Raw genomic sequence first — 228439 nt, 5'->3', positions numbered from 1 at the left:
TTCGGGGCACGCGACGGATCTTGACGAGGAGCAGCACCCGTGACCACCGACCCGCGCATCTCGCCGCCCCACTTCGGCAGCGAACGAGAAACCCTCCGCGCCTTTCTCGACTACCAGCGCGCGACGCTCGCCATGAAGTGCGAGGGGCTCGACGACGAGCAGCTGAAGGACACGTCGATGCCGCCGTCCACGCTGTCGCTGCTCGGCCTCGTCCGGCACATGGCCGAGGTGGAACGCGCCTGGTTCCGCCGGGTCTTCGAGGACGGCGAGGCACCGATGGTCTGGTCGGACAAGATCGACTTCCAGGCCGCCTACGACGCGAGCCGGTCGACCCGCGCCGAAGCCTTCGCCGCCTGGGAGGCCGAGGTCGAGACCTCCCGGCGGATCGAGCGTGAGGCCGCCTCCCTGGAGCTGGCGGGACACCAGCCGCGCTGGGGCGAGAACGTGTCCCTGCGGATGGTGATGGTGCACGTCCTGCTCGAGTACGGCCGCCACAACGGGCACGCGGACTTCCTCCGCGAGGGCGTCGACGGAACCGTCGGCGCCTGAGCTGGCACCGGCTCTCGGCCGGTGGGAGCCTGGCAGGAGGGGCCCGATCGGCCGAGGAGCGACGATGGGCACAGCCCCCGCGGCGCGGATGGACGAGGCGGCATTCCAGGAGCTGGAGCTGTCCTTCTCCGGCAGGCTCGTCCGCCCCGGCGACCCCGCCTACAACGAGGCCCGGAGAATCTGGAACGGATCCATCAGCAAGTTCCCCGCCCTCATCGCGTACTGCACCGGAGTCGCCGACGTCGCCGCAGCGCTGGAGAGCGCGACGCGCAGTGGGCTGCCTGTCGCGGTACGGAGCGGGGGCCACAGCTTCCCCGGCCAGTCACTGGCCGACGGCGGCCTCGTCATCGACCTGTCGGCCATGAACGGCATCCGCGTCGATCCGGTGAACCGCACGGTCAGGGCCCAGGCAGGCGTCCTGCTCGGGGCGCTCGACCGCGAGACGCAGCACTTCGGGATGGCCGTGCCCGCGGGCATCGTGACGCACACCGGCCTCGCCGGGCTCACCCTCGGCGGTGGTATCGGCTGGCTGATGCGCAAGTACGGACTCACCGTCGACCAGCTGCTCTCCGCCGACATGGTCACCGCCGACGGCACCTTCCTCACGGCGAGCGAGAACCACGAGCCCGAACTCTTCTGGGGCCTGCGCGGCGCCGGCACCAACTTCGGCGTCGTCACCGAGTTCGAGTTCCGGCTCAACCCCGTGGGACCCACCGTGCTCGCCGGACCGATCCTCTGGCCCCTGGAAGAGGCGCCGCACGTGCTCGCCTTCTACCGCGAGTGGATCACCGACGTCCCCGACGAGCTGACCACCATCGTCGTCCACCGCAAGGCCCCGCCCCTCCCGGCGATCCCGCCCGAACTGCACGGCAGGCCCGTCATCGCGGTGATCAGCTGCTACGCCGGCGACATCGAAGCCGGCCGGCGGGTTCTCCGCCCGCTGCGGAGTTTCGGGACGCCGCTCCTCGACTTGTGCGCGCCCAAGCCGTTCCTCCAGCACCAGTCCATGTTCGACCCGTCGTTCCGCCCCGGCTGGTGGTACTACGTGCGCTCCTGCGACATCGAGCGGCTCGACGACGAGGTCATCGGCATCAGCGCGGCCCACGCCCTGCGGCTCAGGTCCCCGCTCTCGACGTGCAACATCTTCCACCTGGGTGGTGCGGTCGCCCGCGTGGGTGAGGACGAGACCGCGTGCAGCGGACGGGGCGTGGGCCACACGTTCAACATCAACGGCAACTGCTTCGACGCCGAGGGCTTCGACGACGAGCGGGCCTGGGCGCGTGCGTGGTGGTCCGCGCTGGAGCCGTACCACGCGGGCGTCTACGTCAACTTCCTCATGGACGAGGGAGCGGCCCGCGTCGAGCAGGCGTACGGGGCCGACAAGCTCCGGCGGCTGCGCGCCCTCAAACGCGAGTACGACCCGGGGAACGTCTTCCGCTCGAACCAGAACATCGCCCCGGCGGCCTGACCTGACGGTCGCGACCGGGCGAGTGTCAGTGCCGGGTGCGATGCTGCCGGGTATGGACGAGCTGATGAGAGGGCGTGTGTACGGCGCCGACCATGACGATCCCCACCCCGGCCCCAGACCCGGGCACGTCTACCGCGAACTGGTGGCGGGTCCCCTGGACGGACTCCTGCTCGACGTCACCGGATGGACCGCGCGACAGCTCGAGGAGGGGGCCGCCCTGGCCACGGAGATCGGCTCCTACGGCCCGGGCGGCCACGCCCGCTACGGGCCGCGCGAGGGCGACGCCGTGCACTGGGACTGGGAGGGCGACACCCGCTAGTCACGACCTTCGGGCCAGGGGAAGCCGAGCGCTTCCGCGTCCTCCCGGCTGCCGCCCCTGACCTGTGCGAACGTCTTCGGATCGGTCGTTTCCAGACGCGTCAGGGTGGCCGCCGCCCGGGCCTCCGGGGGTGTGCCGTCGTCGGGCAGACTCCAGAAGAACTGCAGCCACGGTCCGTCCACGTCCCGCTGTCCCTCCGCGAGGCCCGGCCAGAACGTGAAGGACACGACCGTGGTGTCCGGATCGTGGTAATCGGTTCCCACCCACCCGAACCGCGCGTCCCAGCGCGTCAGGAGGTCCGGCCTGTCGCGCAGGCCCGCGGCGAGGAGGCGGGCCGTGATACGGGCCGGCCACGCCCAGGAGTGGTCGTTCTCGGCGCGTGCGATCTCGGCGTCGTAGGCAGGGGCATCGAATCGGTACGCGGGCAGTTCTGGTTGTCCGCGTCGCCCGGACTGCGTGCGGCGCCAGTCCCGCCACACGACGTGGTCCCCGTCCCGCTGCACGGTGACGTACAGCGCCCCGCAGCAGCCCTCGGTGCAGTACGCCTCGGCGAGTTGGACCTCCCGTGGCTCGGCCGTCGCCCGCAGACGTCCACTGTCGAGCAGTTCCTCCGGAGCGTTTCCGGGTCCGAGACCGAACGCTGCCGGTACGACCGGCCGCCCGTCAACCAGCAAGCGGGTCTCGGCGACGTCCGGATCGGCGGGGTCGCGTACGGCGACCTCCACCCGGAGCCGGGGCGCGTCGGCCGTGGAGTGGCCGAAGGGCTGCCGTGCCGTGCGCCGGATCCAGTGGGCGCGGCGGCGCTCGGCGAGGTCGTCGGGCTCGTGGTCGGCGACGGCCGCCCACCCGGGTGAGTGCAGCAGGGACTCCAGGTCAGTCAGGAGGGCCTCGCGTCGGCCCGGCGGCCAGGGAAGCAGATGGCTGGGACCGCTGTGCAGATCGAGGGCGAGCGAGAGCAGGGTCGCGCAGTGGTCCAGAGTCGGGGGCAGCAGGGCGGCCCGAGCGACGACGGCCTCGTAGGCGGCGACGGCGTCGTCGTCGTACGAGAGGATCTCCGGGCGGTAGTCACGCTGGCTCGTCATCCGCGACAGCAGCCATCCTGCCTGGGCCAGAACGCCGACGTCGATCGGGTCCTCGCGCAGGACATCGGTGAGCCGTACGGCCTCCGCGATCCTGCGGGCGGTCTCCGGCCCCACGGTCCGCGGGCTTCTGGGAATCGTCGTGAGCCGGGCGCGGGCGGCACCGGCGTCACCGGCCGCGAGGGCGTCGACCACGGGGCGCAGTTCGCTGTCGTCGACATACACGGAGAGCCACACGAGGGCGGCCGCAGCGCGGTCGAGGGGAGAGAGTGCCTCCACGGCATAGCCCGTGAAGTCCCGGAGCAGGCCGAGCGTGCGGAGGTACGGGATGTCCTCAGGCTCGCCGAGCCGGGCCAGGAGACCGAGGCCGAGACACACGGCCACGCCGCTGGTGCCCACACGGGTCAGTCGGCGGCCGAGCGCCCGTGCGGCCGCCTCGTCCTCCAGGGGCAGATCGGCGAGGGCCCAGCGGATGTGATGGTCTCGTACGCCCAGCTCGTCCAGGCGGCGCTGCACCTCGTCGGCGGCGCGCACGGGGTCCGGGTCGGTCAGGAAGGGGGTGATGGCGTCCACGGCGGTCCGACGCGCATTCCGTCGGTCGAGTGGAGGGCGCGGCAGGGGCGGCCGGTCGGGGGAAGGGTAACCGCCTTCGGGGAGACGGCCGTCGGGCTCCGCGCGATACAGGCGCAGGGCGTAGTGGTACAGGGAGGGCCGAGGCGTGAGCGCGCCGCGCTCGTCCGGGGCGCTCACAGGGCGGAGTGAGACTCGATTCCGTAGGTCATGCGGGGGATCCTGCCAGGCCGGGCCGTTCGCACGCGAGTGAATTGACCGGGCCGCGGGATCACTTGCCGCTGTCCTCCGCGAGCGTGTGCGCGACGAGGGCGTTGGCGTGGCCGTGTCCGAGGCCGTGCTCGGTTTTCAGCCAGGAGACGAGCTCCATGTGCTTGGTCAGCGGCGACGACCGGATCAGCTCCTTCCACTCGGCGACCGGGCGGCCGTACTTCTTCTCGATCGAGGGGAAGTAGCTCGCGGGGCCCTTCACTGCGTCAGCCATGGCGTCCTGTTCCTGTCCTGTCGCTGCGGTGTGTTCTTGTACGTAAGACCGGACGGGCCCAGTGAAGTGATCGGTTGAGCCGTGTGACGTGAGTCATAGGAGGGAGTGGCGCCGGCCGGAGCTCCGCACTCCGGCCGGCGCCCGGGTGTCAGAGCGCCGGGTGGGCGTTCTTCAGCAGCTCCTGGAACTGGGCCGAGAACCACTTCCCGGACAGCGGCGCGTCCCCCAGCGCGCCCGACATGCTGTTGCCGTTACGGGCGTTGCCCGTGTACGTCGGGTCGCACATGCGGTCGAAGCCCTTGCCCTCGTCGTTCGGGATCTCCTTGCTCGCACCGTCCGACTCACCCGGCGGCTTCATCCAGACGTATGCGTCGATCCCGGCGGCCGGAGCCGCCTGCGGCCGCTCGCCGAGGCCCGCGCCGGACTGGTTGCACCAGTTCCCGAGGTGGATGCGCCGGTCGTAACGACCGCCGTCGACATAGGTGTCGACGTCCGTCAGTGCGCCGGGTCCGGACGGACGTGCCGTGCCGCCCCAGCCGTTGCGGGAGGTGTCGATCAGCATGCCGAGGTTGGTGTCGAAGCCGAGCGAGACGAGCTTGGCCCGCATCGCCTGGGCGTACGACAGCTCGTCGGTGTACCGGTTCCAGTCCACCCACTTCGACTGGCGCACCGACACCCCGTTGACGGAGTCGTCGATCCTGAAGTGGTTCTCCTTCAGCGCGCTGTAGTTGGCCGTGTTGACGATGAAGCCGTGCACCTTGGCGAGCGTTGAGCCCTCGGCCTGTGCGGCCGTCCTGAAGAGCTCGGCGGAGGCGCCGAAGTTGTCGTCCCAGCCGAGCCAGCCGTGGTGGCCCGCGTCCACGTAGTTGTAGACGTTGGCGATCGAACCCAGCTTGTTCAGCGCGTAGCCCACGCCCTTGACGTAGTTGCCGTTGGCCTTCATCACATCGCAGTTGGCGGTGGCCGTCGGGCGGCCCGACACGTTGGTCACCAGGTTCGGCAGCGAGTCGATCTCGACCGTCGTGACGATCCGCAGGCCCGCGTACTTCGGGTCGGCCAGGATCGCGGCGATGGGGTCGATGTACTGGGTCTTGTACCGGTCGATCTCGGTCGGGCCCAGTTCGCCGTTGGAGGCGAGCGCGGCGCAGTCCCGGCCCGGCAGGTTGTAGATCACCAGCTGGACGACGAGCTCGCCGCCGCCCTTCTGCGTCAGTGCCTCGTCGAGGTGGTCACGCAGCCCCATGCCGCCGTTCACGCCCGCGATGGCGGCCGCACGGTCCAGCCAGACACCGGTCGGCTGGTTCGAGACCTTGGTGCCGCCCGGCTCTGCCGCCGCCTTGGCCGCCCACTCAGGATTCACGTACACCTTGGCGCCGGCGTACGGGTTGTCGGCCTTGGAGCCGGCCGGCGGCGGCGTGGTCGGGGGAGTGGTCGGCGGGGTCGTCGGCGGCTGGGTGGCGCCGTTGCAGACGACTCCGTTGAGCGTGAAGGTCGCCGGGACGGCGTTCGTGCCGGTGTGGGAGCCGTTGAAACCGAAAGAGGTCGAACCACCCGTGGCCAGGCTGCCGTTGTACGAGAGGTTCCTGGCGCTCACGGCGGCGCCGGACTGGGTGAGCGTCGCGTTCCAGCCCTGGGTGACCTGCTGGCCGTTCGCGTAGGACCACTCCAGGGTCCAGGAGCTGAGCGGGTCACCGGTGTTGGTGACGATGACGTTCGCCCCGAAGCCGGTGTTCCACTGGTTCGTGACCTGGTAGTCGACCCGGCAGCCGGCCGCGGCTGCCCCGGCCGTGCTGCTCATGACGGTGGCGGTGGCGCCGGTGGCCGTGATCAGCCCGATCGCCGCCAGCAGGGCGGTGCGGCTCGTCGTGCCGCCGGCTGTACGGCTGAGGTTGCGGCTCATGTCGTGGTGTGCCTTTCAGTTCAGGGCGCGCAGATGATCGCGCAGCCCGGTGCCGAATGCGGTGGGTGTGCCGTCGTACGAGGTGATCAGGGCCGGCCCGGAGGAGCAGTTCCAGGTGTTCCAGGTCCAGCCGAGATACGAGAGCCCGCGGTCGTCGAACCACTTCATGACGCGGTCGATGAACGCGTGGCCGCAGGTGTTCTCGCCGATCTCGCCCGCGACGAGGGGAACCTGCGCGGCGACCGGGGCGAGCGTGCGGTCCCAGCACGTCTCGTCGGAGCAGGTGTTGAAGTTGTAGACGTGCCAGGCGGCGGCCAGATTGCCCGCCGGGTCGGTGGGACGGTGCGCGAGCCACTGGCTCAGATCGTTGGAGTACGCGACGCCCGGCACGAGTACGAGGTTGCGGGCGCCGGTCGCACGGACGGCGTCCAGGAGGTCCTGCATGCCGGCGACCTCGTAGCCGATGCCCGGGCAGATGCCACCGTCGCGCCAGCAGCTCCAGGCCTGAGCCGCGGTGGAGGTCGCCCGGTCGGGATAGGGCTCGTTGAAGAGGTCGAACACGACCCGGCGGTCGTTCTTGAAGGTGTCGGCGACCGAGGTCCAGAAGGCCGGCGTGTACCGGGCGTTCGGCATCGGCTTCTGGCAGGAGGCGTGGACGTCGGAACAGCCCGCCGAATGACCGGTGTACAGCCCGTGGGTCCAGTGCAGTTCGACGACCGGGGTCATGCCGTGCGCGAGCACGCGCTCGACGAGCCCCTTCACGGCGTCGATGTAGTGCGCGCCCCGGTACTCGGGCTTGATGTTCTCCAGGCCCAGCCAGCACTCCTCGTTGAGCGGGATGCGAACGGTGTTGGCCTCCCAGTCCGCGATGGCGCGGACGGACGCGTCGTCGACCGGGCCGTCGAAGATGCCATGGCCCTGGACGCACATGAACTCGCCCCCCGAGCGGTTGACGCCGAGCAGTCGGCGGGTCGCGCCGTTCTGGTCGGTGAGCCGGGTGCCGGCGACGCTCAGCTCGGGCGCGCCGGAGACGGGGTCGGGCGGGCCGGTGGGATCGGTGGGGGTGGGAGTCGGGGTCGGGGTCGGGGTGGGAGTCGGGGTTGGGGTGGGGGTGGGAGTGGGCGTCGGGGTCGGCCCCGGGGCGACGTTGCAGGGCGTCCCGTTGAGCGTGAAGGACGTGGGGGCGGTGTTGGCGCCCGACCAGGAGGCGATGAACCCGGCCGTGACGCCGGCGCCCGTGCCGAGGGCACCGTTCCAGCTCTCGTTGACGGCCGTGGCCGTCGCGCCGGACTGGGACCACCTGGCGCCCCAGCCCTGACCCACCTTCTGGCCGGCCGGGAAGTCGAAGCCGAGGCTCCAGCCGTTCAGCGGGGCACTGTTGTTGGTCACGGTGACGGAGCCCTGGAAGCCGTCGGTCCACTGGCCGACGACCCCGTACTTCACCGTGCAGAGAGGTGCGGCCACTGCTCCTGAGGCCGCACCGACGACGGCGAGAGCGGTGCTCGCCGTCGTGAGCGCCGCTCCCGCGAGCAGCGCCGACAGACGTGGGGGATGTCGCATGAGCGACTCCTTGCAGCGAGGGCACGTCCTCACGACGCGCCGACTGACGGAATCGCTCCCACTGGTGGAGCCAGACCGTAGCGTCAACTGGCGCCAAGCAAAAGAGGAGTTGACGAAGTCGTCCGACGGATGAGTTCGACTCTTCGGGCACCTTGACGCCTCTCCGTCGCTTCTGCATTGTGGGAGCGCTCCCACTGGTTCAGAGCTTGTGCCCATGCCTTCGCACGCCACCTCCCGAGCCGCGAGGAGAACCACTCGCATGCCACCAGGAAGATCACGCCGGCTGCTGACCGCGCTGGTCGCGGCGCTGTCCCTGCCCCTGGGCCTGACCGCCGTCAACGGCACCGCCGCCCACGCCGCGGCGGTGCGGTGCAGCGTCGACTACAGGACCAACGACTGGGGTTCGGGCTTCACCGCCGAGCTCACCCTCACCAACCGCGCCACCGCCCCGCTCGACGGCTGGACCCTGACCTACGCCTACAGCGGCGACCAGAAGCTCACCAACGGCTGGAGCGGCGCCTGGTCCCAGACGGGGAAGACCGTCACCGTCGCCCACGCGGACTGGAACAGGACGATCGCGGCCGGCGGAGCCGTCACGACCGGCGCCCAGTTCACGTACAGCGGCACCAACACCGCCCCGACCACCTTCGCCGTCAACGGCACCCCCTGTACCGGCGCCCACCAGCCACCCGTCGCCGTGCTCACCAGCCCCGCCCCCGGGGCCGTCTTCACCGCGGGTGACCCGGTCCCGCTCGCCGCCACGGCGGCCGCCGCCGACCAGGCCGCCATCGACAAGGTCGAGTTCTACAGCGACACCACCCTGCTCGGCACGGACACCACCGCCCCCTTCACCCTCGGTGCCACCGGCCTCGCCGCAGGCCCCCACTCGCTCTACGCCAAGGCGTACGACAGCCTCGGCTCCTCCGCCGAGTCGGCCCCGGTCGGGATCACCGTGGCCGCCGCACCCGCCCTCGTCGCCACCCCCGTCCAGTTCGGGGTACGCCAGGGCGCGACCGGCACCTTCGACCTGAAGCTCTCCACCCAGCCGTCGGCCGACGTCGCCGTGAGCGTCGCCCGCACCTCGGGCAACAGCAACCTCACGGCCACCCCAGGCAGCCTCACCTTCACCCCGGCGAACTGGAACACCGCCCAGAAGGTGACCGTCGCCGCGGCGGCCACCGGCACCGGCTCGGCCGTCTTCACCGCGACCGCCCCCGGCCACACCAGGACCGAGGTCACCGTCGCCCAGCTGGCCGCCGGCTCCACGTACGACGCCCGTTTCCTCGACCTCCACGGGAAGATCACCAACCCGGCCAACGGCTACTTCTCACCGGAGGGCGTCCCGTATCACGCCGTCGAGACGCTCATCGTCGAGGCCCCCGACCACGGGCACGAGACGACCTCGGAGGCGTACAGCTATCTGATCTGGCTCCAGGCGATGTACGGGAAGATCACCGGCGACTGGACGAGGTTCAACGGTGCGTGGGACACCATGGAGAAGTTCATGATCCCCACCCATGCCGACCAGCCCACGACCGGTACCTACAACGCTTCCAAGCCCGCCACCTACGCCCCCGAGCACGACCTGCCCTCGCAGTACCCCGCGCGGCTCGACTCCGGAGTCACCGCGGGCGCCGACCCGATCGCCGCCGAACTGAAGAGCGCCTACGGCACCGACGACATCTACGGCATGCACTGGCTCCAGGACGTCGACAACGTGTACGGCTACGGCAACGAGCCCGGGAAGTGCTCCGCCGGACCGACGGCGACCGGACCCTCGTACATCAACACCTTCCAGCGCGGCCCCCAGGAGTCCGTCTGGGAGACCGTCCCGCACCCCACCTGCGACACCTTCGCCTTCGGCGGCCGGAACGGCTACCTCGACCTCTTCACGGGGGACGCCTCCTACGCCAGGCAGTGGAAGTTCACCAACGCCCCCGACGCCGACGCCCGCGCAGTCCAGGCCGCCTACTGGGCCGACATCTGGGCCAAGGAGCAGGGCAAGGGCGCGCAGGTCACCGCGACCGTCGCCAAGGCTGCGAAGATGGGCGACTACCTGCGGTACGCCATGTTCGACAAGTACTTCAAGAAGTCCGGCAACTGCGTCGGACCGACGGCCTGTCCGACCGGCACGGGCAAGGACAGCGCCCACTACCTGATGTCCTGGTACTACGCCTGGGGCGGCGCCACCGACACCAGCGCGGGCTGGTCCTGGCGCATCGGCTCCAGCCACGCCCACGGCGGCTACCAGAACCCGCTCGCCGCCTACGCGCTCAGCGAGTACGCCCCGCTCAAGCCCAAGTCGCCGACGGGCGCGGCGGACTGGGCGACCAGCCTCGACCGGCAACTGGAGTTCTACCGCTGGCTCCAGTCCGACGAGGGCGCCATCGCCGGCGGAGCGACCAACAGCTGGCAGGGCCGCTACGCACAGCCCCCGGCCGGCACCCCCACCTTCCACGGCCTCTTCTACGACGAGAAGCCCGTCTACCACGACCCGGCGTCCAACCAGTGGTTCGGCTTCCAGGCCTGGTCCATGGAGCGGGTCGCCGAGTACTACCGGCAGACCGGCGACGCGGCCGCCAGGACCGTGCTCGACAAGTGGGTCGGCTGGGCGCTGTCGAAGACCACGATCAACCCCGACGGCACCTACCGCATCCCCTCCACCCTCCAGTGGTCCGGAGCCCCCGACACCTGGAACGCCGCGAACCCGGGCGCCAACGCGGGCCTCCATGTCACCGTCGCCGACTACACCGACGACGTGGGCGTGGCGGCCGCCTACGCCAAGACCCTGACCTACTACGCCGCCAAGTCCGGCCACGCCGAGGCGAAACGGGTGGCGAAGGCACTCCTCGACGGCATGTGGACCCACCACCAGGACCCGCTGGGCATCGCCGTCCCGGAGACCCGCGCCGACTACAACCGCTTCGACGACCCCGTACACGTGCCGAGCGGCTGGACCGGCACCATGCCGAACGCCGACCCGGTGAACTCCTCGTCCACCTTCGCCTCGATCCGCTCCTTCTACCAGGACGACCCGGCCTGGCCGAAGATCGAGGCCTACCTGGCGGGCGGCACCGCGCCCGTCTTCACGTACCACCGGTTCTGGGCCCAGGCGGACATCGCCCTGGCCATGGGCGCGTACGCGGAGCTGCTCGAATAGCAGCGCCCCGCGGGAGGCAGCTCCGCGTACGACGAGGCCGGACGGACCCATGACCAGGTCCGTCCGGCCATCGGCCCTCTGCCAGCCCCACACCGTCCGACCGAGCCGGGGTTCGTGGGGGTCAGGCGTGGATGGGGGCGGGCCGCCAGTCCTCGAGGTACGCACTCCGCGTCGCCGACGCGGCTTCGTCCGGGGTGAGTTGGGGACGGCTCCCGGGATCGGTGATCGCTGCCCCCGGCCCGGTGTTGCGGTACTCGGCGAAACGCTGGGCCTGCCAGGGGTGGGCGTCTCGCATGTTCGCGTACGGCGCCACGGCGTCGATCCCCGGGCCGAGCAGGCTCTCGCGGACGACGAGCGACGGCCGGGCCGTCGTGTCCGAGCTGGGCACCCAGGGGCGGGCCAGTTTGTAGTACCCGTCCGGAGCCTCGCTGGTCACCCGGCAACGGGCCGCGAGGAACCCGTACGGGTTGGCGCCGGCGGTCGACGGGGCGAAGACGAAGCCGTGCGGGGCGCTCGCCAGGTCGGGACGCAGCAGGGTACGGAGGTGGCACTGCTCGAAGACCGCGCGCGCCCGACCGAAGACGAAGTCGACGTCACCCTCGACGTAGCAGTGCGCGAAGTACTGGCGGGCGACGGCGGGCAGGGACGTCGAGTCGGCGTACAGCGTGTCCTGATGGCCGAGGAACCGGCAGTGGAAGAACGCGGACCGGTCGCCCTGCACCTTGAGCGCGACCGCCTGCGTGCCGGGGTTCCCGGGCAGGTCGGAGCGGAGGAAGTCGTTGGCGAAGGTGATCCACCGCGCGGTGAAGCCCGCCGCCTGGACGGTGGTGGTCGCCGAACCGGACGTGCCGTAGGTGGTGCCGTCCGGACGGGTCGCACCGGCCGCGTTGTCGTACACCACGACGACCTCGCGCGGATCCTCGCTCGCCCCGATCCATGTCATCTCCGTGCGTGCGGCGCTGACGGACACGGTCTCCCAGTACGTACCCGGGGCGACGACCAGCGTCCAGCCGGGCCCGCCGGCCGCGTCCACCGCGGCCTGGACCGTGGTGTGGTCGCCGAGGCCGCGGGGGTGGACGTACAGGGTGCGTGCGGTGAGCCGGGCGGCAGGCGACCCGTACCGGCCGAACGGGCGACGGGATCCGGCCGACGCCGTGGCCGGTGCCAGGCCGAGGGAGAGCGCCGCGCCGGCGCCCGCCGTGAGCAGGACACGGCGACTGAGCGGATGCATGACGAAGCTCCGTTCGCGGGTGCTGGGGAAGGTGGAAAAGCGAGCGGGGGAGGCCGGGGCGGCGCGGCCGGACGGGAGGCCGTGATGGGGGCCGCCCCGGCCTCGGTCAGCGGAGTCTGCCCGCGCCCGCGCGGTGGTCGACCAGGCCCGGAACGGCCCGCGGGTTGTCGACGCGGCCGCGCAGCGTGGGCGTCCAGCCCGCGCCGTCACGCAGGACCTCGCCCGGGAATTCGGCGTTGTGCACGGCGAGGAGATCGACGGGCCGGCCGTTGACGAGGTTGCCCACGGTCGTGACCGGGGCGTCCTTCCACTTCTTGAGGATCGCGCCCACGCCGACACCCGCCGGCACGCTGAACGCGTTCTTCTCGGCGACGAGCTGCGACTCCTGGCCGATGCCGAGGCTGTACGCGTAACCCGTGGCCGGCACCACGAAGTGGTTGTTGTACGCGTCGACCTGGCCGAAGCGGACCCGTGGCGCCCGCTCGATCACGTTCCTGAACAGGTTGTGGTGCAGCGTGACCCGCAGCCTGCCGCGGTCGGTGGCGCCCGCGCTGTCGCTGTTGCCGATCATCAGCGTCTTGTCGTGGTCCGCGAAGACGTTCCAGGAGGCGGTGACCAGGTCGGCGCCGCGCACGATGTCCAGCTCGCCGTCGTGCTGCTGGTACACCTCGCCGTAGTACCTCGGCAGCGAACTGTCCGGGTGGGCACCGTCGGTGAAGGTGTTGTGGTCGATCCAGACGTGCGTCGAGCCGTACACGACCATGCTGTCGTACTCGGAGTTCCAGGCGCCCGTCGCTCCGTCGGTGGGGTCCCACTGCGGGAAGCAGTCGAGCGGGCTCTCGACGGTCAGATTGCGGATCACGACGTTGTCGACGCCCTGGATCTGCACGCTCCCGCCGACGATTCCGGCGTTCCTGCCGACGCCGATGACGGTGGTGTTGGCGGGGACGTACGCCTTGATCGCCTCGCCCTGTGCCTTCGCGGACGCCGCCCGCAGGTCCTCCTGCGGGCCGCTGACGACGGTGTCGAGGCCCCAGACGGCCGGGTCGTAGTCGGCGAGGTACCGCGAGAAGTCGTAGCCGGGGGCCTCGAACGCCGAGCAGCCCGCGGCCGTCGCGTTGAGGGTCCCCTTGACCCTGACGATCCTCGGCTCGGTGCCCGGGACGGCGAGGGCCGCCCGGAACTCCTCCCAGGTGGTGACGGTGAAGACCCGGGAGGCGACGGCCGCCGCGCCGCCGCTCGTCCCCGTGCCCGCCGATCCCCATCCGTCGCCGGCGGGCAGTGTCCGTCGGGCCGGGTCGGAGGCGCCGTGGGCGGTGGCGCCGTGTGCAGTGGCGCCGTGGGCGGTGGCGCTGTGGGCAAGGGAGGCCTGCGCGGTGGCCGGCCCCATCAGGCCGCCGGTGATGGCCAGGACGAGCGCGGTCGCTCCCGTCAGGCTCAGATGTCTGCGTCCACTCATGGTCGGTTCTCCTCAGGATGGGGGTCGGCGTCGGGCCAGGTGATCCACCCGGCGGGGATCTCCGCGTCGAGACGGCGGGTGTCGCGCGGCGCGAGCACCCGTGTCCGCAGCAGTTCGGCCGCGACCAGCCGGGCCACGGCGATCGCGCCGGGCGGGTTGAAGTGGGTGTTGTCCTGCTCGGCCGGCGTCCAGTTGAAGTACGTCTTGGTCGTCTCGGGGCCGAGCTCCTGCCACAGCGCCAGGGACAATTCCTGGATGTCGAGCAGAGCGACACCTGCCTGCTGTGCCACCGCCCTCATGGCCGCCGGATACTCCCCGAGCGTCCGCAGGGCCGTGGCGTCGGCGTCGAACCTGCGCCGCTCGACGGAGGTGGCGAGGACGGGCACCGCCCCGCGCTCCCGGGCACCGGCGACGTACCGCCGCAGATTGTCCTGGTAGCTGCTCCAGGGCTCGGTGTAGCGGGTCGGATCGGTGACCTTCTGGTCGTTGTGGGCGAACTGGATCAGCAGCAGGTCCCCGGGCCGGATCACCTTCAGGATCGCGTCGAGCCGGCCCTCGTCGAGGAAACTCTTCGTGCTGCGCCCGTTGACTGCGTGGTTGGCGACCGCGACGCCCTGGTGCAGGAAGAAGGGGAGTGCCATGCCCCACCCGGTCTCCGGCGCGGCGTCGGCGTACTTCTGGGCGGCGGTGGAGTCACCTGCGATGTGGAGCGTGCGCATGCGGGGGTGTCCTCGGGGAACGCGGGGGGAGGCCGCCGCGGCGGGCGCCGCGGCCAGGGCGAGCGCGAGGCCCGCCCCGGCCGCGAGCGCGCGGCGGCGCGTGGGCGCGGACGTCACTTCTTCTGCGACTTCCATTCGGCCTGCGCCGTGTTGAGCTGCTCGGCCAGGCTGTCGAGGAACTCCTTGGCCGTGGACTTCCCGAGCAGCACCTTCTGGAAGGCGGGCTCGTTGTCGGCCTTGGAGATGGTGTTCCAGTCGGGCAGGTAGTACGGCAGCTGCACGATGGTCGCCTCGCCGCTGAAGAGCACCTCGGCGGCGAGCTTCGTCGGCTCCGCCTTCTGGATCCAGGGGTCCTCGGCCGCTTCGGTGTTGGCCGGGATCGCGCCGGCCGACTCGTTCCACTTGCTGTTGGACTCGTGCGAGGCCGCGAACTCGATGAACTTCCAGGCCGCCGCCTTGTTCTTGCTGGAGGAGAAGAGCCCGAGGCCGTCGACCGGGTTGGAGACCTGTACCCGGGTGCCGTCGTCCGTCGTCGGGTTGGGGATGCCGCGGAACTTCTCGGTGCCCAGCGCCTTCACATGGTCCTTGTAGGAGCCCAGGTTGTGGTTGAGCATGCCGATCTCGCCGCTGTCCCACTGGGCGACCATCTTGGTGAAGTCGTTGTTGACGTCGGCCGCCGGGGTGTTCTTCTTGAACAGGGCCGCGTACTTCTCCAGGGCCGCGACGTTCTTCGGGTCGTTGACGGTCGTCCTGTCGCCGTCCCAGAAGGTCTTGATGCCGCTCTGGCCGTACATCGCGTCGAGCGCCTGGGCGATCGAGCCGGCGCCGCCGCGGATGGTGTAGCCGAACTTGTTCTTGTCCTTCGCGGTCAGCTTGTCGGCCGCCGCGTAGAACTTCGACCAGGTGGTGGGCTCCTCCAGACCGGCCGCCCGGAAGAGGTCGGTGCGGTAGTAGAGCACGCCGTTGCTGGCGGAAGTAGGGACGGTGTAGAGCTTGTCCTGTCCGCCCGCCGACTTGACGCTGTCGACCATGCCGGCGTTGAGCTTGCCCTTCAGCGCGCTGGACTCGACCCGCGCGTCGAGCGGCTCCAGGGCGTTCTGGGCGGCGATCCCGGCGAGCATGGCGGCGCCGACACCGCCCACGTCCGGGAGGCCACCGCCCTGGATGGCGGTGTCGTACTTCGACTGCACCTCGGTCGAGGCGATGCCGACGTACGTCACCTTGATGTCGGGGTTGGCCTTCTCGAAGTCCTTGATGATCTCCTTCCACACGTCGGTGCGGACACCGCCGTTGTTGTCCCAGAAGGTGATCTCTCCCTTGCCCGAACCCTCGTTGCCCTTGTCGCCGGCGGCGCCGCTGCCGTCGTCGCCGCAGGCGGTGACGGTCAGCGCGAGGACGGTGGTGAGGGCGAGGGCACCGGCGGCTCTGCGCCGCCCGTTGCGGAAGATGGTCATCGTCGGCTCTCTTCTCTCGGGGGAATGTCGTTCGGGGCAATGACGTTCGGGGAAACGCTGTTCGGCGTGATGCCGTTCGGGGTGATGCGGTTCGGCGTGATGCAGTTCGGGGTGATGCGGAACCTGGTGAAGACGGCCGTACCGGCGGGGCCCGTGCCCGGCGGAGCGGCGGCGAACAGTCCGATCAGGGCGCCCACCCACCGCCAGGGGGTGGCCGCGAAGACCTGGCCGGATTCGGTGAGCCCGTCCCCCGTGTCGTGCGAGAACCGGCAACGGGCACCCTCGCCGATCTCGACCCTGAGCCGGGCGCGGCCGTTCGGGGCGGGCCGCGCGAACGCCGCGTCCCGCTCCCGCTCGGCCGAGACCGGCGCGAACCGGTGCACCAGCTGGACCGTTCCGTCCGCCTCGCGCCGGAGTCCGATCCAGCTGTACGCGTCGCCCAGGACCGTGAGCCCGGCCCGGGCGCCCGGCTCCTCGCTCTCCAGACGCAGGTCGACCTCGACCGCGCAGGTCCGGGCGGGCAGTCGCTGGGTGAGGATGTGCGGCAGCCGGCGCAGATCCTCCATCTCCTCCGTGCGGCCGCAGTTCAGCCACAGACCGTCGGCGGAGTGCCGGGTCGTCCAGCCCTCCCTCGGGTTGGCGGTCCACTGCCACTGCCGTCCGAAGCGGCCGCCCGGGAAGTCGTCGTCCGTGGCCGGCGCCGAGAGCGGCTGGCGCGGCAGCGCGGGCTTACGGTGGACGAGGACCGGGGAGCCCGCGTCGCCGAGGACCGGCCAGCCGTCGTCGCCCCAGCGCATGGGCTGGAGATGGACCACCCGGCCGTACGCGCCCCGCTCCTGGAAGTGCAGGAACCAGTCCTCGCCCCGCTGCGTGCGGACCCAGCCGCCCTGGTGCGGGCCGTTGACGTCCGTACCGCCCTGTTCCAGGAGCACCCGCTCCTCGTACGGGCCGAAGAAGCCCCGGGAGCGGAAGGCGCCCTGCCAGCCGGTGGCCACACCCCCGGCCGGGGCGAGGATCCAGAACCAGCCGTCGTGCCGGTACACCTTGGGACCTTCGAGCGTGAACCAGCCCGGGACACGGTCGGCGTCGACGATCGTCTTCCCGCCGTCGAGAAGTTCGGTGCCGTCGGCGCTCATCCGGTGACCGGTGAGCCGGTTGCTGACGCCCGAGCGGGACTTCGCCCAGGCGTGTACGAGATACGCCTCGCCGGTCTCCTCGTCCCACAGCGGACAGGGGTCGATCAGACCGCGGCCGGACTTCACCAGGTGCGGGGTGCTCCATCCCTGCCGTACGGAGGGGGAGTTGATCTGCCAGATCCCGTGGTCGGGGTCGCCCCAGAAGATCCAGAACCGGCCGTCGTGGTGGCGGAGGGACGGCGCCCACACACCACGGTCGTGCTGGGGCGAGGCGAAGGAGGCTTCCGGGGCCAGCCGCTCCAGGGCATGGCCGACGAGCGTCCAGTTGACCAGATCGCGGGAGTGCAGGATCGGCAGGCCGGGTGCCCGGCCGAAGCTGGAGGCGGTCAGGTAGTAGTCGTCGCCGACCCGCACGACGTCCGGATCGGACCAGTCCGCGGCCAGGACGGGATTGCGGTACGTCCCGTCCCCGAGGTCCCCGGTGGGTAGGGTCCCGTTCACGCGGTCACCGCCTTGCGCACCAGGGCCGCCGCGCCGTCTCGGTCGAGGCGCCCGTCGGCGACGACGGTGACCACGTGACGCACCACCGTCCCGCCGGGCGCGAGGACCAGGCGTTCCTCGGAGGCGAGGGAGGAGCCGACTCCCGGGTACTCGGCGGCGCGCACGAACCACGGGTCGCGCCGGGTGTCCTCGGTGGCCCCGGCGAAGACCAGGCTCCAGTTCCGGCCCGCGAGAGCGACCCAGTCGGCGCGGGCGCCGTGCACGGCCCGCTCGCCCTCCGCGTCCGCCCCGAAGACGTCCGGTGCGGCGCCCTCCAGGGGCGCCCTCCAGAAGAATCCGCCGTAGGCGGCACCGGGCCGGCCGTTCGTGGCCGGGCTGCCGAAGGACAGCTCCTCGCCGGAGGCGTTCGCCAGTGAGAAGGTGAGATCCAGAGCCCACGCCGTGTCGTCGAGCGGAGTGGCGGAGACCGTGCGGCGCTCACGGAGCAGGACGCGCCCCCCGGCGACCCAGCTCAGCTCCTCCACGAAGCCGTCCGGGTCCCGGAGCTCGAACCCCTCGTGCCGCTGCTCGCCGTGGTTGTCGAGGACGGTCGGTCCCTGGCCGCGGACGAAGGTACGCCCGCCCCAGAAGTTGAACCCGGCGACGTCGGGTACGGCGACCCCGGCACCCAGGTGGTGCGGATGGTCCGCGGGCAGCTGCTCGGTGACCGTGACGCCGCCGAGGGTCGAGACCGGGTGCAGATGGGGCCGCGGCGCATGGCCGGCCGGAAGCTCGGGCCGCAGGACGTAGCGGGCGACCGGGCGGCCAGCGCAGCGCAGGACCGTCGGGGCGTTCACCGGCAGACCGCCTTCCGGGGCGGCGGCGCCCAGGAGGCATCGAGTTCGGAGTAGAGGCTGAGGGTGTCGGCGCTCGCGGCGACCAGGCCGGCGATGCCGTGCACCACCCGGCGCGGCGCGCCCCCGCAGGACTCCGAGTGCCAGGCGTCCGCCGGGAGTTCCAGCGGGTCGGGAGCGAGCCGGACCGCCTCGACGACCCGCATGAACGCGCCGGTCGCCTCGGGCGGTACGAGCAGTTCGGTGCCGTCGGTGAGATGGCCGACCAGGTTCTCGAGCAGGTCGGTCCGCCCGTGGACGGACTCCTCCGGTCCGTGCCCGGCCCGCTGGAGGAGCACCCGGTCCTGCTTGTACCAGAAGGTGATCCGGCCCCGGGTCCCGTGCACGACGACGTACGGCTCCGAGGGCGTCTCGGCGCAGAGCGTCGCGGCCACGCTCACCCTGGTTCCCTGGGTGGTGAGAATCCGTACGCACGAGGTGTCGTCGGACTCGATCGCGTACGCCCGCAGCAGCTCCGTCTCGATGAACTCGACGTCCTCGGCGCGCGTGCTGCCGTCCAGGGCGAGCGCGGTCGCCACCGCGTGCGCCAGCGGATTGGTCAGGGCGCCGTCGACCACGTCGACACCGTCGATCCGCCGCCGCCCGGCCCAGGGAGCACGCCGGAAGTACGCCTCGTCGCGGATCCAGGCCCCGGCCCCGCCGACGCCGAGGAGTTCGCCGATCGCGCCGTCCCCGATCAGCCGCCGGATCATGGGTACGGCATGGGAGCCGAGCGACTGGAAGCCGATCTGGCAGGCCACCCTGGCCGCGGCGACCCCGTCGGCCATCCGCCGGAACTCGGCGTACGACGGAGCCGGGGGCTTCTCCAGCAGCAGATGCGCCCCATGCCGGGCGGCGGTCAGAGCCAGGTCGGTGTGGGTCTGGATCGGGGTGCAGACGACCGCGATCCGGGCGCCCGTCGAGGCCAGCAGCGCGCCGAAGTCGTCGGACTGCTCGGGCGTACCGAATCCGTCCAGCTCCTCGGAGTCCAGCGGTCGCAGCTCGCAGACGCCGGCGAGCCGTACCAGGCCGAGGCGTTCGAGCCGCCGGATGTTGACCAGATGGGAGCGGCCGTGGCCCCGGGCGCCGGCCAGGACGACCGGGAAGGGTTCGCGGGCGGAGGTCATGGTGGTCATCCCTTCACCGCCCCCGCGCTGAAGCCGGTGACCAGCCACTTCTGGATGAACGCGAACACGATCACCACGGGAAGAGCCGCGATCACACCGCCCGCGGCGAGCGCGCCGAGGTCCACACTGTCGGCGCCCATCAGCGTGTTGAGGCCGACCGGGATCGTCTGCTTCTCCTGGCTGCTGAGGAACATCAGCGCGAACAGGAAGTGGTTCCAGGAGTGGACGAAGGCGAACGAGCCGACCGCCACCAGACCCGGGCGGAGCAGCGGCAGCACCACGATCCGGAAGGCGCTGAACCGGCTGCACCCGTCGACCCAGGCCGCCTCCTCCAGGGAGTACGGCACGTTCCTGATGAACCCGCTGATCAGGATCATCGACAGCGGCAGCTGGAAGACGGTCTCCGCGAGGATGACGCTGCCCAGCGAGTTGATCATGCTCAGATTGGCGAAGATCTGGAACAGCGGGACGAGCAGCAGCGCGCCGGGCACGAACTGGGAGCAGAGCAGGGCCAGCATGAAGCCCTTCTTGATCCGGAAGTCGAACCGGGCCAGGGCGTAGCCGCCGGCGAGCGCGACGACCGTGGTCAGCACCAGCGTCGCCAGCCCGATGAGGAGGCTGTTCTGGAAGAACACGGCGAAGCTGCGCTCGTTCCACACCTTCTCGAAGTGCGCGGTGGTCATCGGCCACGGCAGGAGCGAGGTGGAGCCCGCCGGGCGGACCGCGAAGAGCAGGATCCAGTAGAAGGGGATGAGGGTGAAGAGCAGATAGATGCCGAGCGGCACGTAGATCTGCCAGCGCGGGGCCTCGTCCCAGGCGCGCCGCCGCTTGCGGCGCAGGACCGGAGGCGTACGGGTCGGGGGTGCGGCGGCCGTGGCGTCGGCCTCGACGTCCGGCGCCGCCGGTGCCGTGGAGGTGGCGTCCTGGGCAATCACTTGCTCTCGCCTCCGAACTTGCTCAGGCGCAGATAGACCATCGAGCAGAAGAGAAGGATCACGAACGCCACCGTCGTCAGGGCGGAGGCGTAACCGAAGTTGTGGGCGTCGACGCTGGTGTTGGCGATGTAGAGGGGCAGCGTGGTCGTCTCGCCCGCGGGACCGCCGCCCGTCAGGGTGTAGAGCAGGTCGACGTTGTTGAACTCCCACACGGCGCGCAGCAGCGTGGAGAGGATGATCGCGTCCTTCAGGTGCGGCAGCGTGATGTGGACGAACTGCCGTATCCGGCCCGCCCCGTCGACCTCGGCCGCCTCGTACAGATCCTTCGGCACGGACTGCAGGTCGGCGAGGATGAGGATCGCGAAGAACGGAACCCCGCGCCACAGATCGGCGACGACCACGGCGGAGAAGACCGTCGAGGTGTCGGAGAGCCAGGACGTGCCGTACTCGCCGATGCCCATGTCCGCGAGATAACGGGTGATGCCCGTCTGCGAGTTGTAGAGCAGCACCCAGATCGCCGAGGTCAGCACCCCGGACACGGCCCAGGGGGAGAAGACCAGCGCCCGGCCGAGCGCCCGGCCGACGAAGGTCTGGTTGACGATCAGGGCCAGCGCGAGTCCGAAGAGCAGCTGCAGCGTCACCTCGACGGCGACCCACTTCAGGCTGAAGCTCAGCGTGCCCCAGAAGTGCGGGTCCTCGGTGAAGATCCGGGTGAAGTTGTCGAAGCCGGCGAAACCGTTCCGCCAGGGCTTCGTCGGGTTGAAGTGCTGCAGGCTGTAGTAGAAGACGCTGAGCACGGGGTAGGCGATGAAGCCCAGCATCAGCAGCGCCGCCGGGGCGATCAGCAGATACGGCAGACGGCGTGGTGCCACTCCCGTACGGCGGCGGGGGCGAGCGGGTGCCGGGGGTGTTTTCGCGGGTGCCTTGGGCGGTGGGGTCACGGCTGTGGCCATGACGGCGGCTCCGTTCTCGGGCGCGAAGCGCTTCGCAGACGGTGTTCGAGATACCGAACAAGTGGAACTGGGGTGGACCGGCCCGGGCGTCAGCCCGCGTACGGGTCCGGAGTCGTTCCCGGCCTGGCCAGGAACTCGAAGTCGCAACCGGTGTCGGCCTGGGAGATCTGCTCGGAGTACAGCGCGCCGTAGCCGCGCTCGTAGCGCTGCGGCGGGGGAGTCCACGCGGCCCGCCGGCGCTCCCACTCCTCCTCGTCGACATCCGCGTGGAGCGTGCGTGCCTCGACGTCCAGGGTGATGAGGTCGCCGGTGCGGACGAGGGCGAGCGGCCCGCCGACGTACGACTCCGGTGCCACGTGCAGCACGCAGGCGCCGTAACTCGTACCGCTCATCCGGGCGTCGGAGATCCGGACCATGTCCCGCACCCCCTGCTCCAGCAGATGGCGGGGGATCGGCAGCATGCCGTACTCCGGCATGCCCGGACCGCCCTTGGGCCCGGAGTTGCGCAGGACCAGGACGTGGTCGCGCGTGATCCCGAGCTCCGGATCGTCGATGGTCCGCTGCATCGTGCGGTAGTCGTCGAAGACCACGGCAGGACCGGTGTGCTTGAGCAGCTGCGGATCTGCGGCGATGTGCTTGATCACCGCGCCGTCCGGACACAGATTGCCGCGCAGCACCGCGACACCGCCCTCGTCCGCGAGCGGACGTGCACGCTCCCTGATGACCTCGTCGTTGTGCACGAGGGCGCCGTCGAGCTGCTCCCGCAGGGTCGCGTGGGCGACCGTCGGGCGTTCGAGGTGGAGCAGGTCCGTGAGCCGCGAGAGGAAGCCGGGCATGCCACCAGCGAAGTGGAAGTCCTCCATCAGGTACTGGCCGCCGGGGCGGAGATTGGCGAGCACCGGCACCGTCCGCGCGATCCGGTCGAAGTCGTCCAGGGTCAGCTTCACCCCGGACCGCCCGGCCATCGCGATCAGATGGATGACGGCGTTCGTCGACCCGCCGAGCGCAAGGACGGCGGCGACCGCGTCCTCGTATGCCTCACGGGTGAGGATCCGCGAGAGCCGCAGGTCCTGCCGGACCAGCTCGACGATCCGCATCCCCGAGGCGGCCGCCATCCGGTCGTGACCCGAGTCCACGGCGGGGATGGACGACGCGCCCGGCATCGTCACGCCCAGCGTCTCCGCCGCGGCGGTGAGGGTGGAGGCCGTGCCCATCGTCATGCAGTGGCCGGGGGAGCGGGCGAGCCCGTTCTCGAGTTCGGCCATCTCGTCGTCGCCGATCAGACCGGCCCGCCGGTCGTCCCAGTACTTCCACATGTCCGTACCGGAACCGAGGGTCTCGCCCCGCCAGTGCCCCGGCAGCATCGGACCCGCGGGGACGAACACCGTCGGCAGGTCCACCGTGGCCGCACCCATCAGCAGCGCCGGCGTCGACTTGTCGCACCCACCCATCAGCACGGCCCCGTCGACGGGGTAGGACCGCAGCAGCTCCTCCGTCTCCATCGCCAGCAGATTGCGGTAGAGCATCGGCGTCGGCTTCTGGAACGTCTCCGAGAGCGTGGAGACGGGGAACTCCAGCGGGAAGCCACCGGCCTGCCACACACCGCGCTTCACCGCCTGTGCGCGGTCCCGCAGATGGACATGGCAGGGGTTGATGTCGGACCAGGTGTTGAGGATCGCGACGACCGGCTTGCCCAGGTGCTCCTCGGGCAGGTAGCCGAGCTGCCGGGTGCGGGCCCGGTGACTGAACGAGCGCAGTCCCTCGGTCCCGTACCAGCGATGACTGCGAAGCTCCTCCGGGCGGCGCCGGGCCTGGGGATCCGGGTCCTCGGGGCTCTGGGCGGCATGGTCACGCAGCTCGTCGGGGGCCCCGCCTCGGGACGCGGGGGCGCCACTCATGCCTGCCACCCGGCGGCTATCGCAGCGACCTCGGCCCGGTTCTGCTCGGGCAGTTCACGGCTCGGGGGCCGGATGTCGCGACGGCAGAGTCCGAGCGCGGCCAGCGCCTCCTTGACGACGGTCACATTGTCCGCGCTGCCGTTGGCGGCGCGCAGCTCCTCGAAGCGCCGGATCTGCTCCCACACCTTCATCGCTGCCGGATAGTCGCCGGCCCGCAGGGTGGTGAGCATCTCCAGGGACACCGAGGGCGCGACATTGACGAGGCCCGAGGTGAAGCCGGTGGCGCCGCTCGCGAAGTACGACGGGGCGTACGGCTCGGCCAGCCCGGCCACCCAGATGAAGCGGTCGAGACCGGCGTCGCGGGCGAACCCGGCGAAGCGCGACGCGTCCGGCACCGCGTACTTCACACCGATGACGTTCGGGCAGACCGCGCCGAGCTCCGCGAGCCGCTCGCCGTCGAGCGCCGCGTTACGGATGTACGGCACGATGCCGATCTCCGGAACGGACTCGGCTATCGCCCGGTGGTAGTCGACCCAGCCGCCCTCGGAGACGTACGGGTGGACAGGCTGATGGACCATCAGCATGCCGGCTCCGGCCTCCCGGGCGTGCCGGGCGGCCGCGATCGCGGTCGGGAGGTCGTGGCCGACACCGACCAGGACGGCGGCCTGATCGCCCGCCTCCTCGATCGTCACCTCGGTGACCAGGCGACGCTCCTCGGGTGTGAGGGCGTAGAACTCACCGGTGTTGCCGTTCGGTGTCACGGTACGGATGCCGGCGTCGATCATCCGGCGCAGGAGCGCGCGGTGGGCGGCGGTGTCCACCGAGCCGTCCTCGGCGAACGGGGTCACCGGGATCGCCACCACGTCGGCGAGCGCGGCCTTCTCGGACTCGAAATTCCTGGTCACTCGGTCACTCACCGTCTTCGGGGAAGGCGCGCTCGACGAACGAGGCGATGTGGTCGTGCACGGCGAGACCGGCTCCGGCGGAGTCGCCGGCCACCGCGAGCCGCAGGATCTCCTCGTGCTCGGCCGCCTCGCGCTCCCATGAGGGGGTCGCGGCCCACGCCACGGTGGACACCAGGGCGGCCTGGTCGCGGACCTCGTCCAGCATCCGCCCGAGCAGCGGGTTGCCGCAGGGCAGGTAGAGGGCGCGGTGGAAGTCCCGGTTGGCAAGCGAGCGTTCGGCCGGATCCTCGGCGGTCTCGGCCCGCCGGAGCGCGTCCCGCGCCTCGTCGAGGGGCGAACCGGCGTCGACGGTGCGGCGTACCGCCTCCGGCTCCAGCAGGAGCCGTACGTCGTAGACCGCGCGGGCCATGTCGGCGTCCACCATCCGTACCGTCGCGCCCTTGTACTGGCTCATCACCACGAGTCCGCTGCCGGCCAGGGTCTTGAGGGCCTCGCGCACCGGGGTCTTCGACACCCCGAAACGGGCGGCGAGTTCGGTCTCCACCAGCGCCTGGCCGGGACTCAGGCCGCCGGTCAGGATGTCGTGTTTGATCGCCTCCAGGACGTACTGGGTGCGGGAGGGGATGGGACTGGGGGCGAAGGTCATGAGGCACTCTCAGATCTTGTGTATCGCGTCTCATATATGACGTACGAAGTGCAACGCCGATGAAGCTAAGGGGGCGTTGATGTTTCGTCAATGCTTCGCGCAGGATTCTTGGAAAGCGCTTGCTGCCTTGTCCTGCCGGGGCCAGCGGGCAAGGGGGCCGGGGGCTGTAGCTCGTCGGAGTACGGCAACGGGCGCCCGGTCCGTGGCCCGGGCGCCCGTCGTGGTGGTGGAGTGGGGGTGGGGTGGGTGCTGGAGTGAGGGTGAAGTGGGGTGTGACGCGGTCAGCGGACCGCCAGCAGATGCTCGAGTGCCAGCTGGTCCAGGCGCTCGAAGGCCATGGACCGCTCGGCGGCCGCCGTCGCGTCGAAGTCCTCGAACGCGCCGGTGTCCGCGAGCAGACCGGCGAGACCGTCGGAGGCCGTGGGGACGGCGAGTTCGGGCAGCCGCGAGGCGGCCAAGGCCTCCTGGACCTCGGGGTCCGCGCGGAAGGCGGCCGCACGGTCCTTCAGGATCAGATAGTTGCGCATACAGTTCTTCGCGGACTCCCACACCCCGTCGAAGCCGTCCGTGCGGACCGGCTTGAAGTCGAAGTGCCGGGGCCCCTCGTACCCCGCCGTCTCCAGCAGGTCCACCAGCCAGAACGCCTGGCGCAGATCCCCCGCTCCGAAGCGGAAGTCCTGGTCGTACTTGATGCCCGACTGGCCGTTGAGGTCGATGTGGAAGAGCTTGCCGGCCCACAGCGCCTGGGCGATGCCGTGCGGGAAGTTGAGCCCGGCCATCTGCTCGTGGCCCGTCTCCGGGTTCACGCCCACCAGTTCGGGCCGTTCGAGGCGCTCGATGAAGGCGAGCGCGTGGCCGATCGTGGGCAGCAGGATGTCGCCGCGCGGCTCGTTCGGCTTCGGCTCGATCGCGAAGCGCAGCTCGTAGCCCTGCTCGGTGACGTACTGGCCGAGCAGGTCGAAGGCCTCCTTCATCCGGTCGAGCGCCACCCGGACGTCCTTCGCCGCGCCCGACTCGGCGCCCTCGCGGCCGCCCCAGGCGACATACGTCGTGGCGCCCAGCTCGACCGCGAGATCGATGTTGCGGATGGTCTTGCGCAGGGCGTAACGGCGCACGTCACGGTCGTTTGCGGTGAAGCCGCCGTCCTTGAAGACGGGGTGGGTGAAGAGGTTGGTCGTGGCCATCGGCACCTTGAGGCCGGTGCGTTCGAGCGCCGCCCGGAAGCGCTTGACCGCGGCCTCACGCTCCGCGTCCGAGGCGCCGAAGGGGATGAGGTCGTCGTCGTGGAACGTCACGCCGTACGCCCCCAGTGCGGCGAGCCGCTCGACCGACTCGACCGGGTCGAGCGCGGGGCGGGTGGCCTCGCCGAAGGGGTCGCGGCCCTGCCATCCGACGGTCCACAGGCCGAAGGTGAACCGGTCCCCGGGCGTGGGGGAGAAGCGTGCGGGGGAGAAGCGTTCCGTCATGGTCTGTCCCTCTTCTGGCCGTTCTCGGGAGGAAAGAAGGGCGCGGCGAGGCCTGGCCCCTCTATTTGTTTTCTGAGATAACTAATACGGCACGGCGTGAGTCCGCGCCAGAGTGGACACGACTCCGCGCCAGAGTGAGCACGCGGTCCGAGGAAAGGTGAGGCCCATGGCGGCGACGCGTTCCGCATCCCCGGTCGTGATCGGTGTGGACAGCTCCACCCAGTCGACCAAGGCGCTCGTCGTGGACGCGGACACCGGCGCCGTACGCGGAACCGGCCGGGCCGCGCACACGGTCACGGGGGAGGACGGAGCCCGCGAGAGCGACCCCGAGCAGTGGTGGTCGGCACTGCGCGAGGCGGTCGCCGCGGCCCTCGCCGACGCCGGCACGCCCTCCTCCGCCGTGACCGGCATCGCCGTCGCGGGCCAGCAGCACGGCCTCGTCGTCCTCGACCCCGCGGGCCGTCCGCTGCACCCCGCCCTGCTCTGGAACGACACCCGATCCGCCCCGCAGGCCGTCGAACTCACCGCCGCGCTCGGCGGTCCGGACACCTGGCTCGCACGCACCGGGTCGGTGCCGGTCGCCTCGATGACCGCCGCCAAGTGGCAGTGGCTGCGCGCCCGCGAGCCCTCCGTCGCCGCCTCCACGGCCGCTGTCCGGCTGCCCCACGACTTCCTGACGGAGCGCCTCTCCGGAGTCGCCGCGTCCGACCCCGGAGACGCCTCCGGCACCTGCTGGTACGACACCGCGAGCCGCGCCTACGACCCCGAGATCCTCCGACTCCTCGGCCTCGACGAGTCCCTGCTGCCAGTCGTCGCCCCGAGCGGCGCCACGCGCGTCGGCACGCTCACCCCGGCCGCAGCCCGCGCGCTGGGGCTCCCGGCCGGCGTCGCCGTCGCCGCCGGTACGGGGGACAACATGGCCGCGGCCGTCGGCCTGGGGCTCGGCGGCGCGGGGCTCCTGGACCACCCCGTCGTGAGCCTCGGCACCTCGGGCACCGTCTTCGCCGCCACCCGGACCCGCCCGGCCGCCCCCGGCCTGGCCGGCTTCGCCGCGGCGGACGGCACGTACCTCCCGCTCGGCTGCACCCTCAACTGCAGCCTCGCGGTCGACCGGTTCGCCGGGCTGCTCGGTCTCGACCGCGAGGAGACCGCACGCGGCGACGGTGTCGTCGTCCTGCCGTACCTGGACGGCGAACGCACCCCGGACCTGCCGCACGCCACCGGCCTCGTCACCGGACTGCGCCACACCACCACACCCCGCGCGATCCTCGGCGCGGCCTACGAGGGCGCCGCGTTCACCGTGCTGCGCGCACTCGACGACCTCCTCGGCGCCTGCGGCCTCGACCCCGCGGACGCGGCGGTACGGGACCGCCCGCTGCGCCTGATCGGCGGTGGAGCCCAGGGTCACGCCTGGAGGGACACCATCCGCCGTCTCTCCGGCCGCCCCGTGGTCGTCCCCGCCGCGACCGAACTCGTCGCGCTCGGCGCGGCCGCGCTCGCGGCCTCCGCCGCGACCGGCGAGGACCCGGTCGCGCTCGCCACCGCGTGGGGTACGGGAGGGGGCGAGACCCTGGAGCCGCTCGCCCGCGACGAGGAGACCTGGGACCGGATCGCCACGGTCCTGGACCGCGCGGCCCCGAGCCTCCTCACCTGAACTGTCATCGGCTGCCTCATCCCCTGACCCGTCACGGGCCGCCTGCCTCGTCCCCTGCCCTGTCACGGGCTGCCTCCTGCCCTGAGCCGTCGCGGCATGCCTCCTCCCCTGAGCCGTCGCGGGCTCCCTCCTCCCCTGACCCGTCACGGGCTCCCTCCTCCCCTGACCCGTCACGGGCTCCCTCCTCCCCTGCCCCGTCGCGGCCAGCCCCGGTCCACGGGCGGACGGGTGGCCCGTTTCGGCTGCGCGGGAGCCGGTCGTTCCGGCGGCGCTCGGTCGGTCTCCGCGCCCGCTAGGGCGCGGTCGAGGGTGCCGGGCCGGAGTCAGGTGCTCGGCGCGCAGGCGTCCAGAAGTTGCTCGACGGCTCCGATGACAGGTCGTCGGCACCTCTCAGGTCGACGCGGGCCGATCGGGCGGGACGATCGCGACCGGGCAGTGGGCGTGGTGGACCACCGCGTGGGTGACCGATCCCATCAGGAGCGTCGCGACCCGGTGTCTGCGGTGCCGCCCCACGACGACCAGCGCAGCGCGCCGTGAGTCGTCGACGAGCCGCCCCGCGGCGTCCGCCGGTACGACCACGGGGACGACCTCGACGTCCCGGTACCGCTCGGTGAACGGCCGCAGCCGGTCCTCCTGGAGGCTCGCGGTCTCCTTGACCAGCTCGGGCGTCTCGTCCACGGGCATCGGCGGCGGCATCTGCAGGGCGGGCGCCGGCGGGCCGACCAGCATGATCGGCGAAGGCGGCAACCGGTAGGCGGTCACCACTTCGAGGGCCACGCCCCGCTGTTGGGCCGCGTGGAACGCGAAGTCCACGACCTCGTCGCCGGTCTCCTCCGGGTGGAGGCCGACGAGGACCCGGCCCGCCTCGGCATCGCCTTCCAGCGGCGCGGTCCGCGCCTCGTGCGGCACCACGACGACCGGGCACGGGGCGGAGGCGGCCAGGGCCCGGCCGGAGGAACCGAGCAGCAGGCTCGCGAAGCCGCCTCGTCCTCGGGATCCGGTCACCAGGAAGCGCGCCGTCCTGGCCGCGTCGAGCAGGGCGTCCGACACCGTGCCGTCGAGCGAGTCGTACCGCACCGGTACCCGCGGGCCCTGCTCCTCCACCCAGGCGCGGACACCGTCGAGAACGGTGTCGGGGATGTCAGGGGTCTCGCCGAGCGAGGCGATCCGGGCGGTCCCCAGCTGGAGCGCCTCGGAGCGCACATGGGCGACCACCAAAGGCGCGTCGAGCCGCTGCGCCGCGCTCAGGGCCCATTCGAGGGCCAGGTGGCTGTGCTCGGACCCGTCCACGCCGACGACAACCGGCTTTTCGTTCATACGGGCATGATTCCCTGTGGCCCGCCGCCCCGCTCGGTGGACCTACGCCGCCGGTGCGCCGAGGTCGTACCGCTCCTTGACCAGCTCCAGATGGATCCAGCTCTCGACATCCCGTACGCCCGACAGCGCCCGCATGGCGTCCAGCGCCGCCCGTGCGGAGCCCAGGGAGCCCGCCGTGACCGTGCCGACCAGCTCCGCGCGTCCGAGGCAGGCCGACAGGAAGGTGACCTCCTCCCACGTGGCGAGCTCCCGCGCCACGGGGTCACGCGCGCCCTCGACGCGCACGGCGAAGCCGCACGCGTACCCCATTCCGAGCACCTCGGGGCGGACCAGCGCCAGCACCTTCACCACCCCGCCGTCGAGGAGGCGCAATGTGCGGGCGCGAGTGGCGCCGGGGGAGAGGCCGACGCGTTCGGCGACGTCGGCGAAGGGGAGCCGGCCGTCCTGTTCGAGGGCGTCGAGGATGCGAAGGTCGGTGTCGTCCAGGTCCGACGCGGTCGGCTCCTCCGCCAGCAGGTACGGGTCCTTGAGGTGGCGGGTGCCGATCAGCGGGTCGACCACCGCGACACCGGGCACGGAACGCACGCGCTCGATGGTCCGTTCCAGCGCCCCGAAGCCCTCGGTGCGGAGCTCGGTCATGATGGCCCGCCGTCCGGCCGTCAGGCTGACGAACGGGGCCTCGGGCAGCTCGGCGATCGCCCGCGCCACCGGCTCCGCCGCGCCCTCGACGTCGACCGAGAGATGCGCGGACGCGGTCAGTCCGCGAACGGAGGGATGGACGACGGCCACGACACGAACCGCTCCCGACTCCAGAAGGCGCTGCACCCGCGCGCGGGTCGCGGGCCGGGACAGACCGACGTGCTGGGCCAGCGTCTCGTAGGCGAGACGCCCGTCCTTCTGCAGCGCGCGTACGACGGCCATGTCGATGGCGTCCAGGTCCACCCGGGGATCTCCTCGGCTCGGCGGCCACGAGGCGGTCGGCCCCGGGTCCGCTGACATTCTCGGGTACCGGCAGGAGAACCGGGCCCGTTCGTGACACGGCTCACGCACAGCCGCAGCGTGCGTCAGTGGACAGCTGTGCGGATGAAACGTAAGTTCATCATGTCATCAACCGACGAATCGGCCGTCACATCAACCGAACGACCGGAAGGGGGCCGGGTGAACCAGCCCGTCGCCGTTTTCACCGACACCGACGACCTGGATCCGGAGCCGGGAGTCCGACTCCTCACCGAGGCGGGGTTCGAGGTCCGTGTCGCCGGTACGCGGCACCCCGACGTCCTCGCGGAGGCGGCCAGGGACGCGGTCGCCCTGATCGTCGGCTACGCGCGGATCGACGCCGCGCTTCTCGACCGGCTCCCCGGGCTGCGGATCCTCGCCACCATGTCCGCGGGGTACGACATGGTCGACACGGCCGAGGCCTGGAAGCGCGGGGTGTGGGTGGCGAACCTGCCCGATGCCGCGACCGAGGACGTCGCCGTCCACGCGCTCGCCTCCGCGCTCGCGCTCGTCCGGCGGCTCCCGCAGGCCGACGCCCTCGTCCGCTCCGGCGGCTGGAACGCGGAGTTCACGGCCCAGGGCCGACTCCCGCGCCGGGCGAGCGAGTTGACTCTCGGACTCGTCGGCCTCGGCCGGATCGCCCGCTCCTTCGCGGCGCTCGCGGCCCCGGTCTTCGGACGCGTCGCCGCCTACGACCCGCACGCCGACCCGGCCCACTGGCCGGCCGGCATCGCACGCCACGACGAACTCGGTGACCTGGCCGCGGCGACCGACGTCCTCTCCCTGCACGTCCCGCTCACCCCGGCCACCCGCGGCCTCGTCGACGGAGCGCTGCTCGGACGCATGCGCCCTGGCGGCTTCCTCGTCAACGTCGCGCGCGGCGAACTCGTCGACCCGGCCGCCCTGTCGAACGCCCTGGACCGGGACCACCTGGCAGGCGCGGCGCTCGACGTCTTCCCCGTCGAACCGCCCCCGGCGGACGACCCGCTGCGCCGCCACCCCCGCATCCAACTCTCCCCGCACAGCGCCTTCCTGTCGGACACCTCGCGCCGCGCGTACGTGTGCGGACCCGCCGAGAACGTCATCGCCTGGCACCGCACCGGCCGCCCGCTGACACCCGTCGTCGACCCCACCGCCTCCGCCCTCGAAGGAGTCCTCGCATGACCACCGCAACACCGCTCCCCGCACTGACGAGGACCGCCGAGGAGCTCCGACTGCGCCGTGAACTCGCGGCCGTCTACCGGCTCGTGGCCCACTTCAGGATGACCGACCTGATCTTCACCCACATCTCCCTGCGGCTGCCCGGGCCCGACCACCACTTCCTCATCAACCCCTACGGGCTGCTCTTCGAGGAGATCACCGCGTCCAACCTGGTGAAGATCGACCTCGACGGCACCCCCGTCGAGCCGACCCCCCACCCGGTCAACCCGGCGGGATTCGTCATCCACAGCGCGATCCACGCGGCCCGGGCCGACGCGCACTGCGTCCTGCACACCCACACCAAGGCGGGCTGCGCCGTCGCCGCGCAGGAGGACGGACTCCTTCCGCTCAACCAGATGTCGATGGAGTTCTACGACCGCGTCGGCTACCACGACTACGAGGGCGTCGCCCTCAACCTCGACGAACAGCGCCGCCTGGTCGCCGACATCGGAACCCACCCCGCCCTCATCCTGCGCAACCACGGCCTGCTGACGGTCGGCGAGAGCGCCGCGCAGGCCTTCCTGCGCATGTACTACCTGGAGCGCGCCTGCGAGATCCAGATCGCCGCCCAGTCGAGCGGCGTTCCCCTGGTCGTCCCACCCGCCGAGGTCTGCGAGTACACCGCCCGGCAGCTCACGGGCGAGGCGACGTCGGACTTCGAGGACGACGACGCGTACGGCCTGGCGTGGTCGGCGATGCTCCGCCTCCTGGACCGGACCTGCCCGGACTACAAGGACTGACCGGCCGGCCACTCGGCGGCTCCGCCGTCCCACCCACCGCCATACTGTTCGCGGCGGGACCTGAGAGGCGGCAGAGTTGAGTCAGCAACACGACCGGTACGACGTCGTGGTGGTCGGTGGCAGCGGAGTGGACACCGTCATCCGGGTCGACGCCCTGCCGGTCCCCCTCGCCGACTCGGTCCATGTCGGACCGATCGAGGAGTGGCCCGGGCACACCGGCGGGAACGTGGCCCTCGGCACCCGGGCCCTCGGCCTGCGGGTCGCGCTCCTCGACTGCGTGGGCGACGACTGGATCGGCACACTCGTACGGCGGCGCATGGCCGAGGGGGACGTGGAGTTCGACCCGGTGATCTCGTCCGCCGGGACCCGCCGCGCGGTCAACCTGGTGGACGCGACCGGACGCCGGATGTCCTTCTACGACGGCCGCGACCCGGCGGACCTGCGCATGCCGAGCGAGCACTACCTGCCCCGGCTGCGCCGCGCGCGCCACGTCCATGTCTCCATCATGAACTTCGCGCGCTTCCTGTACGACGACATCGAGGCGCTCGGCGTCCCCGTCTCCACCGATCTGCACGACTGGGACGGGCGGAACGACCACCACCGGGAGTTCGCCCTCCGCTCCGACCTCGTCTTCCTCAGCGCGGCAGGCGCGGGCGACGGCACGCCGGCGCTGATGCGGGAGATCCTGCGCGAGGGCCGCGCCCGGACCGTGGTCGCCACGGCGGGTGCGGACGGCTCCTACGTTCTCACCCGTGACGGCGACCCGACGCCGCGGCACATCCCGGCGGTCGCCCCCGAGGCTCCTGTGGTGGACAGCAACGGCGCCGGCGACGCGTACGTCAGCGGCTTCCTCTACGGCAGGCTCGCCGGCCGGGACGTCCTGGACTGCGCCCGCCTGGGCGCGGTGGCCGGAGCCCATGCCTGTACGGCTCCGGGCTCCACCGCGCTCATCACCCCCGAGGCACTCCTGGCGACCGCCCAGGCCTGACCTCCGCCCGATGGACGGGCTCCGCCCGGTGGACGGGTCCGGCACCCGGCCCGTCCACCGGCACCACCTCGCGGGCGCTGCCTCGCCGGAACCGCCTCGCCGTTGCCGCCCACCGGGTGTCGTTCGGCTCCTCCGCGCGCGCCGAGTGGCGGACAGGGTGGAGAGCCGATGCGATGGGGATCATGAACGAGCGCACTGCCCGCTGGTGGGCCGAGCTGCCGCCCGCCGCGGGCGCGGCGGTGATGGCCACCGGCATCATCTCGGTCGGCTTCCATCTGACCGGCCGCGAGACGGTGTCCCGAACGCTGCTCGGCCTCGCGGGCGCACTGTGGCTGCTGCTCGCCTTCGACTTCGCCACCCGGCTGCTGCACAGCCGTCCCCGCTGGGCCGCCGAGGCCGACACCCCGCCAGCCCTGACCGCCGTCGCCGCCACCACCGTGCTCGGCGCCCGCGTGGCCCTTCTCGGCTGGACCCACCTGGCCGCGGTGCTCCTCGCCGGGTCGGCAATCCTGTGGGCGGTGCTGCTCGCGGCGGTCCTGACACATCTGCGGGGCAGCATGCCGGGCGGTGTCTTCCTGATCTGCGTCGCCACCGAGGCGCTCGCGGTCCTGGGCGCCATCCTCACGCCCTCGGCGGGCGACTGGCTCGCCCGGACGTCACTGGTCTTCTTCGTCCTCGGGCTGCTGCTCTACCTCGTGGCCCTGGTCCGCTTCGACTTCGGGCAGATCGGCGCGGGCGCCGGCGACCAGTGGGTGGCGGGAGGGGCCATGGCCATCTCCGCTCTCGCGGGCTCCAAACTGCTCGCCACGGGTGTGTGGACGGGCGTGACCCACACCTCCCTGAGGGGCCTCACCCTGTTCCTGCTGTTCGTCGACCTGGTCTGGTACGCCGTCCTGCTCCTCGCCGAATTGCTGCGGCCGCGCCTGGGCTACGACGTACGGCGCTGGGCCACCGTCTTCCCGATGGGCATGACGGCTGCCGCCTGTCTCTCCACGTCGACGGCCGCGGCCGTCGACTGGCTCGACACCCTCGGCCAGGTCCTGCTGTGGACCGCGGCGGCCGCCTGGCTCGTCACTCTCGGGGCGACGGTCCACACGCTTCCCCGACGGACGGTCGCGCCGCGGGGCGCCTAGGCCACGCAGGCAGCCGATCCCTTCGTCTCCTCGGAGAACGACTTTCGATGACTGCGGCCGGTGCGCGCAGAACGCGATCATCGTCGGGACATCACCGACGAGGGGGAGCGCACCATGGGTCTCGAGCAGTCGCAGCACCGCTTTCACATCCGCCAGAAGCTCACGCCGATGGCCAATCGCTACGTGGTGCACGCGGCAGGACCGGACGGCGCCGAAGGCGACATCGTCGCGTTCGCCCACCAGAAGCGCATGGCTCTGAAGGAAAGAATCACGTTCTACACGGACGAGTCCCAGCGGCAGGTCCTCTTCACCTTCCAGGCCCGGCAGATCGTGGACCTCGGCGCGACGTACGACATCCACGCGGCCTCGGGCACCCTCGTCGGCAGGCTCCGCAAGGACTTCGCCGCCTCCCTGCTGCGCAGCACCTGGCACATGAGCCAGGAGGGTGCGGCGGCCGAGACCACGGGCGTGGAGCGCAACAGGGCCGTGGCCCTGCTGCGCCGCGCCTGGAACATCGTCCCGTTCGTCGACCTGGTGCCGTTCGCCTGGCCGTACCACTTCGACTTCGCGGCCTCGGAGCGCCCCGTCATGTCGGTGGAGAAGCGGCTGGGCCTACGGGACCGTTACGTCCTCTCCATCCACGACGAGCACCTCGACCGCCGCCTTGCGATAGCCCAGGCCGTCGCCCTGGACGCCCTGCAGTCCCGGTGACGTCAGCCCGTGAACGGCGGCAGCGCCGCGAACTCGGGTGCCACGCTGACGTGCTCGGCCAGCGCGCCGAGGACGTTCCTGACCCGGGTCAGCGGGTGGTCGGGGAACTCGGCGTCGTACCGGGCGTGGTCCGCGGCGTGGAACGGCAGCCCGCCCTGGACCTCCGGCGCGTAGGGATGGGCCCGGTAGAAGGCGTCGGGACCGACCTGCGCCATCACCATCGCCTCGCGCATCCCGGTCGTCCCGCGCTCGGGCGCCTGGATCTTCACCACCGTGCTGCACTCCGCCCGTGGGACAGTGAAACTGCCGATGAAGACCTGCCCATGAGCCTGCCCGGGCATCGGCAGCTTGAGTATCTGCCGAAGCGCGGGCAGCTCGCCCAGTGACTTCACCGAGGCCTCGATCAGCCCGCCGCCGGCGTCCGCGGTCACGCGGGTGAGCGCGGCGCGCAGCGACGGGCCATCGTCCAACGACGCGGGAAGGTCCGGGCGCAGGGCGAAGAAATGCAGTGACAGCACATCACCCGCGTCACTGACCCAGACATCGGGCTCGACGAGTCGGAAGCCCGGCAGTTCGATGCCGACAAGAGCTCTCATGACCGGTGATCATGGCGCATGGCCCCGGCTTCGGCGCAACCGGGTCGGCCACCGCGCGGACGCTCGGTCGGGGACGCCCGGTTGCCACTACCGCAGGGTCGCCTGGTGGAGCGTGTCCGGGCCGATGGGCAGGCCGGGCAGCGACGGGGACGGCTGCGCCGCCGCCGTACCGCGCGGAGGCGAGGACGTGCCGGCCAGGGCGCCGTCGACATGGGCGTACAGCGCCTGCGTGATCGGATCGGGCAGCGGTCGGCCCTGCTCGTCGAAGCGCTGGTACTTCATCAGGTTGTAGCCGATGGCGACCTGACGACGACCGTCCTCGGTGGACAGCGCCCACGTGCCGGCGCCGAAGACGGCACCGTCATGGCCCCAGTACCAGCCGCCGCTGGGCATCTTCAGGGTGTAGATGCCGAGGCCGTACCGCATCAGCGGCTCCTCGCCGGGCTGGGTCTCGTAGGCGGGGACGGTCGTCTTCATCGCGCGCAGCTCCGCCGCGCCGAGTAGCCGGCCGCTGAGCAGCGTGCGGTAGAAGTCGTTGAGGTCGCTCGTCGTCGAGACGAGGGCGCCGGCCGTGCCCGCCCACGACATGTCGGTGACGCTGTAGTCGCGCGGCGGGTCGATCAGGCCGAAGAACGACTCGTACATCCGGGAGTGCGGTCCCCTGAGGGACGGCGAGCTCGGGAAGTACGTGTGGCGCAGCCCGGCCTTCCGGATGACGTTCCGGGTGATGTAGGCCTCGGCCTTCTCGCCGGTCACGCGCTCCAGGAGCAGCCCGGCGAGGATGTAGTTGGTGTTGGAGTACGAGTGCGTCCCGCGCTCCGCGACGGGCGGCGCCGCGAGACCCAGGCGGGCGAGCTCCTCGGGGGCTATGTGGCGCAGGCGGTTCTCGTCGAGGGCCTTGCCGGGGTTCTCGAGAATGCCGGGGAAGGCGGGCAGGACGTAGTCGGCGATGCCGCTGGTGTGGTTGAGCAGCATCCGCACGGTCACCTGCCGGCCGCGCTCGCCGGGGACGAGGTCGGGAAGGTACCGGCCGACGGGAGCGTCGAGGTCGATGCGCCCGGCGCCGGCCTGCTGCAGGACGGCGACGGCCGTGAAGGTCTTGGTGATGCTGCCGACCCGGTGCTCGAAGTTCGGCCCGGTGGGCCGGCGGCTGTCGACGTCGGCGAAGCCGGTGGCTCCCCGCCACTGCGCGGAGCCGTCACGGACCGCCGAATAGGCGCCGTACATCCCGGCCTTGTGGAACGCGTCGAGGGATCCGCGCAGCGCCGCGCGGTCGAGATGGCCGCGACCGGCCGGCGTCACCGCTGCGGAGGCCGCGGCGGCGGCGGAGCCGGGCTCCGCGGCGACGGCGGTCCCGGCCGGTAACGCCGAGATGGAGAGTGTGATCACAGTGGCCGCGGCGACGGCCGTGAGGCGGGCCCTGCGGGACGAAGACATGGGTGCATCCTCTTTCCTCGGTGAGTGCGGTGGTTTCATCCTGGTCGCCGTGGTCCGGACCGCTCTCCACCCCCGGGAGGATCTTGTTCACAGGAACGTGTGACATTTGTCAGGAGTCCCGCCCACGGTCCGTCGGTGGCACACTGTCCGCTGATCGTCCCGAGGAGCCTGACGTGCCGATAATCCGTAATCTGAGGCGCACCGTCCGCCGTGCCTACCGCCGGACCGTCGACCTGAGCCATCCGGCACGCTCGCCGCTGGGCAGCTCGGTCGTCAACTGTGTGCTGTACGAGGACGGGGCGCGGCAGCGCGGGGCCTGCCCCGCCGAGGAGGCGGTGCGACGGGTCCGCAAGTCGGGCGACGGATTCGTGTGGATCGGGCTGCACGAGCCGTCGGTCGAGGAGTTCGCTGGGCTCGCCGAGCTGTTCGGCCTGCATCCGCTCGCCGTCGAGGACGCGGTGCACGCGCACCAGCGGCCGAAGCTGGAGCGGTACGACGAGACGCTCTTCGCCGTCTTCAAGACCGTCCGCTATGTGGAGCACGAAGAGCTCACCGCCACCAGTGAGGTCGTCGACACGGGCGAGCTCATGGTGTTCACCGGACCGGATTTCGTCATCACGGTCCGGCACGGGCGGCACGGCTCGCTCGGCCCGCTGCGGGAGGCGCTGGAGGCGGACGCCGAACAGCTGGCCAAGGGGCCCGCGGCCGTTCTGCACGCCATCGCCGACCATGTCGTGGACGACTACCTGGCGGTCGCCGACGCCGTCCAGAACGACATAGACGCCGTCGAGACGGCCGTCTTCAGCGAGCAGGCCTCCCGAGGCGACGCGGGCCGCGTCTACCAGCTGAAGCGGGAACTCCTGGAACTCAAGCGGGCGGTGGCCCCGCTCGACCGTCCGCTGCAGGCCCTGGCCGCGGCGCCGCTGCAGCTGGTCTCGGCGGAGATACAGCCGTACTTCCGTGACGTCGCCGACCATCTCTCCCGGATCACGGAGCAGATCACGTCGTTCGACGCGCTCCTCGACTCGATCCTCCAGGCCCATCTCGCGCAGGTGACGGTCGCCCAGAACGAGGACATGCGCAAGATCACGGCGTGGGCCGCGATCATCGCCGTCCCCACGATGGTCTGCGGGGTCTACGGCATGAACTTCGAGCACATGCCCGAACTGCGCTGGACCTACGGCTATCCGCTGGTCGTCGGTGCCATGGCCGTCGCCTGTTTCCTCCTGCACCGCAGCTTCCGCCGCAACGGCTGGCTCTGACGCCCGGGCGTCGCGCCGGACGCCCCGAGCCGCGGTGGAGCGCTGTCAGACCCGAGCGTTCAGGGCGGCGGTGTGGGCCCGTACCTGCTCCGGCGTGAGATAGGCGTCCGTGTACTCGAAGTCCGCGAGCGTGCCGGACCGGGACGACAGGAATCCCGTACGGACGAAGTCGTCCCCGGCCACGGCGTTGAGCAGCCAGTTCGTCATCACCCGCGCCTTGGCGACATTGGTCCGCAGCGCCGACCAGTGGTACGCCCGGGCGACCGCCTGCGCCGGGGTGCCGTGCAGTTCGATGCCGAGCGGCTTGGACACGGCGTCCCGCCCGCCCAGGTCCACCACCAGGCCCAGATCCCGGTGGTGGTACGGGTAGGTCTGCTCGCCGCGCAGGGCGGCGACGACGTTGTCGGCGACCTGCTTGCCCTGCCGCATCGCGTGCTGGGCCGTCGGCGGACAGATCGCGCCCTTCTCCTTCTTGGCCAGGTCCGGGACGGCGGCGGCGTCGCCGAGCGCGTGCACACCGTCCACGCCGGGGACGACCATGTCGGCACCGACGACCAGGCGGCCCCGATCGGTCTCGGCGCCGAGCGTGGCGATCAGTGGACTGGCGGCGACGCCCGCCGTCCAGATCAGGGTGCGACTGGGCAGCACCCGCCCGTCGGTCAGCGTCACGGCCTCGGCGTCCACGGAGGCGACGGAGACCCCGAGCGAGACCTCGATCCCGCGCCGCCGCAGGATCTCCAGCGCCGCTCGGCCCAGCTTGTCGCCCAGCTCGGGCATGAGCTTGGGCGCGAGGTCCACCAGATGCCACTTGATCAGCTTCGGGTCGAGCCGCGGATAGCGCTGGACCGCGGCATGGGTCAGCCGCTGCAGACAGGCGACCGTCTCCGTACCCGCGTAGCCCCCGCCCACCACCACGAAGCACAACCGCGCCGCCCGCTCCGCCTCGTCGTGTCCGGCGTCGGCCAGATCGAGCTGGGCGATCACGTGGTCGCGGATGTAGACCGCCTCGGCGAGCGTCTTCATGCCCCGCGCGTGCTCACCCAGCCCCGGGATGTCGAACGTGCGGGTCACACTGCCCGGCGCGAGGACCAGATGGTCGTACGGCTCGTCGATCAGTTCACCCGTGATCGTCCGGACGACACAGACCTTCGCCTTGGTGTCCACGCCGATCGCGCCGCCGGGGATGATGCGCGTGCGGTGACGCTTGCTGCGCCGCAGCGACAACGCGACCGACTGGGGGGTCAGCACGCCCGAGGCCACCTGGGGGAGGAGCGGCAGATAGAGCTGGTACGAGACGGGCGACAGCAGCGAGATCTGTGCCTCGCGGCTCGTCAGCCGCCGCTCCAGACGCTGTACACAGGCGACCCCGGCGAAGCCGGCACCCACCACGAGAATCTTCGGTCGCGTCACGCTGCCCGCCTCCCGGATCGTCGGTCCTAGAGAGCTGACTAACCCCTCGGGCCGATCGAAAACCCGGACCGTCCGCCGAAGGGGTGACGCAGGAATCGGACCTGACAGTCGGGGCAGGGTCATAGTGTGGTACAAGGGAAAAACAGGGCGGGTGTGTGAGAAACGGAGCCGACGGCCGTGGGGAGACCTGAGGGCACAGACACCACCGCGCACGAGGCGGTCTTCGGCGTCGCCGACTCCGTCGTTCTCCTCTTCGACGAGTACGGAGCGGTCGTCGGCCGTCCGTACGCGGCCGAACAGCTGCTGGGCTACCCCGCGGCGGAGCTGAGCGGCCGGCGCGTCGGCGCCCTGCTCGCGGCTGACGAGGCCGACCGCATCCCCGGCATCCTGGAGGTCTCGGAGCGTGACGGCGGCTGGTCGGGCGTCCTGCTCGCACGTCACCGGGACGGCCGCACGATCGCCGTGGACGTCACCGTGCTGCCGCTGCCCGGCGAGGCGGGCCCGGCCCGTTGGCTCGTCGTCGCCGTGGGAGCGGCGCCGTCCCGGCAGTGGACGATGGGCCCCGCTCTCCTGGAGCGGATGGTCACCCGGATGCCCGTCGGGCTCTGCCTGGTCGACACCGACCTACGGTGCGTGTGGTCGAACACCGCGCTCGAGCAGTTCGGCGGCGGCACGGTCGAGGAGCGGCGCGGCAGGCGCTTCGCGGAGATCCAGCCCGGGATGAACGCCGACCTCGTCGAGTCGAAGATGCGCCAGGTGCTGGCGACCGGTGAGCCCGTCCTCGGCTACGAGCACGTGGGCCGCCCCCGGTCCCATCCCGGCCGGGACCACGCCCACGCCATGTCGATGGTCCGGCTGGACGACGACAACGGCCGCGTCCTCGGCGTCTGTTACGCGGTCGTCGACATCACCGACCGCTACCGGGCCAGACTCCGGCTCGCCCTGATGGCCCTGGCCAGCGAGCGCATCGGCCGCAGCCTGGACGTGCTGGGCACCGCCCAGGACCTGGCCGACGTGGCGGTGCCCGGGCTGGCGGACTTCGTCGCCGTGGATCTGCTGGACACCGTCGTCAGAGGCGCCGAGCCGTCCCCGGGCCCCACGGCCGCCGCCACGTCCGTACAGCTGGTGCGTGCCGGCGTGCAGACCGTCCCCGGAGGGATCGTGGTGATGGTGGAGCCGGGGGAGCCGTGCGGGTACCTGCCGTCGTCACCCCAGATCCGCTCCCTGGCCCACGGCCGCTCCTGGCGCGCCGCCACGCTGGACGACACGACACGCGATGCGGCCATCCCTGTGCCCGTGCCCCAGAGCGAGCAACCATCGGACGCCGAGCCGCCCGGCACCGCGCCCACAGCCTCCGAGCCACCGGACTCCGGCCCACCGGAAGGGCCCAGGGACGTCGAGGAGCCCGAAGCCGAGTCCACGGACGCCGAGCCGCCGGACGCCGAGTCCACGGACGCCCAGCCGCCGGTGGCCCCCGCCCCCGAGCCGCACACGGCGATCGTGGTGCCGATCCTCGCCCGAGGTATCACCCTCGGCGTGGCCACGTTCTTCCGCGCCCGACAGGACGAGGCGTTCGACGAGGACGACCTGCGGGTCGCCGAGGAGCTCGTGGCCCGCGCCGCCGTCTGCCTGGACAACGCCCGCCGCTACACCCGCGAGCGCGCTGCTGCGCTCGTACTCCAGCGCAGCCTGCTGCCGCACGGCGTTCCGGTACAGGAAGCCGTCGACGCGGCCTCCTTCTACCGGCCGGCCGACGAACTGTCCGGCCTCGGCGGCGACTGGTTCGACGTGATCCCCCTGTCCGGCGCCAGGGTCGCCCTCGTCGTCGGCGAGGTCATCGGCCACGGGATCGAGGCCGCCGCGACCATGGGTCAGCTCCGTACCGCCGTACGGACCCTCGCCGACCTCGACCTCGGGCCCGAGGACCTCCTGGCCCATCTCGACGACCTCGTCCTGCAGGTCACGCGGGAGGGCCCCGCGGGCGAGCTCGGCGGCGCGGCCACCCCTGCGGGCGTGGGGGCCAGCTGCCTCTACGCCGTCTACGATCCGGTCAGTCTGCGCTGCGACCTGGCGAGCGCCGGCCACCTCGCGCCCGCCGTCCTGGCGCCCGACGGCACGGTCACCTTCCCCGAACTCCCGCCCGGACCGGCGCTCGGCGTCGGCGGACTCCCCTTCGAATCCGTCGAGCTGCCGCTGGCGGAGGGCAGTGTCCTGGCCTTCTACACCGACGGGATCATCGCCGCGCCCGGGGCGGGCAAGGAAGGGCTGCGCCGCGTTCTGGAATCCCGTGACCTGCCGCTCGACGAACTCTGCCGCAGCATCGTCGACGAACTGGCGCCCAGCAGGCCGTACACCGACGACGCGGCCCTCCTCCTCGTCAGGACCCGCGGTCTGGCGGCCGGGCAGGTCGCCATCTGGGACCTGCCCGCCGACCCGGCCGTCGTCGCCCGCGCGCGCGTGATGGCCGCCCGCCAGCTCGCCGCCTGGGGCCTCGACGAACTCGCCTTCACCACCGAACTCGTCGTCAGCGAACTCGTCACCAACGCCATCCGGCACGCCTCCGGCCCCATCCGGCTGCGCCTGATCCTCGAACGCACCCTGATCTGCGAGGTCTTCGACGCCAGCAGCACCTCGCCGCATCTGCGCCACGCGCGCACCACCGACGAGGGCGGCCGTGGCCTCTTCCTGATCTCCCAGTTCACCCGGCGCTGGGGGACCCGCTACACGGCCGAGGGCAAGGTCATCTGGGCCGAACAGCCCCTCGAAGGCGACGGCACCGCCGCGCACACTCCGCAGGGCCTCGCTCAAGATCTTTAATCGATTGTCCGGCCTCTGAGCCGCGTGTCAGGGTGTGCTGCCGCACGGAGAGGCCGACGGCGACGAGAAGGAGATCCACCTGTGCGTGCGGGTACCGCCGACCACACCGTCGTGACGAAGCGAGGACCGGTACGCGGCACGGTCGCCGACGGGCTGCGGATCACTCTGGGCATCCCGTACGCCGCACCGCCGTTCGGCGCCGGGCGCTTCCAGGCGCCGAGGCCCGCGGAGACCTGGGACGAGGTACGGGAGTGCACCCGCTTCGGCCCCGTCGCCCCGCAGTCGGCGGAGCTGCCCGGCTCCCCGGCCTGGCACCCGGGCGACGAGGACATCCTCACGCTCAACGTCTGGGCCCCGGTGGGAACTTCGGATCCGCTGCCCGTCCTCTTCTGGATCCACGGCGGCGCCTACACCTTCGGCTCCGCCGCCCAGCCCGACTACGACGGATCCGCCCTGGCCCGCGCCGGTACCGTCGTGGTGACCTGCAACTACCGTCTCGGTTTCGAGGGTTTCGGGCACGTGCCCGGCTTCCCCGACAACCGGGGACTGCTCGACCAGATCGCCGCACTGGAGTGGGTACGCGACAACATCGCGGCCTTCGGCGGCGACCCGGAGAACGTCACGGTGGCCGGACAGTCCGCGGGCGGCGGCTCGATCGCCTGTCTGATGAGCAGTGCACGGGCCGACGGACTGTTCCGCCGCGCCATCGCCCACAGCGTGCCCGACGCGTTCTTCCCGCCGGAGTTCGCCGGGCGCCTCGCCCGTGAGGTGGCCGAGGCCGCCGGTGTCGCCGCCACCGCCGAGGGTCTTGTCTCCACCACTCCGCAGGATCTCGTCGACGCCTCCGACCAGGTGGTGGCGCGGTACGCCGGCGACCCCGCCTCCGGTTTCCTCCACTACGACACCGTCCTCTACGGCCCCGTCCTCGACGGCGTCCTGCTGACTCGGGACCCGGTCGAGGCCCCGACCGCCGACGGCACGGCACACCCCGTGGACCTCCTCGTCTGCCACACCACCGAGGAGTACTGGCTGATGCACCGCGTCGGCAGCATGCCGACGGTCACCACCGACGACGGCCTCGCCCGGTTCGCCGCCGACTACGGCCTTTCCCCGGCCCTGGTCGCCTCGTACCGCGCCCTCATGCCCGACGCACCGGTGCTCGACGTCTTCCTGGCCCTCGCGGGCGACGCGGTCTTCACCGTGCCCACCGTCCGTCTCGCCGAGGCCCATGCCCGCGCCGGCGGCCGCACGTTCCTGTCCCGCTTCGACCGGCGCCGCACCCGCCCCGACGGCAGCCCGGTGCGCGCCTGGCACGCAGCCGACGTGCCCTTCGCCCTCGGGACCCTGGACGCCACCGGTGTCGACTTCCTGACCGGCGGTCCCGCCGACGCCGACGACTGGGCCCTGTCCCGGCGGATGGTCCACGCCTGGGCGGCCTTCGCCGCCACCGGAGACCCGGGCTGGTCCCCGCTCACCGCCCCGCCCGGCGGTGCCACCGCAGCCGCCGTCCACGTCTGGGACGTGCCCGGCGACCGCACGGAGGGCGCGGCACCCGCGCACGCCCTCTGGCACGGCACACGGATGGCCCCGCCGTCGCTTCCGTAGGGGACACGGGATAATCAGCGGGCGCGGACGGAACACCGCGCGGACGACAGACGCACGCGACAGGCCGGCTGCCCCCACGGGGGAACGGCAGGACAGGGAGAACCCGATGGACGTCCAGCACTTCGAGCGGATCACCGCGTTCATCGAGGACCGTCTCCGGCCGCTGTTCGACCCCGAGAACGGCAGCGACCACGGATTCGGGATGGACGACACCTCCCGCGCGCTGCGCGCCCTCCTCGGCACCGTGAAGGCGGCCGCTGCCGTCAAGGGACTCGCCGACCAGCGGGCGGCGGCCGACCCGGCGCTCCGTCACATCATCGACCAGGCGCTGGAGCACAACTGGGACGTCCTGCGCGGTGTCGCCCGCAACTGGGAGGACCACCCGGACTTCGTCCGCGACTTCAAGCGCCACGCCTGGGAGCTCGACGAGACCCCGGCCGCCACCGCCTGACACCGGATCATGAACGCGGATATCTGGGCGGCGCTCCCCGTCGAGACGCGCCGGGCCGTCGACGCCCACATCCGTCTCGGTCGCTGCATCTTGGCGGTCAAGGAGGTCCGTGACGCCCTCCCCGAGGAGTCACGCCCGGGTCTGCACGAGACGCTCGACATGGTGAACGAGCGCTTCCGCGAGCTCGGCGTGCGCTGGGAACCGGGGCCCACGGAGCCGCTCGACCCGACGGCCCTCGCCGACCGGGCCGCGCAGCTCCCGGGCCGCCCCGCGGCCGTCGAGGCGCTGTGGGACGGCGACACCTTCGGCTGGATGGTGGACCTCGTTCTCGTCACCCACGAGCCGGAGGCCGAGCATCCGCTGGCCGTGATCCGGCACGGCGGCGACATGCGGCTCTTCAACGGCACGGTTCCGCCGTGGCCCGAAGCCGAAGAAGCCCGGCGCGCAGGTCACGACCTCGCCGAGCGGCTCGGCGTCCCCTTCCACTTCGCGAGCCCCGACCGGCCGGACGACGAGGCACCCCGGTGGAGGGACCTCCAGAGCGGCGCACCTTCCTGACGGCTGCTCAACTCTCGGCAGACCCGTGACACGCCGTCCGCTCTGCCCCGGTCGGGTGAGTGCGCGGCTCACCCGACAGGCGCGGACCCGGATCGGGTACGTATCGCGGCATTGCCGTCCCCAGCGTCGGAGGATGCTGCCCCATGTCTGTCAGGAACGTCCGCACCGGCCCGCGCGTGGTGACCGCCGCGCTCTGCGCGACACTCGCGGTCATCGGCTACATGAAGGTGTCGGCGGAAGAACCCGCTCCGAACCCCGCGCCCGGCGTCCGCGCCGCGGCCAAGAACGCCGGCCCGGCCACTTCGCCCCGCTCGCCCGAGGCAGCCGTCTCCCCAGGGACGCCCGCGCCCGGAAACTCAGGTGCGCCTGGTGCTGCCGGTGCTCCCGGGACCACTGCCTCCGAGCCGAAGGCACCCGTAGGCCCGCCCGGTGTCGGTCCGACGACGCTGACGCAGATCCCGGACGGTACGAAGCAGGCGTTCGTCGTGACGGGCGGGTCCCTGAACACCAGCAAATCCACGGCCGTGCTCTACGAACGGGACGCCGCCGGTCGATGGCAGCGCACGGGCGGACCCTGGCCCGCGCACAACGCCCTGCGCGGCTGGACGAACGACCACTGGGCCGGCGATCTGCGCACCCCCATCGGTGTGTTCCGGCTCGGCGACGCGGGCGGCCGGCTGCCCGACCCCGGCTCGAAGCTGCCCTACGACCAGGACGAGCAGTTCGTCTCCCCGGGCACCGGATTCCTCGGCGAACCCCTGGAGGGTTCGTTCGACTATGTCGTCGCCATCGACTACAACCGCGTCTCGGGAACGACTCCCCTGAACAGGGAGCGGCCGCTCGGGGAGGACCGGGGCGGAGGCGTATGGATCCACGTCGACCACGGCGGCCCCACCCAGGCCTGCATCTCCCTGACCGCCGACGTGATGCGCGACCTGCTGCGCGCCCTGGACCCCGCCAAGGAACCGGTCATCGTCATGGGACCGGCCGCCGAGATCGGGCGCTGATCCCAAGGATCCTTCCGGCCGACGCGCGTACGGCCCTCCCGCACGCGCACGGCCCCCTGACACGCGTACGGCCCCCTGACGCGTGTACACGGGGCCCTCCCACGCGCGTACGCCCCCCTGACGGGCGCTGACAGCCTCTGTCGGCGCCCGTCAGCGCGCGGGCCGCAGGCTGTCAGGGCGCCCGGGCATCGTCGTGGTCATCAGGAACGACGACACCCGAGCAGGAGAAACCCATGAGCGCCGACAGCACCCGGAAGTCCCAGGCCGAGCTGGCCGAGTTCGTCGCCCGGGCGGCCACGGAGCACGGCATCCCCGGTGTCACCGTGGGCGTCTGGGCGGACGGCCGCGAGACCTTCGCCGGCCACGGCGTGACCAGCATCGACAACCCGCTCCCGGTCGACGAGAACACCCTCTTCCTGGTGGGCTCGGCGACGAAGACCTTCACGGCGACCGCGCTGATGCGGCTGGTCGCCGACGGCCGGGTCGAGCTGGACGCGCCGGTGCGCCGGTACGTGCCCGAGCTGGTGCTCGCCGACGAGAAGGCGGCTGCCGAGATCACCGTACTCAACCTGCTCAACCACACCTCGGGCCTCGACTGGAACATCATCGTCGACACCGGGGACGGCGACGACGCTCTGGCCGCCTTCGTGGCGAAGATGGCGGACCTGCCGTTCATCGGCGAGCCCGGCGGCCGCGCCTCCTACAGCCAGGCCGGATTCAACCTGCTCGGGCGGGTCCTGGAGAACGTCACGGGGCTGACGTACGAGCGGGCCGTCGCCTCGCTCCTGATCGAGCCGCTGGGCCTGACGAACAGCTTCTTCGGCACCGACGAGGTCATGACCAGGCGGTTCGCCGTGGGCCACAACCCCGACGAGGACGGCAACCTGGCTGTCGCGAGGGAGTGGAAGCTCACCCGGGCCAACAACCCCGGCGGCGGCCTCGCGACCTCGGCGTCGGACATCCTCGCCTGGGCTCGGTTCCAGCTCGGCGACGGTCTCACGGAGAGTGGTGAGCGCCTTCTGCCGACCGAACTGCTGCACCGTATGCGGGAGCAGACGGTCGAACTGCGTGCCAGCAACCTCGGCGACGGCTTCGGCATCTGCTGGTTCCTGCGCGAGGCCGACGGCGTGCGCACGATCGAGCACGGCGGTTCGGTCAACGGTCAGTTCGTCGAGCTGGTGCTCGTACCCGAGCGGAACTTCGCCGTCGTCGCCATGTCCAACGCCGGCCCGGGCGGCATCCCCTTCAACAGGTCCGTCGTCCGCTGGGCGCTGGAGCACCACCTCGGCGTCGTGGACAAGGACCCGGAGCCGCTGGCGTACGACGCGACGCGGGCCCAGGAGGTCGTCGGGTCCTACGAGAACGAGGCCATGACCCTCACCGTCGCCACCGACGGGGCGGAGCTGACCCTCGCCGCCGCGATCAAGCCCGAGATCCGTGCGTCGGCCGACTTCGAGATGCCCGCGGACTACGAGCCGGCCGCCATGGGCCTGCTGCCCGGCGACGGCGACGAGTTCATCGTCATCGGCGGTGGACTGGAGGGACAGCGGGGCTTCTTCTCCCGTGACACCAGCGGCGCCGTGGCCGGCATCGACCTCGGTGGCCGGATGTTCGGCCGGGTCTCCACCGTCTCCGTGTGACGGCCCGACCGGGCGCGCGGCCTCGCCTCCTCAGGGAGGCGAGGCCGCGCGGTGGCGTCCGATCAGCGGTGGGCCAGCCAGTCCGCCGCCGGCAGCAGCCTGCTGTCGTAGTCGAACAGGGCCTGGTTCTCCCAGCCGTTGCCCGACGTGGGATCGTCGTACGGAACACCCTGCGCCGTCGCGTTGTCGAACCACCAGCGGTACAGGGCGTTGTCGCCGCCGTGCGCGAGATGGAGTGCGACCTGCGTGGAGGAGGAGACCGCCTTCGTGGCCGAGACGCCCGCCTTCAGGAGTCCCGCCAGCTGCGACCAGTTGTCCGTCGAGCCCTCGGGCCACAGCATCCCGGTGTTGATCTCGTTGCCGATCTGCACCATGTCGGCCGTCGTGCCCTGGGCCTTCAGCGCGTTCAGGACGTCGTACGTGTGGTCGTACACGTCGGTCGTGAGCCGGCTGTACGAGTGGCCGGCCCAGGCGGCGGGCTTGGCCTGGGCGCCGGGGTCGGCCCAGGTGTCCGAGTAGTGGAAGTCGACCAGCAGCTTCATGCCCTGCGCCTTGATGCGCTGGGCCGACGCCAGCACACGTGCCTTGTTGTTGTAGCCGTCGGCCGGATTCACCCACACCTTGAGCCGGCCGTAGGTGGCGCCCGCCGACTTCAGGATCGCCACGGGATCCCCGGTCGCCCCCGCGCTGGTGCGATACGTACCGCCGAGGTCCTCGCTCTTCTCCAGCGAGGAGATGTCGACGCCCTTGACGGACAGCCCCGTCGAGCCGGAGGTGAACGTGAGATCGTCGACGTTGAGCCACTGCCCCGCCGACGCGTGGGAGTTGACGCTGACTGTGCACCGGCCGCCGGTCACCTTCACCGATGTGACCAGGCGTATCCAGGCCCCGTCGGGGGTGGGCGGCAGGTCGGTGCGCTGCTCGGCGGAGCCGCAGTTGCGCAGGGCGAGATAGGCGGAGCTCTGGCCACCGCCGGAGCGCACCCAGGCGCTCAGGGTGTAGGTGCCGTCCGTCAGCCCGGACAGGTGCTGGTACGTCTCCACCTGGTAGGCGGTCGAGGCCCAGTGGCTCAGCCGGTGACTGCCGCCGTGCCCGCCGGCCTCCGTGAAGGAGGCCGCGCTCTGGCCCGTCGCGGAGTAGGTGGACCAGCCGGACGGCGTGGCGGTCCCGGTTCCGTCGGCCTCGAAACCGGTGTTGGCGAGCGTGGCGGCCGCCTGAGCGGGTGGTGCGGGAAGCGCGGTGAGGAGCAGGGCGCCGAGCGCGGAGGCGGCGGCGACTCTGAGGCGTGAACCTGACAGGAGCGACCGCAGGGTGCGGGGAACGGCGTGCATCGTCGAGTCCCTTCGACGGGGGAGGGAAAGGAGGTGGTGCGGTGGTGCCGTTCACCCGGGGGCGCGCGTGCGCGACGCCCGTCCCCGGGGAGTCACGAGGGACGGTCAGCCGTCGAGGCGTACGACGCGGACCGATCCCGCGGGCGCGACGAGGTGACCGGCGGCGCGTTCGCCCGCGAGGAGTTCGGTGCCGGGGGAGTCCAACGGCACCTTCGCGTCGTGCGCGGTGTGGTTCAGGACGAAGAGGTACTCACCGGCGTCGCCGGAGCGGCGTACGACCTCGACGTCGCGCGGGAGGCCGCGGCGTGGCTCGACGCCCGCGTCCTCGCAGGCGGCGCCGAGGATCGTGTCGAGCGAGGCCGCGTCGAGCCGGGTGGAGACGTACCAGGCGCTGCCCTTGCCCAGACGGTGACGGGTGACGGCGGGGCGCCCGGTGGCCGGGCCGTCTGCGTACGTCCACACCGGCCGGGCGCCACGCGCCACCACGAACTCGGTCCAGACGTCTCCGGTCAGCGTCGCCCCTCCTGGGCCCGTGACGGTCACCGTCTCGCCCTCCCCGAGCGGGGACCACTCCTCCACACTCAGCCCGAGGACATCCCGAAGGGCCCCGGGGTAGGCGCCCGGGTGAACGGCGTCGTGCTCGTCGACGATCCCGGAGAAGTACGAGACGACGAGCGTGCCGCCGTTCTCGACGTACTCCCGCAGATTCAGGCCGGCCGCCTCGGTGGTGAGGTACAGCGCGGGCACCACGACCAGGGGATACGCCGACAGGTCGGACTCCGGGTGGGCGAAGTCCACGGTCAGGTGGCGGTCGTAGAGCGACTCGTAGAAGCTGTCGGCGCGCTCACGCGCGTCATGGTCCTCCGTGGGACGCCACTCCAGGCCCTGCGCCCACCACGACTCCCAGTCCCACACCATGGCGACGTCCGGGACGGTGCGCGTGCCGCGCAGCGCGGCCAGCGCGTCGAGGCCGGCGCCGAGCTCCACCACCTCGCGCCAGACACGTGAGTCGGTGCCGGCGTGCGGCAGCATCGCGGAGTGGAACTTCTCGGCGCCGCGCCGGGACTGCCGCCACTGGAAGAACATGGCCCCCTCGGAGCCGCGGGCGACATGGGCGAGGGAGTTGCGGGCCATCTCCCCGGGGCGCTTGGCGGGGTTGCGGGGCTGCCAGTTGACGCCGGACGTGGCGTGTTCGAGCAGGAGCCAGGGAGCTCCGCCCGCGACGGAGCGGGTGAGGTCCGCGGCCATGGCCAGATTGACGTGGGTGCGGCGGCCGTCGGTGATCAGATAGTGGTCGTTGGTGACGAGGTCGACCTCGCGGCCCCAGGCCCAGTAGTCGACGGAGTCGCACTGGCTGAGCGCCGTCATGAAGTTGGTGGTGACGGGGACGCCCGGCGAGAGCCGGTGCAGGATGTCCCGCTCCCTGCGGAAGTTCTCCCGCATCGTGGCATCGGCGAAGCGGCGGTAGTCCAGCTGTTGCGCCGGGTTGCCGACAGTGGGCGTCAGACGGGGCGGGTCGATCTGCTCGTACGAGGTGTAGCGCTGGCCCCAGAAGGCGGTGCCCCAAGCCTCGTTGACGGCGTCCACGGAGTCGTACCGCCGGGCGAGCCAGCGGCGGAAATGGGCGGCGCAGTTCTCGCAGTAGCAGGCGCTGACCGGGACCCCGTACTCGTTGTGGACGTGCCAGAGCGCGAGCGCGGGGTGGGCGCCGTACCGCTCGGCCAGCTTCGTGGTGATCCGGGCCGCCGCCTCGCGGTACGCAGGTGAGCTGTGACAGATCGCGCCGCGCGAGCCGAACGCGTACCGCACACCCTCACGGGAGACCGGAAGCGCGTCGGGATGGGCGCGGTAGAACCACGCGGGCGGCGCCACGGTCGGCGTACCCAGATCGACGCGGACGCCGCTCTCGTGCAGCAGGTCCAGCACCCGGTCCATGCGGCCGAAGTCGTACGCGCCCGGCTCGGGTTCGAGCAGCGCCCACGCGAAGATCCCGACGCTCACGAGGGTGACGCCGGCCTCGCGCATCAGCCGTACGTCCTCCTGCCAGACGCTTTCCGGCCACTGCTCGGGGTTGTAGTCCCCGCCGAAGGCGAGGCGGTGCAGGCCTCGGGGAGCGGTCTCCGGCATGGGTGTCTCCTGAACGTCGAACTCAAGCAACTGGGAACGTACACACACCAGATCTCGATGTGGCAACGCAACATAACCGCACACGATCCACCATTGACAAGTGTCCGGAACGTTTCTCTACTGTGAACGCTCACAGATGCATGGCAGGTCCTTCCACGACGGAAGGACCGCTCGTCAGGGGAGAGGCTCCATGCCCATCGTTATGCGCCACCGTGTCGTCGCCACTGCCACCGCCGTCGCCCTCGCCGCGGCCGCACTCACCGCCTGCGGCTCGTCCGAAAGCGGAGACGGTCAGGCCGAGTCGGGCCCCGTCTCACTCACCTACTGGGCCTGGGCGCCCAACATGGACAAGGTGGCCGCGATCTGGAACAAGAAGAACCCGGACATCAAGGTCACCGTCCAGAAGCAGGCCTCCGGCGACGACCTGGTCACCAAGATCATCACCGCCTCCAAGGCCCACCAGGCCCCCGACCTCGTCCAGGCCGAGTTCCAGGCCCTGCCGACGCTCGTCTCCAACGACGCCCTCGCCGACATCTCCAAGGAGGTCGCCGACGCCAAGGACGCCTTCGCGCCCGGCCTCTGGCAGCAGACCACCCTCGGCTCCGACGCCGTCTACGCCGTGCCCCAGGACTCCGGGCCGCTGATGTTCTTCTACCGCACCGACCTGTTCCAGCAGTTCGGCCTCAAGGTCCCCACCACCTGGGACGAGTTCGCCGCCACCGCCAGGACGCTCAGGACCAAGGCCCCCGACAAGTCGCTCACGACCTTCTCCTCCAACGACTCCGGCCTCTTCGCCGGCCTCGCCCAGCAGGCCGGCGCCCAGTGGTGGACCGCCCAGGACCAGAAGTGGAAGGTCGGCATCGACGACCCCGCCACCCGGAAGGTCGCCGACTTCTGGGGCGGCCTCGTCAAGGAGGGCGCCGTCGACAACCAGCCCATGTACACCCCCGCGTGGAACAAGGCCCTCAACACCGGGCAGCAGATCGCCTGGGTCAGCGCCGTCTGGGCCCCCGGCGTCCTCACCACCGCCGCGCCCGACACCAAGGGCAAGTGGGCCATGGCCCCGCTGCCCCAGTGGGACACCGCCGAGCCCGCCACCGGCAGCTGGGGCGGCTCCACCACCGCCGTCACCACCGACTCGAAGCACAAGGCGGCCGCCGCGAAGTTCGCCGCGTGGCTGAACACCGACCCCGAGGCGCTCGCCGCCCTGGTGAAGGAGGCCGGCATCTACCCGGCCGCCACCGCCGCCCAGACCGGCGGCGCGCTCGCCGCGCCCCCGGAGTTCTTCGCCGGCCAGGCCGACTTCTACACCAAGGCCGCCGAGATCGCGAAGACCACCGCCCCCGCCGCGTGGGGGCCGAACGTGAACGTCGCCTACACCTCCTTCAAGGACGAGTTCGGCAAGGCGGCCAAGGCCAAGTCCGACTTCGGCGCCGCGCTGACCACGATGCAGAGCGCCACCGTCGCCGACCTGAAGAAGCAGGGCTTCGAGGTCGCCCCGTGACGCAGCCCGCCGCGGGCGCGCGCCGGGCGTACGGGGCCAAGACGGCCCCGTACGCCCACCCGTCGCCCACCACCACCCTCAGACGAGCGCGAAGCGCCCCCTCCTTCTCCCCGTCGCCCACCACCACCCTCAAACGAGCGCGCAGCGCCCCCTCCTTCTCCCCGTCGCCCACCACCACCCTCAAACGAGCGCGCAGCGCCCCCTACTTCTTCCTTCTCCCGGCCGCGCTCCTCTTCGTCCTCTTCTTCGCCCTGCCCATCGGCTACGCCCTCTGGCTCAGCCTCCACAAGATCGAGGTCAAGGGCCTCGGCCTGGGCAAGGGAGCCAGGAGCGAGGTCTGGGCCGGCCTGGAGAACTACACCGCCGCCCTCACCGACTTCGAACTCGGCCACAGCGCTCTGCGGATCCTCGGCTACGGCGCGATCGTCGTCCCCGTCATGCTCGGCCTGGCCCTGCTCTTCGCGCTGCTGCTCGACTCCGAGCGCGTCCGGGCCCGGTCCTTCTCCCGCCTCGCGATCTTCCTGCCGTACGCCGTGCCCGGCGTCATCGCCGCCCTCATGTGGGGCTTCCTGTACCTGCCGGACGTCAGTCCCTTCCACTACCTCCTCGACGCCCTCGGGATGCCGCGACCGGACCTGATGGACGGCGGCCCGCTGTACCTGGCGATGGCGAACATCGCCGTCTGGGGCGGCACCGGCTTCAACATGATCGTGATCTACACCTCGCTGCGCTCGCTGCCCACCGAGGTCTTCGAGGCGGCCAAGCTCGACGGCTGCTCGGAGCTGCAGATCGCCCTGCGGATCAAGATTCCGATGGTCGCGCCCTCGCTGGTCCTGACCTTCTTCTTCTCGATCATCGCCACCCTCCAGGTCTTCAACGAGCCCACCACGCTCCGGCCGCTCACCAACGGCATCCCCACCACCTGGAGCCCGCTGATGAAGGTCTACAACGACGCCTTCACCGGCGGGAACATCCACGCCGCCTCGGCCACCGCGGTGGTCCTCGCCGCCGCCACCTTCCTGCTCTCCTTCGGCCTGCTGAGAGCCTCCGACCGCCGTACGAAGCAAGGAGCCACCCGATGAGCGGGCTCGCCTCCCCACCGCAGGTGCGCCGGGCCGCGCCGGCAGCCGGCGTCACTCCCGGAACGTCCCAGGGGCAGCCGCGCCCGCGCCGTATCGCGCTGCTTCCGACCGCCGCCCTGGTCCTCGGCGCGCTCTACTGCCTCCTGCCCATCGCCTGGGTCCTCGTCGCCTCCACCAAGTCGGGCGCCGACCTCTTCTCCACCTTCACCTTCCTCCCCGGCGACGGCCTCGGCGACAACCTCGCCGACCTCGCCGCGTACCGTGACGGCCTCTACTGGCGGTGGATGACCAACTCCGTCTTCTACGCGGGCCTGGGCGCCGTCCTCTCCACGATCGTCTCGGCGCTCGCCGGATACGCCCTCGCCGTCTACCGCTTCCGCGGCCGCGAGACGTTCTTCAACCTGATCCTGACCGGTGTGCTGATGCCCCCGGTGATCCTCGCCATCCCGCAGTACCTGCTCATGGCGGAGGCCGATCTGACGGACACGTACCTCTCCGTCCTGCTGCCGCTGATCCTCTCGCCCTACGGTGTCTACCTCGGCCGGATCTACGCCGAGGCCGCGATCCCCATGGAGCTCGTGGAGGCAGGCCGGATGGACGGCGCGGGGGAGTGGCGGATTTTCCGTCGCATCGCCCTGCCCATGATGTCCCCTGGCCTGGTGACGATCTTCCTCTTCCAGTTCGTGGCGATCTGGAACAACTTCCTGCTGCCCTTCATCATGCTCGGCGACGACGAGAAGTTCCCCATGACCGTCGGTCTGTTCACCCTGCTGAAGCAGGGCGCCGGACAACCCGCCCTCTACACCCTCGTCGTCACCGGTGCGCTGCTCGCGATCGTCCCGCTCATCGCGCTGTTCCTGGTCATCCAGCGGTTCTGGAGCCTCGATCTGCTGTCCGGCGCCGTAAAGTCCTGAGCACCGGGGAACAAGGGGAAACGAGCATGAGCATTCCAGCGGGCAGGCGCCGCCCGGCCACCATCCACGACGTGGCGCGCGAGGCGGGCGTCTCGCGCGGCACGGTCTCGCGCGTCCTCAACGGCGGGCACTACGTCAGCCCCACCGCCAAGGCGGCCGTCGACGCCGCGATCCGCAGGACGGGTTACGTCGTGAACCGGCACGCCCGCTCGCTGATCACCGGTAGGTCCGACTCGGTGGCGTTCCTGCTGACCGAGCCTCAGGAACGGTTCTTCGAGGACCCGAACTTCAATGTGCTGCTGCGAGCCTGTACGCAGGCGCTCGCCGCGCAGGACATCCCGCTGCTGTTGATGATCGCGGGAACGGAGGACGAACGACGGCGCAATCTGCGTTACATCGAGGCCGGTCATGTCGACGGAGTCCTGCTGGTTTCCAGCCATTCCGGCGATCCCGTGGTCGCCCAGCTGCACGCGGCGGGCGTCCCGGTCGTGGCCTGCGGCAAGCCGCTCGGCCAGACCGCCAAGATCGGCTATGTCGCGGCGGACGACCGGGACGGCGCCCGGGACATGGTGCGCCATCTGTATGAGACGGGGCGCCGCCGGATCGCCACCGTCACCGGCCCCCTGGACACCCCGGGCGGCGTCGAGCGTCTCGCCGGATACCGCGAGACGCTGGCCGAGCACGGCCTGCCCGCCGACGACGCGCTGATCGCCACCGGCGACTACAGCCGGGCGAGCGGCGAGCGCGCCGCCGCCCTGCTCCTGCAGCGTGCCCCGGACATCGACGCCGTCTTCGTGGCCTCGGACCTGATGGCCCAGGGCGTCCTCGACGCCCTCGACCGTGCCGGCCGCAGGGTTCCCGAGGACGTCGCCGTGGGCGGCTTCGACGACTCACCGGCCGCGCTCTCCTCCCGCCCGCCGCTCACCACGATCCGGCAGCCCTGGGACCGCATCAGCACCGAGATGGTCCGGATGCTCCTGGCCCGCATAGCCGGTGAGGAGCCGTCGGCGGTCATCCTGCCCACGGCACTGGTGCGCCGCGAGTCGAGCTGAGCGTCCAACCCGCGAGATCGATGGCCGGAATCCGCTGCTCTTACCCGGGGTAGCGGATCAATTTCCGTCACGTAAAGGCAATTTCACGCCACCTCGCGATCAGAATCGTCACTCTCCGGGGATCGCCGGTAACTTCATGCCGTCGCCGCCACACCAGGGGCACACGGCCCCCACGGGACTAGCGGCGACGAAGGACATCTCTTCACTTGACGACAGCGACCGACAGCTTCAAGGTCCAGCCGTACACGCAGCACTGCCAAGTGATCCACACCGAAGGCGCCCACGCGGTCATCGGCATCTCCCCGGGCAACGGCTACTTCTCCGCCCAGAGGGTGGCCGACCTCGCCGCCTGGGGACTCCGCAACTTCGAGCAGGTCGACCTCATCTACACCGACCTGCACGTCGACGACATGTACGAGGCCCTCGGCTACCCGCCGGACGAGGCCCGCCGCAAGACGGTCAAGAACCTCCGCGGCGTACGCGCCAAGGTCAACAACGCCGTCGCCGCCACCGACCCCGGCGGCGAACGGCTCCGAGGACGCCCCATGTCGGCGCTCCTCGACATCCCCGCCTACCGGCATCTGCGCAAACACCTGGACGATCTGCTCGCCACCGACGCCGAGTTCCTCGCCACGTGCGACAAGCTCGTCTCGGCCTTCCTCTCCTCCAAGGTCCTCGAAGGACAGGCACCCACCGCCCGCCAGCGCGAGGTCTGTCTCCAGTACATCTGCGCCGAGGCACCGCTCTTCCTGGACACCCCCGCGATCCTCGGTGTCCCCTCCTCCCTCAACTGCTACCACCAGCTCCTGCCGATGGCCGAACTCCTCTACTCACGGGGCTCCGGACTGCGCGCCTCCCGCAACCAGGGCCACGCCATCGTCACCGCGATCCTCGGAGACCACGATGACCACTGACACGCTGATCGACTTCCCGTTCTCCGCCCGTGGCGACCGTCTGCCGCCGGAGATCGAGTCCCTGCGCGCCGAGCCGGTCAAGCGGGTCCGTACGATCGCCGGCGACGAGGCCTGGCTCGTCTCCTCCTACGCGCTCTGCAAGCAGGTCCTCGAAGACCCGAGGTTCTCGCTCAAGGACACCTCCGCTCCCGGAGTGCCCCGGCAGTACGCGCTGACCATCCCGCCCGAGGTGGTCAACAACATGGGGAACATCACCGGCGCGGGGCTCCGCAAGGCCGTCCTCAAGGCCATCAACCCCAAGGCCGACGGCCTCACCGAATGGATGCGCCGCCACGCCTCCGAGCTCGTCGACGAACTCCTCGCGTACGGACCGCCCGTGGACCTCCGCGGTCGGTTCGCCGGCCCGTACGCGGAACACCTGCACTGCCGGATCCTCGGCATACCCGAGTCCGACGCACCGCGCCTCGCCGCCAGCCTGGACATCGCGTTCATGAACTCGGCCTGCCCCGTCACCGGCGCCCGGCTCAACTGGGACCGCGACATCGCCTACATGGTCGAGCGCCTGGACGACCCGGCGACCACAGGCCTCATGGCCGAACTCGCCGCCCTGCGCGGCAATCCCGACTACGCCCATCTGACCGACGAGATGCTGGCCACGGTCGGCGTCACCTTCTTCGGCGCGGGCGTGATCTCCACCATGGGGTTCCTCACCATGGCGATCTTCTCCCTGCTCCAGAACCCCGACGGCTGGGAGCGGCTCCGCAAGGAGCCGGAACGGATCCCCGCCGCCGTGGACGAGCTGCTCCGGGTCAACCTCTCCATCGCAGACGGGCTTCCGCGCCTCGCCCTCGAAGACGTCACCCTCGGAGACGTCGACGTACGCAAGGGGGAACTCCTCCTCGTTCTCGTGGAGGCCGCCAACACCGACCCGGCGGTCTTCCCCGACCCGCACACCGTGGACATCGACCGGCCGAACGCCGGCACCCACCTCTCCTTCGGCGGCGGCGGTCACTACTGCCCGGCCACCGCACTCGGAAAGCGGCACACCGAGATCGCCCTGGAGGTCCTGCTCGACCGGATGCCCGACCTGCACCTCGCGGTGCCGCTCGACCAACTCGTCTGGCGCACCCGCTTCATGAAGCGCATCCCCGAACGCCTGCCGGTCGCCTGGTGACCCCCATGTGACCCGCTCCGTTCGACGCACGTACGCCGACCGCCGTCGCCCCCGGCCACCCGCCGGGGGCGACGGCGCGTCCCTAGCCGCTGTCCCGCCGGCCGGCCCGCCGCGCGCGAGGTGTCAGCGGCGCGGCCGCATGTCAGCTCCGTACACGGTCCGGTAGTCGGGCACGACGACACGGCTCGCGGGCGACTCCCGACGGACCTGGCCGATCAGCCCGGACAGGTCCATCGTCGGGTCGGGGACCACGGGCTCGCGCAGCGGCGTCTCGAAGTTGTCCCAGTGGACCGGGACGATCACCGGCGGGAGGCCAAGGGTGCGCAGCAGCCGGGGCACGTAACGGTGGGTCGCGGAGCTGGAGGGGACCGCGACCATCGCCACGTCGGGACGTAGCCCCTCGGCCGCCCGCTCGGCGAAGTCGCTGGCGCCCATGAGGAACAGGGCGGGCCCGCCGGAGCCGGCCGTGACCTGAAAGGCGAGCGTGTCGCCCTCGGGCAGGTCGGAGATGGTCGCCGGGGCAGCGGCGGGGGGCGCCGTGAGCGTGCCCGGTGCGAAGTAGGAGTGCTTCTTGTTACGGCTGTGCAGGCTCGCCACCACCTCCACCGTGAGGCCGCCGCCGAAGTCGAGCACCTCGCCGCCCTTGGCCACGGAGATCTGGAGCGGATCCACACCGAAGGCCACCAGCAGATGGAAGGTCGTCTCCGTTCCCACGACACGGGCGCCGGTCGTCTTCGCGAGGTAGGGGACGTCGGCGATGTGGTCCCAGTGGGAGTGGCTGACGAGGATCAGCTCCGGACGCCCGGCGAACTCCCGTACGAACGTGGGATCGGTGTCCGCGATCTGCGTGGCCGGGTTGAAGACACCGTCGAAGAGGCCGGTCTTGAAGCGGGTGAGATACGGGTCGAAGAGCACCGTCCGCCCGCCGACGTCGATCCGCCAGCCGGACGTGCCCAGCCACCGCAGCGACGTCGAGCCGTGCGCGACGGTCTCGGCGGGTGCCTGAGTGGCGGCGGTGGCGGTGGCCGCGGAGGGGGCGCGGGCGTGGGCCACGGCCGGCAGAAGCGGTAAGGCCGTGCCTATGGCGGCGCCTCGGAGCACGGTCCGCCGGGCGTAGGTGTCGTCGGTCATGCCGTCAGAAGATCAGCCCACGGGCTCCCCTGTCCAACACCGGATCGCCGTGGCGCTCCTGGGCGTACGACGGTGAAATCTACGACCTGCGACGGGGCTTGCCGGGCTTGCTGCCGCGCTTGACGCTCTTCGCGCCCTTGGCGCCCTTGAGCCCCTTAGCACCACCGGAACCGCTCCGAGGACTCTTGTCCGCAGGCCTGCCGCTCTTCTCCGGACGCTTCGCCTTGGCCTTGGCCTGCGGCGGGGTCGCGCCACGGCCGCGGGTGCTGTTGACGGTCCGCCCGCGGACGATCCCGATGAACTCCTCCACCAGGTCCGGAGTCGGCTCGGCCTGCGGCCAGGACAGCGCGACCCGCGACTCGGGCGTGTCCGAGAGGGGCCGGTAGGTGAGGTCCTTGCGGTGGTGCAGGCGCGCGAGCGACTGCGGGACCGCGAGCAGCCCCACGCCCGCCGCGACGAGCTCGATCGCGTCCGCCGTCGTCTCCGGGCGCTCCAGCGCCGGCCTGCCCGGCGGTCGCTCCCAGTCGAGGGTGTCGTCGAGCGGGTGCAGCACGATCTCGTCCGCCAGCTCCTCGGGCGAGACCTCCTCGACCGCCGCCACGACATGGTCCTTCGGAACCACGACGACGGTCGTCTCGGTGTAGAGGGGGATCGCGCTGAGATCCGTACGGTCGACGGGCAGGCGCACGAGGCCCGCGTCCGCGCCGCCGGTCCGCAGCAGCTCGTACGCTTCGGCGGCCGGCACCTGGACGAGGGTCAGCGGGACGTCCGGCAGGCGCTCGTTCCAGACCCGCACCCACTTCGTGGGCGTCACTCCCGGTACGTACGCGAGCCGGAACGAGGAGGGTTCTTCCTGGCCAGTCACCCCGCCAGGTTACCGGTCGTGGTCAGAGGTAGCTCACACGCTCGATACCCTTGACACCATGACGTCGCACCAGACCGCCCAGACGATGAAGCCCGCGACCGCGGCGAAGAAGCTGGGTGTGTACCTCGAGGCCACCCCCGCCGAGTTCCAGGAGGGTGTCGTCTCGCGCACCGAGCTGAACACCCTGCAGACCGACCCGCCCGAGTGGCTCCGCGAGCTCCGCCGCAACGGCCCCCACCCGCGTCCGGTGATCGCGGCGAAGCTCGGCATCTCCATCTCCGGACTGGCGCGTGGCGGTATCACCGAGGCCCTCACCACCGAGCAGATCGAGGCGCTGAAGGCGGAAGACCCCGAGTGGCTCCAGAAGGAGCGCGCCACGCAGGCCGAGGTCCGCAAGGAAGCGGTCCGTATCAAGGAGAAGCAGGCCGAGAAGGCGGCGAAGGCCGACCGCTCGGACTCCTGACGCCCCCCCGCGCCGAGCGAGCCGGACGGCACCCGCCGTCCCTCACCCGGCCAGGACCGGCACCAGTTCGGGACGCTTCGCCGTGCGGCCCTCCCCTGAGGAGCGGCCGCGCAGGCGCCTTCCGATCCACGGGCCGAGGAAGCCCGCGACCCACCGCGCCTCGTCGAGCGCCCGGCGCACGCCGGACGGCGCAGGCCCCTGGCCCGCGGGCAGCGGACGGGTCCAGGCGTCGTCGCTGCCGGGAAGGCCGAGCGCGTGGGCCACCGCCGCGGCGATCCGCTCATGCCCGAGGGGACTGGCGTGCAGGCGGTCCGGGCTCCACAGCCGGGAGTCCGTCACCACCGGATGGGCGAAGGTCTCGGCGACTGCCACGCCGTGCCGCGCCGCCGCCTCACGGATGCGCTCGTTGAGCGCGAGGACGCGCGAGCCCAGCGGCCGGGCGAGCGGGATGACCCGCCCCGTGTCCGGGAACGTCACCGTCGCCACCCGTGCGCCCTGGGCGGTGAGCCGGGCGAACATCGCCTCCAGATGACCGGCCACCTCGTCCGCGTCGAACCGGGGCCTGAGCAGGTCGTTCATCCCTGCGACCACGGTGGCCACATCCGGCCGCAGCGCGAGCGCGGGGCCGAGTTGCTCGGCGTGCACCTGCCCCGCGAGACTGCCCCGTACGGCCAGGTTGGCGTAGGACAGTCCGGGGCTGGTCGCCGCCATCAGCTCGGCGAGCCGGTCGGCGCAGCCGCGCAGGCCGGTGATGTCGTCGCCGTCCCCAAGGCCTTCGGTCTGACTGTCGCCCAGGGCGACATAGCGCGTGTACGGGCCGGTGTGCATGGGCCTCTCGCTCCTCCGTGCGGCGGCGGGCCCCGAGCGGCACGCCTCGACGGTATTCAACACCGTACCTATTCAATTCCGCGACTAGGGTCCGTAACGGGCCCTCCGTATGCGGCCCCCCGGCGTCCGGTCCACTGTCAGTGGCGGCTGCCACGATCGTCGGATGACCGACCGCACAGCGGCGATCGCCGCCTACTGGGATGCCGCCGCCGCGACCTTCGACGACGAACCGGACCACGGACTGCGCGCCGGCCCCACCCGCGCCGCCTGGGCCCGGCGACTCGAGACATGGATCCCGCCCGCGCCGTCCGACGTCCTCGACATCGGATGCGGGACCGGTTCACTCGCCCTGCTCCTCGCCACGGCAGGGCATCGGGTGACGGGCTTCGACCTCGCGCCGGCGATGGTGGAACGGGCACACGCGAAGCTCGCCTCCGCCGGCCTCGAAGGCCGGTTCCTGTCCGGTGACGCGATGGCGCCGCCGACCGGTGACGAGCGCTTCGACGTCGCGCTGTCCCGGCATCTTCTGTGGACCCTGCCCGACCCCGAGGCCGCGCTGCGCGCATGGGTGAGCCGCCTGCGGCCGGGCGGGCGGCTCGTCCTCGTCGAGGGGCGCTGGCGGGAGTCGGGCCGGAGCGGTGAGCCGTATGTCGCCGGAGCCGACACACTGCCGTGGAACGGCGGCATCGGCGCCGAGGACTTGGCCGCGGCCGTCAGCCCGCTCGTCGCCCGCCTCCGTGTGGAACCCCTCGACGGAGACGCGGACGGCGACCTGTGGGGGAGGAGAGTGGACGACGAGCGGTATGCGCTGATCGCCGAGGTGTGATCCGTCAGCGTTCGCGCACCACGTGATAGCGGTGGAACGGCCCCTCCTCGATGGGCAGTTCAGGACGCCACGTCCTGAGCGCCTGGGCGGACGGCGCGAAGAGGGGCTGGGGGAGGTCGTCGAGTGCGGTCCACTCCCAGCGCCGGATCTTGTCCGGTTCCGCGACGGCCGGGGTGCCGCTGACGTCCCGTACCACCGCCACCGCCGTCAACCGGGTGAGCTCCGTCGAGGTCAGTGAGTCCAGCAGGATCCCGATGATCTCCACGTCCGCCACGCCGGCCACAAGCGTGGTCTCCTCGGCGAGTTCACGAACGGCCGCCGACTCGATGGACTCGCCCGGGTCGACCTTCCCGCCCGGCAGCTCCCACGTCCCGCCGGGATGCAGACCGAGAAGCACCCGACCGGCCCCGTCGGTCACCACGACACCGACGCCGAGGGAGGCCTGGGCGGTCGGCGGCCGCGCGTTGCGGTGGGGCGTGGGAGAGGCCGCGGGCGTGGGCGGCGGCTGGTCGGCGGGGCGCATGTCGACTCCTCGTACGGACGGCGCGGGCATGGTGTCGCCTGCCAGCCAACACCATGCCCGCCTACACGCCTTGGTGGCCGCCCCGGAGCCGGCGGAGCGCGAGCAGTCCGCCGACCCCGGGGATGAAGGCCAGCCGGCGGGCGCCCGACGCGGAGGCGCCGGGGGCGGGCCAGGCCGCCGCGACGGTGACGAGATAGGCGGTGCCGTGCAGCGGTCCGACCAGCGACGAGATCGCGGGCGTGTGCGTGGTGAGCAGGTTGGCCAGGAGGAGCACCAGGGAGGCCGCCTCCGCGGCGGCCGCGAGCCGAAGGACGCGCACCGTCGTCACGCCCCCGTGGTCGAGCCGGGCCGGACGATCATGAGGACCACGACGACCGCCCACAGGACGTTGAAGATGCCCGTGAGCATCGCCAGCCGGGCCGCCGTCGCACGCGCGGCTCCGTCGTCGGCGCTCCCCGCGGCGAAGGCCCCGTCGAGCATCCGCCGCTGGCCGGGGAGGATCGCGAGGATCAGGACGGCCGCGGCGATCGCGGTCAGCACCAGCGAGGTGAGCAGCCAGACGTCGGTGAGCACCCCGAGCTGGATCGCCGTGGCCAGCCCGAAGACCGGAACGGCGATGCCCGCGACGGCGTAGCCCCGGCAGATCCGGTGCAGCAGCGCGGCGACCGAGGAGGTCTGCCGTGCGTAGCGGGGGAACAGTGAGGCGGCCACGGTGATCGGTCCGACCACCAGAATCGCCGCGAGTACGTGTATGGACAGCAGCAGCTTGGTCACTGCGAGCCCCTCCAGCCGGTGAGCTATATGTTGGCTGCCAATAGATAGCATGTCTACCTCTCTATTGAGTAGGCTGCCTACCTATGAGGGCGGATGCGGTGCGAGGGCACCTCGACGGACTGCTGCTGGCCGTGCTGGAGCCGGGGCCGTTGCACGGGTACGCGATCATCGCTGCGGTGCAGCAGCGCAGTGGAGGAGTGCTCGACCTGCGCACGGGCACGATCTACCCGGCGCTCAACCGGCTGGAGCGCGTCGGGCTGCTGAGCAGCAGCTGGGACGCGGTCGGCGAACGCCGCCGGCGCTGCTACGAACTCACCGACGCCGGGCGCGGCGCCCTCGCGGGGGAGCGGGCGGCCTGGCGCGAGTTCACGGCGGCGATCGGCTCGGTGCTCAACCCCGCCGTCCCGCCCAGGCCCGCGACATGAGGGCTCACACGGACGCGACGGACTTCACGGACCCGACCGACCCGACCGACCCGAACGACTCCAGGGACCCGATCGACGCCTACGTCGCGGAGCTGCGGAGCGCTCTGCACGGCCCGCCACGTACGACGGCGCGCCTCGTCGAGGAGGTGCGCGGCGGACTGGCCGACACCACGGAGGCGTACGCCCGCGAAGGAACGCCCTACGAGGACGCGGTCCGCGAGGCCGTACGGGAGTTCGGCACGCCCGCCGAGCTCGCGCCCGCCTTCCAGCGCGAACTGACGATCGCCCAGGCCCGCCACACCGCCCGATCCGTCGTCCTCGCGGCCCCGCTGCTCCTCGCCTGCTGGTACACCCTCGTCGCCGCGGGGACCGGGCACGACGGGCTACTGCCGCGCACGGCCCAGCTGTTGGCCGCCGTCGCGGGCGTCGCCGCCCTGCTCGCCGCGACCGCACTCGCGGCCACGGGAACCACCGCCCGCCGCCTGCCCACGCCGCACCGACTCCCGCTCCTCGTCGCCTGGACGGGCACGACGGCCACGGTGTCCATGGCGCTGGCCGCCCTCTCGCTGGCCGTCGCCGCCTTCATGACGGCCCAATGGCCCCTGATCGCCCTGGCGTGCACTCTCGCCGCGGCCTCCCACGCCCTGACCGCCTCCTCGGCCCGCGCCTGCCGCCGCTGCGCCCGGCTGTCCGTCTGACCCACCGGGCCTCAGGCCCCGGTGGGCAGGCCGTCGCTCACCCGCACCTCCAGCGGCGCGCGGAACGAGAGAAGGTCCAGGACGGGCGGAGGCGGCGCACCCGGGGTGAGGTGGAGGTCCGGGAGACGGCCTGCCGCCGCCTTGAGGGCGACCGCGGCCTCCGTACGCGCCAGGGACGCGCCCGGACAGCGGTGCCGGCCCGCCCCGAAGGACAGGTGGTGGCGGACGTTGGCACGGGAGGGGAGCAGCCGGTCCGGGGCGTCGAAGACCTCCGTGTCGGAGCCGCTTCCCATGAGCATCAGCAGCAACTCGGCGCCGCCGGGGAGCCGTACGCCACCCAGCTCCACCGGTCCCGCCGTCACCCGGCGCCAGGTCGTCACCGGCGGCTCGCGGCGCAGCACCTCCTCGACCCACGCCTCGGCGAGGCCCTCCTCGTGCGCCAGGCGCCGCCACAGCCCGGGTTCGGCGAGCGCGGTGCGCAGCACCGTGGCGATGAGCTGGCCGGTGGTGGACTGCCCGGCGATGAACACGAAGAAGCACGCCCCGACCGCCGTCTGCACGTCCACCGTCTCGCCGTCCGGCAGACGGTGACGGGAGAGCGCTCCGACGAAGCTGTCCGGCGTGGCCGCCCGGTCGGCGACGACCGACGTCAGCCACTGGTGGAACTCGCCGACGAGCACGGCGAGTTCGAGCTGCCGCTCCGGCGACGGCCGCCCGTAGAAGAGCTCCAGCGAAGCGTCGCTCCAGCGCACGAGAGTCACCGGGTCGAGACCGTCGATCCCCAGGAGCTCCATCATGACCCGGCAGGGCAGGGTGTGCGCGAACGCGCCGAAGAGGTCGCTGTGACCCCGTTCGTCGAGCTCCGCCCGTACGGCGTCCAGGAGTTCGCCAGCGACGTGCCCGATCACCGGCACCGCCGCCGCGACCCGCTGGGCGTTGAAGAACCGCGTGACCACGCGGCGCAGGCCGGCGTGGCTCTCGGTGGCGTTGTTGGCCAGGGCCGGCCTGAGCCGGAACCCCGCGCGGGCGAGCAGCCGGAGCGCGGGAACAGTCAGCGGGGTGACCGCGTGCTGGGCGTTGTCCGGCCGGAACGCCTCCGGATCGAGCAGCACCCGGCGGATGTCCTCGTACCGGCTGACCAGCCACAGTCCGGTGGCGGCGTCGTGATGGACCGGGGCCTCGGTCCGCAGCGCGTCCAGCCAGGGGTAGGGGTCGGAGACGAAGTCCTCACCGAACAGATCGAGCAGCGGGATCCGGTCGACCGAAGCGATCGGGTCGATCGCATCAGGCAGCGGGCTCGGGGAGAGGGCGGTGCCGATCGCCCCACCGTACGGGCAGGGGCCGGGCGGACCCGTCGGGGAGGCGGGCCCGGGCCCGCGGAGGGCGGATGTCACGCTCGCGGACGCTAGCACGCGGGCGTACCCCTACCGGCCGGTCTGTGCGACGGATCACGCGGGGATCCGCGCAGGCCAGAGGCAGTGCCACGGCAGAGGGCGCCGGTCCCGCGCACCGCGGGGCCGACGCCCTGACCGTCATGCCTGGAGACTCACCGCGCCCGGCCCGGCCCGGCGCCGTCGACACCCTCCCGAGGCGCGGATCAGGCGCGGGTCAGGCCGGCTCAGGAGCTCGTCAGGACGACCAGCCGCTGGGTCGCCCGGGTCATCGCGACATAGCGGTCCACCGCTCCTTCGATTCCCGTGCCGAACGCCTCCGGGTCGACGAGGACGACCAGGTCGAACTCGAGACCCTTCGACAGCCCAGGGGTCAGCGAGCGGACGCGGGACGTCTCCTGGAACGCGGGATCGCCGATGACACAAGCGGTCCCTTCGGCGTGTGCCGCCAGCCACTCGTCGAGGATCGCGTCACGATCCGCGACGGATCCGTGGACGACGGGCACGCCGCTGCTGCGGACGGAGGTCGGCACGTTGGCGTCCGGGAGCTCGGCCCGGATCGCCGGCTCGGCCTCCGCCATGACCTCCTCGGGCGTCCGGTAGTTGATGCCCAGGGAGGCCACCTCGATCCGGTCGAGCCCGACCCGCTCCAGCCGCTCCTCCCACGACTCGGTGAATCCGTGCCGGGCCTGCGCACGGTCACCGACGATGGTGAAGCTCCGGGACGGGCAGCGCAGGAGCAGCATCTGCCACTCCGCGTCGGTCAGTTCCTGGGCCTCGTCCACGACGATGTGCGCGAACGGCCCGGCGAGCAGGTCCCGGTCCGTGCCGGGCAGCGCGCTCTCGTCGATCAGGCTGTTCTGCAGGTCCTTTCCGCGCAGCATCCTCACCGCGCCCTCGCTCTCGTCACCGGCCTGGTCGATGTCGGCGGTCGTGATGATCTCGTCGATCACGCGGGCCATGCGCTCCCGCTCGGCGGAGACCGCGGCGTGGTGCTGCCGCTTGCGCCGCGCCGCCTCGGGGTCGCCGAGCCGCTGCCGCGCCGCGTCCAGCAGCGGCAGGTCGGACACCGTCCAGGCCTGGGCGTGCTTGCGCCGCAGCTTCCGGACGTCGTCGGCGCCGAGCCAGGGAGCGCACATGCGCAAGTAGGCGGGGACGGACCACAGATCCCCGACGAGGTCGGTCGCCTCGAGCAGCGGCCACGCGCCATGGAGGGTGTCGGCCAGCTCCCTGTCGTTGCGGAGCGACCTCTCGAACACCTCGGGCGAGACGTCCCCGTCCAGCTTGGCCAGCAGGATCGTGGCCAGCTCCGCCCAGATCAGGTCCCGCGCCTCGTTGTGCGGGGTGCCCGGATCCGGTGCCGCGAACGCCTCGGCCCAGTCGTCGGCGCTCAGCCAGAAGTCGCCCCAGTCGGTCGTGACGTCCATTCCCTCCGTGGGCGGCTCCTCGTAGAACCTGACGGCCTTCTCGATCGCCTTCACCATGTCCGCGGAGGACTTCAGACGGGCCACCTCCGGGTCGGCCTCGGCCGCCGCCACGGCCCCCTCTGCGACGAGGTCCCGCACGGTGCAGGTCTGCACACCTTCCTCACCGAGGCTGGGAAGCACGTCCTCGACGTAGGCGAGGTACGGCTGGTGCGGACCGACGAACAGCACGCCGCCGCGGCGATGACCGAGACGCGGGTCGGAGTAGAGGAGGTGGGCGGTCCGGTGGAGGGCCACGACCGTCTTGCCCGTACCGGGACCGCCGTCGACGACGAGCGCGCCGCGCGATCCCGCCCGGATGATGGCGTCCTGGTCCGCCTGGATCGTGGCCAGCACGTCACGCATCCGTGGCGACCGGGTCGCGCCCAGGCTGGCGATGAAGGCGGACTGGTCGTCGAGCGCGGCGTGCCCTTCGAGCCCGTCGGCGGTGAACACCTCGTCCCAGTAGTCGCTGATCCGGCCGTGGGACCAGCGGTACCGGCGGCGGCTCGCCAGACCCATCGGGTCGGCGTGCGTCGCCGCGAAGAACGGCTCGGCCGCGGGGGAACGCCAGTCGAGCAGCAGTCGGCGCCCCTCGCTGTCGGTGAGGCCGAGGCGTCCGATGTACACGGGATCGGGGTCGTCCGCGGCGACGACGTGGCCGAGGCACAGGTCGAGACCGAAGCGGCGCAGGGTGCGCAGGCGGTTGGTCAGCCGGTGGATCTCGGCGTCCCGGTCCATCGCCTCGCGGCCGACGCCACCGGGCGCCCTGCGCGTGGCGTCGAGGCGCTCGGACAGTTCGGCGATCGTCTGCTCCAGGCTCTCCGCGATCGCCACGAAGTGCTGCTCGTCGCGGCCGATGAGGGCCGCGTCGGCCTTGGAGGAAAGGTGGCCGGGAAGATCGAACGCACTGGTGGTCAGGGCGGTCACACGCACTGGGTGAATCTCCTATATCCGCAGGTGGCTGGCCTAGATGGGCGATTGTGCGGGATGACCGGGGCCTTGCCGCAAGCCCCCCTGTGCGCTATAAGTTGAGAGTGGCAAGGAGTGAGTACACCTCCTCGTCCCCCCGCCCGCAGTGCTCGGGCACACCCCTCCCCCTCCTTCGCGCATGACGATCGATGATCATCGCCTCGACGGGCGTGCCCTACGATGAGCGCGGGAGGTCGAGAGCCGATGGTGACACCACAGCGCGGCGGACCGGGAGGGGCCCCGGGACCTCTCCGGGGCCGGCCTGGTGGGCACGGAGTGAGCGACAGGACGGCGCTGTCTCTGCGCATCGTCGGCGGCGAGCTGCCCGGACGTGCCTGCGGCGACTACCAGGACGTCCATGTCGCGGTGCAGCGCGGGCGCGAGCCGGAAGGCGCCGTGCCGGCGGACGCGGCCGAAGCGGCATGGGAGTTCACCGTCGAGACGCTGCTCGCACCGGACGGGACGCTGGACTTCCGCGGCCCGTACGTCCACGGCCGGCGCGGCGCACGCTTCCTCTACCTCACCTGGGGCGAGGTGCCGCCCGGGGGAGCGTTCACGATGTTCCGCCGGGCCAAACTCTTCCTCGACGACCTCCCCACCGAGGTCGTCGAGCGAGGCTCGGCCGAAGCCCGCCTCGGTCTCACCGACGCCTGCGGCATGCCGCTCTGCGCCGCGGTCCGTCCGCCTCGCATCCGGTGGACGGCACGCTGATCGGGCGTCACCCGGCAGGCGCCATCCGGTCCGCGCATCGACAGGCCTCACTCGCCCGGCGGTTCCGGAGCGCGGGGCGGGATCCCTTCCCGTACGCTCGCCGACAGGCGGCGAAGACACCAGGGAGTGGGCTCATGTCCGGACAGTTCGAGGCGACGACGGACGTGAACCGTCCCATCGACGAGGTCTTCGCGTTCCTCGCCGACGGCCGCAACGACCCGAAGTTCAGCCCCCGCGTGCAGAGGATCGAGCGCGTCCCCGACACGCCGACGGCCGTGGGCACCGTTTTCCGCAGCACGGTGAAGGACGCCGGGATGAAGACGGCGCGCGAGTTCCGCATCACCGAGTTCGACGCACCGCACCGGATTCGCTGGGCCGAGATCTCGAAGAACATCGTGACGGCCGCCCAGGGCGGCTACGACCTCGAGCCCCTCCCGGAAGGCGGAACGCGGGTCAGGATCTTCAACGTCCTGGAGGGCCACGGACTCGGCAAGCTCCTCGTCGGCATCGCCCTCGGAGCCGCCCGCAAGGACGCCGACGCGTTCGGCCGCCGCATCAAGGCGGCGGTGGAAGCGTCGTAACCGGCCCACCCGACACTCAGGGCGTGACGGGGACGTTCGTCAGGCCGCTGCGGGCGTTCGTCACCGTGTTGGACCCGTACACGACGTTCGGGTCGGCGGTGCACTTCGACGTCGAGCTGATCTTGACGGCGTACGCACCCACACCACCCAGGTCCGAGCGGTTGCCGCGCCACACATTGCCGCAGCCGTTCAGGAACGACGGGGTGGTCGACGGGTTGTGGGTCTCGTACCCGTTCGCGAACGTGCCGGGCGAGGAGAACGTCCCGGTGTTGTCTCGATCAGATAGCCGACGCCTTTGGCGTCCACCCACGAATCGGCCGAGTAGGAGCCGCTGATCCCGGTCCCGTCGAAGGTGTTCCCGCGGATCACCCCGTCGAAGGTGCCCTCCTTGATGTCGATGTGCTCCGCCGCGACCGACGGGCCGATGTTGTTCAGCACCTGCACACGGTCCGAGCGGTCCACACCGCCCTGGTTGCCGTGGCAGCTCCAGTTGGAGCCGGCCGAGCCGATGTAGACCGCCTCGCCGTAACCGGCCTGGACCAGACCCGTGTGGGTGATCGTCGAGTTCTTGATGACGCCGTCGGCCGAGGACCGCCGGAAGTGCACCGCTTCCTCGTCGACATGGTGCACGGACAGCCCGTCCATCGTCACATGCGGGGAGTTGTCGAGGATCACGCCTTTCTTCGACTCCTTCACCGTGAAGCCGTTCAGCTTCCAGTACGGGGCGCCGTACAGCCACAGCCCGTAGCCGGAATCCCAGCCGCCCGTCGGAGCCGGGCAGGACGGGGCCGTACCCGACGGGCCGTCGTTGACGAGCACGGCGCTCGACGGGCCGGTCAACGTGATCGGCGCGGAAGCCGTGCCCGCCTTCTGCGTCACGAACGAGCCCCTGTACTCGCCTGCGGCCAGCCGGATCGTCTGCCCCGGCTGGGCGTTCGCCAGCGCGCTCCGCAACTGCGCGGCCGTGGACACGTCGACGACCGGCCCACCGCCGCCTCCCGACTCGGTGGTCACGCCGAGGGAGTTGCTCGCGGCGGAGACGTTCCCCGCCGCGTCCCGTGCCGTGCCGGTGTAGCCGTACGACGTCGAGGCCGTGAGCCCGGTGTCGGTGTACGCGGTCGACGAGGTGCTCCCGACCTTCGTACCGCCCCGGAAGACGTCGTACCCGGTGACCGCGACGTCGTCCGTGGACGCGTTCCACGCCAGCGAGACGCTGTTCGCCGTGGTGGCGGTGGACCGCAGCCCGCCCGGGGCGCTCGGCGCCTCGGTGTCGCCGGGGCCCGGGGCACCGGTCGACTTCAGGAAGAGTGAGCCGGAGGTGTCCGTCCTCGTGGGAACCGTCGAAGGACGACTCCTGCACCTGGATGTTCTTGGCGCTCTCGGTGACGACCGCGTGGGAGCCGGTCATCCGGGTCCCGACCCGCCGGATCCAGACGTCGGCGGCCCACTTCAGGACGATGCCGTGCTGTGCGTACTCCGGGGCGATGTTGCCGAAGTTCGTCCTGGCGTCGTCCGGTGTGACGTCGTACTCCCAGCTTGGGCATTCCGTCGAGTTCCTGGGTGATGCCGAGGTCCTCGATGCCGACACCCTGGACCACCTTGAGGGGAGTGACGCGGCTCGGGTAGACGGTTCCGCCGATCGCGGGCGAGCCGTCGGACGTCGAGTTGAGCGGCAGGTCGTACTCGAGCGGCTTGTCGAGCGTCAGGTCCTTGCCGGCGGCGTCCACGGCGGCGATCTGGAAGATCTGCTGCGGCATATGCTGGTTCACGTACTTGGACGAGTCGCCGACCGTCTGCTGCTGGTAGAACTTCGCCGAGTTCGCCGCGCCGACCCAGAGATGGGCGCCGACCTTGAAGCGCGCCATGTCGGCGTTGGTGGCGAGCCTGATCTGCGTGGAGCCGAGCGCCGAGCCCTCGCGCAGGGCGACCCCGCTCGCCCAGTGCTGGTTGACGCTGCCTTCGAAGATGTCCTTGCGGTTGGCCGGCGCGGAGGCGTGGTCGCTCGCGTACTTCGGAGAGACCTCGCGCGTCTGGACGCGGAGCAGGCCGCGGCCGGGCCAGGTCCAGCCGCCCTTTCCGGCTCCGTGGGTCATCCCGTCCTCGTCCCAGTCACTGCCGTCGGCGGTGAGGGTGTCGTACCGGGTGACGGCGTCGGGCCGGAAAGCGAGCGTGGTCTGCCCCATGCCCATACCGCGGAGCACCATGTAGTCGGCGTCCAGGGCGAGTTGGCGCGTGATGACGATCCGGCCGGCCGGCAGGGTGATCGAGGACAGCTTGGTGTAGCCGGCCGACGGGGTGCAGCTGGTCCTGATCGCGTCGACGGCCCGCTGGAGGCCCGCCGTGGCGTCGCTGCCGTCGGTGCGCACGCCGTACTGGGAGGCGAGCTCCTGCGCCGTGATGTGACAGGCCGCGTCGGGGTTGGCTTCGGCGGGGCCGGGGAGCGCGGAGCCCCCTCGGTATCCGGCCTTGCTCCAGTCGGGCAGGCCCGCCATGGGCGCCCGGCGGTTCGCGCTGGTCAGGTCGGGCATCGCGGAGGCGGGAGCGGAGGCGGGATCGAGGGCGGAGGCGGGAGCGGAGGCGGCGACTTATGTTCAGATATGTGAGTGGCGGGTGCAGGTGAAACGCGCTCAGACGTTCTCGGGCCGTTCTCGTGGCATCCGGCAGGCCGATGCGGGCCGGACCGGAACGCGCCCGTACCGTAGGACTCGCGGGCGGCCGTGCGCCGCCCCGAGGACACGATGACCAGGAGCCCCGCACCGTGATCGCCCGCGCATCCCGCCCCCTTCGCAGCGCGCTGTCGGCCCTTGCTCTGGTCGGCGTCCTCGCCGCCTCGGCGGCCGGCTGCGTGTCGTCCGGTGACGGAGGTGACGGCGACTCCGCCCCTTCCTCCCCGCCCCGCTCATCCGCCGGTGCGGTCGTCCCGCCCGAGCCCCACGTCGGATTCGACTACCAGATCGGCGGCCCCTATCCGCCGCCCCCAGGAGTCGGAGCGGTCTCCCGCGACCGCACGGCGAAGCCGGCGGACGGGCTCTACAACATCTGCTACGTCAATGCCTTCCAGGCCCAACCGGACGCCACCGACTGGTGGGAGGAGAACCACCCCGACCTCATCCTCCGGACTGCCGCAGGCGACCCGGTCGTCGACCAGGACTGGGACGAGGCCCTGTTCGACGTCTCCACACCGGCCAAGCGCGAGCGGCTCGCCGGGATCGTCGGTGCATGGATCGACGGTTGCGCCACCGCCGGCTACCAGGCGGTCGAGGCGGACAACCTCGACTCGTACGAGCGCTCCCAAGGCCGTCTCACGCCCGAACACGACCTCGCCTTCGCCCGGCTGCTCGTCGCCCGCGCCCACGCGGCCGGACTCGCGATCGGGCAGAAGAACGCCGCCGATCTCGCGCAGCAGGGCCGGAAGCTCGGCTTCGATTTCGCGGTCGCGGAGGAATGCGGCCAGTACGACGAGTGCGAGGCGTACGCCACCGCCTTCGACAACCGGGTACTCGTCATCGAGTACGAGCCCGAGGGCCTTTCGCGGGCCTGCGGGCGCTGGGGCGAGACCCTCTCCATCGTTCTGCGCGACACCGATGTCCGCCCCGCGGGCCGAACCGGCTACGTCCGCGCGACCTGCTGACGGGCCGGAGCGGGGCGGCCGGGGCAGGGCGGCCGGGCACGACCCCCGTACCGGTCACGGTGCGAGCATGCTTCGGGCCGCCGCCCGCACGTCAGGATCGACGTCCGACGCCAGCGCCGCGCAGAGCGCGTCCAACCGCTCCTCGTCTTCGTCGGACTGAAGGCACACGTTGAGGATCGCGGCGCGCAGGTGGTCGCCGGCGTCGCCGTCCGCGACGGCGTCGGCCGCCAGGACCAGGCGCAGGCCGACGACGTCCCACCGCTCGAGCAGCGCCTCGGCCGTCTCCTGGGTGACGTACGTGTCGTGATCGTCCAGGAGCAGCAGCCGCAGCACCGCGGCCACGACGGCGTCCTCGGCGTACGGCGCCAGACGCCGGCCGGCGGCGGCCCTGACCGCCCACGACGGCGAGGCGGCATCACTGATCAGGGCGTCGGGCATGCGCCCACTCTGGCACACACGTCTGACACACCTCGCGTAGCGGTTTCTGGGTTCGAACAGGCCGCCGATGCCAGACTGCGGGGATGACGACGCCACCGCAGGAGCCGGTGAGACTGCGCAACGGACCATGGGGCTACGGCCTCGTCACCAAGGTGCTGCACTGGTCGACCGCCGCGGCGATGGCCGCGCAGTTCACGATCGGCTACCTGCTCGCGGACGTCTCCAGCGGCCACGGGCGCGGGCGGGGCCAGGGGTCGGGCAGCGGGCACGGCCGGGGCAGAGGCGGGGAGTACGACGCCTTCGGCGACGACCCCCTCTTCACCGCACACGTTCTGCTCGGCCTCACCGTTCTCGCCCTCGGGCTGCTCCGGCTCGGCTGGCGGATCGCGACGCCACTCCCGCCGTGGGCGCCCACGCTCAGCCCCTTCGAACGGAGCCTGGCCCACTGGACGGAGTACGCGCTGCTCGCCCTCACCCTCGTCGTGCCGGCGAGCGGCCTCTGGCTCCTCGCCTCGGGCGATGACGACCTGCTCGGCGTACACATCACCGCTCACGTGCTCTTCTTCGCAGCGCTCGCGCTGCACGTCGGGCTCGTGGCGCGCCATCAGCTCTTCGTCCGGGACCGGCTGCTCGGTCGGATGCTGTGACCCCGGGCAGGGGTGCGCCCCCGGACCTGGCACCCGCGTGAGCGGGCGGGGCCGGGGGCGCGGGCGGAGTCAGGAGAGCTTGCCGTCGTAGTCCGGCAGCTTGAACGTCCGCTCGGCGTGACCGCCGACGAAGTCGGTGGGCCGGTTGCCGATGTTCGCGATGATCGTGTAGCCGCGTGCCTCGATCTCGGCGCGCTTGGCCGTCTTGTACGTGCTCACCTCTTCGAAGAGGTCGGGCAGGCTGCGCACGTACAGCCCGGACACGGGGTACCCCACGGCCTTCAGGTTGTACTGGGTGAGCGCGTGGATGATGCCGGGGCGCGCGGTGACGAAGAAGACGGCCACACCGCGGGAGTGCGCGTAGCGGGCGAGGTCGCGGACGTCCTGCACGGCCGGGGTCGGCAGGTGCAGGAAGAAGTGGAAGTCCGTCTCCAGCGAGGTGTTGTCGATGTCGAGGACGATCGCCTGCTTCGCGCCGCCGGGGTTCGCGCTGCGCTCCTCGATGTACGGCCGGGCCTGGTCGACGACCGCCTTGACGTCGCGCCGCCAGGTGCCGTAGTCGACACCGGCGAGGTCGGCGACCCCGCCCGTGGACGCGGCGGTCACGGCGACGGGAGCCGCGGACGGCGCGGATGCCGCGGGCGCGGCCATGGCCGTGGCCGGGGAGGCGAACAGGATGCCGACTGCCGCGGCGGCGGACAGGGCCGTTCTGACGCGGAGGGTGTGGCGATGCATGTGGGGGGTCTCCTGTGGACGGCGGCGCGCCCGGGAGGACGTGCCGGGACGAACACGACGGTTTGGCGTGTTCGCGACTAGATTCATGCCTGCGCGACGCCATGTCTACCGGTCGGTAGGAAATTCCTCGTTCACACGCGGTTAACGCACAACTCCCTTCCCCCGCACGGGACCTGCACCTCGCCCGGCCCCCTCGTCCGGCTGTCGCTCGCCGCCGGCCACCGCCCGTGCCCGGTACCGCCCCGGAGTCGTACCGAATTCGCGGCTGAAGGCGTGCGAGAGCGCGTACGGCGTCCCGTAGCCGACACGGCGGGCGATCGCGGCCAGGGAGTCCTGGGTGTCGCGCAACGCCGTGGCGGCCAGGGTCAGCCGCCACCAGGTGAGGTACGCCATCGGCGGTCGGCCCACCAGCGACGTGAAGCGGCGCGCCAGAGTGGGCCGCGAGACCCCCGCCTCCGCGGCCAGCCGGTCGTTGGTCCACGCGGCGGCCGGGTCTGCGTGCAGCGCACGCAGCGCGGCGGCCGTCACGGGGTCGCCCAGGACCGCCGACCACGCACCACCGCTGCCCAGAGCCACCCAGGCCCGGATCATGTATACGAGCAGCAGGTCGACCAGGCTCGGCACGGCGATCCCGGACCCGGGACGCCCCGCGGTCAGCTCGCCGCCCAGCAGATCGATGGCGGCGCGCAGTTCGGGATGGTCCCCCACCCGGTTCGGCAGATGGACGACGGTGGGCAGCTCCGCCATGAGGGGGTGGACGCGGCTGTGGTCGAGGAGGTACTTGCCGCACAGCAGCTCCACCCCTCCTGGCGCGGACGGGGCCGGTCGGCGCGGGCCCGGCGGGCCGCCCGTCCAGCGCTCGAAGGGCATCGCCCGCGCGACGGTCGCCTCGTCGGCTGGGGAGTCGGCGATCACATGCCCCGTACCGTGCGGCAGCAGCACCGCGTCCCCGACACCGAGCGAGACCGGTGAACCGCCGTCAGGAAGCAGCCAGCAGCCTCCCTCCAGCACCACATGGAAGCCCGCGCCGTCGTACGGAGCGAACCGCGCGCACCAACTCCCGCTCACCCGCACCCGGTCGGACGCCGCCTGCCCCATCCGTACGGTCGCGATCGCGTCGCTCACCACATCCATGGCGACACGGTATCTCCGGCATCATGCATGAGACGTATGCGTATCCACAGGAGCAGAACACGCATTGAGAGCCTCACCGAGGCTCCCTAGGGTCGAGGGCATGAACACCACGCAGAGCCCGCAGCGCATGATGCTGGGAGACGTCGAGGTCATCCGGATCGTCGAATGGCGAGGCGCGTTCGCCCCGGCCCGCGGCCTGGTCCCCGAGTCCGGAACCGACCTGTGGCGCGCCAACGAGGAGTGGCTCGCCCCGGACCACTGGGATCCGGACACCGACAGCGCCGTAATGGCGCTCCAGACCTGGGTCCTCCGCAGCGCCGGACGGACCGTCCTGATCGACACCGGAGTGGGCAACGGGCGCGAGCGGCCCGGCTCGCCCGCGTTCCACCACTGGCAGGGCGACTTCCTGGGAGGCCTGGCACGCGCCGGCATCCGGCCCGAGGACGTCGACATCGTCGTCAACACCCACATCCACGCCGACCACGTCGGCTGGAACACCACCGATGCCGAGGGCGAGTGGGTCCCGACCTTCCCTCACGCGCGGTACCTCGTCCCGGCCGCCGACGACGTCCACTTCGGCCCGGACAACATCCAGGGGAGCGGGCGGCACCCCGACGACCGGCTCGTGTACGAGGACAGCATCGCGCCCGTGCACCGTTCCGGCCAGGCCGTCCTGTGGGACGGCACGCACCGGATCGACGAGCACCTCACCCTGGAATCCGCGCCCGGCCACACCCCCGGCTCCGCCGTGCTGCGGCTCGCGTCCGGTGTCGACCGTGCGGTCTTCGTCGGCGACCTCCTGCACAGCCCGGTGCAGATCCTCAGCCCGTCCTGCAACAGCTGCTTCTGCCTGGACCCGGCGGCGGCCGTCACCAGCCGCCGACGGATCCTCGAACGAGCCGCCACCGAACGGGAACTGGTCGTCCCCGCCCACTTCAACGGCACGGGCATCGTGGAGGTCCGACGGGAAGCGGGCGCCCTCACCGTCGGACGATGGCCCACCGGCGGCGGGCCGGCCGTCCCTGCGTAACGAGGCCCGCAGAAGGTCGACGGGGTGGGAGCAGGCCGCACGCCCACCCCCACCCCCTGGCTCGCTCGCGAACGCGTCAGCCGGCTGCCTTGTACGCCGCCCTCAGCTTCGCCACCGCGCCCGTCAGATCACCCGTCAGCAGCAGGTGGTCGGCCTCGGCGAACGGCTTCGCCGTCGCCTCCGTGACGTTCTGCCCGACCTTCTCCTGGACGATCATCCGGGCCTTCGCGAGCAGCGCCCTGCCTTCCGCCGAGGTGCCGTGGCCCGTCGCCTGGAGGACCTTCGCGGCCACGCCGATGGCCCGCAGCGCGGAATCCCCACCAGACGGAGCGGCCGTGAGTGTGGTCAGCCCCCAGCCGTACGGGAACTGCGGATCGTACGCCGAGTCGCCGACGTTGACCGGCAGCTGCGCCTCGGACTTCGGCCAGGTGACCGGCAGCTGCCCGGTGAACGGACGCGCACCGTAGAGCACGTCCGCCACGCCGTCGCCCTCCGTGCCCGGCAGCCACGAGGCGACCAGGGCGTCGATCGCGCCGAGACGGTCACCGATGAGCTGCGGGCGGCCCGAGACGACCAGGACGGCACACGTCATCGCGGCGCAGACCTTGTCGACGGCGGCCTTGTCGGCGGCGGTCAGTTCGAGGTCGTTGCCGTTGCCCACGTCACCGAACCCCTCGGCGTACGGCGTCTCGCCGACGACGACCACACCCACGTCGAAGCCGTCCGTGGCTGCCGAGGCGTCCTTGGAGTACGCGATCTCCGCGTCAGGCGCCGCCTTCCGCATCCCTTCGAGAATCGTCGTACCGGGAGTCGTCCGCCCGGACGAACCCTGCCAGCTGATGGTCCAGCCGCCCGCCTGGTTGCCGATGTCATCGGCGTTGGAACCGGCGACGTACACCTTCTGGGACTTCTTCAGCGGCAGCACCCCGCCCACGTTCTTCAGCAGCACCTGGGACTTGGCGACCGCCTCGCGCGCCACCGCACGATGCCCCGCGGAACCGATCTCGCCGAGACGGGAGGTGTCCGCGTAGGGCTGTTCGAAGAGACCCAGCTTGAACTTCTGCGTCAGGATCCGCGCCACCGCGTCGTCGATCCGTGCCCGGCCGATGCGCCCGGCCGTCACCTCGTCCTTGAGTGTCCGCGTGAAGTCCTGGTAGTTCGTCGGCACCATGATCATGTCGAGTCCGGCGTTGACCGACGTCCGCACGTCGCTGGGGTAGTCGCCCGGGATCTGGTCGATGGCCTGCCAGTCGCTGATCACGAATCCGTCGAAGCCCATGCGCTCCTTGAGGACACCGTTGATCATCTGGGCGTTGGCGTGCATCTTCACCGGGCCCTGGTCGTCGCCCAGGATGTCGAGCGAGGAGTACGACGGCATGACCGTGCCCGCCCCGCGCTTCACCGCCTCGGCGAACGGCGCGAGATGCACCGCCTCCAGCTCTTCCCGGGTGACCTTCGTGACGCCCTGGTCGATCGTGTACGAGCCGGTGGTCGAGGACCCGAACTCCGTGCCGCCGTCGCCCACGAAGTGCTTCGCGCTGGTGAGCACCTTGTCGTTACGGTCGAGGTCACGGCCGTCCCGCGCGCCCTGCATCCCGTTGATCACGGTCTCCATGGCGGTCACCAGGGCCGGGTCCTCGCCGAACGCCTCGTAGGAACGTCCCCAGCGCTCGTCGCGCGTGACACACAGGCAGGGAGCGAAGTCCCACGGGATGCCCGTGGCCCGCACCTCCTTCGCCGTCACCGCGCCGGTCCGCTCGGCGACCTTCGGATCACGGGACGCGCCGATGCCGATGTTGTGCGGCATGATCGTCGAGCCGACGACGTTGTTGTGGCCGTGCACCGCGTCCACACCGTAGATCAGCGGGATCTGGAAGCGGGTCGCCTGCGCGCGCAGCTGGTAGGAGTCGATCATCTTCGCCCAGGCCGCGGGCGTGTTGGGGGAGGGCACCGACCCACCGCCGGAGAGCAGCGAGCCGAGGTCGTAGGAGGCGGTGTCGCCCGGCGACCGCAGCGCGTTGCGCTCGGCCTGCGTCATCTGACCGGCCTTCTCCGCGAGCGACATCCGCCCGAGCAGATCGGCGACCCGCTTCTTCACCGGAAGCTTCGGGTCCAGGTACGGCAGGCCATGGGCGTCCACGACGACGAGCGGGTTCTCCGCGGGCGCCTTGGCGCCGGTCACGCTCAGGACGAGCGGGATCGTCTCGGCCGACTCCGCGGAACGGTCCTTCTTCGTGGCCACGGCGATCGACCGGGACGCGCCGGAGGGCGTACCGGCCGGGAAGGTGAGGGAGCCGGTGACCGGCGTGTAGTCGGCGCCGGCCTGCGCGCTGCCGCCCTCGGTTGCGTACGTGACGGTGACCGGCTCGGCGAGCGGGGTGGAGCCGGTCGCGGCGACGGAGACCTTCACCTCGGCGGTTCCGCCCTCACCGACCGGATGGACGACGGTCTCGGTGACGACCTTGGTGTTCAGGGCCGGCTCGGCCTTGCCGTAGAGCTCCACGCCGTCCAGGGCGAACGAGCCGGGGGAGCCGGGCGGCAGGGTGAGGGCGTACCCCCACATCTCGTCGAGCCCGAGGACCTGGTCGATCCCGCCCACCGGCTGGTAGTCGGCGCGGTACTGGAACTCGGAGAACGGGATCTCGACGAGGTGCCAGCCCTCCCAGTCGTCCGTGAACGACGTGGTCCACAGCTCGGACGCCTCGCCGTTCGCGCCGCCGTCCTTGAGCTCGAAGTGGATGCGCTTGCCCGAACCGGGCGGCAGGGGAGCGGTGTTCTGGCCGTACCACCAGAAGCGGATGCCCTTGGACGCGGTCCAGTCGTGGGCGGGCTTGTCGAAGGCGAAGTCGTGACTGAACCCGCCCCAGCCGCTGATGTCGTAGTCGCCTTCGAGGACCTTGGCGCCCTCCGGGGCGTCCGCCCGCTCGGCGATCCGCAGCTTCGGCGGGTCGTCGGCGTCACTGCCCCAGGTGAAGAGGCCCTCCGCGGGCGGGTTCGCGAAGGGGATCTCCCCCTCGAACCGGTCGACGGCCACCGGCGCGGGCGGGGGCTCGTCGGCGGCGGCGCTCGGCAGGGCTCCGGTGAGCAGAGTGCCGAGCAGAGCGGTGACGGCGATCACCGCCGTGGTTCGTGGCATTGCGGCTCCTTGTGCGGGACAGGGGCGTACCGGGACGGGGACGTACCGGATGGAGGAGGTACCGGGCCAGGGACGTACGGGATCGGGAGGCACCGGGACGTACGGGGGAGGTACCGGAACAGGGACGTGCAGGATCGAGGACGTACCGGATCGGGGGAGGACGTACCGGATCCGCGGGCTACCGGATCGCGCGCCCGCTCACCCGGGCGTGGGCGCCGAGCGCCGGACGACGAGTTCGGTGGGCAGGACGACCGGCTCACGCGGGATCGGCTCGCCGGCAAGGCCGGCGAGGAGCATCGCGGCGGCGGTCTCGCCCATCCGGCGCATGGGCTGGCGGATCGTGGTCAGCGCCGGTTCGGTGTGCCGGGCCATGGGAATGTCGTCGAAGCCGACGACGGCGACGTCCTCGGGGACGCTGCGCCCGGCCTCCCGCAGGGCACCCAGGACGCCCGCCGCGATGAGGTCGTTGTGCGCGAAGACGCAGTCGAAGTCCCTGCCCTCGGCCAGGGCCCGCCGGACGGCCGCGCGGCCCGTGTCCTCGGTGAACTCGCCCTCGACGACCAGCTCGGTGGGCAGGACCTCGCGGAACCCCTCCAGCCGGTCGCGTACGCAGCCGAAGTCGCGACGGCCCGAGACGACGAGCGGTCGCGTTCGCCCCGAGGAGAGCAGATGGTCCGCGGCGGCCGCGCCTCCGGCCCGATTGGTGGTGGCGACCGAGGGGAACGCCGGGTGGTGACCGCGGTCGTCGATGAGGACGACGGGCAGACCGCGCCGGTGCATCGCCGTGATCGTGTCGAGGGTGCCCTCCGGTTCGACGACGAGGAGCCCGTCGAACGCTCTGGCCGAGACCTGGCCGGCGAAGTGGCGGACGGAGTCGGCGCCCCGGTTGCAGGTGAAGAGCAACATGCCGTATCCGGCGGCTTCTACGGTGTCGACGACCCCCTGGAGGACCTCGCCCATCCACGGCCAGGTGAGGGAGGGCGTCAGCATGCCGATCGTACGGCTGCTGCCACGAGCCAGGCCGACGGCCCCTGAGCTGGGGACGTAGCCGAGCACATCGATCACTTCGCGAACACGGGCGGCCGTGGCGGAGTCGACCTCGGCCCCGGTGTTCAGGACCCGGGAGACCGTCGTCTTGCTGACGCCCGCCTGACGTGCGACGTCGGCGATCGTGACACGCATCGGGGGCCTCCGTGGCGAGGGACTGACATCGGTGTCGGAACCGCTTCCGGAACCGGTTCCGGCGCGGTGCGGTGAGTCAACCGCCACCCTGCTCCGCCGTCAAGAGTTCACACCGTGAACGTCCCAAACTCCTCTCCGTTCCCGACAACTCCAGCCATGCGTTCAGGATTTGAATGCGTGACACCTTGACGGCCGCCCCGATGCCCAGTTCACTCTCGACTCGATTCGACGCGATGCGCTGCGACGCCGCGACACGGCTCGAACCGACTCGATCCGATTCGAAACGCGACTCGTCTCCGGTCGGGCCTGTGCGGTCGGCGCGCACAGGCCCGACCCGCGATCGGATTCTCGGACCTCCCCCACACCCTGCCGAGAAGGGCACCCGACATGCTCCGTCCGAACCACAGGCCACAGGCTCCCCGCCGGCTGATGAGAACGCTCCTCGCCGGCGCCCTCGCGGCATCCGGCCTCACCGCCCTCAGCGGCCTCTCCGCCGCCCCCGCACAGGCCGCAGCCGAGCAGGTGAACATCTGGCTGACCACCACCGACGACGCCGGCGGCCGCCACGTCACCCGCGGACTCCAGCCGCAGACCCCGATCAACTTCCAGGCCGGAAACGGCGGCAGCGGCACGACCCTCACCGTCGACGAGAACACCCGCTACCAGACCTTCTCCGGCGGCGGCGCCTCGTTCACCGACACCGCCGCCTGGCTGATGAAAAGCTCCGGCGCCCTGTCCCAGGCCACCCGGGACGCGACGATGAAGAAGCTCTTCTCACCGACCGAGGGCATCGGCCTCTCCTTCGTACGCAACCCGATGGGCGGCTCCGACCTGGCCCGCTTCGGCTACACGTACAACGACCTGCCGGCCGGCCAGACCGACCCCGCCCTCACGCGCTTCTCCCTCGCCCACGACCTTCAGGACGTCCTGCCGCTCACCAAGCAGGCCAAGCAGCTCAACCCGGCGCTCACGCTCGTCGCCTCCCCCTGGACCGCCCCCGCCTGGATGAAGGACAGCGGGCAGCTGAACGGCGGCTGGCTGAAGGCCGAGAACTACGGCACGTACGCCGACTACTTCGTCAAGTACCTCCAGGGCTGGCGCGACCAGGGCGTCCCCGTCGACTACGTCACCGCCCAGAACGAACCGACCTGCTGTTCCGGCTACCCGTCGATGAGCTGGAACGCCTCCGGCCTCGCCTACTTCACCAAGAGCGAGCTGCTGCCCAAGCTCCGGTCCGCCGGTCTGCCCACCAAGGTCCTCGCCCACGACTGGAACTGGGACACCTACGACGCGTACGCCGCCCAGACGGTCGACGACCCCGCCGTGCGCAGCCATCCGAACTTCGGCGGCGTCGCGTGGCACGGCTACGGCGGCAACGTCGCCAAGCAGACCGAGATCCACGACCGCTATCCGCAGCTGGACGCCTTCCAGACCGAGCACTCGGGCGGCACCTGGATCGCGAACCAGCAGCGCGAGGACATGATGAACATCATCGACTACACCCGCAACTGGGCGAAGTCGGTGACCAAGTGGTCCCTCGCGGTCGACCAGAACCGCGGCCCGCACAACGGCGGATGCGGCACCTGCGACGGCCTGATCACCGTCCACAACGGCGACTCGCGGCACGGCCAGGTCGACTACACGATCGAGTACTACACCATGGGCCACCTCACGAAGTTCGTACGGCCCGGCGCCCAGCGCATCGCCTCCACCGCCGGCTCGACCGTGCCCAACGTCGCCTGGCGCAACACCGACGGCTCGAAGGCGCTCATCGCCTACAACGACTCCACGACCGCGCGGCCGGTCACGGTCAACTGGGGAGCGCAGCACTTCACCTACACCCTCCCGGGCAAGACCTCCGCCACCTTCACCTGGGCGGGCACCCAGAGCGCCACCCAGGGTCTCGTCGGTCTCGGAGGCAAGTGCCTCGACGTCGCGGGCGGAGCCGACGCGGACGGTACGCCCGTCCAGCTCTGGGACTGCAACGGCTCGGCCGCACAGCACTGGACGGTCCACCCCGACGGCACGGTCCGGGCGCTGGGCAAGTGCCTGGACGTGACCGGGGGCTCGACGTCGGACGGCGCCAAGGTCCAGCTCTACACCTGCAACGGCACGGGCGCCCAGAGATGGCGCCACGTAGCCGCCTCGTCGGACCTGGTGAACGTGGCGGCCAGCAAATGCCTGGACGCCTCGGACCACTCCTCGGCGAACGGCACACGAGCCCAGATCTGGGCGTGCACAGGCGCGGCCAACCAGAAGTGGCGCCTGACCTAGGGAGGTCCGCCCTCTAGGGGCCCGGGTGGGCCCCTCAAGGACCCCCGAGGGGCCAGGGTGGGCCCCTCGGGGTTCCTCTAGGGTGGCTGCGCATGACCGACCGCGTACTGGAGCTCCTGCGTACCCGCCCCGACCTGGCCGACCTGGCCGCGTTTCCCTTCGACTTCGACATCAGCAGGGCCTCTCACGTGGAAGCGGTCCACCTGGCATCCGGCGCGTCGCTGGAGCCGATCGCCGGCGACGACACCGGCGGCACGTACTTCCTGTGCGGGGGAACGGCCGTGCTCCACGCCTCCTCCGACGGCCACGCCTCGCTCCTCGCCGACTCCGTGAGCGAGGCGCTCGAGATCCTCGTCCGGCTGCCCTGGTGGTGCGAGAACGTCTCCGCCGAGCTCGACGAGGAAGGACTGCTCGCCGCCGTACAAGAAGGGGACGACGAGGCCCGCGAGCAGTTCGCCCCCGAACTGGACACGCAGAGGGATGCGCTGCTGGCCGGTCTGGGGCTGCCCGACCGCCCGCTCACCGAACTCCACGCCCTGGCCGAGTCGGCCACCAGGCGCACCGAGCCCGACCACCTCCTGCTCAACTCCGTCGAACTGTGTGCGTACCAGCTTGAGGATTCCTACCGGCAGCCCCTGCGGGACATCGTTCTCGCCCCGGGACGGGCGGCGCTGGAGCGGTCGCGCTCCGGCGATCCCGCCGTATGGGAAGAGGCGGCCGCCGATCCGGTGCTGCGCGCGGGGGCGCTGCGCGCCGCACGGTCCGACCGCCACGACGGTGATCTGCCGCTTCTGCGGTTCCTCCTGGAGCGCGAGAACGACGTACGGACCGAGCGGTTCGAGGAGCGGTGGCTGGCAGCGATGCTGGTCGGCTCGTACGGGCAGGACGACGACGTGCCGCTGCTGCGCGCGGCGACGGGCGGCCAGATCACCGCCAGCGCCGAGGCCGTGGACTGGGCCCGCACCGAGGAGACCCGGCGCCCGGAGAACGAGTTCGTCTGGATCGACCTCGCCCAGCGGCAGGGGCGTGTCGAGCACGCCCGGACCGCCCTCATCCGCCTGCTGGACGACACCGGCCCGGACGCCGATCGGCTCCGGGACCTGAGTCGCGCACTGGAACGCCTCGGCGACCACGCCCAGGCGGCCCGCGCCCAGTTCAACCTCCTCTCCCTCCAGGACGCGCCGGAGGACCGCGCCCGGGAGGCCTCCGTCCTCGCCCGCCTGGAACGGCGCAAGGGCGACCTCCCGGCCGCGGCCCGCGCCCTGGACCGGGCACGGTCGGCGCTCGACGCGTTCCCGCAGGGCAGGCGCCTCGGGCTCGGTCGCCTGATCACGGAACAGCACCTCGAACTGACCCTCGCCGCCGCGGAGGCGGGCGCCGACGAACTTGCCCGCGCGACGATGACGCACGCCAGGCCCCTGCTCGCCGGTATAGCCAAGGAGTCGGCGAAGTCGCTCAGCGACCTGTCCACCCGGGCCAAGTGGACCGTCGCACGGCTGCCGTCCGGGAACGCGTCACGCGCGCTCCCGGACGGAACGGGGACGCCGAGCCCCGGGATCAGTTGACGAAGACCGGGGCACCGCCCTGGGTGGTGTCCTGGATCGGGCCGTACTTGGCGGTGAAGAAGCCGTTGGCCGGGCAGGTGCCGGGGCCGGAGGCCTTCGTGAACTGCTGGTTGGCGAAGGCGAGCGAGTTGTCGGTGTTCGACGGGGTCGCCGTCAGGCTCGTCGCGCGGTACACGCAGGTCGTCAGACCGAGGATCGTGTTGATCTTCAGCGTGGTCTGGATGGGACCGGTGCTGCCGGCGGTCACGGTGAGCGCCCCGCCCGAGGTGACGGCCGTGGTGTAGGGCAGGTTGTTGACCGTGATGCTCTGAACGCCGGTCGCTCCCAGGATGTTGGTCGTGCAGGTGCTCAGCGTGTGGGACGTCAGTGTCTCGGTCGCCGTGCCGGGTGCGGCGGGGTTGCTGGTGACGGTGGCGCTGAAGGCGGAGGAGTTGCAGGTGATGCCGGTGCTGCCGCCCGAGGTGGTGGCGATCTTGGCGGTGGTGCCGGAGGCGAGCGAGGCGGCGAGGACGTCGCCGACAGCGACGGACGGGCCGCTCGCACTGCCCGTCGTCAGCACCGTCCCGGCCGCACTGGCCGGGTGGGTGACGGCCAGGACGGCGGCGAGAGCCGCTCCGGCGGAGGCGAATAAAGCACGCTTGTTCATGGTGAGGGTCCTTTCGTACCAGGGTGGCGGTGGTGGAACTCGGCTCTGCCGGGGATGCTGGGACATCACCCGGTGCGGGCACGCGTGAGTGGCCGACGGCGGCCGGAGGCGGGGGAAGGGTGCGGCTCGAAGAGGGCATGCAGAGCGACGGGCATCCCTTGCCGGGCCGATCCGGCGCCACGGATCGGCCCGACGATGTCGCGGGACGCGACGAGAGCGTGATACACGGTGCTGTGTGCGGTGCTGTCCGGTGTGCGGTGCCGGGTAACCCGCGTCCCCGGGAGGACCGGGCCGCCGCCGCACACACGAGAGGAAAACCCATCAGGGTTGTAAACCTGTCGAGTATGTGACGTCAACAGCCCCGGGGGGATGTGGCCGGTGAAGGGTGCTCGTCCGACCGAGGAGTGGCAGGCCCTGCCCGGCGCGCGTACGGGCCGCGACCCGGAGCGCTCCCTGCGCCCCGGCCCCCGGCGGCTGACGCCGGAACAGGTGGCGTCGCGGCAGCGCGAAAGGCTGCTGGACGGGGTGGCCCGCATGGTCGCGGCCCACGGGTACGCCGGTGCCCGGATCAGCGACATCTGCCGGGCCGCCGGAGTGACCCGGCCCGTGTTCTACGCCCTGTTCACGGGCAAGGAGGACGCTGTCCTCGCCGCGTACCGGAGTGGTACGCAGATGGTCGTACGGGCCATGCAGAGGCCGTACGAGGAAGCGGGCGGCGCGGCCTCCTGGCCGGCGGCCGTACGGGCCGGCCTGCGGACGATGCTGGCGCTGCTGTCGCAGACCCCGGCGTTCGCGCGGATGGTCGTCGAGATCGAGTCGGCGGGGCCTGCAGGCCGTCGCGCGCGGGCCGAACTTCTGGCCAGTTTCCGCCGGTTCTTCGTCGACGCCCCGCCCGCACCGCCGGGGGTGGAACGGGCGGAGCTGGTGGACACCGTCGTCGGAGCCGTCCACGCGGCGGTGCACCGCGCGGTCGACGAGGGCCGGACCGGAGAGTTGCCGCGCCTGCTGGACACGCTGGTGCACGTCGTGGTGGCGCCGTTCACCGGCGCCCGTACCGCTGCGGGCGGGGAAGACGGGACCGACGGGCGCACTTGTAGCTGACATCCCGCACCTCGCGCATCACCAACACCTATCTACTGCACGGTAGTTGACTGGGCAGTAACGACGGGCTTACGGTCCAGGCGGTTCCCTGCCACGCGGCCGCCTCCGTGCACCAGACACGAGGAGAACCCGGGCGGGGTCGGGGACCGTCCGCGCCAGGACGCCACCGCCACCAGGTCTGTTTCCTCGTGATTGTCAGGAGCACCTCATGGCCATGTCCGAAGGCCCCGCCCTGCCCGAAGAGTCCACCCCCGCCCGCTCCTTACCGCCGGGCGAGGAACTCCGGCGGCGCGGCCGCGTCCGTTTCCGGCGCTCCGCCCTCATGGCGGCGCCCGCCTGCGCGATCGCCGCGACCCTCGTCGTCCTGACGGCCCAAGGCGCGCTCGCCGCCCAGTTCGCCATCTCCGGCATGCCGTTCACGGTGAAGGCCGACACGCTCAAGGGCACCGGCTTCGGCCAGTTCGGCGCCCTGGACACCATGCCCGAGGGCAGCCCGAACGCCGGCGACACCGGCGGCCAGGTCCTGGTCATCGTGACCGCCATCCGCCAGGCCGAACTCACCAACCTCTGCCAGAGCGTGGAACTCGGCGGCACCCATCTGCGCATCACGGCAGGCAACAGGGGCACCCCGGTCAAGGCCACCGGCCTGACCACGGACTCCACCGAGATCTCCGGCAAACTCGCCGCCTTCGACAACATCGAGATCGGCGGGGACGCCAGCACCTTCGACAAGCCGCCCGTCAAGGGCCCGCTCGGCGTCTTCGGCCAGCAGGCCGACACCGTCACCATCACCGACGTGCACCAGACCAACTACGCCACCACCGCGACCCGCTTCACTCTGCCCGACCTGCACATGAGCTTCCACTCCGAGGGCTGCTGACGATGACACCGGCGACACCGGCTCCGTCGGGGACCCCGGGGGCATCGGCTCCGTCGGGGACACCGGCATCACCGGCGACACCGCCTCCAGCGGCTTCCGGCTCACCGGGCGGCGCCGGCCGGCACCCCTGGCGCGCCTTCGGCCGATGGCGGCACCGCCGCCCCTTCGGCCCCGGGGTCATGATCATGCTGGGCGGGGGCGAGATCCTCCTCACCCAACAGGCGAGCATCTCCGTGATCCTCGCGGCGGGGGCCGACAGCCTCGTCGGCTACGTCCTGCCGGTCATCATGATCGTGTGCGGGGCGCTGATCGTCCTCAACCCGCCCCAGCGCCTCTTCTACTCGATCGTCGCCGTCCTGGCCTCGCTCGCGACCTGGGTCACCTCGAACCTCGGCGGATTCTTCATCGGCCTGCTCCTCGGCCTCGTCGGCAGCTCGCTCGCCTTCGGCTGGCTTCCGGACCAGCCACCACGCCGCCGCCTGCGCCTGCTCCCCACACGTCGCCGTAAGGAGGCGTAGACGCGGCGAGGCCGTCCCGGCGCCGATGGGCGCCGGAACGGCCTCGTACGGGTCGGCCGGTGGCCGCACCGACTAGTCGGTGCCGGACTCCATGGCGGCCCGGTCCAGCAGCTCTTCGATGCCGGAGACCTCGCCGCGCGAGGCGATGGCCTCGGCGCCGCCGTGCGGCATCGTGCCGATCAGCCCGGTCGCGGCGGCCTGGGCCGCGCCGATGGCCGGGTTGGCGGTGCCGATGAGGCCGAGTCCGGCGTACTGCTCCAGCTTGGCGCGCGAGTCGGCGATGTCGAGGTTACGCATCGTGAGCTGGCCGATCCGGTCCACGGGGCCGAACGCGGAGTCCTCGGTGCGCTCCATGGACAGCTTGTCCGGGTGGTAGCTGAACGCCGGACCCGCGGTGTCGAGGATGGAGTAGTCCTCACCGCGCCGCAGCCGCAGGGTCACCTCGCCCGTGACGGCCGCGCCGACCCACCGCTGCAGCGACTCGCGGATCATCAGCGCCTGCGGGTCGAGCCAGCGGCCCTCGTACATCAGCCGGCCGAGACGCCGGCCCTCGTTGTGGTACTGGGCGAGGGTGTCCTCGTTGTGGATGGCGTTGACGAGGCGCTCGTACGCCGCGTGCAGCAGGGCCATGCCGGGGGCCTCGTAGATCCCGCGGCTCTTGGCCTCGATGATCCGGTTCTCGATCTGGTCGGACATGCCCATGCCGTGGCGGCCGCCGATGGCATTGGCCTCCATGACCAGGCTGACGGGGGAGGAGAACTCCTTGCCGTTGATCGTCACCGGCCGGCCCTGGTCGAAGCCGATCGTCACGTCCTCGGGGGCGATCTCCACCGACGGGTCCCAGAACCGGACGCCCATGATCGGCTCCACGGTCTCCACGCCGGTGTCGAGGTGCTCCAGGATCTTCGCCTCGTGGGTGGCGCCCCAGATGTTGGCGTCGGTGGAGTACGCCTTCTCGGTGCTGTCCCGGTAGGGCAGACCGTGGGCGAGCAGCCACTCGGACATCTCCGTGCGGCCGCCGAGCTCGGTCACGAAGTCCGCGTCGAGCCAGGGCTTGTAGATCCGCAGGTGCGGGTTGGCGAGCAGTCCGTAGCGGTAGAACCGCTCGATGTCGTTGCCCTTGAATGTCGAGCCGTCGCCCCAGATCTGCACGTCGTCCTCGAGCATCGCCCGCACGAGGAGAGTGCCCGTGACGGCGCGGCCGAGCGGCGTGGTGTTGAAGTACGCACGACCGCCGGAGCGGATGTGGAACGCTCCGCAGGTGAGCGCGGCCAGGCCCTCCTCGACCAGCGCCGCGCGGCAGTCGACCAGCCGTGCGATCTCGGCGCCGTAGGTCTTGGCGCGGCCGGGCACGGAGGCGATGTCGGGCTCGTCGTACTGGCCGATGTCGGCGGTGTACGTGCACGGGACGGCGCCCTTGTCACGCATCCACGCGACGGCGACCGACGTGTCGAGCCCGCCCGAGAAGGCGATTCCGACGCGCTCGCCGGAAGGAAGGGAGGTGAGGACCTTAGACATAGGAAGAGTATGCATAATCTCGCATGATCATGCAAAGTCACCTCCGGAACCTGATGGTGTTCTGCTGGGTGAGGGCCAGGGTGAGGACGGTCGTGGCCGTCGTGGCGCCGAGGATGGCCCCCGCCAGCACATCGCCCGGATAGTGGACGCCCGTGTGGACCCGGGAGTAGCCCACGGCGCAGGCCAGGGCCGTCAGAGGCAGGGCGGCGGGCGGCAGGACATAGCCGACGGCGGACGCGAAGGCCACGGCGGAGGCGGTGTGCCCGGACGGGAAGGAGGCCGAGGTGGGCATGGGGACGTGCCGGTCGATGATGACCCGGGCCGCCTCACGGTCGGGGCGGGACCGGCGTACGAGACGCTTGCCGAGCAGGTTCGCCGTGGCCGAGGCCATGGCGACCGCTCCGACGCCCAGGGCGGCGGCGCGCCGGGGCCGGCCGGGGGCCAGGGCGAGGGCGGCGGCGATCCCGAAGGAGATCTTGGAGTGGTCGGCCGCCGCGGAGAGCCGCCGCAGGCGCGTGTCCAGGGCTGGTGTGGGTGTCGCGGCGACCGCGGCGTAGACGGCGCCGTCGATGGCCCGCAGATCGGCGAGGACGGAGGTGACTCCGTCCGAGAACCGTCGCCCGGCACGCCGGGCCTTCTCGGCTCGCGTCTTCCCCTGCTCGTGTGCTTCGCTCATCGCCCTCTCATTTCGTTGATGGCTCCCGTCCCTCCGCTCAGTCACGTCCGGCCTTCCCCCGGAAGGCCAGGGTGATGACACGGCGCCAGTCGAGCGGAGGAGCGACCGGCGGTGCCCCGGGCCGGTCGCGTGGCACGCGTACCCGCAGCGCTCTGCGTCGGACGGTGCAGGTCACCGGGACGGGAAGCGTGATCGCTTCACCGTCCACGGCGACCGGGATGGTCTCGGCGTCGCAGGTCACTTCGACGCGGTGGGCGGTCAGGACGTTCAGACTGTCGGAGAGCGAGCCCCGCAAGGCGAGCTCCGCAGCCTGCGCCGCGCCTTCCACTCGTATGCCGATGACTCCCAGCCGTCCGTGGTCCAGGCGTGGGCGGCGACCGCCCGAGAGCGGGTCCGGCCGGGCGTACGCGTTGTTGCTCACCAGCAGCGCCTGCTGGGACGTCAGACGGGTCTTGTCGGCGGTGGCATCGAACCGTGGGCCGGACTCGTGAAGCAGCTCGGGCATGGCGTCCAGAGCGGTCTCCGCCTTGGCATCGCGGTACTCGGGGCGCTCCACGACCCGCGCGTACACCCCGAACGACACGGTGTTGACGAACGGCAGGCCGTCCACACTGCCGAGATCGACGTGGAGTTCCTCACCGTCCGTGAGTGCGCCGAGCGTACGCGACGGATCTGTACGGTCCAGGCCGAGGTCCATGGCGAAGTGGTTGCGGGTGCCCGCGGGGATGACCATGAACGCCACGTCGTGCTCGGCGGCGACCGCGGCGACCTTGGCCTGCGTACCGTCGCCACCCGCGACACCGAGCAGATCCGCACCCTCGGAGACGGCCTTGCGGGCCAGGGCCGTGACGTCGAAGTCGCCGGCCGGTTCGAGCAGCACCACCCGTGCGCCGAGCCGCTCGGCCTTCCCCACCAGGTCGAACCGCTCGACCTTGCCATCACCCGAGGCCGGATTCATCAGAAGGACGGGCCGCTCCGGAGGCCTACGGTGCTCCGCCCGCATGACGTGATGTGCGTGCGGCCGCCGCAGGGCAGCCCGCGCGCAGGCCAGCGCCACGCCCCACAGGCCGACCGCGACGAGCGCGGTCAACCACAGATCGCTCCGTACGAACAGCACGATCAATCCGACGGGCGCGCCGACCATCAGGACGATGCCGAGCCACCGCCGAGGCCCTCGGTGGGCCAGTGTCCACCAGATGCCCGCGGCCGAGACGATCAGCGCGGCGAGACCGCTCGCGACGATCAGCAGTCCTCCGCCTCCGAACGCCAGAAGCAGCACGACGACGGCCGCCACGACGGCCACCACGGCCGCCCGGGCCCACAACCGCGCCGCCCGGGCCGAGGTGTCGGCACCACTCGCCCCCACTGCCATCGTCCCCACCTCACTGGCCGCCAGGCCTCCGCACCGTCATCACGCCAGCCTTCCCGCACCAGCGCCCCGACAACGCCCTGACGAACCCGTCCGGGTGAACCCGGAGCGCGTACGTCCAGTGTGCCGGTCCTGCGAATGACGCTGCCCGGAGACATGGGCCGTAATCAAGATCGACGCCGGGAGCCTCCGCCTGACCGCCCGGCCGGCGCAGAGTGCCCGCAGCTGCGGGTCTGGCCGACCACGGCGGTGCGACGTCGGCCGCCGGTCGGACGAGCCGGCGCGGATGAAGGCCGAGGCCGGCGCCGGCAGCCACCCGTACGCGGCTTCGATGCCGCGAGCGACCGGCCGGCGGCCCGACAGCAAAGCTGCTACGGAGCCGACTCGTCCTCACCCATGACGAGACCCGAGCTGACGGGGTGTTCGTCGTTGACGAGGGTCAACCGTCGAACGGCCCAGCCGTCGAGCAGCGTGCAGGCCCATGCGGGGTCGTAGGCCGCGGTGGGCAGCTGGGGTATCCGCTTACGGCCGGTGTCGTCGAGCTGGTACGGGATGTCGAAAGCCGTGCTCCAGGCGGCCAGGTCCGCGGCGAAACGCTCCTCCGCTTCCTCCGCCCTCAAGCCGATGTACTGGCCGATCTCCGCCCAAGAACTGCCCCGCTCCCGCTCGTAGACGACGGCCGAGACAAGGGCGCGCTCCGCGAACTCGATGAGCTGGAAAGCCTGGCTGACCCGGCCACCGGGACCGGTGTCAGGGTCGTTTCCGGTGGCGACCAGTGCCGTGGCGCCCTCGCTGAGATCCACGGCGTGATCGCAGAGGACCAGGCGAGCCAACGCCTGGCGCGTGAATCCGGCACGATCGGCGTCGTAGGGGGTCGTCTCAGTCACGCGTACAGCCTTGCAGCCTGAGCCGGCGTCGAGCACCGGGTTTTCCCCGAGCGTCCCGCCAGGTCAGGTCGACCGCGAGGCGTCGATCTCTTCCTGGAGCGCCCGTGCCTGCACCTCGAGTTCCGCGATCCTGGCTTCGCGCTGGTCGGCCACCGCCGTGATGCGCGCCGTTTCGGCGGCGATCACGGCACACGCCTGATCGACAGCAGCGTCCAGGTCCTCGTCGCCGGCGACGAGGGCGAAGTCCTCCAGCGCGCGCTTCACCGCCTCGGAGCCTCCACGGGCGTAGATCTGCTGGAGCATTTCCTGGTCAAGCCGGTCCGTCACGGTCAGGTGCTGCCTTTCGCTCTACGGACCCTGGCAGGGGCGGGGTCCGGCCACACATGCCCCCGTCGACGGGGCCTCGGAACGTGCCGCCCTGGTGCAACGCCCTGGCAATGGAGAGGTCACGCTACCCGACAGACAACACGCAACGCGGCCCGCGCCGACGGAGCCGGCGGCCACGGCGCGCGTGCCCAGCCCGCAACCAAGCCCCAGCGGGCTGGCGTTCCAGGACCGGGTACGCAGTTCGGAGCGCCCGGCCCGGTATGGATGTCTGTCCACGGTCTACGGTCTGGTCTACGGCAGGATCGAATCCACGTACCCGCCGTCCACTCGGAGTGCGCCGCCGGTGGTGGCCGAAGCCTGGTCGGAAGCGAGGTAGACGACCATGTTGGCGATCTCCTCGGGTTCGATCAGCCTCTGCACCAGCGACTGCGGCCGGTGCTCCCGCATGAACGCGCGCTGCGCCTCGTCCCACGGCAGGTCGCGGTCGACGAGTTCGTACACGAAGTCCTCCACGCCACCGGTGTGCGTAGGTCCGGCGATCACCGAGTTGACGGTGACACCCGTGCCGGCCGCCTGCTTGGCGAAGCCGCGCGTGACGGACAGCAGAGCTGTCTTGGACATGCCGTAGTGGATCATCTCGGCGGGGATGACCACCGCCGAGTCGCTGGCGATGTTCTGGATCCGGCCCCATCCACGCTCGCTCATGCCGGGCAGGTACTGGCGGATCAGCCGCACCGCCGCCAGCACGTTCACCTCGAAGTACCGGCGCCACTCGTCGTCGCTGATCTCCAGCGGGTCGGCCGGCCCGAAGATGCCGAGGCTGTTCACCAGGATGTCCACGTCGGGCAGCGCCTCGGCGACGTGGCGTGCGCCCTCCTCGGTGGCGACGTCGGCGACGACCGGCACTGGCGCTGTGCCCGAGGCCTGGCGGTGAATGTCGGCGACGGCCTGTTCCACCCGTTCCCTGGTCCGGCCGTTGACCCCGACCCGAGCCCCCGCGCGGGCCAGACCGGTGGCGATGGCCGCGCCGATCCCCTGGGTGGAGCCGGTGACCAGCGCGGTACGTCCTGTCAGATCGATGCGCATGAGCGAACCTGTCCTTGCAGCTCTCGTCCGGGTGTGACCAATCGCGATCAATCGCCTACCCGATCCGCACCCGGAGCAACGGAAGTTCCCCCGCTCAGCATTCGTACGGCCCCCGAATCGACACCGACCTCCGATCCTGACGGAACGCGGGGGAGCGGCGTCTTCAGTAACCCCGTCTACTAACTGAGGCGCGACGAGGGCGCATCCGCTCGACTTCCTGACACAGCGCGGCCACGCCAGTGCCGTTGTCTCTCATCGAGATCCGTGAGCCCGGATCGTGTGCTTGCCGCCGCGCCCGATCGCCATTCGCTGCGACTCCAAGTGGGCCAACGGCTGTCTCGCCAGATGAGGGTTGTCGACTTTCTCCCGAAGGCAGAGCCGGCGCCCACTGAGCAGCCTGCCTGGTGTTTCTCCCACAGAGGCCCGGTAGACCCGAGGGCGAACGGAGGCAGCATGATGTGGGCATGAGCACGCCACCGCAGTACCAACCGAGCCAGCAGCACCGGCCCAACCAGCAGTCCCCGTTCCCGCAGCAGCAGTCGGCGCACCCCCAGCCCCCGTACCGTCAGGCGTACGCCCCGCAGACCCCGAACGGGCAGCAGCAATCGCCCTACGGACATGGACCGCGACGTGTGCCGGGGCCCGCGGGGGAGGGGCGGCGGTGGCTCGCCGTGACAGTGGACCTCGTTGTCGCGGTGGGCTGTCCGTACCTGCTGGCGCGCGGCGAGGAGGGCCGTCCCCTGATGGCCTTGGCCATGCTGCTGGGCGTCTCGTTCGTCAATCAGGTGCTCCTGACGGCCCTGCTCCGGGCGAGCGCCGGCAAGTTGGTCGCCGGGATACGGGTGATCCGTGCCGCCGACGGTGGGCGTCCAGGATTCTGGCGCGCCGTGTACCGCTGGCTGTGCGGGCTGTGCTGGCTGCCCCTCCAGCCGTACTACTGGTTGCGGGCGTTCTTCCGCGGACTGGGCGGCGGCGGGGCCGCGCGCGGGACTCTCACGGACAACGACGACGGCGAGCTCTACCACGCCGACCTCGCCGGACTGCGGTACGCCCGCCGCGCGGACCTCGCGGCCTGACCGGCCGCCCTCCGCCCCGCACGCAAGCGCGCCACGGAGCGGCCTGACGGACTCGGGCGTTCACCTGCCGCCCGAAACCGGACACCACCGACAACGCCCGCCCGCCCGTGTGTTGTCAGATTGCTGATGGCCGACGCGGTGACGACGAGCCCTACGGAGGGGTGAGTGTGTCGAGTCGGGCGGCGAGGTCGGGATGGTCGGCGGTCAGGTGGGGGCGGGCGGCGGTCAGAGGCGCGATGAGGTCGGCCGGATCGTCGTGGGCGAGGGCGGCGTGCAGCTCGCTGAGCGGGTGGCGGGCCGCGGCGGGCAGGTCGGTGAGGGCGGTGATCTGGCCGGCCAGGCGGCGCAGGTCGGCCGCGTTGCGGCGGGCCCAGGTGGCGGTGCTCCGTTCGGCGGCCCGGGCCTGGCGGGTGGCCTGGACGCGCTGCTCGCCGGTGGTCCCGGCGGCGCCGGGACGGCCGCGCAGATAGCGGCGCTCCGCGGCCTGGCGGCTGGCGACTCCCAGGGGGTCGGCGAGGTCGGCCCAGCTGGCGCCCGCATCCCGGGCGGTTTCGATCAGGCCGGTCTCCCATCCGGCGAGCTGCTCGCGGACCTGCCGCAGCAGCATCAGGGAGGCCAGGGCCTGCTCCGGGCCGGGGCCGGGAGCGTCGGGGGTGTAGGAGTTCTCGTGCTGGGCTGTACGCAGGGCGTCGTCTATGGCCTGCAGGGCCGCCGCTGCGGCAAGGAACGACACCGGGCTGTCGGCGTCGGTGCTGGACGGGGACGGCTGGTCGGCCGGGGTCACGGACACCTCCTTCGGGCTGTCATCCCATCGACGACATCGTGTTTGTCATCCATCGGATGACATGCTACAACAGGAGTCAGTGAGGCGCATTGGCAGCAACTGCCCTAACCCGCTGGAGGTGTTTCACGATGTTGATGCGCACTGACCCCTTCCGTGAGCTGGATCGGCTGGCGCAGCAGCTGATGGGCCCTGGTACGTGGTCCAAGCCGTCGGCGATGCCGATGGACGCCTACCGTGAGGGCGACGAGTACGTGGTGGCCTTCGACCTTCCCGGCGTCACCGCGGACGCGATCGATATCGACGTCGAGCGGAACATGCTGACGGTCAAGGCGGAGCGACGGCCGGTGGCGAAGGCCGACGACGTGCAGATGGAACTGTCCGAGCGGCCGCTGGGCGCCTTCTCCCGCCAGATCGTGCTCGCCGACACCCTCGACACCGAGCACATCAAGGCCGACTACGACGCGGGCGTGCTCACCCTGCGTATCCCGATCGCCGAGCGCGCCAAGCCCCGCAAGATCTCCATCGGCGTCGGATCCCGCCACAAGGAGATCTCCGGCTGACACCGGCCGGACAGGTGCGGAGGACGGGCACCTGATCTCCCCCTCACCCCGCCTCCGCACCCCGTGGGCAGTCCGAAGAAGAAGGGTGGCGGCCGAGATGACTCTGCGACGCGAAGCGTTCCTCGACCACGTGAAGGAGCGCGGTGAGTACGGCACTTCGGAGGAAGCCGAGCGTGCGGCCCGTGTGGTGCTGGCCCTGCTCGGCGCGCACCTGGTCGGCGAAGTCCGCGCCCGGCTTGCGGCACGTCTGCCGGAGGGCTTCGCCCTGATCCTCCTCAATCCGCTGCAGAGCGCCGAGCCGCTGCCCCCGGCGCGGTTCGTCCGGGCGACCGCAGCCTGGATCGAGGGCGCCACCGAGCAGACCGCGACCTGGGACGTCAGCGCCGTGCTGTCCACGGTCGCCGACGCGGCCGGCGACGACCTGCTGGGGCAGATCCTGCTCCAGCTCCCCGCCGGCTACGACCTCCTCTTCGGCCGCCCCCAGCCCACCTGACCAGTACCTCGGTGCCACATACCAGCACCACTCCACTCCGACTCCACGAAAGGCATGCACCGCAGTGATCACCGACGTGCGCGTACCGCTTGAGCAGCAGCCGTACTCGGCGGCGTACGAGCAGATGCTGGAGAAGGTCCGCTACGAAGGCGCTTACCCCACCCGCGAGCGAGCCGACGAAGCCATGCGCCTGGTCCTGGCGGGGCTGGGACGTCAACTGACCGGCGACGAACGCGTCGACCTGGCCGCCTGCCTGCCCGTGGAGGCGGCACGCGCACTGACCGCACAGATCCCCGACACGCAGCCCCTGACCGGCTGGGCCTTCGTCAAGGACCTCGCCACCCGCACCGGCGCCTCCCTGGCCACCACCCGCTGGGACACCGGATCCGTCTTCTCCGCCGTCGCCGCCCAGGCAGGCCCCGACCTGATGACCCGCATCCTCCACCAACTCCCCACCGGCTACGCCCTGCTGTTCGGCCAAGCCGAACTGAACCCCGCTGCGTAGAGGGCCCGTGTCCTTCCGGCGCGGGGGTCCGTATCTCTTTGGTCAAGCTGGTCGGGTGCGATTCCAGGGCGTCTGGAACGATGTGTCCGTGCATGCTGACGATCAGGTTGATGAGGGTGTCCCCGCGGAGCTCGCGGGGTTCCTCCGGGGTGCGCTTGACGGCCGCCCGGTGAAGATCGCTCCTTCCGTGTGTGGGTGCGGTGGCCAGGTGTTCTTCGTGCTGGTCAATGCGTCTGGGGCGGAACGAGAGTGCTCTGGCTGCGGCAGCCGCGCGTTCATCGCGGATAGCGAGGAGTACTGGAACGAGGAGTCCTGGGAGGACGACGAGCCCGGTGCGGGTGGCTGCCCCTGCGGGAGCGAGGAGTTCGAGGCCGCGGTCGCGTTCTCACTCGGCGACGACGGACCGGTCCGCTGGGTAACCGTGGGCCTGCGGTGCATCAAGGACGGATTCTGTGGGGTCTATGCCGACTGGAAGATCGACTACGGCCCCACGGATCACCTCCTGACCATGGTCTAGGCCTGCGGAGCGACGGCCCGGACCGGCTGCGGTTCGTGGAAGGTGCCGTCGCGGAGCATCGCGAAGAGAACATCTGCCCGGCGCCGGGCGAGATAGAGCAGAGCCTGAGTGTGGTGCTTACCCTGGGCGATCTTCCTGTCGTAGTACGCCCGCGATGGCGGGTCACCCAGGGCCGCGAACGCGGAGAAGGAGTTGGCCCGTTTGCCTCGGTTCCTGGAACGGTGACGGTCTGCCCGTCCAGGGCGGTGAAGATGTCGTCGACCAGCCGCTCGGCCATCCTCGGGGCCTTCGGCCGTAACAGCGTGACCAGTCGGCGCGAACAGCTCTCTGAGCTTGGGCTCGGTATGAGGCAGGCCCTTGTCGAACACCACGCCGCCGCCGTCACACCGGGACGGGAAGAAGGCGCTCGACAAGCGTCTGCCCAACACCGAACCCAGTGCTGCGAACTGTTCGCGAAACTCCAGGTCAAGCACGGGCCTCCCTGGGAGACCCGGCAGCGCGGGCCTACTACGACAGGAAGATCGCCCAAGGGAAGCACCACACTCAGGCTCTGCTCTGCCTCGCCCGGCGCCGGGCCGACGACCTGTTCGCGATGCTCCGGGACGGAACTCTCTACGAACCGCAGCCGCTGGCCACAGTCACCTGACCGGCGGGTCTGCGAGGAGAACGACTCGATCGGCCTCGACATCGAAGCCAAGCACCGGATGGCCGGAGTCGCCTTCCGGGTCCAACAGCACCGGCTTGCCCAGCCGCCTGCCGATCTCTTGGAGGAAGTCGCAGAGCACATCGAGTCGCTCCTGGCCCTGCAACTCCCGCAGGTCGACGTCGAAGTCGACTTCATCGGTGGCGTGAAAACGGAAGATCGCCAACACATCCGCAGTCGGCCAGACTCGCAGGTCCGGGCACTCGGCATCCGCCGGACGGGTCAGAACGACTTCTGCCCGGGGCATCGGAAGCACCGTCTCTCCCTCGGAGTACTGGCACTTCCAGCCCCGATCCGCGACAAGATCGAGGACCGCCTGCCAGTCCTCCACTGAGGCATCCGGGACACGTACGTCCGGCAACGACCCCATCAAGCCAGGGTCGAGGAAGCACTTCACGTCCTCCCACAGCAGGTCGGCCACCCCGCAATGTTGCCCGTCCCCCGGACCCAGCGCAGCCCTGTTTCCCTTGACGGGTGACATAGGGGCACCCCTCGCTGCGCTGGCCGCCGTCACGAGGGCGCGACCGGACTCTCCGGGGGGAGGGGGAGAGGGACGCAGGGGATCGGACGGAGTGACGATGGTGCGGGACGGCGATGTCCTCGGCAGGCGCCGGTGAGGTGCTGCCTGCCGTTCCGGGATGGGTGACGGGTGACGGGTGACGGGCGACGGGCGACGGGTGACGGGTGACGGGTGGCGGGTGACGGGTGACAGGTGGCGGGTGGCGGCGTGACGGATGCCGAGTGCCGGGTTCAGGTGTGCAGACGGCTGTTGGGGCCCTCCCAGCCGTCGGCTGCTTCGTCGTTGAACCAGTAGTCGCCGGCCGCCAGGTAGCGGAAGGAGTGGCTTGTCCTTCGGGGTAGCGCGACCGTTACGGCCCGCGTCCGGTTCTCCCGGATCTGGAGAGGGTGGGCGTACGGATCCCAGCCGTTGAAGTCACCCACGACGCTCACCGGCCCGGGCGGGCTGTCGGCGGGAAGCACGAAGGTGATGTCAGTACGGTTCTTGTGCTGCTTGCGTTCGAGCATGGGGACCTCTCCTGCGTGTGGGCGAGCGGGGAAGCGTGTCCCATCCTGCTCTCACCGCGTGTACTGCCACGCCGACATGGCCGTTCGGGTCACACGGCCAGACCTCACCGAGCTGATGCGTTGCGCCAAGTGAGCGTGAATCCCCACGCAGACCGGCGGCCGTCGGCAGAACGGCTTCCCGCGGGGCGGGCGAGCTTGGCAGCGGACGCGCAGGGCAGACGGGATACATGACTGTGCCCAAGACCAGTGTCCTCGTCCTCGACTCCACCGACCCCGAACCTCTCGCGCGGTTCTACGCGACCTTGCTGGGCGCCACCGTGGAGCCCGCCGGAGGCGACCCGGACCTTCTGCTCGTCTCCGGCCGTTCCGGTGTCGTGCTGGGAATCCGGCGTGACCTCGGACAGGCGCCACCGAGCTGGCCCCGCCCCGAGGACTCCCAGCAGGCGCATCTGCACATCCTCGTGGCCCCGGACGCCCTCGACGAGGCGGAGCGCGAGGCGGTCTCGCTCGGCGCACGGCCCGTGGCGGCCGTACGCGATGGCACCCGGACCGACCGGCGCACGGACCTACGCCGCTACACCGACCCGGCCGGCCACTCCTTCGTCCTGGGCGTGACATCCCCCGCTCAGCACACCCCGCCCCTCCCGCGCCCGCAAGAACCCTGAACCCGAAGGAGAGGTTCGCGGTCCGCCCGCGCCCCGAGAAGACGCACCTGGCCTTTGACTTGCTGAAGCGAGCCGTGGAAGCCGGCTACGGGGACCCCCAGCCTCTCCGCCCTGACAGAGATACTCAGGAACCCGGCGCCGACCGCACGACCCGGGACCGCACACGACTACTGCGAGGCAGTACGCGTGTGCGGAAAGGGGCGGAGTCGGGGCCGGTCTTCGGCGCGTGGCGGTCGCGCCCTTCACCAGTCGACGTGTGCGGTGATCCATCCGGCGAGGGCGTCTTCATCGTCTGCGGGTGGCAGGTCGGGCCCGCAGCTGAGTGGTGTGCAGGAGAGTTGCAGATGGGTGAGGAGGCCGTAGGGGCCGTTGTCGGCATGGGGTCCGAGCACCAGGGCGTGGGTGGAGGTGCGCCAGATCCGGTGCGTCAGTGGGGGACCGGTGACCACGGCTGCGGAGGAGAGGACTGTTCGCTCCGGGGCTGTGCCGAGGTGAGCCGTGACCGCCTGTGCGGCGTCGGCGAGTACGGTCTCGCAGTCGTGGTCGGTGCAGGGCCGGTGACCTGTCCAACCGGGCTGCCGCTGCCAGTCGTCGACAAGGCCGAGCAGCCACGATTCGTTGACCACGCTCTCGTCGTCCGGGTCGACGGGGTAGAGCTCTGCGAAGACGAGAAAGGTCCGTGCGTCCGTGCGTCCGAACGGGCTCATGCCGTCGCTGCACAGCACGTGCCCCTGTGCGGTGCGGAACGACTCGCAGACCAGCTCGTGCTCCCAGCGCCATCCCCGCTGCTGCACCACGGTGTCGACCGCGTCGAAGTTCTCCGGGACGTGCGGAGCGGTTGGAAGCTCCAGGAGTTCCGCGACGGCCTCAGCTGTCAGCGGCCGGTGGGCGAGGGCATGTACGGGGAACGGCATGTGGATCACTCTAGAAGCGGCCGGGGTCAGGCCGGGGACCGCGAAGGTACGGGCGGAGCAGACCCCCAGGGCGGCGGAGCACCAGGTGCAGGCCGAGGCCGATGCGATGGAGCCGGCGGATCCGCCGGCCGCCTCCGGACAGACCTGTTGGCGCCGCCTGGAGTCGGCCGCCGGCGCCACGGTCTACAGCCGTCAGCCGGTGCGTGTGACGAGCTCTGCGCGCCAGCATTCCATGGGTGGCGGAGGACACGGTGGAAGGGCCATGCAGCCGTGCTGCCCTGGTCGTCCGGCTCTTGCCGGCGGTAGACCGCCTGGGCCACCTGCGGCCTGAGGGAAACGGACACCGTAGGCGCAGGCGTACGGCATGCACCCAACGGACTCGATCGAGTCAGGTCTGTTCGATCCGCTCGACGACGAAGACGGGAATCTCCCGATCGGTCTTGCGCTGGTAGTCCGCGTAGTCAGGGAAGGCGTCCACGGCCCGCTCCCACCACGCTTGCCGCTCTTCGCCAGTGACCAGGCGGGCTTTCATGTCCCAGACGTCCTGGCCGTCGCGCAGCTCGATCTGAGCGAAGGCGACCAGGTTGTGGAACCAGACGGGATGCTTCAGTGCGCCGCCGTTCGACGCGACGAGCGCATAGGCCCCCTCGTGCTCCACCCGCATGAGCGGAGTCTTACGGAGCTTGCCGCTCCTCGCGCCGACACTCGTCACCAGCACGACCGGAAGGCCTCGCATCGTCGTTCCCTTGGTACCACCTGACGATTCGTACAGCTCGACCTGATTCCGCACCCACTTCGACGGACTGGGCTCGTATACACCTTCGAGTGGCATGAATGTCCTTCCCTGAGATCCGGCGACGCCGACTCACATGACGCTATCCGACAACCACCATGGATACCGTTTTATGCCTCTGCCGCAGGGAGCAGCCCCGCGACTGCGTGACGAACAGCGTCACTCGGGCCCACCCCGCCGGTGAGAGAGCAGTACGCCATCGACCGCCCGAGGCCTGGACACGACGGCCGTCCCCGCCCGAGCGATGGAGAGACGAGCGCCAGGGCCTGGCAGGACTGCTGTACGCAGACCAGACCTGCCGACCCTCGCTACCGCCACGGCATCGCCAGGAGGCGCACACGGGAGTGTGGACCATGACCCTGTTCGGGAACGCCGCGGTGAGCCGGTCGGCAACGGTCTTGGAGCCTGGGCAGGTCCGCCTGGGCGAACCGGCCACGCCAGCCGCGCGCACGGTGTCCAAATGCAGCCTTGTCTCCCGGGGCGATGCATGCGTTGGAGCGGTGTCCACCCGCGGCGTGTAGCACCACCTCACCCGTCGTCGCCCCGGACCGGGTAAATGACCTGTGCAAGAGGCCACTTGGACAGGGAAAACGCAACTTCGACAGGGCCCGCGGAGGCAGCTACCTTCACCTCGTCTTCGGCGATCGCCCACGGTCGCACAGGAGTTCCCTCAGGCTGAGCCCCCCCCGCGACGGAATGGGTCGGTTGGTCACGCCTCAGGAATCCTCGCCCCCCATGCCCGAGGCACCGAACCGGGTCCGTTCCAGGCACCCTCATCCAGGGAGAGACGCATGCCCCATCTTGTGCTGTACACATTCGGCGTCCTGAAGTCACCTCTCGCCGATGCCGCACCTCTCACAAGCGAGTTCTACGACATCGGTGAGGCCGTCTACCGGAAGATCAGTCAGCACCCCGGATACCTCGCGCGTGCCGAAGCGCCGGACGGTGACCGGGGCATGCTCTTCGAGGCGGACTGGGGTGCATGGGGAGACTTCGCCGTACCGACCTGGTACGGCAAGGGCCGTACGGTGGAAACCACCGCCCTGGCCGCGACACTCTCACTCTGGACCGACCTGCGGCCCGCCTTCGACGCCATCTACACCGGTCTGCACCGTGAGGCGCTGAACAGGCGCTACGACTGGTTCGAGAGGACGGGCCACCCGAATTACGTGTGCTGGTGGGTCTCCGACGGCGTGATACCGACCTGGCAGGACGGGGTTTCCAGGCTGGAACACCTCCACGACCACGGCTCCGCGCCGCGCGCCTTCACCTTCCACCACTCATACGCCCCGGACGGAACTCCGACCAGGATCAAAGGCATCGGGCCGAAGAGCGACCAGGTTCGCTGACAAGGGAGCCTGAACGACTGGGTTCGCTGTCAGGCGCCGCGATCGAATGACGGCGAACAGATGCGTCTGCGCTACGGCGGATCCGCCAGTACCCGGGGCTTCGCCCTCTGCCTCGCGAGCGCCGATTCCGGGCGGGCTGTCCGCGTCAGGCGACCAGTTCGTAGATGCTCCGTGCCGTCAGCCACACGCCGATCAGCAGGGAGAGTGTGACCACCAGTTGTTCCTGGTGCTCCTCCAGCCAGCTCCGAAGGGCGTTCAAGCGGGCGTTCGCGACCGTGGGCGCCCAGACCGCGTACATCTCCATGACGATGAGGCTGAGTGTGGCCAGCAGGCAGTAGCCGGTCAGCGCGAGCCAGTCCGTCAGGGTGGAGAGGTCCGCGTCGAGGGCGGTCGCGGCGCCGGCGCCGACCAGGCCCCAGGGCTGCAGAAGCCACGCCAGACCGGCTGCGGTGACCGTGGACGCGTTGTCGATCCGGGCGGCCCAGCGGGGCGGGCCGTGCGGGCGGGGCGGCCGGCGGTGCCGGTACACGCCGTACAGGACCAGTGCCACGCCGATGGCGAGTTTCGCGGCGATCGCGGCGGTCGAGGGCGCGGTGTGACGGGCTGGGGGCTGACCGCCGGTCAGCAGCACCACGAGGGCGATCACCGCGACCAGGTTGGCCAGCCACGACAACAGGAACGCGAGACCCTGACGAACGCCGCGCCGCGAGGAGAGCAGCAGGATGAAGGCGCTGTTGTGCAAAGGCCCCAGTGTGATGGCCGTACCGATCACAATCAGGTCGAGGACCATCGGACCAGTCGCTCCTGGGTCTCGGGGCTGTCCGCCACGTAGGGACAGGGGCCGGTCGGTAGGGGTGAGCCGTTCCTACGGGACCCGCAATCCGACTGTGCAGGGGGCGGCCCGGCCGGTCAAGCAGGCCACGCCCGTGAAGCCCTGGTGGCCGCGATTGCCATGGCCCGCCGGTGGCGGCCCGGCCGGCGTTCCTCGGCGCGGCACGCGGTTACCCAGCCGACGAGTGGGCGGCGCTGCCCTGCATCGGCCGGTACGAGACCGCCGACCGCCCTCGTCCAGCCCCGCGCCAAGCGGGCGGGGCCGCTGCTCCTGCAGACCCGGCTGCAGCGGAGCGGGCGTGACGGCTTCCGCCGCGTCCGGCAGCCTTCCGGATCAACTCCACGAGAAGACACGCCGGGGGGTGTCCAAGGCTGTACCGCCGACGACCGGCAGCGGCCCGGGGAAGGCTCCGCCTCGGCTCACGGAGGTCAGAGGTCGCTGTCGATGCCCGTGACGGCCGGCGGGCCGAGGGGCGCGTCGGCTTCTGCGATTCCGGCGTCCTTCAAGGCGGCTGCAACCAGACGAGTGGCGTCCAGTTCGGCCTCGTACCGGTCCCGGGCGTCGATCTCGAGGCGGATCGAGAAGGTGCCGTCCCCGTTCAGCGTGAGGAGGTCCAGGCCCTCGCTCTCGCTCACGTCGGTGTGCTGAGACGCCAGCTCCCGTTCGAGAACCGAGCGCGCGGAATCAGTGATCCCCGAGAGGAACGTGCCGGGCACAGTGATGACGAACGTGGTCATGGCGACTCCTCGCGTAGGCCAGGGCTTGCATGGCGTACTGCTTCCCCCATCTTCCGTGCTGAAGCCACTGTGGTCTCCGAAGACGGCGCCTGACCTGCCAACGTCTTCGGCAGATCCCCTGTCCGGGCGGCTCCCGGTCGGGCATGGCGAGCCAGAGCCGCACCAGCGGTACGTGGTGCAGCGCCGCATCCTCGGCCACCGCAGTGGCCTGCGCTTCGCAGCCCCTGTTGGGGTGAGTGCCCACCGTGACCCACCGCAGCCCCTGTGTTCGTACGGGACTTCGGGGTACCCGGGCTCTGTCGACCGGTCCGCTCCCGGATCAGGTCTCAGGATGTTCTCCACGAAGGAGTGACAGATGACCACGCAGTACGGTAGCCAGCCCACCGGCCGGCAGTCCCACGGCGCACCGCAGCACGCGTCGGGCAGCAACGCACTGAGCATCGTCGCGATCGTGCTGGGGGTGATCGCGTTGCTCTTCCTGCCGATCGTGTTCGGTGTGATCGGCGTGGTGCTGGCCATCGTCGCCAAGACAGTCCGGCACGAGCGACTCGCCACCGTCGCCATCGTGATCAGCGCCGTGGGCCTGGTCGGCGGCATGATCCTCAGCGCTCTCGTCGTCGGCGCGTGAACGGAACGCCGCACCGGTGCCGCCTCGGCCGGTGCTCGGACCCCGAGCTGTGGGTCCGAGCACCGGCCGAGACGGTTTCGGGCGGGACCTGACCCGGATCAGCCCACCAGATCCGGCGCGCGCAGCATCTCGGACGGGATGCCCCACGCGTCGACGAGGTCGACCGCCAGGGGCCGGACCTTGCGGCAGAGGTCGTTCACCTCCCGGCTGATGGCCTTGGAGCGCTGGACGGTCAGCCGGCCGTGCTCCATGAACCAGGCCCTGTCGGCCTCGATCGTCGACAGGGCGAACAGGTCGCAGAGCAGGCCCAGGGCCACCCTCTCGTCACCCTCGGGCATCACGCGCACCTTGTCGACGAAGGCCTCCAGCACCAACCGCTCGACGTGCGCGCGGGCGAGCACGATGACATGGTCCTGCACCTGGGAGAAGACGGTGCCCGGGTCACGCTTCTGGTCGATCCCGCGTTTGATCCGGCGGGCCAGGCCGGCGAGCATGTGCTCCTCCCGGAAGCGGACCATGGCGAGCTGGTACTCCGAGTCGCGCAGCCCGGCTTCCTGGTCCCACTCGTCGCCGCCGGGCAGCAGGTCGCGTACCCGCTCGAGCAGTTTGTGTACGGAGGTGCGTTCGATGAGCGTCTCCACAGCAAGGTTCGTGACGTAACGGACCATGCCGAGCTGGTCGAGGTCCTCGAACTCGCTCGCGTAGTCGGTGAGCAGCCCCTTGGCCACGAGCTGCAGCAGAACGTGGTTGTCGCCCTCGAAGGTGGTGAAGACGTCGCTGTCGCTCTTGAGCGCGGCGAACCGGTTGACGGCGAGGTAGCCGGCGCCACCGCAGGCCTCGCGGCACTCCTGGACGACCCGGGTGGCGTGCCAGGTGGCGAGCGCCTTGAGGCCCGCGGCCCGTGATTCGAGCCGGCGCCGCGCCTGCGCGTCGTCCTCGATGCCGGAGAAGACGTCGTGCAGGTGCGAGCGCACGACGTCCTGCGCGAAGTGCAGGGCGTACGTCCGGGCGATGAGCGGCAGCAACCGGCGCTGATGCAGGCCGTAGTCGAGCAGCACCTGCTCCTCGCTGCCCGCGGTTGCTTCGAACTGCCGGCGCCGGGCGGCGTACTTCGTGGCCACCGTCAGAGCGACCTTGGCGACGCTGACCCCGGCGCCGCCGACGCTCACCCGGCCCTGCACGAGCGTGCCGAGCATGGTGAAGAAGCGCCGGTTGGGGTTCTCGATCGAGCTTTCGTAGACGCCTGCGGGGCTGACGTCGGCGAACCTGTTGAGGAGCGCCTCGCGCGGGATCCGCACACCGTCGAACCAGATACGGCCGTTGTCCACGCCGTTGAGACCCATCTTGCGGCCGTCGTCCTCGATCCGGACGCCGGGCGCCGGCTCGCCGTCGACCCGGATGGGTACGACGAAGGCGTGCACGCCCTCGGACCGGCCGTCCACCTCCAGCTGGGCGAAGACGACGGCCAGTTCGGCGTGGCGGGCCGCGTTGCCGATGTAGTCCTTGCGCGCCTGGTCGTCGGGGGTGGTGACGACGAACTCCTGGCGTGCGGCGTCGTACCGCGCGACGGTGCCGAGCGCCTGGACATTGGAGCCGTGACCGGTCTCGGTCATCGCGAAGCAGCCCATCAGCTCCCCGGTGATCAGGTCCGGCAGATAGGTGTCGTGGTGGCGTTCGGTGCCCAGGTGCAGGATGGCGCCCCCGAAGAGCCCGAACTGTACGCCGACCTTCACCAGTACCGACAGGTCGCCGAAGGCCAGCGTCTCGAACGCGGCGATCGAAGCTCCGACGTCGCCGCCTCCGCCGTACGTGGCAGGGAAGCCCATTCCGGTCTGGCCCGTCGCGGCCATCTCGACCACGATCTCGCGCACCCGCTCGCGAAACGCGTCCACGCCGAGCTCGTCGGCTTCGTCGAGAACGGAGGCGTAGGCCGCCAGGTTGCTCCGGACGAGGTCGCGAATCTCGGCGTACTCGCCGTCGAGCACGGCGGCCAGTGAACGGACGTCGATGTCGGGCTGTACGTAGCCGGTCGTCGTGGGGGATGCGTTGTCGAGGGACATGCCGCTTCGCTACCCCGCCGCGGAAAGATCAACCGGGGGGTGGGACCGAGTGGTGGAAGGGAGCCCGCTGCGGGGAGGTGGCGCCACGCCCAGGGGGTCGACGATGTACGGAGTCCTCAGCGCACGACGACTCGGGCGTCCGGGGCTGCGGCTGGGGCGTCCGAGCCGGCTGGGGCTTCGGATGCGGCCGCTCTTGGGCTACGAGAGCGTGGGCCTCTGCGAACGACAGCCGCAGAGGCCGCCCGTACCACTGTCTGATGCCGCGCCAGGTAGTTCTGCCGCAGAGCGCCGAGGATCTGGGGCCGGTTCGGCGAGGCTCGCGTTGCGGTAGCGCGCCGCTGTCGTCGTGAAGCGGGTGCTCGCCTCGTCGCGGCTCGTCGTGACTGGGCTCGACGGCGAGGCGCTCTTCGACGGCGCTCGTCGACGGCACCGCCAGGGCGTTCCGGCGTACACCTCGCTTGCCAGGCTGCGCTCATCGCGTACGAGAGCGACGAAGCCCTCGGAAGGTCCGCGAGGGCCGCCCCCGGCGCGGAAGCCGATGCCTTTGAGGCGCGGGTGGACATCCCTGCGGTCGACTGGCGCGACCAGCCCACGGCGGAAGCGGTTATGGGAGGCCTAGGGGCCTGTTGCGAAAGCGGACCTTCCCTTGCGATGATCACGGTTTGGCGCGAGGGGACGGCGGACCGGCAATGAGGCATGAGCCGAAGGCGTGGTACAGCGCCAGAACCTTCTATAGATGGTTGACCTGGGAAAACCGTCCCTTCGAGGAGCGTGTCGTGCTGTTCCGAGCACGGTCCCTCGACGAGGCCATCGAACTGGCCGAGCGGGAGTCGGCCGAGTACGCCAGGGAGGGCGACCTCGAAGTCCTCGACATGGTGCAGGCATACCGGATCTCCGGCGGCGACGAGGTGATGGGCGCGGGTACGGAGGTGTTCTCCAAACTGCATGCACTCGACCTCCCGGCGAACGTGTTTCTCGACCGCTACGACTCAGGGCCGGCACACACTCAGATCAGTGAGTGATGTCGTTCGCGAGGTTCGGTCCGACAGCAGGGCGTGGACGCCGGCGCTCGACCATGCGCACCTTCACCGCCATGTCCGCTGGGACGTGGATCTCGACTTGCGATGATCATGGTGTGGCGCGAGGGGATATACGGATCGGCAGTGGGCTCGGCTGGAGCCGTTGGCCGCGGGGCATTAAGCCGGGCCGGCCGCCGGTGTGGACGCGGCGACAGCTGATGGACGGCATACGGTGGAGGACCCGGCCCGGCGCTCCCTGACGGGATGTGCCTGAACGCCATGGGCCGTGGGACCGGGTTTATGACCTGTTCCGGCGCCGGCAGCGGGACGGAACCTGGTCGAGGATCCTCACGCAGCTCCAGGCCGAGGCCGATGCGAAGGGCCTGATCGCATGGGACGTGAACGTGGACCCCACCGTCTGCCGGGCCCATCAGCACGCCGCCGGGGCGGTGAAAAGGGGGACCTCCAGAAGGAGCCGCCCGGCGGCTCTTCGTCGAGCCGGCCGACCTCGGACCCGGACGCTCCCGCGGCGGTCTGGCCAGCAAGATCCACCTCGCGGTCGAGCAGGGCCAGAAGCCCTTGTCCGTGGTGATCACGGCCGGGCAGCGGGGCGACTCCCCGCAGTTCGAGCCGGTCCTGGAAGCGATCCGGGTTTCCCGGCTCGGGCTCGGCCGGCCGCGCAAACGGCCGGACCGGGTGCGGGCCGACAAGGCATACGACTCCCGCAGCAACCGCGCCTACCTGCGGAGACGCAGGATCAAGGCCACGATTCCGGTGCCGGCGGACCGGGTCCACAACGGGCTGGGACGCGGCGCCCGCGGTGGACGACCGCCGAAGTTCGACAAGGACGGCTACTGCAGCGGCACGCGGTCGAGTGCGGGACTAACCGGCTCAAGCGCAACCGGGCAGTCGTCACCCGATACGACAAGTTCGCCGTCCGCTACGAAGCGACAGTGCTGGTCGCTGCCATCAACGAATGGCTGTGACGGTGCTTCGTCGGACTGATGACCAGAGGAGAGGCAGCGGCACTCTGACTACCGTCCGCTGCCATCCCCGCGCAGCGAGGCACGCACCAAAGCAACGTCCGTAGTGGGGACAGCGATTTCCCAGTAGCGATCCGCTGCTTGCAAGGACAGCAGGCGGAACAGTCCCTTGTCGACCGCCTCACTTCCCGGGCCGGCGACCGGGCCCGCCCCATGGACGTGGAACGGAGCAAGCAAGGCGACGCCTTCGCCAGTTCCGCCGAGCACTCGAAACGGCTGCCACATCACTGGCGATGCTGCGGCAGGGTCCAGAATCAACGCCCCCTGCCGGAAACGATGGCCGTCACGAACAAACGCGGAGACCTCGCGAGCTTCTCCCGCGTACAACGCTGCGACGTCCGCCTCGGCGCGAGGCCGAGCGGCTCCCGTGAACTGCTCGATGAGACGCCCCGGATGCCGGAGCAGATCCGTGAAGGTCAGCGTTCCCGCAGCCCGTCGCACTCTTCTTCCCACCGTTGCCCCCTGCATCGCGGTCGTACCCAGGGTAGCGACGGGGATGTGCGGGATCGCCTCCTCAGCGACTTTCGCAACAGGCCCGAGGTCAGCCCCCTAGCGGCCCGCCCCGACCTGCGGTGCCGGGGCCGGGCGCGTGCCGGAGAGCTTCGCTGCCGTGCCGCGGGCCGCCTCGAAGGCTCTGGCGGGGTTCCCGTCCTGGCGCCAGGGCTGGGCGCCGCACCACGGTCCGATCAGGCGGAACTGCTCCAGGGCGGGGGCGTCATCATCGACCGGAGCATGTAGTGCGCCAGCAGGTGGCGCAGCGCCGGCAGGCGCTCGTCGTCGGGCGCGACCTGATCGAACGAGGAGGCGATCCGCTTCAGCAGCATCCTGGTCATCGGCGTGATGGGCAGGGCGCCGCCGACGGGCCGGTCGACGAGCTCGTTCAGCGCGTGCAGATAGATCCCGGCGAGCGGGCTGCCGGGCGGGGCCTTACGGACCGCCTGGCGGGCGAAGCTCATCATGCGCCGGTCGCTGCCGAACCACTTGGCGCACCAGTACTGCAGGGCCTGCCAGTGCCCCTCGTAGTGATGGGGCGCCCGGGCGATGAGTCCGTCCCAGAGCCGCTTGAACTGTGCGCGGCCGTATTGAGCTCCACGCGCCGCCGTGACCATGACGACCCACGGGCCCGGGTTCGCGGGGTCGAGCAGAGCGGCCTTCCGTGCCTCCTCGATCGCGGCCGGGAGCATGGCGCGGAAGCGGTCCATGTCCGACGTCATGACCTCGTGGGCGTACCCGCTGCCCCGGATCGCCCAGGCGCGGTGGAGCATGATGCTCGCGTGGAGGGTGGCCGCGTCGCAGTTCCCCGGCTCGGCGACGCGCCAGGCGTCGAGCCAGGCGTCGTCCTCCCGGGCTACCTGCTGCAGGAGCTCCAACCGGGCCCAGCGCTCGTCCCAGTCGTCGCCCGCAGCCTGGACGTACCGCTCGGCGGACCGCCAGTCCCCCTCCCATGCAGCATCGGCCACGGCCTGTCGCTCCTCCGCCACGTGTGCCGGCGGGGGCGGGCCGGGCCGCAGCGGGTCGAGCTGCTCGCGGGGCGGAAGACCGTACGCGGACGCCACGAAGTGCTCTTCGACCCAGCCGGCGGCACGGCGCGGGGTGACGAAGAGGCGGTAGAGCACGATGAGAAGCACGCCGAAGGTGACGGCGAGGAAGATGGTCACGGCAGGGAATCCTCCCTGAATCGATCACTCTCGGCAACATCTTTGGCCATCGATTAGGGGAGGTCAGGGGCGCACCGAACCTGGCCAGGTATGCGCATCCGGCGGAGCGGGTGACCGGCGAGGTGACCGACCTCCATGCGCAGCAGGAGCACTGCCCGACCCGTCGCGCGGCCGGCGCGGCGCTCGGCGCCTGCGACCCTTTCGGGTCGAGTGGGGCGGGGCGCCGTCGACAGGGGTGGCTCCGGCCATCAGACTGTTCGCGGAGGTGACGCGGGTGGTGGAATCGGTGGAGATGCGAGCCGCTGTTCGGGAGACGTACGGTCCGGCCGACCTCAGTTCGGTCCCGGTGTTCGCCGGAGGGTTCATCAACTTCGGATACTGGCGCTCGATCGACCTCGCCGGACCGCTCACGGTCGACGACCGGGTCCGCAGCCAGGAGGACATGTACCGGCAGGTGCTGGACGCCGCCGGTCCGCTCGCCGGTCGGCGGATCGTCGAGGTCGGCTGCGGGCTCGGTGTCGGCTGTGCACTTGCTCTGCGTGAGTACCGGCCGGAGCAGGTGACCGGTATGGACATCCATCCCCAACAGCTGGAGCGTGCCCGCCAGACCAACGCGGAGCTGCTGGAGACTTCGCCGTCGGGGCTCCGGTTCGTCCGCGGCGCGGCGGAGGAAATGCCGTTTGCCGACGGCGAGTTCGACTCTGTCTACAGCGTCGAGGCCGCCCAGCACTTCGATGACGTCATCGCCTTCACCCAGGAGACGGCGCGGGTACTGCGGCCCGGCGGGCGGGTGGTCGTCGCGAGCTTCTTCACTCCGGACGACGACCCCGGCAACGGAGCCCGGCTCGCGTCGTACCTGGAGTCGTACGCCGACGGGCTGGACATCGCGCGACCCGTCACGCTCGTGACCGATGCGTTCACCCGGGCAGGCCTGACGGACGCAAAGGCCGTGTCCATCGGGCCGGACGTGTGGCAGGGCTGGGACCGCTGGCTGTCGGACCAGTGGAAGCCGGGTACCTGGCCGCGCAACTTCCTTAAGGCCTACGAGCAGGGCATCCTCGACTACTACGTCGTCACGGCCACCCGCCCGCAGATCTGACTCCGAGACCCGGCTCCGCCGTCGCGCGCTCCCGCCACCCGCGCGGGGGCGCGCTTGGCCTATACCAATTGCCCGAGCCCCAGTAGTCTCCTCCGTGGCCAGCGGTACACCCTTTCCCCCCCACCCCGGTTGCGTGCTGGCGCGGGCGACGCCGACCCACACTGCCCCGAGCTGCCGGGTTCCCCCCATTCGCCGCCTCCAGGAGGATCACGGTGAACGTTCGCACGAGAAGCTCGGCGATCATCTGCACCCTCGGTCTCGTCGCCTCCCTCGCCCTGACCACGGCCTCCGCGGAGGACCGTGACGCCCGGCAGGCGGTCGCGAAGGCGGCTCAGGCAGCGATGTCTGCGCAGGCCGAGAAGACCGCACAGGCCGCGAAGGCCGCTGAGGCCGCAGACGTCGCTGGGGCCGCGAAGGTCGCGAAGGTCGCGCTCACCAGCGTCGCCACGGCGCGCAATCCGACCGCAGGCGCCGCCGGCCCGGGCGGGACGATCTGGATCGCCGAACGGGAAGGTACCGTAAGGGTGTTGGGTGCGCGAGGGCTTGGTGAACCGGTGCTCGACATCTCTGCCGAGACCACCACCGACGGTGAACGCGGCCTCCTCGGCATCGCGTTCGACAACGCACGCGCCCACCTCTACATCTCGTATACGAATCTCGAAGGCACGAGCACGATCGACGAGTTCGCGGTACGGAAAGGCAAGCTCCGGCCGGAGACCCGGCGCACCGTCCTCACCCAGACGCAGCCGTACTCGAACCACAACGGCGGCGACATCAAGTTCGGGCCCGACGGATACCTGTACATCGCGTTCGGGGACGGAGGCGCGGGCGGCGACCCGCACGGCAACGGGCAGAACCTCGACACGTTGCTCGGCAAGCTGCTGCGGATCGACCCGCGCGGAGGCACGCCGTACGCGATCCCCTCGGACAACCCCTTCGTCGACGAACCGAACGCTAAGGACGAGATCTGGGCGTACGGGCTGCGCAACCCGTGGCGATTCTCCTTCGACTCATACACGGGTGACCTGCTGATCGGCGACGTCGGCCAGAACGACTGGGAGGAGATCGACTGGGCGCCCGCGAAAAGCAAGGGCGGCGAGAACTACGGCTGGTCCCAGATGGAGGGCAACCACCCCTTCCGGGGCGGCACCGAGCCGGCCGACCACGTACGCCCCATCCACGAGTACGCCCGCACCGGCCTCGGCTGCTCGGTGACGGGCGGGTTCGTCTACCGGGGGAGCGCGATCCCGGCCCTCAAGGGGCAGTACGTGTTCAGCGACTACTGCGACGGCACCATCCGCTCCCTCGCGCTGAAGAACGGCAAGGTGACAGGGGAGAACGACCTCGTCGTCAACGGCGGCGAGGTCATCTCATTCGTTGAGGGCCGCGCGGGCGAGCTGTACGTCCTTGCGCTGGGCGGCAACATCGCCCGCATCGACCCGGCGTAGCCGACTAGCCCTGTGCCGTCCGGCCCCCCCGCCAGGAGGAGGAGCCGGACAGCACACCACTGCACCGCGCTCACGCGGGCACGGGACCCCGACATCGGGGGCGGGCCCTGCCGCCTGCCGTCGGCCCGGCGGCTCGGCCTCACTTCAGGCGGCCGGTCGAAGAACCGGCTGCCGTCCTCCACCTCGCACCACGGGGTGCCGGTACGCCCGCCCGTAGGGCAGTATCCCAACCTGCTGTGGGGGGCTTGACGTCCGCCGCCCCTCGGCAGGGAACGGTCCGGCCTGCTCACTCGGCCGCAGACAGCTTTGCGTTCTGTTGGCAAGCTGGAGCGATGCGGACAGAGAACGTTGTCAGGATCCACGCGGTCAGGCTTGCTGTGACGGTCGGTGCAGTCGCCGTCGCTCCGGTCCTGTTGGTGGCCGGGGCTCCCTTGCGCCGCATGCTGCGTCGTCGCTACCACCGTGAGGACGGTCCGGGGCTCGTGAACAAGGAAGACGGTTGGGTGAGCCCGGGGTACTTCGTCATCACCAACGTGGTTGTTCAAGCGCTCTGCCGGCCGTCGGAGTGCGTGCTCCGACGGCTTCGTGGTCGAAGGCTGGGTTAGCGTCCGCCGCCTGGCGAACTGCACTCGTCCTACGCGCCCTGCGCGAGGACCCCGCCGCGCTGCGACGCTCCTCGGCCACCCTTCGCGCCCGTGCGGGCCCGGGTCGTTGCCGACCTCACGCACCGGCACACCTCGGCTGGGAACGAGGGCGCTGCTGTCTGGTCCGGACCGGCGCCAGAAGTGAGCCGGGCCGCACGTGGCGGCCTTCCTCAGCCCGCATTGGGTACCGCCCCAGGTGATCAGGACAGCGAGTCTCTGGGACAGAGCCGTCGGGCGGGGGCGAGTCGTGTCTGCCGTACGTTCAGATGGCGCGCACCGAGCTGAAGTCGACAGCCCGGTCCGCTTCCTCCAGCACCCGCGCGGCCACCTGCCTCGCCTCCGCCGGTACGTCCCCGCGCTCACGAACGAGCGTCGCGTAGATCGGAGCATCGCCTGCTGCTCGGCCCATAGGGTCGTACTGGTTCACTGCGGTGGTCCTTACGTGTGGCGGAATCAGCTAGTGAGTGTACGGGGGCCGTAGTTGGCTCCATGCGGTGTGGGTCGCTCGTACAGGGCGCTCGGCTTCAGGGCCGCGCCCGGAGGCCGAGGGCCGACGCCCGAGCAGCCCGGTGACGGCGACGACGCGCCTGCGGTCCCGCCGCCGCGTGGGTCACACCTTCCGCCACTTCGCCTGACCGAACGAGAAAGCGCCGAACAGGACGAGCCCGACCGCCACAGCCACGAGCAACCACGGACCGGCAGGCGTCTCGGCGAACGAACGGATCGCGTCGTCCATGCCCTTGGCCTCAGACGGGTCGAACTCGACCGCCGCCTTGGCCCCGAACCAGCCCACCGCCGCGAAGACGCATGCCCGCCCGACTCCACCGACCATGCCGGTGACGTCCATGAAGCGCCGCGCCTTGCGGGACATCTGCCCCCACGTCAGGTGCTTGCGGTACTTCCTCATCACCGCACGCCCCGCCAGGACGAGACCGGCCACCCCGAAGCCGACGGCCACCGCGCCGACCCACCACTGGCCACCCGGCAGCCCGAGCAGCCGGCCGGTGATGTCCTGGCTCTGCTGGTCGCTCGACCCCGCACCGCTGTCACCAGAGCCCGCCGCGAAGGAGAACACGAGGTAGGAGGTGACCCCGTAGAACACACAACGCGCCCCGGACATGGCCCGCTTGGCCGCGCCGTCGCCCTTTGGGCCGGCGGCACCGAAGACGGCCTCCGTCAGCCGCCAGAGTGCCATGCCGGCGAGGCCCAGCCCCAGCGCCCACAGCAGCACCGCGCCGAACGGGGTCTCCGAGACTCCGGCCAGGGCCCCACCCCGGTCCGCCTGCTCACCCGTGCCCGTCAGACCGATCCGTACGGCCAGCGCCCCGACGAGCAGGTACAGCACTCCACGCGCCACAAATCCCATACGGGCCCCGCCACGGACGGCGTCGCCTCGGGCCACTCTTCTCGCCACCGCGGATGAGCTCGCTGCGGTCATGTTGCGTCACTTCCCCTCCAGGTCAGGACCATCGGGTTCCCCCTCTCCACCGGACCAACCCCACGGCGGCCCGGCCCGGCCCGCGGGCAGGGCACCCGGCCTCCTCGCCGGCACGGACCGGCGGACCGAGCGCCCTGCCCGGCTCCCGCGGTGCTGTGAACCCGCAGCCTCCAGACCCGCGCCCGCTCGTCCCGCGTCGTGTTGCGGCTCACAGCATCAGCGTGGTGTCCCGCCCGTGGCCCAGGCCGTCGGACGCGGTTGCCCAAGCGGGAGTTGCGGGGGCGGGCCGTGGGATGAACCGTGGTGGATTCGGCGAGACGCTGTCACCGAACTGTGAAGCTCGCGCGCGAACGTGGTGTCCACCACAGCGCAGTCCGTGCGCCGCCATCGGGGGAGTACCGCCATGAGTACCGTTCGCAGAGCCGTCGCCGTCCTCGTCGCCGTGTCCGCACTGACCCTGACCGCATGCGGTCCCTCCAAGGACGGTGCCGCGGGAGGGACCGATGTGCCGACCGCGACTCCCACCTCCCCGTCGCAGCCCGCCAAGCCTTCTGCGCCTGCCAAGCCGACGGCGCCTGCCAAGCCTTCTGCGCCTGCCAAGCCCTCCCCGCCCGCCAAGCCGGTCTCGCCGACGGTCGATCCGGACTACGACGTCTTTCCGTGCAGCACCTACGACGTGAAGTTCACCGCGAGCCTGGCAGAGCCCACGACCAGCAGCTACCTGTTGAAGATCACCAACACGTCTGGGAAGCCGTGCCGGGTGCTCGGCCACCCCGTCGTGACCTTCGGTGACCTGGACGGGCAGGCGACAGAACGCGGCACGGCCCCCGGCATCGAGGACGCCATCCGGCTCGCACCGGGCCAGTCGGCCTACGCCGGCCTCATGGGCGGCCTGAAGGACGCCGAGAGCAAGACGGTCTCCTCGATCGCGATGACCATGAACACCGAGTCCGACCTGGAGCAGGTTCCGCTCAAGGCTTCGACGCCCGGCCTGAACGTGTCCGACGACAACTCCGTCACCGCGTGGATGGACAACGCCGAGGACGCGCTCAGCCTGTAGCGAGGTCCCTTCTCGGGTGCCTGTGCCACGTGGTGGAGGCGAGTGCTGGCCGAGGACTCTCGGCGGCTCCCGGGCACCCGGCTCACCCTGGACCAGCGGCCCGTAACACCGGTGCTGGGGGCGAGGGCCGCGGTCGCGCTGACAGCGGCGGCAGACTGGCGCGCCCTCGCCACACGTACGCTCACGCCGCCCCGCGTCGGCGGGGAAGGGGACACGGAAACCGCTGAGTAGACGGGCGGATGCCGTCATAAGCACCCTCTGTCCTGGCGAGGTTGTGCCATGGCGGGAATCCGCCCTTCCCCTTCTCTCTCGCGGCGTCGACTCCTGGCTTCAATGGGCCCCCTGTGAAGTTCCCGACGCCTTCAGGGAGTTGGTACTGCGGATGAGACCCAGAACAAGGACCGCGGCCGTAGTCGCGGCCAGTGCGGTGGCACTGCTGGCCACCGGGCTGCCCGCGGCAGCCGAGCAGGAGGCCGCACGGCCGGTGCCCGCGCGCGCGGCGGAGCAAATGGGTGCAGGGACCGGGCAGCGGACCGTCACGCTGGTGAGCGGTGACCGTGTCGGCTTCACCGGGAGTGGCAGCGCGCTTCAGGTCAGCGAGGTGACTCCGGGCAAGGGCCGGGAACACATCGCGTTCACACGGGCCAGGGTCGACGACCACGAGTACGTCATCCCCGTCGACGCCACGCAGCCCCTCGCGGACGGCCGAGTGGACCGTCAGCTCTTCGACGTCACCGCGCTCGCGGCGCAGGGGTACGACGATGCCGCCCGATCGGACATCCCGCTCATCGCCACGGCTCAGGGCGCACCCTCGCTGCGCGGCTCGGCCCAACGGGAGACGTACCCGGCGCTCGGGCTGACAGCCCGCACCGTACGGAAGTCGGAGGCCGCGACTGCCTGGCGCGGCTTCCTCGCGGGTACGGGCAGCGGCACGTCCCGTACCGCCGGATCCGGGAAGCTATGGCTCGACGCCAAGGTGAGGGCGAGCCTGGACCGGTCCGTCGCCATGACCGGCGCGCCTGAGGCATGGCGCAAGGGCCTCGACGGCAAGGGCGTGAAGGTCGCGGTGCTCGACACCGGCTACGACCCGGCCCACCCCGACCTGAAGAACAAGGTCACCGCGGAGCAGAACTTCACCTGGGACGAGAGCGTCGCCGACCGCAACGGCCACGGCACGCACGTCGCGTCGACGGTCGCCGGCAGCGGCGCCGCCTCGCAGGGCCGCTACAAGGGTGTGGCGCCGGGAGCCGAGCTGCTCGTCGGCAAGGTCCTCGACGGGGGCGGCTCCGGCTACACCAGCTGGATCCTGGAAGGGATGGAGTGGGCAGCCGCCCAGGACGCCGACATCGTCTCCATGAGTCTCGGATCGAATCTGCCGAGCGACGGCAGCGATCCCCTGTCGCAGGCGGTCGAGACCCTGTCGGCCGACGGCGGTCCGCTCTTCGTCGTCGCCGCCGGCAACGACGGCGCTCCGCGCACGATCGGCGCGCCGGCAGCGGCGCCCAGCGCCCTGACGGTCGGGTCGGTGACGAAGGAGGGCGCCATGTCGTCGTTCTCCTCCCGCGGTCCCGCAGTCGCCGACGGCGGCGTCAAGCCCGAGATCACCGCACCCGGCAGCGCGATCACCGCCGCCCGCGCGGCGGGGACGCTCGGCGACGCCGCGGACAGCGAGTTCTACGCCACGATCAGCGGCACGTCGATGGCGACTCCCCATGTCTCCGGGGCGGCCGCCATCCTCAAGCAGCGGCATCCCGACTGGGACGCGGCGCAGCTCAAGGCGGCGCTGATCGCCACCGCCGACCCGGTCGACGGTGCGGGCGTGTACGAGCAGGGCTCGGGCAGCGTCGACGTCCCCGGCGCGCTGGCGTCCCGGGTCACCGCCACCCCGGTGGCCGTCTCCGCCGAACTCACCTGGCCGTACTCAGGCACGCCCACGCGCACGGTCACCTACCGCAACAGCGGCGACAAGGACATCCGGCTCAGTCTCTCCGTGAGCGGCAAGGCGCCGGTGTCGCTCTCCGCCCGGCAGCTGACGGTTCCGGCCGGCGGCACCGCTTCCACGAGCGCACGGATCGACACGAGCAGGGTCTCCGCCGGCGCCCACGGCTCCTGGATCACCGCCCGGGGAAGCGACGGCAGCACGGCGCGTACGCCCGTCGGCGTGGACGCGGAGGGGCCGAGCGCCACACTCACCCTCGAACCCGCCGCGATGCGGGCCGGAGTCGAAGCGGCTTACACCAACCTTGTGGTGCAGAACGAGAAGACGGGTGAGTCGCAACTGGTCGGCCTCACGACGGAGCCCGAGCAGATCCGGGTGCCGGTCGGCGACTACCGGGTCTTCGGCGGAGTGTGGGAGTACGTCGCGCACGGCGAGGCGACCGTGCCCGAGACCTCCGTCGTCGTCGCGCAGCGCATCTCCCTGACCGGCGACCGCACGCTGAAGACCGACGTGTCCGCGGCGAAGCCGGTCACCATGGGCATCGACGACCCGGAGATGCGGATCGACGAGCAGGGCTCGGCGACCGGGATCGTCTCGTCGACCGGGGCGGGCGCGCCGACGGGACTGGCCGCGCCGCTCTTCCGGGGCGCGTACAAGTCGTACGCCGTGGGAAGCGCCCGCATACCCGGGCTGACGTACTTCTCGGCCGCCTCCTGGGAACAGCCGTACGTCCTTGCCACGACGGTCGGCGGCAGCGGAGCCCCGGTGGACGTGCCGGTGAGTCTCGTGTCCTGGGGCCGGATGGACTGGGACATGGAGAAGCAGGTCGTCGACGTCGGCGACGGCGAGGACCTGACCGGCCTCGAGCTGAAGGACCGGATCGTGCTCTTCGAGACGGGCTGGCCCGTGCCCTCGGACGAGCGGGACCGGCGCTACGCGGCGATCAAGGCGCAGGCGCCGGCGGCGATCCTGATGTCCGGCTACGCGTCGATCGACCCGGCGGATCCGCCGCTCGGCATCGACGCGCTCGGCGTCGCTCTCCTGCGCGAGCGGTTGGCCCAGGGCGAAGTGACGCTGCGGATCAAGGGCGAACGCAACGGCGACCGCACCTACTTCACCTTCCACAAGCACGACGACGGCGTGCCTGCCGGAGCGCACTGGCAGGACCGCCGCCGCGACCTGGCCGCCGTGGAGCACAGCTTCCGCACCACCGGATACCCGAACGACCCGAAGGGGATCTACGGCTGGGTGACCCACCAGGGTCTTCGGCTGGCGCAGCAGTCGACGCTGTTCCGTGCCCCGCACCGCATGACGGCGTACTACACACCGGACGTGCCGTGGACGACCGCCACGTTCGAGTACGCGATCGACGCCGACGGGCCACTGGGGGTGCAGTACTCGAACCCGACCGTCTACCGCGAGGGACGCACGGTCAGGGACAACTGGCTGACCGGCCCCTTCAATCCGTCGCTGTCGGTGACCGGCCCCGACGGCCGCGCACAGGCGACACGTGACGGGGACAAGCTCCGCCTCGCGCTGCCGATGTTCTCGGACGCGGCGGGACACCGGTCGGATCCGGCGCGGGATCTGGAGTCCGGCGAGACGGTGCTGCGCGCGGACTCGGGCCGGGTCGTCGCACGCAACGACGAGCCGGGGCAAGGCGTGTTCGATGTGCCGCGCCGCGGACAGTGGTACGAGCTGAGCTCGACGGCTCACCGTGACCATCCCGACTGGTCCCTCGGCACGCATGTCACCGACGTCTGGCGCTTCCGCTCGGAACACACCGCCGGTGAGAGCCCGCTGCCGCTTCTCGACACGCGTTACGACATGGCGGGACTCGACGGAGACAACTCGGCATCGGAGGGGCGGGAGTTCACGTTCGGTCTGGGCATCGGGCGCCAGGCGGGTGTGGGCAGTGGTTCGGACGTGGACCGGGTGTCGGTGCTGTACTCCACGGACGACGGTGCGACGTGGCAGGAGGCGCGGGTCACCGGGCGGAACGGCGAACGGCGGGTGACCGTACCGGCGATGAAGGCCGGCTGGGTCTCGCTCAAGGTCACCGCCGAGGACCGCTCCGGCACCTCGGTCACGGAGACGGTCACCCGTGCCTACCGGGTCGGCTGCCCTGAGTACTGGTGCTCGTACGCTCCGCAGTGGCCGCACTGGCCGGCCGCATGACACGGAGGTGACGGGTGCTGCGGGCCGCCCTTCGGGGCGGCCCGCAGTGTTCAGGAGTGCGGGTCGACTCCGCACGACGGGAGCGCCCGACGAGGGACCGGGCGGGTCGAGACCGGAGAAACCAGAGGGGCCGCGCCTGGCAGGCGGGCCCCCGGCGTGCCGGCTCCGCCATGGAGCCGGCCTCCGGTGCTCACTGCTCGGTGCGGGCCGCCTTCCTGGCCCAGAGGATGAGGGGCACCTGGAGAGGGAGGCGGGCGTAGGCGAGGGTCTTGGCCGCGGTGGAGCGGTCACGCCAGTCGTACGCCATCTTCACGTTGGCCGGGAAGACGGCCGCGAAGAACAGCGCCGTCGCCTGGGCGCTGGCCCGGCGTGTCGCCGGTATCGCGAGCCCGGCGGCCAGCGCGAGTTCTGCCACGCCGCTCGCCTTCGTCCAGGCCCGAGGGCTGCCGGGCAGTACCTCCGGCACGACGGCGTCGAACTGCCGGGGTGCGACGAAGTGAGCGGTGCCCGCGGCGGCCAGCAGGCCGGCGAGCAGAAGAGCGGGGCGGGCGGGCCGAGGCATGGGGCTCCTCAGGGTGGAGGCGGGCGTTGGCGTGTTACCGGAGAGTAAGTATGCCTTGCTGGGCGGCCGTCCATCGTGATCCACGGCTCCGACTCCGGCTCCGGCTCCGGCGCTGGCTCCGACTCCGGTTCGCATCGACGGCGCGGATGCCTCTGCTCGTACGACGTCTGGCCGGCTTGGCCGTAGAGCGCCCCTTGTAGTCTGCATCGTCACCAGCCCGAACCGCAGAGACGGCAGAGAGCACCGTGGACTTGAGTGAGTACGACTGTCAGCGCATCACGTGCGGGCTCGCACCGGACAGCTTCAAGCACGATCCGGACTGCATGTTCCGAGAGGGCCCGTATTGCCTTCCCTCAGGCGAGGAGCAGGCCGCCGACCAGCCGCCTGGATGCTGCTAAGAGGCCGCAGCAGGAAGGGCGCAGCAGAGAGGAGTCGTCCGCCTCGCCCCTCGATCTGATGACTGTGCCCCGGCTTGGAAGGGTGATGTGGGGGCAGACGGACAGCACCCTGGGAGAGGAGTCTGTTCATGCTTGGCATAGTGGCTGCGGTGCTGTTCTTCATCGCCTGGCTGATCAATGCGGCGGACATCGGTACCAACGATGTCTTCTCTTCGACGAACGTGATGCTGCTCGGGTTGACTGCCCTGGCGCTTCATGTGGCGGGTATCGGTGCCGGTCGGAGTATCAAGGGTCGACGCTGACACCGCTTCGGGCCCTGCTGGGGACCGCTGTGACGCGAGGATGGCATGTGGGTTCCTCGGTGCGCGGTACGGGCTCCAGCAGGCTTCCCGCCCCGCACAAGCGCCCTGCCCTGGGCCGACGTCCCGGTGCTGGCGAAAGGCTGGGTGGACACCAGTGACGCAGTATGAGACGCCATCTGGTGCCACCCAGCAGAGGCGAGCTTGACGGCTCAGCCGCACGCGGTGTCTCGTTGGGCCGCTGTCACGCGGAGGCCACGACCTCTCCTGCGGTGACCTGGGGAGGGTTGGGGAGCAGCGAGGCGAGGTTGTTCCGCACGAATTCCGCTGCCTTCGAGATGGATTCCTCGGCGCCGGACTGATCCTGGAAGACGCTGGTCGAGACCATAACTCCGTCCCCGGCGTCGACCCAGTAGTAGGCCACGAAGCCGGAGACCTCGCGCATGAGCGGCACGAACCCCTCGCTCACGAGGCGTCCCGCCTCAGCCGGATCGGTCACGCCTTCGTACCTCCGGACTGCTGCGTACATCGCCAAACTCCTCACGGGGGGGGCGGGGTAGGTCCTCTGCTGAGATGTCGTAACCCTGCGTCGGCTGTCTGGATCGCGAGTCACCCGGCAATCACCCGAAGGGCCGCCGTAGACGATCCGAACGGCGCCTGCTGTCACCGGACACTCTTTGGCCGCACGTCTCGCCCGGACCCCTTCCTCTCTGCGTCCGGGTTCTTACCCAGGGGCCAGGGTGGGTGATGTCCTGCCTGCGCGAGCGCGGCCGCCCGGGCGCGGACAGCGTCCACATCAGGGACGGGCAGGATCGTCGGCCCGCAGAGGAGGCCGCTGGGCCGCGACGAAGCCCGCCGCGCCCTCGCCGAGGGCGGGATCCGGGCCTGCGAGACATGCCGCTCGGACTCCGAGCACCGCGTCCTCGACGAAGCCCCGACCTGCTGTACGCCAGCGGGCATCGGAGGGCGCCGCGGTCCGTCCGGACCTAGCGTGGACGTGAAGCCGATCAGCCACCGAAGGGATCAGGTCATGAGCAGCGCCATGGACAAGGCCAAGGGCAAGCTCAAGGAGGTCGCCGGAAAGATCACCGGAAACGAACGGCTGGAGGCCGAGGGCAGGACCGACCAAGCGAGGACCAAGATCCGCGAGACGGTGAAGAGTGTTCGCGAGCGCGCCGAGGGAATCAAGGACTCGATGAAGCGTGACCGGTCCTGACTCAGAACAGCGCTGGGCCGTGTCTGAGGGTCCGGTGACCGGCCTGGTTGACCGTCCGGGACGTCGCGGACGGTCGTCCAGGCACGATCTCACGCTCGTTGCGGCAACTGTCGCGGCGGAGGATCTCGTAGCCGCCCTCGTTGAGGGCGGCCGGCCCGCCGACCGACGCACGACTCCGCCGGCAGCGCGTAGCGCTCGGCGGTGGGCCGGTGGTCGCCCCTGGACCGCAAGCGAACTGAGGGCCACCCGATCAGGGTGACGCCTACGGTCATCCCGCTACATGTGCGGCTGCTTGTAGTACTGGGCGAACTGGTCGAGGTAGGTGGGCTCGTCGGCGTGCTTGGCCGCGTCGAACTCGGGGGCGTCCTTGATCTGGTCCTTCGTCCGGTCGACGTAGACCGTCTCCTCGGTGGTGTCGATCAGCTTGATCGTCCCCGCCGGCAGCAGAACGTGCTTGCCGAAGATCCACACTCCCGTGTCCACGACGAGGTAGGAGGCGCCGACCTCGTCCGAATGCTTGCTGACCTTGCCGATGGAACCGTCGGTGGCCTCGACCTTGTAGCCGATGAGGTCGGTTCCCTGCTGGTGTCCCGCGGCCGGGTGGTAGACCCAGATGTCGATTTCGCTCACAACCATGCCTTTCCGGATATGCGACAGACTGCTGAGAATCTGCCGGGCTTCACCGGAGGTGAAACGGAAGTGCGGAACTCCCACCCGGCTGCCTGCCCTTCCATGAACTACCCGGTAGTGGCGTCGGGGCGGGCGGCTCTGACGCGACGGGCGCGGCTAGGTCGCCTCTTTCGGATCTTGCCGAGGGTCCGGTCTGGGCCGCAGCCGGCGCGCAGGGGACGATTGAGGGCCCGGAGGGCGGGCGCGACCGTACTCGCTGGAGTCCTGGGTGTCCCACTCGGACTCGCACGGGGTCTCGAAGTCCGCTTCGAGCCGCCGCACCAGCCCGCCGAACGCGAGGCCGGTCGCGGCGGAGTCGTAGTGCAGCGGTCGCTCCAGCCGTTCGGGGTCGTCGAGTTCGCGCAGGAGGGCCAGCAGTTCTGTATCGCTCATCGCCACCCGCTCATCCTGCCCGCCTGGCGGGCAGGAGCGGAGGGGCAGGGGTGGGTGGCGAAGCAAGGTCAGAATTCGAGAGCGGCGGCCAAGGGCGTTTCCTTCGGATCGGAGGTCTACCGTCGCTGAAGGGCCGCAGCACCGACGCAGTAGACTCCGCGCTCTTGGTTCAGCGGACTTGGGGGCGACGTGGCAGGAGACGGCAACAGCTCTGCGAGAGCGCGGGGAATCGACTTCGGCGTAACGATGCTCTTCGGCGCGGTGTATGCCAGCGCGTTGTTCCTCGTGGTGACGGGCTTCACCGTGGAACCGAGTGGTTGCGGAGGTCGCTTTCATGCTTCGTGCTCAGGGGGGACGTACTGGCGCCTTGGTGTCGGCTTCAGCCTTGTCGCGGTGGTGGCGCCCGTGCTGCACAAGGTTGTGCCGAGTGTCCCGTTCGAGCAGGGCGTCGGCCGAACGGCGGCTATCACCGCTCTGGTGTCGGGTGCGACGGCCGGCATTGCCCTGACCTTGGCGGTTGTCCGAGCGGTTGCCTGAGGCCAGGTCGATTTCGGCGGCCAGGCGATGATCCCGCCACCGCTGTCCTCGCCGAGGCGTCCGAGCCGGCAACAGCGGCTCGATCCCCCCGCCCCACTGGTGAAACGTCCTAGCTCGCGCTCCTGAAGAGGGCAGCCGATCCCGTGAGTTCCAGGAGGCGGGTGACCTGGGGGCTGGCGGCGGTGATGGTCAGCCGGCGGTGCTCGCAGAGGGCATGCTGGCGTGCCCGCAGCAGAGCGTTCAGTCCCGAGGAGTCACAGAAGGAGACGTCCGAAAGGTCGAGGGTGACCTCGGCGCCGTCGTAGGAGGCCATGGCCTGCAGGAGGGCCGTTCGCAGGAGGCCGACGGTGTCGAGGTCGATCTCTCCGCGGACTGTGACGCCGACGCCGTCGGCGGTCGGTGTCACGGACACACCGATGCGGTCGTCGTCTCCCTTTCGCGGAGTCGCGACCCGCGTGGGGCCGGGGAGCAGAGTCATGGCGACCACCTCCTGTGACTGGTAGGGACCCAGAATCGAGTGTCCCTCTCCCTCCATTACACGTCAACAATTACACGAAACCTGTCTCGCATAATCGCGGGACGTGAGGCATGATGCCGGGTATGGCAGCCAGAGACGCTCACTCTGAGTGGACCTTTCTCACCAACCACGCTCGGTGCTGCTGGCCATCTCCCGTGACCCGGGTGCACGCTCTTCGGGAGGGCGCGCTGAACTGCGGCGTCACGGAGCGCACCGTGCAGGCGATCGTCGCCGACCTTGAAGCGGCCGGGTACATCACACGCACACGTGCGGACGACGGCCGGCGGAAACGCTACGCCCTCGTGCCGGGTGCGGCGTTCCGCCATCCCGCCGAAGCAGGCCACGAGATCGTGGGCCTCCTCAAGCTCCTCGCCGAGCCATCGGCGTCCCCGTCGGCAGCCACGCCGTAACGGGGGCCATGGCTGGAGTCAGGCGCTCTGCAGCCGGGATCCGACTGTGACGAACGTTCGGACCTTCGAAGATCCCCAGCCCCCGCACGTACCTGGAAGGCCGGCGAGGACGGGTGAACGGCCGTGATGCCGCGGAGTGGGGTGGATGGCGGGACTCGGGCACGGGGAGGATCGGCACCATGAGCAAGGGGGGAACGCCCTGATCGTCCCGCCGGATCGGCCATCGTGGGCAGCATCGCGACGTTCTTCGTCGGGAAGGCTGGCCGTCGGCCCGCCTGGCGCCTACCCGGCCGCCATGTCCGGGCCGGGTAGGAGCGTCTCGTCCAGGTGGTAGCCGAGCTCGCGCAGGCCGAGCGCCACGGCCCCTGCCCGCCGGTGTCGCTCCGCCCGCTCCGGCGACTGGGTGGTCTTCTCCGCCGGGCCTGCCTGGGGCGACGGCGGGGGCGGGGTTGCGTCCTGGACCGCGTCCCATGCCGCCCGCGCCACGTCCTCCGCCAGCTTGTCGTCGATGCGGCCGCTGTCACGCCAGCGGGCCAAGTCCTCTGCGGCGGCGGTACGGCCGAGGTAGTCGTCGATGGCCCGACGGGCCACGCGGACGTTGGCCGACTCAGTCGGCCCGTTGTTCGGAGTTGCCGTCATGAACGAAAGGTAACTGCGCACTGGCGAGCCCTCAGTCCGCCACGCGCGCGCTGTCACCCACAGCGGATCCCGCCTGCCGTCAAACGATCGTTTGACGGCAGGCGGCGGCGTGTGGGGTCGGTCGCTACGCTTACCTGACGACGGGCGGCGACGAGGACAGGGACCGGGGCTTGAGTTTCTTCAGCGGGGTCGAGGACCTCGAACTCTTCCTTTCGCGCAGCCGAGTGATGACCGTGGTGTCGGTCCCGGTCTGTGTGGGTGCGATGGTCTTCCTCCTCAGCGAGGAGGGCTGGCGCTTCAGCCTTCTCCTGTGCTGCGTGCTTCCGTTGATCGCCGCCTACCTGGGGATTCGTGGCAAGCGGGAGATCCGCGGCGGGATGGCCGCAGCGGGACTCGCGCTCGCCTTCGTCACACTGCCGCTGGCCTTCGTCCTGGCACGGCTCGAAGGGGCGTAGCCGTCGGCCAGCAGCTGACGAGCGAGGAGATCGCCTTTCAGGACGTCGTCGGCGAGGCGCCCACGGCCAGGACGTGGCTCGACACGTTCGCGGGCTCAGTGGTCAGCGGCATGGTGTGGGATGGGCAGCGAGTCACCGGACTGTTGCTGCGCAATGACCTCTCACGCGCGATCCGCGACGGAGAGCCGCACTCGAAGCGGACGCGACGTCGGAGCCGGCTGACCTGGCCGCGATGGAGGCGCTGAGCATCTACCTGACATGGGGCGAACGGACACCTGCCCCGCGACTGGCCTACCGTTCCCCTGCGCCGCCGGCCGCGGAGGAGCGCGCCGAGGCGGCTGGGCGGCTGGACGCGGTCGGTGCCCTGACGCCGGATCATCGGCTTCTGCGCGTTCTGCTCGACGACGATCGGAGCGCCTTCGAGCATGCCGTTGCGTCCCGACTCGGCGAGTACCGGGAGAGCGTGGGCGGGGACCCTGCCCCGCGGACGCTGCTGCCGCTCGACACTCTCGTTCTCGCCGCGCTCGCGGTTCAGGTGCACGGGTGGGAGCTGGACATCCGCTCCGGCTACCTGCCGCACGGCATTCTGGGTCGCACGGACGCGCCGCAGCGCGCCGCGGAAGGAGGCGTGAACAACCTCGGGTACTGGCACGCCACGTAGCGGCATGGCGGGGCCCATCGGGTGGGCACGCGGTCGCCCCCGCCGTCGGCAGCGTGGCGGATACGGTGTTCGGCGCCGCCGACACGGTGGTGTTCTCTCCCGGCAGAGAGCAGACCCCTGCGGCGGAACGGCAGGGCGGATCATGGCACTTCGACAGATGGCCCATGTCGAGGTGGCGCGGGACGCGGTGTCAGTGGCTTGATGGTGGTGCGCGTGCGTTCCCGCCTGTCCGCCCTCTCCCGCCGCCCTCCGCAGCGTGCGTCCCCGTCCGCCGCGGTTCCCCGCCGCCTCCGCAGCGTGCGGATTCCGCCCGTCGCGGCTCCCCGCCACCCCCACACCCTCGCCGAGGTGATCTCTGATGGTGACAGACCGGTACGGCAATCCACTGCACGAGTGCACCCAGGAGACAGCCGCGCACCTGGACCGAGCCGTCGAGGCGCTGCTCCACTTCAAGCCCGAGGTGGAGCAGGCGGTCGACGACGCTCTCCGCAGTGGGCCGGCCTCGCCCGTCGCCCAGTCGTTCGCCGCCTATCTGGGGATGCTGGGAACCGAGCCGGGCGAGGCCGTCACGGCACGGCAGCGGTTCGACCGGTACGTGGCCGGCGTGGACGTCCTGTCCCTGCCCGTCCGGGAGCGTATGCATCTCGCCGCGGCCGGGGCTTGGCTGGCCGGAGATCTGCACCGTGCCGGGGGGCTGCTGGAGGAGTTGTCCCTGGTGTACCCGACGGACGCGCTCGCCCTGGCCGTCGGGCACCAGCTGGACTTCTTCACCGGCGACGCGGTGCGCCTGCGTGATCGCGTCGGCGGAGCCCTCAGCGCCTGGGACGCCGACGAACCGCACAGGGGCCTGATGCTGGGCATGTACGCGTTCGGGCTGGAAGAGTCGGGCCACTACCGCCTTGCCGAGGAAGCGGGACTCGCCGCGGTCGAGCTGAACCCGCGTGACGTCTGGGCGATCCACGCAGTCGTTCACACGTATGAGATGCAAGGACGCGTGTCCGAAGGCATCGGCTACCTCGACGCCCGCCGTGACGACTGGGCACGGGGGAACTACCTGAATGTCCACAACTGGTGGCATTACGCGCTCTACGCCCTGGAGGCGGGAGACACCGACACCGCGTTGAACATCTATGACGCCGCTCTGCACAACGACGATTCGACCGGCGTTGCCATGGAACTGCTGGATGCCGCTGCGCTGTTGTGGCGGGTCCGGCTCGCGGGAGCGGAGCCGACCGCCCGCTGGGAGGCGCTGGCCGACGCGTGGGCCGAGCGAGCCGATCCCCCCTTCTACGCGTTCAACGACGTACACGCCGTCATGTCGTACGCCGGCGCCGGACGGTACGGGGAGGTACGACGGCTCATCGCCGACCGGCGGCGGTGGCTGGCCCAGGGGAGTCCCGGCACCGTCACCAACCGCCGGATGACCGCGGAGATCGGCCTGCCCGCGTGTGAGGCGCTTCTCGCGCACGCCGAGGGCAAGCACACGACCGTCGTCGACCTCCTGTGGCCGCTGCGCCGCCGGTTGCACGAGTTCGGGGGCAGCCACGCACAGCGCGACGCTCTTCAGAAGACCCTTCTCGATTCCGCGCTCAGCTCCGGAAGGCACGAGGCGGCCCGTGCGCTCATCAGCGAACGGATCGGGCTCCGGCCCGACAGCTCCTACAACTGGTCGGCGCAGGCCAGCCTGGCTGATGGCCTGGGCGACGCCGCACTGGCCGCCGTCGCCCGCGATCACGCGCGGGACGCGGCGGCAGCGGCGGCCGAAACCCTCCGGCTGCCGATCTCCCGTCCCGACTCCATCACGCAATCCGACGTGTAGCCCTGCTTCCGCGCGGCTCCGCGCGGCTCCGCGCGGCTCCGCGCGGGGGCAAGGACGGAGCGCAGCCGTCTACAGCCGAGGTTCGCGCGGACCAAGGCCCGACAGTTTATTGAAGGGGCTTGCGATGCTGAGCGCGCCGTGCGTTTCCAGGCACGGGCGGTCATTGACGTCATCCTCACCACAAGCAGGGAGGTTCTCCACGCGCGCGGCTGCGCAGAGGGGACGCGGATAACCGGCCATGTCATTGCCCGATGCCGTCACTGCTCCGGGGCACCCGCGCCCAGTGTTCGGCCCAGAGCACTGAGCAGTCCGGAGAGCCGACGCCGGTCTGCCGCGGTCAGTCCGGCGAGCAGTTCCTGCTCCTGGGACGACCGTACGGCGGAGATCCGCTCGGCCAGTTCGAGCCCCTCCGGGGTGAGACACAGCCGGACGATTCGACGGTCCTCTGCGTCGCGCTCCCGCCGGATCAGACCCGCGGCCTCCAGACGGTCCGCGTGTTTGGTGAGACCGCCCGTCCGGCCTCTGACGGCCGCCGCCACCTCACCCGTCGTCCGACGGTACGGCTCTCCCGCCTCGCGGAGGGCGGCGAGCACGTCGTAGGCGGGCAGGCTGATGCCGTACTCGCACACGCACACCGCGGTCGACGCGTCGACCAGATCCCCATGGGCGCGGAACCAGCGATCGCGCCGTTCGACGACGTCGTCGGCCCTCGGAAAGCGCTCGGCCGCCGCGAACGCGGGCCTGGCGTCGCCAGACCGTCACCCGGTGTGCGAGCGCGGCACCCATGTCCGCGAGAGGTCGGGGCGAAATGGTTCGCCGTCCGGTCCGCCTTTGGGTCGCCACGCGAACCGGTTGTCGTCCCTCCGCCTACGACCAGGCAGCCGCCGCTGTCGACGGCGGTTACCAGAGCCACCGGTGTGCCGGCCGCGATGTCGGCGGCGAGCCGGCCGGGTGTATTCGCACCCACCTCGCGGATCAGTACCTCGATCGTTCCGCCGCAGGTCAGGCTCACCGCAAAGGCGTCCTCGTCGCCGACTCCCCAGCGCTCGAGCGTCGGGGCGGCTCCTGCCGGCACCTCCTCCGCTGTCGAGCAGACGGCGGCTTCCATACAGCCGCCCGAGACGCTGCCGCCGATGCGGCCCTCCTCGGACACGAGCAACGACGCACCCGGACCGTGCGGGGACGAGCCCCAGGTCCGCGCGACGGTCGCCATGGCGAAGCGGGTTCCGGAGCGTTGCCAGGCGGCTGCCTGGTCGATGACGTGTCGCATGTCGCCTCCGCGGATCGCGAATCTCGAGCAGCCTCTTGCCAAGAAGAAACTTTAATGTAAATCATTTCAGGTACTAGATGATCGGTCCGTGTCGAACGCACCGGAGCGACGACGGCACGAGAGGTCCGGTGGCAGCAGGTTGAAACGCGCACCCTTCGACTACACCGCCCTCGGCACCGTCGGCGAGGCGGTCACCCTCCTCGCCGACGAGGAGCGGGAGGCCGAGGTCGCGGCGGGCGGCCAGTCGCTGATCCCCATGCTGAACATGCGTCTGGCCAGGCCCGAGGTGCTCGTGGGCATCACCCGGATCCCCGAGCCAGGCACTCGGCGAGCGATTCGGGGAGTGACCCGTATGTCCCACGATCGCGACCGGGCCCGGTCCGGCGACGGCAGCTGGATCGGCCGCTCCGTCCCACGCGTCGAGGACGACCGGCTGCTGCGCGGCAACGGCCGCTACGTCGACGACATCGCCCTCCCCGGCGCCGGCACCCGCGGCGGCCGTGCTGTTCGTGGTGGTGGTGATTCAGGCACTGAGGCGGCGTTTCCGCAGGTGAATCCCTCAGGTGCACCCGCCCCCCGCCCGGAGCACGACTTCCGGGGCAGCCGTCCGCGCATGAGGCGCGCAAGGAATCAGCGAGGAAAGGACATGCATGCTGGAGGCGCTGGGTCTGAGCTCGGCCGAGTCGCAGGTGTACCGACTGCTGGTGGGGAGTGGTCGAAGCCGGGTCGACCGAGTGGGGCACGTGCTCGGGCTGAGCGGCGAGGATCTCGACGATGCCCTGAGGGGGCTCGCTGACAAGGGTCTCGTCACCCTCACCGATGACGGGCCCCCGCAACTGATCCCCGCCCCACCGGACATCGCCGGGGAATCCCTGCTGCTGTTGCGGATGAACGAACTCCAGTCCGTCAGGGGCGTGCTGAGGCAGCTCACCAAGGAGTACCGCACCGCGCCCGGCACCGCCTCTCTGGAGGAGATCGCCGAGATCGTGCCGGACGAGACGCTGGCACAGCGGTACGAACAGATCCAGCGCCGCGCGCGCCAGGAGGTGCTCCGCTTTGACACGGCGCCGTATCTGGTCGACGAGGACGTCAACACGGCCGAGCTCGAACAGCTGGCCGCGGGCGTTCATTACCGTACGGTGTACGACCGCGCCGCGATCGAGGAAGACGGCGCACAGGGGGAGATGCGCCTGTACGCGGATGCCGGTGAGCAGGCACGTGTGCTCGGCAAGGTCCCCGTCAAACTCGTCGTCGTCGACAGATCCGCCGCCCTTGTGGCACTGCGGACGGACGGCGGGAGATCGCCGGGTGCCGTGGTCCAGATCCACCGGGGGCCGCTGCTCGATGCCCTGATCGCCCTCTTCGAACTCGCATGGGCGTCGGCGCTCCCTCTGGACCCGCGGCTCTCCGGCACGCCTGGCAGGGACGAACTCTCCGGTGCGGAGATCCAACTCCTGGTCCTGCTGCTGTCCGGTCTGACCGATGACGCCATCGCCCGGCAACTGGACATCGGCAAGCGGACGGTCAACCGTCGCATCCGCGGACTCATGGACCTGGCCGGCGCCTCGAGCCGTATGCAACTGGGCTGGCAGGCGTCCGAGCGGGGCTGGATCACCGCGTCCGACGTGAACGGGATGCACGTGGACAGCTCCGCCTAAGAGGGCTCCTCGTCACTCGGGCGGGTGGCCGTCGTGTCATCGCCTGGCGACGATGCGCCAGTTGGCATGTATCGGCCACCCGAGCCCTGGATGTCGCCCTGACCGGACAGCTAGGTTCCGGTTGGCGCGTCATCGGCCGGACGTTCGGTCGGGACTCCTCAGGCATCAACTGCCCTGGCGTGCCCACGCGTTGAGCCAGTGAAAGGACACCTGATGCAGACAGCCCGCCTCAGACGACGGCGCCGAGCCCTCGTCAGCGGGATCGCGGTGACAGTCGCACTGTCACTGACGAGCCAGCTCCCGACCGCGACTGCAGCGGCACCCGAGGGGCCGAGCGATCGGCCGGTGCTGCAGAAGGGGGCGACCACATCGGCCGTCACCCTGATCACCGGCGACACCGTCTCCCTCACCACCGAGCCCGGCGGCCGTCAGGCGGTGAAGGTCGTGTCGGCGGCGGGGACGTCCAGGATCTTCGAGTCCACCAGCGGTCGGAACGGCGATGTCTACGTCTACCCGGATGTCACGGCGACGGCGCTGGCCTCGGGCACCGTGGACCGCGAGTTGTTCAATGTCACCCGGCTGATACGGGACGGATACGGCGACTCCGAGTCCGCCGCGCTCCCGGCCATCGTCGACTTCCGGGGCACGCCGGACGCCGCGGCGCTGCGAACGAAGTCCGAGGACCTGCCGGGCAGCGAGAGCAAGCGCGTCATGCCCCGGCTCGGGCTGTCCTCGGTCCACGTCCACAAGCAGTACGCGAAGGACTTCTGGCAGTCCGTCGAACCGAAGGCAGGCACGACCCGCGGCGCGCCGACGCCCGGCCCGGCAGGGGTGACCAGGCTCTGGTACGACGGCAAGGCCGAGGTCGCACTGGACCGGAGCGTGCCGCAGATCGGCGCCCCGGAAGCCTGGAGCAAGGGGTACGACGGCAAGGGCGTGAAGGTCGCCGTCCTCGACACCGGTGCCGACCTGAACAACGCCGACATCACATCGGAGATCGTCGGAAGTCAGAGCTTCATCAGCGGCCAGGGGGTACAGGACGGCCATGGCCATGGCACCCATGTCGCGGCCACCGTCGCGGGCAGTGGCGCCAACTCCGGCGGCAAGCACAAGGGCGTCGCTCCGGGCGCCGACCTGCTGATCGGCAAGGTGCTCAGCAACAGCGGCCAGGGCCCGACCTCGAGCATCCTGGCCGGGATGGAGTGGGCCGTCGCCGAGGGCGCCGACATCGTCAGCATGAGCCTCGGCGGCGACGACGCCCCCGGTGAGGACCCGCTGACCATGGCGGTCGACTCGCTCAGCGCCTCCTCGGACACCCTGTTCGTCATCGCCGCGGGCAACAGCGGCCCCGGCGACAGCACCCTCGGCACCCCCGGCGCCGCCGACGCGGCGCTCACCGTCGGCGCCGTCGACAAGTCCGACGAGCTCGCCCCGTTCTCCAGCCGCGGCCCGCGGCTCGGTGACATGGCGATGAAGCCGGAGATCACCGCGCCAGGTGTGGCCATCGTCGCCGCCCGCGCGGCCGGCACCGCCATGGGCACCCCCGTGGACGCCAACTACACCTCGGCCAACGGCACGTCGATGGCCACCCCGCACGTGTCCGGGGCCGCCGCGATCCTCAAGCAGCGCCACCCCGAGTGGACCGGGCAGCGCATCAAGGAGGCCCTTACTGCGCACGCCAGGTCCGCCGCCGGGCAGACCGTCCATCAGCAGGGCTACGGCCGGGTCGACATCCCCGCCGCGCTCGACCCGTCGCTGGAGCTGTCCGGTACGGCCGACTTCCGCATGATCCCGTGGCAGAAGGACACGTACGAGAAGCGGACCCGCACCCTCACGCTCCGCAACAACTCCACGACCGACACCGTCGTGACCCTGCTCGCGTCGGCCAAGGACGCGAGTGGCACCGAGGTCCCCGCAGGCTCGCTGACCCTTTCAGGAGCGGGCCTGTCCGACGGCCGGCTCACCGTCCCGGCCGGCTCCACCGCCGAGGTGACCGTCGTCCTCGACCCCAACGGTCTGACGACCGGCCGGTACAGCGGCTCCGTCACCGCCACCACCGCGAGCGGTGAGTCGGTGCACGCCGCGCTCGGCTTCGTCACCGCCGTCGAACAGCACGACGTCACGCTGAACGTCACCGACCGCTTCGGCAAGACGCCCAGCACGTTCAAGTTCACCCTGCACGGGCTGGACAACACCGTCTGGGAGAGCCGGACGCTGTACGCCACGGGCACGGTCACCCTGTCAGTGCCGCTCGGCCGCTACTCCATCGAGGGCTCGGTCCGCTCGGCGGCTCCCACCGGCGGCGCGGTCTCCCATGCGGCAGACCTGTTCACCGTGCCGAACATCGAAGTGGCCGACCGCGACCAGAGCTTCACCGTCGACGGCACCACCGCCACCGACCTCGGCGTGACGATCGAGGGCGAGAAGCGGCCGCTGGAGACGGGCCAGGTGGCCCTGCAGATCGTCCGCGACGACGGCACGATCAACAGTCACTCCAACTTCGTCGGCATCAGCGGCCCCGGCAACAGGTCCGACACCAGGTTCGGCGCCATTCCCAGTGCGGGCGCCACCTCCGGCGCACTGCGGGTGGAGACCTTCCTCCACCGGCGCGAGCCGCTGATGCAGCTGGAGGTCACCAGTCCCGCGCACCTCAGCATCCCGCTGAAGACCTCGGTTCTCGCGAAGCGCTTCGAGGGCACGAAGCGCACGGAGCTGGTCGACCTCGGCGCGGGCACCGAGCAGGACTTCGCCGGCGCCGACTCCAAGGGCAAGACCGTCCTGGTCTCCGTGGCCGACGTCACCAAGGCCGGCGACCAGGTCGTCAGGGCCGCGGCCGACGGGGCCGTCGCCGTGATCGTGGCACCCGCGGAACCGGGTCCCAGCGGCAGCGGCGTTCCCGCGGGCCAGACCGTCCCGGTCGCCCACGCCACGTACGACAATGCCGCAGAACTCAAGCCCTTGCTGGCCAAGGGCCGGGTCCGGATCGCCCTGAAGGGCGTCCTGGAGTCGGGCTACACCTACGCGCCGCACTTCACGGACGACCGGGTCCCCGCCGACCTCGCCAAGACCGTCGCAGTGACAGACTTCGCCAAGGTCAGGAACACGTACCACTCGGACGGAGCGCGACGCCTCGGCGCCGAGTACCTGCCGGCCTGGGGCCCGAAGCAGTGGACCGCGATCGCCGATGGGCAGCCTCTCTACCAGGGCACCAGCCGCGACGACTACTTCCTGGCGGGCACCGGGGTCTCCTACATGCCTTCGGTGACGGCCAACTTCCACGCCTCCGACTGGACGGTGGCCGATGCCCGGAGCACGTTCGGCACACCGGGCAAGTCCTACACACGCAGTTGGTTCGCCGGCCCGACGCGCCTGTCCCCGTACGAATTCGGGCCGTGCGTGTTCTGCCGCGCCGACGTATGGCAGAAGCTGCCCGGCGGCCTCGGTGCCGACAACGAGCCCACCCACACCATGCGGGGCCTCACCAACACGTGGAGCTTCTACCTCAACGGGCAGCCGATCACCGGCTTCGGCCAGCTGGTGCCGCAGAAGGCGGACTACCGGTACGTGCTGGACCAGAAGCTGGCCACCGACGTCCCGGGCGTCAACCTGGGCCGCCAGCTGCGCACCGAGTGGAACTTCAGCCAGGCGGCCCCGACCACCATGGCTGTCAAGGACTGCGACACGGCGTTCATCCCCACGCCCAAGGTCTGCGAGCCCATGCCGGTGGTCCTGATCGACTACGACCTGCCGCTGAACGAACTCAACCAGGCGCGGGCCGGGCTGCCGTACACCTTCACCGTGGACGGCGCCAGGGCCAAGGGCTGGACCGGCTCCGCCGCGATGGCCGGCGCCAAGGTGTCGGTGTCGTACGACGACGGAGCCACCTGGAAGTCCACCACGGTGCTGCGCAAGGACAGCAACTCCTTCCAGGCTCTGCTCCGGCACCCCGACCTCGCCGACACCAACGGCTACGTGACGCTCAAGACCGAGGTCTGGGACGCGGCAGGCAGCCGCACCGTCCAGACCATCACCCGGGCGTACGCCCTCAAGTGAGGCGACGCTGAGCGACGCGCAAGAAGAGTGCGTCCCCCGCCGGATGGTGACATCCGGCGGGGGACGCGCGCGTGGGCCCCGCATCCGGCCATGTCGGACCACGTACGGCGTCCTGCCTCTGCCGGATCACTGCGCTTCATGCCCGGAGCAACGACCGGGACACGAGGTGGTCGTCTCATCGCATGGGGAGGTCCCGGGGGACGTGCCTCGGGTGCCGCCGTCGCGATCGTCCTCGTCCCTGCTATCGGGCTCCTCCTCGTGGTCGGCGGCCAGGTAGTGGTACGCGTCCGCCCACCAGTCGTCGTCCGCCCAGTCGTCATCCTCGTCACCGCCCTCGTCGAGTTCCCGGTCGGTGCCCCGCCACCTGCTGTGGTCGCCGATGCTCCTGAGGACGTGGACCCGCTGCCGCTCGTCCAGCGCCGAGAAGGAGGGATGCGACTGTGCGCGGTACCGGTCTCCCAGTGGGTCCTCGCATGCCGTACGGGCGGTCACCGCCTTGTTGGCATCGTCGGCGAACCAGAGCGCCGTCAGGCCCGCTGCGGCCACCGCCGCGGCGGCCCACGCCAGGACGCCGTCCGGGCGTGCCATCACCAGCAACACGGCCGCCAGGAGCCAGAAACCGAGCAGCACGGTGACGCCCGTGCAGGCGCAGCAGGCCAGCAGCTGCCGCCCCTCGCCGTCCGGCATCCGCGGGATCTCGGGCAGCAGGGCGTCCTGCTCGCTGCGGTACGCGCTGCGGCGCTCCCGGTACTCCTCGTCGCACCAGTCGATCCAACCGATCGAGACCGGTTCGGGATCGTGCCGACGCACCGCCTCCAGCAGGGCGGCGGGCAGCGTATGGTCAGGCGCCCGGCCGGGATCGCGGCCCGCCTCCGTCAGGAGAGCCGCTCCTTCCTCGTCGATGTCGAGGTACCCGCCGAGCATGAGCTCGGCGGCCGCCGCCTCGGTCCCTCGGTTCTCCAAAACCGCGACGTGGTACGGCTCGAGGTCCAGCGTGGCGACCACACCGAGGATCTCGCGCCGGATCCGGGCCCGGCGCCACCAGCGGAGGCCGATGGCAGCGTACACGGCGGTGGCCACGGTGAACACGGATACGGCCAGGACGAGTTGGAGCACCCACCGAGGCTACGTCCGCGGGCGCCGAAGCAGACACGGAATTCTTCGGCTCGCTGACGACCCGACGGGCACCTTCGCCCAGCCCCGGCCGTGGCAGCGACTGGTGCACCGTCAGTCCCACCAGAAGGTCCAGGTGTGCTCACGGTTGAGGTTCTTGGCGTACGACTCCCACGTGGCGGAGTCGCCTTGCAGGACGTTGTCCGGGCAGAAGGCGAGGTGCTCCGCCGCCACCTCCTCGGCCTCCGTGAGGTTGGCGGGCGGAGCGGCCACGGAGACGACCAGCATGTCGAAGCCGAGGCCGACGACGCGTATGCCGAAGCGGTCCTCCCAGGAGCGGAGGACCGCGCACAGGCGCGCGGTGTCGTTGTCGTGGTTCACGGGGCCCGTCCAATCGACGGCCGCCGGGATGTCGGCACTGCGGCGGGCGGAGACGAGCGCGAGATGCGGGTCCGTGAACCAGGAGGGACACGTGCCGGCCAGCGCGTCGGCGATCTCGGCCGCGCGCACGTCCGGAGTGGCGGTAGCGGCCGGCATGCTCTCACCGAGGCCGGGCCAGTCCTCGTTCTCCGCCGCGTACGCCTCCCAGTACTCGGCGAGAACGTCGGCGGGGTCGTGGTCCCCCGGGTAGGACACCTCGCCCGGCATCAGGTCCCATCTCTCGGGCCCGCCCTGGGGCCCACCGAGATCCACCAGCACGGGCAGCAGCCCCCTCCGCGCGGCCGGGGCGCCCAGAGCTGACCGGTGCCTGGTGCGGCCGCCCTGACGGCGCACCACAGCAGAGGCTCGTGCCACGGACCCTTGTCGGTCGCGTCGATCAGATGCCCGGGAGGAAGCTGAAGCCCGAGGGAGCGGCCGCTCGGGTCGGTGGCCAGCCGGGGCAGCGGGTGGGAAGAGTCGCCATTCCGGTGACTGTAGGAGCGACCACTGACATAGCACCCAGGAGCAGGGGCCCCCGCCGGGGGCCGGAGAAGGTGAGGGAGGCGCCCCGGCGTCCGTCGATGTGGCGCCGGGTCAGCTCCTGGCTCGTGCGAGCACGGCGTTGAACTGCGCGCCGGCGAGCAGCGCCAGGTTGGAGAACCAGAGCCACACGAGGAAGACGACGACCCCCGCCAGCGAACCGTAGAGGCGGCTGTACGTCCCGAACTGCGTGTAGAGGGTGAAGAGCGCCGATGCGCCCAGCCACAGGAACGCCGCCAGGACGCCGCCCGGAAATCCCCGGCCCTTTCCGCGGGCTTGAGCCGGCCCGGTCCGGTAGAGGATGAGGATCAGGGCCGTGACGATCAACAGGAGCACCGGCCACCGCAGGACCGCCATGGCGTCCGTGCCCGGATGGCCGGCGAGCGCCGCGAGCCTGCGGGCCACGGGGCCGGTCGCGACGAGGCTCGCTGCGCCCGCGACGAGCAGGGCCAGCAGCACACCGGCGGTGAGGACGAGGATGTGCGCCGCGCGCAGGGGCGGCCGCGTGTCGGGCAGCCGGTACATCGCGTGCAAGGCGCGGCGGAAGACTGCGAGATAGCTGGAAGCCGACCACAAGGCGCTCAGGACGCCGCTGATGAGCAGTACCCACAGGGAGGACTGGGTGGAGGTGAGCCCGTCGAGAGCCTCGCGCAGCACCTGGGCCGACTGCGGAGGTGCGTAGGAGGTGAGGTCGAGGATCAGCCGCTCGCGGGTCCGGGACCCGGCCAGCCCCACCAGTGAGACCGAGACGAGCAGAGCGGGCACCAGCGCCAGCACCGCGTAGTAGGTGAGAGCTGCCGCGTAGTCGGCGATGTTGTCGTGCCAGAGGCGCGCGGCGGTGCCACGCAGGTATGAGCGCCCCCGTCGTGCCAGCTCGACGGCGCGGTTCCCTGGAGTGCTCCGGCGCGTGCGGAGAGTGTTCGATGCCACGATGCCCTCCTGCCCGGTGTTGCCGCTCTCATCCTCTGTCCATGATGCGGGCACAGGTTTGACCGGGTTGTGCGCTCACGGTTATGTTGCGCGCCATGCACCGATCCGCGCTTCTGACGACTCGAGGTCATGTCGACCTGAAGCGTGTGTGCTCCGCCGCGTGTCCGTCATCGTGAACCGCGGCGTGGGCGTGGAGCCGGAAGTCCCCTCTCTGTCCGGGACTTGATTCCAAGCGGGGTTCTTCCCCCGTGATCTCTCGTGAACTCCTCACACAGCGCCGCCGCGTACCCCTGAAGGGGCGTTACGGATGGTCCCCCTCCCGAGCCGCCCCGACGGCACCGGCCTGCCCGCTTCGGCCGCCGGAGTCGACCGTCCGCGACACCGCACAGGACCGGGAAGGCCCCTCGTGAAGAGTTCACCGCCGACCACCGCTCGACGCTCCGCGCCGCTGCGGCGCTCCGACATCCCGCCCTCACCCCCGGCCGCACGCCGTGCGCCCGGAGCCGGGGCGGTGATGGGCGCGATCCTCGACCACGGGCCCGTGGCGCGCAGCACCGTGGCCCGGCTGACGGGGCTCTCACCGGCCGCCGTGAGCGGCCACTGCGGCGTGCTGCTGAGACGCGGGCTGATCCGTGAGAGCGAGGAGACCACGGGCCCGCGCGGCCTGGGCCGCCCCCACGTCCCGGTGGACGTCGACGCGGGCCGATACCTAGTCGCGGGCGCCCACATCGCCGTCACGCACACGACGTTGTCGCTTATGGACCTGCGCGGTCGGATCGTCGCCGAGCAGCGACGGCCGCACGAGGGCACCGATCCCGGGCGGGTCCTGAACGGCCTGGCGCAGCGGTTGCCGGGTCTCGTGGCGGCGCACGGCGCGGGCAGGACCGTGCTCGCCATGGGGGCGGCGACCGGGCACTGGGTCGACCCGGAGGCGGGGGTGGTGGTGCGGCACCCGCAACTCGGCTGGCGGGACGTGGCGGTACGCGGGACGCTCGCCGAGGCGACCGGGCTCCCCGTCCATGTCGACAGCCATGCAAGGGCGTTGGCGCGGGCGGAGCAGCTCGTGGGGGAGAGCGGCACGCGCACGAGCGCGGTGCTGCTCTTCGTGGGCGCCGTCGTGGACGCCGCGTTCGTCTCGGCGGGCGCCGTGCATCAGGGGCCGCGCTCGGGGGCCGGCAACGTGGCCCATCTGCCGGTCGGCGCGAGTGACGGCGGATCCTCGCCCTGCGTGTGCGGCGTGCCCGGGTGCCTGCAGGCGGAGGTGTCGGAGGCCGAGATGGTACGGCGGGCGGTCGCGGCGGGCCTGAGGGTGCCGTCCTTCCCCGCTCTGCTGGACAGGGCGCTGACGGGAGATCCGACGGCGCGGGAGCTCTTTCTGCGTCGCGCCCGTCTCGTAGGGCGGGCGGCGGCCGTACTCCTGGACATGTTCGACCCCGAGGTGCTGGTCGTCGTCGAGCCGGGCGCGGGCCGGCTGCCCGAGTGCCTCGCGGTGACGCGCGCCGAGGTCGCCGACCGGTCCTGGGTGTGCGACGACCCCGAACACCGTGTCGTACCGAGTTCGTTCACCGGATCCGTACTGGCGACGGCCGGTCCCGCGGTGGCACTGGGCGCGCTCTACGACGATCCGCTCGGGCCCTGGCCGGCGCTGCCTGCCGTCTCCTGAAGACCCGACTTAATTCAGCGAGTTGCATTGTTGACCGGGCCGGAGCGCGGATCGGAAAATGGATTCATGAGCAGCCAGCGAGAGATTCTTCGGTTCGTGCCCGTCACGGCACGTCACTGTCGCCCTCTGCTGTGCTCCGTGCCGGGGGCCGGCTGTGCCGGCGCTATCCCCGCCGGAAAGGGCTGTTGACCTTCCCGCGCAGCCTCGCGTGAAAAGGGTCTGATCCACCCTTCTTCCTTCACCGTGTGACGCGTCTCGCGCCTGCCGCAATTCTCCGTCGCGTTGTCTCACATCGCGCGCCGTTGATCTCTGCCTGCCTGCCTGCCTGCTGCCTCCCTTTCGGCCGGCCTCCCCTTTTCGTTTTCCGACTCCCGCCCTGCGCTTCTTCGCCATGGAGGAAATGTGACCGTCTCCCTGTCCTCGCACCCCGCGACGGACCTCGCTCCCGAGCGCTTCAAGCAGGCGTTCCGTGCCTATCCGGCGGGCGTCGTCGTCGTCGCGACCGACGCCGGCCGCGGGCCCGTCGGGTTCACCGCGACCTCCCTCACCTCACTGTCCCTGAACCCTCCGCTCATCTCCTTCGCCATCGCCGCCGCGTCCTCTTCCTGGCCGCATGTCGAGCAGGCCCGTACCGCCGTCGTCCACTTCCTCGGGTCCGACCAGGAGCCCTTGGCCAGGCGGTTCGCGACGAGCGGCATCGACCGCTTCGCCGCGCCGACCGCGTGGCGGCGCCTCCCCGAGGGCGAGCCCGTCCTCTCGGACGTGGCCGGGTGGCTCCGGGTCGCGATCGAAGACCTGGTGCCCGCGGGTGACCACCGGATCGTCGTGGCCCGTGTCCTCGACTCGTGGCAGGAACCGGGGCGCCGCCCTCTCCTCTTCCACGACGGGGGCTATCTCTCCATCTGATTCGGGGAGCTCCTCCCGGCCGCCTCGTGCCCGGATTCTTCCTGCCCGGCTTCCTCCCCGCCTTCGCTCAACACCACCTCACCACTTCGGAACAGGACCATTCATGCCACCCACCCCCGCCCCTTCCCGTCTGGGCCGCAGAGGCTTTCTCGCCCTCGCCGGCGGTGCGGCCGTCGGCATCGCCGGATGCGCGCCGCCGCCCGATCCCGCGGTCCGGTCCGCCTCCGTCAAAGCCCTTTCCACGGCCAATCCGCCGCCGAACACCTCGCTCACCATCGCCGTACGCACCTCGCGGATTCAATTCGCCGAATCGGGCCTGTCGAAGGAACTTCCCTTCAAGGTGTCCGAATGGCCGAACCTCTCCGCAGGCCCGGACATCATCCAGGGTTTCCGGGCGCGCTCCATCGATCTGGCGAGCAATGCCGGAATACCCCCGATCCAGGCCCATGCCATCGGGGTGGCCGCCCGCATCGTGGCCGTTCAGGTACGCCGGAAGCCGACGTACGTGTTCGCCACCGCCCCCGGCTCGTCCATCGCCGACGTGGAGGACTTCCGGGGCAAGAAGATCGGGTTCTCGCAGGGGCAGGCCCAGGGCGTGGTTGTGCTGCGCGCCCTGAAGAAGGCCGGTTTGACCCCGAAGGACGTACAGCTGGTGGCTCTTCCCAGCACCCAGTTCCTGACCGCCCTGCAGTCGAAGCAGGTCGACGTCGCGCCACTGGGCGAACCGACGCTGACCAAGTACCTCTCGCAGTACGGCAAGGACGGCGCTCGTGACGTACGTACCGACGTGGTCGACCTGCTGACGGTGCTGTGGGCTCCCGTCGAGGTCCTGGACGATCCCGCGAAGGCCGCGGCGGTCCGCAGCTTCGTTCCGCTGTGGGCGCGGGGTTCGGTGTGGGCGTGGGAGAACACGAACCGCTGGATCGACGCCTATTACGTCAAGGACCAGGGCGTCAGCCGCGAGGACGGCAAGCGGATCGTGGCCTCGCTCAACAAGCCTCATTTCCCTGCACGTTGGGACGAGGCGATCGCCTGGGAGCAGGAGACCGCCGAGCTGCTCGCCGACGGCGGCTTCGTGCCCCGGTTCGACGTCGAGCAGCTCTTCGACCGACGTTTCGAGAGCCTGGCGGCCGGGGCCGTCGACGCCCAGTACCGGGAGGGAGCATGACCGAGGCGCTGACCCCCGCGCGGGCCTCGCGGGGAATCGCGGTCGCCGACGACCGCCGCGTCCAGGAACCGGCCGTCGGCAAACCGGCGGCGGAGCCGAGCGGCGGCGGCCGACCACCCGGCCCCGGCGACAGGGCGGACAGAGAAGGTGACCGCAGACGACGACGGCTCGGTCCGGGCCCGTCGGTGCCCTTCGGCCGCCTGCTGGGACCGGCGCTGCTCATCGTGGCCTGGTGGGCTGCCTCGGCCGCGGGGGTGCTCGATCCGCGCATCCTGTCCGGCCCGGGGAGCGTGGTCTCCACCGCCGTCGACCTGGTGGCGGACGGCCGGCTCCAGGGCAACGTGCTGATCTCCCTGCAGCGCGCGGGTCTCGGGCTCCTCTTCGGTGTCGTGGCCGGCGTCACCCTGGCCGTCGTGGCGGGGCTCAGCCGCACGGGGGAGTACCTGGTCGACGGGCCGCTGCAGATCAAGCGGGCCATCCCGTCCCTGGCGATGCTGCCGCTGCTGATCCTCTGGCTCGGCATCGGCGAGGACATGAAGGTCACGGTGATCGCGCTCGGCGTGGCCGTGAACATGTACATCAACACGTATGCCTCGCTGACCAGCATCGACAGCCGCCACGTCGAACTCGCCGAGGTCCTGCGGCTGAGCCGGTGGCGCTTCGTGCGGAAGGTCGTGGTCCCGGGCTCGCTGCCGGGGTTCTTCGTGGGGCTGCGGCTGGGCGTGACCTCGTCGTGGCTCGGCCTGATCGTCGTGGAGCAGATCAACGCGACCAGCGGCATCGGTTACATGATGTTCCAGGCCCAGCAGTACGCCCAGTCCGACGTGATCATCGTGGGGCTGGTGGCGTACGGAGTCTTCGGCTTCGCCTCCGACGCCCTCGTCCGCGCTGTCGAGAGGAGGGCCCTGTCGTGGCGACGTACCCTGGCGGGCTGACCGAGGCGGCACAGCCGCCGAAGGACCCGGCATCACCGGCCGGCCGCACATCGGCGGCCGTCACATCACCGTCCGCCGGCACATCACCGGCCGTCACCTCACCTGCCGTCCGCACATCACCGGCAGTCCGTACACGAGGGCTGGTCCGCGGGTTCGGCGAGCGGACCGTGCTCAGGGGAATCGATCTGGACCTGGCGCCGGGCGAGTTCACCGCCCTGCTCGGGCGCAGCGGATCGGGCAAGTCGACGCTGCTGCGCGCTGTGGCCCGGCTGGACCACAGCGTCGAGGGGACGGGTGAACTCGTCGTACCCGAACGGGTGTCGCTCTCCTTCCAGGACTCGCGCCTGCTGCCCTGGCTGCGCGTGCTGGACAACGTGGTCCTGGGACTTCGTGGCCCCCGCGTCCGGGAGCGGGGACTGACCGCCCTCGAAGAGGTCGGGCTCGCGGGCCGGGACCGGTCCTGGCCGCACGAGCTCTCCGGCGGTGAGCAGCAGCGGGCCGCGCTTGCCCGCGCTCTGGTGCACGATCCCGAACTGCTGCTCGCCGACGAGCCGTTCGGCGCGCTCGACGCGCTGACCCGGATCAAGATGCACGGTCTGCTGCGCGAACTGTACGAACGCCACCGCCCGGCCGTCCTCCTGGTCACCCACGACGTCGACGAGGCCGTCGAGCTGGCCGACCGGGTGCTGGTCCTGGAGGACGGCGAGATCTCGCTGGACATCACGGTGGACCTGCCCACCCCGCGCAGCCGGCGCGACCCCAGGTTCCAGGAGTACCGGGACGCCCTGCTCTCCGCCCTCGGCGTGACCACGCCCGCCGCACCCCCGTACGCCGCCTCCACGAAGGAGAAGCCCCATGCCCCGCACAAATGACGGCGCCGCCGACCGTACCCCGTCGTCCGCCGACCGCACCCCGGCGGCCGGCGAGCCTGTCCGCAAGCGCCTTCACCTCAACGCGTTCCTGATGTCGGTGGGCCATCACGAGGCCGCATGGCGGCTGCCCGAGAGCCCGGCGGGGGGCGGTACGGACATCGCGCACTACCAGAACCTGGCCAGGATCGCCGAACGAGGCAAGCTGGACTCGGTGTTCCTCGCAGACAGCCCCGTCCTCCACGGCGACCCGGGGCGGCGTCCGTCGAGCAAGCTGGAGCCGACCGTCCTGCTGACCGCGCTGGCCGTGGTCACCAGCCGGATCGGGCTGATCGCCACCGCCTCGACCAGCTACAACGAACCCTTCAACCTCGCCCGGCGCTTCGCCTCGCTGGACCATGTGTCCGGCGGTCGCGCCGGCTGGAACATCGTCACGACGGCCGGCGCCGACGCGGCCCGCAACTTCGGCCTCGACGACACCCCCCTGCACCACGAACGCTACGAACGTGCCGCCGAGTTCGTCGACGTCGCCACCAAGCTCTGGGACAGCTGGGCGGACGACGCCGTCGTCGCCGACAAGGAGCGCGGGGTGCACGCCCGGGCGGACCGGGTGCGGCGCATCGACCACAGGGGCGCCCATTTCCGGGTGGACGGACCGCTGAACGTCGAGCGTTCGCCCCAGGGCCGCCCGCTGCTGGTACAGGCCGGATCCAGTGAGGACGGGAAGGAGTTCGCGGCCCGCTACGCGGAGGCCGTGTTCACCGCGCAGCAGACCCTGGAGGAAGGCATCGCGTTCTACAGGGACGTCAAGCAGCGGGCCGTCGCCTTCGGCCGGGATCCCGACGAGATCAAGATCCTCCCGGGGATCGTGCCCGTCATCGGTGACACGGAGGCCGAGGCCCGGGAGCTGGACGCGGAGCTCGAGCGGCTGATCGCCCCCGAGTACGCCAAGCGTCAGCTCGCGCAGCGGCTGCGGATCGCACCGGAGGACCTCGACCTCGACAGCGAGCTGCCCGATGACATCCCCACCGAGGACGAGATCGAAGGTGCCAAGAGCCGCTACACCCTCATCGTGGACCTCGCCCGGCGCGAGAGGCTGACGGTGCGCCAGCTGATCGGCCGGCTGGGCGGCGGGCGCGGGCACCGCACCTTCGCCGGGACCGCCGAGCAGGTCGCCGACACGATCGAGCACTGGTACGAGAGCGGGGCGGCGGACGGGTTCAACATCATGCCCGCGGTGCTGCCGTCGGGCCTGGAGCGGTTCGTCGAGCGGGTGGTGCCGATCCTCCAGGAGCGAGGCCTGTTCCGCTCGGAGTACGACGGCACGACCCTGCGCGAGCACTACGGCCTGGCCCGCCCGGCCAACCAGTACTTCGACACCCCGTCGGCCGACGGCGCCGCAGACGTCACTGCCGAGGCAACCGCCGAGGTCACAGCCGAGGTCACCGCTCAGGTCGAGACCGCCACGGGTGAAGGTGTCCACTCAGGCCGCTCTGCCGCCGCCGCGCTGGTGGACGCACGGTGACCGGTTGTCCCTCGCAGGCCGGGCAGGAAGACACCCCGTCGGAGCCGGCCGCCACCACGGCGGCCGGTCCCGGCGGGCCCGCGCCGGCCGGATGGGCCCGGCGGCTCCTCGGCTACTGCCTCCGCCACCGCCGTGACCTCGCCCTCGCGTACGGTGCCGCGGTCGTCGCCGCCGTGGCCACCGCGGCGCTGCCGCTCGTGCTGCGCCATGTCGTCGACACCGTCTCGGCCGGGGCGGCCGGATCGCTCACGCCCTGGCTCGTCCTCCTGGTCACCCTCGGAGCCGTCCGCTTCGGTGCGAGCTTCACCCGGCGCTACCGCTCGGGCAAGGTCTCGCTCGGGGTCCAGTACGACCTGCGCAACGACGCCTTCGCCTCGCTCGTACGGCTCGGCGGGTCCAAGCAGGACGAGCTGCGGACCGGGCAGGCGGTGAGCCGCTCCATCTCGGACATCACCCTGATCCAGACGCTGCTCCAGTTCCTGCCGAACCTCACGGGCAACGTGCTCATGTTCCTGACCTCCGTGGTCCTCATGGCGCTGCTCTCCCCGCTGCTGACCGCCGTCGCCCTGGTCGTGGGGCCGCTGCTCTGGCTGATCGCCTTCCGCAGCCGTCGCGACCTCTTCCCGGCGAACTGGCACGCCCAGCAGGAGGCGGCCGAGGTCGCCGCCGCCGTGGAGGCGACGGTCACCGGTGTGCGGGTGGTGAAGGGGTTCGGGCAGGAGCAGCGGGAGCTGGCAGGTCTGGACGGTCGTGCGCGCCGGCTCTTCGCCTCGCGGATGCGGGTGGTGCGCTACACCAGCCGGTACAACCCCGCGCTCCAGGCCGTGCCGGCCCTGGGGCAGGTCGCCGTGCTCGCGCTCGGCGGCTGGATGGCGCTGGAGGGCCGCATCTCGCTGGGCACGTTCCTCGCCTTCACGACGTACCTCGGCTCGTTCGTCACTCCGGTCCGGCAGCTGGCCACCCTGCTCACCGTCTGGCAGCCCGCCCGCGCGGGCGCCGTCCGTGTCATGGAGGTCATCGACGAGACGTCCGGGCTGGCGGAGGCACCGCGCCCGGTGGAGCTGCCGGCCGGATCGCCGTCCGTCTCCTGGGAGGACGTCACCTTCGGGTACGGCGGCGGGGATCCGCTCCTGCGCGGCTTCTCGCTGGACATCCGGCCGGGGGAGACCGTCGCACTCATCGGTCTCGCGGGATCCGGGAAGTCGACGGCGGCCGCTCTGCTCCCTCGCTTCTACGACGCCGCCGGCGGCCGGGTCCTGGTCGGCGGCCACGACGTGCGCGAACTGGCCCTGGACTCCCTGCGCTCCCGAATCGGGTATGTGTTCGAGGAGTCGCTCCTGCTCTCCGACACCGTACGGGCCAACATCGCGTACGGACTGCCAGACGCGGGGGACGAACGGATCCGCGCGGCAGCCCGGCTCGCGCGCGCCGACGAGTTCATCGAGCGGCTGCCCCACGGGTACGACACGGTCGTCGGTGAGCAGGGGGTCACGCTCTCCGGCGGTCAGCGGCAGCGGATCGCCCTCGCCAGGGCGCTGCTGTGCGAGCCCGACGTGCTCGTCCTCGACGACGCCACGTCGGCGATCGACACCCGGGTGGAGGCGGAGATCCACGATGCGCTGCGGACGGCGGCGCGTCGGCCCACGACGCTGATCGTGGCCCATCGGCGCTCCACCCTGGAGCTGGCCGACCGGATCGCCGTCCTCGACGCCGGCCGGGTCGTCGATACCGGCACGCTGGACGAACTGCGTTCCCGCTCGACGTTGTTGCGCTCCCTGCTGTCGGCGCCGGACCAACCGTACGGGGCGGCGGAGGACGCCCCCGCCTCCGCCTCCGGCCCCGTTCCCGCCTCCGCCTGCGCCTCCGGCCCCGTTCCCACCTCCGCCTCCGCCTCCGGCCCCGTTCCCGCCTCCGCCTCCGCCGGAGCCCAGGCCGTCGCCGACGTGACGGCCGCGGTCACGGCCGAGCTCTGGCGGCGGGACGTGGACGGCGCATCCGACGACGACGGCGGCGAGGCCTCTGTCCGTGCCGCCCAGGCCTTCGCGGAGGCCGCGGCGACGTCCGGACCCGGTCGTGGCGCACCGGGCGGTGGCGGGCTGCTCGGCTCGGCCCCGCCGAACCCCGAGGTCCTCGCCGGTCTCGCCCGGCTCCCGACGCCCAAGGCCGATCCAGGGCTCCCGGCTGAGGTTGCGTCCGCCGCGGAACCGGACCTGGGTCTGGGGCGGCTGCTGCGCCCCTTCAGGGGCCCGCTGCTGATCGGGCTGCTCCTGGTCGCGTTGGACGCGCTCGCCCAGATCGCCGTACCCGTGCTGGTCAGACACGGGGTCGACGACGGGGTGGCGCAAGGAGCCAGGGGAGCGCTGCTGGCGGCCGCGGCGGCCGCCGCCGTCGTGGTGGCGGCGAACTGGGCCGTCGGCGTACTCCAGGTCCGCACGACGGGCCGGACCGGTGAGCGTCTGCTGTACACGCTGCGGGTCAAGACCTTCGCGCAGTTGCAGCGGCTCGGGCTCGACTACTACGAGCGCGAGCTGGGCGGCCGGATCATGACCCGGATGACGACGGACGTGGACGCCCTGTCCACGTTCATGCAGACGGGACTGATCACGGCCGTGGTGAGCGGACTGACGGTGGTGGGCGTGCTCGCCGCCCTGCTTGTGATCGACGCGGGTCTCGCCCTGGTCCTCGTCGCCGCGGTGCCGGTGCTCGCCGTCGCGACGGCCGTGTTCCGCCATCACTCCGTACCGGCGTACCGGGACGCCCGGGAGCGCGTCAGCATCGTCAACGCAGCGCTGCAGGAGAACGTCGCCACGATCCGGGTCACCCAGGCCTTCCGCCGGGAGGACCACAACGCGCGGCACTTCGCGCGCCTCGCGGGCGAGTTCCGGGACTCCCGGCTGCGCGCGCAGCGGTACATGGGTGTCTTCTTCCCGTTCGTGGAATTCCTCGGCACACTGTCCGCGGCCACGGTCCTGGCCGTCGGCGCGGGCAGGGTGACGGCGGGGGAGCTCACGGCGGGCACGCTCATCGCGTTCCTGCTGTACGTGGAGCTGTTCTTCGCCCCGATCCAGCAGCTGTCCCAGGTGTTCGACGGCTACCAGCAGGCGGTCATCGGACTCTCCCGGCTGCGCGCCCTCATGCGGACACCGACCGGCACCCCCGGCGCGGCCCGGCCCCGCCGGGTCGGCCGCCTGCGCGGCGCCCTCGAGTTCGACGGCGTGTCCTTCGCGTACCCCGGGGGCCGTGAGGTGCTGAGCGACCTGCGGCTGCGGGTCGCCCCGGGAGAGACCGTCGCGCTGGTGGGCACGACGGGAGCGGGAAAGTCCACGGTCGTCAAACTCCTCGCCCGCTTCTACGATCCCTCCGCCGGTCACGTCCGCGTGGACGGGGACGATCTGCGCGAGCTGGACCTGACGGCGTACCGGCGCCGGCTGGGCGTCGTCCCCCAGGAGCCCCACCTCTTCAGCGGAACGGTGCGGGACGCCATCGCCTACGGGCGCCCCGATGCTCCAGACGCCGACGTCGAGGCGGCGGCGCGGGCCGTCGGCGCGCACGACATGGTCGCGGGACTGCCCCGGGGCTATCTGCAACAGGTCGGTGAGCGGGGCCGGAACCTGTCAGCGGGCCAGCGTCAGCTCATCGCGCTGGCGCGCGCCGAACTCGTCGATCCCGACGTGCTGTTGCTGGACGAGGCCACGGCCTCGCTCGACCTGGCCACCGAACGGCGGGTGACCGCCGCGACGGCCGCGCTGACCCGTCGACGTACGACGGTCGTCGTCGCGCACCGGCTCACCACCGCCGCGCGCGCCGACCGTGTCGTGGTCCTCGACGGCGGCAGGATCGCGGAGACGGGCACGCACGAGGAGCTGCTCGCGGCCGACGGTCCCTATCGCCGGCTCTGGGACGCCTTCCGCAACGGCTCCGGGCACGCCGCCCTCGCCGATCCCCATCCCACCCACCCCCAACCCACCGATCAACTCATGCAGGAGAGTGCGCGATGACGCAGTACCGCAGTCTGGGCCGTACGGGCGTGAAGGTCAGCCCGCTGTGCCTGGGGACGATGATGTTCGGAGCGCGGGGCAACCGCGACCACGAGGACTCCGTACGCATCATCCGGCGGGCCCTCGACGCGGGCATCAACTTCGTCGACACGGCCGACGTCTACTCCGCCGGCGAGTCGGAGACGATCGTCGGCAAGGCCCTTGCCGGTGGCCGCCGGGACGGCGTGGTGCTCGCGACCAAGTTCCACGGCAGCCTGGGAGAGGACGTCAACGAGCGGGGCAACTCACGCCGCTGGATCGTCCGGGAGGTCGAGAACAGCCTGCGCCGTCTGGGCACCGACTGGATCGACCTCTACCAGGTCCACCGGCCTGAGCCGGACACCGACTTCGACGAGACGCTCGGCGCCCTGACGGATCTCGTGCGCCAGGGGAAGATCCGCTACATCGGGACGTCGACGTTCGAGCCGTCCGCGATCGTCGAGGGCCAGTGGATCGCCGAGCGTCGGGGGCGGGAGCGGGTGGTCGCGGAGCAGCCGCCGTACTCGCTGCTCGCCCGGGGCGTGGAGCGTGAGGTGCTGCCGGTGGCGCAGCGGTACGGACTCGGTGTGCTCGCCTGGAGCCCGCTGGCGGGAGGCTGGCTGTCCGGCCGCTACCGCAAGGGGGCGGAGCAGCCCCGCTCCAGCCGTGCGGACCGCCAGGCCGAGCGCTTCGACATCGCGTCCCCGGAGAACGCGGCGAAGCTCGACGCGGCCGAGGCCCTCGCGCAGCTCGCGGAGGAGGCGGGCCTGACGCTGATCCAGCTCGCTCTCGCCTTCGTCCTCGAACACCCGGCGGTCACGTCGGCCATCATCGGCCCGCGCACGTTCGACCAGTTGGAGAGCCAGCTCGGCGCGGACGACGTCCGACTGAGCCAGGACGTCCTCGACCGGCTCGACAAGATCGTGCCGCCGGGCACCAACCTCTCGGCGCGCGACGCCGGCTACACCCCACCGTCGCTCACGGAACCGGCCCAGCGCCGCCGCACCCGCTGACGCCACCCGGGTCGCTCCCCCGCGGGGGAGCGGCCCGGAGGACGGCTTGCTACTGCCTGCACACGGCCTCGGAAACCGTCACTGACCGCCCCCACGGTGACGTAGCCGCACATCGGTCAGGCTTCGGACACGTCGGCGGGCCGGGTCTGGGACAGCTCCTCGCCGAGGCGTACGGCGAGGGCGGCGATGTCGTCGTCGAGGCGCCCTCTGCTGTAGCGGAGAAGATCACGGTGAAGAGTCGCGAGCAGTTCGCGGGGCGGTGTGGGGGGCTGTCGACGCATCCAGGCTGCCAGCGGAAAGAACTCGCCGTCGTGGGAGCGGGCCTCGGCGATCCCGTCGGTGTAGAGCAGCAGCAGGTCGCTGGGGGCGAAGTCGAAGGTGTCGATGGTGTAGTGATCACCGATCAACTCGGCCAGGCTCAGCGGTGGCGAGGGGGCGGCGGGCTCGAGGATGCGGAGTTCCCCGTGGTTCAGGAGCAGTGGCGGGGGATGTCCGCAGTTGAGAATGGCGATACGTCCGCCCTCGCGCGGGATCTCGGCGAGAAGGGCGGTGGCGAAGCGCTCCATCGGGCCCTCGGGGGGAAAGGCGGCGTTGTAGCGGGTGCTGCCGGCATCCAGCCTGCGTGCGACATCGGCCATGTCGGGCTCGCCGCGCGCCGCCTCCCGGAACGCGTTGACGATCGCCGCGGCCGCCCCCACCGCGGGCAGGCCCTTGCCCCGTACGTCACCGATGAGGAGCCTGACCCCATAGGGCGTGTCGACCACCTCGTAGAAGTCCCCGCCGATGCGGGCCTCCGCCGCTGCCGCGAGATACAGCGACTCGATCTCGACGCTCCCCAAGCGGCGCGGCATGGGGCTCAGCACCACCTGCTGCGCCGCGTCGGCGACGAGCCGTACCTGAAAGAGGGTGCGTTCCCGCTGGAGCCGGACATGGCTTCCGTACGCGGCGGCCACGGTGACCGCGATGATCCCCGCAGCCGTCCACCACGTTCCCAGATCGGGGAAGACGAGACTGAGGCCGATCATCAGACAGAGGCAGACCGTCCCGAGCAGGATGGTGGGGAGGACCGGCCACATGGCGGCGGCGAGCGCCGGCGCCGCGGGCAGCAGACGGCTGAAGGCCATCTCCGGCGGTGTGGCATATGCCAGGCTGGCGATCACGACGGTCAGCATGACCGGCGACAGCCGCACGAACCACCCGCGGCTGTAGCGCCGACGGAGCCACGGCCGTCCAGACTCGATCACATGTCCCACAATATCCATGCAATGAGGGCAAGGCGCTCTGGCGATGTGGAGTCTTCCTGGACCGGCTCGCCCGTCAGCGCCGTCCCCAGCGGTGCGACCGCCGCCCCGACGCCTTTGACGGCCACGCTTCGGGGAGAGTGCGGTGTCACCCGTGTGCCGCACCTGCGGCCTACCCCTTACCGCAGCGCGTCGCCCTGCGAGAACCTCAGCGGACCGGCTTTGCCGCCGGCGTCACCGCCGGAGCCCTCCTCGCCCAGGCCCCGCTGTGCGGCTACCGCTGCCGCGGAGTCCTGTCGTGGTCATCGGGCTCCGGGCGGAGGACCCGCCACGTGAAGTGGAGCGCAAGGGCGAGCGCCGGTACAAGGAGGGCCGCCGGCAGGAGGCTCCACCATCCGAGACCAATGGCCATCAGGGCGGCGGCGATGATGCCGAACGCGAACGACGCGACGGCGGTGACACCCAGGATCGACAGGTTCCGCTCGTGTGGCCGGGCCAGCTCTGCCTCGATGGTGCGGCGCGCCTCGTCGAGGGCGGCACGGTGCATGTACTCGTGCCGCATCAGCAGCTGCCAGTCCTCGGGACTGACGCCCTCCATGTACTCGGGCATGTGAGGTTCTTGGGATCGTCTGCGCGGCTCACGCCGCCGGTTCCACCATGCCATGGAAAGTCTGCCTCACTCCAATGCGTAGGAAGCCGCGAGAGTGTTGGCCAGCGACTCCATGAGCGTCACATGCGGATCGATGAAGTCCGAGAAACTGGGTGCGTCGACAGCGAGGACGCCTATCTCCCTGGTCCCGTGGATGACGGGAACGGCGATCACTGCTTCGTAGCCCGTGCCGACGGGGATGAGGTACGAGTGCTTCTCGTGTTCGCCGTCGATCCTGAACGGTTTGCCGCCTCCGGCCAGGATCGCGTTCTTCATGTGCGCTGCGCCGACCGGGTCGATGACGGCCCTGGGTTGCCGGTGGCCTGGAAAGGTACCCGCCAGCGTGAAGCCGCCCGTCGCGGCTTCGTACAGATAGAAGCTGCACCGGGCCCGCGGGATGAACGCCGGCCCGATCGGTGGAGCGGTGAGCGAGACCGCTCCTGCCAGGACGCGGTCGAGGACTTCCTTGCGCTTGTGCTGGAGGTCGGCGACCGTCTGCGCGGGCGCGGAGGATGGCAGGGGGGCCGCGGTCGCATAGAGCGCGGTCAGCGCCTTGACCATCTCACTCAGGGGACGGAGCGTGGACGAATACAGCATCGCCATGTCTGCCTCCGCCCGGATGGCCCGCTCCTCGGCCCGCTTCTTGGCATTTTCCACCAGGCGTCTCTCGAGGTGGGTGATCAGGACGACGCCGAATGCGGAGACACCGGCTATGCCGGCCCAGAGTCGCTTGTCGCTACCTGTGGAACCGTCCGCCCACACGGAAACGACTGCGACGGCCACGCCGAGGACCGCGGAGAACAGAAGGAAGAGGTAGTGAAGGCCCCGTTCGGCTAACTGGTTCATCCGTTGCTGCAACTCCGCGTTCGTTGAGGACTACGCCCGCAGAATCCCATACCTGATCTACGGCGCGCCCGAAGTTTGCCGGAGTCCTGCCTCACCGGCATCAGTCGAACGGTGGCCGGTCCACCACGACAGCTCGCGTGGCGGGTTCACCCGCGAAGCTCCACCTGGCCGTTGCCGCACGCTGCCCTGGTCGCGACACCAGGGCAGCGTGCGGACTGCACGCGGCTCAGGCCGGTTCTGGAGACCCGGCACCGCAACCGCCGCAGTCCTCACCATCTGGCTCCGAACGTGATCTGCCGGCCACGTCCTAGCTGGCGCCCGCGTCCCGGCGCATCACGGCGCCGGCCAGGGTTCGTAGCGCTCGGACGTACGGCGACCAGCGGGCCGGGCGCCGCACCGCCCCGGTGCAGGCGAGTTCAGCGCGGTCGAGGCTGTCTTCCATGCAGGCGTCGTGCAGCGGGCGCCAGGCCAGGGGCCAGGTCAGGCGGGCCAGGCCTCTGGGCGCCATGGTGAGGGTGTGGTGCAGCCGCGTACGGTCCGGCCCGGCAGGGAGTACTGCCAGTTCGTGGAAGCCGTGGAAGCCGCGGGGCCCGGTGAACTCGAAGCGGACCCAGCGCCCGGTCGCGTACCCGGCCACGGTGTAGCGCACCGGCCCGTGGCCGCCCGCCGCGCCGGGCCCCAGCGGGCGGTCGAACTCCATCGGCGACCAGGCCGCACCCGGCCAGAGCAGGTCGCCCTCCCCGCTCGCCAGAGTGTCGATGAGTGCTCCCACCTCGCTCTCCGTCGCGGTCAACAGGCGCTCGTGCACGTTGTGGACGCCCATGGGTCCTCCCCTCAAGAGTATTGGAGACCTCTCTCCAATTAATTGGAGGGTACTCTCTGATTCATGGCGAGACCACCCCGCTTCGCAACGGACCAACTCCTCGACGCCGCCGTCCGTCTCGCGGCCTCCGGCGGACCCGCCGCCGTGACCATGTCGGCCGTGGCCCAGGCCGTCGGCGCGCCCAGCGGCTCGGTGTACCACCGCTTCGCCGGGCGCACGGCACTGCTCGCCGAGGTGTGGCTGCGCACCGTGGAGCGTTTCCAGGAGGGCTACTTCACCGTCCTGACCGGGGAGCCCGACCCGCGCCGGGCGGCCTACGCGGCCTCCCGGCACGTGGTGGCCTGGTGCCGCGAGAATCCGGACGAGGCGACCCTCCTCCTCTATGGCGCAGCCGATTTCGGCCGCGCCGACTGGTCCAAGGAGCACACGGGGCGCGCCGACTCGGGCAACAGCCGGGTATTCGCCGCCCTGGCCGACCTCGCGGAAGCCCTGGGCGCCCGGGACGAGCAGGACCGGGACCGCGTCGCCCTGGCGCTCGTCGACCTCCCGCTGACCGTGGTCCGCCGCCACCTGCGCACGGGCACGCCCTTGCCTCCGTACGCCGAGGACCTCACCGAGCAGTGCACGGCGGCACTCCTGGCCTAGGGCGTTCGGCCCTCTCGGCTCAGGTGCGCGTTCACGCGGAAGAGCCACTCACGCCTTGCGGCACGTCACCTCGCAGCGATCTTCCTATGGGCGCGAGCCTGACAGGAAGATGGGTCACCTCTGCCAGGGAAGCGCCTCGACCGATGTGATGTCGCCCGCTGCCAGCAGTCCGAAGAGCCGAAGAACCTCCTCGCGGGCGGCCTCGCGCATCCTGCCCGGGGCCACCGAGTCGTCGTCCGGGTTCTCCCGGACCAACAGGCCGCCGCGGAAGGCACCGAGGCACCACCCGCTCTCATGGGTCAGCGACACGTCGGGGTGCTCGTCATCGGCATCCGCCAGACCGGCGAGCACCCGCCTCATCGTCTCCGGATCAGGCTCGTCGACCGTTCCGCCCATGACGTCGTACATGAAGCAGCTCATGGACCGGCTACTTCACGCAGTGAGCCACAGGACACCGCCTAGGCCGTATGGAGCACCAGGCAGGCACGTCCGGACAGCACGTCCGATGCTGGGGCGGACCCCTTGGAACCGGGTGTCCTCCGCCCGGCGTCACCGCGAAGGAGCCCCCGTGTCGGCATGCTCTGAAGTCCGTTCCCGATCGCGCGTTCGCCTGCGGCTGTCCGTCGCCGGCCTGGCCGCGTTCACGGCGCTCACCGCCCTGGTCCAGCCCGCACAGGCCACGGCCACGCCGCCCTCCCCGGACGGGGCGCTGCAGCAGCAGCTGAACGACCTCGTCCGTACGGCCGGAGGGCCGCCCGGAGTGATCGCGCTGATGCGGCAGGGCGGCCGGACGGCGGTCTACCGCGCGGGCGTCGCCGACACGACGACGGGCCGCCCGCCCCGTACGACCGACCACATGCGGATCGCGAGCGTCGCCAAGGCCTTCAGCGGAGCGGTCGCCCTGCGCCTCGTTGACAGGAACAAGCTGCGCCTCGACGACACGATCGGCGAGATCCTGCCGGCACTGCCCGCAGCATGGCATCAGGTGACGCTCCGCCAGCTGCTCAGCCACACCAGCGGTCTGCCCGACTTCTCGACGGCGCCGGCGTTCATCGAGATCCTGCAGGAAGACCCCCGGCACCGCTTCGACTCCCGCCGGCTGCTCGACTTCGTCGCCGACGTCGGCCTGCTGTTTCCGCCGGGATCGCGGTACGAGTACTCGAACTCCGACAACATCGCCGTGGCGCTGATGGCCGAGGCGGTCACGGGACAGCGGTACGAGCGGCTGCTCGACCAGCTCGTCTACCGGCCCCTCGACCTGCGGCAGACCAGCCTGCCCCAGGGCTACCGGCTGCCGGAGCCGTACCTGCACGGCTACGACGTGACGCCGCCCGCCCCGCCGGAGGACATCAGCGAGGTCCTCAGCGCGTCGGGCGTCTGGGCCTCCGGCGGAATCGTCTCGACGCCGAAGGACCTCAACGCCTTCATCCGTGCCTGGGCCGGCGGACACGGTTTCCTGTCGAAGGAGACCAGGCGTGAGCAGCGGACCTTCATCCCCGGCGCCGCCTCGGAGCCGGCCGGGCCGGGCGTCAACTCGGGCGGTCTGGCGATCTTCCGCTACGCGACGCGGTGCGGCACGGTCTACGGGCACACCGGCAACTTCCCCGGCTACACCCAGTTCGCGGCCGGCACCGCGGACGGCAATCGCTCCCTCACGTTCTCGATCAACACCCAGACCAGCAAGAGCCTCAAGCCGGAACTGCTGGCCAAGGTCCGCGCCGTCCAGGAGGACTTCGTCTGCGCCCTGCTGCGACACTGACCCCGGGCGGATGGCAGACGGCGGGTGAGCGCGCGCATCGATGCATACCGCTCCTGCGGAAGGGGTCCCTCGCCGTCGAGGCATCGAGGCATCGAGGCGTCGACGCAACGGAGCCCCGGTGCGTCACCCTCCTGGCCCTGCGCCCACGGTCTCGGCAGGGGTAGGGATGAGGGACATGAGCAACGAGAATGCCGCAGACCAGTCCCTGAAGGCGAAACACCGGGCGATGTGGGCCCTGGGCGACTACCCCGCCGTGGCGTCGCACGTCATTTCCGAGCTTGGGGGCGTGCTGGTGCAGGAGTGCGGCATCCGGGAGGGCGACCGCGTCCTCGATGTCGCGGCCGGTTCCGGGAACGCGGCCATTCCCGCCGCCCTCCTCGGCGCCGACGTCATCGCCTCCGACCTCACGCCTGAGCTCCTGGAGGTCGGGCGCAACCTTGCGGGGGAGCGGGGTGCGCGGCTGGACTGGCGGGAGGCCGACGCCGAGGACCTGCCCTTCGCGGACGGTGAATTCGACACGGTGATGTCCTGCGTCGGCGTGATGTTCGCCCCGCACCACCAGCAGACGGCCGACGAAATGGTCCGGGTCTGCCGCCCGGGCGGCACCATCGGCCTGATCAACTGGACCCCGGAGGGGTTCATCGGGCAGATGTTCGCCACGATGCGCCCGTACGCCCCTCCGCCGCCGCCCGGCGCCCAGCCGCCGCCCCTGTGGGGCAACCCGGAACACGTGCGCTCTCTGCTCGGGGACCGGGTGACGGACGTCGACGCCCGCCGCCGGCCGCTGCGAGTCGACCGGTTCGCGCGGCCGGAGGAGTTCCGGGACTTCTTCAAGGCATGCTACGGGCCGACCATCGCCACGTACCGCTTCATCTCCGAGGACCCCGACCGGGTGGCCGCCCTCGACGAAGCCCTCGCCGACTTGGCCTCGCAGCACCTCGCCGACGGCGCCATGGATTGGGAGTACCTGCTGGTCACGGCCCGACGGTCCGACGCATAGGAGGACGTCGGGCTGCCGGTCGAGCGTGGCTGCGGGAGCGGATCACACCACCGTGCCGCCACGTGACGCTCGGAGCATGAGCGCCGTCGAGGGAAAGCCGACTTCGGGAGATCCGGGGGAGGCCTGCGTGCCTCCCCGTGCGGTGGCGCTCATGGCGACCGTCTCGTCGGACTCCTTGCGGTCGCCGGCACGGTCGTCATCGCGCTGTTGACCGGCCATCAGGCGTTCCTGCCCTTCTTGCCCTTCTTGTGCAGGGCGCCCGGCTTGTGCACGGCGGTGCGGCCGGTCTTGTCGCTCTCCACCTCGTACTGCGGGTCGTCCTTGGCGGCGTCGACGGTGCGTCCGGCCGCCCGGGTCCGGTCCGTGATCTTCTTCTTGACCTTCCCGGTGACGTTCTGACCGTGGCTCTTCCAGGACACCTCGTCGCCCTTGCTCAGGTCGTCCTTCTTCGGCACAGCGCGCTCCTTCGTGTCAGACCGGGGGCCTGCTGCCCGCCGTCGCCCGCCACGGCGGCGTCGGCCGCCTCCAGTGCGACCGTTCCACCTGATGGTGACCGAGCCACCATCACCGCGCACCTCGACTCCGGGGGACTCACCGAGCGGGACGGCATGAGCGAGGCCCGGCATCGACGTGCCGGCCGGACCGCAATGCCCCGAACTGCGGGCGGTGCTTGCTCCGGGTGGTGGTAGGCGGCTCGCCGCCGCACCGCGTACGGGTTGAGATGAGTCCGTGACAGCGAAACCGGTCCCTCCGAGAGGCGAGCAAGCAGTGACCGCTCGGAAACGGACCCCGGCAGCCTCGCCGGACACGACTGCGCCGTCGGCGTCGCCTCTGTCCCGCGCACCGAGCACAGCGGGCCTCGTCCACCCTCGCCGAGGTCGTGCAGAGGGGAGGACCGCGCTGTCGCCGCCCCGGACTCGAACGCCCCAGACGTCGGCGCCGGCCCATCCTGCCGACCCACCAGACTCTCGGAAGGACCGACTCTCCGTGCGCACGAACGATGACGGGGCCGACCGCGCCCACCAGCGTCCCGAGGGTGTCACCGATGCAACGGTGGAAGCGCTCGGATCACTGTCCAAGGCGCTGGAGACGGTCGAGCGTGCCCGCGGCCACCTCTACTCCTTCCACCAGCTGACCGGCCGTGCCGACCTCGAGCTCGACCAGGCGGTGAACCTGCTGCGTGAGGCCGGCCACGACGGCTGGGCGGATCGCGTGCAGCGGGAGATCGTGGGCCGCAACGTCATTCCCGGGCGTTGGACCTTCCAGATCGTCGAGGAATACAACCGCACCTACTACGCGCCGTTCCGGCAGGTGGAGCAGGATGCCCTGGCCGACTTGGCCGAGGGCAAGGATCACCTGTTCGAGGCGGAGATGAAAGAAGCCCGCCGCTCCAACGGCCACCCGGACCACACGGCCCGACCCGACAGCCCCCACCAGGTTCCGTAGCACCGGTGCGCGCCTGCAACGCCTGTGGGACTGCCGGCAAGGCACGCAGACGTACGCTGCGTGGCCCTGGGCGAGTGACATCCGCGGGCGCGTTGAGCGAGCAGGGCCCCGTCGCCGACGAGGCGTTCACCGACGAACGCGCCTGCTCCCCGCGCCTGCGGGGGAGTGGCCCTGCCCTACTCGGGCGAGGGTGAACGAGCGTGCACGGCACGTCGGCTGACACAGCGTGTGATGAGCCGAGCGCTCCACATCGACTGGTCTGACCACTAGACCATCAGTCCACTGGGCTCGTATGGTCTCCGCATGCCTCTGCAACCAGTCAACCGACGCTCGGTTCCCGACGAAGTGTTCGACCAGCTCTTCGGCGAACTCGTCAGCGGCAGCCTCGCCCCCGGCGAAAGCCTCCCCAGCGAGCGGCGCCTGGCGGAAGTCCTCGGCGTCTCACGGCCCGCCGTACGAGAAGCGCTGCAACGGCTCGCGCACGCGGGTCTGGTGGAAGTCCGTCAGGGCGACGCCACCACTGTCCGGGACATCCGCAGAGCGGGCGGCCTCGATCTGCTGCCTCGCCTCCTGTTCGCTGCGGGCGAGATCGACCTCAAAGTCGCCCGCAGCATCCTGGAGGCGCGGCTTCATGTGGGCCCGAAGATCGCTGAACTGGCAGCACGGCGCAAAGGAGCGGCCCTCGCCGCCCCGCTGCAGGACGCCGTCCGGGCGCTCGACGCCGACGACGATCCCGTGAACAGGCAGCGGCACGCCCTGACCTTCTGGGAACACGTCACGGACGCGGCCGAGTCCGTGACCTTCCGCCTGATGTTCAACAGCCTCCGCGCCGCTTACGAGCCGGCCCTGGAGGCCTTGGCCCACGTCATGGCCACGGAGGTGGACCGGACCGACGCCTACACCGCCCTGACCGACGCGATCGTCCAGGGCGACGCGACCGCCGCCCGCACCCGTGCCGAGGATCTCCTGCGCCCGGCGACCGTGGCCCTGATCGACGTCATCGACCAACTCGAGGAGAGCCATGAACCTGCGTAGAACGCTCATGCGGATGTGGCCGTCCACCGACGAGGCCTCAGACCGGGCCGCCCAAGCCCGCGTTCGGGCGGACGAGAAGGCGCAGTCGGCGCCACGCCGCACCGAGGTCACGCTGGGCAGCGTGTTCCGGGCGTTCTGGCGCTACCCCTCACCCTGGATGATCAGCGCCACACTGGTGACCGTGCTTGCGTACCGGATCGGCTTGGGGGACTGGCGCGCCGACGACGCCTACGCCCCGCTCGTCCTGATCCTGCTGTTTCCGCTCCTGGAATGGCTGATACACGTCTTCATACTGCACTGGCGTCCGCGCAAGGTCGCCGGCGTCGTCCTGGACACCCTCCTGGCGAGGAAACACCGTGAACACCACGTCGACCCACGCGACGTCCCTTTGGTCTTCATCCCGTGGAGAGCGCTCATCTGGGTCATCGCCGGCTACAACACCGTGGCCCTCATCGCCTTCCCACGCCTGGGCCAGGCCCTGACCTTCATGGTCACCGTGGCAGTGACGGGCCTCGTCTACGAGTGGACGCACTACCTGATCCACAGTGACTACCGGCCCCGGAGTCGGGCCTACAAAGCCATCTGGCGCAACCACCGGCTGCACCACTACAAGAACGAGCACTACTGGTTCACGGTCACCACGACCGCCAGCGCTGACCGTCTCCTGGGAACCTACCCCGACCCGGCCACGGTACAGACGTCACCGACCGCCAAGAACCTCCACGGCACAGCCTGACACCCCTGCCCCCGGGACACCGGCCTTGCCGCACCCGAGTCCGCCCCGCCGCGGTGGCGTGACCGACCGGGCCCTTCACGCCAAGCAAGAGCGCCTGCGCAGCCCGTATCAGTACCGGTGATGGGGCCGCGTCATCGTGTCGTCGGGCGCGACGCCTTCCGCCCTGCCGGTACTGAGCGAGACCATCTGCCGGGATCGGGTGATGGCGTGCGGGAGCGGAAGGGGCTGTGACCGTGGACGCTCGCTACAGGCCCCCGGCGACGCGCAGAACCGCGCCGGTCGTGTAGGCGGCGTCAGTGGACAGGAGCCAGGAGATGGCGCCGGCAACCTCCTCGGGCTGCCCGGCCCGGCCCATGGGGATGTTGGCGGCAACCTTGGCGGGCCGCTCGGGGTCCGCGTGAAAGTCCGTCCAGATGGTGCCGGGTGCGACGCAGTTGACGCGGATGCCGTCAGCGGCGACTTCCTTGGCCAAGCCCACAGTCATCGCGTCGACCGCCGCCTTCGCTGCGGCGTAGTGCACGTACTGGCCGGGGCTTCCGATGGTCGCCGCGGCCGAGGAGACGTTGACGATGGCGCCCCCGCCGGTCCGTGACATGTCCCGCACCGCTCGACGTGCGCACAGGAGGTAGCCGAGCACGTTGACGCCCAGGGCCTGGCGCATACCGTCGGCGTCGGCGTCGGCCAACCGCCCGTTGGGGCCGCTGACCCCGGCATTGTTGACCAGGCCGGTGACGGGACCGAGCTGCTGCGCGGCCGCGTCGAACAGCAGGTCGACATCGTTCTCGTCCGCGGTGTCGACACGGACGGTCAGACATCTGCGCCCGGCGGCAAGGACGGCGCCGGCGACCTTCTCGGCGGCCGAGTCATGCGAGCGGTACCCCACGACGATGTCATGGCCATCGGCCGCGAGACGTTCGCAGACCGCGGCACCGATACCCCGGCTGCCGCCCGTGACGATGGTGACTGGCTGCTGCATGGCAAACCCTCCTGAACACCGCGGGAGACGATTTTGATCGATCATCGATCATTCTTCGTCAGCGTACACGCCCACGCCCTTCACGCCAGGCTTCCCGCCTCCGGCTCCGCCTGTGTCACGGCGCATTCCGGTGAGCGGCGCCGATCTGGGGCGCGGCTCCAGGACGCCTCGGGTCCCAGGCAGCGGCGCCTGGCCCAGGCCAACCAGACCTGGGCCAGGTCACCCCATCCCGTCGGAGAAGGCGTAGAAGCCACCCTTTCGACAGCCGCGTCCGCTCCGCCTCAAGTGGACCGACCCTACGGACGGCCGCTGGATCTCCCCTTCGAGCCTCTATCGGTCAGGTCTGCGGAAGAAGGAGAGCGTCTTCGTGAGGGTCTTCAGCGGTGAGGCGTCCTCCTCGGACGCAGCCGGTGCGGGGGTTCTGGGTGTGCTGCTGCCGCTGGTGGCTTCGGCGAGCGCGGCGTGTGCCGACTCGGCCGCCTCACGGTACAGATCGCTGGATGCCGTCATGGCCCTGAGAGCTTCGGCGTACCAGGTGACCATGGCTCGTGCGTGGACGAGTTCCTCATCGGGGGTGAGCAGGTGCCAGCCTTGACGCAGCCGTGTCAGGGCTTGTTCGGCGTCGGCCTGCAGCGGCTGCGGCAGTGAGGCGAACTCAGCGATCTTGTTCAGGAGGTCGGTCGGCTCGGTGCCGTCGAGGAAGACGTCGCCCACGGTGAAGCGTTCCGCGTCGTAGTCCGGGGCCTGAGGTGTGGGGGGCAGGACGACGGCCCCGCCGCGCGGTAGCCCCACCCCCAGCTCACGCTTCATCGCGAAGTCGGCGATCAGCGCCTGCTCCGGTGTGGCCCGGTGCTCGATCACCCTGTGCTTGAGGCTCGGTGGCAGAAAGGCCGTGACCGGCCGCCGCCCCAGCGCGTCCGGCGTCATCGCCTCGTGCACCACGACGTGGATGAACCAGCTCTGCCGGGCGCAGTCCCGCAGCAGGCGCCGCAGCTCGCCATCGTCCTTGGGCAGGTAGTTGGTCGTCCGCAGACGCACGCCCGGCACCGTGTCGTGATCCCAGGCGACCCGGTCGCTGTCGGGCCAGAACACGGTAGCGGGGGAGGGCCAGCTCGCTTCCCAGGCCCGCTCCGCCTCGGCGGCCAGCACCCAGACGACCTCGCTGTCGTTGTCGGTGCGGCGGGACTCAGGCTCATAGGTGGTCAGTTGAGCGCGCACCGTGACGTTGCCGGTCACGCGCCAGCGTGCTTCGAACAGGCGGCGGGCCGAGGGGCCGGGGTCGGCGGACTCGTCCCGGGGGAACATATCGGTCGAGCGGGCCGCCTCGATGGGGTCGAGCTCGAGGAAGTCGTCGATCACTCTGGCCGTCTTGAGGGCGAGCAGGTTGCGTCGGACGTCAAGCTCGGCCTCGGGCCCGAGGTGACGCCCCCGTCCGAGCCATGCGCTACGGGGGACAGTGATCGATGAAGAGCTGCTCTTGGCCATGAAACCGTCCAGTGAGTGATCGGGGCTCGACCAGTATGGTCCGCGGCCCGAGCGCCGGAGTCCACCAGTCGCACCGGCCGGCGGGTCACGCTTCCTGGTGTGAGCTCTCACTGATTGCCCAGAGCCCGTCTTACGCCGTGTCTTAGGACTCCTGGCGGAATGACCTCGGAGCACCTGTCGCCGGTCGACGGCGCGTAGCGCGGCGGGAAACCGGGCGCACGTTCGGGGTGGTGTCAGGGAGCTCGTCCAGACCCTGTTTAGTGTGCGCCTTTCTCGACGGCCAACCGGATTACGCACCCGAGCCGGTCAACGAGAGCCATGCTCAGGAGTTGTGGATCGGCTCCGGGAGGGCATGCGGAGGGCGTACCTTCCCAAATGATCCGTAAGGTCTTCGAGTAGGCCCGCGTTGCAGCGCGGGTCGGGAAGGCACGCCCGTGCTCAGCGTAGTCACCGACGACACCTCCACCCGGTCCGGCTCACTGATCGACGAGATCGTCCGCGAAGGCGCCCGCCGAATGCTCGCCTCCGCACTGGAAGCGGAAGTCAACCAGTACATAGCCGAGTTGGCTGCCGAGACCGACGAGTACGGACGACGTCTCGTTGTCCGCAACGGCCACCACCGGCCCCGGACGGTGGTCACCGCGGCCGGGCAGCTGGTTATCGGCGACGGTGTCATGGGCCTGTGGCGGGCGCTCGCCGAGGTGTTTCCGGCAGCCAGGCCGCAAAGGTGCTGGGTTCGCAAAGCCCGCGACGTCGCGAACTGCCTGCCCAAGTCCGCGCAGCCCGGCGGGCTCGCCTTCTACGATTTCCCCGCCGAGCACTGGATTCACTTGCGGACCACCGACCCCATCGAGTCGGCCTTCTCCACGGTCAGGCTCCGCACCAACGTCACCCGCGGCGCGTGCGGCCCGGCGGCCGCCCTCGCGATGGTGTGCAAGCCGGTCGAGTCGGCTCAGGCGCGGTGGCGTGCGATCACCGGAGCTCACCTGGTGTCCCTGGTCCGCGCCCGTGCACGATTCGAGAACGGCGTCCTGGTCGAGCGCGAGGAGCAGGTCGCATGAACGTCCACGACATCCTGCAGAACCCGGACGAGCACGTCCGCTTCGCGGCCTACCTCGACACGCTGGGGCACGTCGCCGACACGAACGAGGTTGAGCTGGTCAGCCGCGTGCTCACTGATCCGGACCAGACGATGGCCCAGTCCGCTGTGCTGCGGCACCTGGACCGTCGAGCCGCCGGCCTCTGCCCCGGTCCCGCCTACGAGGGGTGGGCGCAGGCGATGACCCAGGCCACGATCGACCACCCCTTCCTGGCACAGCGCCTGCGGGAGTGGTCACTCTTCCGCGCCATCACGCTCAAGCTGCCCTGGCAGCCTGAGGACCTGCTCGCGTCGTCCAATTGGCTCCAGCTCAAGACCGCCGCTGGGACGAACACCGAGGCCATCGAGATCCTCGCCGAAGCCGGCCGCACCAAGCGGATCCGCAACACCGCCAGAATCGGCCTCGACCACCGCAGCGGAAGCTGAAGTCAGCTCGGCATCGCGTACCTGGAGCGGTGGCCCACCTTGCCGGGAAAGGTGCTGGTCGCCCCCAGACAGCATGTCGAGGACCTCGTCAGCGGCTCCACGGCAGACGTCTACACAAGCATGATGCTCGTCGTACGCGAGGTCGCCCCGGCCGTGGAAGCCGTTCTCGCCTCGGAGCGCGTCTACCTGCTGTCCGATGGCGCGAAGGAAGGCAACGCCCACGTGCACTGGCACATCGCGGCCTAGCCAGGGACCGACCACCGACGACGGTGAGTTCCCGGCGGATGCGGCGAGTGCTCTTGGCGGGCCCTGGCTCAAGTCCGGTCTGCTGTGACCGACTGGCATGGTCCGACAACGGCACCCTTTGCATGAGGAGGGGGAGGGGCGGCGCATGGGGGCTCCGTCCGACGGGCATCACGGCTGGGTGAAAACAACGGGGTACGGGCGGGGTTGGTTTTACGGGCGGCTGCCCCTCTGGTTACGGGTACTGGTCGTCCTCGCGGCCGGATGGGGAGTGTTCCTCTGCGGTCAGGAGGTTGCCGAAGGGTACGGCGAGACCATGGCGTACCGCGACGCGCCGGTCTGCGAGGTCGGCAACCAGAAGGGGAACGGGAGCGGCGGTGAGGCGTGCGTGCGGCGCGAGGCGGGCACGGTGCTCGACCGGCGGACGGGCGAGCACTGCACCTCCAACGGCACGAGCGGAGGCACGAGCGGGGGCGTCACGACGATCGGCGGAGGCGGCGGCATGGCCACCGCCGGCGGCAGCATGGGCGGTGTGGTGACCGGCGGGGTGTCCACCGGGGGTGGCGGGGGCGGTACGACGTGTACGACGTACTACGACGTCGAGGTGGAGTGGCCGGACCGCGCCGCCTGGTTGGCGGTCGGGTCGGAGACGTACGACGAGGTCAAGACGGGGGATCGCGCCGACGTCCGGCTGTGGCGGGGTGAGGTCGTGGGGCTGGAGGTGGGCGGCCGCACCCATGCCTACGCGCCCTCCTCGCAGAGCGGGGTCGGGTGGTGGCTCGCGCTGGGCTGCCTGATCCTGGCGGGCGGCGCGTGGGGGGTGGTGAGTGGACGACTCTCGGGCCTCCTCGCCTTCCCCAACTTCGGCTGGCCTTTCGTGGCTGCCGGGGTTGGATGGCTCGGTGCCATGGCACTGTTCGGCGGGCACATTGCGGTCTGGGCTTTCGCGATCGTGTGGACGGGGTTCGCGGTTTTCTGGATCGTGGGCGCCTGGCGGGACGGGTGACGGTCCCGGCGAGCTGGTTTTTCCGTTCCCTTAGGGAGCCGGTCCGCGGGAAGCCCTTGCTGCCTGCGACCTGCGCGTGTTTCCCGCTTCAGGGTCAGACCCAGGTGTAGTTTGCGTCGGTGACGGCGTCCAGGGCTGCGTTGGCCACGGCGGCGCGCGGGTCGGCGAGGGTGGCGAGGGCCGGGCCGATGGGCGGGAAGATCGGCAGCTCGGCCGTCCTTCGATAGTCGATCCACTCGATCACGCCGACCTCGTGGCTGCCGTCGGGCAGCTCGTCCAGCTCCTGTTCGGCGAGCGTCGCACGGACCTCGGGGCTGATGTGCAAGCGGTAGATCACATGGAGCTTGCGCGGGGACGGGGTGGGGCCGGGCCGGGTGACTCGCTGGTCGACGACCCACAGCAGCTCCCCACCCTCGGCCAGCGCGGTGTCCAGGCCGAGTTCCTCGGCGAGTTCACGGGCGAGGGCGGCGTCGAGGTCTTCGCCGTCCTCGACGTTGCCGCCGGGCGGGGTGTAGTGGGTGGAGTCGGCACGGTCGCGGCGGATGAGGGCGACGTCGTCGCCGCAGAACACCAGCGCCCCAGTCCGGATCTTGATCCGGGAGAACGGATTCATCCGACCAGCCTAGGGGTCGCGTCACCGACACCTCCTGCGGCTGACGAACCGATACACCCGCTCACAGGTCAGGCCGCCTGACCGGCCCCGCCAAGCTTCACCTGTTTGCCCGTGCGCGCCTCCGTGGGTGACGACGTCCCTGCTGCAACCTGGGCCTATTCGTGCCCTGAGGGGGAGACATGCCCGACGAGACCGACAGTGCCGCGGCGCGGTGGGCGGCCGACGCCGATCAGATCTCGAAGTCGTACGCGGCCATCGCCGCCGACGACCCTACTCTCGCCAACGACAAGAGCGACGTCGAGCGCAGACGTAAGCGTCTCAAGGCGCACGACCCCCGCAACGAGGCGCGCATCGGGGCGGATGACACTCTGTGGGTGTCATTCCTCAGCCGCGGCCTCGCCGTCTCGCGGGCGGTCGGGCGTGTGGTGCACAAGGAGCCCGGTCAGCCGGCTGTCCCCTACGGGTCCGGAGTGCTGGTCTCGCCCCGCCTGTTCATGACGAATCACCATGTCACGCCCAACGAGTTCCCCCCGTCGCAAGGCGCGGCGGAGTTCGACTACGAGCACAGCGACGACGGCACGGACAAGCCGTTCACAAGCGTCCCCTTCGACCGTCGGACGTTCTGGTTCACCGACGAAGAACTGGACTTCTCCCTTGTCGCCCTCAAGGACGTCGACGGTGTGCCGCCCGGCGAAAGACAGGGCTGGGTACGCCTCATCGGCCAAAAGGGCAAGGTCCTCAACGGCGAGGCGGTGAACGTCGTCCACCATCCCGACGGCGAGCGCAAGCGCGTGAGCATCCGTGAGAACCGCGTGGTGTCCCGGAAGGACGTCCAGTGGCTGCGCTACACGAGCGACACCCGTAAGGGCTCCTCGGGATCACCGGTGTTCAACGACCAATGGGAAATGGTCGCCCTGCACTGCCGGGGATTCGCGGCCATGAAGGGCGACAAATTCCTCACCCGTACCGGCGAGATCTGGACGCGGGACATGGGCGAGGAAGCCATCCACTACCTGGCCAACGAGGGTTTGAGAGTCAGCCGCATCGTCAAGCGCCTCAAAGAGGCGAGAGCCGATCTCGACCCCGACCTGCGTGCCCTCCTCGACGAGGCGCTCAAGAAGGACGACGGAGGCAACTCGTGACGCCGACCCTGCTGTTCGTGCACGGCCGCCGCCAGCACGGCCAAACTCCCGACAAACTGCAACGCAAGTGGTCGGCAGGACTGGCCGCCGGCCTCGTCCTGGACGGGCGGCCGCCCGCCGACCACATCCCGGTCGCCTTCCCGTTCTACGGCAACCTCTTGAAGCAGCTCGAGGACGAACTTGCCGTGAGCGACACGGACATCGACCTCGAAAGCCTACGCCGCGACCGGACCGACGGCGCCGACCCGTTCCACCCGGAACTCGGTACCAAGGTCGGCCGAGTCGAGCGGGAGCTCTTGCAGGACCTGGCGTCCGCGAGGAGCGACGAAGGCGCCACCCTCGTCCAGCGGGAGACGCAGGGCGAAGGCCTCCAGGACCTGCTCTCGTGGCGCGGCGCCCGCCGGGTCCTGCGCTGGTTCGCCGACAGCACCAGCGTGGACACAGAGATCATCGAACTGTTCCTGCGCGACGTCGCCGTCTACCTGACACACGGCCGCGCCCCGGTGCTGAAAGAGGTGCGCAAGTCCGTCCCGGAGACAGGACCGGTGGTCCTCGTATCGCACAGCCTCGGCTCCGTCGTCGCGCGAGACCTCCTCGCCGACGACGGCCTTCGTGCCCGGACGACGCTCTGGGTCACCGCGGGCTCGCCGCTGGGCCTGGACGCCGTCGTCAAAAACCTCCCGGCCGACGAGCGAAAGCATCCGGGCATCCCCTGGCTGACCACCTTCGACGTCAACGACGTCGTCGCCACGGGCCATCCCCTGACACCCCGCTGGGGACAGCCGCTCACGGAGATCGAGGTCGACAACAAGGAAGAGCCCCATGCCATCCAGCGCTACCTGGCCCACCCCCAGGTAGCCGGCGGCATCGCCGACGCGCTGGGACTGACCTGACACTCCCGGCAACTCCCGCCGAGACCAGCCCCAGTACCGAACATGAACGCCCCGCCCGTCGGCCCCAACGAGCCGGCGTGGCAGGGCGTTTCTGCGTTGTGAGGCAGCCCCGGCTACTTCTGAGCTCGTCCAGACCATGCGCCCGGTCAGTTACTGCCCCGCCAACCGACAGCTGCACGCACCGCAACGAGAAGGCGTCAGCCCCCGTCAAAGCCTCGGAAGGTCCCTGATCCATCAGCGGCGTCCGCGAACTCCGCAAAGTCCATGTTGGCGATGCTGAGGTTGGCCGAGATGTCACGAAACCACCGAGCGGGGACCCTGAACGTCCGCCCAGGCTCGTCCGCGAGGTCCACGGCCAGGAGCGGGTGACCCGGATCCTTCATCGTGGCTGCGTCCGCCAGAAACATGTAGACGATCTGCTCGTCTTCGTCCGCAGCAGCCTCTTCAGCCAGCAAGGCGTCGACCCCCACGCCGGCAAAGCGAAGCTCGCTGACATACGTGGCGTGGGAGTACTCGCCAGCCGAGTTGAGCGCGGCTCGAACCGCGTCCCAAGCCCCCTCGTCACCGAAGTCGGTACGCAGGACCAGCGAGGTCAGATCATCGGGCTGAGGCAGAGGCATCTCGTGATCCTCTCACCTGGCGCTGACACCGACCGCTCAGACCAGGCACCGCACCCACCCGCACGCGATCTAAGGAGTTCCTTAGGTTTCTCTTGAGTTCCGCTGAGCTCGGAGTGGTCTGCTCGCTGGTGGGCGTCGGCAGCAGCCGTGCACCCGCACAGCGAAAGAGAGGACGAGCATGCACATCAACGCCCGTTGGGTGGCCGCCGCGGCGGTGTTCGCCGCGGTGACCGGTTTGACGACCGGCTCGGTGGCCGCCTCCGCGGCCACGTCGAGCACGAGCAGCCCGGCGGCGAGTCAGAAGGACTCGGGGCCCAAGGAGGGCGAGGCAAGAGAGTGCGTCGCATCGAGCGGAATGTTGCCCGAGAAGCTCTCCGAGGAGCAGCGGGCGAAGCTCAAGGAGAGGCTCGGGGCGGCGGACAAGGAGCGGCCCAAGCTGCTCGAAGGCCTGCCTGACGAGCCTGGGCAGCAGGCCAGGAAGCTGCCACCGCAAGGACTGGGCGAGAAGCTCCGCAAGGCTGTCGAGGGCGAGAAGGAGGACCGGGCCCGGCTCAAGGAGAGGATCCGTGAGGGTGGGAAGGTCTGCCACGTCCGCGGCGACGCGAAGGACCCGGACGGCAAGCGGATCAGGATCACCGACGGCGCCGTGGTGAAGGCCCTCGCCGCGCAGCTCAAGGTCAGCGAGGACGACGCACGCAGGGCTCTCAAGGCCCTCGCTGAGCTCGGCGAGCGGCCGGGCGGGCTCGACGAGGACCGAAAGGAGGGGGCGGCCGTGGCCGAGGAGCTGGGCATCACGGCCGAGCAGCTGAAGGCCGCGCTGGAAGCCGTACGCAAGGAACTGGGCGGGCACAGCTCGGACGACTGACCCCTCAGGGCCGGCGCGTGGACGGAGTCCCGCGCCGGCCGTCCTTATCAGGTACTGATCCCGCTGCACGGAGACTGGCGCACATGCGTGTGATGGTGGTGGACGACGACGCGGCGGTGAGGCTGTCGCTGACCCGCGCCCTGACCCGGGACGGGTACGAGGTCTGCGAGGCCGCGGACGGGAACGGGGCTCTGGAGGTGTTCGCGGATGCCCGGCCGGACGCCCTCGTGCTCGACGTCCTGATGCCCGAGCCGAACGGCCTGGAGGTCTGTCGGCGCATCAGATCAGGGGGCGACCGCACCCCGATCCTCATGCTGACCGCGCGCGACCTGGTCGAGGACCGGGTGGCGGGACTGGACGCGGGGGCCGACGACTACCTCGTCAAGCCATTCGCCCTGGACGAGCTGCGGGCCAGGATCCGGGCCCTGCTGCGGCGCAGCGGCGCGGGGCACGAGGAGGTGATCCGTTTCGCCGACCTCGAATTCGACATGTCCGCGTGCCGGGTGCGACGCGACCGGAGAGTCCTGGAGCTGACTCGGACCGAGTACGCGCTGCTGGAGCTGTTCGTACGCAACCCGCGCCGGGTGCTGAGCAGGTCGCTGATCTTCGACGCGGTCTGGGGATACGACTTCGGTCCGTCGTCCAACGCCCTGTGGGTCTACATCAGTTGTCTGCGCACGAAGCTGGAGGCCGGAGGTGAGCCCCGGCTGATCCAGACGGTCCGCGGCCTCGGCTACGTACTGCGGGAGGAGCCGTGACCCTGGGCAACCGGTTGGCCCTGGCGGGTGGTGTCGTGGTCTGCGCGGCGTTGGCGGTCGCGTCGCTGATCCTCTATCCGCTGCTCGGCCGGGACCTGCACGACCAGCGCGACGGGGTCCTGGTCGCCGCGGCGGACAGGGACGCAAGCGCGTTGCTCGACGCGATGGCGCGCAAGATCAAGATGGCTGAGGGTGAGGCAGACGGCACCGGGACCGGCCCGGGGGACGCGCCGTTCACGACCGACGGGGACGAGGTACGCAAGGGTGACGCCGCGAAGCGGGAACCCGCGCCGGTGAAGCGGGACCCCACCCTGAAAGGCGCCCAGGGTGAACGGAAACTGCGGGTCGACGAACTGCTGCCGGGCAAGCCGGTGAAGGTCGGCTCGACACTGATGCAGTTCGTTCCCCGCACCGCCGGACCGGGCCCCACCAGGGGCTTCATCGCCGTCACCGAGCGGGACATGCTGGTCGGCCTGGGTAAGTCCCGGCCGTACTTCCAGGACGCCGAGTACGCGGGGCAGCGGTACCGCGTCTACACGACGTCGCTGGCGCCGGCGAACGGGATCCTGGTGCGAACCGCCGTGCCGAACGCGGAGACCGACGAGACCCTGGGCGAGCTGAAGGCGCTGCTCATCGGGATCACCCTGGGCGGCACCGTGCTCGCCGCAGCAGGGGCGAGGCTCGCGGCCGGGCGCGTGCTGCGCCCCGTACGGCGGCTCACCGACACCGTCGAGCACGTGACGCAGACCCGAGACCTGACTGCCCGGGTCGACGTCGGGGGGCGGGACGAGATCGCCCGTCTCGCGCGGTCCTTCACCGCGATGATGGCCGCCGTCGACGAGTCGGTGCAGGCCCAGCGGCGGCTGGTCGCCGACGCCTCCCACGAACTGCGTACGCCGCTGACGAGCCTGACCACGAACCTCGAACTGCTCGACGAGGCACGGGGGGTGGCCGACCCACAGGCTCCGGCGCTCGTCCGCGAGGCGCGCACCCAGGCCGAAGAGCTGAAGCTGCTCGTCAACGACCTGGTGGACCTGGGCCGCTACGGGCACGCCCCCGCGCACACCGAGGACACCCGGCTCGACCTCCTGGCCGAACATGTCGCCGCCCGCGCCGCGGCCCGCTCGCCCCGCGTCACGTTGCGCACGGAGCTGACCGAGTGCCTCGTGCACGCAGACCCGGACGCCCTGGAGCGGGCCATCGGCAACCTGGTGGACAACGCCGTCAAGTGGAGCCCGGAGGGCGGCGAGATCCTGGTCCGCGTCGAGGCCTGCGGAACCGTGACCGTCACAGACCAGGGCCCGGGCATCCCGGAGGACGACCTCCCGTACGTCTTCGACCGCTTCTACCGCTCCCCGACAGCCCTCTCGCTCCCCGGCTCGGGCCTCGGCCTCGCCATCGTGCGCCAAGTCGCCGACACCCACGACGGCACGGTGGCGGCCGAACCGCTGGAACGGGGCCTACGCATGCGACTCTCCCTCCCGGCCCTTCCCTGAGCTCCGCTCCTTCCCGCCCCGGCTCTGACCTGAGCCGTCGGCGGGGGACAGGCCCTGCGGCCTCGGCGGCGCCTGATCGACGGCATACGGTTCCGGGCCCGGACGGGCGGTCACGGTCCTGATGATCAGCCGGTGAACACACCACACGCCTACCGACGGACCCTGCGCCGCGCCGCGGCCGCTGCCCTCCTCGCTGCCGTCCTGGCCCTCGCCACTGGCTGCGCGGACGAGCCGCCCGCCGGGCACGGGGAACGGCTGGCCGACCTCAGTGCGACAGAACGGTCCGTGGTCCTCGCCGGCGAGGCGCATGTGCGGCCTGGAGCGCGGCAACGGTGACGTCGAGACGGGCTGAGGGGAGGTTTCGGACAGATACTGATGGGCGCCTCCCATCACGGTGTCGTGATGTGTACCGCGAAACGGAACTCCGCGCGGGCCGTGGACGCCCCCGTCGAGCGCAGGCGCAGGCGGTACGCCCTGTCGGGGGCGCCGTCGTGTGTGGTGGTGTCGAGGCGGTCGACGGTAGGTTCCCACGATTCGGTCGCGAAGCGCAGGGTCACGGTGGCCCGGTGTCCGGACCAGACCGCGGATCCGGGCCCGTATGCGGGGGCCAGACGGCTCATGAAGACCTCTTCCACCTCGTCGGCACCGTCGAACGTGTCGGTGAGGGTGAGCGTCGCATCGTCACGCCAGTCAAAGCTGCGGCGGACGCCGGCGGCCGGATAGGCAGGGGACAGATCGAGGGCGAGGTGGCAGCCGTCGGCGTCCGCACGGCGGTGCAGGATGGTGGCCATGACCTGGGGGCCCTCCCGCTGTGGCGCACCGTTCACGACCGGCACGGAGTGCGCCCGGGACGAAGGGTGCAGGAAGTCGGTGTAGCGAGCGGGGCCGAAGTAGCCGTCGCGGTACTCTCCCGCGCCCAGATCGGCCAGCAACTGCTCGCCGCCGGCGTACAGGATGAAATGGCCGAGGTCGTTGTGGTTGTGCGGTTCGGCGTTGTGGCCACCCTTCGCCGCGAAGACCACCTGCACGCCGTTCACCGCTCGGCGGTCCACCAGCCAGCCCAGGTCGGATTGGAACGAGGTGCCGCGAGGCGGGGTGGAGTCGTACACCGTTGGGTCGGTCCAGGCCAGCGTCCGGGACAGGTGCGCCCAGCGGTAACAGGGGTCGGCGTCGAAGGCCGGGGTCGTCGCCAGGGGAGGCGGGGGCGCCGCGCACCGGTCACGTAGGCGGGTGAGAAGGCCCGGTGCGACGGGTGCTGTCTCATCGCTGTCCGAGAAGTTGACGAACCGGCCCACGTCGACGGCCGCGCGGGCGGGGAAAGCGGCTGCCGCCACTGCCTTGGGCACCTCGAGGAACAGATCGATGTCCGTGCGCTCGCGCAGCGCCTCGGCGAAGTAGGTGAAGTAGCCGAAGCCGTACGTCCAGTAGGCCACGCCCTCCGCGCAGCCCCCCTCGGGGCCCAGCCCGTCGAGGTAGGAGCGCAGCGCCGCCAGGGTGCGATGCAGGGCCTCTGCGAGCCGTGCGGGATCGGATTCGAGGGCGAGGGCCGCCATTCCCGCGGCTCCGCCGCACACGGCCGACCAGTTCGTGGTGTACGACTCCCACGGCCACGGTCGGGGATCGGTGAACAAGGGGTCCAGCACCCTGTACCGGACGTCGGCCCTGACCCGGTCCACCACGGGTGGCGGCAGTCGGTCGTCCAGCAGTGTGACGATCTCGGCCAGGGTGTGCGCGGTCTCGCAGGAGAAGAGATCCACACACCTGTCGAGGTCCCGGCCCGAAGCCCGCGCTTGGTGGTCATGGGCAGGCAGGGCCCAGGAGTACTCGTCGCAGACCGACCAGAGCATGTCGGCGAGAGCGTCGACGACGGGCTCGTCGTCGCACGTCACGGCAGCCAGGCCGAACGCCGCCAGACGTCTCCGCCGGGCGAAGTACGGCCGGTCGTAGCGGAGTCGGTCACCGGTTTCCTCGCTCCGGCGGCGCGACGACCAAAGCGGCTGCGGCTGCGGGCCTTCCTTGACAGCACGAGCCGCCTCTCTGCGTACGGCCGCGAGAAGGGCACGGTGGTGAGGTTCCCCGGCACCGGCCCGAAGCGCCGCCGGGGAGAGGGCGGGCAAGGCGGGACGGCCCATCAGCCGCTCGTACAGTTCCCCGACCGGGTGGTCACGCATGGAGATGCCTCCTCAGGATCGCACTCGCGCTGGGGGCCGCGGACCCCGAGATCGTGGGTGTCAGCGTGCCCCTGGATGGTGGCGACGGGCGGGGCGCTGTTGCGCTGCACCAGCCAGTGGGCCGAGGGTCGGCATGCACTGCCCAGGCCCAGGGGGCCTGGCGGCGCCGGTGGGCGATGACCCTCTGTAGGCGCACGGGGTTCGGGTTCAGGCGAGTGTCACGGTGATCTTGTGGGTAGCGCCGTTCCTCGCGCTTGTGTCGATGCGTAGGCGGAGTGTGGAGCCGGTGGCGAGCACCGTGACCGTGGCGTCCTTGGACAGGACGGTGGAGACGGGCCGGTTCCAGGTGATGTCGAGGCTCGTGGAGCCTTGGGTCGGGTTCGCGACGCAGAGGGTGCCGGTGGTGCCGGTCTCACGGGTCAGCACGGAGGCGGGCCCGTCGGCGGTGAGTTTGTCGACGGTGCCCGTTCCGTAGAAGTTGACCGCGGCGTAGCCGAGCGAGGGCACCTTGACGGCCTGGTGGTTTCCGGAGTTGGCGAGGATGGTGAGCCAGCCGCTGTCGGCTGCGCGGGCGGCGGTGGCGGCGGTGTCGGCGCCCGGCATGAGGATGTAGGAGTAGTGGGCGCCGCTCGGGTCGGTGCCGTGGTCGAACCACAGGGTCAGATACCGGCGGGTGATGGCGGTGGTGGAACCGCCGCCGTTGATGTCGCTCCACCTGCCGATGCGCTCCTGGCGCAGGGCCTTGACGGCGGCGCCGCCGGAGAAGACGTAACCGCCCATGCCTCCGAGGGTGGCCCACCTGGCTCCGTTCAACGTTGCGGACCAGCCGGTGGTGGCCGGCTGGGCGGTGCCGTCGACGGTGAGGGCATGGGTTCCGGTGGCGCCGAGGTTGCGGTTCTCCACGATGGATTCGACGCTCGTGCCGTCGGTGCAGGCGATCCCGGCGCCGAGGCAGACGATCGCGTCGTCCAGGAAGAACCACGACTTGCGCCCGGAGAGCGTGGACTGCAGCCCGCGCACGTCCATGCCTGCGACGGCGAAGGTGCCGTCACTGGTGCCGCCCGCCCACGACGACGTGGGCCGGGGTCCCCCGAAGTCACCTCCGGCGCCATCCGCGAGAGCCTTCCTGGAGACGGTGGTGCCGGGCAGCCGGTACGGGTCGACGGTCGGCCAGAACGCGTCGGAGAACTGCCCGAGCGTCGTCGACTTCCACCAGTGGAGCAGGCCGGAGTTGGTGTGCCAGCCCCTCTTGTTCTCCTGGTTGCCGAACTCGTAGAAGGCGGTGCGTGCCGAACACAGGGAAAGGGTGGCGGCCCACGTGGCGCGACGGTGAGTGGCCCGGTCCATCGAGGCGAAGACCCGGTGGCCGGTCGGCTCGGGGACGGCCGTGACCGATGTGTCCTCCCGAACCGCCTTCAGCCGGGACAGGGACGCGGCGTCGAGGGAAGGGTTGCTCTCCAGCGTGAGGAAGTAGTCTCGCTGCAGCCAGCCCTTGACCAGGCCTTTCCAGCGGGCCTGCTCGGCGGCGCTCGCCCCCGCGCCCAGCATGAGGATCGCCGCCATGATGCCGTGGCCGCGTGAGTGGTCGCTGCTCGGGAAACCGGTGGTGCCGGCGGCGGGCAGGCCCCGGCTGATCGCGCGGCCCATGACGTTGTCCATGAAGACACCGTTGTAGATGAAGGGTGCGAAGGAGTCTTCGACGGCGTCGAGCATCAGCTGTTTGTCGGGGACGGTCACGTCCCAGGCGGAATCCTTGAGCAGGGCGAAGATCCAGGCCAGGCCGCTGATCAGTACGGCACCGTAGGAACCGGTGTAGGGGATGCGGGTGTGCTGGATGAACGAGCCGTCGGCGTAGAAACCGTCCCCTGAGGTGACGTACGGGAAGACCGGGAAGAGCCCGTCCCGGGCCTTGACGATCCTGCCGGCATTCTTGCCGAGCACTCCGCGCAGGGCGACGTTCCGGCAGAAGTCGACCCGGTTGGCTCCCGTGCTGTGGCCGGAATAGTTCGCGAACTCCGAGTCGGGGATGAAGTGGTCGACGGCGGCGCAGTAGTCGGATGTCTGTGAGGCCGACAGACGGTCGTACATCAGCACACACGTGTCGAGCATCGACTGCGGGGCACCGATCTCCGCGTGCCACCACCAACTGCTGGACGGCAGGGTGAAGGAAGCGTTGTAGACGTGGTCGTGCACGTGCTCCAGACCGGCGACGATGTCGTCGGCCAGCGCACTGTCCCCGGTCAGCCCGGTGCCAGGCTGGGCCCAGGCGAGGGCCATCGTCCGGAGTCTGTTGTACGTGCCACTGAGCGACTCCGCCGAGGTGTAGAGCAGATCCGGCCACAGCGAAGCGGGAGAAGGCGCCGTCGAGGCGCGCCAACCGGCTGCCTGGACACCCAGCTCCGTGAGGCGTGAGGTGTAGAGCGGATCAGACGGGTCGATGCCGGTGCCGAGGAGGAGGCCGCGCCACCTCAGGCGCAGGCTGTCGTATTCGTCCGCTACGGCGAAGGCGGGGCCGGCCGGGGCGACGGCCCCGGCAACCGCAGCGCCCACGGCGGTGCTCAGGAAACCGCGACGGGACCAGGACGACATCGTCATGGTTGGCTCCTCAAGAAGGGCGGAGGTGATCGGGCAGGGGAAGGTCGATCACGCGCACGGCAGCGGACGGGTCCGGTGTCGGCTTTGCACTCAGATCTCGGGGCCTCGGGGCCGGTTGACGCAACGTTCGGTCCGCGAGCGCAGTCTTGGCGATCGAAGTGATCGAAGTCAATATGGTCTGCACGCTGAATGAAAGAACGATCGAATTGATCGAAACGTAGACGACGAGACATCTGCGTCCGATCGCCCTCACGTCGAGCGTGGTCACCGCTTCGAGCGCGACGCCTGCACCGCACCGTGGAAGGTCACGTGACTGATGGCGAGGGGCCGAACATGCTGGTCGTGCAGGTGTCGGCGTACGGTCGGTTCGGCTGAGGCGGCGGCACGGAGCGGCGGATCGTTCCCAACACCGTGCGAGCATCGATCGATCGTTGTGATCGACAGATCGAATTATCGATCTCCTCTTGACTGTGATCGCTTCGGTGGCCAGTATTCGATGCGTCGCACCGGGCCGGTCATGGACCATCCGGGCGGCGTCGTCGCAAGCCGCCCGGGACAGGCGGATACACGCGTTCCACCGGAGCCGAACACGAGTGTGCCGTGCGCCGCTCGAAGCGCGTCCGAACCCGCCCAGACCTCCCGTAGGGGAGAGGTGTGCGCATCGGCCGACGCGTGGACCCCGGAGGCATGGAGAGGGGAGCTGCATGTCCGTGACGATCAAGGACCGGGAGGCGCGCCGGCAGGCGCCCGCCGGCCCTCCGAAGGGGGCGGCTGCCCCGGCCCGCGGCCGGTTCGCCCGCCTGCGCAGAGACCGCGCCCTTCTCCTGTTCATGGTTCCGGGCGTGCTGTACTTCCTGGTCTTCCACTACGGGGCGATGTTCGGAAACGTCATCGCGTTCAAGGAGTACGTGCCGTTCCTCGGCGTCAACGGCAGCCCCTGGGTGGGCTTCGCGAACTTCCAGGCGCTGTTCAGTGAGGGAGCCTTCTGGGCGGCGGCCCTCAACACCCTGTCGCTGTCGATCCTGCAGATCGTCTTCTTCTTCCCGCTGCCGCTCGCCCTCGCCATGCTGCTCCACAGCGTCAGCCGCGGTGGTGTCCGTAAGTTCGTCCAAAGTGTCGTCTACCTGCCCCACTTCATCTCGTGGGTGATCGTGGTCGCGCTGTTCACCCAAGTCATCGGCGGGGACGGGCTCCTCAACGGGCTGCTCGGGGAGGACGACGGCGACCATCTGATCGACGTCTTCGGCAACCCCACGGCCTTCCAGCCGCTCATGGTCGTCGAGCTGATCTGGAAGGACTGCGGCTGGGGCACGATCATCTTCCTCGCCGCCCTGCACAACGTGGACGAGTCGCTGTACGAGGCAGCCGCCATCGACGGAGCCGGCCCCTGGCGCCGCTTCTGGCACGTGACGCTTCCGGCCATCCGCCCGATCGTCGTCCTGCTGCTGATCCTGCGCCTCGGCGAGATCCTGAACGTCGGCTTCGAACAGATCCTCTTGCAGCGCGACGTCTTCGGACCCGAGACGGCAGAGGTCATCGACACCTTCGTCTACTACCACGCGGTCACGGACGGCATGTGGGGAGTCGCGGCCGCCGCCGCCCTCTTCAAGGGCGTGATCGCCGCCGTCCTCGTCTTCGCCGCGAACAAGATCGCCCACCGCATGGGTGAGCAGGGGGTGTACCGATGAGCCCGGACCTCGACGAGCGGACGGCTGCGCGGCGGACGAGTCGGAGCTCCCAGCGCCCGGCCTGGATGGAGAAACCCCGGCCGGTCACCCGGATCGCCAAGAGCCTGGCCCTGGCGCTGACCGTGGCCATGGTCCTGGTCCCCTTCTGGACGGTGCTCGCCACCAGCTTCGCCCCCGACCGCCAGATCGTGGACAACGGCGGCTGGGCGTTCTGGCCGGACGAGTGGACCCTGAGGGCGTACGGCAAGGTCTTCGCCAACGAGAACACCACCCACGCCATGCTCGTCTCGGCCGGTGTCGCGATCGTCGGCACGGCGCTCAGCCTGGCCTGCACCGTCTTCCTCGCCTATGCACTGGCCCGGCCCGGTGTCGTCGGCGGCAGACCGGTCATGCTGCTCATCCTCTTCACGTTCCTCTTCCCGCCCGGCATCATTCCGAGCTTCCTCGTCGTCCATGAACTCGGACTGCGCAACACCTACTGGGCACTCGTCCTGCCCGTGCTCGTCAACGCGTTCAACCTCGTGGTCGTTCGCGGCTTCTTCCAGGGAATTCCCGAGGAACTGTACGAGGCCGCCCGGCTCGACGGAGCGGGCGAGATCCGCACGCTCTTCCAGATCGTGCTGCCGCTCTCCAAGGCGGTCGTCGCCGTGGTCGGCCTCTTCTACGCCGTCGGCTATTGGAACGACTTCTTCCGGGGCGTGATCTACCTCGACGACAGCTCCATGTGGCCCCTGCAGACGGTGATGCGCGGTTACGTGACCCAGGGGCAGGGTCTGTCCGACTCCCAGGCCGTCGACGAGACCCTCGTCCAGGCGCCCCAGACGATCAAGATGGCCATCGTCATGGTGGCCACCGTGCCGATCCTCTGCGTCTACCCCTTCATCCAGCGCTACTTCGCGAAGGGCGTCCTCACCGGCGCCATCAAGAGCTGAGCCGGCCCCAGCTCCGCACCGCACGCAACGTCCTGCCCCGCATCGGGGCCTTCACCGAGGGACCTTTCACATGAGCACTGGCGTATCGCGCAGAAGAGTTCTTCAGACGATCGGCATCGGCACCGCCCTGGCCGCCACCGGCTTCTCCGTGTCGGCCTGTTCCACGCCCGGCGGCTCCGCCAAGGACGCCGGCAACAGCGGCAAGGACCTGGCACCGTTCCCCGCCTACGTTCCGTTCGCCGGCCCGAAGCCCGACCTCCCCGGCACCGAGCAAGGCGTCCAGCCCGCCTATCTGAGCTATCCGTCGGACCTGACCGAGTCGGTCCAGGAGAAGCCCGGCGACGGCAAGAAGATCACTGCATGGTTCCTGTCCTGGAGTTCCACGCCGGTGCCTCGAGGAAAGAACCAGTTCTGGCGGGCGGTCGAGGCGGCGCTCGGCGTCGAGCTGGAGCTCACGGTCGTGCCCGCGATGGAGTACGAGACCAAGCTGGCCACCCTGATGGCCAGCGGAGAGATGCCCGACATCCTGCAGATCATCGCCGCCCCCAACGAGGCGCAGTTCGTCCTCAACACGTGCGCCGACCTCACCGAGCACCTCTCGGGCGACGCCGTCAGGAAGTACCCGAACCTGGCCAACATACCGCCGTACGCATGGAAGGCCGCCGGCCGTTTCGGCGGCAGGCTCTACGGCGTTCCGGTGGAGCGCCCTCTGATCGGGCAGGGACTGATCGCCAACCGGGAGAAGTTCAAGGAGGCGGGCATCTGGGTGCCCGAGGTCGGCGGCCTCGACGTCGACGCCTTCACCAAGGGATTGAAGCAGCTCAGCGTCAAGGGCAAATACGCTCTGGGAGCCTCGCAGATCGGGGCATTCGGCTTCAACTCCTACATTGCCAATTACGGTTCGCCCAACATCTGGTCGGTGAAGGACGGTGCCTTCGTCAACTACATCGAGACCGACGAGTTCAAGGCCGGTCTGGAGCAGATGGTCAAGTGGCAGAAGGACGGCGTCTTCCGGCGTGACGCTCTGAGCGTGGACGGCGGAGCGTACAGCCTGGAGTTCTTCAACGGCACCACCTACGCGCAGTCCAACGCCTTCGGCGGCTACAAGACGGCGGTGCTCGCCGTCAAGGACGGCTTCACGGTCGACATGGCCCGCCCCTTCAAGCCGGCCAACGGCGCGTCCCCCAAGCACTGGCTGGGCTCCGGGATCTACGGCTACACCGTGCTCAAGAAGGCGCCCAAGGAGCGCATCGAACTGCTGCTACGAGTGATGAACTACCTGGCCGCGCCGTTCGGAACCAAGGAGTACGAACTCGTCAACCACGGAGTGGAGGGCACCCACTTCACCCGAGGAAAGGACGGAGGACCCGTCGTCACCAAGCTTGCCGCGGAGGGCGGTGACGGCCCGGCCAACCTCCCGCTCACCTTCATCGCGGGTCCGCCGCAGGTGCTCTACCTGGCCGACCAGCCAGAGGCGACGAAGCGCTACCACGCCTACCAGCAGGAGATGATTCCGCTCGGCGTCCCGAGCGCGCACTACGGACTGCGCTCCAACCACTGGGCCAACAGCGAGCGCGGCCTGATCAAGCAGCGTGAGGACGCGATCAACGCCGTCGTCACCGGAAAGCGCAGCCTCTCCGAGTGGGAGGCCGTGGTGAAGGACTTCCGGGCGAAGGGGGGCGCGAAGGCGGCCGAGTCCCTCGCGAAGGAGTACGCGGCGGCCGGCGCATGACACCGGCGACGGCCTGATGGCCGGCATCAAGACCTGAGCGCGCCCCTCTCACGAGCGCGCGCTGAGCAGTCCCCGTCCCATGGCTCCTCAGGAGGAAGTTGTGCAACGAAGAGTGGCCCCGCTCGCACGAACCGGCCTCGTGGTGGGCACGGCGCTGAGCATGACGCTCGGCAGCATGGCGGTGCTGGCCCCCGCGACCGCCGCAGTCGCGTCCCCAGGCGTCGTCACCATGGCGGGCGCCCGGCCCGCCATGGCGAGCACGCAGACCGGCAGCGACAGACGCCACGCCGGTACGACGTACTTCATCGCCTGCGGCTCAGGCTCCGACAGCGCCTCCGGAACGTCACCGGGCTCCGCCTGGGACTCGCTGGAGAAGGCGAGTGCCGTCACGTACGGACCCGGCGACCGGATCCTGTTCCGGCGCGGCAGCACCTGCGACGGCGTGTTCGCCCCGACCGGGTCCGGCGCCCAGGGCGCACCCGTCAGGGTCGACGCGTACGGGAAGGGCGCGAAGCCCCGAATCCAGGGCAACGGTGCCCGTGCCGCAGTCCTGCTGGAGAACGTCGAGCAATGGGAGCTGCGCAACCTCGACGTCTCCAACAAGGGCGCCGCACCAGGGCCTGCGGAGCGCCGCGCGGGCATCCTCTTCCGTCTCACGGACTTCGGCACGGGGAAGCACTACGTCGTCGACGACGTGGACGTGCACGACGTCAACGGTTCCGACCACAAGGACCCGGATCCGTCGGGCGGCATCCTCTTCGTCGTGCGCGGTACGGCGACCCCGACCCGCTTCGACGGGATAGCGGTGACCGACTCGACCGTCCAGCACGTGGACCGAACCGGTATCTCGACCGCGTCCAGCTGGGGCAGGCGTCCCGAACACCCCCACAGCGGCGCGCCCGGGTGGGCGCCCAACACCGGCATCACCATCCGCAACAACAAGGTGATCGATGTCGGGGGCGACGGCATCGTGCTTCAGCACGGCCACCACGCGCTCGTCGAGCACAACCACGTCGACGGGTTCAACATGCGCTCCGCCGGCTACAACGTCGGAATCTGGGCGTGGAACTTCGACGACGCGGTGTACCAGTACAACGAGGTCACCGGCGGCCACGGGACTCTCGACTCGCAGGCCTTCGACTTCGACGGCGGGAACAACCGGAACGTCTACCAGTACAACTACAGCCACGACAACGAGGGCGGCTTCCTGCTCGTCTGCAACGCCACCGGGATGACGTCGGCCGACAACGTCTTCCGCTACAACGTGAGCATCGGCGACCGCAACACGTGGAGCCCGCCGTACGGGGTGATCTCCGTGGTCTGTCCGGCCGCCACGACCAACACGCAGGTCTACAACAACACCGTGGTCACCGACCAGGCGGGCACGGCCATGGTGAGCGACAACGGCAAGGGCGGGGTCACCTTCCGTAACAACATCTTCGTCAGCACCGCCGAGGGCGGTTCCCCGATTGTCGACGCGCTGAACACGTACGACCACAACCTTTACGTGGGTGTGGGCGCCGTGCCGGCGGGCGACGCCCACGCGGTCACGGCGGCCCCGGAGTTCCTCGAAGCCACCCCGGACAGCCCGAGCGACCTGCGGTTGCGCCCCGGCTCCCCGGCCCTGAGCGCGGGCACGCCGATCGAGAACCCGGGCAGGCACGACTACTTCGGCAACCGCCTGTACGGCACGACCGACATCGGCGCACACCAACGCCCTGGCCGGAGATAGCCGTCCACGGACGGGCCGGGCGGGCGCGTGCCGCCCGGCCACCCCGTCCGGCTCGCCGACAGCCCAGGGCGACGGTCCCGGCCGGGGGCCAGGCCTCGGCGCTACGGCGCTCGCGAGCCTCAGATCATCGCCAACAACCGCCGCCAACAGGGCGTTCGGTCGCTACGTCGCGGCCACACGGCCGTCAACTCACGGGCTCGGGGCCGTTCGGCGGGGTCACGCCAGTGCCCCAGCGTCCGTACTCATCCGGGAACGCCACGGGCGGACACCTCGGCCAGAGTCACCTTCGCATCCACCGTCTCCAATGGAGGTTCCGGCGCAACGGATACGCGACACCGCGATGTGCTCACACCTCTCAGGAAGGTAGAGAACCTTGGAGAGAAAAGGCCAGAAGGCGCAATCGTCCGACCACGGTGTCCCGCGGCGCGACCTGCTGGCCGGCGGTGCCGCGCTAGCGGGGGCCGCGTTGCTCGGCGCGGCGGGCCGGGCGAACGCCGTCACCTACGAAACCGTGCTGATCGGTAGCTTCGCCAGCACCGCAGCCCTGGAAGCGAACTGGAACTACCTCTACCCGTGGGGCTCGGACCACAACGGCACAGCCCGCATGTACAAGGATCGCGTCTCCATCTCCGGCGGAGTCCTCACCCTCACGGCGAGCCGGCTCTCCAGCCCCGAGGGGACCAGCTCCCATCCGCCGAACCTACCGATCAACTACCACTCCGGCGCCATCCACGCCAAGCATCAGATCACCGTGAACAGCACCTACCCCCACTACGAGGTCGGCGGCAACTCCCAGGCACCAACCTCCACCGGTTGCTGGCCTGCCTTCTGGCTGACCGGCGTCCAGTGGCCGCCCGAGGCAGACACCTGGATGGCGTCCGCTACGCCACCCACACCGCCCCCAGCTGGGTCGGCAGGCCGATGTGGCTCATCACTCAACCTGCAGATGGAAGCCGTCTCCGGGACACCAGGCCCGAGCAGCGCCGCCTACCGTGCCAACGGCGTATGGATCGGGCGCATAGCCCGCAATGGCTCAAGTCCCCCAGAACCGGGTCCCCGTCCACAGCGTGGGCGGGAAGCCCGGAGCCGGGCTGTGCGACTCCCTGTCGTATCCAGCCCCTAGGCTGTCGAGGGATTCGATCAAGGAGCAGGGCAGTGCGAATAGAGCGCCACCAGGTGGGCGGAGCGGCTGTGTCGGCAGCGCGCGAGGACTTCACGAACCGCATCGGGGGCCGGGTTCGGTCCATGTCGAGAGCCGGCCGGATGGCCACCTACGAGTGGCAGTCGATCACCGACGATTTCCTCGACTACCTGGGCGCCCTCTCGGTCGAAACTCCTGACCTCAACACGGCGGAGGCCAAGGCCGCCCTCAAGGACGCCTCCGAAGCCGCGGCCGGCGCCGTCGCCTACGCGGCGTATCACCCGCACTGCAGCTTCCAGGTCTTCCTGGAGTACGTGAACTTCGGCATGAGCTACGACCCGGGTGAGGATGCCCCCGCGGAGAGCGTCACGCCCGGAGAGTGGATCGACGCGCTCTGCTTGTCGGTCCTCCGGGACAAGGCCAAGTGGCACGGTGAGGCCTTCCACTTCGCCCGGCAGAAGTTCGCGGAGAAGGCGCAGGGAACGCCCGCCGGCGAGCTCGCGACGGGACTGACGGCCGTGGTCCTGAACGACACCGGCGACGACGAGGAATACCCGCCGAGCGCTCAGGCCAAGGTCTCCGCCGTCGACGCGGCCCTGGACAGGATCCGTACCCGCGCCGAGGAGACCGGCGAGCCTCTCCTGGACCGGCCGGACAGTGCGGCACTGCGCACGCTGCGCGCCCTGGCTGCCGAGAATCGGGAGGTCTTCGATGCCGCGCTGGCCGACCTGCTGGCCAGGCACAGCACCCTGCACGGCCCCTCGGCCTCCCCGAGCAGTCTTCTGCCGCTCGTTCCCATAGCCCTTGCCGCGCTCGCGTACCGGACCCTGGGGTGGGCGCCTGCCGTCAGCTCCGACTATCTCCCGCACGCGCTGATCACCGGCTTCGAAACCCGAGGCCCGAGGGTCGCGGGGTTCGGCCGCGACCGACGGCCGGACGCGGTCGCCGCGCTCGCCGCGGGCCCGCTGGTGGTGGAGCGGCCCGCCTGTGAGCGCGATGGGATGCAGCGGATCGAGGCCATGTACAAGGAGCACATGCGGGAGGCCTTCGCCTCCGTCGACGGAGAGCCCCTCGCTGTCTGGCGCCTCGGCTGGGTCATGGAAGATCAGGAACGTCTCTTCCAGTGGCGGGCAGGAGAGTCTGGCGAGGTCACGGACGCCCAGCTCGCGAATCTTCGGCTGGCGTCCCAGATGGGGGCTGCCCTGTTCCGCATCGCCCTGGCGGAGCCGGGCGCCGAGGTCGAGGTGACCATCGACGGCCGCAACCTGCGTTACCCGGCCGAGCGGAACGAGGAAGCCGGCGCCCACAACTGGCAGAAGGCCACTGCCTTCGCCTTGATCACCGGGACACGGGAGGACCTCGTCCCCCTGGTTCTCACCGGCCCTGCCTTCGCCCGCCCGGACGGCTCCGCCTTCAGCGCGTACCGCGAAGCCCTTCACGCCTATCTGAAGGGCACCGACCCCGAACAGGCCGCACAGCGTGCGCTGCAGCAGGTGGAGAAGGCCAAGGACTGGGGCTTCGCCGTGCCGCCGGCCGTGCTGTTGTCGCAACTCGTGGAAGGCGATGAGGAGAGCTTCAACCTGGCCCTGGCCGACGCGCTCGAAGCCCACCGCGACTACTACCAGGTTGCCGACCGTGCCGACGATCCGGACGCGTCCGTCAACCTCGACATCCTCGCCCTGGCCTGCCACGCCCGCCGCCGGGGCTGGGACATCCGTGTCGTTTCCCCCTACCTTCCGCAAGGTCTGCTGCGGGCCGCCGCGCCCTTCTAGCGGCGGAGTCGGCTGGCGCGCCGCCCCATGCCAACTGCTGATCGCCGCCGGCGAGCACCGACCCGGGTATCTCAAGCCGCTGGAGGTGCTCGACCGCACCCGCTGAACGGGGCCTCTGGCGGTGCCGCGCGCCGCCAGAGTCTCGGTGAGGTTCATGGCCAGTGAGAGGGCGTGGCCGGCGGCGACGCCCCAGCGGCGGAGGAAGCGGATGTGCGGGTGGTGGGCGGCGACAATTCCTCAACCGCCCCGCCGGAGTGAGCTGTCAGGTCACGCCGAGACAGAATGCAGTCCGTATGCGCCTTCGCGGGCTTGCTCGGCCCGGAGCTGGCCCGCACGAGACCGGACGGTTCTTGGACGTCGGACACCGCGTCGGCCGGGCCGCCGGCGGCGAAGTCTACGGTGGCACCCGAAGCTGCGATCTGCCCCCGGAGGAACGCGGACCCGATGGCGTCCAGCGTGCGAGGATCCGGCGCCTCTGCATGGACTCGCGGTGCGCATGTGCAGCCTGAGGGAGATCCTTGGTCCAGCTGTGCACTCGGTTGCTGTGAGGAGGCTTGCTGTGGCGCTGAAGACCGTCGTGACAATGACTGTGAGCGACGCTGCTCTCGAGGAGGCTCACCGGGCTATGCAGCCCTTGGTCAACGGTCGATTCGGTCCGGTGGAGACTTCCACTTCCCGGGCAGATGACGGCCCGAAGGCACGGACCAAGCTGCAGCTATCGCTGGCCGGCGATGTCCGGGATCAGGTGGAGGAGCAGCTTGCCGCGGTGCCTGTCCTGGCGTACGACGTCGAGGTGCGCGAAGGGTATTGAGTTCGCTCGCTTGGCTCGACGGGTCTCTGCCAACCACTGGCCGATGCCGGGCCGGCCCGACGACGTGCACCCAGGCGGCGTAGGGCCGGGGGGCCAGTGGCAGAAGAGGTAGAGGCCCCCCAGGGACTGGCTCGGGTGTCAGCTCGAATCTGGCGCAACGGCCGGGGCAACGCCGACTGCAACCGGCCCGGCTGCCGCGTAGTCCTCGCAGCGCGGCTCCACCAATCGGCTGCTTCTGACGACCAAGATGTCTGAGGCCTGGCAGATCGACACAAGCCGCCAGCGGCGCTCTGGTGCGTGCTGGACGCCGAGGCCGTCCTTCCTCAGGGTTCTCGTGCTGGCGACGTTCTCGCACGAGTCGTCCCGCGGCGGCGCCGACGATCCCGGACCCCTGTATGAGCGCGGCGGTCGAGCAGCCGGCGCCGCCCGGCCGGGCGCAAGCGGTGGTAAGCCGCCCACCTCCGCGTTCGGCACGGGAAACGAATACAACCCCGCCGACCGCGGCGAGCGCGGGCACCACGACGGAGCTGAGGACAGCGAGCAACGGGGACTGGCCGGCGAATTTGCCTCGGATGGCGGAGCGGGTGGGGTCCCGCCGCGGCTGGATGCTCATCGACTTGCCGGTCGACAGCGGGCTCGCCTTCCTGCCGGGCATGGCGAACGCCGAACCGCGAGACGCCTTCTCGTCGCAGGTTCACGTCCTGTCCCCGCTACGAAAGACAAGCGGCCCGGCGCAGCCCGGCTCCTTGTGTCGTTCCCGGCCACGGGTGTCGGGCAGCGCTTCTTGAAGCATCTTCATCCCGTCCCGCGAGCTCAGGACAGTCGGCTGCGGCGGGTGGAAATCTGTCCGCCGTGCCGGTGGTGGTGTCGCCTCTTACGGCCGCGCAGACGCGGGTGACGGTCAGGGACTCGGTGAGACAGGTGCAGGCCACTCGTCTGTTGCGGACCGGTCCGGCGCAGGCTCCTGGTCCTCCGAGGCGGCGCGGTTGCGGGTGAACACCGAAGCCGCGATCAGGACCAGGATGAGCGTCCCGGCCAACGCGGGCCAATAGACGTAACGGTAATTTGCCTGCGGCGCGGTCGGCAGGTAGCACGCGATGTAGAGCACGGAACTCAGCCCCAGCAGGCGCAGTTCCCGAGACCAGGGCCCCGGCCAACGCCGACGGAGGGTCGCCACCAGGGCGACGGCCAGCCAGAACCACGCCTGAAAGAGCGCCGGCACGTCGTTGGCGAAGCCCGTCACGTAGGACCTCATGGCGCTTTCGAGCGACGGATCCACCTTGACATTGGCCGGCGTGCCGCTGAAACTGCCGCTCACGTAGCGCAGATTCCCGTCGAACAACAGTCTGGTGAACGTCCGGGCGCGGTACTTCACATAGCCGGAGGCTTCGTGCGGCATCTGCTGGAGCCACATTCTGACCAGCACATCCGCCTCACCCGCAGTGAAGTGCGGGCCCATCTTGTCCCTGTAGCCGGGAGCATGTGGATAGCACGCGAAGTAGGCGTCCCACAGGATCTTTCTCCGTTGACAGGTCTGGGCGGCCATCACGAGATCGTCGCGGAACGAAGGGGTGGCTCCGGCCTGCTCGGCAGCGGACCGGACCTCGCGCGGGGTGAGGACGTGGATGACGTCGTCCAGCGGGATCTGCGCATATTGCCGCACTGGCATCGGGCGGGTCGCGGAGGACACCGCCACGCTGCCGACCGCGGTGAAAGCCAGCAGGGAGCCGACAGCGAGCAGCCACCGACGCCTGCCCGGCGCCGGCCATAGTGCGCACACGAGCATCGGGACGATCGGCACGACTGCGGGGAGCGCGTTCTTCCGGACCAGGATTGCGTAGGCCATGAAGAGCAGACCCAGTGCCAGCACGGCCCAGCGGGCGCGGTCGTTGCCTGCCGGCAACTCGCGGGCGAAGAGTGCGAGTGCGGCCACGGCAAGCAGCGCATAGGCCATGTGCACGTCTTTCCACACCACGCCGGTGAAGTTGGCAACGTGCGGCGCGAGGCCGACCCCCAGCATCAGTACTGACATGGGACGGCTGCCTGTCCGCTTCCACAACGAGACAGCAAGCAGCCACAGAGTCCCCCACAACAGGGCGGACTGGAGAGCGGCCATCGCCGAGAGCGCTCCAGTGGAGTGGATGAGACCGCGCCACAGCAACGCCATGACCGGTGGATGCCAGTCGGTCACAGGCCGCGCGCCCTGTGCCTGGAGAAGCTGCTCAACGCTGTCCCGCGTCAGGAAGCCGGGGTGAAAGGCCGTAGAGACCATCCAGCCGCAGAACGCGGCCATCAGGGCCAAGCACGCCGGCCAGATCTGATCGTCGCGCCGCGCCCCCTTGCGAAGCCCCGTGGGTCTCGGCGCGTCGGAGGAGCCTTCTCGGTCCGACGTGAAGACAAATCCTCGGTAGACGCTGAAGCGGACGAAGGTCGCCACTGCCCACCCGGTCAGCCGGGCCACATTGTCGGTCAAGGGAGTGGAGGGGCTGAACAGCAGATGAGCCAGATACACAGGGGCGGCGGTGATGACGAGTCCCACCAGATTGACTCCCACGAACCAGGCCAACTCACCCGGGGCGACCGGCCCCTTGCGGTCGCGGTAGGTCCAGTGACGATTACCGAACCAACTGACCAGCATGGCCAGCAACGTGGCGACGGCTGAAGCAGCGACCGGAGCCGAATTCATCAGCCCCTCGCCCGGCGGGCCGAAGACGAGCAGGTTGAAACTTGCCGTTTCCACGGCGAATGCGAGAGCGCCGACAAGGCCGAAGGCCGCGATCTCCCTCCAGACGGTTCGCATCCAGGCGAGTGAACCTCGAAACCAAGCCGTCGGCCGCAGCATGGCGCGATGGTAACGTACGCCGCGAAACATACCAAATACCGCTTTTGGTGCTGAAAGGTACATAGCTCGGCGCCAGGGAATATAGAGGCATAGGGAAGATCAATGAACCCCACCGTCGCGTGCGTCATTCCCTGTTACAACGAGGAGGCGGCCGTCGGGAAGGTCGTGCGCGACCTGCGTGCGTCCCTGCCTGACGCGGTCATCTACGTCTATGACAATGCCTCTACCGACAACACCGTCGCCGAGGCTCACGCTGCCGGCGCGGTCGTCCGGCACGAACCCCGCAAGGGCAAGGGCAACGTCATCCGCCGCGCCTTCGCCGATGTCGAGGCCGAAGCGCTCCTCATCATCGACGGCGATGACACCTACGACGCTTCCAGGGCCCGCGAAATGGTCGACCTTCTCTTCGCCGGCCCCTACGACCAGGTTGTGGGCGCCCGCCGGGAGAGTGTCGAAACCGCATACCGAGCGGGTCACGCGGTCGGCAACAAGATGCTCACCGGAGCCGTCCGCATCCTCTTCGGCAACGACGTCAGCGACATGCTCAGCGGTTATCGGGTGTTCTCCCGCCGCTACGTCAAGTCCTTCCCCGCTCTGTCTCGCGAGTTCGAGACCGAGACAGAGATGACGGTCCACGCGCTCAGTCTGCGGCTTCCCACCGCCGAGCTGGAGGTGGCATTCAAAGATCGACCCGCGGGAAGCGTCAGCAAACTCCGCACCTACCGCGATGGTTGGCGCATCCTGAAGCTCATCCTCGGGCTGGCTCGCAGACAGCGCCCCTCCCAGTTCCACGCTGTCATCGCCGGCTTCTTCACCGCCATCGCCCTCACCCTGGGCCTGCCGATCGTCCTCGAGTTCGCTCGCACCGACACCGTGCCGCGACTACCCACCGCTGTTCTCGCCGCTTCCATCATGATCATCGCGGTTCTCGTCCTGCTCGTCGGCTACATCTTGGAATCGTTCAAGCACATGCGCCAGGAACAGGCCAGCCTTGCTCACCTCGGATACGCCGCTCCCTCCCGCGACACGGACCTTCTGCAAGTGACACTCGCGGACACAACCAGCCGAGCGTCCCGGTCTTAAGCCTCGCTGGACACCCACTACGACCTCGTACGCAGCCGGCGGATGAGCACCCGCAGCGGGGGCCTGTCAGTCGCAGGAGCGCTGGGGTGGGAGGTGCGGGAAAAGTGCCTCCCACTGGTCCTTCTCGACACTGAGCGGGTACCTGGCGCAGAGGCGCTCGTAAATCGCGTCGGTGTCGCGGTCGAGGAGGAAGGTGTACTTGGGCTCCATGGTTCCGCCGTCCCTCGGCCCGCCTCCCTGTACCAGCATCGAACCGTGGGGCGAGGCGGGCATGACGACCTCAGCGCCGGCGTCGAGGGTGACCGCCTCCGGGGTACGCCATTCGCCGTCCGGCGCTATGTCCCATATCCGGTAGGGCTGCTCGCCGGCACTGATCGTCACTGCCTGGTCGCCCGCCGGGCTGAACTGCAACTCCTCTATCTCCAGGTCGAAGCGCATAGCCTTGGTCACCTTCGGGTCCTTCGCATCGCTCACGTCCCAGAACTGCAGCTTCCCGTCCTTCAGGGCGGTGACCAGCCGGTCCTGCCCGGCCGACCAGTGCCTGTAGGGCGCGGCAGGGAGCCGGCCCCCTTCCCGGGGGTTGGTCGGGTCACTGACGTCCCAGAGTTTCGCCATTTCGTTCGCCTCCTGGACAACGACCAACTCGCTCTCCGGCAGGTACTCGACATCGATGGCGCCGCGGCCGAGCGCGATCCGCCCTTCCGACTCACGGGGGCGGCGCGGGTCACTGAGGTCCCACACCGTCAGGTCGTATCCGTCGGGATCCCCGGTTCTGTTGTCCGCCGTGACCAGAGCCCTGTCGCCCATGAACCAGGTGTCACGGTTGCGCACGTCCGCGAGAACGGGAATGTCCGACAGCTTCACCGGCCGCCGCACGTCCCGGACGTCCCACACCTGCGCCGTGGCACGGTCGGACGAACTGAGCACGAGCAGATTGCCGTCGGAGGACACAGCAGTCGTCATGCCTTGTGTCGTGCGGTAGGTGATCTCGCCCGCTTCCTCGGGCTTCCCGTGGTCGCCGTCGAACGTCCAGAGGCGGTAGACGTTCTTGCCTGCGTCGCCGAAGCGGTGCGCCAGCACGATCGGTCGGTCCCTGCCGGGCAGGAACGCCCTGGAGGACCAAGGGTGTGGAAGCGTGAATCGTCTGCGCGGTTCGGCCCCCTTCGCGGCGCTCGCCGTAGCCAGGTCCCATACAACGGATCGGTCAGGGTTCTTGACCTGGGTGAGCAGGAACCGGCCGTCGGGGCTGACGGGATCCGTATCGGCTTCGTAGTCGCGCACTTCTCCGTCGACCGCCTCCGCCGGTTTCGTGGCCGGCCAGATGCGGACCCGTCCTCCGACATCGCCCACGGCGAGGTGACGACCGTCCGGGCTGTACGCCACGCTCTGGACGGGCTCGGCCCCCGGCAGGGATCCGGCGCCGGTGTTCTCGTCGTAGAGGTTCCCCTTGGCCGGCACCACACGGACGCGGACGCCTTCCTGGCTCTCGGAGTCGGCGGCGGCCGCCATGACACCGTCCGGGCGGAAGCTCAACGACCTGATGTCCTTGTATCCGAAGGGCCACATGGTCGTCTCCTGTCCCGGGGGCACGGCTACGAGACGGCTGCCCGCTTCCACCGTCCACCAGGCCGTCTCCGACTCTGCGCCCGCCGCCAGCAGAAGGTCGCGCCGGGGATGGAAGGCGATGGCCATGACCGTCTTCGGGTTGGCCGTGTCCAGAAGGCGCGGACGGGACGGATCGCCGACATTCCACAGCTGGACTGTTGCCTTCTCGTTCTCCGCCCCAGCCCCAGCCCCGGCCCCGGCCCCGGCCCCGGCCCCGGCCCCGGCCCCGGCCCCGGCCCCGGCCCCGGCCCCGGCACTGGCACTGACACCTGCATCTGCACCTGGACCTGCACCGGCACTGTGGCCTGTCGCCAGCAGCCCCTCACGGTTGAACGACAACGCGACGAGGTCCCCCCGCGCCGCCCCGGGCTCCGCGCGCAGCCGTGGCTCCGACGGCTCGGACACGTCCCACAGCCGCAACTTCCCCGCCGCGCTCCCGGTGGCGAGCGTGCGGCCGTCCGGGCTGAACGCTGCCGTGAAGGTCGCACCACCGGTGATCGCGCGGCGGGCCAGGCGTCTCGGCTTTGCCGGGTCGGCCACGTCCCACAAGACGAGTTCATTCGCGGTCTGCGCAGCCAGCAACCGCTGTCGAGGATGAAAGGCAATGGCCGCGCTGCTCGTGAGCTCCAGGGACGTCGCCTTGCGGGGGGTGCTCGCCCTGGAGACGTCCCACAGCGCCACCCGTCCACCCCGCTGGCTGGTCGCCAGCAGCTTCCCGTCACCGCTGAAGGCGACGACGTGCACGGGTTCCCGCTCGTCCGCGGGCAACTCGACCGGTGTCAGGGTCAGATAGGACGAGTAGAGGCTCGAGCGGCTCGCGGGCGTGTCCGCCAGCCGGTACGCGGCCAGGCTCAGCCGGAGCGCCGTCTGCGGGTCCCGCCTACGCATGGTGTCGGCCTGTGAGGCCAACTGATCGGCCATGAGCACGGTCGCCCGGTTCTCGGCGTCCCGCTGCGCACCCCGCGCCACCACCGCCAGCACGCTCGCCAGCACGGCGAGCACCACGACCACCGCGACCGCAGAGCGGCGGACGGCCCGGCTGCGGCGCTGCGCACGGTCGGACGCCTGGAGGAAGTCCTGCTCCACCGGCCGAATCGGCAGCGTGCCACCGCCCTGCCCGAGCCGTGCCCGTGCCGACGCGAGCTGGTCGCCGCCGTACAGGCCGCTGTCCGGACGGCCGGCTTCGTGCCAGCCCTCAGCCGCCGCACCCAGCCTTCGGCGCTCCAGCAGCCCGGACCGGTCCTCGAGGATCCAGTCCCGCAGCCGCGGCCAGGCGTACAGCAGCGAGTCGTGGCAGAGTTGCGCCTCGCCCTCGTCGACGACGACCAGCCGGGCCGCCGCCAACCGGCCGACCAGGCCGCCGACGCCGGCGAGGTCCTGCGACGGCACCCGGCGACGTACCGCACGGCCGCCGTCGTCCACGAGCAGCACCATGCGCAGCATCAGTTCACGCAGCGTGCGTTGCCCGGCCGGATCCAGCGAGTCGTACAGCTCGTCGGCCGTGCGCGCGACGGAGGTGCGTATCCCGCCGGCTGCCTGGTACCCGGCGTATGTCAGCAGGTCGCCGTGGCGGCGTGCCCAGGTCTGCCGCAGGGCGTGCGCCAGGAACGGCAGCGCCACGGCGTCGCCCTCGACAGCGCGTTCCTGGCGCAGTTCGCGCAGGATGTGGTCAGCGAGCCCGTCCTCCAGGCTCAGGCCGGCGTGCTCGGCGGGCCGTTCGACGGCGGCGCGCAGCTCGTCGTCGGACATGGCGGCGACGGTGAACTGCCCCTCCCGCACGATCCGGGCGAGGCGCGCGTCGTTCAGGCACTGCCCGTAGAAGTCGGCCCGCAGCCCGAGAACGATCCGGGGGCCGTTGTCGCCTGGTGGGCCGGAGATGGCCCGGACGAAGAGCTCGCGCTCCTCCACGTCCTGGCACTGGGTGAAGATTTCCTCCAGTTGGTCGACGACCACGACGTCGGGCCCGCTGCTCGTCCCGAAGCGCCCCGCGCCCAGCTCGCGTTCCACCTCGGCGAACGGCCTGCCGACGGCCGCCGCCCACATCTCGGCGAGCGTACGGAACGGGCGCGGCCCCGCGCCGGGGACGAGAAGCACCCGCTCGGTCGCCAGGGCCGCCACGAGCCCCGCTCTGAGCAGCGAGGACTTGCCGGCCCCGGAAGGCCCGACGAGAACGACGGGCCCTGCGGAGTCCTTGTTCCTCACCCGTTCCACGAGCGACCGGGTCAGTTCCTCCCGCCCGAAGAACAGATGGTGCTGCTCGGGAAGGAACGGCCGCATGCCGGGATACGGGCACGGCCCCTCGCTCTGCGGTTCGACCGCTTCCGTCTCCGCGCCCACCACCCGCCCCGGATTGCGGGCCACGCGCAGGTCGGCGGCACGTCCCACGCCGTCCGAATGCGGGCGCGCGGGACCGCCCTGGAACCGCTGGTCGAGGCTCCGGTACAGGTCGAGAAGCGTGAACCAGGCCGGCCCGCCGGCATCGCCCTCGGTCAGCAGCCGCAGCAGCTCACCGCTGAAGAGCGTGTGCCGCGCTCCCTCGGGGGCGAACGACGCCGCGTAGTGCGTGGCGGAGGTGAGCAGGAAACTGCCCTCGGGGCGGGCGGAGGTGAGCAGTTCGCGGTACGAGTCCTGGGGCGCGGCGTCCGCGAGCCCCGAGAAGCAGCAGTCGAGGACGACGACCGGGCTGGCCGTCGCGTCCCCGAGTCGTTTGCTGATCTGGTCGTAGGGCACGGCGTGGACGGTGTCGCCCGGTGATGCGGTGCCGGAGGTGGCGAGGTACAACTGCCTGCCCGGACCGAGCAGTCCGTGCCCGACGAAGAAGAACAGCACCACGCCGGCTTCGGAGGCATCGATCGCGGCCTGTACGGCGGCAAGCACCTCTGTCGGCCCCTCGGGGTCGATGACCTCGGTGACCCGGCCCTCCATGCCGCAGCGCCGGCGCAGCACGTCCGCGATGTCGTGTGCGGAGCGCGCCGCGCTGGGCAGGTCCGCGAGCCCCGCAGCCCCCTCGGCGCCGTACCGGCCGGTCCCGACGACGACGGCATGGCAGTTCGCCGCCGCCAGGTCTCCCCGCTCGCCCGGCATCGTCAGGCGCTCTCCGTGCCCTCGGCCCTGGCGGGCTGCGGTTGTTGCGCTTGCCGGGGCGTCGTCCGGTCGAGTGCTTCGGCGACCTGCTGCGCCAGGTCCCCGGCGTTCTGCGCGGCCCGCCCGTCGATCTTTTCCGACGTGACCGTGACCTGGGTGCCGTCAGGCCGGGTGATGGTCACGGTCTGGTTGACCTTACGGCTCTGAAGCCAGGCGACGACCGCCGCGGCGACGGCTGCGGTCAGCCCGCCCGGCGCAAGCAGCAACGGCACGATCTCCGTAACTCCACCGCTCATACTCCCGGGCTCCGGAGTTGCGGCAACCGGCGCCCCCACGCGACTCCGCAGCTGCGGATCCCGCCGCAGCCACTCCCGCAGATCGTCCGTCTCGGCCGGTCCGCCGGCGTCCAGGGTGATCCTCACGTGCCCTCCGGAAGATGGGTGATGCACAGAGCCTCCTGAGGCTAGCCGCGTACCCCTCCCACCACCAGGCAAGATCCGTACGGAAGTTGGCCTGAATCAAGACAACTCCGCTGCGGCCAGGCCCCGCAGAGGCCAGCTGATCAATCTCCGCACGCAATCGTGAGCGAGGTGACCGTTTCCATGCGCCGGCGGGTGCCGTCACCGCCGAACGCACAGCGACGTCAACGCCATGTATCCAGCGGCGTCCCCGGACCGAGGTCCGTACGGCCACACCTGCTGCACCAGACTGAGCGCCAGCCGTGACCGCCGTCGAGCCGGACGGCGGGCACTGACCCGACTCGACCGACGTCGAGCCTTGAGCGGCGAGGCCAACCGGCGGCAGTCGATCACCGCTGTCACGGCGGTGTGCGGGGGCCCCGGAGGCCAGGGGAGTTGCGCCTGGAGGGACCGGCCGGATGTTGCCAGGGACGCCACCATGCTGAGAGCCCCCGCAGTGTTGACGTAAGAGACCGTGTCGGCCGCTGTGCCCTGTTGCCTGCCGGGTCGCCGGCGCCTGTGGTGCCGGCCCATGCCGGGCCGCCTTCGCCCAGGGTCTGCGAGCCCTGCTCGGCGGGCCCTGGTACCAACCCGCACAATGAGGCCATGGCCCAACAGCCCGCCCAGCAGGAGCCCCTGATAGGGACCTCCGTTTCGCGCCTGCCCCGCCGCTTGTGCCGCAAGTGCGGCGCCGCGCTCCGCGACCCCGTCTCGCGCTCGCGCCTCCTCGGCCCCGAGTGTGATCCCGAGCGTCGCACCGGCCACCGGCGCCACGACGTCGATCAGGAACCGCTGCCGGGCCTGTAGAGGCTTACCCATGGCAGTGGCCCCGCGCCGTGCGAAGTACGCGGGGCCACGCGGCAACCCACCACCGATCGGTCGGGGGTGTCACCGCGACCGTACGAGCCGCCGCTCCGTAAGGCCCGCCGGACGCCCGCATCCGGGTGACAGCTCAGACGGCGGTGATCTCCCGGGCCGCTTCGACCCCCATCGGCTCCGCGCCGACCGCGCGCCGCAGCTTCTCCATCGCCACCGTCACGGGTACCCGTACCGGTACCGGCCAGCACCCGTTCGGTCGGCCACCACGAAGTTCAGCGCCGTCACACCGTTCGTGTGAGCCTGCCGCACCACCTGCGGCCGCCGCGTCACCCACAGCGCCGCCGGACGCCGACATCGATCATCGATGACGAAGCCGGGCGGCAGCGGCCAGGACCGGGGTGGTCACGGCGGTGGCGGCGGCGCCGAGTGTGGTGTCGGTGGCCAGGATCAAGCGGACCGTACGCATGGCGAGGGTGAGGACCTCGCTGCCGCGCCGGCGCATGCCCTTCTCGAACTGGTATACGGCGTCGGTCGTCGTCGTATCGCCGTCCTTGACATCGCCCAGGTGGTGAAGCAGGGCGGCGGCATCGCGGATTGCCGCGCCCGCCCCCATTCTGGCGGTGGGCGGTGTCGCGTGGACGGCGTCGCCTATCGCGGTGATGCGGCCCGCAGGCCATGGCGCGAGCTCGGTGGCGCGGGTCGAGGCGGCGTTGAAGCGGTACGCGGCCAGGCTGTGCGGGTCGGCGCGGGCGATGACGTCAAGCATGTGCTCGGCCCAGCCCTGCGCCCGGAAACGCCTCAACAGCGCGGCCTGCAACGCGCCGTCGTGCAATGCGCGGAGGGAGTCGGTCGCGGGTGATTCGGGGAACATGGCGCCCCAGATGTAGGTGGGACCGGTGGTGAGGGACATCCGTAGCTCGGGTGCGTCGAGCGTGGCGTTGCCGACCGGGTCCAGAAAGCCGATGTACAGCGCTGCTCCCCGGGGGCCGATGACTATCGCCGATCGATTCCCGAGCTGTTGCTGTACACCGGGACTCAGGTCAGCGCGGAGGGTACGGCCGGAGAACCCGACGATGCCCGCCGGGCTGTTGGTCCGGCCTCCCGCCAGGTGCTGGGCGACCAGGGAGTGCGTGCCGTCCGCGCCCACCACCAGGTCCGCCGGGACGGGTGCGGCGTCGGCGAACAGCACTCGGGGCACGCCGTCGTCGCCCTGGCCGACGCCGGACACCGCCCGTCCCAGATGCAGGTCAGGGCCCACCTCCTCGGCCAGCAGCATGCGCAGAGTGATGCGATCGACATCGATGCCGGGGTGGTTGCTGAGGTCCGGTCCGTGGCCGAGCAGCCGGCCGCGACGGTCCCACCACGCGTCGCGGTCGCGCAGTCTCAGCGCCGAGGACGACGCCAACAGCCGCTGCATGGTCTCCGGGGCCACCAGCTCCCGCAGCGCCGACTGGGCCCGCCCGTCCAGGGTGATGTGGTAACCGCCTGTCGCCGTCACGTCGGTGTCGCGGTCGAACACCGTCACTTCTAACCCCCTGCGGCGCAACCCCGCCCCCAGAGCCAGTCCACCGATTCCGCCGCCGACCACGACAACACGCATACCAGTCCGTCCTTTTCATCACCTTTGGCCTCCACGGGCACTCCACAGTGACACTGGTAGTGGACACGGAGCGGCCACTACCGGGCAGGATGGGACGATGGCGAGCACCTCAGGACGGGCATTGCGGCTACTGTCCCTGTTCGGATCGCGCCGCCTGTGGCCCCTGCGCGAGCTGGCCACCACACTTGAGGTGAGCGAGCGCACCGTCCGCCGCGACATCGAGACCCTGCGTCGGCTCGGGTACCCGGTCACCACCGTCCACGGACCCGACGGCGGCTATCGGCTCGGCGCCGGGCACACCCTCCCTCCACTGCTGTTCGATCACGATCAAGCCCTTGCGGTCGCGGTGGCGCTGCAGACCGCGCCCAGTACGGTGTTCGGTCTGAGAGACGACGCGGCGCGGGCGCTGGTGACCCTGGAACAGGCCATGCCCGCTGCGCTGCGGGAACACATGAAATCTCTACGCCTGACCAGGTTGCAGAACTACTGGGAGTTCCCGGCGCCTCCCATCGACTCGGCTGCGCTGACCGCCGTCGGGGCTGCGGTGCGCCACCGCCACATACTCGTCACCGAAACGCTGCGCGCCGACGGCTCACGCCCCGAAACCGGCGACGACGACTTCCTGCCCGCCCGCCCCATCGAGCCCCACCATCTGGTCGTCTGGGCCGGCCGGTGGTACCTGGTCGCGTACGACCTTGGAGACCACCAGTGGCGAGTGCACCGTGTCGACCGGCTCCGCCCCCGCCCCACGACACACCGCTTCGGTCCGCGCCAACCTCCCTACGACGACCTCGCTCAGTTCGTCATGAGCAGCCACGATCGCGGCGACATCCCCGCCGCCTGGCCGTGCAACGGCACAGCCCGACTCAACTTGCCGGCGAGCATCGTCGCCCGCTGGGCACCAAGCGGCTCGGTCGTCGAACACCTCGACACCGAGCACTGCCGCCTCGCTCTCGGCGCCTGGTCCTGGGCCGGCATCGCCGGGATCCTCGCCACCTTCGATACCGAACTCACCGACCTCCACCCGCCTGAACTCGCAGACGCCTGCCGCCGGCTTGCCTGCCGGTTGGCCGTCGTCGTGGACACCGAAAGAGGACCGTAGTCGTCTGTGCCGACCCCGGCCGACAAGAGCCCCGGGCCGCCGTGGCGGCCCGGCACCCCTGCCCCGGTCGACGCGGACACTCCGAGCGCGGAGACATGCGCTCGGCTACGCCCGCTGCTCGACCCTGACCCAGGAAACCCAGCCCCAGCTGGACGCACTCGCCGCAAGGAACATTTCCCAGGACAGATCGTCGCCGAGAAGATCAGCACTGCGTACGGGGCCCCGAAGTTCGGGGCTGCGCTCGCCGCCGCCCGGGAGATCAAGGCCCACGCCCAGCACTGACGCAACCGGCTGCGGCGTACGGATCTGGAAGTGGCGGCGCCCAGCCGGGCGGCGACACCGGCGCCGAGGCGAGCGAAGCCGCCCCGCAGCCCAACGGGATCCCCGCTGGTCACCCTTGCCAAGGGAGCAAGCCGCCGACGAGAACGGCGTGGCTGTCCTGAGCGACGATCTCGTCCATCTGCGCGGCAGCCTGCCGACAGCCGCCGGACGTTGGCCGAGCGCAGCTGACAGGGGACCTCCCGGGCGCTCGGCAGGGCCGTCGCCGTCCGAGCCGCGGCCGACGCCACCACGCTGGACCGCGGGGTCACCACCGAGTTCCTGCGAGGCATGCTCGCCGATCGACGGATCGGGCGGTCCGCCGCCACGTGCCTGTCAGGTGCCTCGGTAGCAGGGCACCTCCCGCCCCCCGGTCGGGATGGTCTGCATCGCCATCTGGTCGGCAGGGCGCCATTCAGGACCTCGTAGAGGCCGTAGCAACGGCGGCGCGAACCTCCAGGGCCACTGCCCTGCACTGCTGCGACGTGAGGTGCGACGAAGGCCGCGGGTGAAGACGGTGGTCGAAGCCGTCAGTCGTGGGTACAGATGGGTAGCCCTTGCGCCTCCTGGCCCATCGCAACAGAGGAAGGCTTCATGACCGCATCCCCACAGCGCCATTCGGCGGATGTCATCGTCGTCGGCGCGGGACCGGCCGGCTGCACCGCCGCTCACTATTTGGCGCTGGCAGGCCACGACGTCCTGCTGCTGGAGAAGGGCGTCTTCCCGCGGGACAAGATCTGTGGAGACGGCCTCACCCCGCGCGCCGTGAAGGAACTCATCGACCTGGGCCTCAGCATCGGCGGTGATGGCTGGATCAGAACGCGGGGCCTGCGGGCTCACGGCTCCGGCACGACGGTGGAGATGCCCTGGCCCGGTGGAGGGCCCTTCCCTGACTTCGGGCTCGTACGCAGCCGCATGGATTTCGACCACCTTCTCGCAAGGAAGGCCGCGGCGGGCGGGGCGCTCCTGATCGAGGGAGCCAAGGTAACTGAGCCCCTCGTCGACCCGACGACCGGTCGCATCTGCGGCGTGATCGCTCAGCAGAATGGCACCACTCGCACCTACCGGGCGCCGTTGGTGGTCGCTGCCGACGGTGCGTCGAGCCGCCTGGCCGTTGCCCTCGGCCTTCAGCAACGCAAGGACCGACCCATGGGTGTGGCCGTACGCCGCTACTACACGGCGCCGCATCATGACGAGGACATGTTGGAGGCCTGGCTCGACCTGGAGACACGCGACTCCCGTAATCGAACATACATGCCGTTCGGTTACGGGTGGGTCTTTCCCGTGGGCAGGGGCGAATTCAACGTGGGCCTGGGCACCTTCCACATCGGGGTCAAACCCAAGATCGACCACCGACAACTGTTCAGAGAATGGACGGCACGTCTTGCACCTGCCGGGTACTTCGGCGAAGCCCACGCTCTCGGTCCGCTGCGCGGAGCGCCTCTTCCCGCCGGCCTCAACCGGTGTCCGCTCTACACACGCGGTCTGCTTCTGACCGGTGACGCCGGCGGGATGATCAATCCTCTCAGCGGCGAAGGCATCGACTACGCGATGGAGTCCGGACGCCTGGCAGCCGAAGCGGTCACCCGGGCGTTCGCGCGACCCACTGCGCATGCACGCGAAGAGGCCCTGCTCGCCTACCCGGAGATCATCCGCGACGCCTACGGTCGGTACTTCACGGTCGGGCGCCTCGTCGTCCACGCCCTCAGCCACCCGGCTGTCATGAAGCTCGTCGCCACGAAGGCCCTTCGCCGCCCCACCCTGCGACGCTTCATGTTCAAACTCTGGGTCAACCTCGCGGACCCGTACAGCAAGGACGCTCTCGATCGCGTCATCACCGTCCTTCAACGCGCCGTCCCGGCAGCCTGACGAGGGGATGGGGGAACGCAAACGGGCTCACCGTCTGCACGCTCCTCACACCCACTCCGCGGGCAACCCGACACCGGCCACCCCCCTCTGGCAGGCCGCAACATCTCCCACCCACGGCCCCGCCATCTCCAGCACGCTAGGGGATGAGGATTCCTGAAACGGCTCTGTTCGCAGTTTCGTGAAACCGGGCCGTGGCGTGGCTGATGGCGGGGGTCGGACTTCTGCTCCGCATTCCTCGCCCTTCAGACGGAGGCGGATCGTTCGCTGAGTTGATCCGTCTCGTGGGCTGCCCAGACAGAGTGAAGACATGACAACCCACATGACGCACATCAGCAGGACGGCGACAGAACGGCCAGTTCCCCGGTGGGCCGCCGGCGCAGCTCATGCGATGCCCTTGGTCGCACTGCCGGTGTGCCTGTGGCGTCTGCCGATCGCCTTCGGCCATGGCATGGGCGGGGAGGTCTTGCCCCCGTCACCGTGGAACATTCCCTACGTCGTCGGACTCAGCGTTCTGTCCGAGGTATTCGCCCTGCTCAGCTTCGGCCTGGTCCGCCGGTGGGGAGAGGTCGTTCCCACCTGGGTTCCCAGGCTGGGCGGCAGACGCATCCCGCCGTTCGCAGTGATCCTCCCTGCGGCGATAGGCGGCCTCATGTTCACCGCCCTGATGGTCCACTGGGCGTTCGGAGTCTTCCGCCTGGGCGGTGCCGACGGCTTCCCGTACGCGGAGGGCTGGGACGTGCTGGCGATGACGGTCAGTGGCCTGTTCACCTTGTGGGGCCCCTTGCTGCTGGCACTGACATTCGCGTACCACCGCCGTCGGCGCTCTAGCTGAAACGCGGGCGCAGGCCGAGGGACCGGCGGAGGCCGGCTCACCGCTGCAGGCTCTCCTCGGCGGCCCGTCGCCCTCCGGGCGAGGGTCGTCACCGATGATGGGGATCGGCATCCGCCTCTTCACCAGCCTGGCTCGGTGCCCTAACGCCACATATCCGCGCCGTCGCGACCGCTTGGGTCCATCGTCAAGAGGTCTTCGTGAAGACCTGAGAGGGGTCGGCCGGTGGGGCGTCCGTCTTCGCCGGACTCCATGACCGACCAGCCGACATCGACCCTGGACACGTCACGTCCCCGCCGCAGTCGAGCTCGTCCACCGTAGCGAACACCGCTTCGTAGGCGATGGCCCGAGCCAGCAGCACCAAGTCGTCCCGGTCCGCCCCCGCCTCCAACAAGCGCCGAGCGCCGCCACCTGTTCCAGAGCTCCCGGGGCGGCCCAGCCATCGATCGCGCCCCGCCACAAGGAGCGGAGCAGCAAGAACCGAGCCAGCTGCGGCCGGTCCTCATCGACCTCAGAACGCACCCAATCCGGTGCGTCAGCCGCACCAAGGGCCTCGAACTGCGTGCGAAGTGACTCCGCCTCGGCTCGCTTCGAGCATGTCAGTCCGGACAACCATGACTGCCTCATCACCTCGACATCATTCATCGCACCAGGGTTCACCGCCGGACGCGCCGCTTCGTCTCCGGGCAGTCGCGCCAGCCGCGGTCCCGGCAGAATCGGATTTCGCCGCCTCGGTGTGGGCCCTCAGCCTGGCGGCCATGCGTGCCTTGTTCGTCGGATGACAGCTGAGCCACATCTTGAGCTGCCGAGCAGTCTCTGGGTATCCCAGATGCTGGCGAGAGGCTTCGTCATCGCGCCACTCGATCGACGGTCGGCAGCTCCTGCGGCCTGAGGCTGCGGACCTTGTGGTCGAGGCTGGCGAAGTAGATCGGGCAGCCGGGCCGGCAGGCCGCGACCGCGACCGCGAGTGCGACGGCGATGTGGGTATTGCCGAGCTCGGGCTGTCCGGGGAGGGAGTGTTCGCCTTCGCTCGACGAAGGACAGGGCCACAGCGGTCAGCATCAACGACGTCGCCCTCGACCTCATCATCTGAATAGCCGCCCACTGCCCAGGCCCGCCAACCAGCCAGGTCACCGGCCTGTGTGCAAGGCCAGACAAGGAAGTTCTCCGGCGACACCCTGCACTTTCAGCGCGGAACGATGTGAAGCCCTTGATCTGCGATCTTTCGTCATGTTCTGGTGGCCAACTGCTCCGGTGCGGTGACGGGCTTGCGCGTCTTGGGCGTGTCTGACAGACCGGGAGGCTGGCGCCCAAAGGATTGTGGCGGCCGCACGACCGGCCCCAACGACAACTCCGACCGCCATAGCGAAATGGGACGTGGTGTGGCCAGAAAACAAAAGCGGCAACGGGGTTTCGGCGCAGCAGGCGTGGCGGTAGCCCTCATCTGGGGATGCGCCGCTGCTGGGAACGCTCGGCCGTCCGAGGAGACGGCGGACGGCTTCCAGCGGGCGGCCGAGCAGGCCGCAGCAGAGTTCGGTGTCCCGAAAGACGTGCTTCTCGCCGTCAGCTACGAGTCCTCCTGGTGGGAGGGCAATCACGGCCGCCCGAGTACCAAAGGTGGCTACGGTCCGATGCACCTGACAGACACGACGTCCGGGAAGACGTACGCCCACCGCCCAGGCGAAGGGCCGGTCGATGCCACGGGCACCGACGACCCATCCGAGCACACATTGCAGGCTGCCGCCGAAATGATCGGCGTTGCACCCCGGACGCTCAAGAGGGACGAACTGCAGAACCTCCGGGGTGGCGCTGCTCTCCTCGCCTCGTACCAACGGCAGATCACTCGTGAGATCTCGCCAGATCCAGGTAGCTGGTACGGGGCTGTGGCGCGATACAGCCAGGCCCACGACACCGCGACGGCCGGACAGTTCGCCGATGGCGTGTTCACGGTGATCCGCACCGGCAAACAACGGGTGCGCGAGGACGGCCAGACGGTGTCGTTGTCGAAGAGCCCAGCCGTTCGTCCGGCGAAGTCACAGCTCGCGTCCCTGAGGTTGCGGACGCTACCCGCAGCGGTGGTGCCGGAGTGCCCCAGCGAGATGAACTGCCGGTTCGTTCCTGCTGCTGCCTCGAACTACCAGGTGTCTGCGAGGAACTCCAACGGCATCGACGTCGACTTCATCGTCATTCATGACATCGAAGGGCCCTACGACGCGGGAATCAGCTGGTTCCAGGACCCGTCCAGCGGGGTTTCCGCGCATTACGTGATGAAGGCCGACGGCAGCGAGGCAACCCAGATGGTTGCCACCAAGGACATTGCTTTCCACGCCGGAAACTACTGGGTCAATCTGCACGGCGTCGGAATCGAACTGGAGGGGTACGCTGCCCAGGGGCCCACCTGGTTCACCCCGGCCCAGTACAAGGCGACTGCCGCGCTGGTGGTCTACCTGGCACGACGCTTCGACGTTCCACTGGACCGCAAGCACATCGTCGGGCACGACAACGTCCTTCCACCGCGGCCGGCCCGGGCGCCGGACGCACACTGGGACCCCGGCCCCTACTGGGACTGGGAAAAGTTCATGGCTCTCCTCGCCGCCGATGACCGCCAGGAGCCCGGGGCCAAAGGGGGAGCGGGAGGCGGGAACATCGAGATCGGGCAGGCGGTCACCATCGCACCCGAGTACGGCAAGAACGCGCAGACGGTGACGGTATGCGACCCGAAGTGCCAGACGCAGAGCCAGCCTTCGAACTTCCTCTACGTCCGCACGGCGCCCCGCGACGATGCCCCGCTCGTCTCCGATCCCGCCCTCCATCCGGACGGGGCGGCGGGAACCGACCGTATCGACGACTGGGGTGCCACCGTGATGTGGGGACAGGAATTCGTGGTCGCCGACGTGCGAGGGGAGTGGACGGCCATCTGGTTCAGTGGGCAGAAGGGATGGATCCACAACCCGGCGGGCGTGCACACCCGCCCCGCCCCGAACGCGCGGATCGTGCGCCCCGCGAGCGGCGCACAGTCGGTCTCCATTTACACAACGGCTTACCCTCGCGTCGACGAGTACCCCCAGGGAGTGGCTGCATCGGAGCAGACGCAGTTCAACATGTACGCGTTCCCGCAGGGGCAGGCGTATGTGGCCGCTCGCACGCCGGTGGGTGCCGACGACTTTTTCCCCGCCACACCCACACGCCCGGAGATCGTGGTCACTGGTGACCAGAAGTACGACGTGATCCAGTACAACCGCCGCCTGGCTACCGTGAACAACGCGGAGACAGATGGCTGAGACCTGGATGACGTCGTCTCACGTGGCACGTTTTGCGAGCTTCTTGTAGCGGGTCAGGGCGGCGACCGGGCCGAGGGAGGCGAGGAAGTGTGAGCCCTCTCGTTCGTCTCGGACGGTGAGGCGGCGGTAGCCGAAGAGCCAGGCGGTCGGCCGTTCGATCTTCCAGCGGTGCCGACCGAGGCATTCGCCGGACTCGATGCCGGGCCGCGCGGTGCGCGCGACGACCCCGCGCTCGCGCAGCCAGGCCGACCGGCCTCGGCGCATATATGAAACGGCGATGCGCGGTGGCGGGGGAGCTGGCAGTCCTGTTGCTGGCGTGTTCACTGCTCGTCCGGCGAAGTGGTGGGACCGCTCCGGTGACGAGCGATCCGTGTTCACGGCCGTGGTGTGCACGCTGACCAGCGGCTGCGCCTGGCGGCATCTGCCGCCGACGTCCGGCACGTCGATAGATCAGCACCCACAACCGGCAGCATGCCGCACGAACATCACGTCACGTGAGACAACCTCTAAGCCTTGATTGATGCGGCCGACTTGGCGGCCTGCTCGATCTTCGCGCAGTGGGCGGCTGCACGGGCTTCCTCGTCGATCTGCTTCTCGAGTTCGGCGCGCAACCCGGTCCTGCCGTCGAGGCCCCGCGCAGGATATCGGCGTGCCCGGCCTGCCGGATGGACTCGCTGAGGACATGGACCATGAGGGCGAACAGGTTCGTGTCGGCGTAAGGGTCCGGCCACCACTACACGTGGCCGGGGGCGTCGAGGGGAAGCTCGTTGATCGTCGCGTCCGAGCGCTCCCACATGCGCCGGTAGAACCCGATGATCTGATCGCGGGTCTCGTCCTCGGTCGCTCACAGATCGCTGCCGTTGGAGTCCTGGCACCGGGGCAGTGGTCCCGGGGAAGGGGGGGGCCGTCGACTTGTCGGCGGCCGGCTGCAGCCGACGAGTCAACGGGCGTATGCAGGCGTCGGGACTGGCCGTGGTGGGCCTAGTCTCTGAGGGATGCAGCGAGCTGAGGTTCTGAAGCGAGTGATTGGCATCCTGACGGAGGCTGAAGAGATTCGTCGCGCCGCGGAGGCTGGTGAGGAAGAGGACGGCTCCGAGTTCGGATCCAGCGTGGTGACGCAGATGTTGAATGAAATGCTGCCGGCCATCAGCGTGCCGGCCGATGCCACCCCGCAGGAGGTGGCCCGGCTCGTCGCTTCAGCTCTTGGTCCCGCGTTGCAGACCATGGTCGCCGGCTTCACCTTGGCGTTCAGCAGCCTGGCCATGGCGCACGACAGGGGGCAGAGCGACATCTCCTCGGCCGAGGTGCTGCAGACGCTGGCCTTCCAGGTGGAGGCCGGGCTGTTCGACGAAGGCCCCTGAGGACGCGTTCCATGGCCGGTCACGGGGGACTGACCGGCAGGAGTGTGCCTCTGAGAGCACGCACGTGCCACGCACCGCGGGCGGCCTCGATCAGCGGTCGCGCGCTGTGCTTGCGTGGACGGCCGACCACCGTTGGCGGCGCCGGATGGCACGTGCCTACGACGACCTGGCTGGCCACCTCGCCAAGGGGAACTGGCCCAACCTCACCTGCACTGCCTACGAGATGGCCCTGCACCTGAACCATTGAGGACGCTCCGATGTACCTGGAAGACCGCCCGGAGGAGGACCACCACGACTCCCTTTCGGAGTATGAGGACGACTACACCTGGGACAGCTGCTCGGATCCGCTGTTCCGGGACCACGACGTCCTGATGCTCTTCCAAACGGCTTCAGCCGGATCGAGGACCCTGAGAACCACACGGACCAGTCCAGGAGCGCGGGTTACCTCAGGCAAGCCACCTGGAACCCTCTTCGACCTCCGCAGCCTTGAGATTCCCCCAGCGGTTGACCGCAGCCAGGGCCCGCCCTGACCGCGCTCACGGTCTCAGGCTCCGATGTCTCGACCGCTGAGGTGGGTTCGGCCGGTGTGGTCGTGGGGTGGATCAAGCGGTAAGAGCCACCGGTCGGCGCGAGTGGGCACGAGCCATACCCGGTGGTCGTCCACTGGAACGGCAGCGCGCGGGGGAGCTCTCCACCAGGCATGCGCGTGTGGTTGTCGAGAACACCACAGCGCCCGTCTCTCCGTGTCTCATGAGACACGGAGAAGTCTGCAGGATGACGGTACTACCAGCTCGTCGCTGAGAGGTTGATCCCGCTCCGACCCGGAGGCAACTGATGGTCCTCGCCGAGGGGGCCCGATAGTGTGACCTGGTCCGCTGACAAGGCGATGGGGGCAGCATGCGTATTGCGGTGACGGGGGCAGCGGGCGGGCTGGGCGGCCGGGTGGTGCAGTTGCTCGCGGACCGGGCCGACGTGGACGTCGTGGCGATGGCCAGGCGTAAGCTGCCGACCGAGTCAATACCGCCGCAGGTGGAGGTCGCAGTAGCCGACTACGCCGATCCGCCCGCGCTGCGTGCGGCGCTGAAGGGTGTGGACACGCTGGTCTTCGTTTCCAGTGACGGGCCCGATGCGCAGATGCTGCTGCACCACCGCAACGTTGTCGCCGCCGCGGCGGCTGAGCGCGTCGGCCATGTAGCGGCGCTGAGCAGCGTCGACGCCGACACGGCGTCCCCCTTCTGCTACGCCGTGGTCAACCGGCTCACCGAGGACATGCTCCTGGCCTCCGGCGTCCCGTGTTCGTTCGCCAGGGCTTCGCTGTACATCGAGTTCTTCCAGGGCTGGCTCACCGAGGCGCGCGCCACCGGGCTGCTGAGGCTCCCGGCGGCGGATGGCCGGATCTCCCTGGTGGCGCGCGACGACGTGGCCCGCGCCCTTGTCGCACTCGCGGTGAGTGAGCCGACCGGCCGTCACCATGACATCACAGGCCCCGAGTCGGCGGACCTGGCAGGCATCGCCTCGATCGCCGCGGAGGCATGGGGCACACCCGTCGCCTACGTGGACATCCCGGCTGACACATACTGTGTCGAGACGGCGGCGACCGGCCTGGATCCATGGTGGCTGTACGCCTTCTCGTCCATGTTCGACTCGGTACGCGAGCAGCGCTGGGACCGAGTCCGAAACGACTACACCCAGCTGACCGGGCGCCTCCCCCTCGCTCTCCATGACGTCCTATCAGCACAGAGGTGAGTGGGCCGGACGCCGGCGAGCGGCCGACAACGACGCTCGCAGGGCCAGATCAAGCTTTCGGTCACCCTTGACCGGCCATGCCGGATCTGGGCTTCGGCCGGCTGCCGGGCGGCGTCTCCCGTATGGGGCCGGGGTTTCAGCCGGTGATGGACATCTCTGAAACCGCATGTACCGGGCAGCCGACCTGCCCGGTACACCGCTGGTGCGGGCCTTCATGAGAAGGCCCGCACCAGCGCGGCGAGGCGCCCCGATCGAGTGTCACTCCTGGACGTGCAGGTCCGGCAGTTCGCGCATGTTGTCGAAGACGATGGTGGCCCGGGCCTGCGAGTCGTTCGGTGGGCGCCGGGCCTCCGCGTAGCCGAAAGCCCGCATCCTTGCTGCCCGTGCCCCGCAACGTCGGACCGCCTGTCTGTCGCCGTGCCGGGCGCGGGCTCGCAGCGGGTCTGCCACGGACGGGTGGAGGGCCGGGCGCCAACGGTTGCTCCGCCTGCCCGGGACGAGGCGCCGGACCGACTCATCGAGCCCCAGTTTTGAAGATGACGGCATCGACTTACAGGGGGTGGGGGCGGTGTTGTACCGCGCCGCTGGACCGGCCTCGGGGCGGATGGCTGCTTCGTCCGCCCCGGAGGTGCCGGTCCCCGGTCAGCCGATGCGGGTGAGCCGGGTGCCGATGGAGGGTTCGGACAGCTCGCGGTCGACCACGACCGGTACGCTCCTGGCAGCCGCTCCCTCGCCCACGGTCAGCACGCCCACCTCGGCGCCCGCCGCGGCCGTGCGCGGAACCGCGGCCTTCGCCCCGTTCCTGCCGCTGAGGGCCAGTCGGAGCGTCTGCCCGGGGGCGGCGACGACTTTCAGCTCCGCGCCGGCCACGAGCGGCGTGCGGCCGCCGAGCCCGTCGTCGATGTACCCGACCGTGTCGCCCTTGCGGACCACCGTGGCCGAGGTCAGGGCGCCGCGGACGGACTCTATGACCTTCTTGCTGTTGGCGAGCACCAGGGCCAGGCTCCGGGTCGCGTTGGGATCCGGGCCGTCCGCACGCTGCTCCATCAGCGCACCCAGGATCAGCGGGGTTTCGTCGCCGACGGACTTGTAGCCCGCCCAGACCAGCGCGCCGCCGGCCGGGGTGCTCGAGCCGGTCTTGATGCCGCGAATGCTCAACTCGGGGGCGCTGAGCAGGGTGTTGTTGTTGATCAGCCGCTGGGACAGGTTCTTGATCTCGGCGTCCGGCATGGCGACCACGGAGCGGAACACGTCGTTCTTCATCACCGCCTCGGCGAGCTTGAGCTGGTCGACGGCCGTGCTCACAGTGCCCGCGTCCAGGCCGCTCGGGTCGGTGTAAATGGTGTCGTTCATGCCGAGTTCGCGGGCGGCGGCGTTCATCTGCTCCACGAACGCCGCCTCGGAACCGCTGCCGGTGGACCAACGTGCCAGCAGCCGGGCCGCGTTGTTGCCCGAAGGGATCATCAGCATCTTGAGCATGTCGAGCTGGCTGTAGGTGCTGCCCTCGGTGAGCCCCTCGATCCGCGACTCGTCCTGGGACCGGCCCTCCGCGACGGTCTTGGCGTCGACGGTGATGGTGGGACCGGCCTCGCCCTTGCGTAGAGGATGGTCCTTGAGCACGACGTACGCCGTCATGATCTTGGCGACGCTCGCGGTCGGCACCGGCTTCTGCGCGCCGAACGTGCCGATCGTTCCCGAACCGGGGAGGCGCACGGCCCCTTGGCCCTTCCCGGGCCAGGGGATGGTGAGCTGCCCCTCCACGGTGTGCGTCCGCTCGGTCGCGAGGAGCTGGGGGGCGGGCAGCGGACGGAGCAACTGGGCACCGGCCACAGCACCGGCGAGGAGCAGGAGCAGAGGGGTCCACACCTTGACCCGCCGTCTCGCGGCGCGGCGCGGGGTCTCGGCCGGGGGAGGGGTGTTGGTCAGCTGGGCGAGCAGGGTGAGCGGGGCCTCGGCGGACTCCGCCGCCTCCTGGGTGCGAGGGGTCGCGGGCTCGGACGGGCGCGGGGCGGCGGCCGGCGGGGCCGTCGGGAGGGCGAAGTTTGCCGTCGGGGTGTCCGGAGCCGTTGGCACGGCAAGGGCACGGGTGCGCTGGTCGTCCTCCTCGGGCCGCGCCCACGAGGGCGCGGCCCGGCCGAGTCCGTCCGCCGTGCGGGAGTCGACCGGCACGACACCCCGCTTGGTGGCCGGGGCTACGGTGCCCAGGACGGCGGTTGCCTGGTCCACGGCCGGTCGCGACTCCGCCGCGGAAGGGGCCTCGTCGGACTTGGTACGGGAGGCGGCGTCGCGGGCGGCAGCGGCGGAATCGGGCTGGCCGTCGCCCCGGGCCGCCACCGGCCGGGCAGGTGTGGGGCCAGACGACCCGGGACCGATCTCGGCCGCTGCCGAGGGGGCGGCGTCGGGTCGGTGCTCGGTCCGGGGCCCGTCCTCGGCGTCGGACCCGCCCTGGACGTTGGGCCCGTCCTTGGCGTCAGTCCTGTCCTCCGACTCGGAGACGCCCTCGAGCCAGGGCCCGTCCTCGGCGTCAGTCCCGTCCTCAGACACGGACACGCCCTCCGCGTCGGAGTCGGCCTCGGGCCGGGGCCCATCCTCCGAGGGGGCCGCGGATCTCTTGGTCACAGGAGCGGTCTTCGGCGTACCCGCATCCCCACACGGGGTCGCGTCGTTGCCAGCGGCGGTGACCGCCGACGAAGCGCCGGCGATGGACGCCGGAGCGCCCTCCTTCACCGGATCCCCCGGCTCTGGCCCGGTCGCCACGGGCTCTGGCAGGCCGTCGGCAGGGCGCTCTCCTCCCACGCCCTCTTCCCGCGCGTTCGTTCGACGGTCGTCGGATACAGCCCCCGTCTCCGAGTCGTTCTCGTGCTCCGGAGACTCTGGGCCTCCACCCGTCACCGCTTCCGTCGTCATCCCGGCCAACCTTGCCTGCTCGCAGATATGTTTCTCGGGGCCGGCAGCCCCGTCGCCTCCCGAGACGTGGGCCGAGACGGTGATGTTCCATAGAACAGATGTTGTGACAGTCCGGTCATACAAGTGCGCGTGACGAGCCGCCGTTTTCCCCCAGCCGGCGGAGTGGACGTCGCCCGGCGGCGCCCGGTCACGCCCGGTCCAGCCGGGCCGTCGAGGCCGCGCGCGAGGGTTTCCACGCCCGGTAGCCGTGCCTCGCCCCCAGATCTTGCGGCCTGAAGGGATGCTGACCCACCCCGGCCCGCACCCGGTCACGGTGGTCGATGACCCCGGCGACGATGTGGTGCCAACCCGCGCTGCCCGAGTGCCCACGACCCGAGGGCATCGTCTCTTCCACGCCCGAGGGCCGAGTGGGCCCTGGATCTGGCGCACGATGTCTCGGCGGCCCTGCGCGAGCCCGCTGGGCAACGGTCCGGTCCCACGGCTTCGGCCGCACCATCCCACACCGCCGGATCTTCAGCCCGGAGCCGTCCAACCACCTCGAAGATCATTCTGTTGGGAGTTCAGGAACGGTTGCACCCACGGTTGTCTGGACGGTTGGCGCACAGGCGCGGACCGGCCCCAGCTGCACTGGAGGTACCACCGGAGTGAGGTGTCTTTCCCCGCGATAGTCGGAGGGGAGAGGCTTGGTGCTTGACGGCGGCGCGGCCCGCTCGCGCTGTCGTCGGCACGTCTGCTCAGCTTGCCATACAGGCGTCCCCTTGACGTCCTGCGCGCCTGGACCGAGGCCTCAAAGGCTGCTGCGGGTCGCTCGGACCTGACGCCGGAGGTTCAGGAGCGCCTCCGCCGGGGCCTGCTCGTTCAACTGGATGGCGACCATGGAGGAAGTCGCGCCCGCGCGACGGGCCCCGGGGATCACGACCACGTCCCCGCTCGCAACAGCAGGCGGGCGCCTGAACGGCTTTACCGTGTGAGGCCGGTGACTGCATCCCTCAGGCGCTGGTTCCACATTCGGGCGAGCCGATCGTCTGACCGGAACGAGCGGCCATGTCGTGGGTGCCCTGCACTCCGACTGCGCGTGGGGCCGGTGCGACCAGCAACCGGCTGCGATCTGGACAGCGCTCCGTCTGAAGTACTCGATCGAGCCGACGCTTCCGGGCCGTGTCGCGCCGCCGACGCGCTGTACCCGATCGCCCGCCGATCCACTAGACACCCCCTAGCCTGGAGGTATGGCAGTGGTGCGGGTCGGTGGCGTCGACGTCGCCTATACGCGGAAGGGGCGGGGGCCGCTCGTGGTTCTCGTTCACGGGGCAGGGCTCGACGGGCGGATGTGGCAGCCGCAAGTCGAAGCGTTGGCGGACGAGTTCACGGTGGTGGCCTGGGACGAGCCGGGGTCCGGGCGGTCCAGCGCGGTGCCGGCGGGCTTCGGGCTCGAGGATTTCGCGCGCGCCCTTGCCGCCGTGATCGAGGACGTGGGGCTCGGGCCTGCGCAGGTCGCAGGGCTGTCCTGGGGCGGGACGGTGGTCCTGGAGCTGTACCGGTGGCGGCCGGACCTGGTGCGGTCGCTGCTGATGGTGGACACGTACGCCGGCTGGAAGGGCTCGCTGCCGCCAGAGGAGGTCGCGGCGCGGGTCGAGGGGGCACAGCGGATGCTCGCGGTGTCTCGTGAGGAGTTCGTTCCGACGCTGCCTGGGCTCTACGCCGTCGGCCCGCCCGAGCGTTTCACGGTGCTGCTGGACGCCATGAACCGGGAAGTTCGGCCGGAGACCATGGCCATGCAGCTCTCCCTGATGGCCGAGGCCGACGAGACGGACCTGCTGCCCCGGATCACGGTCCCGACCCTGCTGCTGTGGGGCGAGCGAGACGCCCGCTCTCCTCTGGAGGTCGCCTACGCCTTCCAGGCCGCCATTCCGCATGCCGAGCTGGTGACGATTCCCGAAGCGGGCCACATGAGCAACCTGGAGGCGCCGGAGGCTTTCACGGCAGCCGTTCGCGCCTTCTGCCGAGAGCACGCCTAAGGGCTGTCCCCTACATGCTCCGCGGACGCGTCAGGTGCCCTCGTACGGCGCGCTGCCCATCCGGCGAGGGCGAGGCTGTGCACCCGAGCGATGCCGAGGATCGCGTGGTGGACGCTGTCGCCTTCGAGGTTGCAGTCTCGGAGGATTCCTCACGCAGGTCCGAGCCCGCGTCGAGCACGTCTTCGCCCGCATGGAGACCTGGAAGAACCGGGAAATGCGCCGCCGGAAGAGCCTGCGCGAGGAATTCCGTACGCGGGTGCGGCGCACGGTGGGTGCCCCGTCCGCTCCGGTCGAGGCGGTCATCGGCGGCGCCTGAGGGCTGTCCCGTAACTGCTGGTCACGCCGATCACGTGCTGCGGAAACTGCGTAGGTGTTGAGTCCCCGGCGCCGGTATCGTCCGGTCTCAGACCAGCCGCACCCGCGGCGACCGCGTTCAGAGAGCGATTCACATGACCAGCCAGCGAGCAACGACGACCCTGTGGCGCCCCACCGGCCCCGAGGAGCTGGAGTTGGTCCGTGAGATGAACTGGCGTGGTTGGCCGCCTCGGCTTCCCGAGCAGCCGATCTTCTACCCGGTCCTCAACGAGGACTACGCGATAAAGATCGCGAGGGACTGGAACGTGAAGCACAGCGGCGTCGGCTTCGTTACCCGGTTCGAGGTCGATTCGGAGTTCGTGAGCCGGTACCCCGTCCAGCAGGCCGGGGGGCGGACGATCCTCGAGCTGTGGGTCCCGGCTGAGGAGCTGGACGACTTCAACGCTCACATTGTCGGCGAGATCCAGGTGGTCCACGAGTTCCGCTGAGGCAGGGCGGCTTGCCGACGGAGCAGTTCGCCGTGGTGCGACGTGAGTGGCCGGTGCGGCCTTCAAGCGCCAGGAGCAGGCGGCGCCGCTCCGGTCCGAGAGGTGGCTTCCGACGGCGGCGAGCGCGGGCGTGCCGAAGAGTCGGCCCCGTGCGGGCCTCGCGGCGGTGGCGGACGGCTGCGGTAGTGATGGTGCCGTGGAGGGCGTGGGTCCTCCTGCCGTAGCAGTTGGCGATGGCTCGGCAGTTCTTGAACCGGTTGATCGTTCGCTCGACTTCGTTACGGCACTTGTAGATCTCGCTGTCGAAGCTGGTGGGCAGACCGCTCTGTCTACCGCGCCGTTTGCGGTTGGTCGACCCTGCATGCGTGGCGGCTGGCCAGGTGTTCGGTCGGGGCTCTTGGCTGTCAGCCGATTCTGGGGGGCTGGCGTGGTGCGGAGGGACGACGTCCCCCGACGTATTCCTTCGTACCCCGTCGCGAGCACAGGGTGATTGCGGTCACCGAGAGGAGCAACGCGGTGACGAACCCAATCAGCTGGGTCTTCGCCGATTCGGTGTCGAAGTCGGCCTGGGCCACCATGGCGCCTATCGCCACACCGGAGAGACCGGCGATGATGCCGAGCTGCATGGTCAGGCGCTCGGCTCCGGCCCAGTCGCCTGTGAGGAGCAGAAATGCGTTCCGCGCTATGGACAGGCCGTAAAGCAGGAGTACCAGGCCGATGATCGGGCCGAAGCCGGACTCGAAGGTCTTGATCCCGGTGTACGCCGCGTAGCAGGCCAGGGTTGCACCGAGCAGCATCGCGAAGACTCCCGCGGCCGTCGCGACGCCAGGCCGTCGCGCGGAGGCTGGTACAGGGGTGGGATGTCGGTCGTAGGGGTTGCGGGGTGGGTTGCTCACAGCTGGCCCTCGCTCTCGTCAACTCTGGTGGCTGCGGCGCCCGAAGGATGCTTCCACATCGCACCTTCTTGCGGCCTTCATCCGGCCAATTCGGCGCGACGCCCGTCAAGTTCGGGGGATGAGTCCTCCGTTGACAGCACGGTCGTAGAGCCGTTTGTGCCACTCGTTGGCAGCGGGTCCGGGGGCGGTGGTCGAGACGGGGTCGGGCCGGTCCCGATGAGGCGCAACAAGGTTCCGGCGACGCCGCAGCAGGCGTCCGGGCCGAAACAGGACGCGCGCTCGGGCCTCCTCTCCTGTGACCCGGGCGAACGATCGGCTGCCTTCGTCACTGCGGGCAAGGCGCCTTCGCTCGTCAGACGCCGCCGGGTCGGCACGCGACGGAAGGGGAAGGCGGTGACTGATGCTGATCTGCTTCGTTTTCAGGCCATGGACAACATCATCAAGCGAGCCTTCATTGCCACGGCCCTGATCGGTGCTGCTGCCGGGGTCGGTGCGACCCCGGCAGCAGCTGATCCGGTCGGCGGCCTCCCTATCGGCGGCCTCTCGGGCGCCAGCGTCGACGGGCTCGGGCTCGTCGGCGGAGTCGCCGACACGGTCGGTAGTCCCGGTGATGTCGGCGACGCCTTGAACATGGCCAGCAACGGGAGCGCCATCTGAGGCCTCAACGGTTTGGGATGAGGCCGCGGACGCAGGGACTGGAGTCCCGGTGGCCGCGCCAGAAACGACATGGTGTCCTCCCCGCTTGCATGCGGGGAGGACACCGTGCTTTGGGGGCGCTCCTGCTGGAGGCCAGGTGGACTCCGGCGCAGGAAGGGGGCGGTCTTCCTCGCCGTTGTCTTCTTGGCGGACGTCTTCTTCGCGGGCACCTCCCTGGACGACGCCAGTGGGGAGGAGGAAGGGAAGGCGGATACCGAAGCGGCTAGACGCCCCGCGACGAAGAGGGTGAGTTGCGCCCCTGGGTGAATCTCGAAGCTGGTTCTCCCCCCCCGTGCCCGATTTTCAGTCGGTGATCTCGACAGGCGTGTTCGAGGCCGGCGGTGCCGAAGCGGTCTCGAATGCCGGCTTCCTCTGGGTGATGCCGTGGAGAAGCGAGGCGAGGTCGATCCCGGTGGCGGAGGAGAGGAGTTCCATGCCCTGGGTGACGTTGTCCGTGACCGTGCGGGTCAACTGGCTCGCGCCGTCGGTGGAGATGATGGTCATCTTGTCGACGGCGGCGAGGGGTTCGGCGGCCTTGGCGACGACTTGGGGCAGGACCTCGACGAGCATCTGCAGGACGGCCGCATCGCCGTACCTGTCGAAGGCATCGGCCTTCTTCTGCATGGCCTCGGCCTCGGCGGAGCCCTTGGCGGCGATGGCGGCGGCCTGGGCCTCGCCCTCGATGCGTAGGGCGTCGGCGAGCGCGGCGCGGTGGGCCTTCTCGCCCTCACCTGTGAGGCGGGAGCGCTGGGCGTCGGCCTCGGCCTGCTTGACCAGGGCGATGCGGCGGGCCTCGGCCTCCTGTTCGGCCTGGTATCGGGCGGCGTCGGCGGGCTTGCGGACCTGGGTGTCGAGCTGACGGTCGGTCAGCGCGGCCTGCCGCTCGGCGACCTTCTCCTGCTCGGCGAGGATCTGCTGCTGGCGGTCGGCCTCGGCGAGGGGACCGGCGGCGTTGGCCTGGGCAGCGGCCTCGTCGGTCTGGGCCTTGATCTCGGCCTGCTTCAGGTAGAGGGTCCGCTGCGCGACGGCGATCTCCTCTTCCGCCTTCAGCCTGGCCTGCTCGGCTGCACGGCGGGCGACGGCCTCGGCGATGTCGGCCTCCTGCTTGGCGCGGGCGGCCTCCGGACGGCCGAGGTCCTCGAGGTAGGAGCCCTCGGTGGTGATGTCCTGGATCTGGAAGGCGTCCAGGACCAGGCCCTGGCCGGAGAGGCTCGCCTCGGCCTCCTCCGCGACCTGGCCGGCGAAGGCGGCGCGGTCGCGGATGATGTCCTCGACCGACATACGTCCCACGATGGAGCGGAGCGCGCCGGAGAGCACTTCCTGGGTGAAGCCGACGATACCGTCCTGCTGCATCAGGAACCGCTGTGCGGCGGCCCGGATCGAGTCCTCCGTCCCGCCGACCTTGACGATCGCGACGCCCTCCAGGTTGGCCTTCACGCCGCGCAGCGTGACCGCGCCGCGCACGGCGACCGGGATGTGCCGGCTGGACAGGTCGAGGGTGAACTTCTGCTGGACGAACGGCACGACGAAGACGCCGCCGCCGACCACGACCTTCTGCCCGCTGTTATCGGTGAACACCCGCCCCGTGGCGGGATCGGTGGCCTGCTTCCCCCTGCGGCCCGTGATGATGAACGCCTCGCTCGGACCGGCGACCTTGTAGCGCGTGATGACCACGAGGGCGAGCAGGACGACGAGTACGACGATGCCCACCACAGCGGTGAGTACAGGGCTCATGAAGCGTTCCCCTCGGTTGGAGCCGGGTTGAGTGAAATGAAGTGAGTACGGAGGTGGTCAGTGTTCGACCTGTCGGACGACGACGGCCGTTGCCGACAGGACGGACTCCACCCAGACCTCCGTGCCGCGGGCGACAGGTGCGGCTGACTTCGCCGCGTACTTCACCGGTTGACCGGCGAGGTACAGCAGCACCTCGCCATACGAGTCGGCCGGGATCGCCGTCACCACAGAACCCGACGTGCCCGTAAGGTCCTCGCCCCTAGGTGCGGGCGTGACGCCGTCGCGCATGAGGGCCTGGCTGAACCTCCAGGTCAACCAGGCGGCGCCGACCCCCGTGGCCACGCCCGCACCAGTGGCGGCCCCCGCCCCCAGGCCGGTGGTGCCAAGGGTGATCGCGCCGGTGAACCCCAGCATCGACACGAACCCGGCGATCACCGGCAACGACAGAAACCCGTCCAGACCCACGACGACGGCGTCGAGGATGCCCTCCAGCACCCCGTCGAGGACAAGGGACAGGACCAGCAGCACCAGACCACCGATGCCGAGACTGAGAAACCAGACCATGTCCCCGCTCCTTCGGCTGCTGGACCGTTCCCGCTGTCTGCGGCATCGTCGCATCGCCTCGTGCAGAGGTTCATTGCCGTTGTCCGGCAATCTTTACGCGTTCTTGATGCCGCTCTTGACCTGACCTCAGGTCCGTTTGGTCGGCCAGTCGAGCAGCCGTGCGCCGATGACCGCGGTGTGGAGCGTGTAGCGGTGCATGGGGTCGTTCGGGTTGAGGTTCGTGAGGGTGTGGATGCGCTCGAGACGGTAGGTGAGGGCTCGTACGCTCAACGACAGCCGTCGCGCGGCTTCGGTGGCGACGCAGCCGGTGCCGAAGTAGGCGATGAGAGTGTGGATGAGAGGGTTCGAGCCGCCACGTGCCCGTTCCAGGGGGCCGAGCGTGCTTTCCACCAGGTCCACCAGCGCCTGCCGGTCCCGGGCCAGTACGGGGAAGACCAAGAGGTCGGCGGCGCGAAGCAGTGGCTCCTCGAAGCCCATGCGGCGCGCGACATCGAGTGCGTTGAGTGCCTCTTCGTAGCTGTGGCCGATACCGCCTGCGCCCGGACGGGGCCGCCCGATCGCGACCTTTCCGCCGTCGGTCGCCGCGTGCGCTCGCTTGGCGAAGTGGACGAGTACGTCGTCCTGGTCGGCCGGCGCGATGCACACCATGCGGCCGTCCTTGGTGGTGAACAGGATGCGACGTCTTTCGAATCGGGCGAACAGGCCGGCCTCCACCTCCCTTGGCACAGGGTCGGTTTCGTCGTACGTCGCGGGTCCTTCGGCGACCGCGACCGCGTGAGAGCGGGACAGACGCAACCCGAACCGCTCCGAGCGGGCGGAGAGGTGCCCCGCGTCTCCGCGGCCATGAAGGAGGTCATCGATGAACTCGCGCCGAGCGGCCTCCTCCCTCCGTACGACGAGCCGCTGTGCGTGCTCGTAGCCTTCGGCGAAGGCGTCAATGGCCTGCTCGACGGCGCTGAGGACGCTGTCCAGGTCGGTTGATGAGGGTCGGGCGACGCGGCTGGCCGCGAGATGGCTGCGGACCAGGGCGCGCCATCCATGCCCGGCTTCGGCGGCCTGGGCGCCCAGCGCGCGGCGGGATTCCAGCTCGCCGCGCGTGAGGCGGCGGCCGGTTGTCGATGCCTCGGCGATGATCTGTCCGTATCCGTCCAAGAACCGCGTCGATGTCGTCTCCTGCACCTGTCGGCCTCCCCCTGATTCTTGATGAAATGACAATTCGCTTTTATGTCCTGTGCTCGCAAGTCGGCTGCGTCGGCTACGGGCCCGACGACCTGCACGCCACGGTTCCGGCCCGCTTCTTCTTCGTCATGCCGGACAGGGAAGCATGGTCCGCCACCTCGAGTGTCGACGTGTGGCTCGACGGCCTTCACCGCTACGGCAGCTGCGTCACCGCTCCGTGCTTCTCAGCGAGCCGGACGGCCTCGGTCGACCGTCCGGGGCACGCCCCTGTACCGGAAGCACCCTTCGCCATCGCGCCGGGTAGACACCTCCAGAAGGCACTGACGGACTGTGAAGTCCCTTCCATGTCAGGGCCCGACAACCTGTCCCTACATTCAGCCGCCGAGTGCTCCGTGCAGCCGGCGTGAGAGCAGGCCGATGATGTGCTCCTCCGCCGCCTACCCGCTACGCGCGGCCGCCGAGGCCTTGACGTCGGCCGACCTGGACGCGCGACTGGTGAGGTGCCGCGCCTGCCCACGTCTCGTCGCCTGGCGCGAGGAGACGGCCTCGACCAAGCGGGCCGCGTTCCGCCACTGGCAGTACTGGGGGCGGCCTGTGCCCGGGTTCGGGCCTGCGGACGCCGCCATGCTGGTCATCGGGCTTGCACCTGCGGCGCACGGCGGGAACCGGACCGGTCGGATGTTCACCGGCGACCGCGCCGGCGACGTCCTCTTCGAGGCGCTGTACGACCTCGGACTCGCGTCCCAGGCCACGGCGACGAGCCGGGACGACGGACTGGAACTGTACGGCGTCAGGGTGACGGCCCCCGTGCACTGCGCGCCGCCCGGCAACCGCCCGACCCCCGGGGAGCGGGACACCTGTCGGCCGTGGCTGGTCCGCGAGCTGGAAGAACTGCGCCCCTGCTTGCGCTCCGTCGTCGTCCTCGGCGCCTTCGGCTGGCAGGCCGCGCTGCCCACCCTGCACGAGGCCGGATGGCCCGTGCCCCGGCCGCGTCCCGCGTTCGGGCACGGCGTGCGGACCACCCTCGCGCCCGCGGACGGATGTCCCGCCGCGCCGCTGACGGTGTTCGGCTGCTATCACGTCAGCCAGCGCAACGTGTTCACCGGCCGGCTCACCCGAGAGATGCTGCGGGAGGTTCTCGCCGAGGCCGCTCGCGCGGCGGGCCTCGGGTGAGATCCCGTCCGCCAAGGGCTGGCCGGATGACGATGCGCACCCCGTTCGCTCGCAGGCCCCGGGTGGGGAGACGGCCGGAGGGCTCTGCCCGAACTCGGCTGCCTGGTTGGCGGTGCCGAGTGACGGAGGGCAGCGGAGGCCAAGACCCACCGTATCCGTCCCGCCTCAGGAGATGACCCAGGACCGCAGACGATCGGCGATGTCGTAGGAGTTCAGCCGGAGTGCGCGAATGTCGTTGACCAGGTCGCGCCATGGCTCGAACGTCGTGTCCACGCGGTGGCCGGACGCCTCGAGGTAGGCGATGGCGATGCCGTACCCGTAAAGCTCGTTCCGCGCGGGCAGCGGGCGCAGCAGCACGCACTCCTCCAGGAACACCGCGGCGCGCCAGAACGCGTCCGGGTCCGCCTGGTCGAGACGCGGGGTGTTGACCCGGTGGCGGGCGGCCATGCCGACAAGCACCGAGAGGTCGTCGACCGTCAGGTCCTTACGGAGGATCTCCTCCTGGCGCTCCAGGAGCCACCGGTGGTCGATGAGCAGATCCACGGGCTCAGGCCGCCTGCGGATTCTCGCGCTTGGTCGCCGCCGGCAGCCCGCCGAATTCGGCGTCGAACCGGTCCACGATGCCCGACGCGGTGATCGCGCGGCGGAAGGCAGCCGTCGCCGTGTCCTGAAGGCGCTCCTGCTCCTTCTCGGCCGCCACGTGCGCGAGATAGTCCTTCATGGACATACCCGCGCCGTCGGCCAGCGCCTTGAGCCGGTCCCGAGTCGTGTCGTCGATCTTGACGGTGGTGTCTGCCATACATGCAGTATGCCGGGCGGTATACCGCCGTGGCTACCCCGAATTCCCAGGGCGGTCGCGACGACGGGCCCGCCCGTACTGCGTCACCGCACGCACGCGCTGAGGGAGTCAGGACGCGAACCGGGTCACATCCGTGATCCGGCATGTGACCTTGGCCGTGATCTGCTCCACCCCCTGCGCTGTCGCCTCCGACTGCTGCCCCGGAGCCACGTTGCTGGTGACGGCGGTCGCCTCACTCAGACGCCTGCCGGAAGCATCGACGAACTCGACCTGCACGATGTAGTTGCTGGCCTTGCTGGACCGATTCGTGATCAGCAGCTTCGCGTCGGCCCACTTCGTGACGGGGTCCACCTCGCATGCCGTGATCTTTACGTCCCCGCGCGGCCCGCTTTCCCCCTCTGGCTGCCGGGAGGCTGTCCTTTCGCCCGCTGTGGGCTGCGCGGTGGGGCTTGTCGGCGTCCGGTCGGGCTCGTCATCCTCTCCAGCCACGGCGAAGACGGCGACGACCACGACGACGATCAGTACGATCACGCCCAGGCACGACAAGCCGAGGATCTTTCCCGTCCTGCCCCTAGGGCGAGGTGGCGGCGCCCCCCGCCCTCCCTGCGGCTGCCCCCAGCCGGGCTGCGGCTCCTGATGCGACATGCGTACAGCGTCCGCCCGGGACGGATCGGACGCCCGCGGACTACTCCGTTCGGGGCATCGAGGAGCTGAACACCTTCCCGTCACCGGTGCCGTCCGCGCGGACCGACCGCCCCCGTCCCGGTGCCGCATGACGAGGGCGCCGCACGGCCATCCGCGCGGCGCGCCCTGGCGTCCCCCGGCCCACGGCGACATCTCCCAGTGGGACGTTCAGGTACGGGGAGGAGACAGCCCCGGTCCCTCGGTGCGGACGAGAGAGGGGAGAGCGGCCGGAGAGGGGAGAGCGGCCAGAGAGGGGAGAGCCGCGCGCCAGCCCCCGTACGAGGTGATCTCGCGGGCGCCGTCGAGGGCCGCGGGTTCGCAGAGGAAGCCGGTCACGAAGCTGCCGTCCGCGAGTTCCACGCTGCCGAGCGCCATCGGACGGGGGAGCGCCGCGACCAGCGCGCCGAGTCCCTCGGGAGGCAGCTGCCACACCTCGGCCTCGATCGCGGCGCCACCCTCCTCGGCTCTGACCAGGCCCGGCTTGGGAGGGACCGTCTCCAGCGCGTACAGGCGGTAGGCGGACGCAGTCGTGGTGGTACGCACCAGCCGGCCGCCCAGGGAGAGCAACTGTCCGTTCAACGGCTGCCCGGACAGGTGCGCGCCGACCACCACGAGGCGCACCGGCGGGGCGGCGAGCAGGCCGGCGATGCGGACGAGGCGTTCGTCGGTGAACGCCTGACCGATCACCATGACCCCGAACGGGAGCCCGTTCACCTCGCCCGCCGGGACGGCGACCGCCGCCAGGTCGAACAGGTTCGTGGAGTTGGTGAACCGGCCGAGCCGGGCGTTCGCGCCCAGGGGGTCGGCCTCCACATCTGCGAGGGTCGGGTGTCCCGGTGTCGTCGGCAGGAGCAGCGCGTCCGTGTCGCCCAGCGCTGTCAGGGCCCTGGTGCGCAAGGCGGACAGTCTCTCCAGGTCAGCGTAGAACCGGTGGGCCGGGACGTCCCTGGCCCGGGAGATGATCCCCGCCACTGTGGGGTCGAGGTCCGCCGAGCCCGCGTGCCCGTCGACGAAGGTGCCGACGGCGGTGTACCGCTCGGCGACGAACGCCCCCTCGTACAGCATCGCGGCCGCCTCGATGAACGGCGTCGGGTCGACCTCCAGGAGTTCGGCGCCCGCTTCGGCCAGGCGGGCCGCGGCCGACCCGAACGCCTCGGCCCAGCCCTCCTCCAGCTCGCCGAGCCGCTCGGGGCGGGGAACCGCGATTCGCCACGGGCCCGGACGGCGCTGCTCCAGGGCGGGGAGTTCGCGCCCCGACGGTGCCGCCATCAAGGCCAGGGCCCGCTCGGCCTCCGGCAGCGTACGGGCGAAGACCGTCACGCAGTCGAGCGAGGCACAGGCCGGGACGACACCCTCGACCGGGACCAGGCCGCGGGTCGGCTTGAGGCCGACGATGCCGTTGAAGGCCGCCGGGACCCGGCCCGAGCCCGCCGTGTCCGTTCCGAGAGCGAAGTCCGCAATGCCGAGGGCGACCGCGACGGCCGAGCCGGACGAGGAGCCGCCGGAGACGTACGCCGGGTCGAGGGCGTTGCGCACCGCGCCGTACGGGCTGCGCGTGCCGACCAGTCCGGTCGCGAACTGGTCGAGGTTCGTGGTGCCGAGGACCACGGCGCCCGCCGCCCGCAGACGTGCCACGACCGGCGCGTCGGCTTCCGGCCGGTACGCGTACGAGGGACAGCCCGCCGTGGTGGGCAGCCCGGCCACGTCGATGTTGCCCTTGACGGCGAACACCGTTCCGGCCAGCGGCAGCCGTTCACCGGAGGCGGCGCGCGCGTCGACCGAGGCGGCGTCCGCCTCCACGTCCTCCTGCGGCCGAAGACCGATCCACACCTCGGGCCGGTCCACCTGCGCGATACGGGCGTACGCGGCCCGTACTCTCTCCACCGAGCTGATCACGCGCCCACCTCCGCGGTCTCGACCGGAGCGAGGACGACGAGTGCGGTGCCCGCCTCCACCTGACAGCCTGGTTTGATCAGGACCTCCGCGACGATGCCGTCGGCGGGGGCCGGTACCGGAGCCTCCATCTTCATCGCCTCGAGGGCGACCAGCTGCTGACCCGCCGACACACGGTCGCCGACCTCGACGTTCACCTGCCAGACACAGGCGGTGAACTCGGCCTCGACCAGACGGCCGCCCTCCGGTATCGCGACGTCGGCGGCCGGCGGGACGACCTGCGAGGCCGCTTCGGCCCGGGCGAACTCGCCGGCTGCCTCCCAGGCATCGCGCTCGGCGCCGAACGCCGTGCTCTGCCGTTCCCGGAAGACGGCGATCGACGCCGCGTTCTCGTCGAGGAAGGCCCGGTAGGCGGCGAGCGAGAAGGTGCCTTCCTCAATCTTCGGTACGAACCGGCCGGTGGTGATGTCGGCGCGCAGCTCCAGGAGTTCCTCGGCCTCGACCGGGTACCACTTGATCCGGTCGAAGAAGCGCATCAGCCACGGCCTGCCCGGCTCGAACGCGCCGCGCTGCTGCCAGCCCGACCACACCTGCGTGGTGCGGCCGACGAACTGGTAGCCGCCCGGCCCCTCCATCCCGTAGACGCACAGGTACGCGCCACCGATGCCGACCGAGTTCTCCGCAGTCCAGGTGCGGGCAGGGTTGTACTTGGTGGTGACGAGGCGGTGCCGCGGGTCCAGGGGAGTGGCGACGGGCGCCCCGAGGTAGACGTCGCCCAGACCCAGGACCAGGTACTCGGCCTCGAAGACCGTGCGGTACACGTCGTCGCTCGTCTCCAGGCCGTTGACACGGCGGATGAACTCGATGTTCGACGGGCACCACGGGGCGTCGTCGCGTACGCCCGCGACATAGCGGGCGATGGCCTCGCGCGTTGCCGGATCGTCCCAGGACAGCGGCAGGTGGACGATCCGGCTGGGCACCACCAGCTCGTCAGTGGCGGGGAGCAGCTCCTCCACGCGCAGCACGGCGTCGAGGAGCTCGTGCAGCGGCAGGACGTCGGGGTCGGTCTGGACCTGGAGCGAACGGATGCCCGGGGTGAGGTCGACGACGCCGGGGAGCCCACGCGCGGCCAGCGCCTCCGCGAGCGCGTGGACGCGCATGCGCAACGCCAGGTCGAGCTGCATGGGCCCGTACTCGACGAGGAGGTTGTCGTCGCCGCTGCGCCGGTAGGTGACCGACGGCCGGGCGTCCGTCTCCTCCAGGCGGGCGAGGATGCCCCCGTCGACGAGGGCGTCGCGGTCGGCGCGCGGCTCGGCGGCGGGGTCCTTCCGCAGTCGCCCCGCCGTCTCCGTCGTCACGGGCACGAACCGGACGGTGTCGCCGGGGCGGAGCTGGCCGAGCTTCCAGCGCTGCCCGGTGACGACCGTCGCCGGGCAGACGAAGCCGCCGAGGGACGGGCCGTCGGGGCCGAGGAGGACGGGCATGTCTCCGGTGTAGTCGACGGCACCGACGGAGTACGGCGTGTCGTGGATGTTGGAGGGGTGCAGGCCCGCCTCGCCGCCGTCCGTGCGTGCCCAGCGCGGCTTGGGGCCGACCAGACGCACGCCGGTACGCGCCGAGTTGAAGTGCACCTTCCAGTCCGCCCCGTAGAAGTCGCGTATGTCCTCCTCGGTGAAGAACTCGGGCGCGGCGTGGGGGCCTTCGACCGCGCCGACCCGCCACACGGCGCCGAAGGCAGGGCGCTCGTCGACGGAGACCACGGAGGTCTCCGTCCGGGCTTCCCCGCCGTGCAGGACATCCCCGGCGCGCAGGGCGCGACCGCCGTGGCCGCCGAACCGTCCCAGGGTGAAGGTGGCCGCGCTGCCGAGGAACTCCGGTACGTCGAGGCCGCCCGCGAACAGCACGTACGTGCGCAGGCCCTGCTCGTCGGGGGCCCCGACGGCGAGGGTCTGTCCCGCCTCGACGGTGACCGGCTCCCATTGAGCCACACGGCTGCCGTCGATCGTCACCTGAGCGGGGGCGCCGGTGACACAGACCGTCGTGGGGTGGGTGAACTTCAGGGAGGGGCCCTGAAGGGTGCATTCGAGCCCGGGCGCGCCCTCGTCGTTGCCGAGCGCCGTGTTGCCGAGCCGGAAGGAGAGGTCGTCCATCGGCCCGCCCGGGGGGACGCCGACCTGCCAGTAGCCGGTGCGCCCGGGCCAGTCCTGCACGGTCGTCAGGGTGCCCGGGGCGACGACCTCGATGCGCGGGGTCGGGTCGGTGAGGGTGGCGAGCGAGGCGGTGGAGTGGGCGGCGGCGCGGACGTCGGCGTCCCGGAGTGCGGAGCGGACCAGACCGAGGTTGGTCTCGATGCCGTCGACGCGGGTCTCGGCGAGCGCGGCGTCGAGACGGTCGAGGGCCTCGGCGCGGTCGGCGCCATGGGCGATGACCTTGGCGAGCATCGGGTCGTACGCGGTGGT

Annotated in this window: 198 protein-coding genes and 11 pseudogenes (1 of these 209 cut by a window edge); 106 read left to right on the top strand and 103 right to left on the bottom strand. The window is 70.6% G+C overall.

The genetic code is table 11. From position 1 onward, the window contains the following. Positions 1-39: 39 nt before the first annotated feature. The 3 genes from ACFY8U_RS07795 to ACFY8U_RS07785 all read left to right on the top strand — a co-directional run bounded on the left by ACFY8U_RS07795 (position 40) and on the right by ACFY8U_RS07785 (position 2336). The gene (locus ACFY8U_RS07795; protein ID WP_389567069.1) at positions 40-549 is read left to right on the top strand and encodes a DinB family protein; all 510 of its coding nucleotides are present in this window, start codon (positions 40-42) and stop codon (positions 547-549) included. Positions 550-613: 64 nt separating this feature from the next. Further along, positions 614-2017, top strand: coding sequence for an FAD-binding oxidoreductase (locus ACFY8U_RS07790; protein ID WP_389567065.1), 1404 nt, complete (start codon positions 614-616; stop codon positions 2015-2017). A gap of 52 nt (positions 2018-2069) precedes the next feature. Then, positions 2070-2336, top strand: a complete 267-nt coding sequence (locus ACFY8U_RS07785; protein ID WP_361445831.1) for a hypothetical protein — start codon at positions 2070-2072, stop codon at positions 2334-2336. On the opposite strand, the gene ACFY8U_RS07780 is transcribed toward ACFY8U_RS07785, so the two are convergent. From ACFY8U_RS07780 to ACFY8U_RS07765, 4 genes are all read right to left on the bottom strand, one after another. After that, positions 2333-3988, bottom strand: coding sequence for a hypothetical protein (locus ACFY8U_RS07780; protein WP_389567062.1), 1656 nt, complete (start codon positions 3986-3988; stop codon positions 2333-2335). The genes ACFY8U_RS07785 and ACFY8U_RS07780 overlap by 4 nt on opposite strands. Before the next feature lie 268 nt (positions 3989-4256). Then, a complete protein-coding gene (locus ACFY8U_RS07775; RefSeq protein ID WP_389567059.1) occupies positions 4257-4469 on the bottom strand; it encodes a DUF4287 domain-containing protein in 213 nt (70 codons plus the stop codon). 148 nt (positions 4470-4617) lie between these two features. Next, positions 4618-6369 carry a glycoside hydrolase family 6 protein gene (locus ACFY8U_RS07770; protein ID WP_389567056.1) on the bottom strand — a complete coding sequence of 584 codons (1752 nt, stop codon included), beginning with the start codon at positions 6367-6369 and terminating at the stop codon, positions 4618-4620. Positions 6370-6384: 15 nt separating this feature from the next. Further along, complete coding sequence (locus ACFY8U_RS07765) at positions 6385-7929, bottom strand: cellulase family glycosylhydrolase (RefSeq protein WP_389567053.1); 1545 nt, start codon at positions 7927-7929, stop codon at positions 6385-6387. A gap of 259 nt (positions 7930-8188) precedes the next feature. Between ACFY8U_RS07765 and ACFY8U_RS07760 the strand changes: the two genes are divergently transcribed. Further along, entirely contained in the window at positions 8189-11089 is a 2901-nt protein-coding gene (locus ACFY8U_RS07760) for a glycoside hydrolase family 48 protein (protein WP_389567051.1), read from the top strand. A 121-nt stretch (positions 11090-11210) separates the two neighbouring features. Here the strand turns inward: ACFY8U_RS07760 and ACFY8U_RS07755 are convergent, their stop codons facing one another. From ACFY8U_RS07755 to xylA, 13 genes are all read right to left on the bottom strand, one after another. After that, positions 11211-12320 carry a pectinesterase family protein gene (locus ACFY8U_RS07755; protein WP_389567048.1) on the bottom strand — a complete coding sequence of 370 codons (1110 nt, stop codon included), beginning with the start codon at positions 12318-12320 and terminating at the stop codon, positions 11211-11213. A gap of 106 nt (positions 12321-12426) precedes the next feature. Next, a complete protein-coding gene (locus ACFY8U_RS07750) occupies positions 12427-13779 on the bottom strand; it encodes a polysaccharide lyase family 1 protein (protein WP_389567046.1) in 1353 nt (450 codons plus the stop codon). Continuing rightward, positions 13776-14633, bottom strand: coding sequence for a rhamnogalacturonan acetylesterase (locus ACFY8U_RS07745; protein ID WP_389567043.1), 858 nt, complete (start codon positions 14631-14633; stop codon positions 13776-13778). Before ACFY8U_RS07745 ends, ACFY8U_RS07750 begins: the two co-directional genes overlap by 4 nt. Beyond that, on the bottom strand, positions 14612-15952 hold the full coding sequence (locus tag ACFY8U_RS07740; protein WP_389567042.1) for an ABC transporter substrate-binding protein: 1341 nt from the start codon (positions 15950-15952) through the stop codon (positions 14612-14614). Before ACFY8U_RS07740 ends, ACFY8U_RS07745 begins: the two co-directional genes overlap by 22 nt. Continuing rightward, complete coding sequence (locus ACFY8U_RS07735; RefSeq protein ID WP_389567039.1) at positions 15949-17589, bottom strand: family 43 glycosylhydrolase; 1641 nt, start codon at positions 17587-17589, stop codon at positions 15949-15951. Before ACFY8U_RS07735 ends, ACFY8U_RS07740 begins: the two co-directional genes overlap by 4 nt. Next, entirely contained in the window at positions 17586-18425 is an 840-nt protein-coding gene (locus ACFY8U_RS07730; RefSeq protein ID WP_389567036.1) for a PmoA family protein, read from the bottom strand. Before ACFY8U_RS07730 ends, ACFY8U_RS07735 begins: the two co-directional genes overlap by 4 nt. Beyond that, complete coding sequence (locus ACFY8U_RS07725) at positions 18422-19597, bottom strand: Gfo/Idh/MocA family protein (protein ID WP_389567033.1); 1176 nt, start codon at positions 19595-19597, stop codon at positions 18422-18424. The genes ACFY8U_RS07730 and ACFY8U_RS07725 overlap by 4 nt, the downstream gene beginning before the upstream one ends. Continuing rightward, positions 19594-20523, bottom strand: coding sequence for a carbohydrate ABC transporter permease (locus tag ACFY8U_RS07720; protein WP_389567030.1), 930 nt, complete (start codon positions 20521-20523; stop codon positions 19594-19596). Before ACFY8U_RS07720 ends, ACFY8U_RS07725 begins: the two co-directional genes overlap by 4 nt. Next, complete coding sequence (locus tag ACFY8U_RS07715) at positions 20520-21476, bottom strand: sugar ABC transporter permease (protein ID WP_361445801.1); 957 nt, start codon at positions 21474-21476, stop codon at positions 20520-20522. Before ACFY8U_RS07715 ends, ACFY8U_RS07720 begins: the two co-directional genes overlap by 4 nt. Before the next feature lie 89 nt (positions 21477-21565). Then, a complete protein-coding gene (gene araD, locus ACFY8U_RS07710; RefSeq protein ID WP_389567027.1) occupies positions 21566-23374 on the bottom strand; it encodes an L-arabinonate dehydratase in 1809 nt (602 codons plus the stop codon). Then, the gene (locus tag ACFY8U_RS07705) at positions 23371-24279 is read right to left on the bottom strand and encodes a dihydrodipicolinate synthase family protein (RefSeq protein ID WP_389567025.1); all 909 of its coding nucleotides are present in this window, start codon (positions 24277-24279) and stop codon (positions 23371-23373) included. The genes araD and ACFY8U_RS07705 overlap by 4 nt, the downstream gene beginning before the upstream one ends. Positions 24280-24283: 4 nt before the next feature. Next, positions 24284-24925 (bottom strand): GntR family transcriptional regulator, encoded by a 642-nt coding sequence (locus tag ACFY8U_RS07700; protein ID WP_361445792.1) that lies wholly within the window; start codon positions 24923-24925, stop codon positions 24284-24286. 281 nt (positions 24926-25206) lie between these two features. Continuing rightward, on the bottom strand, positions 25207-26391 hold the full coding sequence (gene xylA / locus ACFY8U_RS07695) for a xylose isomerase (RefSeq protein WP_389567022.1): 1185 nt from the start codon (positions 26389-26391) through the stop codon (positions 25207-25209). 166 nt (positions 26392-26557) lie between these two features. Here xylA and xylB point away from each other — a divergent pair, with 166 nt between their 5' ends. Beyond that, complete coding sequence (gene xylB / locus ACFY8U_RS07690) at positions 26558-28045, top strand: xylulokinase (protein ID WP_389567020.1); 1488 nt, start codon at positions 26558-26560, stop codon at positions 28043-28045. 390 nt (positions 28046-28435) lie between these two features. On the opposite strand, the gene ACFY8U_RS07685 is transcribed toward xylB, so the two are convergent. Both ACFY8U_RS07685 and ACFY8U_RS07680 read right to left on the bottom strand, forming a co-directional pair. Further along, positions 28436-29362, bottom strand: a complete 927-nt coding sequence (locus ACFY8U_RS07685) for a universal stress protein (protein ID WP_389567018.1) — start codon at positions 29360-29362, stop codon at positions 28436-28438. Between the two features lie 42 nt (positions 29363-29404). Continuing rightward, the gene (locus ACFY8U_RS07680; protein WP_389567016.1) at positions 29405-30304 is read right to left on the bottom strand and encodes an Lrp/AsnC family transcriptional regulator; all 900 of its coding nucleotides are present in this window, start codon (positions 30302-30304) and stop codon (positions 29405-29407) included. Positions 30305-30520: 216 nt separating this feature from the next. Here ACFY8U_RS07680 and ACFY8U_RS07675 point away from each other — a divergent pair, with 216 nt between their 5' ends. The 5 genes from ACFY8U_RS07675 (at position 30521) to ACFY8U_RS07655 (ending at position 35130) form a co-directional block, all read left to right on the top strand. After that, positions 30521-31522 carry a C-terminal binding protein gene (locus tag ACFY8U_RS07675; RefSeq protein ID WP_389567013.1) on the top strand — a complete coding sequence of 334 codons (1002 nt, stop codon included), beginning with the start codon at positions 30521-30523 and terminating at the stop codon, positions 31520-31522. Then, positions 31519-32298 (top strand): class II aldolase/adducin family protein, encoded by a 780-nt coding sequence (locus tag ACFY8U_RS07670; protein ID WP_389567010.1) that lies wholly within the window; start codon positions 31519-31521, stop codon positions 32296-32298. The genes ACFY8U_RS07675 and ACFY8U_RS07670 overlap by 4 nt, the downstream gene beginning before the upstream one ends. 76 nt (positions 32299-32374) lie before the next feature. Then, on the top strand, positions 32375-33286 hold the full coding sequence (locus ACFY8U_RS07665) for a carbohydrate kinase family protein (protein ID WP_389567007.1): 912 nt from the start codon (positions 32375-32377) through the stop codon (positions 33284-33286). Positions 33287-33468: 182 nt separating this feature from the next. Next, positions 33469-34419, top strand: a complete 951-nt coding sequence (locus ACFY8U_RS07660) for a tellurite resistance/C4-dicarboxylate transporter family protein (protein WP_389567004.1) — start codon at positions 33469-33471, stop codon at positions 34417-34419. Positions 34420-34533: 114 nt separating this feature from the next. Further along, positions 34534-35130 (top strand): hypothetical protein, encoded by a 597-nt coding sequence (locus ACFY8U_RS07655; RefSeq protein ID WP_389567001.1) that lies wholly within the window; start codon positions 34534-34536, stop codon positions 35128-35130. A 2-nt stretch (positions 35131-35132) separates the two neighbouring features. Here the strand turns inward: ACFY8U_RS07655 and ACFY8U_RS07650 are convergent, their stop codons facing one another. After that, positions 35133-35726: a hypothetical protein gene (locus ACFY8U_RS07650; RefSeq protein ID WP_361445762.1), complete on the bottom strand. Its 594-nt coding sequence runs from the start codon at positions 35724-35726 to the stop codon at positions 35133-35135. An 87-nt stretch (positions 35727-35813) separates the two neighbouring features. After that, positions 35814-37163 (bottom strand): serine hydrolase domain-containing protein, encoded by a 1350-nt coding sequence (locus ACFY8U_RS07645; protein ID WP_389566998.1) that lies wholly within the window; start codon positions 37161-37163, stop codon positions 35814-35816. Positions 37164-37342: 179 nt separating this feature from the next. Between ACFY8U_RS07645 and ACFY8U_RS07640 the strand changes: the two genes are divergently transcribed. Next, entirely contained in the window at positions 37343-38425 is a 1083-nt protein-coding gene (locus tag ACFY8U_RS07640) for a magnesium and cobalt transport protein CorA (RefSeq protein ID WP_389568260.1), read from the top strand. Between the two features lie 45 nt (positions 38426-38470). Here ACFY8U_RS07640 and ACFY8U_RS07635 read toward each other — a convergent pair whose 3' ends face one another. Beyond that, a complete protein-coding gene (locus ACFY8U_RS07635) occupies positions 38471-39835 on the bottom strand; it encodes an NAD(P)/FAD-dependent oxidoreductase (protein WP_389566995.1) in 1365 nt (454 codons plus the stop codon). Between the two features lie 177 nt (positions 39836-40012). On the opposite strand from ACFY8U_RS07635, the gene ACFY8U_RS07630 reads away from it, so the two are divergent. From ACFY8U_RS07630 to ACFY8U_RS07605, 6 genes are all read left to right on the top strand, one after another. Then, positions 40013-42652, top strand: a complete 2640-nt coding sequence (locus tag ACFY8U_RS07630; protein WP_389566992.1) for a SpoIIE family protein phosphatase — start codon at positions 40013-40015, stop codon at positions 42650-42652. A gap of 81 nt (positions 42653-42733) precedes the next feature. After that, positions 42734-44257 carry a carboxylesterase/lipase family protein gene (locus ACFY8U_RS07625; protein WP_389566989.1) on the top strand — a complete coding sequence of 508 codons (1524 nt, stop codon included), beginning with the start codon at positions 42734-42736 and terminating at the stop codon, positions 44255-44257. Positions 44258-44363: 106 nt separating this feature from the next. Then, entirely contained in the window at positions 44364-44708 is a 345-nt protein-coding gene (locus ACFY8U_RS07620; RefSeq protein WP_389566987.1) for a hypothetical protein, read from the top strand. 9 nt (positions 44709-44717) lie between these two features. After that, positions 44718-45266, top strand: coding sequence for a hypothetical protein (locus tag ACFY8U_RS07615; protein WP_389566984.1), 549 nt, complete (start codon positions 44718-44720; stop codon positions 45264-45266). A gap of 143 nt (positions 45267-45409) precedes the next feature. Further along, on the top strand, positions 45410-46273 hold the full coding sequence (locus tag ACFY8U_RS07610; protein WP_389566981.1) for a hypothetical protein: 864 nt from the start codon (positions 45410-45412) through the stop codon (positions 46271-46273). 233 nt (positions 46274-46506) lie between these two features. Then, positions 46507-47913: a serine hydrolase domain-containing protein gene (locus ACFY8U_RS07605; RefSeq protein ID WP_389566978.1), complete on the top strand. Its 1407-nt coding sequence runs from the start codon at positions 46507-46509 to the stop codon at positions 47911-47913. A 62-nt stretch (positions 47914-47975) separates the two neighbouring features. On the opposite strand, the gene ACFY8U_RS07600 is transcribed toward ACFY8U_RS07605, so the two are convergent. Further along, a complete protein-coding gene (locus ACFY8U_RS07600) occupies positions 47976-49244 on the bottom strand; it encodes a glycosyl hydrolase 53 family protein (protein ID WP_389566976.1) in 1269 nt (422 codons plus the stop codon). 105 nt (positions 49245-49349) lie between these two features. Next, the gene (locus ACFY8U_RS07595; RefSeq protein WP_389566973.1) at positions 49350-51371 is read right to left on the bottom strand and encodes a beta-galactosidase; all 2022 of its coding nucleotides are present in this window, start codon (positions 51369-51371) and stop codon (positions 49350-49352) included. Between the two features lie 202 nt (positions 51372-51573). Here ACFY8U_RS07595 and ACFY8U_RS07590 point away from each other — a divergent pair, with 202 nt between their 5' ends. The 6 genes from ACFY8U_RS07590 (at position 51574) to ACFY8U_RS07565 (ending at position 58011) form a co-directional block, all read left to right on the top strand. Continuing rightward, positions 51574-52875 (top strand): ABC transporter substrate-binding protein, encoded by a 1302-nt coding sequence (locus tag ACFY8U_RS07590; protein ID WP_389568257.1) that lies wholly within the window; start codon positions 51574-51576, stop codon positions 52873-52875. Continuing rightward, positions 52872-53957 (top strand): carbohydrate ABC transporter permease, encoded by a 1086-nt coding sequence (locus tag ACFY8U_RS07585; RefSeq protein ID WP_389566970.1) that lies wholly within the window; start codon positions 52872-52874, stop codon positions 53955-53957. The genes ACFY8U_RS07590 and ACFY8U_RS07585 overlap by 4 nt, the downstream gene beginning before the upstream one ends. Continuing rightward, positions 53954-54871, top strand: coding sequence for a carbohydrate ABC transporter permease (locus ACFY8U_RS07580; protein WP_389566967.1), 918 nt, complete (start codon positions 53954-53956; stop codon positions 54869-54871). The genes ACFY8U_RS07585 and ACFY8U_RS07580 overlap by 4 nt, the downstream gene beginning before the upstream one ends. Positions 54872-54897: 26 nt before the next feature. Then, entirely contained in the window at positions 54898-55923 is a 1026-nt protein-coding gene (locus ACFY8U_RS07575) for a LacI family DNA-binding transcriptional regulator (protein WP_389566964.1), read from the top strand. Between the two features lie 206 nt (positions 55924-56129). Then, a complete protein-coding gene (locus tag ACFY8U_RS07570; protein WP_361606117.1) occupies positions 56130-56837 on the top strand; it encodes a tRNA-dependent cyclodipeptide synthase in 708 nt (235 codons plus the stop codon). Continuing rightward, on the top strand, positions 56827-58011 hold the full coding sequence (locus tag ACFY8U_RS07565; RefSeq protein ID WP_389566960.1) for a cytochrome P450: 1185 nt from the start codon (positions 56827-56829) through the stop codon (positions 58009-58011). The genes ACFY8U_RS07570 and ACFY8U_RS07565 overlap by 11 nt, the downstream gene beginning before the upstream one ends. Before the next feature lie 123 nt (positions 58012-58134). On the opposite strand, the gene ACFY8U_RS07560 is transcribed toward ACFY8U_RS07565, so the two are convergent. After that, positions 58135-59142 (bottom strand): MBL fold metallo-hydrolase, encoded by a 1008-nt coding sequence (locus tag ACFY8U_RS07560; protein ID WP_389566957.1) that lies wholly within the window; start codon positions 59140-59142, stop codon positions 58135-58137. A 79-nt stretch (positions 59143-59221) separates the two neighbouring features. Then, positions 59222-60007, bottom strand: a complete 786-nt coding sequence (locus ACFY8U_RS07555; protein ID WP_389566954.1) for a LysR family transcriptional regulator substrate-binding protein — start codon at positions 60005-60007, stop codon at positions 59222-59224. Positions 60008-60065: 58 nt separating this feature from the next. On the opposite strand from ACFY8U_RS07555, the gene ACFY8U_RS07550 reads away from it, so the two are divergent. Beyond that, a complete protein-coding gene (locus ACFY8U_RS07550) occupies positions 60066-60470 on the top strand; it encodes a DUF5997 family protein (protein WP_361445713.1) in 405 nt (134 codons plus the stop codon). A gap of 42 nt (positions 60471-60512) precedes the next feature. Here the strand turns inward: ACFY8U_RS07550 and ACFY8U_RS07545 are convergent, their stop codons facing one another. Next, positions 60513-61298 carry an SGNH/GDSL hydrolase family protein gene (locus ACFY8U_RS07545; protein WP_389566951.1) on the bottom strand — a complete coding sequence of 262 codons (786 nt, stop codon included), beginning with the start codon at positions 61296-61298 and terminating at the stop codon, positions 60513-60515. A 163-nt stretch (positions 61299-61461) separates the two neighbouring features. On the opposite strand from ACFY8U_RS07545, the gene ACFY8U_RS07540 reads away from it, so the two are divergent. Further along, entirely contained in the window at positions 61462-62124 is a 663-nt protein-coding gene (locus ACFY8U_RS07540) for a class I SAM-dependent methyltransferase (RefSeq protein WP_389566948.1), read from the top strand. A gap of 4 nt (positions 62125-62128) precedes the next feature. Here the strand turns inward: ACFY8U_RS07540 and ACFY8U_RS07535 are convergent, their stop codons facing one another. The 3 genes from ACFY8U_RS07535 to ACFY8U_RS07525 form a co-directional block, all read right to left on the bottom strand. Continuing rightward, positions 62129-62647, bottom strand: a complete 519-nt coding sequence (locus ACFY8U_RS07535; protein WP_389566945.1) for an NUDIX hydrolase — start codon at positions 62645-62647, stop codon at positions 62129-62131. Positions 62648-62708: 61 nt separating this feature from the next. Then, positions 62709-62975 carry a DUF3817 domain-containing protein gene (locus ACFY8U_RS07530; protein ID WP_389566942.1) on the bottom strand — a complete coding sequence of 89 codons (267 nt, stop codon included), beginning with the start codon at positions 62973-62975 and terminating at the stop codon, positions 62709-62711. Continuing rightward, a complete protein-coding gene (locus ACFY8U_RS07525) occupies positions 62972-63421 on the bottom strand; it encodes a DUF2269 family protein (RefSeq protein WP_389566939.1) in 450 nt (149 codons plus the stop codon). Before ACFY8U_RS07525 ends, ACFY8U_RS07530 begins: the two co-directional genes overlap by 4 nt. An 83-nt stretch (positions 63422-63504) precedes the next feature. On the opposite strand from ACFY8U_RS07525, the gene ACFY8U_RS07520 reads away from it, so the two are divergent. Together ACFY8U_RS07520 and ACFY8U_RS07515 are read left to right on the top strand one after the other, a co-directional pair. Further along, on the top strand, positions 63505-63846 hold the full coding sequence (locus tag ACFY8U_RS07520; RefSeq protein WP_361445700.1) for a helix-turn-helix transcriptional regulator: 342 nt from the start codon (positions 63505-63507) through the stop codon (positions 63844-63846). After that, positions 63843-64544, top strand: coding sequence for a permease prefix domain 1-containing protein (locus ACFY8U_RS07515; protein WP_389566937.1), 702 nt, complete (start codon positions 63843-63845; stop codon positions 64542-64544). Before ACFY8U_RS07520 ends, ACFY8U_RS07515 begins: the two co-directional genes overlap by 4 nt. Positions 64545-64555: 11 nt before the next feature. Here the strand turns inward: ACFY8U_RS07515 and ACFY8U_RS07510 are convergent, their stop codons facing one another. Both ACFY8U_RS07510 and helR read right to left on the bottom strand, forming a co-directional pair. Then, positions 64556-65938 (bottom strand): cytochrome P450, encoded by a 1383-nt coding sequence (locus tag ACFY8U_RS07510; RefSeq protein ID WP_389566934.1) that lies wholly within the window; start codon positions 65936-65938, stop codon positions 64556-64558. 224 nt (positions 65939-66162) lie between these two features. Further along, positions 66163-68328, bottom strand: coding sequence for an RNA polymerase recycling motor ATPase HelR (gene helR / locus ACFY8U_RS07505; protein WP_389568254.1), 2166 nt, complete (start codon positions 68326-68328; stop codon positions 66163-66165). Positions 68329-68646: 318 nt separating this feature from the next. On the opposite strand from helR, the gene ACFY8U_RS07500 reads away from it, so the two are divergent. Together ACFY8U_RS07500 and ACFY8U_RS07495 are read left to right on the top strand one after the other, a co-directional pair. Continuing rightward, on the top strand, positions 68647-69081 hold the full coding sequence (locus ACFY8U_RS07500; protein WP_389566931.1) for a DUF5990 family protein: 435 nt from the start codon (positions 68647-68649) through the stop codon (positions 69079-69081). A 134-nt stretch (positions 69082-69215) separates the two neighbouring features. Next, positions 69216-69662 carry an SRPBCC family protein gene (locus ACFY8U_RS07495; protein WP_389566928.1) on the top strand — a complete coding sequence of 149 codons (447 nt, stop codon included), beginning with the start codon at positions 69216-69218 and terminating at the stop codon, positions 69660-69662. A gap of 16 nt (positions 69663-69678) precedes the next feature. Here ACFY8U_RS07495 and ACFY8U_RS07490 read toward each other — a convergent pair whose 3' ends face one another. The 4 genes and pseudogenes from ACFY8U_RS07490 to ACFY8U_RS07475 form a co-directional block, all read right to left on the bottom strand. Further along, on the bottom strand, positions 69679-69804 hold the full coding sequence (locus tag ACFY8U_RS07490) for a hypothetical protein (protein ID WP_389566926.1): 126 nt from the start codon (positions 69802-69804) through the stop codon (positions 69679-69681). 47 nt (positions 69805-69851) lie between these two features. Then, positions 69852-70676: a right-handed parallel beta-helix repeat-containing protein gene (locus ACFY8U_RS07485; protein ID WP_389566923.1), complete on the bottom strand. Its 825-nt coding sequence runs from the start codon at positions 70674-70676 to the stop codon at positions 69852-69854. 84 nt (positions 70677-70760) lie between these two features. Next, positions 70761-70868: pseudogene (locus tag ACFY8U_RS07480) on the bottom strand (hypothetical protein); the annotation flags it as partial. A 92-nt stretch (positions 70869-70960) separates the two neighbouring features. Next, positions 70961-72190, bottom strand: a complete 1230-nt coding sequence (locus ACFY8U_RS07475) for a hypothetical protein (RefSeq protein ID WP_389566920.1) — start codon at positions 72188-72190, stop codon at positions 70961-70963. A gap of 230 nt (positions 72191-72420) precedes the next feature. Here ACFY8U_RS07475 and ACFY8U_RS07470 point away from each other — a divergent pair, with 230 nt between their 5' ends. Further along, positions 72421-73293, top strand: a complete 873-nt coding sequence (locus tag ACFY8U_RS07470) for an endo alpha-1,4 polygalactosaminidase (protein ID WP_389566917.1) — start codon at positions 72421-72423, stop codon at positions 73291-73293. Positions 73294-73347: 54 nt separating this feature from the next. Here ACFY8U_RS07470 and ACFY8U_RS07465 read toward each other — a convergent pair whose 3' ends face one another. Beyond that, a complete protein-coding gene (locus ACFY8U_RS07465) occupies positions 73348-73731 on the bottom strand; it encodes a hypothetical protein (protein ID WP_389566915.1) in 384 nt (127 codons plus the stop codon). 83 nt (positions 73732-73814) lie between these two features. Between ACFY8U_RS07465 and ACFY8U_RS07460 the strand changes: the two genes are divergently transcribed. Next, positions 73815-74378 carry a cytochrome b gene (locus tag ACFY8U_RS07460; protein ID WP_389566912.1) on the top strand — a complete coding sequence of 188 codons (564 nt, stop codon included), beginning with the start codon at positions 73815-73817 and terminating at the stop codon, positions 74376-74378. A gap of 69 nt (positions 74379-74447) precedes the next feature. On the opposite strand, the gene ACFY8U_RS07455 is transcribed toward ACFY8U_RS07460, so the two are convergent. Further along, positions 74448-75113 (bottom strand): HAD family acid phosphatase, encoded by a 666-nt coding sequence (locus tag ACFY8U_RS07455; protein ID WP_389566909.1) that lies wholly within the window; start codon positions 75111-75113, stop codon positions 74448-74450. A 141-nt stretch (positions 75114-75254) separates the two neighbouring features. After that, entirely contained in the window at positions 75255-76247 is a 993-nt protein-coding gene (locus ACFY8U_RS07450) for an AraC family transcriptional regulator (protein ID WP_389566907.1), read from the bottom strand. A gap of 100 nt (positions 76248-76347) precedes the next feature. Between ACFY8U_RS07450 and ACFY8U_RS07445 the strand changes: the two genes are divergently transcribed. Next, complete coding sequence (locus tag ACFY8U_RS07445) at positions 76348-77277, top strand: MBL fold metallo-hydrolase (RefSeq protein WP_389566904.1); 930 nt, start codon at positions 76348-76350, stop codon at positions 77275-77277. 76 nt (positions 77278-77353) lie between these two features. Here ACFY8U_RS07445 and ACFY8U_RS07440 read toward each other — a convergent pair whose 3' ends face one another. After that, the gene (locus tag ACFY8U_RS07440; protein ID WP_389566902.1) at positions 77354-80413 is read right to left on the bottom strand and encodes a glycoside hydrolase family 3 N-terminal domain-containing protein; all 3060 of its coding nucleotides are present in this window, start codon (positions 80411-80413) and stop codon (positions 77354-77356) included. 198 nt (positions 80414-80611) lie between these two features. Then, a complete protein-coding gene (locus tag ACFY8U_RS07435; RefSeq protein ID WP_389566899.1) occupies positions 80612-81595 on the bottom strand; it encodes a LacI family DNA-binding transcriptional regulator in 984 nt (327 codons plus the stop codon). A 429-nt stretch (positions 81596-82024) separates the two neighbouring features. On the opposite strand from ACFY8U_RS07435, the gene ACFY8U_RS07430 reads away from it, so the two are divergent. Both ACFY8U_RS07430 and ACFY8U_RS07425 read left to right on the top strand, forming a co-directional pair. After that, a complete protein-coding gene (locus tag ACFY8U_RS07430; protein WP_389566896.1) occupies positions 82025-83869 on the top strand; it encodes a ricin-type beta-trefoil lectin domain protein in 1845 nt (614 codons plus the stop codon). Positions 83870-83961: 92 nt separating this feature from the next. Then, positions 83962-85434, top strand: coding sequence for a hypothetical protein (locus ACFY8U_RS07425; protein ID WP_389566892.1), 1473 nt, complete (start codon positions 83962-83964; stop codon positions 85432-85434). Here ACFY8U_RS07425 and ACFY8U_RS07420 read toward each other — a convergent pair. Then, positions 85427-86080, bottom strand: coding sequence for a Tat pathway signal sequence domain protein (locus tag ACFY8U_RS07420; RefSeq protein WP_389566890.1), 654 nt, complete (start codon positions 86078-86080; stop codon positions 85427-85429). The two genes, ACFY8U_RS07425 and ACFY8U_RS07420, sit on opposite strands and share 8 nt — an antisense overlap. A 378-nt stretch (positions 86081-86458) precedes the next feature. Between ACFY8U_RS07420 and ACFY8U_RS07415 the strand changes: the two genes are divergently transcribed. The 3 genes from ACFY8U_RS07415 (at position 86459) to ACFY8U_RS07405 (ending at position 88579) form a co-directional block, all read left to right on the top strand. Next, complete coding sequence (locus tag ACFY8U_RS07415; RefSeq protein WP_389566887.1) at positions 86459-87181, top strand: TetR/AcrR family transcriptional regulator; 723 nt, start codon at positions 86459-86461, stop codon at positions 87179-87181. 208 nt (positions 87182-87389) lie between these two features. Next, a complete protein-coding gene (locus tag ACFY8U_RS07410; RefSeq protein ID WP_389566884.1) occupies positions 87390-88061 on the top strand; it encodes a DUF6230 family protein in 672 nt (223 codons plus the stop codon). Between the two features lie 185 nt (positions 88062-88246). Further along, positions 88247-88579 (top strand): DUF6114 domain-containing protein, encoded by a 333-nt coding sequence (locus ACFY8U_RS07405; RefSeq protein WP_389566882.1) that lies wholly within the window; start codon positions 88247-88249, stop codon positions 88577-88579. A 72-nt stretch (positions 88580-88651) separates the two neighbouring features. Here ACFY8U_RS07405 and argG read toward each other — a convergent pair whose 3' ends face one another. The 6 genes from argG to ACFY8U_RS07375 all read right to left on the bottom strand — a co-directional run bounded on the left by argG (position 88652) and on the right by ACFY8U_RS07375 (position 94442). Then, a complete protein-coding gene (gene argG / locus ACFY8U_RS07400; RefSeq protein WP_361445625.1) occupies positions 88652-90097 on the bottom strand; it encodes an argininosuccinate synthase in 1446 nt (481 codons plus the stop codon). Positions 90098-90134: 37 nt separating this feature from the next. Next, positions 90135-90773, bottom strand: coding sequence for a phosphatase PAP2 family protein (locus tag ACFY8U_RS07395; protein WP_389566878.1), 639 nt, complete (start codon positions 90771-90773; stop codon positions 90135-90137). 37 nt (positions 90774-90810) lie between these two features. Next, on the bottom strand, positions 90811-92145 hold the full coding sequence (locus tag ACFY8U_RS07390; protein ID WP_389566875.1) for a diacylglycerol/lipid kinase family protein: 1335 nt from the start codon (positions 92143-92145) through the stop codon (positions 90811-90813). 368 nt (positions 92146-92513) lie between these two features. Further along, positions 92514-93029, bottom strand: a complete 516-nt coding sequence (locus ACFY8U_RS07385; protein ID WP_389566872.1) for a hypothetical protein — start codon at positions 93027-93029, stop codon at positions 92514-92516. Positions 93030-93092: 63 nt separating this feature from the next. Next, positions 93093-93356, bottom strand: coding sequence for a hypothetical protein (locus tag ACFY8U_RS07380; protein WP_389566869.1), 264 nt, complete (start codon positions 93354-93356; stop codon positions 93093-93095). A gap of 291 nt (positions 93357-93647) precedes the next feature. Beyond that, positions 93648-94442, bottom strand: a complete 795-nt coding sequence (locus tag ACFY8U_RS07375) for an SDR family NAD(P)-dependent oxidoreductase (RefSeq protein ID WP_389566866.1) — start codon at positions 94440-94442, stop codon at positions 93648-93650. Positions 94443-94906: 464 nt separating this feature from the next. On the opposite strand from ACFY8U_RS07375, the gene ACFY8U_RS07370 reads away from it, so the two are divergent. After that, positions 94907-95518 carry an RDD family protein gene (locus ACFY8U_RS07370; RefSeq protein WP_389566863.1) on the top strand — a complete coding sequence of 204 codons (612 nt, stop codon included), beginning with the start codon at positions 94907-94909 and terminating at the stop codon, positions 95516-95518. Positions 95519-95669: 151 nt separating this feature from the next. Here the strand turns inward: ACFY8U_RS07370 and ACFY8U_RS07365 are convergent, their stop codons facing one another. Further along, positions 95670-96302 (bottom strand): type III effector protein, encoded by a 633-nt coding sequence (locus ACFY8U_RS07365; RefSeq protein WP_389566860.1) that lies wholly within the window; start codon positions 96300-96302, stop codon positions 95670-95672. A 128-nt stretch (positions 96303-96430) separates the two neighbouring features. On the opposite strand from ACFY8U_RS07365, the gene ACFY8U_RS07360 reads away from it, so the two are divergent. The 4 genes from ACFY8U_RS07360 (at position 96431) to ACFY8U_RS07345 (ending at position 98377) form a co-directional block, all read left to right on the top strand. After that, positions 96431-96862, top strand: coding sequence for an Hsp20/alpha crystallin family protein (locus ACFY8U_RS07360; protein ID WP_361608111.1), 432 nt, complete (start codon positions 96431-96433; stop codon positions 96860-96862). A 97-nt stretch (positions 96863-96959) separates the two neighbouring features. Further along, on the top strand, positions 96960-97355 hold the full coding sequence (locus ACFY8U_RS07355) for a DUF2267 domain-containing protein (RefSeq protein WP_361608114.1): 396 nt from the start codon (positions 96960-96962) through the stop codon (positions 97353-97355). 64 nt (positions 97356-97419) lie between these two features. Beyond that, on the top strand, positions 97420-97860 hold the full coding sequence (locus ACFY8U_RS07350; protein ID WP_389566857.1) for a DUF2267 domain-containing protein: 441 nt from the start codon (positions 97420-97422) through the stop codon (positions 97858-97860). An 88-nt stretch (positions 97861-97948) separates the two neighbouring features. Beyond that, complete coding sequence (locus ACFY8U_RS07345; RefSeq protein ID WP_389566854.1) at positions 97949-98377, top strand: hypothetical protein; 429 nt, start codon at positions 97949-97951, stop codon at positions 98375-98377. Here ACFY8U_RS07345 and ACFY8U_RS07340 read toward each other — a convergent pair. After that, a pseudogene (locus ACFY8U_RS07340) lies at positions 98374-98583 on the bottom strand (IS110 family transposase); the annotation flags it as partial. The gene ACFY8U_RS07345 and the pseudogene ACFY8U_RS07340 overlap by 4 nt on opposite strands. Before the next feature lie 263 nt (positions 98584-98846). Here ACFY8U_RS07340 and ACFY8U_RS07335 point away from each other — a divergent pair. Further along, positions 98847-99023 (top strand): annotated as a pseudogene (locus ACFY8U_RS07335) (IS110 family transposase); the annotation flags it as partial. Here the strand turns inward: ACFY8U_RS07335 and ACFY8U_RS07330 are convergent. Together ACFY8U_RS07330 and ACFY8U_RS07325 are read right to left on the bottom strand one after the other, a co-directional pair. Then, positions 99016-99501 carry a hypothetical protein gene (locus tag ACFY8U_RS07330; protein WP_389566851.1) on the bottom strand — a complete coding sequence of 162 codons (486 nt, stop codon included), beginning with the start codon at positions 99499-99501 and terminating at the stop codon, positions 99016-99018. The pseudogene ACFY8U_RS07335 and the gene ACFY8U_RS07330 overlap by 8 nt on opposite strands. Positions 99502-99830: 329 nt before the next feature. Further along, complete coding sequence (locus ACFY8U_RS07325; RefSeq protein WP_361608120.1) at positions 99831-100106, bottom strand: isoamylase early set domain-containing protein; 276 nt, start codon at positions 100104-100106, stop codon at positions 99831-99833. 227 nt (positions 100107-100333) lie between these two features. On the opposite strand from ACFY8U_RS07325, the gene ACFY8U_RS07320 reads away from it, so the two are divergent. Further along, positions 100334-100771 carry a VOC family protein gene (locus tag ACFY8U_RS07320; protein ID WP_389566848.1) on the top strand — a complete coding sequence of 146 codons (438 nt, stop codon included), beginning with the start codon at positions 100334-100336 and terminating at the stop codon, positions 100769-100771. A gap of 242 nt (positions 100772-101013) precedes the next feature. Here ACFY8U_RS07320 and ACFY8U_RS07315 read toward each other — a convergent pair whose 3' ends face one another. After that, positions 101014-101685, bottom strand: coding sequence for a hypothetical protein (locus ACFY8U_RS07315; RefSeq protein WP_389566845.1), 672 nt, complete (start codon positions 101683-101685; stop codon positions 101014-101016). Positions 101686-102073: 388 nt separating this feature from the next. Further along, positions 102074-102517: a nitroreductase family deazaflavin-dependent oxidoreductase gene (locus ACFY8U_RS07310; RefSeq protein ID WP_389566843.1), complete on the bottom strand. Its 444-nt coding sequence runs from the start codon at positions 102515-102517 to the stop codon at positions 102074-102076. Between the two features lie 752 nt (positions 102518-103269). Between ACFY8U_RS07310 and ACFY8U_RS07305 the strand changes: the two genes are divergently transcribed. Beyond that, entirely contained in the window at positions 103270-103827 is a 558-nt protein-coding gene (locus tag ACFY8U_RS07305) for a DUF3291 domain-containing protein (protein WP_389566840.1), read from the top strand. Positions 103828-103972: 145 nt separating this feature from the next. Here ACFY8U_RS07305 and ACFY8U_RS07300 read toward each other — a convergent pair whose 3' ends face one another. Next, the gene (locus tag ACFY8U_RS07300) at positions 103973-104617 is read right to left on the bottom strand and encodes a GAP family protein (RefSeq protein ID WP_389566838.1); all 645 of its coding nucleotides are present in this window, start codon (positions 104615-104617) and stop codon (positions 103973-103975) included. 470 nt (positions 104618-105087) lie between these two features. Next, entirely contained in the window at positions 105088-105396 is a 309-nt protein-coding gene (locus tag ACFY8U_RS07295; protein WP_361445574.1) for a hypothetical protein, read from the bottom strand. A gap of 355 nt (positions 105397-105751) precedes the next feature. Here ACFY8U_RS07295 and ACFY8U_RS07290 point away from each other — a divergent pair, with 355 nt between their 5' ends. Beyond that, complete coding sequence (locus ACFY8U_RS07290) at positions 105752-106024, top strand: hypothetical protein (protein ID WP_389566835.1); 273 nt, start codon at positions 105752-105754, stop codon at positions 106022-106024. Between the two features lie 98 nt (positions 106025-106122). Here ACFY8U_RS07290 and ACFY8U_RS07285 read toward each other — a convergent pair whose 3' ends face one another. Next, on the bottom strand, positions 106123-108084 hold the full coding sequence (locus tag ACFY8U_RS07285) for an acyl-CoA dehydrogenase family protein (RefSeq protein WP_389566832.1): 1962 nt from the start codon (positions 108082-108084) through the stop codon (positions 106123-106125). A gap of 776 nt (positions 108085-108860) precedes the next feature. Between ACFY8U_RS07285 and ACFY8U_RS07280 the strand changes: the two genes are divergently transcribed. Both ACFY8U_RS07280 and ACFY8U_RS07275 read left to right on the top strand, forming a co-directional pair. Continuing rightward, on the top strand, positions 108861-109106 hold the full coding sequence (locus ACFY8U_RS07280) for a hypothetical protein (protein WP_389566831.1): 246 nt from the start codon (positions 108861-108863) through the stop codon (positions 109104-109106). 151 nt (positions 109107-109257) lie between these two features. After that, positions 109258-110089, top strand: a pseudogene (locus ACFY8U_RS07275) (IS5 family transposase). A gap of 743 nt (positions 110090-110832) precedes the next feature. Here the strand turns inward: ACFY8U_RS07275 and ACFY8U_RS07270 are convergent. Continuing rightward, positions 110833-111804, bottom strand: coding sequence for a hypothetical protein (locus tag ACFY8U_RS07270; protein ID WP_389566829.1), 972 nt, complete (start codon positions 111802-111804; stop codon positions 110833-110835). A 292-nt stretch (positions 111805-112096) separates the two neighbouring features. On the opposite strand from ACFY8U_RS07270, the gene ACFY8U_RS07265 reads away from it, so the two are divergent. Then, on the top strand, positions 112097-112903 hold the full coding sequence (locus ACFY8U_RS07265) for a class I SAM-dependent methyltransferase (RefSeq protein WP_389566827.1): 807 nt from the start codon (positions 112097-112099) through the stop codon (positions 112901-112903). A gap of 212 nt (positions 112904-113115) precedes the next feature. Continuing rightward, complete coding sequence (locus ACFY8U_RS07260) at positions 113116-114351, top strand: PQQ-dependent sugar dehydrogenase (protein WP_389566826.1); 1236 nt, start codon at positions 113116-113118, stop codon at positions 114349-114351. Positions 114352-115257: 906 nt separating this feature from the next. On the opposite strand, the gene ACFY8U_RS07255 is transcribed toward ACFY8U_RS07260, so the two are convergent. Both ACFY8U_RS07255 and ACFY8U_RS07250 read right to left on the bottom strand, forming a co-directional pair. Then, positions 115258-115422, bottom strand: a complete 165-nt coding sequence (locus tag ACFY8U_RS07255; RefSeq protein WP_361445728.1) for a hypothetical protein — start codon at positions 115420-115422, stop codon at positions 115258-115260. A 183-nt stretch (positions 115423-115605) separates the two neighbouring features. Continuing rightward, entirely contained in the window at positions 115606-116433 is an 828-nt protein-coding gene (locus ACFY8U_RS07250) for a DUF1206 domain-containing protein (protein ID WP_389566823.1), read from the bottom strand. Positions 116434-116836: 403 nt separating this feature from the next. Between ACFY8U_RS07250 and ACFY8U_RS07245 the strand changes: the two genes are divergently transcribed. Together ACFY8U_RS07245 and ACFY8U_RS07240 are read left to right on the top strand one after the other, a co-directional pair. Then, positions 116837-117493, top strand: coding sequence for a DUF4232 domain-containing protein (locus ACFY8U_RS07245; protein WP_389566821.1), 657 nt, complete (start codon positions 116837-116839; stop codon positions 117491-117493). 382 nt (positions 117494-117875) lie between these two features. Beyond that, complete coding sequence (locus ACFY8U_RS07240) at positions 117876-121610, top strand: S8 family peptidase (protein WP_389566818.1); 3735 nt, start codon at positions 117876-117878, stop codon at positions 121608-121610. Positions 121611-121800: 190 nt separating this feature from the next. Here the strand turns inward: ACFY8U_RS07240 and ACFY8U_RS07235 are convergent, their stop codons facing one another. Then, the gene (locus tag ACFY8U_RS07235) at positions 121801-122172 is read right to left on the bottom strand and encodes a hypothetical protein (RefSeq protein WP_389566816.1); all 372 of its coding nucleotides are present in this window, start codon (positions 122170-122172) and stop codon (positions 121801-121803) included. Between the two features lie 526 nt (positions 122173-122698). Here ACFY8U_RS07235 and ACFY8U_RS07230 point away from each other — a divergent pair. Next, a complete protein-coding gene (locus ACFY8U_RS07230; protein WP_361760793.1) occupies positions 122699-122872 on the top strand; it encodes a hypothetical protein in 174 nt (57 codons plus the stop codon). Between the two features lie 241 nt (positions 122873-123113). Here the strand turns inward: ACFY8U_RS07230 and ACFY8U_RS07225 are convergent, their stop codons facing one another. Continuing rightward, entirely contained in the window at positions 123114-123398 is a 285-nt protein-coding gene (locus ACFY8U_RS07225) for a hypothetical protein (protein ID WP_389566813.1), read from the bottom strand. 282 nt (positions 123399-123680) lie between these two features. Between ACFY8U_RS07225 and ACFY8U_RS07220 the strand changes: the two are divergent. Both ACFY8U_RS07220 and ACFY8U_RS07215 read left to right on the top strand, forming a co-directional pair. After that, positions 123681-123770 (top strand): annotated as a pseudogene (locus ACFY8U_RS07220) (DUF6233 domain-containing protein); the annotation flags it as partial. A gap of 129 nt (positions 123771-123899) precedes the next feature. Continuing rightward, the gene (locus ACFY8U_RS07215) at positions 123900-124085 is read left to right on the top strand and encodes a CsbD family protein (protein WP_361760799.1); all 186 of its coding nucleotides are present in this window, start codon (positions 123900-123902) and stop codon (positions 124083-124085) included. 276 nt (positions 124086-124361) lie between these two features. Here the strand turns inward: ACFY8U_RS07215 and ACFY8U_RS07210 are convergent, their stop codons facing one another. Together ACFY8U_RS07210 and ACFY8U_RS07205 are read right to left on the bottom strand one after the other, a co-directional pair. Beyond that, positions 124362-124721: a PRC-barrel domain-containing protein gene (locus ACFY8U_RS07210; RefSeq protein ID WP_389566810.1), complete on the bottom strand. Its 360-nt coding sequence runs from the start codon at positions 124719-124721 to the stop codon at positions 124362-124364. 150 nt (positions 124722-124871) lie between these two features. Beyond that, a complete protein-coding gene (locus ACFY8U_RS07205; protein ID WP_389566808.1) occupies positions 124872-125147 on the bottom strand; it encodes a hypothetical protein in 276 nt (91 codons plus the stop codon). Positions 125148-125336: 189 nt separating this feature from the next. Between ACFY8U_RS07205 and ACFY8U_RS07200 the strand changes: the two genes are divergently transcribed. Then, positions 125337-125684 carry a hypothetical protein gene (locus ACFY8U_RS07200; protein ID WP_389566805.1) on the top strand — a complete coding sequence of 116 codons (348 nt, stop codon included), beginning with the start codon at positions 125337-125339 and terminating at the stop codon, positions 125682-125684. A gap of 109 nt (positions 125685-125793) precedes the next feature. Here the strand turns inward: ACFY8U_RS07200 and ACFY8U_RS07195 are convergent, their stop codons facing one another. Next, the gene (locus tag ACFY8U_RS07195; RefSeq protein WP_389566802.1) at positions 125794-126162 is read right to left on the bottom strand and encodes an STAS domain-containing protein; all 369 of its coding nucleotides are present in this window, start codon (positions 126160-126162) and stop codon (positions 125794-125796) included. Between the two features lie 203 nt (positions 126163-126365). Here ACFY8U_RS07195 and ACFY8U_RS07190 point away from each other — a divergent pair, with 203 nt between their 5' ends. After that, a complete protein-coding gene (locus tag ACFY8U_RS07190) occupies positions 126366-126611 on the top strand; it encodes an AsnC family transcriptional regulator (protein WP_389566800.1) in 246 nt (81 codons plus the stop codon). 282 nt (positions 126612-126893) lie between these two features. Here ACFY8U_RS07190 and ACFY8U_RS07185 read toward each other — a convergent pair whose 3' ends face one another. Beyond that, complete coding sequence (locus ACFY8U_RS07185) at positions 126894-127250, bottom strand: hypothetical protein (RefSeq protein ID WP_389566797.1); 357 nt, start codon at positions 127248-127250, stop codon at positions 126894-126896. Positions 127251-127420: 170 nt separating this feature from the next. Here ACFY8U_RS07185 and ACFY8U_RS07180 point away from each other — a divergent pair, with 170 nt between their 5' ends. From ACFY8U_RS07180 to ACFY8U_RS07170, 3 genes are all read left to right on the top strand, one after another. Further along, entirely contained in the window at positions 127421-127705 is a 285-nt protein-coding gene (locus ACFY8U_RS07180; protein ID WP_389566794.1) for a hypothetical protein, read from the top strand. Between the two features lie 232 nt (positions 127706-127937). Next, the gene (locus ACFY8U_RS07175; RefSeq protein ID WP_389566792.1) at positions 127938-128366 is read left to right on the top strand and encodes an Imm49 family immunity protein; all 429 of its coding nucleotides are present in this window, start codon (positions 127938-127940) and stop codon (positions 128364-128366) included. A gap of 358 nt (positions 128367-128724) precedes the next feature. Then, the gene (locus ACFY8U_RS07170) at positions 128725-130185 is read left to right on the top strand and encodes a tetratricopeptide repeat protein (RefSeq protein WP_389566789.1); all 1461 of its coding nucleotides are present in this window, start codon (positions 128725-128727) and stop codon (positions 130183-130185) included. Between the two features lie 257 nt (positions 130186-130442). On the opposite strand, the gene ACFY8U_RS07165 is transcribed toward ACFY8U_RS07170, so the two are convergent. After that, on the bottom strand, positions 130443-130814 hold the full coding sequence (locus ACFY8U_RS07165) for a MarR family winged helix-turn-helix transcriptional regulator (RefSeq protein WP_389566787.1): 372 nt from the start codon (positions 130812-130814) through the stop codon (positions 130443-130445). 422 nt (positions 130815-131236) lie between these two features. Beyond that, a pseudogene (locus ACFY8U_RS07160) lies at positions 131237-131455 on the bottom strand (XdhC family protein); the annotation flags it as partial. A gap of 88 nt (positions 131456-131543) precedes the next feature. Between ACFY8U_RS07160 and ACFY8U_RS07155 the strand changes: the two are divergent. From ACFY8U_RS07155 to ACFY8U_RS07145, 3 genes and pseudogenes are all read left to right on the top strand, one after another. Continuing rightward, positions 131544-131711 (top strand): annotated as a pseudogene (locus ACFY8U_RS07155) (hypothetical protein); the annotation flags it as partial. A gap of 394 nt (positions 131712-132105) precedes the next feature. Continuing rightward, positions 132106-133113 carry a helix-turn-helix domain-containing protein gene (locus ACFY8U_RS07150; protein ID WP_389566784.1) on the top strand — a complete coding sequence of 336 codons (1008 nt, stop codon included), beginning with the start codon at positions 132106-132108 and terminating at the stop codon, positions 133111-133113. A gap of 345 nt (positions 133114-133458) precedes the next feature. Then, entirely contained in the window at positions 133459-137166 is a 3708-nt protein-coding gene (locus ACFY8U_RS07145; protein ID WP_389566781.1) for a S8 family serine peptidase, read from the top strand. A gap of 126 nt (positions 137167-137292) precedes the next feature. Here the strand turns inward: ACFY8U_RS07145 and ACFY8U_RS07140 are convergent, their stop codons facing one another. The 3 genes and pseudogenes from ACFY8U_RS07140 to ACFY8U_RS07130 all read right to left on the bottom strand — a co-directional run bounded on the left by ACFY8U_RS07140 (position 137293) and on the right by ACFY8U_RS07130 (position 140169). Beyond that, positions 137293-138282 carry a hypothetical protein gene (locus tag ACFY8U_RS07140; protein WP_389566778.1) on the bottom strand — a complete coding sequence of 330 codons (990 nt, stop codon included), beginning with the start codon at positions 138280-138282 and terminating at the stop codon, positions 137293-137295. 111 nt (positions 138283-138393) lie between these two features. Continuing rightward, positions 138394-139183, bottom strand: a pseudogene (locus tag ACFY8U_RS07135) (DUF4253 domain-containing protein). 110 nt (positions 139184-139293) lie between these two features. Then, positions 139294-140169, bottom strand: a complete 876-nt coding sequence (locus tag ACFY8U_RS07130; protein ID WP_389566775.1) for a YihY/virulence factor BrkB family protein — start codon at positions 140167-140169, stop codon at positions 139294-139296. Positions 140170-140575: 406 nt separating this feature from the next. Here ACFY8U_RS07130 and ACFY8U_RS07125 point away from each other — a divergent pair, with 406 nt between their 5' ends. The 8 genes from ACFY8U_RS07125 to ACFY8U_RS07090 all read left to right on the top strand — a co-directional run bounded on the left by ACFY8U_RS07125 (position 140576) and on the right by ACFY8U_RS07090 (position 152264). Beyond that, complete coding sequence (locus ACFY8U_RS07125; RefSeq protein WP_389566773.1) at positions 140576-141832, top strand: ROK family protein; 1257 nt, start codon at positions 140576-140578, stop codon at positions 141830-141832. A 402-nt stretch (positions 141833-142234) separates the two neighbouring features. Then, positions 142235-142738: a flavin reductase family protein gene (locus ACFY8U_RS07120; protein ID WP_389566770.1), complete on the top strand. Its 504-nt coding sequence runs from the start codon at positions 142235-142237 to the stop codon at positions 142736-142738. Between the two features lie 103 nt (positions 142739-142841). Then, on the top strand, positions 142842-143906 hold the full coding sequence (locus ACFY8U_RS07115) for an ABC transporter substrate-binding protein (protein ID WP_389566767.1): 1065 nt from the start codon (positions 142842-142844) through the stop codon (positions 143904-143906). Further along, positions 143903-144841, top strand: coding sequence for an ABC transporter permease (locus tag ACFY8U_RS07110; RefSeq protein WP_389566764.1), 939 nt, complete (start codon positions 143903-143905; stop codon positions 144839-144841). The genes ACFY8U_RS07115 and ACFY8U_RS07110 overlap by 4 nt, the downstream gene beginning before the upstream one ends. 140 nt (positions 144842-144981) lie before the next feature. Then, positions 144982-145713, top strand: a complete 732-nt coding sequence (locus ACFY8U_RS07105; RefSeq protein WP_389568251.1) for an ABC transporter ATP-binding protein — start codon at positions 144982-144984, stop codon at positions 145711-145713. Next, a complete protein-coding gene (locus ACFY8U_RS07100) occupies positions 145697-147235 on the top strand; it encodes an LLM class flavin-dependent oxidoreductase (protein WP_389566761.1) in 1539 nt (512 codons plus the stop codon). The genes ACFY8U_RS07105 and ACFY8U_RS07100 overlap by 17 nt, the downstream gene beginning before the upstream one ends. Beyond that, positions 147232-151233, top strand: coding sequence for an ABC transporter transmembrane domain-containing protein (locus ACFY8U_RS07095; RefSeq protein WP_389566759.1), 4002 nt, complete (start codon positions 147232-147234; stop codon positions 151231-151233). The genes ACFY8U_RS07100 and ACFY8U_RS07095 overlap by 4 nt, the downstream gene beginning before the upstream one ends. Beyond that, positions 151230-152264, top strand: coding sequence for an aldo/keto reductase (locus tag ACFY8U_RS07090; protein WP_389566757.1), 1035 nt, complete (start codon positions 151230-151232; stop codon positions 152262-152264). Before ACFY8U_RS07095 ends, ACFY8U_RS07090 begins: the two co-directional genes overlap by 4 nt. 116 nt (positions 152265-152380) lie before the next feature. Here the strand turns inward: ACFY8U_RS07090 and ACFY8U_RS07085 are convergent, their stop codons facing one another. The 4 genes from ACFY8U_RS07085 to ACFY8U_RS07070 all read right to left on the bottom strand — a co-directional run bounded on the left by ACFY8U_RS07085 (position 152381) and on the right by ACFY8U_RS07070 (position 155823). After that, positions 152381-153508 (bottom strand): PP2C family protein-serine/threonine phosphatase, encoded by a 1128-nt coding sequence (locus ACFY8U_RS07085; RefSeq protein WP_389566755.1) that lies wholly within the window; start codon positions 153506-153508, stop codon positions 152381-152383. A 271-nt stretch (positions 153509-153779) separates the two neighbouring features. After that, complete coding sequence (locus ACFY8U_RS07080) at positions 153780-154115, bottom strand: hypothetical protein (RefSeq protein ID WP_389566752.1); 336 nt, start codon at positions 154113-154115, stop codon at positions 153780-153782. A 66-nt stretch (positions 154116-154181) separates the two neighbouring features. Then, complete coding sequence (locus ACFY8U_RS07075; protein WP_389566750.1) at positions 154182-155000, bottom strand: GAF domain-containing protein; 819 nt, start codon at positions 154998-155000, stop codon at positions 154182-154184. A 307-nt stretch (positions 155001-155307) separates the two neighbouring features. Continuing rightward, positions 155308-155823, bottom strand: coding sequence for an SRPBCC family protein (locus ACFY8U_RS07070; RefSeq protein WP_389566747.1), 516 nt, complete (start codon positions 155821-155823; stop codon positions 155308-155310). Positions 155824-155886: 63 nt separating this feature from the next. On the opposite strand from ACFY8U_RS07070, the gene ACFY8U_RS07065 reads away from it, so the two are divergent. Then, a complete protein-coding gene (locus tag ACFY8U_RS07065; RefSeq protein ID WP_389566744.1) occupies positions 155887-156468 on the top strand; it encodes a TetR/AcrR family transcriptional regulator in 582 nt (193 codons plus the stop codon). A 114-nt stretch (positions 156469-156582) separates the two neighbouring features. On the opposite strand, the gene ACFY8U_RS07060 is transcribed toward ACFY8U_RS07065, so the two are convergent. Further along, positions 156583-156888 (bottom strand): hypothetical protein, encoded by a 306-nt coding sequence (locus ACFY8U_RS07060; protein ID WP_389566741.1) that lies wholly within the window; start codon positions 156886-156888, stop codon positions 156583-156585. A gap of 148 nt (positions 156889-157036) precedes the next feature. Here ACFY8U_RS07060 and ACFY8U_RS07055 point away from each other — a divergent pair, with 148 nt between their 5' ends. Next, complete coding sequence (locus tag ACFY8U_RS07055) at positions 157037-158227, top strand: serine hydrolase domain-containing protein (protein ID WP_389566738.1); 1191 nt, start codon at positions 157037-157039, stop codon at positions 158225-158227. A gap of 175 nt (positions 158228-158402) precedes the next feature. Next, entirely contained in the window at positions 158403-159227 is an 825-nt protein-coding gene (locus tag ACFY8U_RS07050; protein WP_389566735.1) for a class I SAM-dependent methyltransferase, read from the top strand. A gap of 42 nt (positions 159228-159269) precedes the next feature. Here the strand turns inward: ACFY8U_RS07050 and ACFY8U_RS07045 are convergent, their stop codons facing one another. Continuing rightward, a complete protein-coding gene (locus ACFY8U_RS07045; protein ID WP_389566732.1) occupies positions 159270-159446 on the bottom strand; it encodes a hypothetical protein in 177 nt (58 codons plus the stop codon). Continuing rightward, positions 159446-159682, bottom strand: a complete 237-nt coding sequence (locus tag ACFY8U_RS07040) for a DUF2945 domain-containing protein (protein ID WP_389566730.1) — start codon at positions 159680-159682, stop codon at positions 159446-159448. The genes ACFY8U_RS07045 and ACFY8U_RS07040 overlap by 1 nt, the downstream gene beginning before the upstream one ends. A 532-nt stretch (positions 159683-160214) precedes the next feature. On the opposite strand from ACFY8U_RS07040, the gene ACFY8U_RS07035 reads away from it, so the two are divergent. The 3 genes from ACFY8U_RS07035 to ACFY8U_RS07025 all read left to right on the top strand — a co-directional run bounded on the left by ACFY8U_RS07035 (position 160215) and on the right by ACFY8U_RS07025 (position 162444). Continuing rightward, complete coding sequence (locus tag ACFY8U_RS07035; protein WP_389566727.1) at positions 160215-160673, top strand: hypothetical protein; 459 nt, start codon at positions 160215-160217, stop codon at positions 160671-160673. A 303-nt stretch (positions 160674-160976) separates the two neighbouring features. After that, positions 160977-161708 carry a FadR/GntR family transcriptional regulator gene (locus ACFY8U_RS07030; RefSeq protein WP_389566724.1) on the top strand — a complete coding sequence of 244 codons (732 nt, stop codon included), beginning with the start codon at positions 160977-160979 and terminating at the stop codon, positions 161706-161708. Beyond that, positions 161695-162444 (top strand): sterol desaturase family protein, encoded by a 750-nt coding sequence (locus ACFY8U_RS07025; RefSeq protein ID WP_389566721.1) that lies wholly within the window; start codon positions 161695-161697, stop codon positions 162442-162444. Before ACFY8U_RS07030 ends, ACFY8U_RS07025 begins: the two co-directional genes overlap by 14 nt. 244 nt (positions 162445-162688) lie before the next feature. On the opposite strand, the gene ACFY8U_RS07020 is transcribed toward ACFY8U_RS07025, so the two are convergent. Together ACFY8U_RS07020 and ACFY8U_RS07015 are read right to left on the bottom strand one after the other, a co-directional pair. Beyond that, the gene (locus ACFY8U_RS07020; RefSeq protein WP_389568248.1) at positions 162689-163420 is read right to left on the bottom strand and encodes an SDR family NAD(P)-dependent oxidoreductase; all 732 of its coding nucleotides are present in this window, start codon (positions 163418-163420) and stop codon (positions 162689-162691) included. 330 nt (positions 163421-163750) lie between these two features. Then, entirely contained in the window at positions 163751-164779 is a 1029-nt protein-coding gene (locus tag ACFY8U_RS07015) for a hypothetical protein (protein ID WP_389566718.1), read from the bottom strand. Between the two features lie 560 nt (positions 164780-165339). On the opposite strand from ACFY8U_RS07015, the gene ACFY8U_RS07010 reads away from it, so the two are divergent. The 4 genes from ACFY8U_RS07010 (at position 165340) to ACFY8U_RS06995 (ending at position 167679) form a co-directional block, all read left to right on the top strand. After that, entirely contained in the window at positions 165340-165966 is a 627-nt protein-coding gene (locus ACFY8U_RS07010; RefSeq protein WP_389566715.1) for a transposase, read from the top strand. After that, positions 165963-166430 (top strand): hypothetical protein, encoded by a 468-nt coding sequence (locus ACFY8U_RS07005; RefSeq protein WP_389566713.1) that lies wholly within the window; start codon positions 165963-165965, stop codon positions 166428-166430. The genes ACFY8U_RS07010 and ACFY8U_RS07005 overlap by 4 nt, the downstream gene beginning before the upstream one ends. Before the next feature lie 12 nt (positions 166431-166442). Beyond that, positions 166443-166676 carry an HIT family protein gene (locus ACFY8U_RS07000; RefSeq protein WP_389568245.1) on the top strand — a complete coding sequence of 78 codons (234 nt, stop codon included), beginning with the start codon at positions 166443-166445 and terminating at the stop codon, positions 166674-166676. Between the two features lie 313 nt (positions 166677-166989). Further along, the gene (locus tag ACFY8U_RS06995) at positions 166990-167679 is read left to right on the top strand and encodes a hypothetical protein (protein WP_389566710.1); all 690 of its coding nucleotides are present in this window, start codon (positions 166990-166992) and stop codon (positions 167677-167679) included. 94 nt (positions 167680-167773) lie between these two features. Here ACFY8U_RS06995 and ACFY8U_RS06990 read toward each other — a convergent pair whose 3' ends face one another. Further along, complete coding sequence (locus ACFY8U_RS06990; protein WP_389566707.1) at positions 167774-168292, bottom strand: NUDIX hydrolase; 519 nt, start codon at positions 168290-168292, stop codon at positions 167774-167776. A gap of 179 nt (positions 168293-168471) precedes the next feature. On the opposite strand from ACFY8U_RS06990, the gene ACFY8U_RS06985 reads away from it, so the two are divergent. Both ACFY8U_RS06985 and ACFY8U_RS06980 read left to right on the top strand, forming a co-directional pair. Beyond that, positions 168472-169434 carry a trypsin-like peptidase domain-containing protein gene (locus ACFY8U_RS06985; RefSeq protein WP_389566704.1) on the top strand — a complete coding sequence of 321 codons (963 nt, stop codon included), beginning with the start codon at positions 168472-168474 and terminating at the stop codon, positions 169432-169434. Then, entirely contained in the window at positions 169431-170327 is an 897-nt protein-coding gene (locus tag ACFY8U_RS06980; protein ID WP_389566703.1) for a hypothetical protein, read from the top strand. Before ACFY8U_RS06985 ends, ACFY8U_RS06980 begins: the two co-directional genes overlap by 4 nt. Before the next feature lie 197 nt (positions 170328-170524). On the opposite strand, the gene ACFY8U_RS06975 is transcribed toward ACFY8U_RS06980, so the two are convergent. Next, positions 170525-170947, bottom strand: coding sequence for a DUF6924 domain-containing protein (locus ACFY8U_RS06975; RefSeq protein WP_389566700.1), 423 nt, complete (start codon positions 170945-170947; stop codon positions 170525-170527). A 178-nt stretch (positions 170948-171125) separates the two neighbouring features. Between ACFY8U_RS06975 and ACFY8U_RS06970 the strand changes: the two genes are divergently transcribed. The 4 genes from ACFY8U_RS06970 to ACFY8U_RS06955 all read left to right on the top strand — a co-directional run bounded on the left by ACFY8U_RS06970 (position 171126) and on the right by ACFY8U_RS06955 (position 174402). Beyond that, entirely contained in the window at positions 171126-171812 is a 687-nt protein-coding gene (locus ACFY8U_RS06970) for a hypothetical protein (protein WP_389566697.1), read from the top strand. An 83-nt stretch (positions 171813-171895) separates the two neighbouring features. Next, positions 171896-172570, top strand: coding sequence for a response regulator transcription factor (locus tag ACFY8U_RS06965; RefSeq protein ID WP_389566694.1), 675 nt, complete (start codon positions 171896-171898; stop codon positions 172568-172570). Then, positions 172567-174066: a sensor histidine kinase gene (locus ACFY8U_RS06960; RefSeq protein ID WP_389566691.1), complete on the top strand. Its 1500-nt coding sequence runs from the start codon at positions 172567-172569 to the stop codon at positions 174064-174066. The genes ACFY8U_RS06965 and ACFY8U_RS06960 overlap by 4 nt, the downstream gene beginning before the upstream one ends. Positions 174067-174198: 132 nt before the next feature. Then, positions 174199-174402 carry a hypothetical protein gene (locus tag ACFY8U_RS06955; protein ID WP_389566688.1) on the top strand — a complete coding sequence of 68 codons (204 nt, stop codon included), beginning with the start codon at positions 174199-174201 and terminating at the stop codon, positions 174400-174402. A gap of 53 nt (positions 174403-174455) precedes the next feature. On the opposite strand, the gene ACFY8U_RS06950 is transcribed toward ACFY8U_RS06955, so the two are convergent. Continuing rightward, positions 174456-176237, bottom strand: coding sequence for a heparinase II/III family protein (locus tag ACFY8U_RS06950; protein WP_389566686.1), 1782 nt, complete (start codon positions 176235-176237; stop codon positions 174456-174458). Positions 176238-176444: 207 nt separating this feature from the next. Then, entirely contained in the window at positions 176445-178826 is a 2382-nt protein-coding gene (locus ACFY8U_RS06945) for a polysaccharide lyase 8 family protein (protein ID WP_389568242.1), read from the bottom strand. Between the two features lie 710 nt (positions 178827-179536). Between ACFY8U_RS06945 and ACFY8U_RS06940 the strand changes: the two genes are divergently transcribed. The 6 genes from ACFY8U_RS06940 (at position 179537) to ACFY8U_RS06915 (ending at position 188640) form a co-directional block, all read left to right on the top strand. Then, a complete protein-coding gene (locus ACFY8U_RS06940; RefSeq protein ID WP_389566683.1) occupies positions 179537-180520 on the top strand; it encodes an ABC transporter permease in 984 nt (327 codons plus the stop codon). Further along, the gene (locus ACFY8U_RS06935; protein ID WP_389566680.1) at positions 180517-181452 is read left to right on the top strand and encodes a carbohydrate ABC transporter permease; all 936 of its coding nucleotides are present in this window, start codon (positions 180517-180519) and stop codon (positions 181450-181452) included. Before ACFY8U_RS06940 ends, ACFY8U_RS06935 begins: the two co-directional genes overlap by 4 nt. A 70-nt stretch (positions 181453-181522) precedes the next feature. After that, the gene (locus ACFY8U_RS06930) at positions 181523-183184 is read left to right on the top strand and encodes an extracellular solute-binding protein (RefSeq protein ID WP_389566677.1); all 1662 of its coding nucleotides are present in this window, start codon (positions 181523-181525) and stop codon (positions 183182-183184) included. Positions 183185-183284: 100 nt separating this feature from the next. Next, a complete protein-coding gene (locus ACFY8U_RS06925; RefSeq protein WP_389566674.1) occupies positions 183285-184916 on the top strand; it encodes a right-handed parallel beta-helix repeat-containing protein in 1632 nt (543 codons plus the stop codon). A 1176-nt stretch (positions 184917-186092) separates the two neighbouring features. Continuing rightward, positions 186093-187829 (top strand): immunity 49 family protein, encoded by a 1737-nt coding sequence (locus ACFY8U_RS06920; protein ID WP_389568239.1) that lies wholly within the window; start codon positions 186093-186095, stop codon positions 187827-187829. A 559-nt stretch (positions 187830-188388) separates the two neighbouring features. Beyond that, positions 188389-188640, top strand: a complete 252-nt coding sequence (locus ACFY8U_RS06915; RefSeq protein WP_361443720.1) for a hypothetical protein — start codon at positions 188389-188391, stop codon at positions 188638-188640. 901 nt (positions 188641-189541) lie between these two features. Here ACFY8U_RS06915 and ACFY8U_RS06910 read toward each other — a convergent pair. After that, positions 189542-191482 (bottom strand): GtrA family protein, encoded by a 1941-nt coding sequence (locus tag ACFY8U_RS06910; protein WP_389566671.1) that lies wholly within the window; start codon positions 191480-191482, stop codon positions 189542-189544. A 102-nt stretch (positions 191483-191584) separates the two neighbouring features. Here ACFY8U_RS06910 and ACFY8U_RS06905 point away from each other — a divergent pair, with 102 nt between their 5' ends. Further along, complete coding sequence (locus ACFY8U_RS06905; RefSeq protein WP_389566668.1) at positions 191585-192565, top strand: glycosyltransferase family 2 protein; 981 nt, start codon at positions 191585-191587, stop codon at positions 192563-192565. A 66-nt stretch (positions 192566-192631) separates the two neighbouring features. Here the strand turns inward: ACFY8U_RS06905 and ACFY8U_RS06900 are convergent, their stop codons facing one another. Beyond that, positions 192632-197254 carry a caspase family protein gene (locus tag ACFY8U_RS06900; RefSeq protein WP_389566665.1) on the bottom strand — a complete coding sequence of 1541 codons (4623 nt, stop codon included), beginning with the start codon at positions 197252-197254 and terminating at the stop codon, positions 192632-192634. 2 nt (positions 197255-197256) lie between these two features. Further along, the gene (locus ACFY8U_RS06895) at positions 197257-197676 is read right to left on the bottom strand and encodes a hypothetical protein (protein WP_389566662.1); all 420 of its coding nucleotides are present in this window, start codon (positions 197674-197676) and stop codon (positions 197257-197259) included. A gap of 642 nt (positions 197677-198318) precedes the next feature. On the opposite strand from ACFY8U_RS06895, the gene ACFY8U_RS06890 reads away from it, so the two are divergent. Further along, positions 198319-198519: a hypothetical protein gene (locus ACFY8U_RS06890; protein WP_389566659.1), complete on the top strand. Its 201-nt coding sequence runs from the start codon at positions 198319-198321 to the stop codon at positions 198517-198519. 370 nt (positions 198520-198889) lie between these two features. Here the strand turns inward: ACFY8U_RS06890 and ACFY8U_RS06885 are convergent, their stop codons facing one another. Beyond that, entirely contained in the window at positions 198890-200131 is a 1242-nt protein-coding gene (locus ACFY8U_RS06885; RefSeq protein ID WP_389566656.1) for an FAD-dependent oxidoreductase, read from the bottom strand. 97 nt (positions 200132-200228) lie between these two features. Between ACFY8U_RS06885 and ACFY8U_RS06880 the strand changes: the two genes are divergently transcribed. The 3 genes from ACFY8U_RS06880 (at position 200229) to ACFY8U_RS06870 (ending at position 204252) form a co-directional block, all read left to right on the top strand. Beyond that, positions 200229-201233 (top strand): helix-turn-helix transcriptional regulator, encoded by a 1005-nt coding sequence (locus ACFY8U_RS06880; protein ID WP_389566653.1) that lies wholly within the window; start codon positions 200229-200231, stop codon positions 201231-201233. Between the two features lie 912 nt (positions 201234-202145). Further along, positions 202146-203420 (top strand): geranylgeranyl reductase family protein, encoded by a 1275-nt coding sequence (locus ACFY8U_RS06875; protein ID WP_389566650.1) that lies wholly within the window; start codon positions 202146-202148, stop codon positions 203418-203420. A 319-nt stretch (positions 203421-203739) separates the two neighbouring features. Continuing rightward, positions 203740-204252, top strand: a complete 513-nt coding sequence (locus ACFY8U_RS06870; RefSeq protein ID WP_389566647.1) for a hypothetical protein — start codon at positions 203740-203742, stop codon at positions 204250-204252. A gap of 845 nt (positions 204253-205097) precedes the next feature. On the opposite strand, the gene ACFY8U_RS06865 is transcribed toward ACFY8U_RS06870, so the two are convergent. After that, positions 205098-205301 carry an ATP-binding protein gene (locus ACFY8U_RS06865; protein ID WP_389568236.1) on the bottom strand — a complete coding sequence of 68 codons (204 nt, stop codon included), beginning with the start codon at positions 205299-205301 and terminating at the stop codon, positions 205098-205100. A gap of 318 nt (positions 205302-205619) precedes the next feature. Between ACFY8U_RS06865 and ACFY8U_RS06860 the strand changes: the two genes are divergently transcribed. Next, positions 205620-207530 (top strand): N-acetylmuramoyl-L-alanine amidase, encoded by a 1911-nt coding sequence (locus ACFY8U_RS06860; protein WP_389566644.1) that lies wholly within the window; start codon positions 205620-205622, stop codon positions 207528-207530. Positions 207531-207548: 18 nt separating this feature from the next. Here the strand turns inward: ACFY8U_RS06860 and ACFY8U_RS06855 are convergent, their stop codons facing one another. Together ACFY8U_RS06855 and ACFY8U_RS06850 are read right to left on the bottom strand one after the other, a co-directional pair. After that, positions 207549-207794, bottom strand: a complete 246-nt coding sequence (locus tag ACFY8U_RS06855) for a hypothetical protein (RefSeq protein WP_389566641.1) — start codon at positions 207792-207794, stop codon at positions 207549-207551. Between the two features lie 242 nt (positions 207795-208036). Then, positions 208037-208428: pseudogene (locus ACFY8U_RS06850) on the bottom strand (DUF664 domain-containing protein); the annotation flags it as partial. Positions 208429-208525: 97 nt separating this feature from the next. On the opposite strand from ACFY8U_RS06850, the gene ACFY8U_RS06845 reads away from it, so the two are divergent. Together ACFY8U_RS06845 and ACFY8U_RS06840 are read left to right on the top strand one after the other, a co-directional pair. Then, positions 208526-208891 (top strand): hypothetical protein, encoded by a 366-nt coding sequence (locus tag ACFY8U_RS06845; RefSeq protein WP_389566639.1) that lies wholly within the window; start codon positions 208526-208528, stop codon positions 208889-208891. An 897-nt stretch (positions 208892-209788) separates the two neighbouring features. Further along, complete coding sequence (locus ACFY8U_RS06840) at positions 209789-210637, top strand: NAD(P)H-binding protein (protein WP_389566634.1); 849 nt, start codon at positions 209789-209791, stop codon at positions 210635-210637. Between the two features lie 642 nt (positions 210638-211279). Here the strand turns inward: ACFY8U_RS06840 and ACFY8U_RS06835 are convergent. Then, a complete protein-coding gene (locus ACFY8U_RS06835; RefSeq protein ID WP_389566631.1) occupies positions 211280-213181 on the bottom strand; it encodes a serine hydrolase in 1902 nt (633 codons plus the stop codon). A 1589-nt stretch (positions 213182-214770) separates the two neighbouring features. Here ACFY8U_RS06835 and ACFY8U_RS06830 point away from each other — a divergent pair. Beyond that, positions 214771-215559, top strand: a complete 789-nt coding sequence (locus ACFY8U_RS06830; protein WP_389566628.1) for an alpha/beta fold hydrolase — start codon at positions 214771-214773, stop codon at positions 215557-215559. 59 nt (positions 215560-215618) lie between these two features. On the opposite strand, the pseudogene ACFY8U_RS06825 reads toward ACFY8U_RS06830, so the two are convergent. After that, positions 215619-215705 (bottom strand): annotated as a pseudogene (locus ACFY8U_RS06825) (IS5/IS1182 family transposase); the annotation flags it as partial. A 44-nt stretch (positions 215706-215749) separates the two neighbouring features. Between ACFY8U_RS06825 and ACFY8U_RS06820 the strand changes: the two are divergent. Together ACFY8U_RS06820 and ACFY8U_RS06815 are read left to right on the top strand one after the other, a co-directional pair. Further along, the gene (locus ACFY8U_RS06820) at positions 215750-215875 is read left to right on the top strand and encodes a hypothetical protein (RefSeq protein ID WP_389566624.1); all 126 of its coding nucleotides are present in this window, start codon (positions 215750-215752) and stop codon (positions 215873-215875) included. A gap of 133 nt (positions 215876-216008) precedes the next feature. Then, positions 216009-216362, top strand: coding sequence for a hypothetical protein (locus ACFY8U_RS06815; RefSeq protein WP_389566621.1), 354 nt, complete (start codon positions 216009-216011; stop codon positions 216360-216362). Between the two features lie 169 nt (positions 216363-216531). Here the strand turns inward: ACFY8U_RS06815 and ACFY8U_RS06810 are convergent. Continuing rightward, a pseudogene (locus tag ACFY8U_RS06810) lies at positions 216532-216711 on the bottom strand (IS5/IS1182 family transposase); the annotation flags it as partial. A 55-nt stretch (positions 216712-216766) separates the two neighbouring features. Continuing rightward, entirely contained in the window at positions 216767-217159 is a 393-nt protein-coding gene (locus tag ACFY8U_RS06805) for a hypothetical protein (RefSeq protein ID WP_389566618.1), read from the bottom strand. Positions 217160-217474: 315 nt separating this feature from the next. Here ACFY8U_RS06805 and ACFY8U_RS06800 point away from each other — a divergent pair, with 315 nt between their 5' ends. Beyond that, positions 217475-217915: a hypothetical protein gene (locus ACFY8U_RS06800; protein WP_389566615.1), complete on the top strand. Its 441-nt coding sequence runs from the start codon at positions 217475-217477 to the stop codon at positions 217913-217915. A 342-nt stretch (positions 217916-218257) separates the two neighbouring features. On the opposite strand, the gene ACFY8U_RS06795 is transcribed toward ACFY8U_RS06800, so the two are convergent. The 3 genes from ACFY8U_RS06795 to ACFY8U_RS06785 form a co-directional block, all read right to left on the bottom strand. Continuing rightward, entirely contained in the window at positions 218258-219688 is a 1431-nt protein-coding gene (locus ACFY8U_RS06795; RefSeq protein WP_389566613.1) for a flotillin family protein, read from the bottom strand. Between the two features lie 57 nt (positions 219689-219745). Beyond that, positions 219746-220252, bottom strand: a complete 507-nt coding sequence (locus ACFY8U_RS06790; RefSeq protein ID WP_389566610.1) for a hypothetical protein — start codon at positions 220250-220252, stop codon at positions 219746-219748. A 126-nt stretch (positions 220253-220378) separates the two neighbouring features. Then, positions 220379-221431, bottom strand: coding sequence for a PucR family transcriptional regulator (locus ACFY8U_RS06785; RefSeq protein ID WP_389566607.1), 1053 nt, complete (start codon positions 221429-221431; stop codon positions 220379-220381). Positions 221432-221851: 420 nt separating this feature from the next. Here ACFY8U_RS06785 and ACFY8U_RS06780 point away from each other — a divergent pair, with 420 nt between their 5' ends. Further along, on the top strand, positions 221852-222604 hold the full coding sequence (locus ACFY8U_RS06780; RefSeq protein ID WP_389568233.1) for a uracil-DNA glycosylase: 753 nt from the start codon (positions 221852-221854) through the stop codon (positions 222602-222604). Positions 222605-222769: 165 nt separating this feature from the next. Here ACFY8U_RS06780 and ACFY8U_RS06775 read toward each other — a convergent pair whose 3' ends face one another. The 5 genes from ACFY8U_RS06775 to uca form a co-directional block, all read right to left on the bottom strand. Next, positions 222770-223147: a toxin Doc gene (locus ACFY8U_RS06775; RefSeq protein WP_361607393.1), complete on the bottom strand. Its 378-nt coding sequence runs from the start codon at positions 223145-223147 to the stop codon at positions 222770-222772. Between the two features lie 4 nt (positions 223148-223151). Further along, complete coding sequence (locus ACFY8U_RS06770; protein ID WP_361607396.1) at positions 223152-223403, bottom strand: antitoxin MazE7; 252 nt, start codon at positions 223401-223403, stop codon at positions 223152-223154. A gap of 108 nt (positions 223404-223511) precedes the next feature. After that, positions 223512-223934, bottom strand: a complete 423-nt coding sequence (locus ACFY8U_RS06765) for an FxLYD domain-containing protein (RefSeq protein ID WP_389566603.1) — start codon at positions 223932-223934, stop codon at positions 223512-223514. A 321-nt stretch (positions 223935-224255) separates the two neighbouring features. Beyond that, positions 224256-225983, bottom strand: a complete 1728-nt coding sequence (gene atzF / locus ACFY8U_RS06760) for an allophanate hydrolase (protein ID WP_389566600.1) — start codon at positions 225981-225983, stop codon at positions 224256-224258. Continuing rightward, a protein-coding gene (gene uca, locus ACFY8U_RS06755) for an urea carboxylase (RefSeq protein ID WP_389566597.1) crosses the window boundary here: on the bottom strand, positions 225980-228439 show its 3' portion. Its footprint extends 1128 nt past the window's final position; 2460 of the gene's 3588 nt are visible here — the last part of the coding sequence; its start codon lies off the right edge, out of view; it ends in the stop codon at positions 225980-225982. Before uca ends, atzF begins: the two co-directional genes overlap by 4 nt.

The sequence above is a fragment of the Streptomyces sp. NPDC012508 genome (assembly GCF_042902595.1).
Classification (GTDB): Bacteria; Actinomycetota; Actinomycetes; order Streptomycetales; family Streptomycetaceae; genus Streptomyces.
This window is presented reverse-complemented; position numbering and strand designations above follow the sequence as displayed.

Excerpts from the sequence above, each read along its gene's own strand:
- ACFY8U_RS07790 (WP_389567065.1), top strand. The coding sequence starts at position 614 with ATGGGCACAGCCCCCGCGGCGCGGATGGACGAGGCGGCATTCCAGGAG.
- ACFY8U_RS07785 (WP_361445831.1), top strand. The coding sequence starts at position 2,070 with ATGGACGAGCTGATGAGAGGGCGTGTGTACGGCGCCGACCATGACGAT.
- ACFY8U_RS07775 (WP_389567059.1), bottom strand. The coding sequence starts at position 4,469 with ATGGCTGACGCAGTGAAGGGCCCCGCGAGCTACTTCCCCTCGATCGAG.
- ACFY8U_RS07770 (WP_389567056.1), bottom strand. The coding sequence starts at position 6,369 with ATGAGCCGCAACCTCAGCCGTACAGCCGGCGGCACGACGAGCCGCACC.
- ACFY8U_RS07765 (WP_389567053.1), bottom strand. The coding sequence starts at position 7,929 with ATGCGACATCCCCCACGTCTGTCGGCGCTGCTCGCGGGAGCGGCGCTC.
- ACFY8U_RS07760 (WP_389567051.1), top strand. The coding sequence starts at position 8,189 with ATGCCACCAGGAAGATCACGCCGGCTGCTGACCGCGCTGGTCGCGGCG.
- ACFY8U_RS07755 (WP_389567048.1), bottom strand. The coding sequence starts at position 12,320 with ATGCATCCGCTCAGTCGCCGTGTCCTGCTCACGGCGGGCGCCGGCGCG.
- ACFY8U_RS07750 (WP_389567046.1), bottom strand. The coding sequence starts at position 13,779 with ATGAGTGGACGCAGACATCTGAGCCTGACGGGAGCGACCGCGCTCGTC.
- ACFY8U_RS07745 (WP_389567043.1), bottom strand. The coding sequence starts at position 14,633 with ATGGAAGTCGCAGAAGAAGTGACGTCCGCGCCCACGCGCCGCCGCGCG.
- ACFY8U_RS07740 (WP_389567042.1), bottom strand. The coding sequence starts at position 15,952 with ATGACCATCTTCCGCAACGGGCGGCGCAGAGCCGCCGGTGCCCTCGCC.
- ACFY8U_RS07725 (WP_389567033.1), bottom strand. The coding sequence starts at position 19,597 with ATGACCACCATGACCTCCGCCCGCGAACCCTTCCCGGTCGTCCTGGCC.
- ACFY8U_RS07715 (WP_361445801.1), bottom strand. The coding sequence starts at position 21,476 with ATGGCCACAGCCGTGACCCCACCGCCCAAGGCACCCGCGAAAACACCC.
- araD (WP_389567027.1), bottom strand. The coding sequence starts at position 23,374 with ATGAGTGGCGCCCCCGCGTCCCGAGGCGGGGCCCCCGACGAGCTGCGT.
- ACFY8U_RS07700 (WP_361445792.1), bottom strand. The coding sequence starts at position 24,925 with ATGACCTTCGCCCCCAGTCCCATCCCCTCCCGCACCCAGTACGTCCTG.
- xylA (WP_389567022.1), bottom strand. The coding sequence starts at position 26,391 with ATGACGGAACGCTTCTCCCCCGCACGCTTCTCCCCCACGCCCGGGGAC.
- xylB (WP_389567020.1), top strand. The coding sequence starts at position 26,558 with ATGGCGGCGACGCGTTCCGCATCCCCGGTCGTGATCGGTGTGGACAGC.
- ACFY8U_RS07685 (WP_389567018.1), bottom strand. The coding sequence starts at position 29,362 with ATGAACGAAAAGCCGGTTGTCGTCGGCGTGGACGGGTCCGAGCACAGC.
- ACFY8U_RS07670 (WP_389567010.1), top strand. The coding sequence starts at position 31,519 with ATGACCACCGCAACACCGCTCCCCGCACTGACGAGGACCGCCGAGGAG.
- ACFY8U_RS07660 (WP_389567004.1), top strand. The coding sequence starts at position 33,469 with ATGAACGAGCGCACTGCCCGCTGGTGGGCCGAGCTGCCGCCCGCCGCG.
- ACFY8U_RS07655 (WP_389567001.1), top strand. The coding sequence starts at position 34,534 with ATGGGTCTCGAGCAGTCGCAGCACCGCTTTCACATCCGCCAGAAGCTC.
- ACFY8U_RS07650 (WP_361445762.1), bottom strand. The coding sequence starts at position 35,726 with ATGAGAGCTCTTGTCGGCATCGAACTGCCGGGCTTCCGACTCGTCGAG.
- ACFY8U_RS07645 (WP_389566998.1), bottom strand. The coding sequence starts at position 37,163 with ATGTCTTCGTCCCGCAGGGCCCGCCTCACGGCCGTCGCCGCGGCCACT.
- ACFY8U_RS07620 (WP_389566987.1), top strand. The coding sequence starts at position 44,364 with ATGGACGTCCAGCACTTCGAGCGGATCACCGCGTTCATCGAGGACCGT.
- ACFY8U_RS07615 (WP_389566984.1), top strand. The coding sequence starts at position 44,718 with ATGAACGCGGATATCTGGGCGGCGCTCCCCGTCGAGACGCGCCGGGCC.
- ACFY8U_RS07610 (WP_389566981.1), top strand. The coding sequence starts at position 45,410 with ATGTCTGTCAGGAACGTCCGCACCGGCCCGCGCGTGGTGACCGCCGCG.
- ACFY8U_RS07605 (WP_389566978.1), top strand. The coding sequence starts at position 46,507 with ATGAGCGCCGACAGCACCCGGAAGTCCCAGGCCGAGCTGGCCGAGTTC.
- ACFY8U_RS07600 (WP_389566976.1), bottom strand. The coding sequence starts at position 49,244 with ATGCACGCCGTTCCCCGCACCCTGCGGTCGCTCCTGTCAGGTTCACGC.
- ACFY8U_RS07595 (WP_389566973.1), bottom strand. The coding sequence starts at position 51,371 with ATGCCGGAGACCGCTCCCCGAGGCCTGCACCGCCTCGCCTTCGGCGGG.
- ACFY8U_RS07590 (WP_389568257.1), top strand. The coding sequence starts at position 51,574 with ATGCGCCACCGTGTCGTCGCCACTGCCACCGCCGTCGCCCTCGCCGCG.
- ACFY8U_RS07580 (WP_389566967.1), top strand. The coding sequence starts at position 53,954 with ATGAGCGGGCTCGCCTCCCCACCGCAGGTGCGCCGGGCCGCGCCGGCA.
- ACFY8U_RS07575 (WP_389566964.1), top strand. The coding sequence starts at position 54,898 with ATGAGCATTCCAGCGGGCAGGCGCCGCCCGGCCACCATCCACGACGTG.
- ACFY8U_RS07565 (WP_389566960.1), top strand. The coding sequence starts at position 56,827 with ATGACCACTGACACGCTGATCGACTTCCCGTTCTCCGCCCGTGGCGAC.
- ACFY8U_RS07560 (WP_389566957.1), bottom strand. The coding sequence starts at position 59,142 with ATGACCGACGACACCTACGCCCGGCGGACCGTGCTCCGAGGCGCCGCC.
- ACFY8U_RS07550 (WP_361445713.1), top strand. The coding sequence starts at position 60,066 with ATGACGTCGCACCAGACCGCCCAGACGATGAAGCCCGCGACCGCGGCG.
- ACFY8U_RS07545 (WP_389566951.1), bottom strand. The coding sequence starts at position 61,298 with ATGCACACCGGCCCGTACACGCGCTATGTCGCCCTGGGCGACAGTCAG.
- ACFY8U_RS07540 (WP_389566948.1), top strand. The coding sequence starts at position 61,462 with ATGACCGACCGCACAGCGGCGATCGCCGCCTACTGGGATGCCGCCGCC.
- ACFY8U_RS07535 (WP_389566945.1), bottom strand. The coding sequence starts at position 62,647 with ATGCGCCCCGCCGACCAGCCGCCGCCCACGCCCGCGGCCTCTCCCACG.
- ACFY8U_RS07520 (WP_361445700.1), top strand. The coding sequence starts at position 63,505 with ATGAGGGCGGATGCGGTGCGAGGGCACCTCGACGGACTGCTGCTGGCC.
- ACFY8U_RS07515 (WP_389566937.1), top strand. The coding sequence starts at position 63,843 with ATGAGGGCTCACACGGACGCGACGGACTTCACGGACCCGACCGACCCG.
- ACFY8U_RS07495 (WP_389566928.1), top strand. The coding sequence starts at position 69,216 with ATGTCCGGACAGTTCGAGGCGACGACGGACGTGAACCGTCCCATCGAC.
- ACFY8U_RS07475 (WP_389566920.1), bottom strand. The coding sequence starts at position 72,190 with ATGCCCGACCTGACCAGCGCGAACCGCCGGGCGCCCATGGCGGGCCTG.
- ACFY8U_RS07465 (WP_389566915.1), bottom strand. The coding sequence starts at position 73,731 with ATGCCCGACGCCCTGATCAGTGATGCCGCCTCGCCGTCGTGGGCGGTC.
- ACFY8U_RS07460 (WP_389566912.1), top strand. The coding sequence starts at position 73,815 with ATGACGACGCCACCGCAGGAGCCGGTGAGACTGCGCAACGGACCATGG.
- ACFY8U_RS07455 (WP_389566909.1), bottom strand. The coding sequence starts at position 75,113 with ATGCATCGCCACACCCTCCGCGTCAGAACGGCCCTGTCCGCCGCCGCG.
- ACFY8U_RS07450 (WP_389566907.1), bottom strand. The coding sequence starts at position 76,247 with ATGGATGTGGTGAGCGACGCGATCGCGACCGTACGGATGGGGCAGGCG.
- ACFY8U_RS07445 (WP_389566904.1), top strand. The coding sequence starts at position 76,348 with ATGAACACCACGCAGAGCCCGCAGCGCATGATGCTGGGAGACGTCGAG.
- ACFY8U_RS07440 (WP_389566902.1), bottom strand. The coding sequence starts at position 80,413 with ATGCCACGAACCACGGCGGTGATCGCCGTCACCGCTCTGCTCGGCACT.
- ACFY8U_RS07435 (WP_389566899.1), bottom strand. The coding sequence starts at position 81,595 with ATGCGTGTCACGATCGCCGACGTCGCACGTCAGGCGGGCGTCAGCAAG.
- ACFY8U_RS07430 (WP_389566896.1), top strand. The coding sequence starts at position 82,025 with ATGAGAACGCTCCTCGCCGGCGCCCTCGCGGCATCCGGCCTCACCGCC.
- ACFY8U_RS07425 (WP_389566892.1), top strand. The coding sequence starts at position 83,962 with ATGACCGACCGCGTACTGGAGCTCCTGCGTACCCGCCCCGACCTGGCC.
- ACFY8U_RS07420 (WP_389566890.1), bottom strand. The coding sequence starts at position 86,080 with ATGAACAAGCGTGCTTTATTCGCCTCCGCCGGAGCGGCTCTCGCCGCC.
- ACFY8U_RS07410 (WP_389566884.1), top strand. The coding sequence starts at position 87,390 with ATGGCCATGTCCGAAGGCCCCGCCCTGCCCGAAGAGTCCACCCCCGCC.
- ACFY8U_RS07405 (WP_389566882.1), top strand. The coding sequence starts at position 88,247 with ATGCTGGGCGGGGGCGAGATCCTCCTCACCCAACAGGCGAGCATCTCC.
- argG (WP_361445625.1), bottom strand. The coding sequence starts at position 90,097 with ATGTCTAAGGTCCTCACCTCCCTTCCTTCCGGCGAGCGCGTCGGAATC.
- ACFY8U_RS07395 (WP_389566878.1), bottom strand. The coding sequence starts at position 90,773 with ATGAGCGAAGCACACGAGCAGGGGAAGACGCGAGCCGAGAAGGCCCGG.
- ACFY8U_RS07390 (WP_389566875.1), bottom strand. The coding sequence starts at position 92,145 with ATGGCAGTGGGGGCGAGTGGTGCCGACACCTCGGCCCGGGCGGCGCGG.
- ACFY8U_RS07375 (WP_389566866.1), bottom strand. The coding sequence starts at position 94,442 with ATGCGCATCGATCTGACAGGACGTACCGCGCTGGTCACCGGCTCCACC.
- ACFY8U_RS07370 (WP_389566863.1), top strand. The coding sequence starts at position 94,907 with ATGAGCACGCCACCGCAGTACCAACCGAGCCAGCAGCACCGGCCCAAC.
- ACFY8U_RS07360 (WP_361608111.1), top strand. The coding sequence starts at position 96,431 with ATGTTGATGCGCACTGACCCCTTCCGTGAGCTGGATCGGCTGGCGCAG.
- ACFY8U_RS07355 (WP_361608114.1), top strand. The coding sequence starts at position 96,960 with ATGACTCTGCGACGCGAAGCGTTCCTCGACCACGTGAAGGAGCGCGGT.
- ACFY8U_RS07325 (WP_361608120.1), bottom strand. The coding sequence starts at position 100,106 with ATGCTCGAACGCAAGCAGCACAAGAACCGTACTGACATCACCTTCGTG.
- ACFY8U_RS07320 (WP_389566848.1), top strand. The coding sequence starts at position 100,334 with ATGACTGTGCCCAAGACCAGTGTCCTCGTCCTCGACTCCACCGACCCC.
- ACFY8U_RS07315 (WP_389566845.1), bottom strand. The coding sequence starts at position 101,685 with ATGCCGTTCCCCGTACATGCCCTCGCCCACCGGCCGCTGACAGCTGAG.
- ACFY8U_RS07310 (WP_389566843.1), bottom strand. The coding sequence starts at position 102,517 with ATGCCACTCGAAGGTGTATACGAGCCCAGTCCGTCGAAGTGGGTGCGG.
- ACFY8U_RS07305 (WP_389566840.1), top strand. The coding sequence starts at position 103,270 with ATGCCCCATCTTGTGCTGTACACATTCGGCGTCCTGAAGTCACCTCTC.
- ACFY8U_RS07300 (WP_389566838.1), bottom strand. The coding sequence starts at position 104,617 with ATGGTCCTCGACCTGATTGTGATCGGTACGGCCATCACACTGGGGCCT.
- ACFY8U_RS07295 (WP_361445574.1), bottom strand. The coding sequence starts at position 105,396 with ATGACCACGTTCGTCATCACTGTGCCCGGCACGTTCCTCTCGGGGATC.
- ACFY8U_RS07290 (WP_389566835.1), top strand. The coding sequence starts at position 105,752 with ATGACCACGCAGTACGGTAGCCAGCCCACCGGCCGGCAGTCCCACGGC.
- ACFY8U_RS07285 (WP_389566832.1), bottom strand. The coding sequence starts at position 108,084 with ATGTCCCTCGACAACGCATCCCCCACGACGACCGGCTACGTACAGCCC.
- ACFY8U_RS07265 (WP_389566827.1), top strand. The coding sequence starts at position 112,097 with ATGCGAGCCGCTGTTCGGGAGACGTACGGTCCGGCCGACCTCAGTTCG.
- ACFY8U_RS07250 (WP_389566823.1), bottom strand. The coding sequence starts at position 116,433 with ATGACCGCAGCGAGCTCATCCGCGGTGGCGAGAAGAGTGGCCCGAGGC.
- ACFY8U_RS07245 (WP_389566821.1), top strand. The coding sequence starts at position 116,837 with ATGAGTACCGTTCGCAGAGCCGTCGCCGTCCTCGTCGCCGTGTCCGCA.
- ACFY8U_RS07240 (WP_389566818.1), top strand. The coding sequence starts at position 117,876 with ATGAGACCCAGAACAAGGACCGCGGCCGTAGTCGCGGCCAGTGCGGTG.
- ACFY8U_RS07235 (WP_389566816.1), bottom strand. The coding sequence starts at position 122,172 with ATGCCTCGGCCCGCCCGCCCCGCTCTTCTGCTCGCCGGCCTGCTGGCC.
- ACFY8U_RS07230 (WP_361760793.1), top strand. The coding sequence starts at position 122,699 with ATGCTTGGCATAGTGGCTGCGGTGCTGTTCTTCATCGCCTGGCTGATC.
- ACFY8U_RS07225 (WP_389566813.1), bottom strand. The coding sequence starts at position 123,398 with ATGTACGCAGCAGTCCGGAGGTACGAAGGCGTGACCGATCCGGCTGAG.
- ACFY8U_RS07215 (WP_361760799.1), top strand. The coding sequence starts at position 123,900 with ATGAGCAGCGCCATGGACAAGGCCAAGGGCAAGCTCAAGGAGGTCGCC.
- ACFY8U_RS07210 (WP_389566810.1), bottom strand. The coding sequence starts at position 124,721 with ATGGTTGTGAGCGAAATCGACATCTGGGTCTACCACCCGGCCGCGGGA.
- ACFY8U_RS07205 (WP_389566808.1), bottom strand. The coding sequence starts at position 125,147 with ATGAGCGATACAGAACTGCTGGCCCTCCTGCGCGAACTCGACGACCCC.
- ACFY8U_RS07195 (WP_389566802.1), bottom strand. The coding sequence starts at position 126,162 with ATGACTCTGCTCCCCGGCCCCACGCGGGTCGCGACTCCGCGAAAGGGA.
- ACFY8U_RS07185 (WP_389566797.1), bottom strand. The coding sequence starts at position 127,250 with ATGACGGCAACTCCGAACAACGGGCCGACTGAGTCGGCCAACGTCCGC.
- ACFY8U_RS07175 (WP_389566792.1), top strand. The coding sequence starts at position 127,938 with ATGGAGGCGCTGAGCATCTACCTGACATGGGGCGAACGGACACCTGCC.
- ACFY8U_RS07170 (WP_389566789.1), top strand. The coding sequence starts at position 128,725 with ATGGTGACAGACCGGTACGGCAATCCACTGCACGAGTGCACCCAGGAG.
- ACFY8U_RS07150 (WP_389566784.1), top strand. The coding sequence starts at position 132,106 with ATGCTGGAGGCGCTGGGTCTGAGCTCGGCCGAGTCGCAGGTGTACCGA.
- ACFY8U_RS07115 (WP_389566767.1), top strand. The coding sequence starts at position 142,842 with ATGCCACCCACCCCCGCCCCTTCCCGTCTGGGCCGCAGAGGCTTTCTC.
- ACFY8U_RS07110 (WP_389566764.1), top strand. The coding sequence starts at position 143,903 with ATGACCGAGGCGCTGACCCCCGCGCGGGCCTCGCGGGGAATCGCGGTC.
- ACFY8U_RS07100 (WP_389566761.1), top strand. The coding sequence starts at position 145,697 with ATGCCCCGCACAAATGACGGCGCCGCCGACCGTACCCCGTCGTCCGCC.
- ACFY8U_RS07090 (WP_389566757.1), top strand. The coding sequence starts at position 151,230 with ATGACGCAGTACCGCAGTCTGGGCCGTACGGGCGTGAAGGTCAGCCCG.
- ACFY8U_RS07080 (WP_389566752.1), bottom strand. The coding sequence starts at position 154,115 with ATGCCCGAGTACATGGAGGGCGTCAGTCCCGAGGACTGGCAGCTGCTG.
- ACFY8U_RS07075 (WP_389566750.1), bottom strand. The coding sequence starts at position 155,000 with ATGAACCAGTTAGCCGAACGGGGCCTTCACTACCTCTTCCTTCTGTTC.
- ACFY8U_RS07070 (WP_389566747.1), bottom strand. The coding sequence starts at position 155,823 with ATGGGCGTCCACAACGTGCACGAGCGCCTGTTGACCGCGACGGAGAGC.
- ACFY8U_RS07065 (WP_389566744.1), top strand. The coding sequence starts at position 155,887 with ATGGCGAGACCACCCCGCTTCGCAACGGACCAACTCCTCGACGCCGCC.
- ACFY8U_RS07060 (WP_389566741.1), bottom strand. The coding sequence starts at position 156,888 with ATGAGCTGCTTCATGTACGACGTCATGGGCGGAACGGTCGACGAGCCT.
- ACFY8U_RS07050 (WP_389566735.1), top strand. The coding sequence starts at position 158,403 with ATGAGCAACGAGAATGCCGCAGACCAGTCCCTGAAGGCGAAACACCGG.
- ACFY8U_RS07045 (WP_389566732.1), bottom strand. The coding sequence starts at position 159,446 with ATGGCCGGTCAACAGCGCGATGACGACCGTGCCGGCGACCGCAAGGAG.
- ACFY8U_RS07030 (WP_389566724.1), top strand. The coding sequence starts at position 160,977 with ATGCCTCTGCAACCAGTCAACCGACGCTCGGTTCCCGACGAAGTGTTC.
- ACFY8U_RS07025 (WP_389566721.1), top strand. The coding sequence starts at position 161,695 with ATGAACCTGCGTAGAACGCTCATGCGGATGTGGCCGTCCACCGACGAG.
- ACFY8U_RS07020 (WP_389568248.1), bottom strand. The coding sequence starts at position 163,420 with ATGCAGCAGCCAGTCACCATCGTCACGGGCGGCAGCCGGGGTATCGGT.
- ACFY8U_RS07005 (WP_389566713.1), top strand. The coding sequence starts at position 165,963 with ATGAACGTCCACGACATCCTGCAGAACCCGGACGAGCACGTCCGCTTC.
- ACFY8U_RS06995 (WP_389566710.1), top strand. The coding sequence starts at position 166,990 with ATGGCGTACCGCGACGCGCCGGTCTGCGAGGTCGGCAACCAGAAGGGG.
- ACFY8U_RS06990 (WP_389566707.1), bottom strand. The coding sequence starts at position 168,292 with ATGAATCCGTTCTCCCGGATCAAGATCCGGACTGGGGCGCTGGTGTTC.
- ACFY8U_RS06985 (WP_389566704.1), top strand. The coding sequence starts at position 168,472 with ATGCCCGACGAGACCGACAGTGCCGCGGCGCGGTGGGCGGCCGACGCC.
- ACFY8U_RS06975 (WP_389566700.1), bottom strand. The coding sequence starts at position 170,947 with ATGCCTCTGCCTCAGCCCGATGATCTGACCTCGCTGGTCCTGCGTACC.
- ACFY8U_RS06970 (WP_389566697.1), top strand. The coding sequence starts at position 171,126 with ATGCACATCAACGCCCGTTGGGTGGCCGCCGCGGCGGTGTTCGCCGCG.
- ACFY8U_RS06965 (WP_389566694.1), top strand. The coding sequence starts at position 171,896 with ATGCGTGTGATGGTGGTGGACGACGACGCGGCGGTGAGGCTGTCGCTG.
- ACFY8U_RS06950 (WP_389566686.1), bottom strand. The coding sequence starts at position 176,237 with ATGCGTGACCACCCGGTCGGGGAACTGTACGAGCGGCTGATGGGCCGT.
- ACFY8U_RS06945 (WP_389568242.1), bottom strand. The coding sequence starts at position 178,826 with ATGTCGTCCTGGTCCCGTCGCGGTTTCCTGAGCACCGCCGTGGGCGCT.
- ACFY8U_RS06940 (WP_389566683.1), top strand. The coding sequence starts at position 179,537 with ATGTCCGTGACGATCAAGGACCGGGAGGCGCGCCGGCAGGCGCCCGCC.
- ACFY8U_RS06935 (WP_389566680.1), top strand. The coding sequence starts at position 180,517 with ATGAGCCCGGACCTCGACGAGCGGACGGCTGCGCGGCGGACGAGTCGG.
- ACFY8U_RS06930 (WP_389566677.1), top strand. The coding sequence starts at position 181,523 with ATGAGCACTGGCGTATCGCGCAGAAGAGTTCTTCAGACGATCGGCATC.
- ACFY8U_RS06910 (WP_389566671.1), bottom strand. The coding sequence starts at position 191,482 with ATGCTGCGGCCGACGGCTTGGTTTCGAGGTTCACTCGCCTGGATGCGA.
- ACFY8U_RS06905 (WP_389566668.1), top strand. The coding sequence starts at position 191,585 with ATGAACCCCACCGTCGCGTGCGTCATTCCCTGTTACAACGAGGAGGCG.
- ACFY8U_RS06900 (WP_389566665.1), bottom strand. The coding sequence starts at position 197,254 with ATGCCGGGCGAGCGGGGAGACCTGGCGGCGGCGAACTGCCATGCCGTC.
- ACFY8U_RS06890 (WP_389566659.1), top strand. The coding sequence starts at position 198,319 with ATGGCCCAACAGCCCGCCCAGCAGGAGCCCCTGATAGGGACCTCCGTT.
- ACFY8U_RS06885 (WP_389566656.1), bottom strand. The coding sequence starts at position 200,131 with ATGCGTGTTGTCGTGGTCGGCGGCGGAATCGGTGGACTGGCTCTGGGG.
- ACFY8U_RS06880 (WP_389566653.1), top strand. The coding sequence starts at position 200,229 with ATGGCGAGCACCTCAGGACGGGCATTGCGGCTACTGTCCCTGTTCGGA.
- ACFY8U_RS06875 (WP_389566650.1), top strand. The coding sequence starts at position 202,146 with ATGACCGCATCCCCACAGCGCCATTCGGCGGATGTCATCGTCGTCGGC.
- ACFY8U_RS06870 (WP_389566647.1), top strand. The coding sequence starts at position 203,740 with ATGACGCACATCAGCAGGACGGCGACAGAACGGCCAGTTCCCCGGTGG.
- ACFY8U_RS06860 (WP_389566644.1), top strand. The coding sequence starts at position 205,620 with ATGGGACGTGGTGTGGCCAGAAAACAAAAGCGGCAACGGGGTTTCGGC.
- ACFY8U_RS06855 (WP_389566641.1), bottom strand. The coding sequence starts at position 207,794 with ATGCGCCGAGGCCGGTCGGCCTGGCTGCGCGAGCGCGGGGTCGTCGCG.
- ACFY8U_RS06845 (WP_389566639.1), top strand. The coding sequence starts at position 208,526 with ATGCAGCGAGCTGAGGTTCTGAAGCGAGTGATTGGCATCCTGACGGAG.
- ACFY8U_RS06840 (WP_389566634.1), top strand. The coding sequence starts at position 209,789 with ATGCGTATTGCGGTGACGGGGGCAGCGGGCGGGCTGGGCGGCCGGGTG.
- ACFY8U_RS06830 (WP_389566628.1), top strand. The coding sequence starts at position 214,771 with ATGGCAGTGGTGCGGGTCGGTGGCGTCGACGTCGCCTATACGCGGAAG.
- ACFY8U_RS06820 (WP_389566624.1), top strand. The coding sequence starts at position 215,750 with ATGGAGACCTGGAAGAACCGGGAAATGCGCCGCCGGAAGAGCCTGCGC.
- ACFY8U_RS06815 (WP_389566621.1), top strand. The coding sequence starts at position 216,009 with ATGACCAGCCAGCGAGCAACGACGACCCTGTGGCGCCCCACCGGCCCC.
- ACFY8U_RS06805 (WP_389566618.1), bottom strand. The coding sequence starts at position 217,159 with ATGCTGCTCGGTGCAACCCTGGCCTGCTACGCGGCGTACACCGGGATC.
- ACFY8U_RS06800 (WP_389566615.1), top strand. The coding sequence starts at position 217,475 with ATGAGGCGCAACAAGGTTCCGGCGACGCCGCAGCAGGCGTCCGGGCCG.
- ACFY8U_RS06795 (WP_389566613.1), bottom strand. The coding sequence starts at position 219,688 with ATGAGCCCTGTACTCACCGCTGTGGTGGGCATCGTCGTACTCGTCGTC.
- ACFY8U_RS06790 (WP_389566610.1), bottom strand. The coding sequence starts at position 220,252 with ATGGTCTGGTTTCTCAGTCTCGGCATCGGTGGTCTGGTGCTGCTGGTC.
- ACFY8U_RS06780 (WP_389568233.1), top strand. The coding sequence starts at position 221,852 with ATGTGCTCCTCCGCCGCCTACCCGCTACGCGCGGCCGCCGAGGCCTTG.
- ACFY8U_RS06770 (WP_361607396.1), bottom strand. The coding sequence starts at position 223,403 with ATGGCAGACACCACCGTCAAGATCGACGACACGACTCGGGACCGGCTC.